The following is a 227,064-nucleotide window of genomic DNA, read 5'->3' as shown; positions in this document are numbered from 1 at the left end:
CGTCCAGCGAGCTGCACACCCCCGACGTCAGCGACATGGCACGGATGATGAGTAGGAAATTCTCCGGCAACTGAAACGGGAGGGATCTGATCACGTTGCCGAACTCGGCCCCAAAATCGAGGAACTCCCGCGGATCCACTTCCCGAAGTTCGGCGAAGCCCATGCCGCCAAAGCGCGCGAAGAGCTGCGTCATGGCCCGCTCCAACTCCGCGGTGTCAGCCGATGGCATCAGTACGCCGACATCGCTGATAGCGGCCACTAGGCCCTTCCCATCCCGCGAGGCAGCCGCGATCAGGAGTTTTCGCAATCCGCTTCTGGTCTTCGCAGGAACTTCACCCATCATCCCGAAATCGATGAACGTCAGTTTCCATGGATGTTCCGCCGAGCCGGCATAGGGTGTGACAAAGATATTGCCGGGGTGCGGATCGGCATGGAAGAAGCCGTTGGTGAACAACTGGTCAAACATCACGGACGCAAAAACAGGGGCAACCGCCGCAGGATCGATCCCCGCCATTCGAAGCGCCTCCGCATCCGTGATCTTGATGGCTGTGACGTCTTCCAGGGTGAGTACACGGCGTGTAGTCCGTTCCCAGACGACCCCCGGTACCGTCACGCGGTCGTCGTCGGCGAAGTCAGCAGCAAATCGCTCTGAATTTGCAGCCTCATTCAGGTAGTCGATTTCCTCAAGGCTGGTCTGGGCAAACTCTTTTATGAGTGCCGGTACATCGGCGCGGTTCGAGACGATGCGGATGCGGCTGAGCCAGCCGCCCACTTTCCGCAAGGCGGCCAGATCGACGTCCACGATTGTATCGATGCCCGGCCTCTGCACTTTGAAAACCACGCTGCTAAGGCCAGTGTCCTCCGCGTTGCCGGGGAGCAATTTCGCCCGGTGGGCCTGTCCGAGAGATGCCGCGGCGATCGGCGTCTCCTCGATCGAAGCGAACACGGCTTCCAGGGCCGCGCCTAGTTCGGTCTCAGCAAGAGCGCGGATGGCAGGGAATGGTACCGGTGGCACCTCGTCCTGGAGCCCTTCCAGTTCGGTGGTGATTTCCGGTGGCAGCACGTCAAGGCGGGACGACATGAACTGGCCCACCTTGATCATCAGGCCACCGAGCTCGACGGCGAGCCCATGGAAGCGCTGCGCGAAGCGCTTCATCCTTTGGGCGCGGTTGCGTTCAGTCAGTCTGCGCAGGCCCACGCGAGGCAGGAACAGCTCGAACCACCACGTCATTGCCAGGTGCCAAGCTGCAAATCGCAGGATTCTACGATAACGGGCACGGGCGTCCCCCGCGCCAGGCCTTGGAATTGCCCGGTCGCGCCGAACCGACGTCACCCGTTAGTCCTGGGCGAGGATCGAGTACAGCCGGCGACGAGCGTCTTCCAATACCGTCACAGCCTCCTGCACCTGCTTGGGTGTCCCGGTTCGCCCCACCTGGGCCGCTGCCTGGGCAAGCTCCATGCCTGCCTTGGGGAGTGCGGCGAAGCCCGGTGTGTTTCCCACGGACTCCCAGGGTGCTGCCGTTTCGGCGCTTGCAACATCCTCCCGGCCCGCTTCTGTGAGTGAATAGATTTTGCGTCCGTTGGATTCCTCAGCGCTGACAAAGCCTTCATCGGCCAGTAACTGCAGCGTGGGGTAGACGGAGCCCGCGCTGGGCTTCCAGCTTCCTCCGCTGCGCTCCTCAATTTCACGGATGATCTGATAACCATGCATGGGCCTCTCGGAGAGCAGAACCAGAATTGCCGTGCGTAACTCGCCTCTGCCCGCACGGGACCCAGCGCGCTTGTCGAACCGGGACCGGAACTCCTCAACGGCCTGCCACATGCTATCGAGGTTGTTTCCCATGAATCCGCCTGCGGGAAATGAATTGTGCATCAAGCTCACCTCAGTCGATCGCGAACGATACCTAACGATAGTTAACGATATAAGCGGGGGTGCGCTGAATCAATGGATTAGAGCCTAGCTGGCGGGATCGTAGTGAAAGCCCGCACCTTGCGCGCACCGGCAAGCGGTCGCGCCCTGCCCGGGCGTGGGGTTCCATTCCCTTCAAACACTGCGGGCTGCGTCTGTTCACGATCGCACCTCGGACTACCTAGCCCCGCTACGCTGGCCCTATGCCTCCGTGGACCTTCCTCATCGCCCTGCACGCCATCGCAGCGGGCTACGCCCTGATCTTCGGCGCCCTGAACCTGCTCCGCCGCAACAAAGGCAGCACAGCGCACAAGATCCTGGGCCGGATTTGGGCGGTGGCCATGTACGTCGTCATCCTCTCCTCGTTCGGGATCCGGACCATTGACGGAGGATTCAATTGGCTCCATGCGCTTTCTGTCCTGACGTTTTGCACGCTGACCATGGGCTTGTGGTCCATTCGGAGAGCCAACATTCGGGCGCATCAGCGGTTCATGACCGGCAGCTATTTCGGACTCGTCGGCGCGTTCATCGGCGTCATTGCCGTGCCGGATCGAAGGCTTCCCCAGATGGCCATCCACGACTTCGCAGGCCTCACTGTCTGGGTGGCGGCGCTTGCACTCACTGCTGGGCTGACCGTCGCCGGCCTGATGCAACTTCGTCCGAAGGCCGCGCCCGGGATCGGCAACCGAAGGTAGCGCAAGGTGCCACATGATGCACATGCCAGGTGTGGTTACCCCCGACAAAAAAGCGCCACAGCAACAGCCAAGAAGTAACCGTCGGTGGAGCGCAAATCCAGGAAGGACACCCTGCCCCGGCGCGCCCTATTCTGACTTCACCCAACGAATGTCTTGACTGAAAATTCAGTCAGGATCTATAGTGAAGGCCATGCATCAACGTGATGTAGTTCACGAAAGGCTTTTCATGTTCAGCACGCGCTTCCGCAAAGACGCGGATTCTGTAGGTGCCGCGTCCACGCACAAGGACCGCTTCGGCCGTATTGAGTCAGTCGGTATTGAGTTCATTCCCGACGAACAACGCACTTCCCGCCCCCGGAACCTGTTCACTGTCTTCTTCGGGGGAAACTTCGCCTTCTCGGTCATCGTTTTCGGCTGGCTTCCCATTACCTTCGGGCTGGACTTCGCCGGTGCGGCCTCGGCCAGCCTCACGGGTCTCATTGTGGGTACGGCCTTGATCGCCCCGATGGCCTTGCTTGGGCCCCGGACCGGGACGAATAACACCGTTTCGAGCGCGGCACACTTCGGCATCCGCGGACGGCTGATCGGCTCGGCCCTGACCCTGCTGTTCGCCCTTGCCTACGCAGCCATCGCCGTTTGGACCTCGGGCGACGCTCTGGTGGCCGCCGCTGAGCGGCTGCTGGGCGTGCCCGTTGACGGCACCACGCTGGCGATTGGCTACGCCGTCATATCCGTAGAAATCGTATTGGTTGCCCTCTTCGGACACGGCACGGTGGTCGCCATGCAAAAGTTTGTCGCCCCGGTGGTTGGCGTTCTGCTGATCCTCGGCGTCGTTGCTTTTGCTCCCACGTTCAGCCCCACCTCGCATGCCGACTACCTTCTGGGCGACTTCTGGCCTACCTGGATATTGTCCGCCGTCATTTCGGTCGGCGGCCCACTATCCTACGCACCCACGCTCGGTGACTACAGCCGGCGCATCTCCAGGAAGGCACACCCAGACCGGTCCGTGGTTAGCGCTACCTGCCTCGGCGTGTTCCTTGGCCTGTTTGTCACAGCCCTTTTTGGCGCGTTCACAGCCTCGGCCATTCCGGAACTCGGCGGCTCTTACGTCGCGGACCTGGTGCGCTCGGCACCCGCGTGGTACCTGCTGCCAATCCTCATCATCGCCTTGGCAGGCGGGCTCGGCCAGGGCGTCCTCAACCTCTACGCCAGTGGCCTGGACCTCGAAGCTCTCTTCCCGCGGCTGCGCCGCATTCACACCACACTCATAACCTCCGTCGCCGCCGTGGGACTGTTGTACCTTGGCGTCTTCGTGTTCAACGCGGTGGACTCCATCACCGCAATGACTCTTGTACTCAACGGCTTCGCCGGCCCCTGGGTGGCGATCAACGTCCTGGGCTTCCTGGTTGCCCGACGCGGCAACTACTACGCCCCGGACCTTCAACTCTTCCGCGCCGACGGACCGCGCGGCCGGTATTGGTTCAACAACGGTTGGAACCTCCGGGCCGTGATCCCTTGGGCCATCGGATCAGCTTTCGGCCTGCTGGCCACGGACACATCCCTTTACACTGGTCCGCTTTCGCACCTCGCTGGCGGCATCGATCTCAGCTTCCTTGGGTCCACAATCATCGGGGCCCTCGGCTACCTGGCAGCACTCCGGATCTGGCCTGAACCGCCCGCGGTCCGGACCGGGACGGCACAGGAGCGGGGTGAGCACGTATTACTGTCAAACCATGACTGACAAACTAGCCAAGATCCTCACGGCCGCCACCACCTGCATTGCCAGGAACGGTGTCCGGGGAATGAGGGTCAACGACGTTGCAAAGGAAGCCGGAGTCTCCCCCGGGCTTCTCTACTACCACTTCACCGACCGGGCCGGCCTCCTGGCTGCGACCCTTGACCACATCAACAAGCAAGTCGGCAAGGACGACGCCCCGACCTCACCTGACCCCCAAGACAGAGACCGGCGCATCAGGCACCTGCTCCTTGACGAAATCAAGGACGACGCAGATGTCCGCCGTAATTCGGTGGCGTGGAACGAACTCCGAGCCTGCTCCATCTTCGAACAGGAGCTGGCGGAACCCCTTTCCCGTACTACCGCGGATTGGAACAGCGAAATCGCCCACGCCCTCATGGGTGTAAGCGAAGGGATCAGCGAGGACGAAGCCTCAGACACTGCTGAAATCCTCACCAGCCTCGTGGAAGGACTCTCCGGCCGCTGGCTCAACGGGATCATCACCACCGACCACGCGCGGTCCTTGCTGACTAAGGCACTCGACTCCCTCACCGCAACACGCCCGACCACCTTGCAGGCACCTGTCGGACAACGCTCGGCCAAATGAACCACCCAGCTCACGTACAACCCCTCATCGACCGACGCGATTCCAAACGAATCCCACGATCATGTGAGGCCCCCTAGGTTCCAGACAGGAAACACCGCCATGGACGTCATTCACAACACAGCACCACCCGGCAACCCCTCCGCGTGGTCCTCATCCGGCACCGGGCACCACGTTCGACAGTTGACGTGACGAGGCGGAAGGGTTCCATGAAAGACATAGGTACGACCCTTGTCATTTCACTCATCGAAGCTAACCAATCGCTTACTCCGGGGATCGAGGATTTCGAGTAATGGACGCTGATGAAACTTGCCCCAGTGACGGCAGCCGCCAAATGTGGAGCTAAGGAGATTCGAACTCCTGACCTCTTCGATGCGAACGAAGCGCTCTACCAACTGAGCTATAGCCCCTAAACCGAGCCTCAATTGCCCGGCCAGTGTCCCTAGGCTACAAACTTTCCCTACGCTTTTCCAACCACGACACGAAAGTCTCCGTGCCGTACGGCTGCTCCGAACTCAGGTTGTGGCCGGCCCGAAGGAAGTCACCCATCGGCCCGGGCAAGGGCAGCTCAACAATCTTCCCCCGCGCGCCGGTTACCGACTTCCAGGTCTCTGCCATCTGCCGCATGGTCAGAGTTTCCGGACCAACTACCGTGACCACTTGATGCTGGTCATCGGGCGAATCACCCCGAGCCGCCTCAAGCAAGGCGGCTGCAACATCTGCAGGCGAGATCGACTGGAACCTGGCACCTTTGAAGCTTGGGACAAGCCGTACCTTGGCCCCGGCTGCGAAGATCGTTGCCACCAGTCCATGGAACTGCGTCGACCTGACCACCACGGTCTGTAGGGGCGACTCAGTGTACTTCCGTTCCTTGGCCGCCTTGGAGGCGTAATAGGAGTAGGAGCTCAGATCACAGTTGATGATGGACAACGCCACGGCCTTGCGAACACCGGCCAGGTGTGCAGCAGCGAGAAGCCTGGCGCCGCCGTCGGCGAATTCCTTTTGGGCCTTGCCGAACTGTCCCTCAAGGCAATCAATAACGACGTCGGCGCCCGTCACTGCGGCCGCCAAGCCTTCGCCGGTGGTGACGTCGCCCGCAAAGTAAGTGGCGCCGTCGTCATGCTTCGAGGAACCGAGAGGCGGCACATTGCGGCTAAGAACGGAAACTCTGTGCCCTGCCGCCAAGGCAATCCGGACAACCTCACGGCCTACCTGGCCGGTGCCGCCCGCAACGCACAGGCTTGTCATGGCAGGTTAGGCGCGGCGACGTTGGAGGACATCGTCCAAGTTGCTCAAGGCACTGTGGCCCTTGGCAACTACAGCGGCTGCAGCCTCGGCCTGTTCCACGCTTTGCTTCAGGACAGGCTTGCCCACGGGCTTTGGTGCTTCGGGGAGATCCAACGGCTCAGGAGCCGGACGCGACGCTTTTGCAGCAGCTACGTAGGTGGGCTTCGGGACCTCGACGGGCTGCCAGCTGGCACCCTTCGAATCCTTGGCGGCCTCAGCGGACTTGTCTCCTGCGGCAACAGCCACGGCAAGTGCTGCTTGCCGCAGTTCGACGGCGGACAAGCGAGCGGCCTCACGGCTGGTGGCTTCGGCGTCGAAAACCGTGGTTTCCTTCGAACCCGCAACCGGTTCCTTCGGCAAGTAGCGCGCTGGAGTCGGGATGGGCGAGGCCTGAGCAGCGCGGCGCGCCCTTCGTTCGCGAAGATCCCGCAGCGCGAGCTTCCGCAAAGTTACGACGGCGAGAACCGCACCTATGAGCGACACCAGCGGCAACCAGATTGTACCGATTCCAAGAATTCTCAGAACGCCGGAAACCGCTGCTGTCACCAGCAAGGCAAGGCCTGCCAATGCCAGCGTGAGCCGGGCATAACGGATGGTGAACGGAGTGGTGGGCGCCTTCCTAAGGGACGGCTCCGCCGCACTGGATTCCTCGGGCGACGCGGGTGCTTTGCTGTGCATGGTCTCCATCGGTTTCTCCTGCTGAGGTGCCAAAGTCATTACCACCCCTGCCTGCGTTTCGTCTGGTTCGTCATCAAAAGCCTCTACTGGAACAGCGGCCGTTTGGACTTGTTGCCGCCTGTTCCGCAAAACGTAGGGCGCCACCCAGACCATCCACAGCGCGACAGTGACCACGAGTATCACTGAGCTGCTGAGAGGGAAGTCCACATTCAAAACCGTAGAAGCAAATCGCCGGGGGCGGCGGCATTGCGGCCGGTGTGTCGTCGGCGAGTCCGCAAATGACTGGAGATAAGAGCAAAAAGCCCGATGACCTGCCCGTTTATCCTCTGAGCCACCGACGCAAAAGTCCTTCTGGAACTTCCTCGGACGTCAGTGCAAAAGAGCGGTGGTCAGCCCATTCGCCATTGATGTGCAAGTAGCGCTCCCGATAGCCTTCGTCGCGGAATCCAAGCTTTTCCACCACCCTCAAACTCGGTGAGTTCTCGGGCCTGATGTTGATCTCCATACGGTGCAATCCCAGCACCCTGAAGCAGTGGTCAGTTGCCATCGCAACCGCGGTTGGTGCGATGCCGTGCCCGGCACGGTCCTTATCGACCCAGTAGCCAAGAGTGGCCATCATCGCCGATCCCCACACGATGGATGAGACAGTCAGTTGCCCTACGATCTTTGGTTCGCTAAGGCCATCAATTCGCTCAACAATGAGGAACGGCAGGGCGCTTGATTGGCGGGCCTGTTCATTCAAGGAACCCACCATTTGGCGGTAGCTGGGCAGGCGCCCACCCGGAGCCGGGTTGGACGCCTCCCACGGTGCAAGCCACTCACTGTTCCGCGACCGGACTTCGGACCACTCCCGCTTGTCGCGGTAGCGGATAGGTCGAAGCAGCAGGTCTCCGCTTTCCAGCGTCACCGGCCAGATCGCAGAGCCGTACATTCCGGGTTATTTGGGGAGCGAGGCTGTAAAGTTGGGCAGCCACTCACGAAGCTCAGGACCGAGGTCATCGCGTTCGCAGGCAAGCTCGATGCACGCCTTGAGGTAGCTGAGCTTGTCACCGGTGTCGTAGCGGCGGCCTCGGAAGACGACGCCGTAGACGCCATAGCCTTCGCCCTCGCCGGCTGCGAGCACTTCAAGGGCGTCCGTCAGCTGGATCTCTCCTCCGCGTCCGGGGGCAGTCTTCTCCAGGACGTCGAACACGGCCGGGTGGAGCACATAGCGTCCGATCACGGCAAGGTTTGACGGTGCTTCTTCCGGAGACGGCTTCTCGACGAGCTGCTTGATGCGCACGTAGCCATCCTCGCCGTTGTCCTCCACGTCAGCACATCCGTAGGCGCTGATCTTGGAAGGCTCCACCTCAATGAGGGCAACCACGGAACCGCCGGTCTTCTGCTGAACAGCGATCATTTCGCTCAGCAGGTCCTCGCGGGCATCGATCAGGTCATCGCCAAGCAGGACGGCGAAGGGCTCGTAGCCAACGTGCTGCTTTGCACGAAGGACAGCGTGGCCCAAGCCGTTGGGGTCGCCCTGGCGGACGTAGTGGATGTCACCCAGGTTGGTTGCGGACTGAATGGCCTCAAGCTTGGCGGTGTCGCCCTTTTCAGCCAATGTGGCTTCCAGTGCCGGCACACGGTCAAAGTGGTCTTCCAGTGCCCGCTTGCTGCGTCCCGTGATCATCAGGACGTCATGCAGGCCCACCTTGACTGCTTCTTCGACGACATACTGGATGGCGGGCTTGTCCACCACGGGCAGCATTTCCTTCGGCATCGCCTTAGTGGCGGGAAGGAACCGGGTGCCGAGGCCCGCTGCGGGGATGACGGCCTTACGGACAGCGTTGTTTTCTAGAGTCACCGGACTAATGTAACGGAAGGAACACATCAACGGCTAAACCCCTCGCCGCGCCGGGACGCACATTTCGTTCCGGATGGACAGCCTCTGCTGCTCTCCAGGCAGGGCGAACCTCACGATCGGACACAGATGGCATCGAAGGAAGACATCCGCAGCAGCCGGCGATTGCACAGGCGGACCCTTACTCCGGAGTACATAGCGAATGCGGGCGAGTCGCTTGCGCGGCACGGGACTGGCTGGGCGGCGAACATCTCCCCCGGCACGACTGCCACCTTCGCCGTGTATGTAGGCGTAGCTTTCGAGCCGCCCACCCTCCCCCTCATCAATTCACTGCACGAAGCCGGGCACCGGGTACTGTTGCCCGTTTGCGAACCCGGCCGACAATTGAGTTGGGTGTATTGGACACCTTCCACGGCCTTTGTCAGGTCCTCCTATGCGCCTATAGACGAACCCGAGGGTGAACGTTTGGAAAGCTCGGTGATAGCCGGAGCCGCGGGGATCTTCATGCCCGCCACCGCAGTGGACCGGGACGGCAACAGGATCGGCCAAGGCGGCGGCTACTACGATCGGCTCCTCCAAGGCCTCGATGCTTCCGGCCAACGTCCGCCCACCATCGCAGTGGTGTACGACGACGATTTGTTGCCTTCATGCTCCATTCCCGCCGAGGCGTTTGATCGCCCAGTGCGTCAGGTGCTGACTCCGTCGGGCATCGTGCAGCTCCACGACGGTGTGGGACCCCACTGAACGCCCTTGGCCTGGCAGGTGAGGTCTGGCACATCCCCTGGTACATGCCACAGTGACCGATGATAGAATTGGCACTCAGGCCCTGCGACTGCTAAAAGCGGAAATTCTCCGCCGTTGCTGCACAGGACCTGAACTTTGTCCTAAAGGAGGAACTCAGTGCCAACATACGCATACGCCTGCAAAGACTGTGACCATGCCTTTGACATCGTCCAGTCCTTTTCTGACAGCTCCCTGACGGAGTGCCCCGAATGCAAGGGCTCGCTTCGGAAGAAGTTCAACAGCGTAGGCGTCGTCTTCAAGGGCTCCGGGTTCTACCGGACTGATTCCCGCGATGCCAAGGGCAGCACAGTTTCCGCTGCACCAGCCGCCCCGGCCGCTCCCTCGTCGGCACCTGCAGCCGCACCGGCAGCCGCAGCGGCAGCCAACTAACCGGGTTTTCCACATAGGGCACCGGGCCGCTGTTACGTCGCCCGGGCCGCTGGCTAACGTGGCGGCATGCCACTTACGTCACGCAGCGCCCTCCTCGCCCGCGCCGAGCGTTCAGCAGCAGCCTCCGGTAGTTGGCCACCGCTGAACCGTACGCCCGCCCGGGCACCCCATTCCCCTGTCGGACGCACTTCAAGCTCTGGCCGGTATCGTCCGGGAGACCGTGGGGGTCAACGGCGGCCGCGAGCCGGATTCCGCTCTTGGATTGCACGCAACCGCCGCTTGGCAGTAGCGCTCCTGCTGTGCGTGGCTGCTGGCATCGCAGTCCAGCAACTCACCCCTGCCGCGGAGCAGCGCGTGGGCATCGTAGTAGCAGCCCGCGACCTCCCAACGGGTACTAGCCTCACCGAAACTGATTTCACCAGTGTGGGGGTTCCCGCGGACCTCGCGATTACCGGGGCTGTGGAAAACGTCGGCACCCTTGTTGGCCGCCAACTCGCGTCGCCCCTTGGCAGAGGGCAGATCCCTACAGAGTCGAGTCTGCTGGGTCCTGGTCTCCTGACGGGGGCACCCATGGGCTCGGCAGCGGTTCCCCTCCGGATGGCGGACCCCGCGTCCATCCAGCTACTCTCTCCCGGCCAGCTGGTGACGGTAGTCCTCACAGCAGCGGGCTCCTATGACGAGGCCAGGCAAAGCCAGGTCCTGGCCGGCCCGGTGCCCGTCCTCTGGACGTCAGCCCAGGGCGGCAAGCCTGGCGAATGGCTAGGGACAGGCGACACCGACGGCCTGGTGGTGGTGGCAGCCGATCCCCAGCAAGCAGAAAAGCTTGCCGGCGCATCAACGCAAGGCAAGCTCTTCTTTGTTTTGGTCAGTCCTTGATGGGCGGCTCAGCTACCGCTGGCCATTCAGCCCCAGTGCGGAGGCTTCTGCTCCTTCAGCCACTGCTCATGGTCGTAACCGGAGTCGTCGCCCCATCGCCGGGGGTCGTCCTCAGCGGCTTTCGTAGGAAGAATGCCGTTGGAGCCTGTCGTGGCTGCTGTGGCCTTCCGGTCCGCAGCTTCTTCGGCGGCTCTGTTGCCCGGTTCGCCGGATTCCTGCGTGGCACGGTCTTCTGTGCCTGTTTCCTGATCCATCAGTGGCGCTTCTTTCCCATTCTCTGCGGAGCTATTTGTCTCGGCATCCCCATTTGCCGGGCGGACGGCGGCCTCAGGTTCGCCGTCTGCATGGTCTGCGGAAGCGGAGGTGAACGCGGGCTGTGCATTGCCCGGATTCAATTGTTCACCATCCACGTGCAGGAAACCATGCTGGGACGCCGACTGCGCGATGTGGTTCTCAAGCCCGAGATACGAACCGATCCGGTCCGCGCAGGACGAAGGGTCCGTGAAGACCTCGATGGTCCAGAGCGACATGTAGCGCCAGCCCATGCGCTCCAGCAATTGCGGCCGCAACCGGCTGCGTTCACGGACGCTCATCCGTCGGTATCGTTCAGTGCCATCGGATTCGATGGCAACCGGGGTGGGGATTTCGGCGCCTTCCCGGCCAATTGTGTGGACGGGGTCAGCCGCCGCTGCTATATCCAGGACGCCATCATAAAGATGCCAGACGCGTGCTCCCCGGGCACGCAGGCGCTCCCCAAGATCGGCCACCAACGGATCCTCACCCAGTGCCTGCTCGCTGGCGACAGCGCGGGAGGCAGGCGTTCCGAGGTTGCTGTTTCCGGAGAGTTCCCGGTCCAGCAGTTCGTAGAAGTCCACCGCACCGTGAGCCAGGCGATCGAGGTCGAGATCCTCTGGCCGGAAGCAACTCAGGACGTGCATGGAGCGCCGGGCCCGGGTCATCGCCAAGGCGAAGCGGTTCCGCCCGCCTTCGGTGGACAGCGGGCCGAAGGAATGGAGCGCACGGCCATGCGGAGTGCGTCCATAACCCAGCGAGAAGATCACGTGGTCCCGCACCAGGCCCTGGGCGCGCTCAAGGTCCACCACGCGGAAGGACTCGGGGCCCGCTCCGAAGAAGGTGGACAGCAAAGGGTGGTTGGGCAGTTGGAGCCTGATGGCCTCGCCAATCCTGGCAGCGTGGCGCAAGCTTGCCGTCACTACCGCCAAGGAAGTGCGGGGCCGGAGCCTGGCGTGTTCGAACACAAGGTCCACCACACGGTTGACCTCCGCGGTGACAGACTCAACGCCCTCGTGGTCGGCCCCGGGGAGCCCAGTGCCGTCCGGTATGTACTCCACGTGGATCGAACGGTCCAAGCCAGTGACCGAGTTGCCGTCGGGCAGGCGCCGCAGACCGCCGTCGTAGTAGTTCTTGCTCAACTGCAGGATCAAGTCCTCGTCCACCGCACGGTAGACCCAGTTCAACTGCCACGTGGGCAGCACCCTGGCCAGCGCCTTGAATGCGCTGTCTACATTCTCATGGCTGGCAACACCGGCAACCGGGGGTTCCACAGCCACACTGAAAGTGCGTGCATTGGCGATTTTCGCATCACCAAAAGCAACCACCTGCCGTGCTCGGGCGATGGCGGGGAGAACGGCTTGCAGAGAAGTGGATTCAGCGTCGATGATCACTGCAGCGTCGAACTTCTGCTCAGCCGGGAGCACACCGGTGAGCAAGTAAGGACTGACGGACCATACGGGGACCAGCAACGGCACGAGGTCCGGAGCTTGGGCGCTCAGGGCGGGCAAGGTCACCCGGCCGTCCTTCAGCAAGGCACGGAGCAACTCCGCCTGCCTTGGGTGCTCAAGAAGACCCTGACGCCATTTCTGGGCCAGCTGCCAACGGAGCCGGGCGGCGCCACTGGCAATGTGGGCTTGGTCGGCAAGGCGGTACTCCGCTTCGAGTCGGCGCAACGAATCACCGTCAGACATGGCGAGGTAGTCATCGCCACTGATCATGGCTTCCAAAGCGGACTGCCACCAGGCCAGGTCCAGTTCGGCGGCTACGGAAGACGCCGGGACTTCCCGGTGAGCAAGGTCCGCCAGCAGTTCACCGAGTCCATGCTCGCGCATTTCCTCGATGAGGAGCGTGCGCTCGGGAAGGGTTTCCAGCGTGGCCGTGTCTGCGACGAGCCGCTCCAGCCGTTCCATGAGCTGTAGATAAGGTGTCCCGTGCAACGAACCGCCATCGGACGTGTGCTTGAGGGCATCGCCGAGGCGACGCAGTTCGCCATCGAGTTCCCGGTAGAGGGCACCGAGGTCGGCAAGTCCGGAGGGTACCGCCGGGTGTCGCTGGGTTGTTGCGTAGCCTGCCCACAGTGCGCGCTGCTCCTGGACGAGGACCAACGAGCTGTGGAGGTCGGCGATGTGAACACCGGGCCGCACGTACTCCTTGGCCACTCGGCGCAAGCGGGAGCGCTGCATGGACGGCATCTCAAGGTTGCGTTCCCGGCGCCAGGCAGAGCTGGCCGTTGCGGAGATGAGATCGTGCACCGGCCGGTCGAAGATGTCCGGTGTGAACTTGTCCAGGCTCTCACGCACGGCGATCAGCAGTTCAAGCTGGGCACCCCACTCGGTGAATGTTTCGCCCAAGCGAATCTCGGCGTGGTCGGAAACCTGTTTCATGCGATCCCGCAGGACCGGGAGCCTCTCCTCGGCAAGGCGGGCAAGCTGCTGCGCTTCCTCGGTCTCCTTGCGGGTGACCAAACGTGCACCATACCAAGGGCTGGAGGTCGAAGCCCGGCTGAAGCTGCCAAGCTCTGCAGCCCGACGCAGGCGCCCTGCGAGCTCTTCACGGTCCTTGATGTTATCCAGGACGCTTCGTTTGAGGCGCACAGTAGTGGAGGGCGCCGGGTGGATGGATGTCAGCTCGGCGAGCGATTGCATCGCTTGATAGGGCGAGCAACCCCAACGCTCTCGGACGTTGTGAAGCGAGGCGACGTGGTCCATCAGTGCGTGACGGTGGCCGGTCAGCGTCTGGTGGAGGTTGCCGAGTTGTGGTTCAAGCGCTTTCTCGTTGCGCATGATGGCCCTGACCAGCTGACCCTTGAGCTGCTGCGGAGTGGTCCCGTTACCGGGCCGGAAGAGCATCGACTCGAGGCCCAGGGATTCAAGGTGAGCGGAGAGACCCCCAAGGCTGGATTGCCTGTCTCCCACCACCAGAACAGATTTGCCTTCGCTGACCAATGCGCCGATGGCGTTGATTGCGGTCTGGGTCTGTCCACTTCCCGGTGGAGTGCTGACAACGAGCGAATCCCCGGCGCGAACGGCGTCCACCACGTACTGCTGGTCCGTATCGGCATCGAGCAAGAGAAGTTCGTCGGCCGGATCCCGAAGGTCCAGGCTGGGGAACCTGCCCGCTTTGATGGGCTCCGGCTCAATGTCACCACCATTGGCTGCGGTGGAAAGGGCAGCGATCGTGGGGTTGTTTGTGTTGATCCAGGGATCATCCAGGTTGCCCGAAAGATCAGCCAGCGTAGTGACCAGCAGGTTGAACTCCACCTCTGCACCATGAATTGGCTGAATCAGCGTGGACAAACGGTCCAGAACCGGCTGGGGATCCAGTCGGGCAGTGTTATAGGCCATGCGCGCCACAGCGTTGACGTCGAAGACGATGCCGTGAACAGTTTTCAGATGGCGCACCAGAGCGGGGTTCATGCGCGCTTGCTCGGTCAACTGGAGTTCGAAGTCGTCTTCGCCCGGCCTGACCGTAAGGACGATGGACGTGAGCATCACTGGTGCTGAGACGCGCTGCGGCTTGCCACCGACGGCCGAAGTCCACACCACAGTTCCGGCGGATAAGTAGCCCGCCTCGATGCCGCGGTCGTTGCTGAGCTCGAAGATCTTGGACCGGATGTTGCGGGCCGCCCTGGCCGCCACCAAATACTGTTGGCGATCCCTGATAAGCGTCGACAACCGTGTTCTGCGCCCTGCGAGCAACTGCGCCAGCCCGGATGGGTGTGCGTTGCTGAGATCGATGGCGCCTTCAGGCGTCTTGACGAAGCGCAGCATCGTGTCTGCCCCGGTAACGGGTTTGAGACCAGACAGCCATTTGCGGAGCTCTTCGGAGCCCTCTTCCTGGCCTTGACCTACTGACACGACTTCTGCCTTCTTCTCTGTACTAGCTTTAGACGCCTTGGACCATACCGGCATACCTTCGAGGGTAGCGGGAATACCCTGCCAGCCTGCTCCGCAACGCTGTTCCGACGCGAAATTCGCCGTCATTTCAAAGGTGCCTGCCAATTTCGCAAGCCAAGTGCCTTGCGGGTTCAAGCACAGTGGCCGGCCTCCCAGAGGAAGCCGGCCACTCGGAATGCTATTCCCACTCGATGGTTCCCGGTGGTTTGCTGGTGACGTCCAGCACCACGCGGTTAACTCCGTCCACCTCGTTGGTGATCCTGTTGGAGATGCGGGCAAGCAGGTCATATGGCAACCGCGACCAGTCTGCCGTCATGGCGTCTTCGGAAGACACCGGACGCAGCACGATCGGGTGGCCATATGTACGGCCGTCGCCCTGGACACCAACGCTGCGGACATCGGCCAGAAGGACAACCGGCATCTGCCATACGTCGTTGTCCAAACCGGCGGCTGTCAGCTCGGCGCGTGCAATGGCATCAGCCTTGCGCAGCAGGTCCAGGCGCTCCTTGGTGACTTCACCGACAATACGGATACCCAAGCCGGGACCGGGGAACGGCTGGCGGCCGACGATTTCCTGCGGAAGGCCGAGCTGGGCGCCGACGGCGCGAACTTCGTCCTTGAACAGGGCCCGCAGAGGCTCAACGAGCTCAAACTGCAGGTCCTCGGGCAGTCCACCCACGTTGTGGTGGCTCTTGATGTTTGCAGCACCCTCGCCGCCGCCGGATTCCACGACGTCCGGGTACAGCGTGCCTTGGACCAGGAACTTGATCTTTTCACCCTCGGCAGCGGCCTGGGCGATGATGGCCCGCTCCGCTTCCTCGAAGGCGCGAATGAACTCGCGGCCAATGATCTTGCGCTTTGTCTCAGGATCGCTGACACCGGCCAATGCGGACTGGAAGCGTTCCTGCTCGTTGGCAACGTACAGGTTGACGCCCGTGGCTGCCACGAAGTCGCGTTCAACCTGCTCGGCTTCACCTTCACGCAGGAGGCCGTGGTCCACGAAGACACAGGTCAACTGGTCGCCGACGGCGCGCTGGACGAGAGCGGCAGCTACTGCGGAGTCGACGCCGCCGGAGAGACCACAAATGACCTTGGAGTCGCCGATCTGCTGGCGGATACGATCCACCTGCTCTTCGAGGATGTTGCCCGTGGTCCAGTTGGGGCTCAGGCCCGCACCCTTGAACAGGAAGTTCTCCAGGACGTGCTGACCGTGCACGGAGTGCTTGACCTCCGGGTGCCACTGCACACCGTAGAGCCGCTTCTCGTCATTGGCGAAAGCGGCGACCGGAGCACCGGCGGTGGAGGCGAGTACTTCGAAGCCTTCAGGGGCCTCGTGAACGGAATCACCGTGGCTCATCCAAGTGTTCTGGGAAGAGGGAACGCCGTCCAGGATGGAGCGGGCGTCGCCTACAACCAGTGCTTCGGTGGCGCCATACTCCCGGAGACCCGTCTGGGCCACCTTGCCGCCCAGTGCGTTGGCCATCGCCTGGAAGCCGTAGCAGATGCCGAAAACCGGCACCCCGGCTTCGAAGAGGTCAGCGCCAACGCTCGGGGCGCCCTCGGCGTAGACGCTGGAGGGCCCTCCGGAGAGAATGATGGCTGCCGGGTTCTTGGCCAGAAGCTGCTCGGTGGTGAAGGTATGCGGAACAATCTCCGAATACACATTCGCTTCGCGGACGCGGCGGGCAATCAGCTGCGCGTACTGGGCACCGTAGTCAACAACCAGCACCGGCTTCTGGGAAGTCTGGGGTGCGGTGGGAGTAGTCACCAGACAAGACTACTTTGCCGGGCCGCCCCGGTGCACGTTGACGAGGGCGGCCAAGGGCCAAAACAGGCCCTGCCGTTAGGCATCTCACACCGGGACCCCGTGAGGTCCTAGTAGCGCTTGGACGCTTGCGGGTTGGCTGCGAGTTCCGCTTCCACCTGGGCGTGGAATTTCTTCTCGACGATGAAGGACAGCAACGGGATAACGCCGCCCAGCGCCAAAAGGATCATTTTGGAGAACGGCCACCGCATGAGCGACCACAGTCGGAAGTTGGAAACCAGGTAGACCACGTACATCCAACCGTGAACGATCAGCACCGAGGTGGAGATGTTGAAGCCGCCAATGACGCCCTTGGGTTCGGACTGAGCAAAGCCGAAGCCAAACGGCTGGCCCGTCACCGCATTCGTGCCGCCTGCGAAGAGCGAGACACCAAAGCCGTAGCGGGCGATCAGTTCAGCGCACAGCAGGAGAAGCATGGCACCCGTGAGGTATGCCATAACTTTGTAGAACTTCAACGCCGAACGGATTTGTGCTTCCGTTCCGCCGAAACGCCGCTTCTTCGGCTTGGGTCCGGATTGTTCGGGTTGGATCGCCGGTTTTGGCTCAATCATTGCTGCACCTTTTGTTCTGGCTCTGGGCTTGTAGGTTCTGTGGTTACCTCGGGATTGTCCGCCTCGTCGAAGTCGTCATCTTCGTACTCGTCCTCTTCGAGGTCGCGCCGGTAGTCGTCCTTCACCAACCGCCACCAGATGAAGATCGAGAACCCTGCAAAGACAACCCATTCCACCGCATAGAAGAGGTTCAGCCAGTTGACCTGCTCTGCAGGGGGCTGCGGCGGGATATTGAGTGCCCTGACGGTATCGCCGAGGGGAATTGTCACGCCGCCTGAGACTTCCGATGTCGCGGCGATGAAGCCTTGGTAACTGGAGACTTCCCACTTGTTAATGAGCTCCGCCGTTGAGACCGCAGACGCACGGCCTGGACCGGCGTCGACGTTTGGAAGCGGCGCTTCAGACGGTATGAGGCGACCGGTCAGGGTGATGGTTCCCGACGGCGGCGGGCCGGCTTGGGCGGCATCAGCCACCCAACCGCGGGCCACCGGGATCCACGTCTGGGGCGAGGCACCAGCACCGGTAAGCGTGGGTGCGTTGTTGACCGCAAAGGCAGAGACGATCCAGAAACCCTTTTCGTTGTTGTACAGGCGGCCCTCAACGAGGACTTGCTTGCCGGGATCGTACGTTCCTGTGGCGGTGACCATCTGGTCCGAGACGGAACCGGGGAAGAACTGGCCCGGCTGGAGGACGTCTACCAGCGGTTTCACTTCTTCGATGCTGGACGGCGCAGGGGGCTCGTGCTGGGCAGACCGGCTCAGCTGCCATTGACTGAGCAGCACAAACACCCCGGACAGCAGAAGCGCAAAGACCAGTCCTGCGATCCAGCGGGGTTTCAACGCGGTTTTCAACACCCCTTAACCGTACTTCGTCCGGCTGTAGAACAACGAAACGACCTGTAAGGCCGGCCCTAGAGTGGGGCAGCAGGGTCCCTACGTGGCGACGGAGTCGACACGAAAGGGCCTGCCCCAATCTCAGTGGTCGAAGAACACCAGGCTGGAGTTAATGAGTTCGGAAATGACCTCGGGATCGTGTGCCCGGCGCAGGGATTCCCGGAACGACTCCTTCGAAAGGGAACGCGCCAACGTGGCAAGAACCTCGAGGTGGTCGGAGAAGGAACTGGCCGGCGTTGCGATTAGGAGGACCAGGGTCGCCGGACCGTCGGTGGCACCGAAATCCAAGGCGTGGCCAAACTTGGTCACGCCTACCGCAATGGAGATCCTGTCCACGAATTCGCTGCGTGCGTGAGGTAGTCCGATGCCGCCCGGAAGCCCGGTGGCAAGCTGGTGCTCCCGCGAATGCACTTGCTCCAAGAAGCCCTCAAGATTGGAAATCCTGCCTGCTGCGTAGAGCCTGTGAGCCAGCTGTGCCGCGGCATCGATCTTGTCCTGGGCAACAAGTTCAAGGATGACCGTATCCGGGGTGGTCAGTTCCGCGTCATACCGGTCAAGTGGTTCAGCCAAGTTGTGTTCCCTCCATGTGGCCTCCCGGCCTCAATTCCTTGAGCTGGCTAGCGAAGGGGAACGATGTCCTCCACTCCCATACGCGCGGCATCGGCCGACTCGTCATCGGGTTGCTGCTGACTGAGTCGCTCAGCTTCCACGCGCGCCAGGTAGTGCTTGATTTCGCTTTCGCGCTGAGTCTCGCTCCAGCCAAGGATTTCTCCCATCAGCTTAGCTACTACGGGCGCGGCAGACACACCGCGGTCCCATGCTTCGATGGAGATCCGGGTGCGTCGGGTCAAAACGTCGTCAACGTGACGCGCGCCCTCGTGGGTTGTTGCATAAACAACTTCTGCGGCCAAGTAGTCATCTGCCCCCGGGAGGGGCTCTCCCAGTTCCGGCCGGCCCGAGATGATATCCAGGACTTCAGGTGTCATGGATCCAAAACGGTTGAGCAGGTGCTCCACGCGTGCCACGTGAACGCCGGCCTGTTCGGCCGACCTTCCGCGCCGGTTCCAGGCCGCCTTGAATCCCTCAGCCCCCAGGAGCGGAATGGTGTCAGTGCAGCTGGACGGAACACGTTCGTCCATGGCCCTGGTTGCCTCGTCCACGGCGTCTTTGGCCATGACACGGTACGTTGTGTACTTACCACCGGCTACCACTACAAGTCCCGGCACAGGGTGCGCCACTACGTGCTCCCGGGACAACTTGGCAGTGGAGTCGTTGTCACCAGCCAACAGCGGACGGAGGCCTGCGTACACGCCTTCCACGTCCTCGCGGGTCAGCGGACGCTTGAGAACCTTGTTGACATGTTCAAGCACATAGTCGATGTCCTTGCTGGACGCTGCGGGGTGTGCCTTGTCCAGCGTCCAATCGGTATCTGTTGTGCCGATAATCCAGTGCCGACCCCATGGGATCACAAAGAGCACTGATTTTTCCGTGCGCAGGATTAGCCCAACCGTGGACTGGAAGCGGTCGCGCGGCACCACAAGGTGGATTCCCTTGGATGCACGGACTTTGAGTTGGCCACGGTCGGTCACCATTGCCTGCGTTTCGTCGGTCCATACGCCGGTAGCGTTGACCACCTGTTTTGCCCTGACTTCGAAGACGCTGCCGTCCTCTTGGTTTTCCACCTTGGCCCCGACTACGCGTTCCCCTTCGCGGAGGAAATCCACCACGCGGACACGGTTCGCTGCGTGCGCACCGTAGTGCGCCGCAGTCCTGACCAGGTTGACCACGAGACGGGCATCATCCACCTGGGCGTCGTAGTAACGGATGGATCCAACGAAAGCATCTTCCTTAAGGCTCGGAGCTGCGCGCAGGGTTCCACGCCGGAAGAGGTGCTTGTGCATGGGGACGCCCCGGCTGTGGCCGGACGTCAGACCCAAGGTGTCGTAGAGCATGATGCCCGCGCCCACGTACGGGCGCTCCCAGATACGGCGCGTCAGCGGGTACAGGAAGGGGACAGGACGTACCAGGTGTGGTGCGATCTGCTGGATGAGCAGCCCCCGTTCTTGAAGGGCTTCCTGGACGAGGCCGAAATCCAGCATCTCCAAGTACCGCAGTCCGCCGTGGATTAGCTTCGATGATCGGGACGAGGTACCGGACGCCCAGTCCCTGGCCTCGACGATGCCCACCGTGAGGCCACGTGTCACGGCATCCAGGGCTGCGCCGGCTCCTACTACGCCACCGCCAACGATCAGGATGTCGAGCTCTTTGCCCGCCTGGGCAGTGGCTTTCAGGACTTCGATCGATGCGGCTCGGGATTCCGGGCTCAGTGCTCCCGGGGAATTCACCTGCGGACCGCCTGCGACACTGCTCATCGGACCCCTCCTCAAACGCAACAGCTGGTAGTCCCCTACCCTACTTGTTGCTTGCCGCCTTGGGCAGGGAAACGGTCAGAAGCCGCGATGGAGAAACTCGCCCAAACGAAGAAAGCCCCTGTTGGCTCCGACAAGATCGGAACCAACAGGGGCTTTCAACCCATGGTTATCAGTTGCCCGCGTAGGGCGAGACGACGACGTCGACGCGCTGGAACTCTTTGAGGTCCGAGTAGCCGGTGGTCGCCATGGAACGGCGCAAGGCGCCAATAAGGTTGGACGTTCCGTTGGTGTGGTGGCCGGGTCCGAAGAGGACCTCTTCCAACGGACCAACCGTTCCGACGTTGACGCGATCGCCGCGGGGAGATTCGAGGTGGTGTGCTTCGGGACCCCAGTGCCAACCGCGGCCCGGTGCCTCTTCGGCACGTGCAAGTGCACTGCCAAGCATGACGGCGTCGGCACCCATCGCAATGGCCTTGACGATGTCGCCGGAGCTGCCCATGCCGCCGTCGGCAATGACGTGAACATAACGTCCACCGGACTCATCCATGTAATCGCGGCGGGCGGCAGCGACATCGGAGATGGCCGAAGCCATGGGCGAGTGGATACCGAGGGCACGACGCGTGGTGGTGGTGGCACCGCCGCCGAAACCAACCAAGACGCCGGCAGCGCCAGTGCGCATGAGGTGCAGGGCAGGTGTGTAGCCGGCTGCTCCGCCAACAATCACGGGAACGTCGAGTTCGTAGATGAATTGCTTGAGGTTCAGGGGCTCGTGGTTCTTGGAGACATGCTCAGCTGAAACCGTGGTTCCGCGGATGACAAAAATATCGACGCCGGCAGCCACCACGGTCTTGTAGTGCTCCTGGGTGCGCTGCGGGGTCAAGGACCCTGCTACGGTCACACCGGCGGCGCGGATCTCGGCCAGGCGGGAGCTGATGAGTTCAGGCTGGATAGGCGCTTGGTACAGATCCTGCATGCGCCGCGTGACGGCAGAGCTGCTGGGCTCGTCCGCCAGGCCTGCGATCTCGTCGAGCACCTTCTGGGGATCCTCATAGCGGGTCCAAAGACCCTCGAGGTCAAGGACGCCCAGGCCGCCAAGACGACCGAAGGCGATGGCAGTATCCGGGGACATCACGGAGTCCATGGGAGCAGCGATCACGGGGGTGTCGAACTTGTAGGCGTCGATCTGCCAGGAGACAGAGACGTCCTTCGGGTCACGCGTCCGGCGGTTCGGGACGATCGCGATGTCATCCAGGGAGTAGGCACGACGCCCACGCTTGCCACGGCCAATCTCAATCTCATAAGTCACTGCTCGAGTTTATCCCACCAAAACCAAGGCCCAGGTTTCTGCCCCGCCGTTTGCGCCCTCACAGCAAAGGGGTCAGCTAGGGGTGTTCCGGCTGGTCTCATCCACCGAGAGCTGGGATTCGAACATCCGGAAGTACCGGCCCCTCAGCGCCACAAGCTCCTTGTGTGTTCCTTGCTCCGCAATGCGGCCGTCCTCCAGCATGTACACGATGTCCGCCTTCTCGATGGTGGCCAAACGATGGCTGATGGCGATGATGGTGCTGCTCCGGTCTGCGAAGAGCCGGGTGAAGATGCGGTGCTCGGCCAAAGCGTCGATGGCTGACGTTGGCTCATCCATGACCATGAACGAGGCATCGCGGTAGAAGTTACGCGCCATGGCCAGTCGCTGCCATTGGCCACCTGATAGCCCGCTACCCTTGCGTCCGCGGGGGTCCTCCATCCAGTTGCTGACGTGGTTCTCCAGGCCGTTGGGCAACTTGTTGATGAACTCCATGGCTTCGGCGTCCGAGGCCGCCCGCCGAATGCGGTCATCGTCGCGGGGCTGGTCCACATCGCCGAGGTAGATGTTCTCCGCCGCGGTGGCGAACTCATATTTGAGGAACTCCTGGCTCAGTACCGCCAGGTGCCGGTGCCAGCTGGTGACGTCAATTCCGGCGAGGTCCACGCCGTCGAGCAGAACCTGGCCGGAATCGGGCCGGTACAGTCCTGCGAGGATACGGATCAGCGTGGATTTACCGGCGCCGTTCTCCCCCACAATCGCGATGTGCTGACCGGCCCTGATGGTCATGGAGATACCCTTGATAACCTCGATATCGCTCCCGGTGTAGCTGAACCTGATGTCCCGCAGCTCAACGGTGCCGGGCGACGTTGACAGCGGCTTTTCTTTCCCACTGGGAACAGGAAGGGCCATGAAAAGCTCGTAGTCCTTGAGGTTGGCGAGGTCCTCATCAATGGAACTCAGCGACGAGACAAGACTATTGGCAGTAGACAGTGCGCGGCTCACAATCTGCTGGACATACAGGAACTGTCCCACCGGTTGTGCCCTGGCGATGATCTGGCCAACCACCCAGATCAAGGACACAACCTCGGCCCCGTACTGCAGGGAATCGGCGGCCAGCTGCTTGGGGATGTACCGCTTTTGGAAGTCCAGGCGCCTGCGTTCGTCAGCATCGCGCAGCCTCGACCTCAGGTCCATGAGGTATCCAACGATCCCGTACAGCCGCATCTCGGCAATATGTTGCGGACGGAGCAGGTTTTGTTCGATCACCCGGCGTTGCCTCCGCGAATCCACCTGCGTATTCCAGTGTGCGATCTGTTCGCGGGACAGTTTGAACTGCAGGTAGACACTGGGCACGATAGCCACCAAAACAATGACTGCGATCCACCAGCTGACCAGCAGCAAAGCGCCGATGGCCAGGATCACCGAGACGAACTGCGTGAAGATGGCGGCTATCCGGTCCAGGACCCTGGCGTACGAATCGGAGAAACGCTTGGCGCGGTCGTAAAGATCCACCGTTTCCTTGTCGTCATAGCGCCAGAACTCCAGCGCCAGGAACCGCTCGTACATCATGTCGCCCACGATGGCGCCCACTTTGAAGCTCATCAGCTGCTGGATGTAGCGGTCAACACTGCTAAAGGCACCCCAGAACAACCCCAGCGCGGCGGTAATGATGACATACAGAATGGCCCGCGGACCAGCGTCGGGGTCTCCCGCGTAACCGGCCGCCAGCGCAGTGGTGGTCAGCGCAGCGAAGTAAGTGGTGACCAGCGGCAGGGTGGCCGAAATCAGGGACCCGGCTACCTTCATGATGACCGCACCGGGTGAGGCTTTGAAGCTCACCTTCAGGACCTGCCCGACGGCGCGGGCGTACGGCCGCAAGGCCAGCTTGCGGGCTGGCGCCTTGCCCGGTTGGACTGAGTTCAGCCGAACCGACTCCGGGTGCCGCGGTTGCGCGGGCTTTTCTGACATGTGCCCAGCCTATTCTTGGGGACCGACAATTCTGCCGTGTCCTGTTAAACAGCTGTTCCCCGTGGAAACTTCCACGGGGAACAGCTGTTTAACAGGTGGTCGATTAGCGGGAACCGTAGTTCGGGGCTTCGACGGTCATCTGGATATCGTGGGGGTGCGATTCCTTCAGGCCTGCGGGGGTGATGCGGACGAACTTGCCGCGTGCCTTCAGCTCCGCGATGGTTGGGGCACCTGTGTAGAACATGGTCTGGCGGAGGCCACCCACCAACTGGTAAGCCACGGAGGCCAGCGGGCCGCGGAAGGCAACGCGGCCTTCGATGCCTTCAGGGATGAGCTTGTCGTCGCCCGAGACGTCGGCCTGGAAGTAGCGGTCCTTGGAGTAGGACGTGTTCTTGCCGCGCGACTGCATCGCGCCAAGTGAGCCCATGCCGCGGTAGCTCTTGAACTGCTTGCCGTTGACGAAGATGAGCTCGCCCGGGGACTCCTCACAGCCGGCGAGGAGGGAGCCCAGCATCACGGTGTCGGCTCCGGCAACCAGTGCCTTGCCGATATCGCCCGAGTACTGGAGGCCGCCGTCGGCAATCAGCGGAACACCGGCGGGGATTGCCGCCTTGGCGGATTCGTAGATTGCGGTGATCTGCGGCACGCCCACGCCGGCGACGACGCGGGTGGTGCAGATGGATCCCGGACCCACGCCCACCTTGATGCCATCGGCGCCGGCGTCGATCAGTGCCTGCGCACCTTCGCGGGTGGCGGCCTGGCCGCCGATGATGTCCACGTGTGCCGCGATGGGATCTGACTTCAAGCGGCGGATCATGTCCAGCACGCCCTGGGAGTGGCCGTTGGCGGTATCGACGAACAGTGCGTCCACGCCGGCGTCGATGAGCTTCATGGCGCGTTCCCAGCCGTCACCGAAGAATCCGATGGCGGCACCTACGCGGAGGCGGCCTTCGTCGTCCTTGGTGGCCAACGGGTACTGCTCAGCCTTGGTGAAGTCCTTGGTGGTGATAAGCCCCATCAGGCGGCCTTGCTCATCAACGAGCGGGAGCTTCTCAATCTTGTTGGTGGCCAGCTTGTGCGAGGCTTCCTCACGGCTGATGCCCACATGGCCGGTGATGAGCGGCATCTTGGTCATGGCGTCGCTGACGCTGCGCAGCGGGAATTCCGATTCCGGAATGAAGCGGGTATCGCGGTTGGTGACGATACCAAGCAGGCGTCCGTCCGTGTCCACGACGGGAAGCCCGGAAACGCGGTAGCGTGAACACAGCTCGTCCAGCTCCTGCAGCGTGGCTTGCGGGCCGATGGTCAGCGGGTTGGTGATCATGCCGGATTCGCTGCGCTTGACGCGGTCTACGTGCTCGGCCTGGTCATCGATGGACAGGTTGCGGTGAACCACACCCAAACCACCCTGCCGGGCCATGGCGATGGCCATGCGGGACTCGGTCACGGTATCCATTGCTGCCGAAAGCAAAGGAGTCTGAACGGAGATGCGCTTGGAAATGCGGGAGGACGTGTCAGCGTCGGACGGGATGACGTCCGTGTGGCCGGGGAGCAACAGGACGTCGTCGTAGGTCAGGCCAACAAAGCCAAAGGGATCGTGTTCGGGCTGGGTCATGAGTGTGCGCCTCTTACCTGGGTTCCGGGGGCTTAACTGGTAGGGGTTGCAACTGATGACCAGCCCGTCATTACGGGACTGGCCTGTGCAGAGAGTACCTGTGCAAAAGTTACCTGTGCAGAAGGTATTGGATAAATACTAGAACCTCCGCGCCGATCGCCATATTCCGCGACGCCTGACTGTGAGCAACAGCACTGGCGGCAGGCCGGCGTCGTATGTTCCGAACCGCGGCTGGAGGCGAAAGCTAGCCGCCGGACCAACCAGTAGCGGCCAGCAGCCGCTCTTCGAACATAGGGATCATGGTCTGCACGTAGGTTTTGCTGAGGTGGTTGTCGTCCTTGTAGACGTAGACATTCCCCACCACAGCCGGACACCTCCCTTGCTCGCAGATGAAGTCGCTCATGTCCATGAGGTAGAGCCGCTCCACCTTGCCGACGTAATCGTCCAACGGTGACGACGCCGCCAAGGATTCTTCAAGCGGCACGTTGCAGTCGGGCGAATCCTTGCCCTTCTTCTGGACACACTCAGGCATGTTAAAGCTGAAACGCGGGTTGTCCCGGATACCCACGACGTCGATTCCGGCGTCCGTGAACGGCTTAATGCCTTCGAGGTAGCCCGGCACTTCTGTCTCGAACGGGGCATCGACGTGCGTCAGCGAAGCCACCGTGAACACGGCATCAGGCTTGTGCTCCATGACGTAGGCGGCACTTGCCTTGTTAAACTCATTGCAAAAATCGGCGCGCTCCAACGATTGCGCACCGAACCGGCAGCCACCCTTGAGCAACGTCACCACTTCCCAACCGTGTTCTTTGGCGATCGGACCAAGGGCAGCCGTGTACTGCTGGGAGTGCGAATCACCGAGCACGACAATCCTCTTGGTCACCACCTCGGGTTCCTCATTCTGCAGGCAGCCCTCCAGCAGAGGATCACTGGGCACGTTGTCTCCGGCGCATTGCCCGTCGACGTTGGCCCACTCGTCCTTCATGGCCGCCGGGGCCGGGATGATCAGGGCTTCTTCGCTCGGCTTGCCGACGTACTCCGGGGACAGCGCCGCAGCGCCCGGAGTCAGTTCGTGGGGCTGGTCCGCAATCGCTGCAGCTTCAGCGGTGATGGCACTTTGCCACGCGGTGACCGGTAACGCCAACAGCGCACCGCATGAGGCAATCACGACGGCGGCCCGCCAGGACCGCACGTCCGGCCACTTCCAGCGGCGCAGGGGCACTTCCACATACCTTGTGGTGGCTACCGCCAACAGCATGGAAACCGTCATGATTCCCAAGCCTTGGAGGAGGCTGGGTGTGGTGGTGCCGGAGGCCAGGAGGAAGAACACCAAAATCGGCCAGTGCCACAGGTACAGGGCGTACGAGTTATCTCCCACCACCACCAACGGCCGCGAGCTGAGGAAGCGGTCAACTCCCCAACGGCTCCCACTTTGCCCGGCGACGATGACTCCTGCGGCGGCAAGGGTGGGCCAGAGGGCTACGAAACCCGGGAAGGAGCGGTCCACAGTGAGCAACAGCCCGCAGGCGAGCATAGCTGCTATGCCGGCCCATCCGAGGAAAACGCGGAGCCGGCGTCCTGGTTTCAGATATGGAAGCGCCAAGGCAAGCAGGGAGCCAAGGGCGAACTCCCACAGGCGGGCACGGGTGTCAAAGTAGGCGTATGCCTGGTTGTTGGCGGTCTGCTCGATGGAGAACACGAGCGAAGCCAGGAAGACCGCACCGAATGCGATGAACAGCAGTTGCCTGTGGGTTACGGTTTTCCGCTGCGGAAACAGCCGGGCCAGCTGAGGCTGCAGAAGGGCGATTCCGGCGAAGATCAACGGCCACAGAATAAACACCTGTCCCTGCACGGACAGCGACCAAAAATGTTGCAGGGGGCTGGCGTGCACGTGCTGCTGGGCGTAGTAGTCCACCGCGAAAGCGGCAAGCTGCCAGTTTTGGCGGTACATAAGAGACGCCCAGGCCTCGGTGAGGATGTCAGGCCATCGGCTTTGCGGGATAAGCGCCCAGGTGCCCGCCAGGACCGCCAGCAGGACAACGACGACAGCGGGCAGCAGCCGCTTGAACACGTGGAGCCAATGCCGCAAAAGGCCCAAGGGCCTGCCGCTTTCCAGCTTCCGGGTGAAGGACAACGTCAGCAGGAAAGCCGAGATCAACAGGAAGACGTCTACGCCGCCCGAGACTTTGCCGAGCCAGATATGGTACGCCGCAACCATGAGCACTGCCAGAGCACGCAGGCCTTGGACTTCCGGGCGGAAGCCGGGTTTCGACGTCGTGGATTCCTTGACCGCCGGGGCAGCCGCTCTTGCGCGTGCGCCCATCATCGTTGCCACCCTGTCGCGGCAAACCACCTTTCATCGAGCATGCCCGACATGCTCTTGACGTACGTTTTGGTCAGGTGGTTGTCATCCAAGTAGACGAAGGTGTTACCGATGACGGGCGGGCAGTAGATCCCCAGGCACACAAGGTCGGTCATATCCAGCAGGATCAGGTCCTGGTATTTACCCGCCACGGCGTCAAAGGGGCTGGGCTCAGCCAGGACGTCTGACTTCAGCGGACGGCAATCAGGGTTGTCCACCCCTTTGGCGAGGGCGCAGTCCGTCAGGCTGTAAGTGAACCTTGGGTTGTCCCGTACTGCCACCATCTGGATGCCCAGTGCTGTGACCTCGGGAACGAGGCCCTCAAAGCCGTGGGTCAGTCTTTCGTCAGGCAACGACGACACAGCCGCTGTGCCCACCATGAAGATGGCATCCGGCGCATGGTCCCGGATGTGGCTGCGCACTTCACTGTTGAACTCGTTACAGCCAGGCTCCGACTCGGGATCTTCAGTCATGAAGGGGCACGCCCCGTACAACAGCGAGTAGAGACGCCAATGATGCTGCTCCGCGATCACTTCCAATGCGGCAAGCCACTGCTGGGAATGGGAGTTGCCCACTACCAGGACTGTCTTGGTGGCGTCGGAACCAACACCGTTTTGCCGGCAGTTGTCCTGCAGCAACTGCGATTCGGGTTTCGTGTCACCGGAGCACCCCTCGGGCAGTTTGGCCCAGTCACGCCCAATCCTTTCCGCGGTGGGCTGGGTGAGCGCATTTGGAGCCGCTTCATTCACATAAGTGGGCAGGAGTGCCTTTGCCCCGGGATTATCGAAGACCATTCGCGCCTCCGCAGCTTGCTGGTCCAGGTCCAACTTGTACTGGAAAGCCATGAGGGGCGCGGACACGACTGCCAGGCACGTCACGATCGCGATGACCGAGCGGCGGCGCTTCATCTCGGGCCATTTCCATTCCCGGAACGGCTTCTCCACGAACTTGGTGGTGAGGAAAGCCAAAACGAGTGACAGCGCGATGATGGCCGTTCCGGAAAGCCAGCCTGCATGATCCTTGCCGCTCCAAGCCAAGGCAATCACCAGAACGGGCCAGTGCCAGAGGTAGAGGGCGTAGGAATTGTCACCGAGCCGAACCAGGAATTTGGAACTCAGGATTCGGTCCACGCCGAAACGGCTCCCCGTCTGACCAGCTGCGATTACCGCAACTGCAGCCAGAGTAGGCCATAAGGCGACGAATCCAGGGAACGCGGTCTGTACCTGCAACAGCACCCCGCAGCTGAGCATGGCAGCCACCCCAACCCACCCCAACACAAAACGGACAGGTTTAGAGAAGTTCAGGGCCGGCAGGATCAAGGCCACCAACGTACCCAGGGCGAACTCCCACAAACGGGCAAAGGTATCGAAGTATGCAACCGCCTGGTTACTGGCAGTGAAGATGATGGAGTAAATGAACGAGACCAGGAAAATGATCGCGAAGACGTATACCAGCATCGCGCGGTAGCGGAGGTTAAAGCGACGGCACACCAGCGCGGCCGTCGCAAAGATGATGGGCCACAAAATGAACACCTGGCCCTGAATCGACAACGACCAGAAGTGTTGAACAGGGCTCGCCATGCTGTGGTCGGTGGCGTAGTAATCAACGGCCAGCTCCTGCAACAGCCGGTTCTCAAAATAAAACAGCGAAGCCCAGGTTTGCTGGACAATTTCAACCCAGCGCGTGGCCGGCAGGAAAACGAAAGTTGCTGCGAGAGTGCCCACGAGAACCACGACGACGGCGGGCAGCAGCCGCCTGAACAGGTGCAGCCAGTGCCGCAGGAGGTCCATGGGGCGGCCCTGTTTGTAACGTCCCGTGAACTGAAGGGTCATGAGGAAGGCTGAGATAAGGAGGAAAACATCAACCCCGCCGGAGACCCGGCCGATCCAGATGTGGTAGCTCACCACCATGAGGACGGCGAGGGACCGAAGGCCCTGGATTTCGGGGCGGAACTTAGACTTTGCAACAGGTCCGGCAGCCCGCTTACCGTGGTGGGCAGGGGCAGGAATCGTTGGCGTCGTCACGTTAGGCAGTTCCTCAAAGCGGTGGCACAAAGCATCAATATTACGCGGTTTCAGTCGCGTAACCCCTGTGGGAGGGTGTTCCTGGCCGCCATCCGAAGCCCCATCAGCACAGGTCCAGCCATACATTGTGCCACCCCAATCTGTGCGTGACCTGTGCAGATACTCCCTTCCCTGGTCAATGTCGCCGCTCTGCACGCCCCTCTCCGACGTGACCCATTACACGTTTACGAAGCCCGTGGAACGCGGTGCGGCGACCCGGCCGGCAAGGTAGCGGGCGTCGCGTCCGACACCCGGAAGGGTCGCCGAAGCCGCCGCGAACAGAAACTCCTGGCCGAGGAAGAATACTCCTGGAACGTCGGCCACCACTCCCCGCTTTTGCAGCAGCCCGCCTTCCCCGTCCACCGCGGGCACCCGGACCCACGAGTAGTCGTCCCGGTAACCCGTGCACCAGATAACGTTGGCCGGTTTGACGGTCTGAATATCTCCGCCCATTTCCGGATAGCCGTCCCGGACGCCGGTAACCCGGGGCAGCAATTCAACACCTGCGGCTTTCAGTTCCTTGCTCCTGGTCCGGATCAGCGGCGCAGCCTTCTGCATGAACTTTGGAGCAACCTTGCGGCCAACAGGTGTCTCGAGTGTGAGCACGTGCAAGCCCGCGAAACGAATGACCGGAAGCACGAAGCGCGCTGCTGCGCGTCCGTGGCGCACGGGGAGCTCGCCACCAGGGGTTCCCGCCACAGCGGTCTGATGGCTCCGGCTTACCTCCAGGGCAATCTCCGCCCCCGAGTTCCCCAGTCCCACCACCAGGACAGGGCCCGGCTGCAGCTGAGAAGGATTCTTGTAGTGCTCGGAATGGAGTTGGAGTATGTCCGCCGACAGTTCTGCGGCAAAGGCCGGGGTCTTGGGCGCACGGTATCCCCCCGTGGCAATCACCACGTTCCTGGCATGCCATGATCGCTGCCCTGCAGTGACCTGGAATCCGTCACCGTCAGCCTCAAGGCCGTCAACGCACACGTTGTGTACGATCGGCAGGTCAAAGCGCCGCCCATAGTCCTCAAGGTAGTCAGCCAGCTCATCCTTGGCGGGAAAATTCAGCCTGTCGCCGGGGAATGGCGCCCCGGGCAGTCCGTCGTACTTGGCGGGCGTGAACAGCCGCAGGGAATCCCACCGCCGCCGCCAGGAGTCCCCTGTCCTGGCATTTTCATCCACGATCAGGAAGTTGCGGCCGTCTTGAGCCAGCCAGTATCCAAGCGCCAACCCTGCCTGCCCTCCTCCCACAATGAGCGTGTCCACTGCTGATTCCTGGTTCCCGTTCATGGTTTCTTCCCTTTGATTATTGGTTCTGCGATTGGTTCTTTGAGGGCGTCTTCAGGGACCTTCCGATAGCGCAGGCACCACAAGAGCATCAGGGCAGACGCAACAATGTAAAAGGCATGCAGCAGCCAAACGGGGCCGGCAGGAAGATCGAAGACATAGAACGAGTGCACTGCGTTCGCCACATTGGTGGTGGCGATGTTGCCTACGCTGTAGGACTCAAGGTCCTTGGTACGTACGGCCTTCAGGAGCATGGGGAGCATGCTGGCGGCGAAGAGCACGGTGGATACGGTGCCGGCAAGCAGTGGAATGTTCATAAGGCCAAGCTATGAGTCCAGCCCCTTCCATCGCGTCGGCAGAACGACGCATTCCCGCTCAGGCGGCATGGGTATTTCTGCGCACAGGTGAGCGAGCGTTAGCTGAACAGACGGTGATCGAACGCATACCGCGTCGCAGCGACGCGCGATGGCACGGCGAGTTTGGTCAGGATATTGCTCACGTGCCGCGCCACTGTCTTTTCGCTGAGGTAGAGCGAACGGGCAATGGTTTTATTCGCGTTGCCCTCCGCCACCAGGCGCAGGACTTCCAGTTCACGGCCAGTAAGCGGCGACCCAGTGCCCGGATCGCGTTCTCCACTGATGCCCACCACTTCAGAGGCCGCAAGAGCGGCGCCGAGCTCCAGGAATTCCGCCCGGGCCGCTTCGAATTCCATCGTCGCCGAATCAGGATCACCCAGCGCCGTGCAGGCCCTGCCTGCCAGCACGCGGCAACGGGCAGCCTCATACGGTGCTTCAAGAGAGAACCACAGCCTCCATGCCGTCCGTGCCGCGATCAGGGCAGCTTCCGCTCTGCCCTCAGCGAAGAGCACGCTGGCCTCCGCGTGCGCCGCAAGGGCAGCTTCCAGAGGGCGCTTTGCAGGGTCAACACGGGACCCAAATTCGTCGGCAGCGGACCTTGCCGCGCCCACCTCACCGGCGGCGAGTTCCACTTCAACCAAAGCCGGTAGAAGCCTCCGCCGGTTGGCAGGATCCGACGCCGCCACTGCCCGACGCAATATGGACTGGGCCTGGGGGCAGTTCTGCTGGGCCAATCGCACCAATGCCAAACCGGGAAGAGGCTCGAACCCCGTCCCGCCTGCCCTTGCATAGGCAGCTTCGGCTTCGGCCAGGCTTCCCCTGAGACGGAAGACTTCCCCTTGCTGGTACCACGCGCCGTAGGTGGCTTCCGGATCGCCCCGTCGCGCGCGGTCCTGGGCAATGTGGGCTGCGGCAAGTGCGTCATCCCACGCGCCATGGAGGAGAAACAACTCCGCCCTGTGTGCTTGGCACTGCCCGCTGAACATGACCATGTCCGGCCTGTCTCCGCACCATTTCTCCAGCGCGGCCGTCCATTCCTGTGCCCGGCGGACATCCAACACCAAACGGCAGTTTCCAATCACGGCACAGTAGATGATGCCGGACGGGATGGGCGAAACTTCGCCGGCGGTGACCGAGACCATCACTTCATCAAGAAGTTGAAGGCCTTCATCGGGGAATCCCAGGGTGAGCCTGGCAGTACCCACGCCGAGCTGGCCCAACGCCATGAGGTCCTTGTCCTGGAACTGCCGGCCGATCTCCAACGCCCGGCTGAAAATCCCAAAGCTTGCCTCTGGAGCTCCTCCGTACAGGGCACCAAGTGCCTCCGGAACCATCAGGTAGCCCTCTGCCGCGGTAGGGCTATCCAGCCCTTCCACCAGATGCTTGGCCCGGGACATCCACCCGCTGCTGCGGGCGGGCTCACCGAGATCCATCAAGTACAGCACCAGCCACGCGGCGCAGCGGGCGGCGCTATCCGTATCGCCCAGTGTGATGAATTCGTCGTGCGCCCGGGTCAAGTAGGCCACGCCCTCGGGGTCTTTGCCCAACAGCATCGCCACGGAGGCCACTAACTCGATGTCCTGCGGAGGCAGTCCCCCTTCGGCGTCTGCGCGTGCGAGGCATTCGAAAGCATCGCTCCAGCGGTGCTCGGAGAACGCCGAGCGTCCCAGGTCCAAGGCTGTGGCAGGCATCGTCATGACTCACCTCGCGGCGTCGATGCGACCCGATGACGCACCCAAGCCGCCGTATTAGCGTCAGGTTACCGCCGCCGTCGTGCGCTCACAATAGCTCGCGGACACCACCCCGGGGACAACAAAAGCCCCGGTCAGCGTGACCGGGGCTTTCGTAAAACAGGCTGTTAGTGCTGGTGGCCTGCGTGTGCGTCTTCTTCCTCAGCCGGCTTCTCGGCAACCAGGGTCTCGGTGGTGAGAACCAGGGCAGCGATGGAAGCGGCGTTGCGGAGTGCGGAGCGGGTGACCTTGACGGGGTCGATCACGCCAGCGGCGATCAAGTCCTCGTACTCGCCGGACTTGGCGTTGAAGCCGTGGTTGGCTTCCAGCTCGGAAACCTTGGCAACAACCACGAAGCCGTCGAAGCCAGCGTTCTGGGCGATCCAACGCAGCGGCTGAACCAAGGCGCGGCGGACGATGCCCACAGCAGCTGCTGCGTCACCTTCCAGCGCCTTGACGGCAGGGGACTCGTCCAGTGCCTTGAGCGCGTGGATGAGAGCGGAACCGCCACCGGAAACGATGCCTTCTTCGAGGGCCGCACGCGTGGAGGAAACGGCGTCCTCGATGCGGTGCTTCTTTTCCTTCAGCTCAACCTCGGTGGCTGCGCCAACCTTGATCACGCCGATGCCGCCGGCCAGCTTGGCCAGGCGTTCCTGCAGCTTTTCCTTGTCCCAGTCGGAATCCGTCCGGGTGAGCTCGGCACGCAGCTGTGCAACGCGGTCGGCGACGTCCTGGGCCGTACCGGCGCCGTCAACGATGGTGGTGTTGTCCTTGGTGACCGTGATGCGGCGCGCGGTACCGAGTACCTCGAGGCCCACGCTGTCCAGAGTGAGGCCGAGGTCCGGGGAAACAACCTGGGCGCCCGTGAGCGTGGCGATGTCCTGGAGCATGGCCTTGCGGCGGTCGCCGAAGCCCGGAGCCTTGACGGCAACAACGTTGAGCGTGCCGCGGATACGGTTGACGATCAGCGTGGAAAGAGCTTCGCCTTCGATGTCTTCAGCAATGATGAAGAGCGGCTTGTTGGCCTGCAGGGCCTTTTCCAGCAGCGGCAGGAAGTCCTGCAGCGAGGAGATCTTGCCCTGGTTGATCAGGATGAGGGCGTCCTCAAGGACGGCTTCCTGTCGTTCTGCGTCGGTGACGAAGTACGGGGAAAGGTAGCCCTTGTCGAACTGCATGCCCTCCGTGAGGACCAGCTCGGTCTGCGTGGTGGAAGATTCTTCAATGGTGATGACACCATCCTTGCCAACCTTGCCGAACGCTTCAGCCAGCAGTTCGCCAACCTCGTCGCTCTGCGCGGAGATGGCTGCGACGCTGGCAACCTGGGTGCCTTCGACTTCGCGTGCATTCTCCAGGAGGCGGGCTGCGACGGCTTCGACGGAAACCTCGATGCCGCGCTTGATTTCGCCCGGAGCGGCGCCGGCAGCAACGTTGCGCAGGCCTTCCTTGACCAGGGCCTGTGCCAGCACGGTGGCCGTGGTGGTGCCGTCGCCGGCGACATCGTTGGTCTTGGTGGCTACTTCCTTGGCCAGCTGTGCGCCAAGGTTCTCGTAGGGGTCGTCAAGCTCAACTTCGCGGGCGATGGTCACGCCGTCGTTGGTGATCGTGGGAGCGCCCCACTTCTTGTCCAGCACGACGTTGCGGCCGCGCGGGCCAAGCGTCACCTTGACAGTGTTGGCGAGCTTGTCGATACCGGCCTCAAGAGACCGGCGGGCAGCATCGTTAAAAGCAAGCTGCTTTGCCATGGTTGTGTCCTTTCAAGACAGAAAACCCGCACCGCTGACGGATTGGAATGATTCCAACGCGGCGGCGGTGCGGGGCTCCAGGAAGTTACTTTACGACGATCGCAAGGACGTCGCGGGCGGACAGAACGAGGTACTCGTTGCCGCCGGTCTTGACTTCGGTTCCACCGTACTTGGAGTAGATGACGACGTCGCCAACGGCTACGTCAACCGGTACGCGGTTGCCGTTGTCATCGAAGCGGCCGGGGCCGATTGCAACAACTTCGCCTTCCTGCGGCTTCTCCTGTGCGGAGTCCGGAATTACCAGGCCGGAAGCCGTGGTCTGCTCTGCTTCGAGCGGGCGAACAACAATACGATCCTCAAGAGGCTTAATCGAGACCGACACTCGGACTCTCCTTTTCATGAGCTGATTCATGGACTAAGAACTAGGGTGCCGGAGCGTACAACCGTCGTCGCGGTGCCGGAAGACGCTTGGCGTGATTAGCACCCTCCGGGGGAGAGTGCTAACAAGACTCTATGTAAGCGTTAGCACTCGGTCAAGGTGAGTGCCAGCATTTCGTCATGGGTGAACGTCCGTCACCTGCCGGTGAGGTCGTCCAGATCGTAGTCTTCGCCGTCGTCGTCCTCGTCCAGCGGGGCGTTGCCGCGGTTCACGTACAGCACCACGGCGGCGGCAACAGCAACAACTCCGGAAATTACCAAGGTGATGATTCCACCGGTCCTGGCGCCGCTATAGAGTTCGCGGATTCCCCGCGCTTCATCGGTGGCGTCGTTGACGCTCTTGCCGGCAACTGAATAGGTGGCGGCGTTGAAGGAATCCAGCGCGAAGATGATGATCAGCAGGCCGATGCAGACCACCGCGATCACGGCCCCCGCTATCAGGGCGGGGCGCGCGAACTTTGTCATGGTGGAGGGATGCGGTGCTGCGTTGTCTTCCATGAAAACAACCCTATCCGGCTGGTTCGCCGGTCACGCTGTCAAGTGCCGCGCCGTTAGGCTTGATCCCATGCATCACGCACCGCAGGAACAGATCGCGCCCTTGCTGACTACTGAAGGATGGGAACTTCTTGCCTCCTTGGGGCCCTACCGGGAAGCCGACTCATTCAGCGTCAACGCCGACCTCCGGAAGGCGGGCCACTCCCCCGAACTCGTGGCCGCGGTCCTGACGCAATCCCGCCTGCGGACACGCGCCGAGGCCAAGTTTGGTGAGTTCGCCCGGCAGATGCTGTTTACCCAGGCCGGCCTGGAACAGGCCACGCGCTTGAACGTCGCCGCCCGGCACGCCGAGCGTTTCGCGAAGGCCGGCATCTCGCACGTTGCAGACCTCGGCTGCGGCCTTGGTGCCGATTCCATGGCCATGGCATCCATGGACATTTCGGTGACCGCAGTTGAAATGGATGAAACCACTGCCGCCTGCGCCACCATCAACCTCATGCCCTTCCCCCATGCCACCGTGGTGCACTCGGATGCAACCTCCGTGGAGCTGGACGGCATGGAAGGCATATGGCTGGATCCCGCCCGACGCACCACGTCAACGTCCGGAACCAAACGGATCTGGGACCCTGAAGCCTTCTCTCCCCCGTTGTCCTTCGTGGAACGCCTGGCGGCGACCGGCCGCGCTATCGGCGTCAAAATGGGTCCCGGCATTCCCCACGACTCCGTGCCCTCGGACTGCGAAGCCCAGTGGGTCTCGGTGGGCGGCGACGTTACGGAAGTGACCTTGTGGTTCAACGCAGTGGCCCGACCCGACGTGCGTCGCGCCGCGCTGGTCATCGGCAGCCAGGGCGCCGCTGAAATCACCAGCGACGCGGATTTCGACGGCGGCCCGGTAGCCGCCGTCGGGCCTGTTGAAGGCTTCCTCTACGAACCCGATGGTGCGGTGATCCGCGCCGGCTTGGTGGCCGACGTGGCTGAACGACTGGGCGGGCACTTGGTGGACGAGCACATCGCCTACATCTGCGCCCCCGAACTGCACGACACCCCGTTTGCCCGCGCCTACAAGGTGCTCGAGGTGATGCCGTACAACGTCAAGGCCCTCAAGGCCTGGGTGAAAACGAACGGCATCACGGTATTGGATATCAAGAAGCGCGGCACGGCCGTGACCCCGGAAGAGCTGCGGAAGCAACTGCTTCCCGGCAAACCCGGCAAAGGCAAGGACGCGAAAACAGCCACCCTGGTCCTCACCAGGATCGGCGAGGAAAGAGTGGCTGTTGCAGTGGAGCCTGTGACGGCCTAGCGCGTCAAAGGCGTTAGCGGCGCGAAAACTCCGAAGCTTCGCGGACCTGCTCGGCGCTCGGGCGCACGCCCGTGTAGAGGACGAACTGCTCCTCGGCCTGAATGGCGATGACCTCAGCTCCGGTAATGACAGGTTTGCCGGCAGCGCGTGCGGCCGAAATGAGGGGCGTCTCCGACGGCAGTGCCACGACGTCGAACACCACCTGCGCTGCGGCAATGGTGGCGTCGTCGAAGGACTGGGCGGTCTCATCCGCGCCTGCCATCCCCAGCGGTGTGACGTTGATGATGAGATCCGCCGTGGAGTCGTTGACGTCCTCCTGCCACCCGAAGCCGTACAGGTCCGCGAGCGCACGGCCGGTGGTCTCGTTGCGGGCCACGATGGTGACGGCGATGAACCCGGCGTCGCGGAGCGCTGCGGCAACGGCCTTGGCCATGCCGCCTGCCCCACGGAGCAGCACCGTGTGGCTGCTGGGGACCTGGTGGTCCTTCAAGAGCCGTGCAATTGCTATGTAATCCGTGTTGTAGGCAGTCAGGACGCCGTCGTTATTGACAATGGTGTTCACCGAATCAATGGCTTTGGCCGACGGGTCCATCACGTCGACCAGCGGGATGACGGCTTCCTTGTAAGGCATGGACACCGCGGCGCCCCGGATCGGGAGGCCGCGGATGCCAGCCACCGCAAGGGTGATGTCCGCGGGGGCGAATGCCTTGTAGACAAAGTTCAAGCCGAGCAGATCGTACAAATAATTGTGGAACCGGGTTCCGATGTTGCTGGGCCGGGCCGCAAGCGAAATGCACAGGGACATGTCTTTGTTCAGGATTGGCATTCCCCCATTAAACAACGCCCCTTCACGCTGCCGTGCGATTAGCCCTGGCGGGCTTTCATTCGCGGGTTGTTCTTGTTGATGACGAACGTGCGGCCACGCCGCCGGACGATCTGTGCACCCGGGATCTTCTTGAGGGCACGCAGCGAGTTCCTGACTTTCATGGGTTTTCTCCTCTTTATTGGTGGTTGGGCTTAGAGGGCGTCGCTGAGTTCCAGGGGGTCCTCCCAGATGCCGAAATCCAGTTCCATCTCGGCCTCCGTCAGTTGGCACCCCTCCAGCAAATTGCCAATTTCCTGCGGATCAATGTCCTCCGACCTTCCGGTGACGGCCAGTACCGTACCGCGGTCACCGTAGCTGGGATGCCAGTCGAGGAAGGCATCGACGTCGGCGCCCGCCTTTCCCGGGCGCGCCAGGCCGGGGGCTGATTCAACAGTGTCAGCCAGCCACTTTCCGGTGCTTTCGAGCCACACACGCGGCCCGATTCCCTGGACGGCGATCCGCGTTTTAGGCGCCGATGCGATCCAAAGGCGGCCACGCAGCCAGTGCGTTCCGGCCGCCAGATGTGGAAGCGCCTCGCGGAAGCGTCCAGGATGCAGCGGCCGACCCGCCTTATGCAGCACTGTCCGGAAGGCACCTTTCGCTTCGCTGACGGGCACACGCACGACGCCGGGCCGGTTCCGGGCCGCTGCTTCGGCGTCGTCGAAGCACCCCGGCCGGAAATCGTCGGCGGCGCCAATCACGCCGGCATGGGCCGCCAACTGGCCAAGCAATTCGACTCCCAGCATCCACTGCGCGGAGCCCTCGCGGGGGTCGCCGGTCAGTGCGGCGCCCATTCCGGGGTGCACCATCACGGTGTCCACCTGCCCGAACTCGCCGATGAGAAATTCTCCACTGGTGCGCTCATCAGTGGGCATGGACGTGAAACCGGATTCGAACAGGGTGTGTCGATCCCACACATGGTCGTCCAGGTCTACGGGGTCCAGTGCCAGCACAGCGTTGTCAATGAGCGCCGGGCGGCTCAAGCCACTCCGAAGCTCGGTGACGGCCATCCCTGCTGCAACGCCGGGTGGGAGGCCAAGGACAATGTGGTCGAAGCCGCACGCCGCGAGGCGTTCCGCCGTCGGGACTACGTCCAGTCTGACGGTGCAGCTGAGGCAACCATGCTCCAGGACTGTTGTTTCGCGTTCGAACAGCTTGCCGTCCCGGTAGACGCGCCGCAGGACCAAAGAGCCATTTAGGAGGTCGTGGAGGACCACCACGGAGTTGGCGTGGGACTGGCCAAGCCTTGCGGCGGCTGACTCACGGCAATGGCTATCGAGGGAACTGACGACGGTGAGATGCATGCATTGAGTCTATTGCGAAGTATTCTCATTAGCAAATGATGGAGCTTTTCACCCGGGCTCCGCAGCAGTCACCTGTGTTCCCGCTGCATTAGACTTGATCCGACCGCTGGCGGCCCCACAGCGGGGAACCGTGTCCGGCTGAGACAGACAATGAGGGGACTACGTGCAGATTGATTTTGCGCCATCCAGGCAATCGACACTGGGTGTGGAATGGGAGTTGGCGCTCGTCAATGCACGCACCGGGGAATTGGTATCCGTCGCGAACGACGTCCTGAAGGGCGTTGCCGCGAACCATCCCGACCTCAATGAGGACGACGAACACCCCCATATCAAGCGTGAACTGCTCCTCAACACCGTTGAGCTCGTCACCGGCATCTGCGAAACGGTCAAGGACGCCAAAGAGGATCTCAGCCGTTCCCTCGCCGCAGTCCGCGAGGTCACCGATTCCATGGGCGTGGAAGTGTTCTGCGCAGGCAGCCACCCGTTCAGCCCTCCCCTGCTCCAGCCCGTCACGGACAAAGAGCGCTACGCCAAGCTGATCGAGCGGACCCAATGGTGGGGACGCCAGATGGTGATCTACGGCGTTCACGTCCATGTGGGCATCGACAGCCGGGACAAGGTCCTTCCCATCCTGGATGGCCTGGTCAACTACTTCCCGCACTTCCAAGCGTTGTCCGCCTCCAGCCCGTACTGGGCCGGCGAAGAAACCGGCTACGCTTCCCAACGTGCGCTCATGTTCCAGCAGCTTCCCACCGCGGGACTTCCCTTCCAGTTCGAAACATGGGAGGCCTACGAGTCCTACGTCCAGGACATGTTCACCACCGGTGTCATTGATGCGACATCGGAAATCCGTTGGGACATCCGCCCCGTGTCGAACCTGGGCACCATCGAGATGCGCATCTGCGACGGCTTGGCCAGTCTCGAAGAAGTAGGCGCCATTGCTGCGCTGACCCAATGCCTGGTGGACGAGTTCTCCTCCATCCTCGATGCTGGCGGCAGCATCCCCACCATGCCGCCATGGCATGTGCAGGAGAACAAATGGCGTGCTGCACGCTACGGCATGGAAGCCATCATCATCCTCGATGCCGAGGGCAACGAGCAGCTGGTCACAGAACACCTCGCTGAAACCGTTGCCCGGCTGGAACCCGTGGCAGCCAAGCTCGGTTGCTCGGAAGAACTCGCCGATGTCTTGAAGATCATAGAGCGCGGCGCAAGCTACCAGCGTCAGCGCCGCGTTGCCGCCGAACACAACGGTGACCTGCAGGCAGTGGTCATGGACCTCGTGAAACAGATGCGCAAGGGTCCGGACGCGTAGTTGCCGGTGGTGTTTGCCTGCCCTTGGGTAAGCTCAGGCAGGCACTGACACCGTGGTCACCGGCATGGAGGAATCCGGCGCGAAGGAGACCCCGCTGGGGCCGATGCCGGCCATGATCAGCTGGGCTCCGAGCGCGGCAACCATGGCTCCGTTATCCGTGCACAGGTCAAGCGGTGGAACGTGAAGCCTGATTCCGGCGGAGATACAGCGCTGCCCGGTCAACTCCCGGAGCCGCGAGTTCGCTGCAACACCCCCGCCGAGCAGGACGTCCGTGATGCCGTGCTCTTTGCATGCCAGGACTGCCTTTGAACTGATGACGTCCACCACGGCTTCCTGGAACGCTGCGGCTATGTCTGCCACCGGGACTTCCTCGCCCCGGGCTTCGAACTGCTCAACGCACCGGGCCACGGCTGTTTTCAAGCCGCTGAAGGACCAGTCGTAGCGGTGCGGGCCCTTCTCCTCCGCAGTCCCCATGTATTTGGGCTGAGTGAGGCCACGTGGGAAGCGGATGGACTTGGGGTTGCCCTGGCGTGCCAGCTTGTCGATGGCAGGCCCACCCGGGTACCCGAGGCCGAGGATGCGGGCCACTTTGTCATAGGCTTCACCGGCGGCGTCGTCGATGGTTGAACCCAGTAGCTCCACGTCGTCAGTGATGCTGCGGATACGCAGGATTTCCGTATGCCCGCCCGATACCAGCAGCGCTCCGAGGTTCCCGGGCAGCTTGCCGGCACCCAAGCCGGCGACAGCAACGGCGTCGGGCTTTCCATCCGCCGTGTCCTTTCCGTCTGAAGTGCGCTTCGCATCCAAGAGCCCAACGCCAACATGCGCCACCAAGTGGTTGATGGCGTACAGCGGCTTGCCTGTTGCCACAGCCAACGCCTTCGCAGCACAAACGCCCACCATGAGCGCACCTGCGAGGCCCGGACCGGACGTGACGGCGATGGCGTCGATGTCGTCCAAGGCGACACCGGCCTCGTGCAGCGACTCCTGCAAGGTGGGCACAAATGCGTCCAGGTGCGCGCGCGATGCGATCTCCGGGATGACGCCGCCAAAGCGAACATGCTCATCCATGGAGGAGGACACGGTGTTGGTCAGCAGGGTGGTCCCCCGCACGATTCCCACACCGGTCTCGTCGCAGGATGACTCGATGCCAAGCACCAGCGGCTGCTTTTGCTGTTCCGGATATTGCCCGCTCACGCTGTGGCTCCTTCTTGGGACTGTGGCTTGTTCAGTTCAAGCCGCATGATCAGGGCGTCCGTACCGTCCCGGTAGTAGCGGGGACGAACGTGGATTTGCTCGAAGCCGAACCGCAAGTACAGTTGCTGGGCACGGGGATTGTCCGCCCGAACTTCCAGCAGGACGTCCGCCGCACGGCGGCGCCGCGCCTCGTCGATGAGTTCGGCCAGAACAGCAGAGCCGATGCCCTTGCCTTCGAATTCAGGCACGACGGCGATGGTCTGGACGTCCGCGATCGGCTCGATGCACATCAATCCGGCGTAAGCCACGATTTCCCCTTCAACCTCTGCCACCACGTAGCGTCGGGTCTCAGGCTGGGCCAACTCGTCGAAGAACATCTGCAACGGCCAGGCGTCCACAGGGAACAACCGCCGTTCCAGGGCCGCCACGGCCGGGATGTCCGCTTCCATCATGTCGCGCAGGGACACCCCGGCGAGCTCCAGCTTGGGTGACAATTTCACAGTGTCCCTCCCATCACAGTGCACGCTTCCTGGGCCCGGGCACCTGGGCATCCGATTCCCGCAAATACAACGGCGTAGAGTCCAGCAAAGCCTCCCCGGCAGTGAGCTTGGCCAAAGCGAACTGGCCCAGCGAGGCCGCATCCGGCTGGGTGGTGGCGAAATCTTCATCCGCCCTGACGACATCGGCGTACAAGCCTGCGCCCGCGCCGAACACCGGCAAGTCCGGAAGCTCGGACGCGAAACCCACATGGGGGCCGTCCACGAGTTCCGGAAGTTGGCCGTCGGCCAGCGTGTAGCGGGCCCAGTAGACCTCTTTGCGTCGGGCATCCGTAGCCACAAGGAATTCTGGGGCAGCGGCGGTAGACTCCGCCACTTCCAAGGCGATGGCATCCAGGCTCATGAGCCCGTACAACGGCTTGTCCCAGACGAAAGCGAGGGTGCGGGCGGTCGCGATGCCCGAGCGGAGTCCGGTGAAGGGGCCGGGTCCCACACCCGTGACGATCGCGTCGATGTCTGCGCCGGTGACGCCGGCCCCGGCCAAGAGCTTCTCGATCCCGGGAGCGAGGACCTCTGCGTGACTGCGGGTATCCTCCGTAGCGAAAGAATCCACCACGCTTTCCATGGCGTCGTCCGAGATCAGGGCGGCGCTGGCAACCGCTGATGTATCAATGGCAAGGATCAGCATCAATTGCCTCCGTTTTCGCTGGTCTCCAGGAGGTGCGGTGCCTCGGCCCAGCGGGGACCGAATCCACGGAAAACGATGGTGCGTGGTTCGTCGTCGTCTTCGGTATCGAAGTCCATAACGTCACTGTCCGTTGCGGTTGCCATGCCTTCCCCGCCAACAGACCTGAGAAGGTCAACCTCCAAGCGGCTGTCCGAGAGGTGCTCCACCCGGTCCCGGCCCCACTCCACCACCGTGACCGCTGTATCCATGGTGTTCTCAAGATCGATATCGTCGATCTCCGCTGCCGAGTCCAGTCGGTAGGCGTCAACATGGACGAGGTCCGGACCACCAGGCCGCGGACCATCGGCAAGATTGGGGTGGATCCGCACCAGGACAAACGTTGGCGAGATGATGCCTGCACGGACTCCCAATCCCTCGCCGAGTCCTTGGGTGAACGTTGTCTTGCCCGCACCCAGTTCTCCGGTCAGGACGAGGAGGTCCCCGGCCTCAAGCACCCCACCCAAAGCTGCCGCGAGCGCATGCGTCTGCTCCGCCGTCGTGACCTTCAGCGTGCGCTCCCACTGGGCTTCGCTCACAGCGCTGCCGTTTCGGCTTGGCCCGTGACGGCCGCTGGCGCCGCGGGGCGAGCCGGCATTTCGTTGACGTAGCTGCGCGGTACGCGGGGGCTGATGCGTGTCACGATCTCGTAGTTGTTGGTTCCTGCGGCGGCCGCCCAATCATCCGCAGTGGGGCCGCCGTCGGCACCGTTGCCGAACATAACGGCCTCGGCGCCCTTGAGGCTTGCGGCCGCTTCAGGGGACAGTGGTCCGAGATCAATGACCATCTGGTCCATCGCGATCCTGCCAACTACCGGGTAGTTGATGCCGTCCACCCGCACAGGACCCCCGGTGGCAATCCTGGGAACGCCGTCTGCATAACCCAGCGGCACCAGGCCCAGCGTGCTTTCCTCGCTGGTTCGGTAATTGAGTCCGTAGGAGACGCCCTGGCCTTCGGGCACCCTCTTGCAGTTGGACAGAAGGGTCCGGACGGTCATGGCTGGATGCAAGCCAAGTTCCTCAGACGTTGCGCCTTCGAAGGGCGACAATCCGTAGATACCGAGGCCTACGCGGACAAGGTCGAAGTGAGAGTCGGGGCGGGACAATGCCGCAGGCGTGTTGGCAATGTGCCGGACCTCGGTGTCCACACCGGCGTCCTCGGCCATGGCAATGGCTTCGCGGAAGACGGCGAGTTGATCATCGGTTTCCGGGCGTTGCGGCTCGTCCGCAACGGCGAGGTGCGAGAAGATACCCACCACCCTCAGGAGGCCTTGGTCCTGATATTCCATGGCCTGGCCCAACAGCTGGTCCCAGTCGGCAATGGTGCAGCCGTTTCGGCCCAGCCCTGTGTCCACTTTGAGGTGCACACGCGCCGGACGCTCCTGGTCCCGGGCTGCCGCGACTACGGCTTCCAGCTCCCAGCCGGAGATTCCGACGTCGATGCCGGCGGCAACTGCCGCTTGGAAGTTGCTTTCGCGGGTGTGCAGCCAGGCGAGCAGCGGGGCATTGACTCCGGCGGCACGCAAGGCGAGCGCTTCGGAAATGTGGGCGACACCCAGCCAGGCGGCTCCGGAGTCCAGGGCTGCCCTGGCAACCTGCACGGCACCGTGGCCATAAGCATCTGCCTTCACCACGGCCATGACAGCGGCCGGGGAGGCTATGCCGACAAACTGACGAACATTGTGCCGCACGGCGTCGAGGTCGATCACGGCGGAGCGCTCCAGCACCGCTGACTTTGCTATGGAGGCCTTCGACCCGATACCGATATCTGCAGCTGCTTCGTAAGTCACCCTTGAGATTCTAGTGCCGTCAGTGAACTCGGGTTAACTGCGGGGCTCTCCCGCCGCTACTGCGCGTCCGACAAATGCGCGATGGTTGCCCGGGCTCGTCGTTGGGCTTCCGCCGGGATATCCCTCACGATTGGTTCCAGGAAGGCGAAGCGCCGCAACCATTGACTCGACTGACGTTCCTTCCGCGCGTTGGCCCGCTGCCACCAGTCGGCAATGTCGCCCCAACCGGGAGCAGCCAGCGAGCCTCCCACCTCCTGGACTGCCAGCGAGGCACAAAGGTTCGCGAACCGCAGCCGGTCCCCCAACCTCCACCCCGCCAGGCATCCCACGATGAAAGCCGCCCCAAAACAGTCCCCGGCACCTGTGGGATCGGAGGCAGCCACCGGCAATGAGGGCACCCATTCCTCCTCACCTGTCTCGGAGTCCACCGCCACAGCGCCTTGGGGACCGAGAGTCACCACTGCCACAGGAACCCTGTCCGCCAAGGAGTACAGCGCCGCCCACGGGTCGGCTTTACCGGTGAAGGCCATGGCTTCGGGTGCATTGGGCAGGAAGGCGTAGAAATTCCCCAGTTGGTTCAGGCGACGCTCGGACCACTCCCCCGTGGGATCCCAGCCCACCACGCCAAAGAGCTTGGTACCTGCCTCCTTCGCTGCGAGCATCCACGGTTCCAGTTCCTCACCCAAATCGGCGACGGCGGCGAGCGCCTTGGGAGGCTGCCCAATCAGTTCTGAGGAACTGATGGGGGCCGGGTGACCGTGGGTGACCATGGAACGGTCCTGGTTCACGCACATGGATACCGTGACGGGTGAGTGCCAGCCCGGAACTCTCTGCGAGAGCGAGAGGTCAACGTGTTCCTGGCTTTCCAGGATCTGCCAGTTGTAATCGCCGTAGCCGTCGTCGCCGAAGGTTGCCGCCAGGTTGGTCCGCAAGCCGAGCCGTGCGGCAGCAATGGCCTGGTTGGCAACACCCCCGGGGCAGCTGCCCATGCCCTCGCTCCAAACCTCCGTGCCAGGTTCGGGTGCGTGCGGAAGTCCGGTAAAGATGATGTCCTGGAAAACCGTTCCGGTCAGGAGAAGGTCGCACTGGTGGTCCCCGTCCGACCGCACGGCAGCCAGGGGGTCGAATCGTCGCTGGGGCATAGCGTCCATGCACGGCAGACTACGCTGCACGTACTTGGCTGCATAGACTTGCGGGACGCATAGACTCGGACCATGCGGCTCATGATCGCCGGTGGCGGCGGATTCCGGGTTCCCCTTGTGTACCGTGCTTTGTGCGCGGGTCCCTTCGCCGGATTGGTGGATGAACTCGTCCTCTTTGACGTGGACGACTCACGCCTGGCGGCCATCGCGGCGGTGCTCCGCGACATGCCCGCCGACGAACGTTCCGCACCCGCCGTCGTGGTTTCCACAGACCTTGGGCAGGCACTCACGGGAACCGACATGGTGTTCGCTGCGATCCGTCCAGGTGGTACTGCCGGGCGAATTGCGGATGAACAGATTCCCTTGCGGCTGGGGTTACTGGGCCAGGAGACCACCGGCGCCGGCGGCATCTCGTATGCGCTCCGCTCAATTCCCCACATGTTGGAACTCGCTGAGGCCATGCTTCGACATTGTCCGGGCGCGTGGCTCATCAATTTCACGAACCCTGCCGGCATGGTCACCGAGGCGCTGGTACCTGTGTTGGGACGCAAGGTCATCGGAATCTGCGATTCTGCCGGTGGCTTGGTCCAGCGCGCCGCACGCGCGGCCGGTGCGCCCCTCATAGAAGGGTCGCTCGACGGCGTAGGCTACTACGGGCTGAACCACCTCGGCTGGCTTTACCGGCTGGCACCGGAAGGACGGGATCTGTTACCGGGCCTGCTGTCCGATCACGCCGCTCTTGAGACCATGGAGGAGGGGCGCCTGTTCGGGCAACATACCCTGGAAAAGCTCGGCTGCCTGCCCAATGAATACCTTTACTACTATTACCAAACCTCGCAGGCCACCAACGCCATCCGCGGGCAACGTGAAACGCGTGGAGCATCCATCCACGAACAGCAGACTTCGCTATACCCCGCCTTGGTTCGGTCCCCGCACCCCTTCGCGATGTGGGACGCGGCGCGGCGGTCACGCGAGGAAGGGTACCTGGCCGAGGCCCGGACGCATGGAGAGCAGCGCGACGAGTCCGATCTCGCGGGTGGCGGCTACGAACGCGTTGCCCTGTCCGTCATGCGTGCTCTGTCCGGCGGTGGGACCGCTCAATTGATCCTCAACGTGCCCAACTCGCCGGTGTCGCGTGCGGGGCCGGCCGCAGAGGTGGCCGTGCCCGGGCTGCCGGGGGACGCCGTCGTCGAGGTTCCTTGCGAGGTGACGCCCGACGGCGCGTTGCCGCTTGCGCAGGACCGGCCTGACGGGCAGTTCCTCACCCTGATGCAGCACGTCAAGGAGGTGGAGCGGCTGACGATCCGGGCTATTGTTGGCGGCGAGCGCGAGGCCGCCGTCCAGGCGTTTGCCGCGCACCCACTGGTGGGTTCCGTCCCTCTGGGCCGGCAACTGCTGGAGGGGTACGAGGCCGCTTTTCCTGAGCTAAGCCAGTTGTGGACCTAGAGCTTTCTGTACATGACGTGCAGGCCCACGTAGCCGATCTCCGGGTGGTTGAAGGCTTCCGGAACTGTGGCCAGAATCTTGAATCCCATGGATTGCCACAACCACACCGCGCGTACATTGCTCTCCACCACGGCGTTGTACTGCATGGAACGGAACCCTGCTGCCTTGGCTTCGCTTAGCGAGTACGCGCATAACGCCCGGGCGATGCCTTGGCCCGAGTTGTTGGCCCCCACCATATATCCCGCGTTTGCCACGTGGCTTCCACCACCTGCTTGGTTGGCGTGGAACTCGCCCGTTCCCAGGACCTCGCCAGTGTCCTGGCGCACCGCCACGAAGGTCTGGCCCGGAGCGTCCTTGATCCACTTGGTCCTGGCTGTTTCCTCGGTCGTGTCGCGGTCCCAGGTGAAAGTCTCGCCCTCACGGATCACGGGCTCCAGGATGGACCAGATGCCGGGCCAGTCCTCAGGCGTTGCTTTGCGGATGTCGAAGGTATGTTCTTGGCTCACAGCCGCCACGCTAGCAGCCTTGTCCACATAGCGGAGTTTGCCGGGCTGGGGACTCGAGGGCAGGAGTAGTGTTTTCTGCAGGGCAAAGCTGATATTTGCTGTGAATGTGAGGAGGACTGGTGCCGTTGATCCGTCGTGTGGCGTTCCTGTCGTTGCACACCTCCCCCATGGAGCAGCCCGGTGCGGGTGATGCCGGCGGCATGAACGTCTACGTACGCGCGCTGGCCATGGCGCTGGCCGAGTCCGGGGTGGAGGTTGAGATCTTCACCCGTTCCACAAAAGCCGGCCAGCCCGCCGTCGAGCATCCCGGGCCGGGCGTCTGCGTCCATAACGTCATGGCAGGTCCGCGCCGCAAACTGCCCAAGGAAGAGTTGCCGGAGCTCCTGCACCACATGGTGGAAGAAATCGACAGGATCCGCCACCAACAGCTCCACGGCCGTTATGACGCCATCCATTCCCATTACTGGGTTTCCGGCGTTGCGGGGCTCGAACTGTCAGAACTGTGGGGTGTTCCCCTTGTCCACACCATGCACACCATGGCAAAGGTCAAGAACCTCGTCCTGGAGTCCGGGGAACGGCCTGAACCGCGGCGCCGGGAAGAAGGCGAACAACGGATCGTGGATGGTGCCTCAAGGCTGGTTGCCAACACCCCCGCGGAGGCCGACGAACTGGTTTCCCACTACGGGGCCGACCTTGACCGGATCGACGTCGCGCCGCCCGGGGTGGACCTGAAAGTTTTCACGCCGTCCTTCCGGCGGAAGTCCCGTTCCTTGCGGGGTGTCCGGCCGGACAGTTTCCATATCCTCTTCGCCGGCAGGATCCAGCGGCTCAAAGGCCCGCAGGTTTTCGTCAAGGCAGCCGGCATCCTTCGTCAGCGGAGGCCTGACATCGACCTGGAAATGACTATTTTGGGTTCCCTCAGCGGAGCCAAGGACTTCAACCTCCAGCACTTTATTGAAGACGCCGGACTGGCCGACGTCGTCACTCACCGGCCGCCTGTAGTCGCGCCGGAGCTGGCCAGTTGGTTCCGGTCCGCAGACGTGGTGGTGATGCCCTCCTTTAGCGAATCCTTCGGTTTGGTGGCGTTGGAAGCACAGGCGTGCGGCACGCCCGTTGTGGCTACCAACGTCGGTGGCCTTTCCCGCGCCATCTCGGACGGACGAACGGGCATACTGGTGGACGGCCACCACCCCTCCGACTGGGCAGACGCCCTGGAAGATCTCTACGACGACGTCCAAACCCGGGAGGACATGGGTCGCCTCGCGGCCACCCACGCCGAGTCCTTTGGATGGCAGCGCACAGCCGCCATCACCCTGGAAAGCTACCGTGAGGCCGTCGGCGGACTGCTGGTTCCCCGGCGCTGAGTCTTCGCCCGGATCCGCTCCCGGGCTGATAGATTGTCGCGCACAGCGTAAGAACCCCAGCAGCAGCATCCCCGCTGCGGGCAGAGCCGAAGGACAACGATGTCTGAAAACAAGGTCATGAGTGATCTTGAAATTGCCCACCACGCCACCATGCTTCCCGTAGAAGCAATCGCCGAACGCGCGGGTATCAATGTGGACGCCCTCGAGCTCTATGGGCCCTACAAGGCCAAAATCAATACCGCCAAGCTGGTCCTTCCCCAAGGAAAGGCACCCGGCAAGGTTGTGCTGGTCTCTGCCATGTCCCCCACCCCGGCAGGCGAAGGCAAATCCACTACCACCGTGGGGCTCGCGGACTCCCTGGCCCGCGCCGGCCACAAAGTGATGATCGCCCTGCGCGAGCCCTCCCTGGGTCCGATCCTGGGTATGAAGGGTGGGGCTACGGGCGGCGGCTATTCCCAGGTGTTGCCCATGGACGACATCAACCTGCACTTCACCGGCGACTTCCACGCCATCACGTCCGCGAACAACGCCCTTATGGCGCTCGTGGACAACCACATTTTCCAGGGCAACCAACTCGGAATCGATCCACGCCGCATGACGTTCAAACGCGTTTTGGACATGAACGACCGCTCACTACGGGAAGTCATTATCGGGCTCGGGGGGCCCATGCAAGGGGTGCCCCGGCAGGATGGCTTCGACATCACGGTGGCTTCGGAAATCATGGCGGTCTTCTGCCTCGCCACAGACCTCGACGACCTCCGGGAACGGCTGGGGCGCATCACCTTCGGCTACACCTACGATCGCACGCCAGTCACCGTTTCGGACCTCGGCGTGGAGGGTGCGCTGACCATGCTCTTGAAGGATGCCATCAAGCCGAACCTCGTCCAGACCATCGCCGGGACCCCCGCGTTGGTCCATGGCGGACCCTTCGCGAACATTGCGCACGGCTGCAATTCGTTGATCGCCACCCGCACCGCCATGCAGCTTGCCGACATCGTGGTTACCGAAGCGGGTTTCGGCGCAGACCTCGGTGCCGAGAAGTACATGGACATCAAGGCACGCATCGCGGAAGTGGCGCCATCCGCCGTCGTGGTAGTTGCAACAATCCGTGCCCTCAAGATGCAGGGTGGGGTGCCCAAGGAGAAACTCAACGAGCCAAATGTCGAGGCTGTTGCAGCCGGAGTCGAGAACTTGAAGAGGCACGTGGGCAACGTCGCGAAGTTCGGTATCTCCCCCGTTGTCTCCATCAACAAGTTTGGCACCGACACCACCGAGGAACTTGAGTGGCTCCTGGCATGGTGTGCAGCAGAAGGTGTCCACGCCGCCGTCGCTGATGTTTGGGGCCGCGGGGGCGGAGGCGATGGCGGCGACGAGCTTGCCGCCAAGGTGGCAGCGGCTCTGGATGCGCCTTCCAACTTCCATCACCTGTACCCGCTGGAACTCAGTGTTGAGGACAAGATCCAGACGATTGTGCAGGAGATCTACGGCGCCGACGGAGTGGAGTTCTCAGTTCCGGCACTCAAGCGCCTGGCCGAGATCGAGAAAAACGGCTGGTCAGGCCTCCCTGTTTGCATGGCCAAAACACAGTATTCCTTCACTGACGATGCCTCCAGGCTTGGTGCGCCCAAGGGATTCCGGGTGCATGTCCGCGAACTGATTCCCAAGACCGGCGCTGGTTTCATTGTTGCGTTGACCGGAGCCGTTATGACCATGCCCGGCCTCCCCAAGGAGCCAGCGGCCATGCGAATGGATGTTGACCCCGACGGCAACCCCACGGGCCTTTTCTAACCCTCTCTCACATCCCAAGCCCTTCCACCCAAACCCGAGGGACCTGATAGAGCGTCCCACCCAAACCCGAGGGACCTGATAGAGCGACCGGGATACAACAAACGCCCTCCCACATCAGTGGAAGGGCGTTTGTTGTAACGGGACGTTTAGCGTTCGATGTCGCCGCGGATGAAGGCTTCAACCTTGTCGCGGGCGAGGTCATCGTTGAACTGCTCCGGCGGCGACTTCATGAAGTAACTGGAAGCGGAAAGCAGCGGGCCGCCGATGCCGCGGTCCAGGCCGATTTTCGCAGCACGGATGGCGTCAATGATCACGCCGGCAGAGTTCGGGGAGTCCCACACTTCCAGCTTGTATTCAAGGGAAACGGGAGCGTCACCGAAGTTGCGGCCCTCAAGCCGGACGAAGGCCCACTTGCGATCATCGAGCCAAGCAACGTAGTCGGACGGTCCGATGTGGACGTCGTCGGCGTGCAGCTCAGCCTCGACGTTGGAGGTGACAGCCTGGGTCTTGGAGATCTTCTTGGACTCGAGGCGATCGCGCTCCAGCATGTTCTTGAAGTCCATGTTGCCGCCGACGTTCAGCTGGTAAGTGCGGTCCAAGGTAACACCGCGGTCTTCGAACAGCTTGGCCATGACGCGGTGCGTGATGGTGGCACCGATCTGGCTCTTGATGTCGTCGCCAACGATGGGGACACCGGCTTCGGTGAACTTGTCGGCCCACTCCTTGGTGCCTGCGATGAAGACAGGCAGTGCGTTAACGAAGGCAACGCCTGCGTCGATGGCGCACTGGGCGTAGAACTTGGCGGCCTGGTCCGAACCGACGGGCAGGTAGCAGACCATGACGTCGGCCTTGGCTTCCCGGAGCGCGGCAACGATGTCAACGGCTTCTTCCGACGCCTCGACGATCGTTTCGCGGTAGTACTTGCCGAGACCGTCCAGGGTGTGGCCGCGCTGGACAGTCACACCGGTGGCGGGAACGTCGGCGATCTTGATGGTGTTGTTTTCGCTGGCACCGATGGCGTCTGCGAGGTCCAGTCCAACCTTTTTGCTATCGACGTCGAAAGCAGCAACGAAGTGGACATCGTTGACGTGGTACTGGCCGAACTCGACGTGCATCAGACCCGGGATCGTGGCCTTGGGGTCAGCGTCGCGATAGTACTGAACACCTTGGACCAGCGATGCGGCGCAGTTACCTACGCCGACAATGGCAACACGAATCGGATGTGAAGACACGGAACTCCTTTTGAGAAATAACCTCAGGTGCCAGGCGCATCCCTGACTGAGTCCAGGGCACGGCTGATTGGCACGGCGCCATTCGGCGCACACTTGCATTGTAACCAACACAACGGAAGCCGGTTTTGTTCCCTACCGGCCTCCGCAGTTTGTGTCAGTTCTTGAAGGCTACTTCTGTGCCCACAGATTGATGTCCGAGTCCACGGCAAATTCGTCAATCGCCGTCAGCTCATCGGTGGTGAACTTCAGATTGTTGATCGCGCTGAGAGTGTCCTCCAGCTGGGCCACGCTTGAGGCACCAACGAGTGCCGATGTCACCGGTGAGCCCTTCGGCTGATCGCGCAGGATCCAGGCAATGGCCATCTGGGCGAGGGTCTGTCCACGCCCCTCGGCAATGGCGTTCAGGCCACGTACGCGGGCCAGCTTGTCCTCGGTCAGTTGCGATTCGGACAGGAAGCGTTCCTTGGCGGCGCGGGAGTCCGCAGGCACACCGTTGAGGTAGCGGTTGGTCAGCATTCCCTGGGCTAGCGGCGAGAAGGCGATGGAGCCTGCACCCACCTGGTCCAGTGCCTCGTACAGGTTGGGCGAGCCATTCTCTGTCCACCGGTTGAGCATGGAGTAGCTGGGCTGGTGGATGAGCAACGGGGTTCCCAGCTCCTTCAGGATCCGTGCGGCTTCGAGCGTCTGCTCCGGGGTGTAGGAGGAGATGCCCGCGTAGAGTGCCTTGCCGGACCGGACTGCGTAGTCCAACGCGCCCATGGTCTCTTCCAGCGGCGTCTCGGGGTCGGGACGGTGGCTGTAAAAGATGTCCACATAGTCCAGGCCGATGCGCTCCAGCGACTGGTCGAGGCTGGAGATCAGGTACTTACGGGATCCCCATTCCCCGTACGGCCCGGGCCACATGTAGTAGCCGGCTTTGGTGGAGATGACCAGTTCGTCGCGGTACGGCTTGAAGTCGTCCTTCAAGTGACGCCCGAAGTTGGTCTCGGCCGATCCGTCCGGCGGTCCGTAGTTGTTGGCGAGGTCGAAATGGTTCACGCCGAGGTCGAATGCACGGCGCAAGATGGCGCGCTGTTCGTCGAATCGCTTGTCGTCGCCGAAGTTGTGCCAGAGGCCCAGCGAGATGGCGGGGAGCTTGAGTCCACTGCGTCCAACGCGGCGGTAGGGCATGGTTTCGTAGCGGGTTTCCGCAGCCGAATAAGTCATACGTACCATCCTGCCACTGCACAAACCGGGGTGACGGCGCTGTCCGCCATGTGGGCGCCGTCACCCCGGTTTGATGGCAGGTTTAGTTGACGCGCACGACGGCGGCGCTGCCGCCAGGAAGCGTCAGCGTCCCCTCTTCCAGGACTGCTTCGCCGTCAGTGGCCAGCAACACGGAGCCGCTCAGCGGCGTTCCGAGTGCTTCGTCGCCGAAGTTGCATACGACGCGCACGCTTCCGCGGGAGAACTGAAGCCAGTGTTCGTCGTCGTCGAACTCTACGGCCGTCTCGCCGAAGCCTCCCTCCACCAGCTCCGGAGTGTTCCGGCGCAGCTGCGCTAGATCCTTGTACAGCTGTAGCAGGCGAGCGTGGTCTCCTTCACCGACTTCGTCCCACTTGAGTTTGGAGCGCCGGAACGTTTCCGGATCCTGAGGATCGGGAACAACGGCCGGGTCCCATCCCATGCGCTCGAACTCCTTGATCCGCCCCTCGGCTGTTGCCTTGCCCAGCTCCGGCTCCGGGTGGGAGGTGAAGAACTGCCAAGGTGTGGAAGCGCCAAACTCCTCCCCCATGAAAAGCATGGGAGTGAAGGGTGAGGTCATGGTCAGCACGGCCCCGATGGCCAGCTTCCCGTAGGACAGCGAGGCCGTGAGCCTGTCACCGATGGCGCGGTTGCCGATTTGGTCGTGGTTCTGGAGGCATACCACCAGTGCTGATGGGTGCGCCAAGTCATGCCGGATGGGCCTGCCATGGTGCCGTCCCCGGAAACTGGAGTAGCTTCCGTCGTGGAGGAATCCGTGCTCAAGGACTTTCGCCAGCACGGCCAGAGAGTCGAAGTCCGAGTAGTAGCCCGTAGTCTCACCGCTGAGGTTGACGTGGACGGCGTGGTGGAAATCGTCGCTCCACTGGCCTTCCAGACCATAGCCGTTGTCCTTGCGGGGGTAGATGAGCCGCGGGTTATTCAGATCGGATTCTGCGATCAGGGTCTTGGGAATACCCATCGCGCCTTCGATCCGGTCAGCCAAGGCACCGAAGTCCTCAAGAATATGCACGGCCCGTTCATCACGCAGGGCATGAACGGCATCGAGGCGAAGTCCGTCCACGTGGTAGTCGCGGAGCCACATCTCAGCGTTTTCCAAGATAAAGCGGCGGACGTCGTCCGAGCCCGGGCCGTCAAGGTTGACGGAGTCGCCCCAGGTATTGCCCTCCCCCGACTTCAGGTAAGGGCCGAACTTGGGCAAGTAGTTGCCGCTTGGCCCGAGGTGGTTATAGACAACGTCCTGGATGACGCCCAGACCCGCCGCATGGGCCGCATCAACGAAGCGCTGATAGGCCGCTGGGCCACCATAGGGCTCATGGACGGCGTACCAGAGGACGCCGTCATAACCCCAGTTGTGAACCCCGTTGAACCCATTGACGGGCAACAGCTCAATGAAATCGACACCGAGGTCCACCAAATAGTCCAGCTTCCCAGCGGCGGCATCAAGCGTTCCCGCGGGAGTGAACGTGCCCAGATGCAGCTCATAGATGACCGAACCTTGGAGGCTGCGCCCTTTCCACCCGGCGTCCTTCCACTCATGGACAGAGGGATCAAAGGTCGCGGACAAGCCGTGGACCCCGTCCGGCTGCCTCCGCGAACGCGGATCCGGAAACGGCCCTTCTCCGTCCAAAATGTAGCCGTACTGGACTTCGTCGGCCTCCTGTGCCACGACGCCAGCCGGCGCGCGCCACCATCCTGCGGCGGCGCCGTCGTGATGGTGCTCCATGTCGTGCTCTCGCCCATCGATGAGCAGCCGAACCGATTCGGCGTTCGGCGCCCAGACGTCGTAACGGTTTTTTCCAGCAGCGTGCTCCAGCATCATGCTCCCCTGTACGTGTTTAAGCGTGCATTGCAGTGACGGTGTCGGCGGTTCAGGAATCAGTCGATTGGAACCAGCAGGGCCACCGGATAGTGCTCCAGCAAGGTGTCCACCAGGACAGAGCCGGCTTCAAAAGTGGTCCCGGTGAGTTCGTCCCGGCAGGCCACCGTCAATTCGATAGCAGTGTCCCGCCAGCCGCCTTCCCTCGCGAGGCGCTTGGGCAGGCGTGTGGCAATGGTCAGAGCTCCCCGACGGTCTGCTCCGCGATCGAAAGCCACCACGTGTGCCGCTGCAGCGCCTTGAGCCGCGACCGGAAGGTAACCGGCGAACAGTTCAGGCCTGTCACGGCGAAGCCTCAGTGCACGGGAAACCACCAGCAGTTTGGCCGATTCCTCCGTGAACTCCGGCTTGGCGCCGTCATCCAACGCTGCCAAAGCGGCGGTGCGCGCTTGGAAGTCCACTGGCCGCCGATTGTCGGGGTCGGTCAGCGACCCGTCCCTGAATTCCGTACCTTGGTAGACATCGGGGACGCCGGGCATGGTCAGCTGGATCAGCTTGGCGGACAGCGAGTTGGACGTTCCATAGGGTTCAAGTTCGTCCACGAAGTTCGTCAGGGCGGCTGCAACCTCCGGGACGTCAAAAACAGCGTCGACGGCGGCAGCCAACCGGCGCTCGAAGTCCTGGTTGGGGTCGGTCCAGTTGGTGGAATTCCCAGCTTCGCGGGCCGCTTTCAAGGCATAGGACTGCAACCGTTGGCGATCTGCAGGCCACGCGCCGACGATCGATTGCCACACCAATGCGGCGAGCGGACCATCGGGGATGGGTGCGAGTTCCTGGACGGTGCCAAGGAAAAGTTCCCATTCCGGTACTGCCTCGGAGATGACCGAGATCCTGGCCCGTGCGTCCTCGCTCCGCTTGGTGTCATGGGTACTCAGCGTTGTCATGGAGAGCTGCAAGAGCTGCTGCCTGCGGGCCATGCGCTCGTGGAAGACTCCGCTGGGGATCGAGAACTCCGTGGGATCTGCGCCCACTTCCGTTAGCGACCCCAGCCGTGTGTAGCGGAAAAAGGCGGTGTCTTCCACACCCTTCGCCATCACCATGCCGGACGTCTGCTGGAAACGCCGGGCGAGCAGACTGGACTCATCCAGCAAGAGCGGCTGAAGCCGGCTGAGGACGGTTGCCAGGTCAGGGCGCTGCCTGGCCGCGTTTTCCACGGACTCGATGAGCGTTTTCCCGCCATAGGGCAGATATGTCCTGTAGATCGGGAAGCAGCAAATGACTTCGGCCAGGGCGTCGGCAACCTTGGCGAACGGCATCTCCAACGATTCAGGCACGAGACGGGCAAGCCGCAGGATCTCCGAGCGCAAAATGCCATCGGCGATACGGCGCTTGGTCGCGTGAATCATGGCGTGATAATCCGCTGGAGCGTCCGCATTCCGAAGACGGGCATCGAGCGAGTTCAGGTACTCCTCCGCAGTGGGGTCAACGAAGAGTCTGTCAACGTCAGCCAGTGCGTCGTAGCCTGTGGTCCCTTCGCAGTCGAAGGTGTCCGGCAACTGCTCCCCAGGCTCCAGGATCTTCTCCACCAGAAGGTACGCGCCCCCCGTCGCCTCGCGCAGACTGGAGAGGTAGCCTTCGGGGTCCGCGAGCCCGTCCGGGTGGTCGATCCTCAGGCCGTCCACCAGTCCTTCACGGAACCAGCGAACGATTTCTTCATGGGACTCGTCAAAGACCCAGGGTATTTCGACGCGTACCCCGGCCAAGGTGTTCACTGCGAAGAACCGGCGGTAGTTCAGGTCGGCGTCGGCCCGGCGCCAGCCAACCAGCTCATAGTGCTGCCGTGCATGGACCTCGCGCGGGCTGTCCCCGGACGTGTACGTACCCTCGGCCAGGGGGAAACTGTGATCGTAGTAGCGCAGCTCGTCGTCCACGACCTTCAGCTCGTCAAGTTCGTCGTCGCTTCCCAAGACAGGGATGCGAATCTTCCCCCCGCCAAAATCCCAGTCGACGTCGAACGCCTCGGCATACTTTGAACCGCGGCCTTCCTTCAGCAGCTGCCACCACCATGCGTTCTGCTTCGGTGTTGCAACGCCCATATGGTTGGGCACTATGTCGGCCAGGATGCCGAGGCCCTTGTCCTTCGCTGCCTTGGACAGTGCGGAGAGCCCTTCCGGGCCTCCCCTGGAGGGATCCACAGTGGAGGGATCGGTCACGTCATAGCCGTGATCCGAGCCCTTTTCTGCAGTCAGGATCGGTGAGACGTAGACCCAGTCGACCCCAAGTGAGTGCAGATAGCCGGTCAGCTCCGCTGCATCCTGCAGTGTGAAGCTCGGGCGGATTTGTAGCCGGTACGTCGAAATGGGGGTTTTCACGAATCCGCCTTCTTCGGGACGCCGGCACCCTTATCGTCATCAGCCGGGGCGTCCGCCTTGTAGTCAAAGGGCAAAGAGGTCACCGCCGGGGCTGTGATGGATGCCGTCTCAGGAGTGCTTGCATGGGTCAACGCGGCAAGGGAAGCAGCAACAGAGTGATCCGGTTCTATCTCGGGAGTGCTGTGGGCGCGGAGTACCACCAGTGACTTGCCACCTACCATCAGGATCTGGTCCGGCTTGATCACACCCGCCTCAGCGCCCTCGCCCGCGGTATCGATCATGACATCCCATGCGGGCGCGTACTCGTCGGAGGGAATCCGGAAGCCTACCTCGTCCGAGTCAGCGTTGAAGTACAGCAGGAAGTTGACGTCGGTGATGCGTCGTCCTTGGTTGTCCCGGCCATGAATGCCGTCGCCGTTCAGGAACACACCTACTGAGCGGCCCAAAGCCTCGTCCCAATCCGAGGGGCTCATGGTGCTCGCGTCCGCATCCAGCCATACGATGTCCGGCAGGCGTTCACCTTCGCCACGCAGGACCGGGCGTCCGTCGAAGAACCGGCTGCGCCGCAGGCTGGGGTGCTTGGCCCTGAGGGCACTGACTGCTGCCGTGAATTCGATCAGAGGCTGGTCCACGTTGTCCCAGTTGATCCACGTCAGCTCTGAGTCCTGGCAATAACCGTTGTTGTTGCCGTTTTGCGTTCTTCCAAGCTCGTCACCATGAAGGAGCATGGGAACGCCCTGGGACAGGAACAAGGACGCAATGAAGTTGCGCTGTTGGCGCGCCCTCAGTCCAAGAACGGTGGGATCGTCCGTGGGCCCTTCGGCGCCGCAGTTCCACGATCGGTTGTGGGACTCCCCGTCGTTGTTGCCTTCACCGTTGGCCTCATTGTGTTTTTCGTTGTAAGACACAAGATCCGCCAGCGTGAAGCCATCGTGGGCGGTGACGAAGTTGATCGAAGCCACAGGGCGACGACCTGAGTGTTCATAGAGATCCGCCGAACCGGTCAGCCGGGAAGCGAATTCGCCCAAGGTGGACGGTTCGCCACGCCAGAAGTCGCGGACGGTATCGCGGTATTGCCCGTTCCATTCCGTCCACTGGGGAGGGAAATTACCAACCTGATAACCGCCGGGACCGACGTCCCAAGGCTCGGCAATGAGCTTCACTTGGGAAACCACCGGGTCCTGCTGGATGAGTTCGAAGAAGGTGGACAGTTTGTCGACGTCGTAGAACTCACGGGCAAGCGTGGAGGCCAGGTCAAAGCGGAATCCGTCAACGTGCATCTCGGTGACCCAGTAGCGCAGGGAGTCCATAAGCAGCTGGAGCGAGTGCGGACTACGGACATTCAGCGAGTTGCCGGTGCCGGTGTAGTCCATGTAGTACTTCTGGTCGTCTTCCACCAGCCGGTAGTAAGCGGAGTTGTCGATGCCCTTGAAAGAGAGGGTGGGTCCCAAATGATTGCCCTCGGCCGTGTGGTTGTACACGACGTCAAGAATGACTTCGATTCCCGCGGTGTGCAGCGAGCGCACCATGGCCTTGAAATCCTGGACCTGCTGGCCGGTATCGCCTTTTGAGCTGTAGCTGTTGTGGGGTGCGAAGAACCCAATGGTGTTGTAGCCCCAGTAGTTGTTCAGGCCCTTGTCTTGAAGGATGCCGTCGTTGACGAACTGGTGTACCGGCATGAGTTCAATGGCTGTGATGCCCAGCTTCTGCAGGTGGGAGATAACAGCGGGGTGCGCGACGCCGGCATAGGTGCCGCGCTGCTCGTCGGGCACCTCGGGGTGCATCTGGGTGAGGCCCTTGACGTGGGCCTCGTAGATGACTGACTTGTGGTACGGAATCCGCAGCAGCTTGTCGCCGTCCCAGTCGAAGAATGGATTGATGACGACGCCCAACATCATGTGGGGAGCTGAGTCTTCGTCATTGCGCGAATCCGGATCCCCCAGGTTGTACGAGAACAAGGACGGGTCCCAGTCGATTTGCCGGTGGATGGCCTTCGCGTAAGGATCCAGCAGCAGTTTGTTGGGGTTGAAACGTTGGCCGGCATCGGGGTCGTAGGGTCCGTGAACCCTGTAGCCGTACTTCTGTCCCGGTTGGACCTGCGGCAGGTAACAGTGCCATACGTAACCATCCACCTCGGTAACGTCTACGCGGACTTCGCCGCCGTCGTCGTCAAAGAGGCACAATTCCACTTTCTCGGCCTTCTCGCTAAACAGCGCGAAGTTGGTGCCGGTGCCGTCAAAAGTGGCACCCAGCGGATAAGCCGATCCAGGCCAGACTTCCATGCGTTCTCCTCTTGATGATGCGAACAACTGTTGCAAGCCTACTCATGAGCCCAGACACCGACAGCAACCTTACGGTCTTGTTCGGTCGTATTCCGCGTTGAGCGAACCAATGACGCGCGGTACTGCCGTCATGATCGCTGACGCGGTAAGGGGTCCATTGCCGAAATCTGCGGACGCCAGGGCTCCAGCCCGGCTGTGGACGCTCGCAGCAACCGCGGCCAAGGCAGCCCAGCGGTCGGCCGGGTCCAGGCCCAAGCCGGCATACGCGCCGTCGTCGTCCTTGATCGACTCGGCCGACTGCGCCAGCAAAGCCCCCAGAACACCGGCCAGGACATCGCCGCTGCCCGCTGTTGCCATCCATGGCGTGCCTTCGGATTGACTGAGAACCACCCCCGACGGCGAGGCCACCAGTGTGGTGGCACCCTTCAGGAGCACTGTGGCTCCGGTTTGTTCTGCGGCCTGCCGTACGAAGTGAAGGGGCCGGGACTCGACGTCGTCGCGGGTTACCTTCACTTCACCCGTGGAAGGAAGCGAACCCAGCAACGTTGCCAGTTCTCCGGCATGGGGCGTCAGTATCCAGTGTGGCGGGCAGCGTTCCGGCAAAAGGCTCAGGGCTCCGGCGTCGACGACGACAGGAAGGCCAGCGTCGCGGGCCGACGTAGCAGCCTCCCGGGCGCGGGTCAGTTGCTCCTCACCGTCAACCCCGGATCCCAACAACCACGCTTGGACGCGGCCGGGATCAGAGGACTCCCACAGTGCCTCCGGCGTTCGGGCGAGAACCAGTTGCGCCGCAGCCTGCGGCCCGAGGTACCGCACCATACCCACTCCGGCAAGGGCAGCCGCGTGAACGCTCAGAACAGCGGCTCCGGCAAAACGGGCCGAACCCGCCACTACTCCCAAGACGCCGCGGGAATATTTGTGGGCCCGCCGGCCGGGTTGGGGCAGCAAAGCGCCCAGGTCCGGGGCAGTGAGCCGGCGAAGCTCAGGGTTTTTCTTGTCCAAGAAATTCTCAAGGCCGATCGGCACTAGTTCCACGCGTCCGGCACAGCCTTCGCCCGGATCCGTCATGAGTCCGGCTTTGATGCCGCCAAACGTCACGGTGACATCAGCATCCAGCACCGGCCAATGCACTTCTCCGCTATTGGCGTCCAGTCCGCTGGGGAGGTCGCAGGCCACCACCAGGCGGGGTCGCAGCTCTTGAAGGGACGCCACCAATTCCGCAGAGGCATCACGGAGCCCCCCACGGGCGCCGGTCCCGAGCAGTGCATCAATAATGACGTCATCGCCCGCACAGAGGACTGCAAGCTCTTCCGCGTTACCTGCCTCCAGCCGAGGAACACGCCCTCCGGCCGCGACAAAAGCAGCCAGCGCCTCCGGATGCACTTCAGCAGCGGCGAGTACCGCCGTCGTGCGCATTCCGCGGCGGGCCAGCAATGCTGCAGCGAAGAGGCCATCACCACCGTTGTTGCCCTTGCCGGCCAGCACCGTGACGCTGGCACCCGCAAGCTTTCGCCTGTTTTTGACCTCGCGAGCCACAGCTTGGGCCAACCCGTAAGCTGCCCGTTGCATAAGAACAGCGCCCTCACCGGAGTCCAGGAGCGGCTGTTCCGCATCCCTGATCTGTTGTCCGGTGAAGGCGCTGATCATTGTTTATATGGTCCGTTTAGCCCTCGGCGAGGACAGTCGCCGTCGCGATGCCGCCGTCGTGGCTCATGGACAAGTGCCACCGCTTGACGCCCTTGGCCTCGGCCACGGCAAGCACCGTTCCCTTGACCTGGACGGTGGGGCCGTTCTCGTCGAGGCCGATCCAGCAATCCTGCCAGTTCATGCCTGCCGGAGCGCCCAGCACCTTGGCCACAGCTTCCTTGGCAGCAAAGCGTGCGGCCAGGGACCGGGTGTTGAGTTCCCGCTCGGCAGGAACAAACAGACGGTCCCGGAGTCCGGGTGTCCGTTCCAACTGCCGGCCAAACCGCTCGATGTCTACGACGTCTACGCCAATGCCAACAATCATGGCGTTATTCTACGGTCACGCTCTTGGCGAGGTTACGAGGCTGATCAACGTCGTAACCCTTGGCACCAGCCAATTCAGCAGCAAAGATCTGCAACGGAACGGTGGTGAGCAGCGGCATCAGCAGGGTGGGAGTCTCCGGTACGTAGAAGACGTGTTCTGCGTAATCCTTGACGGATTCGTCGCCCTCTTCAGCGATGACCAAGGTACGGGCACCACGTGCGCGCACTTCCTGGATGTTGCTGACCACCTTGGAGTGCAGGGAATCGCGACCACGCGGGGACGGCACCACAACGAAGACCGGCTGGCCGTCGTCGATCAGGGCAATCGGACCGTGCTTGAGCTCGCCGGCGGCGAAGCCTTCAGCATGGATGTAGGCGATTTCCTTAAGCTTCAAGGCACCTTCGAGGGCAACCGGGTAGCCGACGTGGCGGCCCAGGAACAGGACGGACTTCTCATCCTTCATGCTGCGGGCGAGCTCGCGCAGGGGCCCTGCGTTGTCCAGGATTTTCTGGATCTTGGCCGGGATCTTGTTGAGGTCCGCGAGGACGTCCTTGATCTGGCCGGAGAAGATGTTGCCCCGCAGCTGGGCCAAGTAGAGGCCGAGCAGGTAGGCAGCGGTGATCTGCGCCAGGAATGCCTTGGTGGATGCAACGGCGATTTCCGGGCCTGCGTGCGTGTAGAGCACGGCGTCGGATTCACGCGGGATGGTTGAACCGTTGGTGTTGCAGATGGAGATCGTCTTGGCGCCCTGCTCACGGGCGTAGCGGACGGCCATCAGCGTGTCCATGGTTTCGCCCGACTGGCTGATGGAAACCACCAGCGTGTTGGAGTCGACGATGGGGTCGCGGTAACGGAACTCGTGCGCGAGCTCCACCTCGGTGGGAATACGGCACCAGTTTTCGATCGCGTACTTGGCCACCAAGCCGGCGTAGGCTGCGGTACCGCAAGCCAGCACGATGATCTTGTCCACCTGCTTGAGGAGCTCGGGATCGATGCGGACTTCGTCAAGGGTGAGCTTGCCGTTGAGGTCGGAGCGGCCCAAGAGGGTCTGCGCCACGGCGTCCGGCTGGTCGTGGATTTCCTTCTCCATGAAGGAGTTGAAGCCGCCCTTTTCAGCGGAAGCCGGGTCCCAGTCGACGTGGTATTCCTTGCCTTCGGCGGGAGCGCCGAAGAAGTCGGTGATCTCCACGGAGTCGGCGGTGATGGTGACGATCTGGTCCTGGCCCAGTTCAACAGCACGGCGCGTGTAGTCGATGAAGCCGGAAACGTCAGAGCCGAGGAAGTTCTCGCCGTCGCCCAGGCCTACAACCAGCGGCGAGTTGCGGCGGGCTGCCACTACGACGTCCGGCTGGTCGGCGTGCACTGCGAGGAGCGTGAAAGCACCCTCGAGTCGCTGGCATGCCAGGCGCATCGCCTCGGTGAGGTTGCCGCCGTCGCCATTAAGCTCGGTGCGGAAGATGTCACCAACCAGGGCGGCTGCCACTTCGGTGTCGGTCTCCGACTCGAAGGTGACGCCCTTGGCCAGCAGTTCCTGCTTCAGCTCTGCGAAGTTCTCGATGATGCCGTTGTGAATAAGCGCCAGGCGCCCGCCATCAGAGAGGTGCGGGTGCGCGTTGCGGTCGGTGGGGCCACCGTGCGTGGCCCAACGGGTATGGCCGATGCCGGTCAGGGATTCAGGTACTGGATTTGCTTCCAGTTCGCTGATCAGGTTGCTCAGTTTGCCGGACTTTTTACGGGACGAGATTGTCCCGTCAGCCACCACTGCGACGCCTGCGGAGTCATAGCCGCGGTACTCAAGACGACGCAGCCCTTCCACGACGACGTCAAGGGCGCTGTGACCAGCTGCCTTGCGAGACGAATTGCCAACATAGCCTACGATTCCACACATGGGTACAAGCCTAACGGCTAGAGCAAACAACTGATGTGGGACATCCCCTCTCATGCGCCCTCCAGCGTGAGATCCGCCTCTCATAATTCACCTGCCCGTCGTCGTGCATTTCCTGATCCGCCCCGCGGAGGGCAGAATCATGAGCGTGACTTTGCAACGCACCGAAGCTAATGGCGACGGCGCTTCCCCGTTTGTAGAGCTGGACCGGCAAACGTGGTCCAGGCTTGCAGCGCAGATGGAGCAGCCCCTCAACGAAGAGGACATCTTCCGTCTCCGCGGCCTCGGCGACCCCCTCGACATGAAGGAAGTCAGGGAGGTTTACCTCCCGCTTTCACGCCTCCTGCACCTTTACGTCGAGGCGTCCCATCAGCTCCATGCAGCCACAACCACCTTCTTAGGCGAGCAGACCCAACGCACCCCGTTCGTGATCGGCGTGGCCGGTTCAGTTGCTGTTGGTAAGTCCACCATCGCCCGTGTGCTCCGGGAAATGCTCAGGCGCTGGCCCGGGACGCCCAATGTGGAGCTCATCACCACAGACGGCTTTCTCTACCCGCTGGCCGAATTGAAGCGCCGGCACTTGCTCGAACGGAAGGGTTTTCCGGAGTCCTACGATCGCCGTGCCCTGTTGCGTTTTGTGTCGGAAGTCAAAGGCGGCGCCGAGGAAGTGCGGGCGCCGTGGTACTCCCACGTCACGTACGACATCGTGCCGGGCAAGGAAGTCGTCGTCCGGCGTCCGGACGTCCTGATCGTCGAGGGCCTCAACGTCCTGGCCCCCGCCAGGCCCCGCATGGACGGCAAGCAAGGCTTAGCCGTCAGCGACTTCTTCGACTTCTCCATCTACGTGGATGCCAAAACGTCCTACATCGAGGAATGGTATGTGGACCGTTTCCGGAAGCTGCGAACCACGGCCTTTGCCCAGCCCGAGTCCTACTTCCACCGCTACGCCACCCTCTCCGACGACGATGCTGAGTCCACTGCACGCGGCATCTGGAAACGCATCAACGAGCCAAACCTTGAAGAGAACGTGCTGCCAACCCGCGGACGTGCGCAGTTGGTACTTACCAAGGACGCAGACCACTCCATCCGCCGCATGCTGCTGAGGAAGGTCTAGCGTGTCCAACAATCCTCTGCCCATGCCCAGCCGGCGGGCCTTCGCAAGCCTGCTGACCGCTGGTGCGGGAATGGCCGCCCTGGCCGCTTGCACACCGGAGAACGCCGTCCCCTCCCCTGTTGCCGCCAACGCCGCCAGCGACGTCCCCTCGGCTTCCGCGACACCCTCAGTTGCCACGCCCAGCGCCGCGACCACCGAGCCTGCAACTGTTGAACCTGCGGCCAGCGCGACGCCCTCCAGCGGCATACCCTCCAGTACTGCCCCCTCGCATTCCGTTGCTCCGCAGCACTCGCTGACGGATCCCGCCAGCCCCTGGGTTGTGGTCAACAAGCACCGGCCTTTGACTCCCCGGAACTTCGTTCCGGCAGATTTGGTTCAGCCGAGCGTACGGCTCGCCGTCAGCGGCGAAGCGGCTTTGCTCAACAGCACGACGGCGGCCTCCGCAGAAAAAATGTTCGGGGCCGCAGCCTCCGAGGGCGTCATCATGACGTTGGCCTCCGGCTACCGTTCTTATTCCACCCAGGTGGCTACGTATAACGGATACGTGGCGAGTACCGGTCAGGCGGCGGCAGACAGGGCTTCCGCCCGCCCAGGGCACTCCGAACATCAAACGGGTTGGTCCTTCGACATAGGCGACGGTGGAGGAGTCTGCAGCTTCCAACCGTGCTTCGCCGAACAACCCGCCGCCGTGTGGGCCAAAGCCAATGCGCATAAGTTCGGGTTCGTGGTCCGCTATCCGTGGATGTTCCACGACACCACCGGATACTTCTACGAGTCCTGGCACCTGCGCTACATCGGCGCGGAGGCAGCCACCGACATGGCCACTCGCGGCATCGCTACCCTGGAGGAGTATTTCGGGCTCGAAGCAGCGCCGGACTACGTCTAGAGCCTTAAACTCTGAGGCCCGCTCCCCTGCTTCTACTCAAGCAAGAGTGCGGGCCAAAAAGTGTGCTTTCCTAAACTGCCATTTCGCTGGGGGCGCCCAAACGCTCTTTGACCACAGCAGCAAGACTCTTGCAGATACGCTCGGCCGTTTCCATGTCAGCGGCTTCCACCATGACACGCACCAGCGCCTCGGTACCTGATGGGCGGAGCAGCACACGGCCGGTCTCGCCGAGTTCGAGCTCCGCTGCGGCAACCGCTTCGGCCACGCCCTCATCGGTGGCGGCCCGGGCCTTGTCAACGTCCTTGACGTTGATCATGAGCTGAGGAAGCTTGGTCATGGCACTGGAAAGGTCCTTGAGGCTGCGGCCTGTCAGGGCAACCTGGGCGGCAAGCTGAAGACCGGTCAAGACACCATCGCCGGTGGTAGCGAAGTCCGAGAAGATCACATGGCCGGACTGTTCGCCACCAAGGTTGTACCCGCCGTCGCGCATTTCCTCCAAGACGTAACGGTCACCAACACCGGTCTCGCGGATGGTGATTCCGGCATCGCGGAGGGCAATCTTCAGGCCAAGGTTGCTCATAACCGTGGCCACGAGGATGTTGTCCTTGAGCTTTCCGGCGTCCTTGAGTGCCAGCGCCAGGATCGCCATGATCTGGTCGCCGTCCACTTCGTTGCCTTCGTGGTCAACTGCCAGGCAGCGGTCGGCGTCGCCGTCGTGCGCTACGCCAAGGTCCGCGCCGTGCTTTACCACCGCTTCCTTCAGCGGGCCCAAGTGTGTGGAGCCCACGCCGTCGTTGATGTTCAGGCCGTCCGGCTCTGCTCCGATAACCACGACGTCGGCGCCGGCATCCTTGAACACCTGGGGCGAACAGCCGCTCGCTGCACCGTGGGCGCAGTCAAGGACCACCTTCAGGCCGTCCAAGCGCTTGGGAAGGGTCCCGAGCAGGTGAACGATGTACCTGTCCTCGGCGTCCGAGAACCGCTGGATGCGTCCGACGTCGGCTCCAACCGGGCGCTGCGGCTCCTTGCCGAGCTGTGCCTCGATGGCGTCTTCGACGTGGTCGGGGAGCTTCTGGCCGCCCCGAGCGAAGAACTTGATGCCGTTGTCCGGCGCCGGGTTGTGCGAGGCCGACAGCATGACGCCGAAGTCGGCGTCGAGGTCTGCCACCAGGTAGGCGGCCGCGGGGGTGGGAAGAACACCGGCGTCATAGACGTCGATGCCGGAGCTGGATAGCCCTGCTTCCACGGCGGCGGCAAGGAACTCGCCACTCGCTCTGGGGTCCCTGGCGACAACGGCGCGTGGCCGCTTGCCGTTGGTTGTACGGTCATGGCCGAGTACGACGGCGGCGGCCTGGGCGAGCTGCATAGCCAGCTCTGCTGTGAGCAATCCGTTCGCGAGACCGCGCACGCCATCTGTTCCAAATAATCTAGACATCGGCTCAAGTTTAGACGACGACTGGACACCATCAGTTCAGGCGGGCGTCGGAGCGTCACATGCGGGCCGTGCAACGCCCGTGTTAAACGGCGAAAGCCCGCCCCGCCGAAGTGGCGGAACGGGCTTTCGATGCCCCAAAGCAGGGGCGAAGCGAATTAACGCTTGGAGTACTGCTGAGCCTTACGTGCCTTCTTGAGACCGGCCTTCTTGCGCTCGATGACGCGGGCGTCACGGCTCAAGTAACCGGCCTTCTTGAGGGTGGCGCGGTTGTTGTCGATGTCGATCTCGTTCAACGAGCGAGCAACACCGAGGCGCAGTGCACCGGCCTGGCCGGAGATGCCACCGCCGTGGATACGGGCGATGACGTCGTACGCGCCTTCAAGATCAAGGATCTTGAAGGGCTCGTTGACGTCCTGCTGGTGCAGCTTGTTCGGGAAGTAGTTGTCCAGCGTGCGGCCGTTGATGGTCCACTTGCCGGAGCCCGGCACAACGCGAACGCGTGCAACGGCTTCCTTGCGGCGGCCAACAGCTGCACCGGCAACGGTAAGTGCCGGGCGCTCCTTCTTGGGCGCATCTTCAGCAGATGTGCTTTCAGAGGTGTAGCTGGTGAGGGTTTCCTCAGCCTCGACGGCTTCGGCGGTCAGTTCTTCGTTCTGAGCCACGGTTCTCCTTGTAATGAAAAGTTGGTTGGTGGCCAGGACTACTGGGCGACCTGGGTGATTTCGAAAGTCTTCGGCTGCTGTGCAGCGTGGGGGTGCTCCGGGCCTGCGTAGACCTTGAGCTTGCCCAGCTGCTGAGCGGCGAGGGAGTTCTTGGGGAGCATGCCCTTGATGGCCTTCTCAACAGCGCGAACCGGGTTGGATTCCAACAGCTCTGCGTAGTTGACGGAGGTCAGGCCGCCCGGGTAACCGGAGTGGCGGTATGCGCGCTTCTGCTCCAGCTTGGCGCCGGTGAGGGCAACCTTTTCAGCGTTGATGATGATGACGAAGTCGCCCATGTCCATGTGGGACGCAAAGGTCGGCTTGTGCTTTCCGCGCAGCAGTGTTGCGGTCTGGCTGGCAAGACGACCAAGGACAACGTCGGTGGCGTCAATGACGTGCCACTGGCGGTTGATATCGCCGGGCTTCGGGGTGTACGTACGCACGGTTTTGCCTCGTTCTTGTTCTGGCGTTCATGTTTTAGGCGGCACGCAATAAGGCGTGTACCTACTATGTATGCGCTACCGGAGCAGAGGTGAGGGCTCTATGTACCAGTCATCCCATGATCTCGAAATGCCTCAGGAGTTAGCGATCCTGCAACTGGATCCCCCGGAAGGCATGTGTCATCGAGATAGGACACGCACAACGACTCTAAACAATACCTTCACTTGGGTGTCCGGGTCAAAATGGGGTAATCGCCCCTCGGGGTCGCGCACCGCAGTGAGGACAACTGATGACCGAGACTCCCATCTTCCCACTCATCTTTGCCCTTGCTGGCCTGCTGCTGAGCCCGGCGGCGGAATGGATGATCGCCCGAACGCTTCCGCGTCTCGGTGGACTCCCTCTTCATAGGGTCCGGATTACGACGGCGGCCGTCACCGCGCTGCTGTTTGGCCTGCTCGCATGGCGCTTTGGCTTTTCTCCGGAGTTGCCGGCATTTCTTTTACTGGCGCTGTTGGGCGTGCAGCTTTCAAGGATTGATTTCACCCTCCACCTGTTGCCCAACGCACTGGTTTTGCTTCTATTTGGGGGCGGTTTACTGCTCCTGGCGACCTCCGCAGCTCTTGCCCCGGGGTGGCCCGAGCTCCTCCGGGCACTCGCCGGAGGGGCCATCCTGTTCGCCGGCTACTTAATTCTGGGACTTTTTTCGCCGGGAAGCATCGGAATGGGCGATGTGAAGCTCGCCGCACCCCTGGGGCTGTACTTGGGGTACTTGGGTTGGCAGCAAGTACTCTTCGGCGGACTACTGGGATTCGTGGTGGGCGGGATGCTCACGGTGCTGATGTTGGGCCTGAAACGCGCGGAAAAGCCAAGGGAAACGGCACACGGCCCAGCGATGATCATCGCCGCCCTGGGCGTTGCCTTGGTCGTGAACTGACCCGTCCTAGTACGCCCTTGCATGCAGCCCTACAGGTCTCGGGATTAATAAGGCAGCTGTTGAAACCAAGTAATTTCGCCCCCTTCTTCGTCGAAAACTGAGTACTTACCTTCCTTGCCGCACGCCGGCAAGTAGAGCTCATACCCGCAAGTCGAGTACGACTACGCATTGTCGCAGCTGCTTCCCAGGGTGAATTCTTATCTCATCGAATTCCGAACCGCTAAAAGCTACATGGGGGTAGTTCGGGAGTCGAAGCAAATTCCGATAATTTGCTGGACCTATAACCCAATTCGTAAATATTTTTCTGGGAAGGATTTTCCAATGTCTGCTTTCATGTTCACCGTCACCTCGTACATCGCCGGCGTCAAGGACCGCTTCAAGGAGGAGAAGGGCGCGACGATGGTTGAATACGGCATCATGGTCGCCGCTATTGCAGTCGTCGTGGGTGTTGCAGCCTTCGCACTTGGCGTCCGAGTCGATCTCCTCTTCGACGGCATCGTCTTCTAGGCTCTGGCCAGTGACGAGGTTGGTCGCGGCTGCCGCTTGGCAACCACGACCAACCCGTTGCTTTAAAGGCACGTTCTGTTGGGATCTGGGACCGGGAGACGGATGTGAAATCCAAAACGAATGAGCGTGGCGCTGCGGCCGTGGAAATGGCCATAATACTGCCACTTTTGCTGCTAATCCTGTTCGGAATCATGGAGTTTGGGCGGGCATACAATGTCCAGGTTTCCCTGACGCAAGCGGCTCGTGAAGGAGCCCGCCATGCGGCGGTGCACTACCAGGACGGCACTTTGGACGTCTCGGGCGCAGCGTTGGCCGCCGCGCCGGCACTGGACGGCCTGGGGGTCACAGTCTCGGACAATGCTTCGAGCTGTGCACCCGGATCCAACGTGGAAGTCACCACCAGCGTTTCCTTGCAGTCGTTGACGGGTTTTCTGGATGCCGGCTTTTTCGGTGGATCCGGAATCTTCCCCATCAACATGTCAGGAGTGGGGGTGATGAGATGCGGCGGCTAACGAAAATCCGGAAGCGTGCCCTCGTCGCTGATGCGCGTTCAAAGGACGAACGCGGCTCAACGACGGTCATCGTTGCCGGCCTCATGGTGGTCCTCCTAGGATTTGCCGCTTTGGCGGTGGATGTGGGGGCTATCTACGCAGAGAAGGCTCAATTGCAGAACGGCGCTGATGCTGCAGCCTTGGCGATCGCCACGGACTGTGCTGGCGGTAGCTGTGGAAACAGCACCTCTACTGGAAATCAGTTCGCCAACAACAACGCAAACGACAACACGAGCGGCGCTGCAGTGACGTTTCCGGCCGCCACCACCGTCCGAGTGGTGACCAATGCCAGGGACACCGCAGGGCAAAACAGCTTCTCATTGTTCTTTGCGCAGGCCATGGGCTTCGACACGGCCAACATCGACGCGTCAGCTGAAGCGTCGTGGGGAGCTCCTTCTTCTGCCACAACGTTGCCATGGACGGTAAGCGAGTGCGTTTTCAAGAAGTATCTTTCACCAGCCCAGCTCGCGTCCCTTAATTCCACAGGGAACTTCACAGGTGATCCCATCCCAACTCATATTCTTCTTCGCTACGACGAGAATGCGCCGACAGTCCCAGGGTGCGCCGCACAAAACGGCTATCAACCTGGTGGCTTTGGTTGGCTCGTCACCGATTCCGGTTGCTCCACCGATATCGATCTGGACGCGACTGTCAATGGACAAACCGGTAATCACTTCCCTAACGCAGCCGCTTGCGATGCCGCATTGGCCACCATCATGGACGAACCGGCCCTTATCCCACTCTTCAAGACGGCTACGGGAAATGGCAGCAATGCCAAATACACCCTGGTCGGTTTCGCAGCATTCCAGGTCACTGGATACAAGTTCAGCGGCTCTGGGGCCTCGCTGGACCCCTTGGCACCAAGCTGCACGGGAAATTGCCGTGGAATCCAAGGGTTTTTCTCACGCTTTGTGTCCCTCGAAGAGGGCATGCAAGTTACCGGAGGTATTCCCAATTATGGGGCTTCGGTGGTCTTGCTCACCGAGTAGTCACTCAAAGAGTGTCTGCTCTCGAACTCACGAAACTCAAAGGAGTAGAAAGTGAAAACACGCCTACTGGGAGGCATTGCAGCACTGCTTTTAGCAGTCATCGGCACCGTTTTGCTGGTTACCTATGTACAGGGAGCTGACAAGCGGGCGCAGCAAGGGCTTGATCCCGTAAACGTCCTTGTGGTCAAGGAACGCATTCCCGCCGGCTCCAAGGCTGAAGAAATTCAGTCGAAGCTCAAAGTCGAGACCCTGCCGCAGTCTGCAGTCGCGCCAGGCACCATCAACGCGCTGACTGACCAAAAGGGCAAAGTCACCTCTGCGGACCTCCAGCCTGGCGAACAGTTGCTGGGAGTTAAGCTGGTCAGTCCCAAGGAGCTGGCCTCAGGTACTGTTCCTGTTCCGGACGGCCTGCAAGAAGCAACGTTTGTTCTTGCCCCTGAGCGCATGCTGGGTGGCCGGATCGAGGCTGGAGACACCGTGACGGTCTTTGCCTCCTTCAAACTGGACGAGGCCGTACCGGCGGGAGCCAACCTGCCGGCCGCGTTGACCGGCTGGAAAGATTTCACAGATCTCCTGTATCACGACGTCCTGGTGACTGCTGTCCAGCAGGCTGCCCCAGACGCAGAGAAGTCTGCGGGAACTGAGAAGGGGGTGGCTCTCCCCAATGGATCAGCCTACGTCACGGTAGCCCTGAGCGACGCGAACACGGCCGAGATGGTTTTCGGCGCCGAGTTCGGCACGCTGTGGCTGTCAAAGCAGACCGATAAGACCGTCAAGAGCGATCCTCCAACAACTACTTTCGGAGGGCTGGTCCAATGAGCCGCTTTTTAGCCATCACCGCAGTTCGTGATTTTGAAGGCCGCGTACGCCAAGCCATCACGGGGGCCTTGCACGGCGACCTTCAAACACTGCCACCGACTGTGCTGCAAGCGGGCACAGACGAAATATTCAAGCAATTGACCGGAGCTCCACCCGAGGTCATGATCCTCGGCCCGGGCGTTCATCCTGACGATGCCTTCAAGTTGGCCACAGTCATTGATCTTCAATACCCGGAAATTAGCCTGCTGATGGTGGCGGAGCCCAGCACTGACATCGTCTTGAAAGCCATGCACGCAGGAGTCAGGGACGTGGTGGCTCCCGAGGCCGATGTCAACGAACTCCGTGTACTCCTCGAGCGTGCATGCTTGGCTGCCGCTAGCAGGCGGCGCGGAATGCAGGCCGCCGAGTCCGGCCAGGAGCGGGGGCGGGTCATTGCCGTCATGTCTCCCAAAGGGGGTGTCGGCAAGACAACCGTAGCTACCAACCTTGCTATCGGGCTGGCAACACTTGCACCCATGAGCGTGGTCATTGTCGACCTCGATCTGCAATTCGGGGATGTCGCTTCTGGCCTGATGCTTGAACCGGAACACTCCATCACGGAGGCGGTTCACGGATCAGCAGCCCAGGATTCAATGGTTCTTAAAGCGTTCCTCACGGTCCACCCGGCCGGCATCTACGCCCTCTGCGCGCCACAAAAGCCCTCCGACTCGGACTACATCACCGCCGACCACGTAACGCGGCTCCTTAACCAGTTGGCGACTGAGTTCAAGTACGTAGTCGTGGACACTGCACCGGGACTTGGCGAACACTGCCTGGCGACTTTGGAGTTGGCCACCGACGGTGTCTGGGTCTGCGGGATGGATGTGCCCAGCATCAGGGGACTTCGGAAGTGTTTCAGTGTGCTGAAGGAACTTCAGCTTTTGCCACAAGGCAGGCATACCGTCTTGAACTTCGCGGACAGGAAGAGCGGACTTTCTGTCCAAGACGTGGAGGCCACCATCGGGGTGCCAATTGACACGGTAATTCCTCGGTCACGAACACTCCCCTACTCAACTAATCGGGGGATTCCGGTCTTGCAAGGTACCGCCCGGGATTCAGCCATCAAAGGCCTTCGGAAGCTGGTTCAGCGTTTCGATCCACGGTTGGAATCAAATCCGCAGAACAAGCTGCACCGGAGGGTGGTGGTGTCATGAAACTGTCAGAGAGGCTCTCGAAGAACAACCCTCTGGCTGTTGCCGGTTCTTCGGATTCACACCCGGAGAATGCGGCGATCGACCCCGACTGGAATACCGCGCCTTCAAGTGCAGCTCCGCTTTTTGGCGGAGTGCCCGTCACTCCCTCTGTGGACGCACTGGCCGGCCTAAAACAACGTGCTGCTTCAGCCCTGTTTGAGCGCATCGGAAACCGCATAGGCGACCCGTCTTCATCTGAGGAGGACCTGCGGTCTTTTGCTGTCGATGAACTATCGGCCGTTATTGACGACGAGCAGGTTCCGCTGACCCCCGAGGAACGCCGACGGCTCATCCGGGAGATTGCGGATGAAGTCATGGGCTTCGGACCGCTGCAGCGTTTGCTGGAAGACCCATCGATCACCGAAGTGATGGTCAACCGATATGACCAGATCTACGTGGAGCGTCACGGACACTTGGCTTTGACCGAGCTGACATTCAGCTCTGACGGTCACTTGAGAAAGGTCATCGAACGGATCGTCTCAAAGGTCGGACGCCGCATTGACGAATCTTCGCCACTTGTTGACGCCCGTCTGGAAGACGGATCCCGCGTTAACGCAATCATCCCTCCACTGGCGGTGAACGGCCCTTCACTCACCATCAGGAAATTCAGCCACGTTCCCCTAACGGTCAAGAACCTCATTGAGTGGGGCTCCATGAGCCAAGAGATGGCTGAATTGTTGAGCGCGTGCGTCCGGGCACGGCTGAATGTGATCATCTCAGGCGGTACGGGCACAGGAAAGACGACTATGCTGAACGTTTTGTCTTCCTTCATCCCGGAGTCTGACCGAATCGTCACGATTGAAGACGCAGTAGAGCTACAACTCCAACAGCGCCACGTCGTCCGGCTGGAAAGCCGCCCACCCAATATTGAGGGAAGGGGTGCTATCACTATCCGCGACCTGGTGCGAAACTCGCTCCGGATGCGGCCGGATCGGATCATCGTAGGCGAGGTCCGCGGTGGTGAATCCTTGGACATGCTGCAGGCTATGAACACCGGTCACGATGGCTCCCTGTCTACGGTTCACGCCAACTCACCCAGGGACGCGATTGCCAGATTGGAAACGCTGGTATTGATGGCCGGAATGGATCTCCCGCTTCGCGCAATCCGGGAGCAGGTTTCGTCGGCTGTTGATCTCATCGTCCAAGTAACCCGCTTGCGCGACGGCAGCAGGCGTGTCACGCATGTGACGGAAGTGCAAGGCATGGAGGGCGATGTCGTGACATTGCAGGATGCCTTCCTCTTCGATTACTCCGCGGGCTTGGACGCTCAAGGTCGATTCCTGGGCAAGGCGGTTCCGACGGGGATCCGACCTCGCTTCCTCGACCGGTTTGCAGAGCTTGGCATCCAGGTATCGCCTGCGACCTTTGGCGTGGTTCCACAACAGGTCGGGAGGCGGTAGCAATGGACTCTCCTGCCCCCTTCGTCACTGCCATCGGTTTCTGCGTGGCGGCCATCATCATATTGTTTGCCGTTGTCCTGAAACCTCGAAACGGCAACATCCCCATCGAGCGTCGCCGGTTGGAAGCGTCACACGACAATTCAGCTGTGGGCCGGGTGTCCGGAACAGCTGTGCACTTCATGGATACCGCGCTCGGTCGCTCGGGAGGTCCCTTCAACCGGGAGGTCCTTTACCAAGCCGGAGTCAAACAGGCGCCCGCAGACTTCACAGTCATGGTCATCGCCGGCGCTATAGTCGTGGCGGTCGTCGGTACACTCCTCTTCAGCCTCTTCATTGGGATACTGTTGGCGCTCGCGGCGCCGTTCCTAGCGAAATTGGTGTTGGTCATAAGGACTCAGAAACGACGCGCCAAATTCGAGCTACAGCTCACGGACACCATCCAGATGTTGATAGGTGGGCTACGTGTTGGGCACAGCATCATGAGGTCACTGGAAGCGGCAGCCCAGGAGGCCCAAGCCCCGACATCGGAAGAGCTGAGCCGCATCGTTAATGAAGTAAGGATCGGCAAGGACGCACGGCAAGCCATCGAAGACTGCGCAATTCGCATGGACAGCGAAGACTTCCGTTGGATTGGCCAAGCCATCCAGATCAACCGGGAAGTGGGCGGAGACCTGGCCGAGGTCTTGGAGCAGGTTTCAGGGACCATCCGGGAGCGCAGCGAAATCAAAGGGCATGTGCGCGCCCTTAGCGCTGAAGGCAAGATGTCAGCCGTGGTCCTGATGATTCTTCCTGTGGCGGTCGGAATCTTCATGTCAGCGCTGAACCCCGGCTACATGAAACTCTTTGCCGAACACCCAGTAGGGATTGCCCTGGTAGTGATAAGCGCGCTCCTGTTCGTCGTCGGCGGTTTCTGGATGAGCCGCACAGTAAAGATCAAGTTCTAGGAGGACCGAAATGACTCCCATGGTGTGGCTCATCATCGCCCTCATCGTGCTGCCCCTCGCGTACTTCGCTTGGTCCTTACTCAGCATCGACCGGAAAGGCATCGTTGCCATCCAGACCAACCTCGGTTCAGGCTTTGCCCAAGGTACTGGCGTGAACATAAAACGCCTACCGCTCCTGTTGGGCGCTGCCCGAAAGTTAACCCCCGGCAGCTACGAAGCCAAAATGGATCACTGGCTCGCCCTCGCCGGTCGCCCGATCTCGATGCCATTGCCTAAGCTCATAGCCCTGAAACCCGCCCTTGCGCTGGCCGGTGCACTCGGCGGAGTGCTCCTGTTTCTTCTCAGCCCAGGGCCGGGAATGGTGGGGCTGGGGCTTTTCCTGGCGATATTCCTGTACTTCCTTCCCGACCTCTTGGTCTACAACACGGGGATCAAGCGACAGGAAGCCATCAAGCTGGAACTCCCGAACACTCTCGACCAGATGCTGATCTCAGTCGAGGCCGGCCTTGGATTCGAGTCGGCCATGGAACGGGCGGCGTTGCAAGGGTCAGGCCCGCTTCCCCAAGAACTGATGCGCACTCTTCAGGACATCCAGGTGGGTCGTCCCCGGCAGGAGTCCTACGAGGCCTTGGCCGAACGGTGCGCCGTCCCGGACGTTCGCAGTTTCGTACTCGCGGTCATTCAAGCCGACAAGTATGGCATCGGGATCGCCAACGTGCTTCGGGCTCAAGCCAAGCAAGCACGCGTCAAGCGTCGGCAGAACGCAGAAGAGAGGGCGATGAAGTTGCCCGTCAAGGTGCTCTTCCCCTTGCTGTTCTGCATCTTCCCGGTGCTGTTCATAGTCCTTCTGGGTCCGGCGGTCATCAAGATCATGCAGGCCTTCGGCTGATCTTGGCCCTCGGGAAATAGACCGGCACTTCGCGGATCCCAGACCACGGAGTGCCACAACGGCCCCCTTCCGGTACCCAGAGCCGGGAGGGGGTCCTCCAACGTCCGGGCGGGTCCCCCTCAATCACGAACAGAGAGAACTACTCCCGCCGCGCCCGCGTCAGTTCGGCACGGGCCAGCAACTCAGCATCCGACGGATAAGCAACTTCTTCCAGCACCAATGGGTGTGGCGCAGCGAGCACGGACTTGGCATCGCGCTTCCGTTCCAGGAGGCGCGAGTGCAGCCAGGCCGGAGATTCCAACTCCTCCCCCACCCGAAGCGCAGACCCCACCAAAGAGCGCACCATGTTGTGGCAGAAGGCATCAGCCTGAACGGTGGCAACAATGACGCCGTCGCTGCCACGCTCAAACGAGAACTTCTGCAGCTCACGTATGGTGGTGGCACCCTCCCGCGGCTTGCAGTACGAACGGAAATCCTGGAGTCCCAGCAGCGCCACGGCACCCTCGTTCATGAGGGAAACATCCAGCGTCGCCTTATGCCATAGCGTGATGCCCCGCAAAACGGGATCCCACCGTTCCGGACCGTCGGCAATCCGGTAACTGTATCTCCGCCACAAGGCTGAGAAGCGGGCGTCAAAACCTTCCGGCGCCAGACCGGCGTCGTGCACTTCAATGGCACCCGTCAGGTCACCGAGGATTCGACTCAAGGCTCCGCGAAGCCGCCGTAAAAGCGCGACGCCGGGATCGAGTTCGTGCCCGCGCGGCAGTGACAGCCACTCCGCATCCATGAGGTCCAGATGAACTACCTGCCCCCGGGCGTGTACTCCTGCGTCGGTCCGGCCGGCAACCGTCACGCGGACCGGTCGCTGCAGGAGGAGCGCCAAAGCCTCCTCAAGGGACCCTTGAACAGTCCGCAGCCCGGGCTGCAGGGCCCACCCGTTGAAAGGACCGCCGTCGTAGGAAAGATCCAGCCGGACACGCAAAAACCCGCCGCCCCACATAACGGGGGCAGCGGGTTTTCGTTCGTTCATAGACTTAAGTCTACTGTGAAGAATTCAGCGAATTACTTCTTGTCCTCAGCGGCCGGGGCCTCTTCGGTCTCAGCAGCTTCAGCTTCAGCAGCTTCTGCCTCAGCGGCCGGAGCCTCTTCGGTTTCAGCGGCTTCGGTCTCTGCAGCTTCGGTCTCAACGACCTCTTCCTCGGCAGCCGGAGCAGCCTTGGCTGCGGCAGCGGTTGCTTCAGCAACAACGGCCTGCTTCGGGGAAACCGGCTCGAGAACGAGCTCGATGACAGCCATGGGAGCGTTGTCGCCCTTGCGGTTGCCGATCTTGGTGATGCGGGTGTAGCCGCCATCGCGGTTAGCAACGGCGCCTGCGATGTCGGTGAACAGCTCGTGGACAACGCCCTTGTCGCTGATCAGGCCGAGAACGCGGCGGCGGGATGCGAGGTCGCCACGCTTGGCGAAAGTGACCAGGCGCTCTGCATACGGCTTGAGGCGCTTGGCCTTGGTGACCGTGGTGGTGATGCGCTTGTGCTCAAAAAGAGCAGCTGCCAGGTTCGCGAGCATCAGGCGCTCGTGAGCCGGGCCGCCTCCGAGGCGCGGACCCTTAGTGGGGGTAGGCATAGTTATTTCTCCTGTTATGTAAGCCGGGCAGGTCCATTGCTGGACCCGGCGGCCAAGATCTGCTGTTTAGAGCTCGTCGTCGCTGAACGCGGCGTCGTCCTCTTCGATGGCTGCGGCGCGGGCTGCGAGATCGAAACCGGGAGGGGAGTCCTTGAGGGACAGACCCAGTTCGACGAGCTTTGCCTTGACCTCGTCAATGGACTTCGCACCGAAGTTACGAATGTCCATCAGGTCAGCCTCGGAGCGGGCAACGAGTTCACCCACGGTGTGGATGCCCTCACGCTTGAGGCAGTTGTAGGAACGGACGGTGAGGTCCAGATCCTCGATCGGCAGAGCCATGTCCGCTGCCAAGGCAGCGTCCGTCGGCGACGGGCCAATCTCGATACCCTCAGCTGCGGTGTTCAGCTCACGAGCCAGACCGAACAGTTCCACCAAGGTGGTGCCTGCGGAAGCAACAGCATCGCGGGGGGCGATTGCCTGCTTGGTCTCGACGTCGACAATGAGCTTGTCGAAGTCGGTGCGCTGCTCAACACGGGTAGCTTCCACGCGGAAAGTTACCTTCATGACCGGCGAGTAGATCGAGTCGACCGGAATACGGCCGATCTCGGAGTCGCCGGACTTGTTCTGAGCTGCCGAAACGTAGCCACGGCCGCGCTCGATGGTCAGTTCGAGTTCGAACTTGCCCTTCGAGTTCAGTGTGGCAATGTGCAGATCCGGGTTGTGGAATTCGACGCCGGCCGGCGGAGCGATGTCCGCGGCGGTGACGACTCCGGGGCCCTGCTTGCGCAGGTAAGCAACAACCGGCTCATCGTGCTCGGAGGAAACCGAAAGGTTCTTGATGTTCAGGATGATCTCGGTGACATCTTCCTTGACACCCGGAACCGTGGTGAACTCGTGCAGCACGCCATCGATCCGGATGCTGGTTACAGCGGCACCGGGGATGGAGGAGAGCAGGGTACGGCGGAGGGAGTTTCCGAGGGTGTAGCCGAAGCCCGGCTCCAGCGGTTCAATGATGAAACGGGAGCGGTTCTCGGATACAACTTCTTCAGACAGGGTGGGGCGCTGTGCAATGAGCACTTAGGTTTCCTTTCGGCGAGCATCCGCTATATGACGCAACACAGGTGGTGGAAATCGGCTTCGGTTTCCAGCCTGACCAGCCGGGCCATGCCGATGGATGATCGAAACCATCCATAGCAGGCCCGGCCAGTCAGGCAGGGAAGACCTAATTAGACGCGGCGGCGCTTCGGCGGGCGGCAACCGTTGTGGGCGCTGGGGGTGACGTCCTGGATGGAGCCAACCTCGAGGCCAGCGGCCTGAAGCGAACGGATTGCGGTTTCGCGTCCGGATCCCGGGCCCTTGACGAATACGTCAACCTTGCGCAGACCGTGCTCCTGAGCGCGCTTTGCAGCAGCTTCGGCAGCCATCTGGGCAGCGAACGGGGTGGACTTACGGGAGCCCTTGAAGCCAACCTCACCGGCGGAAGCCCATGAGATTACAGCACCGTTCGGGTCCGTGATGGACACGATGGTGTTGTTAAAGGTGCTCTTGATGTGCGCCTGGCCAAGCGCAATATTCTTCTTATCCTTGCGACGCGGCTTACGAACCGCTCCACGAGTCTTCGGGGGCATTGTTTCTCCTACAGAAAGTTATCGGGGGAAAACCGGATCAATCCCGAGGGATTAACGTCCGGCCTTCTTCTTGCCGGCGACGGTGCGCTTCGGGCCCTTGCGGGTACGAGCGTTGGTCTTCGTACGCTGTCCGCGTACGGGCAGGCCCTTGCGGTGGCGCAGGCCTTCGTAGCTGCCGATCTCTACCTTGCGGCGGATGTCAGCGGCTACCTCGCGGCGAAGGTCACCCTCAACCTTGTAGTTGCCTTCAATGTAGTCACGCAGCTGGACCAGCTCGGCGTCAGTCAGGTCCTTGACGCGAACGTCAGCGCTGATGCCTGTGGCAGCCAGGGTTTCGTGTGCACGGGTCTTGCCCACGCCGTAGATGTAAGTAAGCGCAATTTCCAACCGCTTTTCGCGGGGAATGTCTACGCCAGCGAGACGAGCCATAGTGGCAGTACTCCTTGAATAAACCGGAGGTCGTAGGCAGTACACCCACACGTTCAGTGTGGCCCCAGCCTCCGACCGGGGGTTCGCTGACCAGGCTCTGTAATGCAGTCCTGGCACAGCTTGTGCTGCCTTTATTTACTTGCGTGGGCTAGCAGCCCAGGTTTGCCCTTGCGGACGCTGATTCCCGAAAGGGGAATTAGCCCTGGCGCTGCTTGTGGCGCGGGTTCTCGCAGATCACCATGACCCGGCCGTTACGGCGGATCACTTTGCACTTGTCGCAGATCTGCTTGACGCTCGGCTTGACCTTCATGGCGTTCCTTTGCGTGTTTTGCAGTTGATCTGCTGGAGCGGCTTAGGCACTATTGCCTTGCCGCCCAGCAATTTACTTGTAGCGGTAGACGATACGACCACGTGTGAGGTCGTATGGGCTGAGCTCCACCACTACCCGGTCCTCGGGGAGGATTCGAATGTAGTGCTGCCGCATCTTCCCAGAGATGTGTGCGAGAACGACGTGCTTATTGGTGAGCTCAACACGAAACATCGCATTGGGCAGCGCCTCAGTCACAACGCCCTCGATCTCAATGACCCCGTCCTTCTTGGCCATATCCTCCGCTAACTGTTGTTTGCCGCCGTCCTCCAGTTAGGCACCGAAGATCCAGCGGACGTTTTTTGTTTGCTTGGCTCTCTTGGAACCACGACACTAAAAAGGGCGTGGCTGCACAGACAACCAACAAATAACTCTACGCCAATGAAGCCGGAAAGTTAAATCCGTCTATGGTAGCGCACCTACCTCCAGCCGTCACTCCCCCGCTGGGCGGTACACCGGGAATTCACCGGCCGTTGTCGTGACACTTTCCGCCGACGACACGCCGTCGAGTATCGCCAGCCGTACGGCTTCCGCTGCGGCACTTTGGAGCGTTATCAGCGACACTTGCCGTGCTTGCTCACTACTGCGGTCAAGTCCGACGGCGCCGGTCGCCAAGGCGAACACGGTGTCACCGTCCGCCAGAGTATGGGACGGATCCAACGCCCGGGCCAGCCCCGCATGCCCGGCAGATGCAGTCCGCTTGCACTCGGCCACGTCCAAGACAGCATTGGTGGCGATCACCACGAGCGTCGTATTGAGCCCCTGCGGTGGTGCCGCGAACGGCGCATCCGGCTGGTCCTGAGGGCCTGGAGCCCGGCGGCGCGCGTCTAAGGGAGGCACGACCGGGCGCGCAGAGGGCTGCAGGTCCGCAGGGCCAAACACCGGCGTCCCGAGTGCGTTCACCACGGCAAGGGCCCCAACGATCACCCCGCCATCGAGAGTGATGGACGACGTGCCAATGCCGCCCTTGTACTGGCCGCGTGCAACAACGGCCCCAGTCCCGGCACCCACGTTTCCACGCTCGACGGCGGCATGGTCACCGGAGGCGAAAGCCGCGGCGGCCGCCTGGTAGCCCGTGTCCGCGCCGGGTCGCGCCTTCACGTCACCACCCCGCCCGAGGTCGAAGATGGCGGCCGCCGGCACAATCGGCACCACAGTCCCGGGAACAGCGAATCCCCTCTCCTGCTCCTCACACCACAACTGCGCCCCGGTAGCCGAGGCCAAGCCGAACGCGCTGCCACCTGTAAGCACCACGGCATCCACAGTGGAAACCAACGTGGTCGGATCCAGCGCATCGGTCTCATGCGTCCCGGGCCCGCCGCCGCGCACGTCGACAGACCCCACAGTCCCCAGGCGGAAGGACCACGGTCACGCCACTGAGCCACCCGTCGTCGTTCTTCTGCACATGCCCAACCCGTATGCCGGCAACATCGGTGATCGAATTCATGGCTCCATTCTCCACCGCTGGGAGCCAAACGAACTGCCGGTGCGCTGGGCCCCGGCAGCGCGCGTCTAAGGGAGGAACGACCGAGCGCGCAGAGGGGCGCAGCGCGCCGACAGGCGCAGGTGCCAACAAGTGGGAGCCGAGCCTCAAATACGAACAAGCGAGGAACGCGGAGTAAACGGGTTTGGAAGGGTTGAACAACTATCACCTGGGTGGGCCATTTTGGCGCGAACGGGCGGATTTCCTGTGGTGTGCTAGGCCTGTCTCCGCCGTCCCGGTCCGGGAGCTGGCGCCCCACATTGGCCCGAAACCGTTAGTGACCCATGACTACCCGACAGATTCACAGCAGCAGTGCTGCGCCTGCAGGCAGGCCGGATCCACAGCCGCCGGTTCCGGCCGTCGCGACAGGAAAGCCCCTCCAGGACAGGAAGCGCTGGTCCGCCCGAAGCCGCAAGGACTTCCTGGTGTTCCTTGCCATGGCCTTGCCGAACCTAGCCTTGATCGGCACGTTTACCTATTGGCCGTTGATCAACAACATCTACTACTCCACGTTGGATTGGACGCTGGGGTCGGCTTCGGCCACGGTGGTGGGGTTGCAGAACTACGTCACGTTCTTCACTAGCGAGGACGCGTCCAAGGTTCTGGGGACCACCGCGATCTTCACACTAGTGACCGTCGGGGGTTCGATGGTCCTCGGCCTGTTGGTTGCCCTTGCCTTGAACTCCAAAGTCCGCGGCACAACGTTTGCCCGGTCCGCGGTATTTGCGCCCTATGTGCTGTCCGGCGTGGGTGTCGGTCTGGTGTGGCTGTTCATTTTCGACCCTGGCTACGGAGTGCTCGCCTGGGTCCTGCGCGGGCTTGGCCAACAGAGCCCGCAGTGGATTAACGATCCCCAGTTGTCGTTGGTGATGGTCATCATCGTTTACATCTGGAAGAACCTGGGCTATTGCGCCGTGGTTTATCTCGCTGGCCTGCAGTCTTTGCCCCGCGACGTGATGGAAGCTGCGGCGTTGGATGGGGCCAACAGCGCGCGGAGGTTCTTCAACATCTCCATGCCGCTGCTCTCCCCCACCACGTTCTTCTTGCTGATTACCGCCATGCTCAGCTCGTTGCAGGCCTTTGACCTTATCCGGATCATGACTCCGCTCGGCAATGGCACCAGCACGTTGATCTATGAGGCGTACCTGCAGGCGTTCGGCGCTTATAACCGGGCAGGCTATTCTGCGGCGATTTCGGTGATCCTCTTCGCGATCCTGCTGATCATTACTGTTCTTCAACTGCGGTTCGTTGAGCGAAAGGTCCACTACTCATGAGCGCACCGTCACCCGCCGCCGTCGTTGTTTCCCCGCAGGAGACCGCACCGCCTGAGCTGCCCCGTCCGCTCTCGAGGACGAGCCTGCTCCAGACCGTGGCAACCGGCTACGTGCCTCTGATCATCGCTACGTTTGTGGTCTTCCTCCCATTGCTCTGGATGTTGTTGAGTTCGTTCAAGCAACCGGGCGAGATCGTCACCATGGATCTGAAGATCCTGCCGGAGTCACTGAATCTGGAGAACTACGCCACGGCAATGACCACGGTTCCGTTCGCGCAGTTCTTCGCCAACAGCCTGATCGTCACCGTGGTTGGTTCGTCCATCAAAGTAATCCTGGCCATTCTGACCGCCTATGCCTTGGTGTTTGTGCGCTTCCCGTTCAAGAACGTGATCTTCGTGCTGATTTTGGTTGCGCTCATGGTTCCTACCCAGGTGTCCATCCTGCCCAACTACATTCTCATCGCCGGCATGGGCGGCAAAAACACTCTGTGGGGCATCATCCTTCCAGGGCTCGGCACTGCCTTTGGCACTTTCCTATTGCGTCAGCACTTCCTGACCCTGCCGCCGTCGATTCTCGAAGCAGCCGAAATCGACGGCGCGGGCCACTGGCGCCGGCTGTGGCAGATCATCGTGCCGGTCTCCGTGCCATCGATCGCAACGGTGGCGCTGGTGACCGTGGTCAGCGAATGGAACGACTACATCTGGCCGCTCATCATTACTGACCGTCCTGAAACCATGACGCTGCCAGTAGGCCTGACCCTGCTGCAGAACTCCGAAGGAAACGGAGCCGGGTGGGGAGTCCTCATGGCCGGAGCGGTCTTGGTGATCGTCCCCATCCTGCTGGTGTTCGCTGCGCTCCAGCGCTACATCGTTGCCGGGCTGACCCAAGGCAGTGTCACCGGCTGATTTCTCCAACCGCACCATTCGCATCGAAGTAAGTAATTGAGAGGAAGCACCATGCGCACCAACCTTGACCGCCGAAATTTCCTGGGACTGGCAGGCCTCGGCGCCGGAGCCGCGGCCCTCGCCGCATGCGGCGGACCGTCGACGGCGGGTACGGCAGACGCCGTCGACTCCGCCACGATCGACTTCAGCGGAGTAAAGCCCGCAGCTTCCATCGACTTCTGGACCAACCACCCGGGTAAGTCACAGGACGTGGAGAAGTCGATCATCGGGAAGTTCCACGCCAAATTCCCGGACATCAAGGTCAACCTGGTGACGGCGGGCGCCAACTACGAAGAGATCGCCCAGAAGTTCCAGACATCCCAGGCGGCCAAGACGGGCTTGCCGGGATTGGTAGTCCTCTCAGACGTGTGGTGGTTCCGGTATTACTCGAACGGCAGCATCATCCCGATCGATGGCCTGGTGAAGCAGCTGGACATCAAGATTGACGACTTCCAGAAGTCGCTGGTGGATGACTACAAGTATGACGACAGGCAGTGGGCCCTCCCCTACGGCCGGTCCACGCCGTTGTTCTACTACAACAAGGACCATTTCAAGGCAGCAGGCCTCCCGGACCGGGCACCGGCCACTTGGCAGGAGTTTGCTGAGTGGGCCCCGAAACTCAAAGCGACCTCGGGCGCGCAGTACGCCTACATCTACCCTGCCCTGGCGGGCTACGCGGGCTGGACCCTGCAGAACAACCTGTGGGGCTGGGGCGGCAGCTGGTCCAAGGACTGGGACATCACCTGCGATTCTCCTCAGTCGGTGGCCGCGCTGCAGTGGGCCCAAGACTCCATCTACAAAGATGGCTGGGCTGGCGTCTCGTCCAAGGAAGCAGCTGACGACTTCGCCGCAGGCATCACCTCGTCCACTATTTCCTCCACAGGCTCATTGCTCGGCGTTCTGAAGGCGGCAAAGTTCAACGTGGGTGTCGGGTTCCTGCCGGGCGGCCCCGAGGCACCTAGCGGTGTTTGCCCCACAGGCGGTGCAGGCCTTGGCATCCCCAGCGGCATCAGCAAGGAGGAGCAGTTGGCTGCCGCGACGTTCCTCAAGTTCATGACCGAACCGGAGAATACTGCTGCCTTCTCGGCCGCTACCGGCTACATGCCCACTCGGCTCTCGGCTGACATGTCGTCCGTTCTTGCCGCGACTCCGCAAATCAAGACCGCCATGGACCAACTCGCCGTCACCAAGGTTCAAGACAACGCACGCGTATTCCTTCCCGGTGCTGACCAGGAGATGGCCAAGTCAGCGGCCAAGATCCTCACGCAGCAAGGTGACGTCCAGGCAACCATGACGGAGCTGAAGAAGACCCTCGAGGGCATCTACACCAAGGATGTAAAGCCCAAACTGAAGGCATAACTGCTTTCCTGGATGTGAGAAGAGCTGGGCTACTTTGGTAGCCCAGCTCTTCTTTTGCAGGCGTTACGGGATCGGGACAGGCACGACGCCGAGCGACGCCAACTGCTCGGCGCCTCCATCCGGGGCGGACAGGACCCAGATGCCCTTCTCGTGGACGGCCACTGAGTGCTCCCACTGGCAGGATCGCTTCCCGTCCGTGGTGACAACTGTCCAATCGTCGTCAAGGGTGGCCGTCTCGATGCCGCCACGAACCAGCATAGGTTCGATGGCAAGGCACAGGCCTGGCCGGATCTTGGGGCCGCGGTGGCTGGTCCGGTAGTTCAGGACGTCCGGGGCCATGTGCATCTCCGAACCGATGCCATGGCCCACGTAGTCCTCCAGGATGCCCAAAGGCTTTCCCGGCACGGACGACACGTAGTCATCGATCGCATTTCCGATGTCACCCACGAACTTGCCTTGGGCGAGGGCTGCGATCCCCCGCCACATGGCAGCCTCTGTGACGTCGGAGAGCCGCTGGTCTTCCGGATCAGCATTGCCGACGATCACGGTCCTGGCCGAGTCGGAATGCCAGCCGTCAACGATGCAGCCGCCGTCAATGGAGATGATGTCGCCGTCGTTGAGGACCCTGCCGCCGGGGATGCCGTGAACCACTTCCTCATTAACCGAGGTACAGATGGTTGCCGGGAAGCCGTGATAGCCCAGGAAGTTGGACTTCGCTCCGGCGTCGTTGAGGACTGCGGCGAAAACGTCGTCCAGGTCCTTTGTGGTGACGCCCGGCTTGGCCGCCGCAACGGCAGCGTCGAGTGCACGGCCCAGGACAAGGCCCGCCTGGTGCATGGTGCGCATCTGCTCGTTGGTTTTGTATTCAATGCGGGGCTGACCGAACGCCATGATCTCCTCTGGAAGGTTTGCTGTAGAGGCCGATCAGGCCCCATGCTTCAACCATTTTCCCGTACCCGGGGGCGTGGCCGAAATCGAAATGCACCGTGAAAACGAAGAAGGGTGTGTCCCGCACTCACGGTACGGGACACACCCCTCGCTCCAGCGCCGGTTTCCCGACTATGTGGAGAACAAACTAAACGGCCTTGGCCGACTCGATCGCCGTCAGCACACGGTCGGTAACTTCGTCGATACCGCCGATGCCATCAACCTGCGTGAGGATGCCACGCTCGGCGTACTTGGCCACAACTGCCTCGGTCTGCTCGTGGTAGAGATCCAACCGGTGACGGATGACGGCCTCGTTGTCATCCGAACGGCCCGTTTCCTTGGCGCGGCCAAGGAGACGGGTTACCAGCTCTTCGTCGTCGGCGGTCAACTGGAGCACGACGTCGAGCTCCTGCTCACCCTCAGCGAGGATCTGGTCGAGGTAGTCCACCTGCGCGGTGGTGCGCGGGTAACCATCGAGGAGGAAGCCGTTCTCGACATCGCTCTGGCTCAGGCGATCGCGAACCATGTCGTTCGTGACGCTGTCCGGAACGAAGTCCCCGGCGTCCATGTACTTCTTTGCTTCGATGCCCAAAGGGGTTTCGCCCTTCACGTTGGCACGGAAGATGTCGCCGGTGGAGATGGCGACTACGCCGAGGCGCTCGGAAATCCGCTCAGCCTGCGTACCCTTACCCGAACCGGGAGGTCCAATGATCAGCATTCTCGTCATCGCAAAAGCCCTTCGTAGTGACGTTGTTGTAGCTGCGCATCAATCTGCTTGACGGTCTCCAGGCCAACACCCACCATGATCAGGATTGACGTGCCACCAAACGGGAAGTTCTGGTTGGCGTTGATCAGGACGAGTGCAACCAAAGGAATCAACGCCACGAAGCCCAGGTAAAGGGCTCCAGGCAAGGTGATCCTGGAAAGCACGTACTGCAGGTAGTCCGCGGTCGGTTTACCCGCCCGGATGCCCGGAATAAACCCGCCGTACTTCTTCATGTTGTCCGACACTTCTTCAGGGTTGAAGGTGATGGCAACGTAGAAGTAGGTGAAGAACACAATCATGGCGAAATACAGCGCCATGTAGATGGGGTGGTCGCCGCGGGTGAGGTTGTTGTTGATCCACTCAACCCACGGGGCCATCTGCTCCCCTGGCGCAGGCTGGTTGAACTGTGAAATCAGCCCGGGCAGGTAGAGCATTGAGGAGGCGAAGATGACAGGCACGACGCCGGCCATGTTCACCTTGATTGGGATATAGGTGCTGGTGCCACCCACTGTGCGGCGTCCGATCATACGCTTGGCGTACTGAACGGGAACGCGGCGCTGGGACTGCTCCACGAAGACCACCAAGGCCACCGTCAGCAAGCCGACGGCCAGGACCATGAAGAAGGTGCCCGGCCCCTTCGACTCCCAGATGGAGCCCAGCGAGCCGGGGAAGCTTGCAGCGATGGAGGTGAAGATCAGCAGCGACATGCCATTGCCCACACCCTTTTCGGTCACCAGCTCGCCCATCCACATGATGAGGCCGGTTCCGGCCGTCAACGTGATGATGATGAGGATGGTGGTCATGATGCTCTCATCAGGAATGATGGGCAGGTTGCAGCCAGGCAGCAGTTGGCCGGATCGGGCCAGTGACACCAGCGTGGTGGCGTTCAGCAGACCCAAAGCGATGGTGAGGTACCGGGTGTACTGCGTCAACTTCGACTGACCGGAGGAACCCTCTTCGTAGAGCTGCTGGAACCGGGGAATGACCACCCGGAGCAGCTGCACGATGATGCTCGCCGTGATGTAGGGCATGATGCCCAGGGCAAACACTGAAACCTGCAGCAACGCGCCGCCGCTGAACAAGTTCACCAGCTGGTAGATGCCCTGCGAGGTGTCACCGGTGTTCAAGCATTGCTGGACATTCTGGTAGTTCACACCAGGCGAGGGGATGAAAGCTCCCAAGCGGAAGATTGTGATGATTCCCAGCGTGAACAACAACTTGCGTCGCAAATCAGGCGTCCGAAACGCCCGGCCGAATGCGCTTAGCAAGCGTCCTCCTGAGTAGAAAGTACAAGGATGTGATCGGGCTCAACGAAACCCAACAACCGAGTCTAACCGCTTGTGACGCCGTCGGAATAATCGAGAGTCCACAATCACGCAAAAAATCCCGGTATACAGGGCCGAAGCCCCGCATACCGGGATCCTTTTACAACGGGCACTTGCCCCACTGGCTCTTAGAGAGCAGTGGTGCTTCCGCCGGCTGCAGCAATCTTTTCCGAAGCGCTGGAAGAGAATGCGTGGGCGGTAACATCAACCTTGACGGTGATGTCACCGGTGCCCAGCACCTTGACGGGCTGGTTCTTGCGAACGGCACCCTTCTCAACCAAGGACTCGACGGTGACAACGCCACCTTCCGGGAACAGCTCGTTGAGCTTCTCCAGGTTAACAACCTGGAACTCAACCCGGAACGGGTTCTTGAAGCCGCGCAGCTTCGGCAGGCGCATGTGCAGCGGCAGCTGGCCGCCGGCAAAGCCAGCCTTTACCTGGTAGCGGGCCTTCGTACCCTTGGTACCGCGACCAGCGGTCTTACCCTTGGAGCCTTCACCACGACCAACACGGGTCTTGGCGGTTTTGGCACCCGGGGCGGGGCGCAGGTGGTGGACCTTCAGAGCGTGCTGCTTCTCAGCAGTCTCTTCGGCGGTCTTGTTCTCTGCCATTACTTCGCCTCCTCTACATTCACGAGGTGCGGAACCGTGTTGAGCATTCCAACGGTCACGGCATCAGCGTTGCGGACAACGGTGTGTCCGATGCGCTTGAGGCCGAGGGACCGAAGGGTGGCCTTCTGGTTCTGCTTGGCGCCAATGACGCCCTTGATCTGGGTGATCTCCAACTTGGCGTCGGAGGGAGTCAGGTTCTTAGCCATGACTAAACACCTGCCTTTTGGTTCTGGAGCGCGCGCACCAGAGCAGCAGGAGCAACCTCGTCCAGCGGCAGGCCACGGCGGGCAGCCACGGAAGCGGGCTCTTCGAGCTGCTTCAGAGCGGCAACAGTCGCGTGAACGATGTTGATCGCGTTTGAGGAACCGAGCGACTTGGAGAGGATGTCGTGGATACCCACGCACTCCAATACCGCGCGGACCGGACCACCGGCGATAACACCGGTACCGGCGGAAGCCGGACGCAGCAGGACTACACCTGCAGCGGCCTCACCCTGCACACGGTGCGGGATGGTGCTGCCAACGCGGGGAACGCGGAAGAAGGACTTCTTGGCCTCTTCAACGCCCTTTGCGATAGCCGCGGGAACTTCCTTGGCCTTGCCGTAGCCGACGCCGACCATACCGTTGCCGTCACCGACGACGACGAGAGCGGTGAAGCTGAAGCGACGACCACCCTTGACGACCTTGGCAACGCGGTTGATGGTGACAACGCGCTCTACGAACTGGCTCTTCTCAGCCTCACGACCGCCGTCGCGGCCACCACGGCCACCACGGTCGCCGCGGCCTTGGCCACGGTCGCCGCGCTCGCCACGACGTCCGCCGCGGCGGTCATCGGTAGCGGGTGCGGTCTCAGTTGCTTCAGCAGCTACAGCTTCAGTCACCTGAACGTCCTTTTCGTTATTTTCAACGGTCACAGTGCCAGCCCACCTTCGCGAGCACCGTCAGCGACGGCGGCGATACGGCCGTGGTACTTGTTACCGCCACGGTCGAAGACAACAGCTTCGACGCCTGCAGCCTTGGCACGCTCGGCAACGAGCTCGCCAACGCGCTTGGCCTTGGCAGTCTTGTCACCGTCGAATGCACGAAGGTCCGCTTCCAAAGTGGAAGCGAAAGCCACTGTTACACCCTTGCTGTCATCGACAACCTGGACGAACATGTGACGTGCAGAGCGGTTAACAACCATACGAGGACGTACAGCCGTACCAGTGATGCGCTTGCGGATACGAAGCTGGCGACGGCTGCGGGCAGCCGACTTGCTCTTGTTCGTACGCTTCTTGTTAATTGCGATGGCCATGGTTTACTTACCAGCCTTTCCGACCTTGCGGCGGATGACTTCGCCGGCGTAACGGACACCCTTGCCCTTGTAGGGGTCAGGCTTGCGCAGCTTGCGAATGTTGGCAGCAACCTCGCCGACCTGCTGCTTGTTGATACCCGCAACAGAGAGCTTGGTCGGACCCTCTACTACGAAGGTGATGCCTTCGGGTGCAGAGACGTTAACCGGGTGGCTGTAGCCCAGAGCGAACTCCAGGTCAGAACCCTTGGCCTGAACGCGGTAACCAGTACCAACGATTTCAAGCTTCTTCTCGTAGCCCTCGGTAACGCCCTGGATCATGTTGGCGATCAGGGTGCGGGTCAGGCCGTGCAGCGAACGCGAGTTGCGCTCATCGTTCGGGCGGGTGACCGTGAGAGTGTTTTCTTCCTGGGTAACCTCGATCGGGCTGGCCACAGTGTGGCTCAGCTCGCCTTTGGCACCTTTGACGCTGATGACGGAGCCATCGAGCTTGACCTCAACTCCGGCAGGAACGGTGATGGGGAGACGTCCAATACGTGACATTATTCTCTTCCTTTCCCGTTACCAGACGTACGCGAGGACTTCGCCGCCCACGCCCTTCTTGCCGGCCTGCTTGTCAGTCAGGAGGCCGGAAGAGGTGGACAGGATTGCGATACCCAGGCCACCCAGCACGTGCGGCAGGTTGGTGGACTTCGCGTAAACGCGGAGGCCCGGCTTGGAGATGCGGCGGACGCCAGCGATGGAACGCTCGCGGTTCGGACCGAACTTCAGGTCGAGGGTCAGCTTCTTGCCAACCTCGGCGTCTTCTTCCTTCCAGCCGGCAATGTAGCCTTCTGCCTTCAGGATGTCAGCAACGCGTGCCTTCAGTTTGCTGTACGGCATGGACACGGTGTCGTGGTATGCCGAGTTTGCATTGCGCAGACGCGTGAGCATGTCTGCGACAGGATCTGTCATAGTCATTTGGGCTATAGCCCTTCCTCGTACCGGTTTCCGCTGCGCCTGCTCCCAGGAGCCTGCGCGGACGGACCTGTCACGTAGTTAGTTTTCGGTCTTGAACGGGAAGCCAAGCGCCTTGAGCAGCGCGCGGCCTTCGTCATCGGTCTTGGCGGTGGTGACGACCGTGATGTCCATACCGCGAACGCGGTCGATGGAGTCCTGGTCGATTTCGTGGAACATAACCTGCTCGGTCAGACCGAAGGTGTAGTTGCCCTTGCCATCAAACTGCTTGCCGTTGAGGCCGCGGAAGTCGCGGATACGCGGCAGAGCCAGCGAAACCAGACGGTCCACGAATTCCCACATGCGGTCTCCACGCAGAGTTGCGTGTGCACCGATGGGCATGCCTTCGCGCAGCTTGAACTGTGCGATCGACTTGCGGGCCTTGGTTACCTGCGGCTTCTGGCCGGTGATCAGGGTGAGGTCGCGGACAGCGCCGTCGATCAGCTTGGAGTCCTTGGCGGCATCTCCAACACCCATGTTCACTACAACCTTCACCAGGCGGGGAACCTGGTTCACGTTCGCGTAGCTGAATTCGTCCTGCAGGGACTTCTTGATGGTCTCTGCGTACTTCGTCTTCAGACGCGGAACGATCTTTACTGGAGTCTCGAGAGTCTCAGTCATTAGATGTCCTTCCCGGTGGCCTTGGACACGCGGATACGGACGGTCTTGGTAGCGCCATCCTTCTCAACGGTGTCGAGACGGAAACCAACACGGGTCGGCTTCTTGGTGGACGGGTCAACCAAAGCAACGTTGGATACGTGGATCGGGGCTTCAACAACCTCGATGCCACCGGTCTTGGTGCCGCGCTGCGACTGACCGACCTTGCTGTGCTTGGTGACGCGGTTGATTCCCTCTACCAGCACGCGGTTGGTGTCGGTGAATACGCGCAGGACCTTGCCCTGCTTGCCGCGGTCGCCGCCACGTTCCTGCTTGGCGCCGGTGATGACCTGAACGAGGTCACCCTTCTTGATTTTTTTAGCCATGGACTAAAGCACCTCCGGGGCCAGCGAAACGATCTTCATGAACTTCTTGTCGCGAAGTTCACGACCAACCGGGCCGAAGATACGGGTACCGCGGGGGTCACCGTCATTCTTCAGGATCACAGCTGCGTTTTCGTCAAACTTGATATAGGAACCGTCCGCACGGCGGCGTTCCTTCTTGGTACGGACGATGACCGCCTTGACGACGTCGCCCTTCTTTACGTTTCCGCCGGGAATAGCGTCCTTGACGGTAGCGACGATGACGTCGCCAATGCCTGCGTAGCGACGACCAGATCCACCGAGAACGCGAATGGTAAGGATTTCCTTAGCACCCGTGTTGTCGGCGACCTTGAGTCGCGACTCCTGCTGAATCAATTTTTACTCCTTGCGTCGCGCCGGTTCTCAGACCGAAATCTTGCATACGGAATGAGCCTTGCGGAACGGTTGATCGGGGTGTCTCTTGACCTGCCTGGATTTTGCCAGTACAGGCCTAAACGCCCGTGCCACAAGCATCAGCTTCCCTTGCAGAAAACTCTGCGCGGGGCAGTATGCAGCGGCACGATTGTTTACGAGGTAGTGGACGACGCACAAGTGGCGCCATACAAACTCAATATCCTAGCATATTTACGGCCTGAAACCGAAACGGCTGGAGAAGCGGAAAGGCCCGCATTCCCAAGGGAATGCGGGCCTCTCCAGTGAATCACTGCCAGGCGTGCCCGGCGTTGGATTTACTTGGCCTTTTCGAGGATCTCCACCAGACGCCACCGCTTGGTAGCGGAAAGCGGGCGGGTCTCAGAGATGAGAACGAGGTCGCCGATGCCGGCGGTGTTCTCTTCGTCGTGAGCCTTGATCTTCGAGGTGCGGCGAATAACCTTGCCGTACAGAGCGTGCTTCACGCGGTCTTCAACCTGAACAACGATGGTCTTTTCCATCTTGTCAGAGACAACGTAGCCGCGACGCGTCTTACGGTAACCGCGCTGTTCAGCGCTGGCTGCTGCTTCCGTCACAGTTTCCTTCTCGCTCACTTGGCGTCCTCTCCAGCTTCAACCTCGGCCTTTTCAGCCTTGGCAGCCTTCTTGGACTTCTTTTCTTCCTTGGCTTCCACAACCGGTGCGGCAACCTCGGCACGAATGCCCAGCTCGCGCTCACGGAGAACGGTGTAGATGCGTGCGATGTCCTTCTTTACCGCACGCAGGCGACCGTGGTTCTCCAGCTGTCCGGTGGCGGACTGGAAACGCAGGTTGAACAGCTCTTCCTTGGACTTGCGGAGTTCTTCAACGAGACGCTCGTTGTCGAAACCGTCCAGCTGTGCGGGTGCGAGATCCTTCGACCCTACTGCCATTTCTATTCACCACCTTCGCGACGCACAATGCGTGCCTTCAACGGGAGCTTGTGGATTGCCAGGCGCAGGGCCTCGCGAGCTACCTCTTCATTGACACCGGAGAGTTCGAAGAGAACCCGGCCCGGCTTGACGTTTGCGACCCACCATTCCGGAGAACCCTTACCGGAACCCATGCGGGTTTCAGCAGGCTTCTTCGTCAGCGGACGGTCCGGGTAGATGTTGATCCAGACCTTACCGCCACGCTTGATGTGGCGGGTCATCGCGATACGAGCGGACTCGATCTGACGGTTGGTTACGTATGCCGGGCTGAGAGCCTGGATACCGTACTCACCGAAGCTGACCTTGGTGCCGCCCGTTGCAGCGCCGGAACGACCCGGGTGGTGCTGCTTACGGTGCTTGACTCGACGTGGGATAAGCATTTAAGCCTGTCCTCCTTCTGCTGCCGGAGCAGCAGCTTCAGCGGCCGGTGCTTCAACGGCAGCGGGTGCTGCCTCAGCTGCCGGACGGTCGTTACGACGACGGCGGTCGCCACCCGGGCGGCCCGGACGGTCTCCTGCACGGCCACGGGACGGAGCAGCAGCTGCCTGCTGAGCCAGTTCCTTGGCAGTTACGTCACCCTTGTAGATCCAAACCTTCACACCGATACGGCCGAAGGTGGTCTTGGCTTCGTAGAAGCCGTAGTCGATGTTCGCGCGGAGGGTGTGCAGGGGCACACGGCCTTCGCGGTAGAACTCCGAGCGGGACATTTCTGCGCCACCCAGACGACCCGAGCAAGCAACACGGATACCCTTGGCACCCGCACGCTGTGCGGACTGCATGGCCTTCTTCATCGCACGGCGGAAAGCCACGCGGGAAGTCAGCTGCTCAGCGATGCCCTGGGCAACAAGCTGTGCTTCCATCTCGGGGTTCTTGACCTCGAGGATGTTCAGCTGAACCTGCTTGCCGGTGAGCTTTTCGAGCTCGCCGCGGATGCGGTCTGCTTCAGCGCCGCGGCGGCCGATAACGATACCCGGGCGTGCCGTGTGGATATCCACGCGGACACGGTCACGGGTGCGCTCGATCTCGACCTTGGCGATGCCGGCGCGCTCCATGCCGGTGGACATGAGCTGACGGATCTTGATGTCCTCGCGGACGAAGTCCTTGTAGCGCTGTCCGGGCTTGGTGCTGTCAGCGAACCAGTGCGAAACGTGGTCGGTGGTGATGCCGAGTCGGAACCCGTGCGGGTTAACTTTCTGTCCCACTTAGCGAGCCTCCTCTTTCTCCGGGGTTGCGACAACCAGCGTGATGTGGCTGGTCCGCTTCCTAATGCGGTAGGCGCGGCCCTGGGCACGCGGCTGGAACCGCTTCATGGTCGGGCCTTCATCAACGAATGCTTCGGTGATGATGAGGTCGCTGTCGTCGAATGCAACGCCGTCACGGTCCGCGAGGACACGTGCGTTGGCCATTGCCGACTGAAGTACCTTGAATACCGGCTCCGAAGCTGCCTGGGGGGCAAACTTCAGAATTGCCAGAGCCTCATTCGCTTGCTTACCACGAACAAGGTTGACGACGCGCCGGGCCTTCATAGGCGTTACGCGGATGTGACGCGCAATAGCCTTGGCTTCCATTGCTTTCCTTCTCTCGTCTAAGACGTAAGGTCAGGCGCCTAGCGGCGCTTGCCCTTACGGTCGTCCTTAACATGGCCGCGGAATGTCCGCGTGGGAGCGAATTCGCCGAGCTTGTGCCCGACCATCGACTCTGTGACAAACACCGGAATGTGCTTGCGTCCGTCGTGTACGGCGATCGTGTGCCCGAGCATGTCGGGGATGATCATCGAACGGCGGGACCAGGTCTTAATGACGTTCTTGGTGCCCTTATCGTTTTCCCGTGCGACCTTCACAAAGAGGTGCTGGTCAACGAAAGGACCTTTTTTCAGGCTGCGTGGCATGTGTCCAGGCTCCTATCGCTTGTTCTTGCCAGTACGGCGGCGACGAACAATAAGCTTGTCGCTCTCTTTGTTCGGACGGCGGGTGCGGCCTTCGGGCTTGCCGTTCGGGTTAACCGGGTGACGTCCACCGGAAGTCTTACCTTCACCACCACCGTGCGGGTGGTCAACCGGGTTCATGGCTACACCACGGACGGTCGGGCGAACGCCCTTCCAGCGCATACGGCCGGCCTTGCCCCAGTTGATGTTCGACTGCTCGGCGTTGCCGACCTCGCCGACGGTTGCGCGGCAGCGCACGTCAACGTTGCGGATTTCGCCGGAGGGCAGACGCAACTGTGCGAAGCGGCCTTCCTTGGCAACGAGCTGTACCGACGCACCTGCGGAACGTGCCATCTTGGCGCCGCCACCCGGACGCAGTTCAACTGCGTGGATTACGGTACCAACCGGGATGTTGCGCAGCGGCAGGTTGTTGCCCGGCTTGATGTCAGCGTCAGGACCAGCCTCGACGAAGTCACCCTGGGACAGCTTGTTAGGAGCGATGATGTAACGCTTGGTGCCATCAACGTAGTGCAGGAGTGCGATGCGAGCCGTACGGTTCGGGTCGTACTCGATTTCGGCAACGCGGGCGTTGATGCCGTCCTTGTCGTGACGACGGAAGTCGATCAGACGGTACTGGCGCTTGTGCCCACCACCCTTGTGACGGGTGGTGATCTTACCGGAGTTGTTACGGCCGCCTGTTTTGTGCAGCGGACGCAGCAACGACTTTTCCGGAGTCGATCGCGTGATTTCAGCGAAGTCGGCTACGCTCGAGCCACGACGGCCCGGGGTAGTCGGCTTGTATTTACGGATTCCCATAATTTATTTCCTCGTTAAAGTGGTCTCCGCTACGCGAGCGGACCGCCGAAGATGTCGATTGTGCCTTCTTTGAGGGTGACAATTGCACGCTTGGTGCTCTTGCGCTGTCCCCAGCCGAATTTGGTGCGCTTGCGCTTACCGGCACGGTTGATGGTGTTGATCGAGTCAACCTTGACCGAGAAGATCTTCTCAACGGCCAATTTGATCTCGGTCTTGTTCGAGCGAGGGTCCACCAGGAAGGTGTACTTGCCTTCGTCGATCAGACCGTAGCTCTTTTCCGAAACGACGGGTGCAAGCACGACGTCGCGCGGGTCCTTGATGGTGGTTACGCTCACTTGGAGGCCTCCTCGTTCTTGGCCTTGTCAGCGACGAACGCCTCGAAAGCAGCCTTGGTGAAGACCACGTCGTCGGAGATGAGTACGTCGTAGGTGTTCAACTGGTCTGCGTACAGAACGTGAATACCTTCGAGGTTGCGCACGGAGAGTGCAGCAACATCGTTGGCGCGCTCGATTACGACGAGCAGGTTCTTGCGCTCGGAGACTGCACGCAGCGAAGCCAGTGCTTCCTTGGCGGACGGCTTGGTGCCGGCTACCAGTTCAGCGATGACGTGGATGCGGCCGTTGCGGGCGCGGTCAGACAGGGCGCCGCGGAGTGCAGCAGCCTTCATCTTCTTGGGGGTGCGCTGGCTGTAGTCACGAGGGGTCGGACCGTGGACAACGCCACCGCCGGTCATGTGAGGAGCACGGATGGAACCCTGACGGGCGCGGCCGGTACCCTTCTGCTTGAACGGCTTGCGACCTGCACCGGAAACCTCGGCGCGGGTCTTCGTCTTGTGGGTACCCTGGCGTGCAGCAGCGAGCTGTGCGACGACGACCTGGTGCAACAACGGCACGTTGGTCTGGACGTCGAAGATCTCTGCAGGCAGGTCTACCTTGACAGTGCTAGTCATTTAACTAGGCTCCCTTCACGGCGGTGCGTACGAGTACGACCTGGCCGCGGGCACCGGGAACGGCACCCTTGATAAGGAGCAGCGACTTCTCAGCGTCAATGGCGTGAACCGTGAGGTTCAGCGTGGTGTGACGCTCGGCGCCCATGCGGCCGGCCATTTTCAGGCCCTTGAAGACGCGGCTCGGGGTGGATGCGCCACCGATGGAGCCAGGCTTACGGTGGTTCTTGTGGGCACCGTGGGAAGCGCCAACGCCGTGGAAGCCGTGACGCTTCATAACACCGGCAAAGCCCTTACCCTTGGAGGTGCCGACGACGTCGATCTTCTGGCCGGCTTCGAAGATCTCAACAGAGAGCTCCTGGCCCAGCTCGTAGGATGCGGCGTCTGCGGTACGCAGTTCGACGACGTGGCGGCGAGGAGTTACGCCAGCCTTTTCAAAGTGACCAGCCAGCGGCTTGGTGACCTTGCGGGGGTCGATCTGGCCGTAGCCGATCTGTACGGCGACGTAGCCATCTACCTCTGCGTTGCGCAGCTGGGTGATGACGTTCGAGTCAGCCTGGACAACAGTTACCGGGATGAGCTTGTTGTTCTCGTCCCAGACCTGGGTCATGCCGAGCTTCGTGCCCAGCAGGCCCTTTACGTTACGGGTTGCGGTCATAGTCTCTCAGCACCTCCCTAGAGCTTGATTTCGATGTTCACGTCGGCGGGCAGGTCGAGACGCATAAGCGAGTCAACAGCCTTCGGCGTGGGGTCGATGATGTCGATCAGACGCTTGTGAGTACGCATTTCGAAGTGCTCACGGCTGTCCTTGTACTTGTGAGGAGAGCGAATAACGCAGTAAACGTTCTTCTCCGTCGGCAGCGGCACCGGGCCGACTACCGTTGCGCCTGCGCGCGTGACCGTCTCAACGATCTTCCGCGCTGAAACATCAATGACCTCGTGGTCATATGACTTCAGCCGGATGCGGATTTTTTGTCCCGCCATGTCGCCTGACTCTCTTTCAGCTAGTGCTGCTCTAGTTAGGGCTGCTCTGTTTACTTACCTGTTGATGTGGCCGCCGAAGCGTTTGAGGATTTACCACCACACGCCGCACAAGCTGAATCCGGAGCAATCCGGGTTCCTCACCTTGTCGGCGCACCGACCCCCGCGGTCGGGCGTGTCGCGATTTCCACGCAAACTCGACCGCAATCATGGGGTTCAGGGTTATGTTTGGGCTTCAGCCTGGACCCTGACACCCGGCATTATCCGGATCGGGACACGAAGAAGCGCTTGAACAACTCAACCAGTATGGCGGAAATATGGTGTAAAGGCCAATCGACCCTGAGGAGCCATTGCCCGGCCCCCATCCAGTGAGGATGATTGGGTCATGACCGCCCAGGATTCAGGCTCCGTGGAAGATCTCGCCGCCCGCCTCCGCCCGGGATTCACGCTGGGTGTGGCGGCTGCCGCCTTCCAGATTGAGGGTTCGCTGACCGCTGACGGACGCGGGCCGTCGGGCTGGGATGCGTTCTCCGAAAAGCCTGGAGCAATAGTCGACGGCGGCTCCCCCACTGTGGCGTGCGACCACTATAACCGCTCGGATGAAGACATCGCCCTGATGCAGGAGCTCGGAGTAGATTCGTACCGCTTCTCGCTCTCGTGGCCGCGCATCCAACCTGGAGGCAAAGGCGCAGTCAACCAGCGGGGGCTGGACTTCTATGATCGCCTGATCGACAAACTCCTGGCGGCAGAAATTTCCCCCATGGCCACGTTGTACCACTGGGATACCCCGTTGGAGTTGGAGCATGCCGGGGGGTGGATGAACAGGGACACTGCCGAACGTTTCGCAGTCTATTGCCAAGCCGCTGCCGAGCGCTTTGGTGACCGTGTTGGGCACTGGGTCACCATGAACGAACCTGTGTCAGTCACCGTGCAGGGGTACTCCCTGGGAGTACACGCCCCAGGCCGGCAACTGCTGTTCGACTCACTGCCTGCGGCGCATCATCAATTGCTGGGACATGGGCTCGCAGTCCAGGCTCTCCGAAGCGCCGGCGTCAAGGGACAGATCGGCGTGTCCAACATGCACTGCCCCGTCGAACCCGCCAGCAACGGTCTTGGCGACCGACTGATGGCGCAGGCGCTGGACCTAATCCTCAACCGTATCTATGCCGACGCGATACTGCTTGGCCAATACCCCAAGCCACCCTTGCCTATGAAACCGTGGTTCCGATCCTTGGGCACGATTCACGACGGTGACCTTGAACTGATCAGCCAACCGCTGGACTTCTATGGGCTCAACTACTACTACCCGGTGAAGGTGGCGGCGGGCCCCGGGCCGGCGGAGATCCCCACTGGAAGGTCGCCGGAGATGACCAAGGTTCCTTTCCACTTGGCCGCCTACCAGGAGTACGAGACCACTGGGTTCGGCTGGCCGGTTGCACCGGAGTACCTGGCGTTGATGCTACGCGAAATGAAGGACCGGTACGGGGAGGCGCTTCCCCCCATTTACATCACGGAAGGGGGAGCCAGTTTTCCTGAACCTGCCCACGTTGAAGGACCTGTCCAGGACACCAACCGCATCACCTACCTGGCTGAACATTTGGGCCATGCACTGACAGCAACGGGCCCTGGCGGCATCGCTGAGGATGTGGATCTTCGCGGGTACTACGTGTGGACCTTGCTGGACAATTTTGAGTGGGCGGCGGGCTACTCGCAGCGATTCGGCCTGATCCATGTGGACTTCGAGACCCTGGAAAGGACGCCCAAGGATTCGTTCTACTGGTACCGGTCGCTGGGCCGCGCACGCCACCGGCACTTGTAGCCCGCATGGGTTAAGTCAGGCCGATTGGAACGGCGCCTTACTTGTTCTTGTTGGCGCGTCGAATCCTCTTGGCGCGCTCGATCTCGCTCTTAAAGTTCTTTCGGCCCCACAACACGCCGCCGCCAATAGCTGCAATGACTGCCAGGAAGATCAGGAATTCCATGGTGCGCTCCTCTCCGTAGACTGCAACATTATCGGATTCCGTCATGGGTCCGCGCAGGAGGGGCATCGCTCGGTTCTCCGGCCTGGCCCGGCCCGCCGGTATTACTTGGCGGCTTCCGGTTCAATCGCCACACAGCCAGCACGATCAACGCCAGGGCAACAAGGGCAAGCATGGCAAAGGCATAGGACCGCAGCGCCCACATGACGCTAAGCGCTACGGCAATGGCACCCCACCACACCAGCACTCGTTCAGCCAGGAGCAAGCCGGCGGCCAGCAGCAGGACATGTGCCACAAGGACGTACAGTTGCTGCGACGACGTACCGCCGAAGATGGTCCCCAGGGACGTAAGAGACAGCGCGCCGGCTGCAAGGCAAAGTCGAAGCAGGACATCCGTCCGCTGCCCCTTGACCGTCCCCTGCCCCTCTAAATAGCGCAGCCCTGCTATTACGGCTCCCGCTGCAACATACCACTGTGCGGCCCAGAACCAATCAGGCCTGGACCCGTCCACAAAAAGCACCGCCCGTTGGAGGGCTGCAACAGAGACCAGCCCCGCAATCTCCGCTGCCACCCATTTGCCGTGCGGCACCTCAAGCACCACCAGCACCCCGGATGCGACCACCAGGATGAAGCCCAGCATGGATGTTTCGTCATGCCCCAGCCCCACCGCTGCGGATGAAGCAACCGCCAAGGCGGCTGCGGCAGCCAGCGAGTTCCGCCTCCAGTCTTCCCCGCTGATAACGGGTCCGCCGAACATCTTCAGTGCATAAAGGAGCACGGCGGTCCCGACTCCGCCAATGAGCCAAGCAGCGTAGTCGCTCCAGACGCCCGCAGGCATACCTTGCAGCAAACCGTCGACGGCGGGAATCGCCCCTACCAGCACTGCCGGAGCAGCTGCCGCGTACAGAGACGGCATTCGTTCAAAGTGCGAGGCCGCGAACAGAACACAAGCCAGCACCACCACAGACAGCCCGGTCAGGGAGAAGGAAACGCCCAACGTCAATATGCCGCCAGCAACTGTGAACGTCATGGCTGAGATGAACCAGAACCACCGCTCTGTAACACCCCTGACTGCACCGGCAGGCATCTTTTCCGGCCGGAACACGGCCCGAGCAGCAACCATGCCGACAGCCAGCGCGAGCAGGACAACGGGTACTTGGGACTTGTCCAGCAGTGGTTGGTGCAGCCACGTGGATATAGGGAACATGAGCGCGGGCCCGGCGGCGATGACAGCCGCCCCTATGGCGGCGACACCGAAGTATTGGGATCCGAGTGCACCGAGTACGCGCCAGGCGACCGCAGCGGAAGCCGGGACCAAGGCCAACTGAAGCAGCAACACCCAGCGGCCTCCGCCGTCGTAATCTCCTGCGAGCAAGTAGGCGAACGGCAGCAAGAGTTGGGCACTCAAGGTGAGCTGAACGGTTGCCTGTTGGAAGGCGACATCCACGCCACGCCTGCGCAGGACCAAGGTGAACACATGCTGCAACGCAAGCACCAGTGCCAGGCTGATGTGAACCGCTGCGGGCGAATCCGTGACATCACCGACCGTTACAGCGATGAAGGCGCCCGCAAGCACCCGGACGCCAAGCAGGTAAGCACCCCGGGTCAAACGGTCGCGTACCACGCCCATCATGAAACCGCTGTAGGCCGCAAAGATGCCAAGCATAATTTCGACGTCCCGGATATTCCCCAGCCGAGGAGCCAGGAGGAGCACAAATGCAACGGGGGCGAAGATCCACGCTGTGGAGTGACTTCGGAGAACCGCACTGACCAGGACGGCAGCAACGGCAGTTGCTACCGTGGCAAAACCCGGCTGCCAGCTGTCCCGGACGCTCCACGCTCCCCACGCGGTGGTGACAGTAAGGAAGGTGGTAGCCGCGGCCATGACGGCAACCACGGCACCGGCATCGACCACGGAAGCACGAGGGTAGCTGCGTCGGTTGCCCGCATGCAGGGGAAGAACCAACTGGAGCGCAGCAGCCATCACGACCACAAGTCCAATAGCGGGAATTTCACCTGCGAGGCGAATGCTCCAGCCGTCGCGCATTGCGTCTCCGTAGGCTGATGCTGCCAACACTGTGCCAGCTGCACGGGCCAGCCACCAATAGCACTGCCTGTGGAAGGACGGGGAAACCCGGAGGGCCGTGACCACAAGGTAGGCAAGCAACGCCAGCAGGACAGCATCTCCCAGCGTCCAGGACACGAATGCTGCTGCCATGCCGCCAGAAAGAACCGCAGTTGCCGGGGCGATTACCTCAGCCACCGTTGGGCGCCACGCAACCACGCCACCTGGCACCCGATGAGTTCCCGGAAACATCAGGAGGCCCGAGACCAAGCCCGCCGACAAGACGAGCAGAACAGCTGCAGCCACTACCGGGCGTCCGGCGCCGTCATCGAACACCGGGAGGACAAGAAGCCCTGCCGCGGCGGCACCGCCGAAGCCGGCCACAGAAGCTTGCGGGGCCACCAGACGGACTCCCCCACGTTCAAGCCCGGCGCTCACAAATTGCTGCACAGCGGCCACGGCCACTAGCGCTATCAGGGAGTAAGCAGTCCTGTCCGGGTTTCCGGTCATCATGCCTGCCACACCGGCGGGCACTGCCAGGGTGAGTGCGATCCGTCCCGCAAGAATCAAGTACTGGCGGGAAGCAACCGGTCCAACCGTTGCCCGCACGAACCAGTAAAGCGCGGCTGAAGCCAAGAGTGCCGCGACGGTCCATGCACCCAGCAGGCCTCCGAGCGCACCGCCCACCCCGAGCACCACGGCCGGGGCGAACTCAATGCCTTGGCCCAGTTTCCAACCAACCACCATGGCAGTCAGCATTGTTAGGGACAGCGGAACAAAGTTGGGAAGGTCGAATGCCCCGAACTGCAGCACAACAGTGAGTATGGCCGCGGTGATCAGTTGCAGGGCCAAACAGGAGATGGCGTCGTTCCACCAGAAGCGCGGCAACAAGTTCCTGCCGCCGAAGGCAACGGCCAGGGATTGAACACTGAGGCAGACTATCGCTGCCAACATCACGGAGCTCACGTCAGCGGTGATATCCCACACCACCCCGAGGACAGCCAGTGTCAGCGCAGCCCTGGCAGCATAAAGATGCTGCATCCTGTACCGGACCCGCGGCACGAAGAACATAACAGCGAAGTAGATGCCGCACATCAACATCACCCGGGCGTACTCCCCCTTCGACAAGAGCTGCGGAGTGAAGGTCACAGCAACGGCCACGAGGGGAACCAAGGAGGGATGCAGCACCATCAGCGGACGGACATACAACGGAGGAAGCCACTTGGGACGCAGCAAGGAAACAACAGTAAGGAGAATGGCCACGCCGATGAGTGCCGTGAAGTACCAGACCAAGGCGCCCCCAAGAACGGAGACACCGGACCACGCCGTTGAAACGACGAAACTAAGGGAAAGGAAGGCCAGGACTTTGTTGTCCAGCTTCACTGCTGTGTAGGCATAAACGGCCGTGCCCAACAACGATGTGACCAGCCAGGCAGCAGGACCGTTGTGGAGAACGAAGTTGTACATGGCCAAGCCGGTGACGGGGATGAGTGCCAGGCCGGTTCCGACGAAGGCAACCGCGGCTGGTCGCAGGCGGGGAACCCGGGAATGGATCACCATGCCAGAGACGTAGAACAAAGCAGTGATGAACCAAATACCCACGAAGCGGAAAAGTGCAGGAAGGCTCGTGCCCACGAACAAGGCCCCTGCAGCTACCAACAGGAGGCTGGCCACGTAGAGGGTGACGTTGATGTTTTGCTGGTCACGCTTCGCCTTGCGGGCAGCGGCGGCTTCGGGAGTTTCCCGCACGACCGGCGGCTGCTGAGCAAGGAAAGCCGCCTGCGATTGAGGGACAGGTTGCCGTGGTACGGCCTGCTGCGGAACGGTCTGCCGCGGTGAATACGGGACTGCCGGGCTGACGGGCTGCGGAGTAGGCGGCTGGAAATGCTGCGCTTGGTTCGGCAAGGGGTTCTGGACAGGTGGTGCTGGCATGGAGGGCTGGGCCGGCAAGCCGGTGGCCGACTGCCTGTACGGCGGAGCCACTGGCGGGCTCACAGGGGAAGCAACGACTGTCATGGTCGAAGGTCTGTCCGCACCCTCCCCCTTGGCCTCCGCGTCCCGCCAACCAGCCAGGTGGCCGGCGAGGTAGCCCGCTTGATAGGCGGCTTGGTCCGGGGCGGAATCGGACGAAGTCCCTCGGCGCCCCTTAGCCAAACCGACCGCAAAGCCAACCCCGCCAACGATGACAATGAGCAGCAGTATGAGGAATGCAGTCATGGAAGCTCCTAGGTTGCGCCGGACGCAGCAGCTGCACTGCCTTCATCCATTCGATAGAGTAACTATAGCAAAAAGAACCCCACCGCCGTAGCGGTGGGGTTCTCTTAGCTAACTACCGGCTGGGCCGGAGCGTCACCGATCTACAAGTAGAGACTACTTGATGATGCTGGTGACACGTCCCGAACCAACGGTGCGGCCGCCTTCGCGGATAGCGAAGCCGAGGCCCTCTTCCATAGCGATCGGCTGGATGAGCGCAACGGTCATCTCAGTGTTGTCGCCAGGCATAACCATTTCCGTGCCTTCCGGCAGGGTGATAACGCCGGTTACGTCCGTGGTACGGAAGTAGAACTGCGGGCGGTAGTTGGAGTAGAACGGGTTGTGACGTCCGCCTTCGTCCTTGGAAAGGATGTAGACGTTAGCCTCGAAGTCGGTGTGCGGGGTGATGGAACCCGGCTTGACGACAACCTGGCCACGCTCGACATCGTCGCGCTTCAGACCGCGGAGCAGGAGGCCACAGTTCTCGCCGGCCCATGCTTCGTCGAGCTGCTTGTGGAACATCTCGATACCGGTAACCGTGGTCTTCTGGATCGGGCGGATGCCGACGATCTCAACCTCGGAGTTGATGGCGAGGGTTCCACGCTCGGCGCGGCCCGTAACAACGGTGCCACGACCGGTGATCGTGAAGACGTCTTCGATCGGCATCAGGAACGGCTTGTCGCGGTCACGTACGGGGTCCGGAACGGACTCGTCGACAGCTGCCATCAGGTCCTGGACGGACTTGACCCAAACCGGGTCGCCTTCCAGGGCCTTGAGACCGGAAACGCGAACAACCGGAGCCTCATCGCCATCGAAGCCCTGCGAGCTCAGGAGCTCACGAACTTCCATTTCGACGAGGTCGAGGAGTTCTTCGTCATCAACCATGTCGGACTTGTTCAGTGCGACCAGCAGGTAGGGAACACCAACCTGGCGGGCGAGCAGAACGTGCTCACGGGTCTGAGCCATCGGACCATCGGTTGCAGCAACCACGAGGATTGCGCCGTCCATCTGGGCAGCACCGGTGATCATGTTCTTGATGTAGTCAGCGTGACCCGGGGCGTCTACGTGTGCGTAGTGGCGCTTCTCGGTCTGGTACTCCACGTGGGAGATGTTGATGGTAATACCACGCTGGCGCTCTTCCGGAGCAGAGTCGATCGACGCGAAGTCGCGCTGCTCGTTGAGATCCGGGTACTGGTCGTACAGCACCTTGGAAATGGCGGCAGTCAGCGTCGTCTTACCGTGGTCAACGTGACCAATGGTGCCGATGTTGACGTGCGGCTTAGTCCGCTCGAACTTTGCCTTTGCCACAGGTTCCTCCTAGAACGATTTCAAGTGAAGTGCTCCTCGGCCGCGCTTTTCGCGGCAGAAACTTTAGCAAGTCTACTTGGGGGCTTGGTTTTGGTGAAATTGCAGATTCAGGAACCAATGGTAGTTCCTCGAGCCTGTTTGCGCAGGGGCCGGGCCGCGGCTGTCGCCGCAGCCCCGCCTCAAGCGCTCAGATGCCTTCCCGATACCGGAATTGCATCCGTTACCGGGAGATTACTCGCCGCGGGTTTTCTGGATGATCTCGTCGGCTACTGCCTTGGGGACCTCCGCGTAGCTGTTGAACGTCATGGAGTACACAGCGCGACCCTGGGTCTTGGACCGCAGGTCACCGATGTAGCCGAACATGCCGGACAGCGGAACGTGTGCACGGATAACCTTCACACCTGCTGCGTCTTCCATGGACTGCATCTGGCCACGACGGGCGTTCAGGTCACCAATAACATCACCCATGTATTCCTCAGGTGTGCGGACCTCAACATCCATCAGCGGTTCAAGCAGAACAGGGTTCGCCTTGCGTGCAGCTTCCTTGAAAGCCATACGCCCGGCGATCTTGAACGCCATTTCCGAGGAGTCAACATCGTGGGACGCGCCATCAATCAGCGTGGCCTTGATGCCGACAACCGGGTAACCGGCCAGGACCCCGTCGTTCAGTGCATCCTGGATACCAGCGTCAACGGACGGGATGTATTCGCGCGGAACGCGGCCACCAGTGACCTTGTTTTCGAACGAGTACAGCTCGCCGGAAGCTGTGTCCATGGGCTCGATCGCAATCTGGATCTTTGCGAACTGACCCGAACCACCGGTCTGCTTCTTGTGCGTGTAGTCAAGGCGCTCAACGGCGCGCTTGATGGTTTCGCGGTAAGCAACCTGCGGCTTGCCAACGTTTGCCTCGACCTTGAATTCGCGGCGCATGCGGTCCACCAGGATGTCCAGGTGAAGCTCGCCCATGCCGGCGATGATGGTCTGGCCCGTGTCTTCGTTGAGGGAGACCTGGAAGGTCGGGTCCTCAGCGGAGAGCTTCTGGATGGCCGTGGAGAGCTTCTCCTGGTCACCCTTGGTGTTGGGCTCGATGGCAACCGAGATCACGGGCTCCGGGAAGCTCATGGACTCGAGGACGATCTGGTTGTTGGCATCGCACAGGGTGTCGCCCGTGGTGGTGTCCTTCAGACCGATAGCTGCGTAGATGTGGCCGGCGGTAGCGCCTTCGACGGGCATTTCCTTGTTGGCGTGCATCTGGAACAGCTTGCCGATGCGTTCCTTCTTGCCCTTGGTGGAGTTAACCACCTGGGCGCCTGCCTCGACGTGACCGGAGTACACGCGGACGAAGGTCAGCTGACCGAAGAACGGGTGCGCGGCAATCTTGAAGGCGAGGGCCGAGAACGGCTCGTCTGCAGACGGCTTGCGGGTGAGTTCCTTCTCTTCGTCGCGGGGATCGTGACCGATCATCGGCGGGACGTCGAGCGGGTTCGGCAGGAAGTCAACAACAGCGTCAAGCATCGGCTGGACACCGCGGTTCTTGAAGGCAGAACCACAGAAGACCGGGTAGAGCTCAGAGTTGATGGTCATCTTGCGGATGCCGGCTTTGATCTCTTCGAGGGTGAGTTCTTCACCTTCGAGGTACTTCTCCATGAGCTCTTCGGAAGCCTCGGCCACAGTCTCAACGAGCTGTGCACGGTACTCTTCGGCCTTGGCCTGGAGATCCGCCGGGATTTCCTGCACTTCGTAGGAAGCCCCCATGGTGACGTCACCCTTTGCGTCGCCAGGCCAAACCAGGGCGCGCATTTCGAGGAGGTCAACAACACCGATGAAGTCGTTCTCAGCACCGATAGGCAGCTGCATAACCAGCGGCTTGGCACCAAGGCGGGAGATGATGGTGTCTACGGTGAAGTAGAAGTCAGCACCCAGCTTGTCCATCTTGTTGACGAAGCAGATACGCGGAACGTTGTACTTGTCAGCCTGGCGCCAAACAGTCTCGGACTGCGGCTCCACGCCTTCCTTGCCGTCGAACACTGCGACTGCACCGTCGAGGACGCGCAAGGAGCGCTCAACCTCAACGGTGAAGTCAACGTGGCCGGGGGTGTCAATGATGTTGATCTGGTTCTTGTCCCAGAAGCAAGTCACGGCGGCAGACGTGATGGTGATGCCGCGTTCCTTTTCCTGTTCCATCCAGTCAGTCGTCGAAGCACCGTCGTGCGTCTCGCCGATCTTGTGGTTCACACCCGTGTAGAACAGGATGCGCTCGGTAGTGGTGGTCTTGCCGGCATCAATGTGGGCCATGATGCCGATGTTGCGGACCTTATTAAGGTCGGTAAGCACGTCCTGTGCCACGGGGTCTCCCTTTCGGATGGACTACACGTTCGCCGCCGGCTCAGTGAGCCGGCGGCGTCCGGAAAGTTTTTACCAGCGGTAGTGTGCGAAGGCCTTGTTGGACTCGGCCATCTTGTGGGTGTCTTCGCGACGCTTCACAGCGGCACCAAGACCATTGGAGGCATCCAGGATTTCGTTCTGGAGGCGCTCGGTCATGGTCTTCTCGCGGCGGGCCTTGGAGTAGCCCACGAGCCAACGCAGAGCGAGGGCGGTAGAGCGACCCGGCTTGACCTCAACCGGAACCTGGTAGGTAGCGCCACCAACACGGCGTGAACGCACCTCGAGGGAAGGCTTGACGTTGTCCATGGCCTTCTTGAGAGCGGCAACGGGGTCGCCGCCGGACTTGGCACGTGCACCTTCGAGTGCGCCGTAAACGATGCGCTCTGCGGTGGACTTCTTGCCGTCGACAAGAACCTTGTTGATCAGCTGCGTGACCAACGGGGACCCGTAAACGGGATCGGAAACTAGCGGCCGCTTCGGGGCCGGACCCTTGCGAGGCATATTACTTCTTCTCCATCTTTGCGCCGTAACGGCTGCGAGCCTGCTTGCGGTTCTTGACACCCTGGGTGTCGAGTGCGCCGCGGACGATCTTGTAGCGGACACCCGGAAGGTCCTTAACACGACCACCACGGACGAGCACGATGGAGTGCTCCTGGAGGTTGTGGCCAACACCGGGGATGTAGGCGGTAACTTCTACGCCACCGTTGAGGCGCACACGTGCCACCTTACGGAGAGCCGAGTTCGGCTTCTTGGGGGTGGTGGTGTAAACGCGGGTGCAAACACCGCGGCGCATCGGGCTGCCCTTCAGCGCGGGAGCCTTGGTCTTGGAGACCTTCGGCGTGCGGCCCTTGCGGACCAGCTGGTTAATCGTAGGCACTTTCGTGTTCTCCGTTGTTTGATCTCTGCCCCCACACACAGGCGCCAGCCGGTGTAAACGTGGGAACTTTGGCGTTGCTCGTGCAGCCGGCCGAAACTCCGGTAGGCGTGCAAAAGTGCGGCATTCGTTGCGCATGTTGCCCGCAACCCGGAAACAGGCTCCACCCAGCACCATGAGAACAAAACCAAAATGATGCTGCGGCGGCCTTCATCCACTGCCACACAGAACAATTACCAAAATTCTAGCACGGCTTGATCTGGCACCTTAATCGGGTGTATGGAGGACGACGACGGAGGCCGACTGCCGCCGTCGTCCTCCACTCCCCCGCCTTGCCGCGCGAACGGCCGCCATTAACGGGTCCGGCCCCGCACTCATTGAGTACGGGGCCGGACCTTACAGCGTCAACTTTGCGATGACGGCGTGAGCCGGTTAGCGGAAGTCGTTGCCGAGGTCGTAGTCATCCAGCGGGATGGCGTGGAACTCGGGAGCGCCGTCGCCACCCAGGGCGTCATAGGAGAAGTCGGTGAAAGCGCTGGGGCCCGTGAACAGGCTTGCCTTCGCTTCTTCCGTCGGCTCCACAGTGACCTCTGTGTAGCGGGGCAGACCCGTACCAGCGGGGATGAGCTTACCGATGATGACGTTTTCCTTGAGGCCGAGCAGGGGATCGCTCTTGCCTTCCATGGCCGCCTGCGTCAGGACGCGGGTGGTTTCCTGGAAGGAAGCTGCCGACAGCCAGGACTCGGTAGCCAAGGAAGCCTTGGTGATACCCATGAGTTCCGGACGGCCCGAAGCCGGGGCCTTGCCCTCGGACACGACGCGGCGGTTCTCGTCCTCGAAGCGGGCGCGCTCTGCAAGCTCACCGGGGAGCAGGTCGGAGTCGCCGGATTCGATGACAGTCACGCGGCGCAGCATCTGGCGGACGATAACCTCGACGTGCTTGTCGTGGATACCAATACCCTGGCTGCGGTAAACGCCTTGAACCTCGTCCACAAGGAACTTCTGTGCGGCACGGGGGCCCATGATGCGCAGAACCTGCTTCGGGTCCACCGGACCGTTGATCAGCTTCTGGCCGACGCTGACGTGCTCGCCATCCTCGATGAGGAGACGGGAACGGCGCAGCACCGGGTAGGCAATCTCTTCGGAACCATCGTCCGGAGTGATGACCAGGCGCATCTGGCGCTCGGACTCTTCGATGGTGATGCGGCCGGCTGCTTCAGCAATCGGTGCGACACCCTTAGGAGTACGGGCTTCGAAGAGCTCCTGGATACGGGGCAGACCCTGGGTGATGTCGTCGCCGCCGCCGGCGGAAACAGCACCACCGGTGTGGAACGTACGCATCGTCAGCTGGGTACCCGGCTCACCGATGGACTGTGCGGCGATGATGCCCACGGCCTCGCCGATGTCCACTGTCTTGCCGGTGGCCAGCGAACGGCCGTAGCAAAGTGCACAGGTGCCGACCTTGGACTCACAAGTGAGCACGGAGCGGACCTTGACCTCGGTGATGCCTGCAGCCAGCAGCTGGTCGATGACGACGTCGCCGCAGTCGGTGCCGCCGGCAGCCAGGACGTTGCCCTGGGCATCGACGACGTCGACAGCCAACGTACGTGCGTAGGCGCTGTTCTCGACGTTCTCGTCCAGGACGAGCTCACCGTTGGAATCCGGCACGGCGATCGGGGTGACCAGACCGCGTTCGGTACCACAGTCCTCTTCGCGGACGATGACGTCCTGCGAAACGTCCACCAGACGACGGGTCAGGTAACCCGAGTTGGCGGTACGGAGAGCGGTATCAGCCAGACCCTTACGGGCACCGTGCGTGGCGATGAAGTATTCCAGAACCGACAGGCCCTCGCGGTAGGAGGACTTGATCGGGCGAGGAATAATCTCACCCTTCGGGTTGGCCACAAGACCACGGATACCCGCGATCTGGCGGACCTGCATCCAGTTACCACGTGCACCGGAGGACACCATGCGGTTGATGGTGTTCATCGGGGACAAGCTGTCGCGCATCGCCTGGGCGATTTCGTTGGTTGCCTTGTTCCAGATTTCGATCAGTTCCTGGCGACGCTCGTCGTCGTCGATCAGGCCCTTGTCGTATTGGCCCTGGATCTTGGCAGCCATGTTCTCGTAACCAGCCAGGATGGCAGGCTTGGAAGTAGGCACCTCGATGTCAGAGATGGCAACCGTGACACCCGAACGGGTGGCCCAGTAGAAACCGGCGTCCTTCAGGTTATCCAGCGTTGCCGCGGTAACAACCTTCGGGTAACGCTCGGCGAGGTCGTTGACGATCCGGGACAGTTCGCCCTTGTCCGCAACAGCCTCAACCCATGGGTAATCCTCGGGCAGCGTCTGGTTGAAGATGACCTGTCCCAGGGAGGTTTCAACGAGAGCCGGCTGACCGGGCTCCCAACCTTCCGGAGCTTCCCACCCTGCGTAAGGCACGAAGTCGTCCAGACGGATCTTGACCTGGGAGTTCAGGTGCAGATCACGGGCGTCGTACGCCATGATGGCTTCCGAAACCGAGGAGAAGATGCGGCCTTCGCCAGCGGAGCCGACGCGCTTGGTGGTCAAGTGGTACAGGCCGATGATCATATCCTGCGAAGGAAGGGTCACCGGACGGCCATCGGACGGCTTCAGGATGTTGTTCGAGGACAGCATCAGGATGCGGGCTTCGGCTTGGGCTTCCGGGCTCAGCGGCAGGTGGACTGCCATCTGGTCGCCGTCGAAGTCAGCGTTGAAGGCGCCACAAACCAGCGGGTGAAGCTGGATTGCCTTGCCTTCCACAAGCTGCGGTTCGAAGGCCTGGATGCCGAGGCGGTGCAGGGTAGGTGCACGGTTGAGCAGCACCGGGTGTTCGGTGATGATCTCTTCCAGCACGTCCCAAACCTGCGGACGGTAACGCTCGACCATACGCTTTGCCGACTTGATGTTCTGGGCGTGGTTGAGGTCAACCAGGCGCTTCATCACGAACGGCTTGAAGAGCTCCAAGGCCATCTGCTTGGGCAGACCACACTGGTGCAGCTTCAGCTGCGGGCCGACAACGATGACCGAACGGCCGGAGTAGTCGACGCGCTTGCCGAGCAGGTTCTGGCGGAAACGACCCTGCTTGCCCTTGAGCATGTCGCTCAGGGACTTCAGCGGACGGTTGCCCGGACCCGTGACCGGACGGCCGCGACGGCCGTTGTCGAAGAGGCTGTCAACAGCTTCCTGAAGCATGCGCTTCTCGTTGTTGACGATGATCTCCGGCGCACCGAGGTCAAGCAGGCGCTTGAGTCGGTTGTTGCGGTTGATCACACGGCGGTAGAGGTCGTTGAGGTCGGAGGTCGCGAAGCGGCCACCGTCCAGCTGGACCATCGGGCGCAGTTCCGGCGGGATCACCGGGACGGCGTCGAGAACCATGCCGAGCGGGCTGTTGTTGGTGGTCAGGAACGCGTTGACAACCTTCAGGCGCTTCAGGGCACGCGTCTTGCGCTGGCCCTTGCCGTTCTGGATGGTGTCGCGCAGTGACTCAGCTTCAGCCTGCATGTCAAAGGTCTCGAGGCGCTTCTTGATGGCCTCGGCACCCATGGAGCCTTCGAAGTACAGTCCATAACGGTCGCGAAGTTCGCGGTAAAGGCCTTCGTCGCCTTCAAGGTCAGCGACCTTAAGGTTCTTGAAGCGGTCCCAAACCTGCTCAAGGCGCTCGATGTCGGCGTCGGCACGCTTGCGGACGTTCGCCATCTGGCGGTCAGCAGAGTCGCGGGCCTTCTTCTTGTCGGCAGCCTTGGCGCCTTCACCTTCAAGACGGGCAAGCTCGTCTTCAAGGTCGCGGGCGATCGTGGCGATGTCGCTGTCGCGGTTATCCACCATCTGCTTCTTCTCGAGGTCGTGCTCGACCTGGAGGTTCGGCAGTTCGGCGTGACGGCTTTCGGTGTCAACGCTGGTGATCATGTAGGCAGCGAAGTAGATGACCTTCTCAAGGTCCTTCGGTGCCAGGTCCAGAAGGTAGCCCAAGCGCGAGGGAACGCCCTTGAAGTACCAGATGTGGGTTACAGGCGCGGCCAGTTCGATGTGGCCCATGCGCTCACGACGCACTTTGGCACGGGTGACTTCGACGCCACAACGCTCGCAAATGATGCCCTTGAAGCGGACGCGCTTGTACTTACCGCAGTAGCATTCCCAGTCGCGGGACGGGCCGAAGATCTTCTCGCAGAAGAGGCCGTCCTTCTCGGGCTTGAGCGTGCGGTAGTTGATGGTTTCCGGCTTCTTGACCTCACCGTAAGACCATCCGCGGATGTCTTCCGCGGTGGCGAGGCCGATCTGCATGAGGCCGAAGGAGGATTCGCTGGACATATGGTCCCTGTTCTCTCTTGTTCTCTAAATTCTGAAGTCTTGGTTACGGGAAGAGGGAGTTGTTCCGACGGACAGTTGTTGAGACTGTCCGCCGGAACAGCTGCTAGACCTCTTCTACGGAACTGGGCTCTGCACGAGACAGATCGATGCCCAGTTCTTCCGCAGCCGTGAAGACTGCGTCATCAGAGTCACGCATTTCGATCGTGGTTCCGTCGGTGGAAAGAACTTCCACGTTCAGGCACAACGACTGCATTTCCTTGATCAAGACCTTGAAGGACTCGGGAACGCCAGGCTCAGGGATGTTCTCGCCCTTGACGATGGCTTCGTAGACCTTCACACGACCATGGATGTCATCCGACTTGATCGTGAGGAGTTCCTGAAGGGTGTAAGCGGCACCGTAAGCTTCGAGCGCCCACACTTCCATTTCACCGAAGCGCTGGCCACCGAACTGAGCCTTACCACCCAGCGGCTGCTGCGTGATCATGGAGTACGGGCCGGTGGAGCGCGCGTGGATCTTGTCGTCCACCAGGTGGTGGAGCTTCAGGATGTACATGTAACCGACGGAGATCGGGTCCGGGAACGGCTCGCCGGAGCGGCCGTCGAACAGACGGGTCTTGCCGGACGAGTCGATCAGGCGGTCGCCGTCGCGGGTCACGTTGGTGGAGTCAAGCAGGCCCGTGATTTCTTCTTCACGGGCGCCATCGAACACCGGTGTGGCAACGGTGGTCTGGCCGGTTTCACGAGGCAGGTTCGGGAGGTTCTTGACCCACTCCGGCTCGCCTTCGATCTTCCAACCGGTCTTGGCGACCCAACCGAGGTGGGTTTCCAGGACCTGGCCAACGTTCATTCGACCCGGAACACCAAGCGGGTTCAGGACGATGTCCACCGGGGTACCGTCTGCAAGGAAGGGCATGTCCTCGATCGGAAGGATCTTGGAGATAACACCCTTGTTGCCGTGACGGCCGGCCAGCTTGTCGCCGTCGGTGATCTTGCGCTTGGCTGCAACGTAGACGCGGACCAGCTGGTTCACGCCCGGGGGCAGTTCGTCGTCGTTGTCGCGGTCGAAGACGCGAACGCCGATGACTGTACCGGACTCGCCGTGGGGCACCTTGAGGGAGGTGTCGCGGACTTCGCGGGACTTCTCACCGAAGATCGCGCGGAGAAGGCGCTCTTCCGGGGTCAGTTCGGTTTCACCCTTAGGGGTGACCTTTCCGACCAGGATGTCGCCGGCTTCAACCTCGGCACCAATGTGGATGATGCCGCGCTCGTCCAAGCCTGCAAGGACTTCCTCGGACACGTTGGGGATATCACGAGTGATTTCCTCGGCACCAAGCTTGGTGTCGCGGGCATCAATTTCGTGCTCCTCGATGTGGATGGAGGAAAGTACATCCTCAGCAACAATGCGCTGGGAGAGGATGATGGCGTCCTCGAAGTTGTGGCCTTCCCATGACATGAATGCCACGAGCAGGTTCTTACCGAGGGCGAGCTCACCCTGATCCGTTGCGGGACCGTCAGCGATGATGCCGCCAACTTCCAGGCGCTGGCCTTCGCTGACCAGGACACGGTGGTTGTAGCAGTTGCCCTGGTTGGAACGGGCGAACTTGTTGATGCGGTAGTTCGTCTCGGTACCGTCGTCGTTGATCATGACAACGAGCTCGGCGGAAACCTCGGTGACCACGCCGGCCTTCTTCGCAATGACAACGTCACCGGCGTCGACGGCTGCTGCGCGCTCCATGCCGGTGCCCACGAAAGGAGCCTCGGAACGGACCAGCGGCACGGCCTGGCGCTGCATGTTGGCACCCATGAGTGCACGGTTGGCATCGTCATGCTCGAGGAACGGGATCAGGGCGGTTGCCACGGACACCATCTGGCGCGGGGAAACGTCCATGAACTGAACGTCTGCAGCGGGAACCAGGACAGGCTCGCCTCCACCACCACGGGCACGGACGAGGACGGTCTCTTCCGAGAACTTCTTGTCAGCATCCAGCGGAGCGTTGGCCTGTGCGATCAGGACCTCTGCTTCGTCGTCAGCCGTGAGGTACTGGACTTCATCGGAAACGACGCCCTCGGAAACCAGGCGGTACGGAGTCTCGATGAAGCCGAACGGGTTGATGCGGCCGTAGGACGCCAGCGAACCAATCAGACCAATGTTCGGGCCTTCAGGGGTTTCGATGGGGCACATACGTCCGTAGTGGGACGGGTGAACGTCTCGAACTTCCATGCCTGCACGGTCACGGGACAGACCACCCGGGCCAAGTGCCGACAGGCGGCGCTTGTGGGTCAGACCCGAGAGCGGGTTGTTCTGGTCCATGAACTGCGACAGCTGGGACGTTCCGAAGAACTCCTTGATGGCTGCAACAACGGGACGGATGTTGATCAGTGTCTGCGGCGTGATGGCCTCGACGTCCTGCGTGGTCATGCGTTCGCGGACGACGCGTTCCATGCGGGAAAGACCGGTGCGGACCTGGTTCTCGATCAGCTCGCCCACGGCGCGGATGCGACGGTTGCCGAAGTGGTCGATGTCATCGACGTCGACGCGGAGCTCGTGGTCTTCGCCGTCGCGCTTGCCCATGAGGGTCTTCTCGCCGGCGTGAAGAGCAACGAGGAACTTGATCATGGCAACGATGTCTTCAACGTGCAGGACCGACGCTTCCTTGTCACCAAGGGAGCGGTCGATGCCGAGCTTACGGTTGATCTTGTAACGGCCAACCTTGGCAAGATCGTAGCGCTTGGCGTTGAAGTACAGGTTGTCCAGCAGGGACTGGGCAGCCTCAACTGTGGGCGGCTCGCCCGGACGCAGCTTGCGGTAGATGTCCAGAAGCGCGTCTTCGCGGGTCTCGGTGGCGTCCTTCTCCAGCGTTGCGCGCATGGAGTCGTACTGGCCGAACTCTTCCAGGATCTGGCCTTCGGTCCAACCGAGGGCCTTCAGGAGAACCGTGACCGACTGCTTGCGCTTGCGGTCGAGGCGAACGCCGACCTGGTCGCGCTTGTCGATTTCGAGTTCGAACCATGCACCACGCGACGGGATGATCTTCGCAGTGAAGATGTCCTTGTCACTGGTCTTGTCAGCGGTGCGCTCAAAGTAGGCGCCCGGCGAACGGACCAACTGGGAGACAACGACACGCTCGGTGCCGTTGACGACGAACGTTCCCTTTTCGGTCATGAGGGGGAAGTCGCCCATGAACACGGTTTGCTGCTTGATTTCGCCCGTGTTGTTGTTCATGAACTCGGCCTTGACATACAGCGGTGCCGAGTAAGTGGCGTCACGGTCTTTGCATTCGGCCATGGTGTACTTCGGGTCAGCGAACTCCGGCTCGGAGAAGCTCAGGGACATGGTGCCCTGGAAGTCCTCGATTGGGGAGATCTCTTCGAAGATGTCGGCAAGTCCGGAGGTGGTGGCGACGCTGAGGTCGCCCTCCTCGACAGCCTTCGCTACCCGCGCCTGCCAGCGTTCGTTTCCGACCAGCCAGTCAAAGCTGTCTGTCTGCAGGGCGAGAAGATTCGGAACATCAAGTGGTTCGTGAATCTTTGCGAATGAGAGGCGGCGGGTGGCACCATCGGTGCTTGCCGTGTTAGCGGTTTCGTTATTAGAGGTGCTCGAGGCGACCAAGAGGGATCCTTCCACAGACCTTCAGGCGTTTTCAGATCTCCCCCGTTTGCATCCTGCAGAGTGCTCCGCAGAATACTTGTTCCGGTTCCGCTATATGACCCGGACCCAGACCGCTTATGACAGTGCACGTTTCGGAACGGCACGTCAATAACGCAGCTGAGAGGTAAAGCCCACCGCTATATGAAGGCTGAAGGTTAACAGGGAAGACGCAAATATCTACGATACGGCAAAGCAGCCTTTCTGTCTACCCCAGATCGTCCGTGATTGCAAGCACGGTTGCTGCAGGCACCAATGCCGGGCAGATCCCTTAAGAACCCGGGAAACTCCGCCAAGGAATGGGGGGAACGGCACAATTGTTGAAGAGGTAGGCTGGCGCGCGCCGCGATAGCCTTGCTACACCACTCCCGGATCGGAAGAGAGACCATGACCAACTCCGCTGACGACAATGACGTTGTCATCCTTGCTGCTTCCCGTACCCCACAGGGTCGGCTCAACGGGCAATTGGCCGGCTTCACCGCCGTCGACCTTGGCGCTCATGCCATAAGCGCAGCCTTGACGGCCAGCGGTGTCAAAGCCGAACAGGTGGACGCTGTCATCATGGGCCAGGTCCTTCAGGCAGGTGCAGGCCAAAACCCGGCCCGCCAGAGCGCCATCGCCGCGGGCGTTGGCTGGAACATTCCTGCCGTCACCATCAACAAGGTGTGCCTATCCGGCCTCACAGCCGTCATTGATGCCGCACGCATGATCCGCAGCGGCGACGCCACGGTGGTTGTTGCCGGAGGCCAGGAATCCATGACCCGGGCGCCGCACCTCCTTCCAGGATCCCGGCAGGGGTGGACGTACGGAGCCATCCAGGCGCTGGACGTCGCCGCCCATGACGGCCTCACCGATGCTTTCGACGGACAGTCCATGGGCTTGTCCACGGAAACGAAGAACGTCACGCTCGGCATCGACCGCAAGGCACAGGACGAAGTTGCCGCAGCCTCCCACCAGCGTGCCGCTGCCGCCATCGCAGACGGAACCTTCGACGTCGAGATCGCTCCGGTAAGTGTCAAGCAGCGCAAGGGCGATCCCCTGGTGCTCACGACGGATGAGGGCATCAGGCCCAACACCTCAGTGGAGACATTGGCGCCACTCAAGGCGGCTTTCGCCACCGACGGCACCATCACGGCCGGCAATTCCTCTCCCCTGTCCGACGGCGCCTCCGCGCTGGTGCTGACCAGTCGCCGCTTCGCCACGGACAACGGGCTGGACTACCTGGCTGTTGTTGGCAAGCCCGGCCAGGTAGCAGGGCCCGACAACTCGCTGCACTCCCAGCCGTCCAACGCCATCTCGCAGGCCTTGAAGCGCGCCGGCTGGACGGCAGAAGACCTGGACTTCATCGAAATCAATGAGGCCTTCGGTTCTGTGGCCGTCCAGTCCCTCAAGGACCTCCGCTACCCGCTGGAGAAGTGCAACATCCATGGCGGCGCCATTGCCTTGGGCCACCCCATCGGGGCGTCGGGAGCACGGCTCGCGCTGCATGCTGCACATGAGCTCAAGCGCAGGGGAACCGGAAAAGCAGCTGTCTCCTTGTGCGGAGGCGGAGGCCAGGGTGAAGCCCTCCTCCTTTACCGCGACTGATGACTAGCGCATCTGGGCCCGGGGACGGTGCCGAACGGTTTTTGGCAGACGCCGCCGCGCGCGGCCTGGACGTTGACGTCGTCGAGCGTCCGGCTGCCCGCAGCCTGGAAGAGGCTGCCGGCATCCTGGGCATCAGCCCCGGGGACATCGTGAAGTCGTTGGTGGTCAAGCATCGCGATGGCACGTTCCTGTTCGCGCTCATTCCGGGGGACCGTCAAATCTCCTGGCCGAAGCTGCGTGCTTTGGTAGGCATCAACAAGCTCTCGCTCCCCCATGCCGACGTCGCCCTTGCCGCAACCGGCTATGAGCGCGGAACCATCACTCCGTTGGGCAGCACCACCGCTTGGCCCGTGTACGCCGACGCCAGCATCACCGGGCGCCGCATCTCGATGGGTGCCGGGGCGCATGGCCGCAGCGCCTTCGTGGACGCGGACGCACTCACCGCAGCCTTGGGCGCAGTAGTAGCGGACATCAGCGAACCCAACTAAGTAGCAGCTGAGCGCGTTTTGAGCCTTCAAAACGCGCTTAACTGCGACCTACTTGGGTGCACGAAACCTTGGGTGCGTTAAACGCAGGAAGCCCCGCCCGGCGAACCGGACGGGGCTTCCACAAGCAAGACGAGTTACTTGAGGGTAACCGTTGCGCCAGCTTCTTCGAGCTGAGCCTTTGCCTTCTCGGCAGCTTCCTTGGTGGCGCCTTCGAGAACAGCCTTCGGTGCGCTGTCAACCAGGTCCTTGGCTTCCTTGAGGCCGAGGGAGGTGATGGCGCGAACTTCCTTGATCACTGCGATCTTCTTGTCGCCAGCAGCTTCGAGAACGACGTCGAATTCGGTCTTCTCTTCAGCAGCTTCAGCAGCACCGCCGGCAGCGGGGCCAGCAACTGCAACAGCAGCAGCCGTAACTTCGAAGGTCTCTTCGAAGAGCTTGACGAACTCGGAGAGCTCGATGATGGTCAGTTCCTTGAAAGCTTCAATGAGCTCTTCGTTGCTGAGCTTCGCCATGGTGGCGTCCTTCCATTAGTTGGCGCAGATCCGGGCTAAGCCAGTCCTTGCACCAGAGTTTGATTGAGGGGAGAACTTAGTTCTCTTCGGTTGCGGCTTCAGCGGCTTCGGCCGGAGCCGCAACCTCTTCAGCGGCCGGGGCTTCTTCAGCGGCCGGTGCAGATGCGCCGCCCTCTTCTTCAAGCTTGAGGCGCAGGGCGTCGATGATGCGTGCAGCAGCGGATGCGGGAGCCTTGAGGACACCAGCAACACTTGCAAGCTGCAGCTCGCGGGACTCGAGGGCTGCCAGTGCGGCAACTCCTGCTGCGTCCAATGCCTTGCCTTCGAAGACGCCGGTCTTGATAACCAGCTGCTTGTTGGCCTTGGCAAAGTCCGTCAGGCTCTTGGCAGCAGCAACAGCGTCACCCTTGATGAAGGCGATTGCAGTAGGGCCGGCGAGCTGATCGTTGAATGCTTCAACTCCAGCTTCCTTGGCTGCAATGGCACTCAGGGTGTTCTTGACGACCGAGAACTTGGTGTCCTGGCCGAGCGCAACACGCAGTTCCTTGAGCTGTGCAACAGTGAGCCCGCGGTATTCGGTCAGGACAGCCGCGTTCGATTCCTTGAAATCGTTGGTGATCTCTGCAACTGCTGAGATCTTGCTAGGCGTTGTCATAACCCTCCTTCCGGGGAATAAAGCCGGTCTTCCGGGTCCCCGCTCACGAGAGCTAAAACTAAAAACGCCCCGCGCAGATGCACGGGGCTTGGCTCAACACAGTTTGATCCGTGGAGACTTGCTTCGTTCACCTGCGCCGGCCGCCCTATGTTCAGGGTCCTTCGTCAAGGAATTCACTTTTACCTCAAGGGCACGGCTACAGAATTGAGCTGTGCTCGAAAGAGTGGATTCCCATCAACCGACGGTCTTTGGTACTTCAAGGTTACGGGAGAGTGTTCGGCAAACCAAATCGGCCTGCCTAGTCTGACGATGTAGCCCCTGTGAGCCTGCCCGGAAGTTCCTTTTGCCACAGTCCGGTGACGCCCGCCGTGGTGAATCCCAGCTGTTTGTTGACGGTCAAGAGGTACCTGTTCTCAGGGGCGTTCCAGGTATAGATAACCCGGGCGTCCGGGAACTGCTCACTCAGCCGTTCCATGTTGGCGACCTTGATCAACAAGCCGAGTTTGTTGCCCCGGTGCTCCTGCAGGACCAAGGTATCGTCCTGGAACACCACATCCTGGCGGTGCGCGAGGACGCTGATGGTTGTCAGGCCCACCAGCCGCCCGCTCTCAACATGCTCGACGGCGGTCACCACCGTGCGCCGCCCCTGCGCCAAGGCGGCGTCCTCGGTTTCGCGCAGTACCGTTGCGTCGAAAACCATGCCGCTCGCTTCAACTTCAGGCGCGTCTTCGTCGCCAGCGTCACGGACTACCTCGCCAGCGGCGTTCTCCAGTGCGGCCACGGCTTCCAGCCAGGGCTCGGGGCAACGGTCGGTCCAGTGGTGCAGGGTGTACCGGCCGCCGTTGGCTTCTTCGGCTTCAAGCTGCAGGTCCCCCGCAAGCTTGGAATCCAGGGGAAGCACACAGGAGCTGAACTGTTCGATGTGTTGAAGGGTGTACCCGGCCCGCTTGGCGAAGTCCACCTCCCTGCTGCTCTCAGGAACAAACCCAGCCCCGCTGCCCGGGATCAACTGGTCCTCGGGTATCTCAGTGAGCGACGTTGCCGGGTGGTTGGTATCCACCAACGCCATGGTGCGTCCCTCCGCCCGGGCGAGCTGCTCCGCTGCCTCCAGCAACTGACGGCCAACACCTTGGCCCTGGAACTCGGGAAGGATGTCCAGGGTGAACTCGGCCAGGTCCAGGTTGTCCGCCAACGGCAAGGCGATATCTACGGTGCCCACAATGACGCCCTCTACTTTTGCCACCAGAATGATCTGGCGCTCATAGGGATCGGAAAATTCCAGCAGCTTTTCCAAGGGCGTGTAGGCGAGGTCGTCACTCCCCCATGTCTCCATGCGTACCCGGCGCCCAACTTCAACGGCGTCCAGGAAATCAGCGGCGTCGGGGCTGTCCAGGGTGTCAGGCACCCACAGCTGCTCGACTTGCACGGTCTTCGCCTCGTCTACAGTCATTCCAGCCGTTTCTGCCATTCGCCGTCAAAGCCGGAGGGCTTGAATCCTAGGGCGATATTTATGGTCAGCATATGCCGGTTTTCATTGGCGTTCCATGTCATCACGGACGTGGCGGCGGGCCATAGCTGTTCGCTGCGGCGAAGATTGGCAATCTTGACCAGCAAGCCAAGGCGGTGTCCGCGGTGCCCTGGAGCCACCAAGGTGTCCTCCTGGTAGACCATTCCCGGCGTGGCCTCGCGGTGGGTGAGGGTGGTGTAAGCCGCCAACTCTCCCGTGGCGTCGTGGCGGGCAACAGCCACAGTGGAAGCGATGCCACCTGCCAGCCACGTGGATTCCTCGACTCGGACGCGGTTGGCGTCCCATTCCTCGCCCTCCCAGCCAAGGCCTGCGATGGGCACCTCGGTGCTCATGAGGCTTTTGAGCTTCGCGAACACATCCACAAGCTCATCAGGGCAGCGGTCCTGCCACCCGATGAGGCTGTAGCCGGCTGCCCGCTTTGTTGCCTGCCCTTCAAGGTCCTGCAGGAGCGCTTCTTCGACCGGGAGGGATAGCGTGCTGTTGGTTTCGACCTGCTCCAGGGAATACCCGTGGTGGAGGGCGAAGCAGGTGGAGGCGGAATCCATTGGGACGCCACCCGTGCCGGACTTTGCCTCCAGTAATTCAACGCCCGGGATGAGGAGCCGGATTGGCTCCGCGCAAAACGCGTCAAAGGACACGCGGTCCCGCTCACGGGCAAGTTGCTCCAGCACCCCGAGGACCCTCGTCCCAATGCCGCGCCGACGATAGGCAGCGTCCACCAGGACGTCCACGCCCGCCGTCGTCGTGTTTTCACTTAGTGGCAAGGTCAGCGTGCCGCTACCCACCACGGTTCCATCAAGTCGCGCCAGGAAGACATGTCGTTCTTCGTATTCATTGCCCTGCCAGAAGAGGACAGCCTCAGCCAGAGTGGAGCAACGGTCCAGGTTCCCCCAGAGATCCATGTGGTGGGCGACGTCCAGCTCATGGAAGGCGCGAAAATCGGGCGACCCGCCTGCGTCAGGGCTTTTCGGGACCGGGATCCGCTGCACGGACAACCCGGCGATGGCGGAAGAGTTCGACGACGACACGCACCACAGCCTACGGCCCTCCTCTGGCGGTGAACAGGGAAGAGGCAAAGAAAAAGGACCGCCCGGCAAAGCCGGACGGTCCTTTATCAGAGCAAGTGCTCGTGAAGCTTACGCGTCGACGAGGACCTTGGTGACGTTCGGGTCAACGGTGATGCCCGGACCGAACGTGGTGGCAACGGTAGCCTTCTGGATGTAACGGCCCTTGGAAGCGGACGGCTTCAAGCGAAGCACCTCTTCCAGAGCAGCTGCGTAGTTCTCAGCCAGCTTGTTGATGTCGAAGGACACCTTGCCGATGATGAAGTGCAGGTTGGAGTGCTTGTCGACGCGGAAGTCGATCTTGCCACCCTTGATGTCGTTGACAGCCTTGGTGACGTCCGGGGTAACCGTACCGGTCTTCGGGTTCGGCATCAGGTTACGCGGGCCGAGGACCTTACCGAGGCGGCCAACCTTGCCCATGAGGTCAGGGGTTGCCACTGCGGCGTCGAAGTCGGTCCAGCCGGCTGCGATCTTTTCGATCAGGTCATCGGAACCAACGAAGTCAGCGCCTGCAGCGATAGCTGCTTCAGCCTTGTCGCCGGTTGCGAAAACGAGGACGCGGGCGGTCTTACCGGTGCCGTGGGGCAGGTTGACGGTGCCACGAACCATCTGGTCAGCCTTACGCGGGTCAACGCCCAGACGGAAAGCTACCTCAACGGTTGCGTCGAACTTGGAAGGATTGGTGTCCTTCGCGAGGGTGATGGCCTCGATCGGGGCGTAGACCTTGTCTGCCTCGATCTTGGCTACGGCTGCCTCATATGCTTTGCTGCGCTTTGCCATGCTGCTATTTCTCCTTGTGCAGTTGTGGTCTGCGGACCGCGCTGGGCCCTGCCACAAGTCGCGGATCCGGCAAGGACCCTGCGACATTTCAATGTTTCAGATGCCGGTTACCCGGCGGGTGAAGGCCACCAGGGCCTTCGAAGGTTACTAGCCTTCTACGGTGATGCCCATGGAGCGGGCGGTGCCTGCGATGATCAGGGCAGCTGCCTTGATGTCGTTGGCGTTGAGGTCTTCCATCTTGGTGGAAGCAATTTCCTCAACCTGTGCCTGGGTCAGCTTGGCAACCTTGACGGTGTGCGGGGTAGCCGAACCCTTGGCGACGCCTGCAGCCTTCTTAATGAGCTCTGCAGCCGGCGGGGTCTTGGTGATGAAGGTGAAGGAACGGTCTTCGTAAACCGTGATTTCAACCGGGATAACGTTTCCGCGCTGGGATTCCGTTGCAGCGTTGTACGCCTTGCAGAATTCCATGATGTTGACACCGTGCTGGCCAAGCGCAGGACCGATCGGCGGAGCCGGGTTAGCGGCACCTGCCTGGATCTGCAGCTTGATGAGGCCGGTGACCTTCTTCTTGGGAGCCAATGTAGGGTCCTTCTCTCAATAGCTTCCTGGGGCGCAGGAGCGCGTCCCAGGTTGGTGGCCGCCATGGCGAGGCGACCGGCCGCTCCCGAACTGCTAAGCAGGCAGGACTGGAGCGAAATTTTGGAATCAGCTAGATCTTGGTGACCTGGTTGAATGCGAGCGTCACCGGGGTTTCGCGCTCGAAGATCGAGACCAGAACCACCAGGGTCTGGGACTCGGGCTTGATCTCGGAGATCGTAGCCGGGAGGGTCTCGAACGGACCTTCCTTGACGATGACCGACTCGCCGACCTCGAAGTCGACGGCCACGGGAGCCTGGTTCTGCTTGTTGACGGGCTTGCCCTGCTCTGCCTGCTCTTCTTCGAAGACCGGGGCAAGCATGGAGAAGACCTCATCGAGCCGCAGCGGGACGGGGTTGTGGGCGTTGCCCACAAAGCCGGTGACACCCGGAGTGTGGCGAACGGCGCCCCAGGAAGCGTCGGTCAGGTCCATGCGGACCAGGACGTAGCCGGGGATGCGCACGCGGTTGATGACCTTGCGCTGCGCGTTCTTGATCTCGACGACCTCTTCCATGGGCACCTGGATCTCGAAGATGTAATCTTCCATGTCCAGGGTCTGGATGCGGGTCTCAAGGTTGGCCTTCACGCGGTTCTCGTAACCGGCGTAGGAGTGGATGACGTACCAGTCACCTTCCTGGCGGCGCAGCTTGGCCTTGAACTCTTCAGCCGGATCGGCCGGCGCTGCAGCAGCAGCGGCTGCCAGGTCGTCGCCGTCGGACTCTTCTGAAGCGTCTGCTTCGTCGGATGCGTCGTCATCATCGGACGCCTCATCAGACTCGGCGTCTACGTCAGCTTCGAAATCCTCTTCGGAATCGTCGACGTCGGCAGATTCGGGCGCAGCAGAATCAACCTCGGACTCTTCCGCAGCCTCAGCTGCGGCGCCCTCAGTTTCTTCCAGCTCAGTCTCGTTTACCTCGAGCTCCTGCTCAGACACTTGGTCTCCTGCTTCCTCATTGCCTAACATGCCTATTTAAATGGCTCAATTCCGCAAACCCTGCAAAATCCCTGAGCAAACAAGGAATCTCACACAGTTTGCGGACAGATCCGCTTAGCGGTCCGTAGCGCCTGTCCCACCGAAGACCCAGCTGGCTCCCGTCCCGAAGGCGATGTCCAGCAGGCTGACGATAAGCATCATGATGGCTACGAACACCAGCACCACGAGCGTGTAATTGATCAGTTCCTTGCGGGTGGGCGCAACGACCTTCTTCAGTTCACCAATGACCTGGCGGACGAAGAGTGCAATACGGGCGAAGAAGCCGCGATCGGCTTTCTTGGCGGGACGGCCCTTCGAGCTGCTGGCAGCTGTTTCGGTCACCTGGTCCTCACTCACCTTGCAAAGTCGTTGACCCGACTCTGATCAGAGCCATGGTTGCTGCGCGTGCCCCGGCGTTTCCGCCGGAACAGCTTGCGCAGGGCAGACAGGACTCGAACCTGCAACCTGCGGTTTTGGAGACCGCTGCGCTACCAATTGCGCCACTACCCTATGGATCGAATCCATGTTTCAGGCCGCACTTCAGCCTGTGGTGCTTTTCAACACCGGTGAACCAGTCTACGCAAGAATTTCGCGATAGTCGAACCGACCCGATTCCGGACCACCCAGCCCCAAAAGCCTGTGACCATCATTATCAGTCACAAATTTCTGCAGGCACCCGGGAGCTCCGCAGAACAGCATAAGGTAGTTTACGTCGAATCCCATCATCCAGCCCACGAGCTGCCTGCGAAGAACGGTACATAGATGTCTGCCGGAACAACTACCGCCCGCATTTCACAGCGAATCTCCGCCATTGCTGAGTCCGCCACCCTTGCCGTTGACGCCAAGGCCAAGGCACTGAAGGCCGCGGGACGTCCCGTGATCGGTTTCGGTGCCGGCGAACCTGATTTCCCCACCCCGGACTACATCGTCCAGGCCGCCATTGAGGCAGCCGGTCAGCCGAAGTATCACCGCTACTCCCCCGCAGGTGGCCTCCCCGAGCTGAAGAAAGCCATTGCGGAGAAGACCCTGCGCGACTCCGGCTACCAGGTTGACCCTTCCCAGGTCCTGGTGACCAACGGGGGTAAGCAGGCCGTCTACAACACGTTCGCAACTCTGGTGGATCCGGGCGACGAAGTCATCATCCCCACCCCCTTCTGGACCACGTACCCGGAAGCCATCCGGCTCGCCGGTGGCGTGCCCGTTGAGGTCTTCGCCGGCCCGGAACAGGGCTACCTGGTAACTGTCGAGCAGCTCGAGGCCGCTGTAACGGACAGGACCAAGATCCTGTTGTTCGTTTCCCCGTCCAACCCCACCGGCGCTGTTTACAGTCCGGAGCAGGTTGGGGAGATCGGCAAATGGGCCGCGTCCAAGGGCCTCTGGGTTGTCACTGACGAGATTTACGAGCACCTGACCTACGACGGCGTCGAGTTCACGTCCATCGCCACTGCTGCACCGGAACTGGGCGACAAGGTTGTCATCCTCAACGGTGTTGCCAAGACCTACGCGATGACCGGTTGGCGCGTGGGTTGGATGATCGGCCCTGCCGACGTCATCAAGGCCGCCACCAACCTGCAGTCTCACGCAACGTCCAACGTTTCCAACATCATGCAGGTCGCAGCCGCCGCTGCCCTCACAGGTCCGCTGACCGCCGTCGACGAAATGAAGGTTGCCTTCGACCGACGCCGCAAGGCGATTGTCGCCGGCCTGAACGCGATCGAAGGTGTTGAATGCCCGACGCCGACGGGTGCGTTTTACGTTTATGCGGACGTCCGCGGCCTGTTGGGTAAGGAATTTGAGACCTCCAATGGTCCCGTCCGCCCGTCCACCTCTGCCGAACTCGCCACCCTCATCCTCGACGAGGTTGAGGTTGCCGTCGTTCCGGGCGAAGCCTTCGGTCCTTCCGGCTACGTGCGCTTGTCCTACGCACTCGGCGATGACGACCTCGCAGAGGGTGTCCGCCGCATCCAGGAGTTCCTGGGCAAGGCCAAGTAGCACTCAGTCAACGCAAGCGCTCTTCCACCCTTGCCAGGTGGAAGAGCGTTTCCGTTTAAGGCGCGGGAAGTGAGGGAGCGATCGGGAAAATCCAGCGGGAGGTGGGAGTGCGTTCAGAGGAGGCGACGCTCGGCTGCCCACTTGGTGAGTTCGTGGCGGCTGGACAGCTGGAGTTTCCTCAGGACTGCCGACACGTGCGTTTCCACCGTCTTGATGGAGATGAACAGTTCCTTGGCCACCTCTTTGTAGCTGTATCCCCGGGCAATGAGCCGCATGACTTCGAGTTCCCGGGCAGAGAGCTTGTCCAGTTCGTCGTCGGCGATGTCAGCCGGAGCGGTACCGAAAGCGTCCAGCACAAAGCCTGCCAAACGGGGAGAGAAGACGGCGTCGCCATCGGCCACGCGGATGACGGCGTCGGAAATCTCCCTGCCGGAGATGGTTTTGGTGACGTATCCACGTGCTCCGGCCCGGATGACCGACACCACGTCCTCGGCGGCGTCGGACACGCTCAGGGCCAGGAAGCTGGTGGTGCCGAGCAAAGCGCCAGAGCCGGCAATGACTTCACGTCCGCCACCGCCCAGTCCGCCTGGGAGGTGCACGTCCAAGAGCACGACTTCAGGGCGGGTCCCGGCTATGACGGCAATGGCCTGTTCCACGGTGCCGGCCTCGCCCACCACATCCATGCGTTCGTCGAGGTCCGCCTTCAAACCGGAACGGAAGATGGTGTGGTCGTCCACGATGACCACGCGCACCCTGCGTCCGGCACCACTTTCAGGGCTGTTGTTCATTGCTTTGCTTCTCCATTCCGATGTTCGCCATTCCGCTGCTCGCTGGCGTCCGGACTTATTGATGGAAGGGCCAATCGGACTTCCGTGCCATCGCTGCTGCTGTTGATGACCGCCGTGCCGCCGTGCCGCTTCATCCGGCCGATGATCGACTCCTTAACGCCCAGCCTGTCATCCGGGACAGCATCAGGGTCGAAGCCCGGGCCGCGGTCCTTGATGAAGATCTCCGTACTACCGGCAGTGCTCTCCAAGTACACGGACACTGTTCCGCCACCATGGCGGGCCGCGTTGAGCATGGCTTCCCTGGCTGCCTGAACCAAGGCCTCGTGCCGGTCCGTCATGTCGGTGTCTCCTACAGTGACTACCTCCACGGCATGCCCATGGGAGTCCTCCACTTCTGCGGCCACGGCCTTGATCCTGTCTGCCAGAAGACCCGATTCCTTGGCGGGATCACTGAACAGCCAGGAGCGGAGTTCGCGTTCCTGGGCCCTTGCAAGCCGGATGACGTCCGGCTCGGAGCCCGCCCTGCGTTGGATGAGTGCCAGGGTCTGAAGCACGGAGTCGTGCAAGTGGGCAGCGATCTCTGCGCGTTCAGTTTCACGGACCCTGCCGGCGCGTTCCGCTTCGAGGTCCTTCCAGAACTTCAGCCCCCACGGCAGCAATACCAAGGCGACACCGCCCAGGACAGCGACAGAGGCAAGGAGCGCCAGCCACGTCTGCTCCCACGACCCCGAACCGGACACCATCACCAGGACGCCGGCCACCACCAGCGCCAAACCCGCTGTCAAGCGCGTCCATCCACCTGCCTGGTCGGCCTTCGTCTTGTCCACCAGGCCGGCCCTGCGGGTCTCATCGAGCTGCATCCAGGCAATCGCTGCGCCACCGAGGATGGCGGCGGCCGGAATGAGTGTACCCAAAGGGACGTCGACGCCGAACTGGCGGGCGATCAGGATCGCAGCAACCAACAGCAGGGCTGCGCCAAGCAGGATTTCCTTGCCGTACTGGATCTTGCGGAACGAGAACCATGACGCCAAAGTACTTCCACTGCCGTTGGCTGCTTCGCCCCTGGATCCTGCCCAGTCCCAGGATGACGTGGCGCTGCCAAAGGCGGCAGGTTCGGCGGCGGGCGCGGCGCCTGTGTTGCCCAGGATAGAACCGTTGCCCGGGATAGAACCGTTGCCAGGAACAGCACCGCTGCCCGGGGCTGAAGCAAAAGCCGGTGGTCCTCCGGCGACCGCGGGCGAGGGCCCGGCGTCGTACGCTTTTGGCGCCGCGGAAGGCCCGGGGGGCACGGAGATGGGCGGGAGGCTCACCGCAGGAGCAATGGGCGACGCCGGGCGGCGGGCGTTGCGCTTGGCGTTCTCGTCCGCGGTGGGAACCATGGTCCACAGCCATGCGTAGAAGGCCACGCCTGCTCCACCGGCGAAGCAGGCCAGAATCATGCCCAGCCGGACGAACTTGACCGGCCAGCCCAAATGGTCGGCCAAACCGCTGCAAACGCCCGCGATCATGCGGTCGCTGCTGCGGACCAGCGTGGGGCGTTGCACAACGGTTGTCATGTACCAATCCAAACACGGATCAGGGTGCCCCGGACCGGAAACCGGCGTTGTTCGGGGGTCCCTCAGGGATCAATCAGGGTATCCCCCAGTAGAGGGCAGGGTGGCCCGGACGGCAGGATCGAAGTATGAACGCGAACAGCATGAACCCAGAGGAACCCGGAACGCCAGGCACCGCCGGCGAATCCGGCTCCAGCGCCAACACTGGCGCTTCCACCGGCGCCCCTGGTGCCACGTCCGGGGCACCTTCCGCGGCGCCTGGTGAAACCGGCGTGCCCCCGGCAACCGGTGCCGCCAGCGGCGGTTATCCGCAAGCCGGCAGCGCTCCTGCAACCTCCCAGCAGAACTTCTTCGACTGGATCCGTGACCAAGGCATCCGCCGGGGACCGGACCGTTGGATCGGCGGCGTCTCAAGCGGAGTGGCCCACCGGTTCGGCATCGACCCCCTGATTGTGAGGGGCATCTTCATTGTCCTGGCACTCTTCGCGGGCGTCGGCGTCCTGCTGTACGGCGTAGCCTGGGCGCTCCTCCCGGAGCCTGACGGCCGCATCCACGTGCAGGAAGCAGCCGCGGGCCGATGGTCAGGTGGCATGACCGGTGCGTTGATCACCACCATTATCGGCCTGCCCAGCCTGGGCCGCGGCTTCTGGGGCTGGGGCTGGGATGGACTGCCCGGACTGTTCTGGACGCTCTTCTGGATGGGCGGCGTCTTCTACCTCATCTACTTCCTGGTTCAACGCAACAAAGCTTCGAAGGGAACTCCACCTGTGGGCCATCAGAACTACTCCACGACGCCCTATTCTGCAGCATCCGGCACCACAGCTGCCTACGGTACGCCCACGTCATTCGCGTCCACCACGACCACCGGCACCAACACGGGTGTGCCTGTCTACGGCAGTGGCCAGCCCGGCAGCAAAACCTACGGCCCTCCTTCTACAGGCGGTGCCTACGGCCCGGCAGGTGGCTACGGTGCCGCCGGTAGCTACGGTTCCGGACATGGCCACGGCTCCGGGCCGGTTCCTCCGTCAGGGCCGTTCGGCCCCTCGGGACCGTCCATGCCTTCGGGCCCGCGCCCTCCTTACGGTTCCCCTCCCCCGCAAGGCTGGCAGCCCAAGCCCGACGCCCCGAAGCGCAGGGGCCCGGGCGCTGCGATCGTGTCAGTCTCGGCCGGTGCGGCACTTCTTGCCGGCGGCACGTTGAAAGCGCTCGACGCCGGAAACGTCATTGAGCTGGGCAACTCGGGCAACGCCGTGGTGTGGGCTACAGGTGCCGCCGTACTCGGCTTGGGCATCCTCATCGCGGGACTTCGTGGGCGGACGTCAGGCTTCCTTGGCTTCCTCGCCGTGGCCGCCCTCATCATTGGTGGAATCTTCAATGTGGTCCCCAGGGACGGCGACCGCTTCACCTTCCATGACGTGAACTGGGCGCCCACCAGCCTGGAGCAGGCACGGCAAGGCATCGATGTAACCGGGGCACAAGGTGTGGTGGACCTGAGCGAAATCACCATGACACCCCCGCTGGTTTCCGAGGTCCTGATTCCGGTTGATGCCACAGCCAGCAACGTCACCGTGGTCATTCCCGATGACGTCCCCGTGGAAGTCAGGGCGGATATGACGTTCGGCAACCTCAACGAGCGTGGCACGGATCGCGGCGGCCGGCTGCAGGACGAGAGGACGCTCTACAACACCGAAAAGCCCGGAGCTAACCTCGTGGTGGAAATTGACGGCACGTTCAGCAACGTGACCATCCAGGAAGGAAACTGATATGAGCACCAACGAGCCAGGCAAGGCACGCGAAGCCCGGGCAACCGAGCCACTGCCCGAGGAACCACGTAATGCCGAGACCCGCCCGACGGAGGCCTTGCCCAGGGAAACCCGCCCCACTGAGGCTCTTCCGAAGCCAAGCCTCCAGCAGATCCCGCTCACGCCACCGCTGGAACCCAGCTTCAAGGCGGAGCACACGGACGACGACCCTCACCAGGCACGGATAGGCACGGTGGTGTGGGGATTGATCGTGATAGCCCTCGCGGCCCTCATCGTCATCTCCACACTCGGCTGGGTCTCGCTGAACGGTACGTATGTGCTGATCGGCCTGATGATCGGTGCGGGCGCAGCGCTGGTGGTCGGTGGACTCCTGTCGGCCCGTAAGGGTTCCGGTACACCAAAGAGCCCGGCCAAGTAACTGGAAGCAGAAACGTGACAAAGCAACCGCAACAGGGAAGGGTGTAGCCATGGACAAGTTCTTCAGCATCGTCAGGGGCTTCGGCCTGAAGCGTGGTCCGCAACGCTGGCTCGGTGGAGTCTGCGGAGGAATCGCAGCAAAGCTCAAGGTAGACGTAGCGTACGTCCGGGTCGCTTTCCTCCTCTTCTGCCTGCTGCCTGGCCCCGCATTCGTGGTCTACATCCTCGGTTGGCTCATCCTGCCGGACCAGAACAACAAGATCGCACTCGAATCCTTCATCAGCCAACGTTCCCGGTAGCTGCCGGCCAGGCTGAAAACAACGAAGCGCCCCGCCAACCGGCGGGGCGCTTCGTTGTTTTCAGCCAGGTTTCCAATACCGCACGGCCAGGTTCGAAAGTAACCATTTGTGTCCCACCCCACATGCGCGTCTACAATCATTGGGAGCTCAGCGTGGCGCTCTGCACGTATTCCTCCAAGCCATGAGTGAGCAAACATGAAAATTGGCATTCTTACCAGCGGTGGCGACTGCCCCGGCCTCAACGCAGTGATCCGGGGATCAGTCCTCAAGGGTATTGCCATCCACGGCCAGGAGTTTGTGGGCTTCCGCGACGGCTGGCGCGGTGTAGTTGAAGGTGATGTCATCGACATCCCCCGCACCATGGTCCGCGGTATCGCCAAGCAGGGTGGCACCATTCTGGGCACCTCACGCACCAACCCGTTTGAAAACGGGGGTGGCCCGGACGTCATCAAGGCACACATGGAACGCCTTGGTATTGACGCCATCATCGCAATCGGGGGCGAGGGAACTCTGGCAGCTGCCAAGCGCCTGACCGACGCGGGCCTGAAGATTGTTGGCGTCCCCAAGACCGTGGACAACGACCTTGATGCCACTGATTACACCTTCGGTTTCGATACCGCTGTCCAGATCGCCACTGAGGCCATCGACCGGCTGCGTACCACCGGCGAATCCCATCACCGCTGCATGATCGCCGAAGTCATGGGCCGCCACGTCGGTTGGATCGCCTTGCACGCCGGCATGGCAGCCGGGGCCCACGCCATCCTGATTCCGGAGCAGAAGGCAAGCATCGAACAGATCACTGAATGGGTCCAGGAAGCCCACGACCGTGGCCGTGCGCCGCTGGTAGTGGTTGCCGAGGGCTTCGTCCCGGACCACATGGAGTCCCCGCACTCCGAGCGCGGCCTGGATACGTTCGGCCGACCCCGCCTTGGCGGCATCGCTGATCAGCTCGCCCCCGAAATCGAAGCGCGAACGGGCATAGAAACCCGGGCCACCATCCTCGGCCACATCCAGCGTGGTGGTGTCCCCACCGCCTACGACCGCGTCCTGGCCACCCGCCTGGGCATGGCAGCCATCGACTCCGTGGTGGAAGGTCGCTGGGGCACCATGGTGGCCCTTAAGGGGACGGACATCTCCCACGTGGGCTTCGCGGAAGCACTCGGCAAGCTCAAGACCGTGCCGCAACACCGCTACGATGAAGCGTCTGTGCTGTTCGGCTAGTCGGCTAGGCTGAATCCATGACTCTAGAGCCCACGTCTGCTGCCATCATCCAGCTGGCGTGGGCTCGCCGTTTGGGGCTCGACGACGACGCCTTCGCCAGCACGGCTGCCCGGCTCACCGCTTCTTCGGTAGACCCAGGCGAGCTCGGCAACCGCATTACCCTTGTGGATGAATCTGCGCGGGCTTTGGTATTCCTGCGCCTCTTTGGCGTCTCGGCGCTTGTGGGGCCGCAGTGGGCACTTGATACGGCGGCATCCATCCCCGATACTGAGCTCGCCCAGCACGTGACGCTGCTGACCATCACCCGATCACACGGCGGGCACGGGCTTGGATCCTCCGCCTTGTTCTTTGCGGACGACCTACCGCTCAAGCAGCCGTCCGACGACCTCACGGTTTCGCAGGGCAACCCCGAAGCAATCAGCCTGGAGGGCTTGTGCCCGCCGGATGACGTCAATGAGGTTGGCCTGCAAGGGCTCGAGCATCGCTTCACGATCATGCACCCCGAGGAGGACCAGCCGACGCCTGTGGCCTGCGGGGCCTATTCCGAGTGGGAAGGCATCCTGGCCAACATGGGCGTCCTGGTTGCTCCTCCCTGGCGACGGCGCGGCGTGGGCACCCTGGCCGCATCCATCGCTGCGCACGAGGCCCTGGCATCCGGGCTGACCCTTCAATGGAAGGCCGATGTCAGCAACACCGGAGCGCTCGGGATGGCCCGCAGCCTTGGCTTTGCCACGGGCGGGCTCCACGCCAGCGTACTCCTCGGCTAACAAAGCGCCGAACCGGCCCTGCTTTGGGCAAGTAGGGGGCGGGAACATTCATTAAACGGGCAGGACCAGCCCAAAAGTGGGCTGGTCCCGACACCGAACAAATGCTACTTCCGGACAGTTTCCGGCACGGCCGGCTCTCCAGCGGCTGTCCCACCCCAACCGCTGACCGACTTCGGCTTGCCAAAGAACAACGCCACCACGGCACCCAGCAGAATCGCGCAGGCAGGCAACAAGATGGACTGGCTCATCGCCGTCGAGAATCCCGCGTGGAGGGCTTCCGGCAACACTCCGCCCATGGAGGCTTCGCCCACAGGAGCCCCGGCGGGAGCTGCGGGCAACTCCGCTGCGAGCCGCGACTGGATGAGGGCGGCGATGGCCGCCGAACCGAGGACAGCACCGATTTGGCGCGTGGTGTTGAAGACGCCGGAACCGGCCCCTGCCTGGCGTGGTTCCAGGTTGCGGGTGGTCGCGTTGGACACCGGCCCCCAGATGAAGGCGTTGGCAACACCTTGCAATGCGCTGGGCAGCAGGAACATCCAGATGGGCGTCTCCGGCCCCAGCAGGGATGCCGTCCAGAACAATGCACCGGCAAGGCAGACCAGGCCGAAGGACGCGAACCATCGCGGGTTTGCCCGGTCTAGTAGCTTGCCCACGAACGGGGCCAGCGCACCTGAAATAACGGCCATGGGAATCATCAGCAGCGCAGACTGCGTCGGCGTCAGGCCTCGCACGGTCTGGTAGTAGAAGATGGTGGGCAGCGGGAATGCGGTCACAGTGAAGCCAACGGCCATGATGGTGGTGTTGCCCAGGGAGAAATTACGGTCCTTGAACAGGCCAAGCGGCAGCAGCGGTTCCCCGCCGCGGCGTTCAAGGAGCCACTGCCAGGCGACGAACAGCACCAGGACAACAAGTCCCGTGATGATCAATCCCCAGACGGAAACGAAGCCAGAGACCGTTCCCCACTTGTACGTCTGGCCCTCCTGGATGCCGAAGACCAGCAGGAACATGCCGACGGCGGAAAGCACCACGCCCACGACGTCGAACGTATGGCTGTGCGTGGTCAGTTTCGGCACGAAACGCATCACCAGGATGAAGGCCACGATCCCGATAGGGACATTGACGAAGAAGATCCACTCCCAGCCGAGGCTGTCCACCAGCAAGCCGCCGAGGATCGGGCCGATCAACACGGCCATCCCTGCTGTGGCTCCCCACAGCCCCATGGCGGCGCCGCGGCGATCCGGCGGGAAGATGCGCGTGATCACGGCCATGGTCTGCGGAGTCATCATGGCCGCACCAAAGCCTTGGACTGCCCGGGCCGCGATCAACATGGTGACGTCGCCGGAGAGTCCGCACCACAGCGAAGCGAGCGTAAAGACGACTAAGCCGATCAAGTACAGGTTCTTGGGCCCGAAGCGGTCACCCAGCCTGCCAGTGATCAGCAAGGGCACGGCATAGGCCAGCAAGTAGGCGCTGGTAACCCAGATGACGGCATTGATATCCGTGTTCAGGCCCTCCATGATCCGAGGGTTGGCTACCGACACGATAGTGGTGTCGATGAGGATCATGAAGAAGCCCACCACCAGTGACCACAGGGCGGGCCACGGCTTAGCTACGTTTTCCAAGGGATTCCTTTGGCTTGTATGAAAGTTCGGTTGGAGTTGGCCGGGGTTCATCCCAGGGCAGGCGCCCACTGCGCAACTCCTCGAGGAGTTCGCGGATCCACGCGATCTCCGTTCGGCGCATTGCTTGTTGATACGTGATGTCGATCCAGTACTTGCGATCCAGCCCCTTGGCCGTCACGGTTGCCTCGGCATGAACGAGGAAGTCGAGATCGGCGCTGAGGGCTACCAGCCGCTCCGCCAGCAGTTCCATCACCACAGACGCGGGTAGGTTATGGGCTTCGGCGATTGCGTGGGGAAACACGGGGTATTCGTTGACGGGCGTAGAGAGCATGTCTTGGATCCGCGCATCGAGGGCCTCATGTCCGGCGACGGTAATCCTGTACGTGGTCCGTTCGGGACGGTTGCCTTCGCGTTCCGTTCCTGCGGCCTCCACAAGCCCGCTTTCCGCCAGCCGGCCCACTGCGTGATAAAGCGTGCCGGGGCGGACTTTGACGAGGCGGTCCTCATGGCGTGCCGTCAACAATTGGTACATCTCGTACGGATGCATGGGCTGCTCTGCCAGGAGCGCCAGTGAAGCGACACCGAGTGGCGTCAGTTCCGCGATTTTCGGCACGATAACCCTCTTCCCCTTCAGATATTCCACAACAACTATTCCACGTGGAGTATCCGGCACGCAAGATAGCCCGGACGCAGGAAAGCCCGGACGCAAAGCGACCGGGCTCCCCTCGTGATACCTGCTTTAGCCCAGGAGGGCTTGAATCTCCGATCGGGCGAACATCGAGGCGGCCTCGCGCGCGGTGGGAGTTCCGGCGTCGGGATCTGCTCCCGCATCCAGCAGGACCCGCGCCACATCTGTGTATCCCTTGAAGACAGCTCCGGCGAGTGGCGTCTGTCCGCGATCATTCGCGGCGTTGACGTCAGCACCGTGATGGAGGATGAGCTGCACGGCTTCCGCATGCCCGTGGTAGGCCGCCAGCATCAGCAGGGAGTCACCAGCGGCATTCGTCAACGTGGCAGGAGCGCCGGCGTTCAAGTAGCCACGCAGCAGTTCTGTGTCACCTTCGCGGGCAGCATCGAACAAGGCATGGGCCAAGGCCAACGTTTCGTCGTCGGGGCCTGTAGCTTCGCTCATCGGTGGGGTCCCTTCAAGAATCCGGTCTGGCGCCCGACAACCTGGCCGGCGTCGGGGGCGACGATCACTTCCTGGGCTGCGATGTAAGGCTCCTCACCGTCCATCACCGTGAGGGTTTCCTCCGCTGAAACGGACCGCTTGATCACGGCCAAAGCAACGGGTCCCATTTCAAAGTGCTGCGCCACCGATGTCAGAGTACCCACCTTGCGCTCCCCGGCAAATACGACACTGCCGGCTGCCGGCAGGGTGTGCTGCGATCCATCAAGCTGGAGGAACACGAGGCGCCGCGGCGGGTGGCCGAGGTTGTGGACACGCGCTATGGTCTCCTGGCCCTTGTAACAGCCCTTGTTCAGGTGCACCGAGGTCCTCAGGAGATCCAGCTCGTGGGGAATCGTCTTTTCATCAGTCTCAGCGCCAAGGCGGGGCCGCCATGCTGCAATCCTCAAGGCATCCGCCGCCATGGCACCTGCCAGGGGAAGGCCTTCCACGACTTCATCCAACTCGCTGGCCGGTACAAGGTACTCGAACCAAGGACGTTCAAGCCCGGGATGCGATTCTTCCGGGACGATGCTGTACGCGTAGCCCCCAGGGCTAACGTGCGGCCATGGATCCTCCCACACCAAGCGGCCGGACAGTTGCTCCACCGGCTTGGTGGCGCCCAACACGGCCCACTGCTCCGAGACGTCCTCGATCTCGACACGGAGCATGAACTTCATCCTGTTCAGCCACTCAGCAAGCGGCGCGGCCTCGGCGGTCTCAACGATGAGCCACGTGGTGCCGCCGTCGTCAATAACGCGGGCATCGAACTCGATGCGGCCTTGGACGCTGAGCAGCAGCAGTTCGCTGGCGACGCCGGGCTGGAGATTGGTGAGCTGCTGGGAGGAGAGTGTGTTCAGCCAGCTGAGCCGGTCCGGGCCGCTCACGGTCACCACGCCACGGTGCGAAAGATCGACGACGGCGGTACCGGTTGCCAGGGCGCGCTGCTCACGCAGTGGTTCACCGTAGTGGGCCGCGACGCCGGCATCGAGGCCGGTATCTTCGACGGCGCCAGGGCGCGACAACAGGGGGCTCTTGTAAGTCATATGTAGTAGAAGTCCTTGCGGGTCAGCGGTATTCCGGGTTTTCGAAATCGAATCGGGTGCCCGCTTTCCATTCCTCCGGCAAGTTGCCGTAGGCGGGGATTCCCCCGGCGTCCCGCAGGAGCTTGGCCATGTGGAGCAGGTTCCACGTCATGAAGGTGGCATTCCTGTTAGTAAAATCACTCTCCGGACCACCCGATCCTTCGTCCAGGTAGCTGGGTCCGGGGCCGACTGGGCCGATCCACCCGGCGTCGGCCTGGGGCGGAATGGTGAAGCCGATGTGCTGGAGGCTGTACAGCACATTCATGGAACAGTGCTTGATGCCGTCTTCATTGCCGGTAATGAGGCAGCCACCCACCTTGGGATAGAACGCCCATTGGCCCTTGCTGGTCAGTTCGCCCGAATGGGCGTACAGCCGCTCAATGAGTTTCTTGGTTTGGGACGAGTTGTCGCCCAACCAGATGGGACCGGCAACCACCACGATGTCAGCGTCGCGGACATCAGGGTAGATCTCCGGCCATTCATCGGTCTTCCAGCCATGCTCGCGCATGTCCGGATACACACCACTGGCAATATCATGGTCCACGGTCCGGATGAGCCGCGTAGTGACGCCCTGCTTTTCCATGATGTCCCGGCTGATGTTGATCAGGCCGTCGGTGTTGCTTACCTGAGGAGACGGTTTCAGCGTGCCATTGAAAAAGACAGCTTTGAGCCCGCTGTAGCCCGCCGGTTTGAGGTTGTTCACTATCTGCTCCTTCTGCTGGTTGCTGTGGAACGTACAGTGAGACCTCGGGTCAGGACACCTTGTGGAGGAATGCCGAGGCGTGCGCTTCGAGGGCCTTGCCGCTGGCAGCGACGTCCCAGCGCCACAGGAGGTTGCCATCCACCAGGCCGAAGATGCGCGTGGCCGCGGTGTACTCCTTGGAGTGGCTCCCACGCATCACCATGTCGGTGCTCAGCTGGATCTGGGGTCCTTTGATCTGGCCGTAGTAGAGCTCGGTGATGCCGCCGGGGTGGGCGATCGACACTGAGATGTCGAAGCCGCCCTCCTTGTTGCGACGTTCCTCGACTTCGTCAGCTGTTTTGAGGACGGGGACGATGTCGGCCGGGATCAGGCCGGGGCCGCCGTCGCCCTCTTCAAGCTTGCGCTCCAAGGCCCAGAACCCCGTCTCAACGGTCAACGGGCGCAACTTCTCGCCGGCGTCGTCACTGAGCCAGGTCTCGGCCCGGTACTGCAAGTACGGGAGCCCGTTGTGGGTGAAGGAAACGTGCTGGACGAAATGCTCGGAATCCTCGTCTCCGCTGCCGAGCCGGCCGCGGCCTTCCCACTCACCAATGAGCCAGGAAAGGGGGACGAGTTCGGGCGTCAGATCTGTTGGGATCTCAATAGGCACAACGATTACCTCTGTTGGGCTGCAGGATCAGAAGGTCTACTTCTGGCCCTTGAAAAGGCGGTATACGACAAAACCCGCAAACCATGCCATGGCGACGCTGGCCAAGCCAAGGAGAACGAGGAAGAAGATTTCAAATGCGAGTACAGACATGATGCAATCCTAACCGTTAGTAGATGAGTAGTTTGTCTATGAAGTAAGCCATGGCCCCCACAGCCCAAACGGGAGCTACGCCCATTCCTACCGCCGCCGGGATGTTGAGGCGTCCCCGCCGGAGGGTGGTCATCCGCCGGAAGCACACTAGGACGGATCCCACCACAACGCCCACCAAAGCGGCGGGAAGCACGGCGATATCCGAGAAAACAAGACCAGCCAGCGGTCCCATCAGTCCAGCCATCACCACACCTAGCGGAGCCACGATGCGGTCCGGCCAGCGAATAATTCCCACCATTAGGGCCGCCGCGGCACTGAGGCCGGCCACGAGCACCATCTCCTTGACGCCGTTGAAGCGCGCACTGGCGATCCACCCCGCGCCCAGGCAGTTCAGCAGCACACCAGCAGAGCAGCCGAGGGTGGATTCCAGGCGTTGGGCCTGCCCCGTACCCCTGATCAGTTGGACGACGAACACCGCCATCACGCCCAGGGCCACGAATGCCGGTGTGCCGTCCAGGAAACCCGGTGCCGGCATGAAGGCGGCAGTGACGGCCGCGCCCGCGCCAGCAAGACCTATAACGGCGGCCAGCGTTTTCTTGGCCGGGACTGCCAGGAAATGCGGCCAGCCGATCCCGACAGCCGCGGACGCCGCGATGCCTGCGCCCACCATGGCTTCCCGGGAAACGAAGGTGCTGGCCACGATGGCTGCGAGCGCCACGAGTCCGAATACCCCGATGCTCCAAGACTTCACTGTGTGCCGACCTCAATCCGATGCGCCTTACGACCTCTCGACAATCCTGCCTTAAGCTGACCCAATATGTCGTAATTCCAGCGCTTGCCCGTCACGAATCCATGTGTCGCAGGGCACTGATGGGTATACTCAGACTTCAACAGCGCACTGTGTTGGCCGCGATCCCGTTACAACGGGAGAGGCTGCCAATGCGTTGTGACCGACCGGTGAGACTCCGGTTTCGACGCCCGATGATGCGCGTACAGCCCATTGGAGGAACTATGTCGCACATCCTGCTCCTAACGAACAGCACCGGCTCTTCGGTGGACATCTTGCCTGCCTTGGAGTTGCTGAACCACCGCGTGCACATCCTCCCGGCAGAACCCACAGCACTACTGGAAACCGACCCCACCGATATCGTCTTCCTGGATGCCCGGAAGGATCTGGTGGGTGCCCGCTCACTGACGCAGTTGCTGAAGGCGACCGGCCTCAGCGCACCCCTCATGCTGATCCTCACGGAAGGCGGCATGGCTGCTGTCTCGTCCGCGTGGGCAGTCGATGACATCGTGCTGGACTCCGCTGGCCCTGCAGAAGTCGAGGCCCGCATCAGGCTGGCCATGGCGCGTGCCGTGCCGGGCGAAGAGGAGACCCAGACCGAAATCCGGGCAGCCGGCGTCGTGATTGACGAAGCGAGTTATACCGCGCGCGTCAGTGGCCAGCCACTGAACCTGACGTTCAAAGAGTTCGAACTCCTGAAGTATCTCGCCCAGCACCCGGGCAGGGTGTTCACCCGCCAGCAACTGCTGACGGAAGTCTGGGGCTATGACTACTACGGAGGCACCCGGACGGTGGACGTTCACATCAGGAGGCTTCGGGCCAAGCTTGGCGTGGACCACGAGAACCTGATCAGCACCGTCCGCAACGTTGGCTACCGGCTCACCCTTGTACGTCTCCCGGACGATGAGCTGTCCGAGGCCTGAGCGGCAACTGGAGCAAACAAAGAAAGAGGCCAGGATCCACACGGATCCTGGCCTCTTGCATTTGTTTCTTGGTGGAGGACATACGGGTCGAACGTATCGAGGCCACCCCACTGGTGGATCCCCCCTGTGTTGACTTACGGAAACCGCAAAGCCGAACGAGATAACGACAGTACCTCGCATTTCCACGGACATCAAATTACGGAGCTTGCACCGGACGTATAGCCTTGCATCATGAGTCACGCGCACCCGGAAAACTGGCCCGTACTGATCATTGCCGGCGCCTTGGACACCGAACTCCTCAGGGACGTCAAAACCCTCGCCGCAGCCGCTGGGGAGTCCGACGGGAATCCGCCCTTCTCCGAACAGACGTTGGTCATCCTGCGCGGTGCGGACTCGGGCGAGCATTCAGTCTTGTCCTTCGTCCTGTATGCACCGGACGAAGATTCTGATCCGGCCACCGGTGAGGATCTGGCGGGTGTCGCCGTCGTCGTTGAAAGTGAGGACGGAAGCGGTGTCCTGGAACTGGCTGTCCACCCCAGCTACCGCAACCAGGGCGTTGCTGGAAGGCTGCTGGGCGCCCTGCAGGGCAAACGGGGCCTCGACGGATTAAGCGCATGGTCCCACGGCAACCACGAGGCAGCCGCCGACCTTGCCACGCGCTTCGGCTACGGTCCGGTGCGTGAACTGTGGAAGATGCGGCTGATGTCTTCAACCTCTGCACTGCCCGACGCCGGACTCCCGGACGATGTTTCGATCCGCGCCTTCGTGCCTGGCAGGGATGAGCAGGCGTGGCTGGCAGCCAACAGGGCTGCGTTCTCCCACCACCCGGAACAGGGTTCCATGACACTGGCTGACCTCGAGGCGCGCAAGGCTGAAGATTGGTTTGATCCCGAAGGTTTCCTGTTGGCTGTGAATGCTGAAGGTGAGCTGTTGGGATACCACTGGACCAAGGTCCACCCCCGGCAAGGTCCGCACCCTGCCATCGGTGAGGTCTACGTGGTGGGTGTGACTCCGGCAGCGCAGGGCTTGGGGCTTGGCAAGGCCCTGACGGTTGCGGGCATCAAGCACCTCCAGGAGCAAGGGCTGCATGCCGTGATGCTCTACGTGGACGCAGACAACGAGCCTGCGGTAGCTCTATATCAGAAGCTTGGCTTCGTTCGCTGGGATACCGATGTGATGTATGGCCCGTTAACCAAAAATTAACCTGACGGGATCACTGGGCGGAAAGCCGGTGACATCTTGGATTCGAGCACCGAAATTGCTTGTAATGTGGGAGGAAACCCCCGTCCTGAGCTTAGGAGAACCCCATGCAGCCGGACCCCGTCGGCACCGCCGGATCCACCTCGAAGGGTGCGACATTGCCCCCACGCTTCGGATCATCGGAAGTGCCGGCCTCGCGAGCCACCCAGGACCGCATCGATATTCCGGAATTCGCCCCGAGCCTGGAGCCTGAAGGCGACATCTCCCCGGACCGCTTCCTGGACCGCGAGTTGAGCTGGCTGGCCTTCAACTCCCGTGTGCTGGAGCTCGCTGAAGATCCTGACCTTTTCCTGCTGGAACGTGTCGGCTTCCTGTCCATCTTCGCCTCCAACCTGGACGAGTTCTTCATGGTTCGAGTGGCTGGCCTCAAGCGGCGCATCGCCACGGGTTTGGCCGTGCCCTCCCCCGCAGGCCTGAGTCCCATCGAGGTACTGGAGCAGATCAGCGAAGAGGCCCACAGGCTTCAGGAACGCCACGCCCGGGTCTTCGCTGAGCAAATTCGGCCGGCACTGGCCTATGAGCACATCCACATCATGCACTGGCAAGAACTGGATGAGGATGCACGCCACCGGATCAGCATCATGTTCCAGGAGAAGGTCTTCCCCATCCTGACGCCGCTGGCGGTGGACCCGGCGCACCCGTTCCCCTACATCTCGGGGCTCTCGCTCAACCTTGCCGTGATCGTCAGCAACCCGATCAGCGACAAGGAGCTCTTCGCCCGAGTTAAGGTTCCGGATCAGCTGCCCCGCCTCATTTCCGTGGACGGACCGCGCGCAGGCGCCATCCCGGGCCGCGTTGCCCGGTTCATCGCCTTGGAAGAAGTCATCGCTGTCCACTTGGACAAGCTCTTCCCAGGTATGGAAGTCCTGGAGCACCACACCTTCCGCGTCACCCGCAATGAGGACTTGGAAGTAGAAGAGGACGACGCCGAGAACCTCCTGCAGGCCCTGGAGAAGGAACTCCTGCGCCGACGCTTTGGCCCGCCGGTGCGCCTTGAAGTCACCACGGACATCAACCCGAACATCAAGGCACTGCTGATCCGGGAACTTGGGGTGGAAGAGTCCGAGGTCTACTCCGTACCAGCACCGCTGGATCTCCGTGGATTGTCAGCGATCAGCGCCATAGACCGCGCCGATCTGCACTACCCAAAGCATGTACCTCACACTTCGCGGTACCTCAACGAGTCCGAGACTTCGAAGGCCGCCAACGTCTTTGCCGCGATGCGCCGCAGGGACATCCTGCTGCACCACCCGTATGACTCGTTCTCCACCTCGGTCCAGGCTTTCCTGGAGCAAGCGGCCGCGGATCCCAAGGTGCAGGCCATCAAGCAGACCCTCTACCGGACGTCAGGTGACTCCCCCATCGTTGATGCCCTCATCGATGCCGCCGAGGCGGGCAAGCAGGTCCTGGCCCTCGTTGAAATCAAAGCCCGCTTTGATGAGCAGGCCAACATTTCCTGGGCGCGCAAGCTGGAACAGGCGGGCGTCCACGTGGTGTATGGCATCGTGGGCCTGAAAACTCACTGCAAGTTGTCCCTCGTGGTTCGACAGGAAGTGGACGGCCTCCGCCGCTACTGCCACATCGGCACCGGCAACTACCACCCGCGCACGGCGCGCTACTACGAAGACCTTGGCCTTCTAACAGCCAACGAGCAAGTGGGCGAGGACCTGTCCAAACTCTTCAACCAGCTGTCCGGCTACGCCCCGAAGTCCACTTTCAAGAGGTTGCTCGTTGCGCCGCGATCGGTGCGGGCCGGCTTGATGGACAGGATTGAAGCCGAAATCCGCAACGCCCAGGCCGGCGCTCCCGGATTGGTGCAGATCAAGGTCAACTCCATGGTGGACGAAGCCATCATCGATGCCCTCTACCGGGCGTCGCAGGCCGGTGTGAAGGTTGACGTCGTGGTGCGCGGCATCTGCTCCCTGCGCCCCGGCGTCCCGGGACTCAGCGAAAACATCAGGGTCCGTTCCGTCCTGGGCCGCTTCCTTGAACACTCACGCGTCTTTGCCTTTGGCAACGGTGGCGAGCCCGTGGTGTACATCGGCTCCGCCGACATGATGCACCGCAACCTGGACCGCCGCGTGGAGGCACTGGTGCAGCTGGCCAGCAAGGAAGACACAGCAACTGTCATGGACCTGATGCGTCGCTATGTTGACGACGGGACGGCCAGCTGGCACTTGGACGATCACGGACACTGGGCCAGGCACCACTTGGACGAGGACGGCAAGCCCTTGTTGGACATGCAGTCCTGGCTCCTGGCTTCCCGCTCACGCCAGCGCGCTGCGGCCCGGCGGTAAGGGCCCAGTTGAACAGCGATACCCCCGTGGCGGATCAAACTGACCACCCCGGCGAGCCAGTGGCCGTTGTAGCCGCCGGCGCCATTCCTTGGCGCGTCACCAAAGGTGCCCTTGAGGTTCTCCTGATCCATCGTCCCCGTTATGACGATTGGTCATGGCCCAAAGGAAAGCTCGACGCCGGCGAAACAGTTCCCGAGTGCGCTGCCCGTGAAGTGCGGGAAGAGATTGGACTTCAGGCTCCGCTGGGCATACCTCTTCCGGCTATTCACTACCACGTAGCTGCCGGTTTGAAAGTGGTCCGGTACTGGGCCGTCAAGGTCAATGGAGCGCAGCTCCGGCCCGATGGCAAGGAAGTGGACAGCGTCATGTGGTGCAGCCCGGACCGGGCAGCCAGCTTCCTGAGCAACCCTACGGATGTGGAGCCGCTCGAATACCTCGAGAAGGCCCACGTCCGAGGGGAATTGGACACATGGCCGTTGGTATTGATCCGCCATGCCAAAGCGAAGCCGCGGTCCTCATGGACAAAGGCCGAGGGCGACCGCCCCTTGGCAGCCACTGGCCAGCGGCAGGCAGTTGCTGTCCAGCGTCTTCTGGCGGTGTGGAAACCACAACGGGTGGTGACTAGTCCGTGGGCGCGTTGTGTTGCCACTATCGCCCCCTATGCCAAGGCCAGCGGCGCCAAGGTGAAACTGGTGGAGGCACTCACCGAGCACACCCACCGTCGCTCCCCCAAGAAGACGGCTGCCGCTGTTGAGGGCTTGTTCGACAAGCAGCAGCCGATCGCAGTGTGTACGCACCGCCCGGCCCTGCCCACGGCGTTGAAGCAACTGGGCCAGCACATGTCACAAGCCCTGCGCGCCCTGCTTCCCTCCGCAGACCCCTACTTGTCTCCAGGTGAGGTCATCGTGTGTCAGGTTGCTCGAGGGTCTGAACGGAAAATTGTCTCCGTGGAGCAGGTCAAACCCTTCGACGACTAGGGCACTACCCGGTTGACCCCCACCTCTTTGTGTCAAATACTTAGTACATTGATACAAAGATTTGGGGGTCTTCGTCGTGATAGCCAACTTGCCGCCACTGTTGTTCCTGGGACCCGTGGTCGGCGCCATCATCGTGTACTTGCTACTTCGACTACAGGTCTGGTCCAAACCTGGGGCCGAATCCGTTGCCTCGCACGGACTATGGGTGGGCATCATCGGCTGGATGGCAAGTTCCCTCCAGGGTGCGATGAACGCGGGGATCATTCGAGCGAACCCCACGGCATTCAACGCACCTGTCGCTCCGGACCAGATCGCCGCAGCACTTGGGTGGCCCGTCCTTGCCGCACTGACCGTCCATGCACTTGGCCAGCTGAGCTACCCCGCGCCCAAGGCCCCACGCAGGTACGCCGAACTGACTGTTCGCAGAATCCGGGACTTCCTCCCCCTCAAGCTCGCTTGGACCACCGCGGGAATTTTCGTCTTTTCAAGCCTGGTCATCGCGTGGATCGCTTCGCTCCCCGGGCACACACCGGTCCTGCCCTCGCCCAAACCGGCTACTTCCGCGGACTTCACCGGGTACATGGGACAAGGGCAGGATGGCAGGATCCCTGGACCGGAGTTGGCGTCATGGCTGGGGGGCGCCCTGCTGGTCCTCGCCGTGGGAACGTGGTTGATCCTCCTGCTGATTGCTCGCCGGCGCCGGTTGGAAACGCTGGACGTCGACGATAATCGCGTACTGCGCTCCATCGCCGCCAATCGATTGCTGCGGACAGTTGCAACCATTGCGGCCGGCCTTGCTGCGATCGCCGGCAACTTCGCGGCACAGCCGGCGCCGGGAGCGATGTGGCAGTCCTCCTGGACCAATTACGTCGGCATCGTCAACATGGCAGTGCTGCTGGCCATGTGGTGGTGGCGGGTTCCTCAGCTCCCGTCACTCCTCAAGGCACAAAAGGTCACCACCGCCGGCGCACTCCGCGCAGACCCCCGGACCCACGGTGCCGCACGGCTCACGATTTCACTTGGTGCCGCATTGGGTGCCATCGGAGGACTGGCACTGGTGGTGGGGCTGGTCTTCATCTTCGTCCCCGCCCGTCCCGTTGACCCCCTCGCCTTTCCGGGGCTCATTGCCATAGTGGCTGCCGTGGTGCTCCTCGCAGTAGCCGGCGGAGAGCTGTTGATTGGCCGCAACTACGGATCCGCCGACGCTGCCGTGCAGTGGCCACGCCAGCCGGTCTCCCGGGGTTTACTGTCCTTTGCAATAGGCAGCGGACTGGTGTTTGCTGTGTCGCTGGCGTTCTCCATTGCCGCTCAAGTCCAGCCCTTTGGGCCAAATTTGTGGCTGGCGCCGCTGTTGGCGACTGCTGCAGTGTTGGTGGTTGCGGCTGCTGCCACCATGGCTGTTCGATTGCGTCCCGGCATCGCCGGGAACGAGGGCAACAGCGGCCTGGACGCGGCCCTCCGTGCCATCAGCATGTACAGGATCGCGAGGATGCTGGCGGCCTGCCTCCTCGCCCAGGGGGCTGCCTTGCTCATAGCCTCCGGTGATGCCTGGTATGAGCTGTTTCCTGCCCCGAGCGACGCCTACCCCCTTGGCCCCAGCCCGGCCATCATGGTGGGCATGGTCCTTGCGGTCATCGCCGGCATCGTCGTCATCACACCGGTTCGGAGCCTGTTCCGCTCCATCCCCCGCGGAAGCGCCGCCAGGCAAGAGGAACGCGCAGGATGACGGCCGGAATCACCCTGGACCTTTCCGATCCGGTTCCACCCTACGAGCAGATCCGCAGACAGCTCAGCTCGCTGATCGCCGTCGGGGTCCTGGAACCCGGAAGCCGCCTGCCCACGGTCCGCAGCTTGGCAGCGGACCTCGGTATCGCGGCCGGCACCGTCGCACGCGCCTATAAAGAACTCGAGCAATCGGGATTGATTGAATCCCGACGGCGGAACGGGACTATCGTCGTCGGGCCGCCTCGGGCGCCGCGTGGCTTGGCTGGTGGGGACTCGGCGGTGATTGCCGCCGTCGACAGCTTGATAGGGGCGGCTCGTGACGCGGGGGTCAGTGACGAAACGCTCATTGATCTGCTTCGCGGGCGGCTCGCGGGTAAGGCGGGCAAGACCAGTAAGCTGGACTCGTGAGCATTCCCACCCCTTATGAAGACCTTCTGCGCGACGTCATGGCCAACGGCACACACAAGTCGGACCGCACCGGAACCGGAACGCGCAGCGTTTTTGGCCGGCAACTGAGGTTCGATCTTGCCAAGAGCTTCCCGCTCATCACCACCAAGCGGGTCCACTTCAAGTCCGTGGCAGTGGAACTCCTGTGGTTCCTTCGCGGTGACTCGAACGTGAAGTGGATGCAGGATCAGGGCGTCTCCATCTGGGACGAATGGGCGGATGCCGACGGCGAATTGGGCCCTGTGTACGGTGTGCAGTGGCGCAGTTGGCCAACTCCCGACGGCGGGCACATCGACCAGGTCTCCGAGCTGATGACCAATCTGGCGGCCAACCCCGATTCCCGGCGCCACATTGTGTCGGCTTGGAACGTGTCCGAACTCAAGGACATGGCGTTGCCGCCGTGCCATGCGTTCTTCCAGTTCTATGTGGCGGACGGCAAGTTGTCCTGCCAGCTGTACCAGCGCTCCGCGGACACGTTCCTGGGCGTCCCCTTCAACATCGCCTCCTACGCCCTGCTGACGCGCATGGTGGCGCAGCAGCTTGGACTCGAGCCCGGCGAATTCGTCTGGACCGGCGGCGATGTCCACGTCTACGACAACCACGTTGACCAGGTTGCCGAGCAGCTCAGCCGGGAGCCGTACGAGTACCCGCAGTTGAAGATCCTCCGCAAGCCGGACTCCATCTTCGATTACACGCTGGATGACTTCGAGGTTGTGGATTACCGCCACCACCCCACCATCAAGGCGCCGATCGCGGTATGAGCATGCCTTCCTCCGAGACTCCGTCCCAGCTTCCCGGCGTCATCTTCACCCAGGAAACCGCGGCCCGCATGACCGGCATTGGACTGGTCTGGGCCCAGACCAAGTCCGGCGTGATTGGCAAAGACGGCGCCATGCCGTGGCACCTGCCCGAAGACATGAAGCACTTCAGTCAGCTCACCACCGGGCACCCCGTCATCATGGGCCGCAAGACGTGGGAGTCATTCCCCGAAAAGTACCGCCCGCTCCCGGGCCGCACCAACATTGTGGTGACCCGCAACGCAGAGTGGGCGTCCACGCCCGAGGCCAAGGGCGCCGTCGTGGTGTCATCGCTGGACGAGGCTCTGCTGGAGTCGCAGTACGCGACAGGCGGCCAGAAGGTGTGGATCGTAGGCGGCGGCGAGATCTACCGCCAGTCCATGGGCATCGCCAACCTTGCAGTGATCACCATCATCGATACCGATGCGGAGGGTGACACGTATGCTCCCGAGCTCGGTGATGATTGGACCTTCGACGCCGTAGCCCCTCCCGAGGGCTGGCTCACCGCCAAGAACGGCACCAACTACCGGTTCACCACGTGGCGCCGGAACGAAAGCTAGGAAAGCCTGCATGCTGAAGAAACCTGAAACCCTGTTCGTGCTGGGCTATATGCTGCTGCCGCTCTTCGCCCTGATCTCTGCCATTGTGGGGCTCACCATGATCCTTGGCGGCAACCGGATCGCCGGGATCATCGTGCTGATCGTTGTCACGCAGGTGTTTACGTTTGGTGCCTTCTTCGCCTTGCGGAAGCGCAAAGCCGTCCTGCTGCAAGAACACGACGCCGGCAGCCTCTAGCCAGCAGCTGCGGCCGCCCGGTGCGGCCACCGGCGAGTGCCGTCGTCGTGCATTGCGTGCGTGACGTAACCAACAGCGGCACTGTGCTCCGAAAGTTTAGACTGGGTGAATGACTACAGCAGCTAATCCGTCCGTTGGACTGGTCGGTTGGCGTGGCATGGTCGGCTCCGTCCTGATGCAGCGCATGCAGGACGAGAACGACTTCGCCAACATCAACCCGGTATTTTTCTCCACCTCGAACGCAGGAGGTGCCGCCCCTTCCTTTGCTGAGGGGGCCGGCAAGCTCGAGGATGCGTTCGATATTGAGACGCTGGCCAAGCTGCCGATTATTGTCACCGCCCAGGGCGGCGACTACACCAAGCAGGTTCACGGCGAACTCCGCAGCCGCGGCTGGGATGGTCTCTGGATCGATGCTGCTTCCACCCTGCGCATGAACGACGACTCGATCATCGTGCTGGACCCCATCAACCGCGATGTCATCGATGCCGGACTGTCCGGTGGCGTGAAGGACTTCATCGGTGGCAACTGTACGGTTTCCTGCATGCTGATGGGCCTTGGCGGCCTGTTCAAGAACAACCTGGTCGAGTGGGGCACGTCCATGACCTACCAGGCAGCTTCGGGTGGCGGCGCCCGTCACATGCGTGAGCTCCTGAACCAGTTCGGCACCCTCAACAACGAGGTCAGCAGCGAACTGGACGATCCTGCCTCGGCCATTCTCGAAATCGACCACAAGGTCCTCGCTGCCCAGCGCACCGGCGTCGACGCCACCCAGTTCGGCGTACCGCTGGCCGGCTCCCTCATTCCGTGGATCGATGCCGACCTCGGCAACGGCCAGTCCAAGGAAGAGTGGAAGGCCGGAGTCGAAACCAACAAGATCCTCGGCACCGGCAACGGCACCGCAGGCAAGGACCACATCGCCATGGACGGCCTATGCATCCGCATCGGCGCCATGCGTTCACACTCCCAGGCCCTCACGCTCAAGCTGCGCGAAGACCTGTCCGTGACGGAGATCGAGAACCTCCTGGCCAAGGACAACGAATGGGCCAAGGTTGTTCCCAACACCAAGGAAGCTTCCATGGCGGACCTGACCCCTGTGGCAGCGTCCGGCACGCTGGACATCCCCGTGGGCCGTATCCGCAAGCTCGAAATGGGCCCGGAATACATCAGCGCCTTCACCGTGGGCGACCAGCTCCTGTGGGGTGCAGCTGAGCCCCTCCGTCGCATGCTCAACATCGTTACGGGCAAGCTCTAGGCCCCGTCCGCGCTGTTTCGTCGTCAACCCGCTGTTCTGTTGCTGCCCAGCAGCGGAACAGCGGGTTTTCCACGTTTTAGGGATTTTGCCGGCGGGCTCAGCCGGCCATGAACTCCAAGTACGCGCGTCCCTGGGCTTGGAACGAGCGCTCAGCGGCTGGGCCCAACTGCCGCGCGAACGGCTCCGGCGCGACACCTATGGTCTTGCCGCTCACGGTCCTCGCCCACGTTCCCACCACTTCTCCGCCGGACACCATGATTCGTTTGAACACTCCGTTCTTGCCCGGTACCACCAACTCTGCATACTCGGGAGCCAGCACGAGGCTCCGATCCTGGTACCCGAGCAGGAATTCGTCGAACCCCGGGAGCGCCAGCAACGAGCGTGAGCCGGGGACGCCGTCGTCGAGCATTGCCGCGGTCTCCGGCGAGAGCCAATAACTGGTGCCGCCGAACTGCAGCTCAACCAGGCGGTCCTGCACGTCCTTGAGGGCTTTGCGTGCTTCCGTGACGGGGACTTGGCTCCACCAGGAAAAGTCCTTGATGGTGGCAGGTCCGTGGCTCCGGACGTAGCGGAAGAGCAACTCGGCGATTCCCTCCTCGCGTCCCAGTTCCCTCGAGTCCGGAATCCAGCCGTCAAACGGCACGAACAGTTGCTGCACACCCACTTTGCCGTTGGTCCCAGCCATGGGTCCTTGGACCAGCCACGCGCGCTGGCAAAGGCTCCCCAGCAAGTGAATGCCCCGCTGGGCCTTGGTAGTCTGGCCGGCTTCCTCAAACGCTTGGAACAGCTGCTCCCGGGTTGCCCCTGGCCTTCCCTCTCCCTTGAGGATCCCGGCGGTTTTGAAGGCGATGTCCCGGCAATGGCTGATGTCGTCGGGCGTGATGCCGAGTTCCCGGTGACGAGCCCCCAACGACTTCATGAGCCGCTCGCTGGTGATGCCCAGGATCCAGCGGAGATCTTCGGGGGCGAGCAAGTGCAGCGTCCCTCGCATGGGCCACGAGCGGACCACTGTGCCGGCGTCGAGGGCCGCCCGGACGTCCGAGGCTGCTGTGCCGGGAACGCGCTGGCCCACCGCCCACAACGCTGAGCCGAGGTCCTGCGCCTGCATGGCTGTCATCCACCGGACCGCGTCCGGAACGGTAGGACAGCCGCCGCCTAACAGGCCTTGGCTGGCGAGCCGCAACCGGCCCATGACGCGCGGAGTGGGACTGGTTCTCTCGGCAGGCATGCTTCATCCTAAGAGGACCGTTGAGTACAGGGAACCTTGCCGTGCCTCCCAGCCCTCACCCAGCAGCAGATTCTAGGATGGGTTCATGCTTTTTGGTGATCTCGCTCAGTTTGTGCGGCCGATGAGCCGCTGGTTGGCTACCGCCGGCTGGTTCTGCACGCTCGTCGGGCTTGGCGCCGGGCTGATAGTGGCGGTCGGGACAGGCGTGAGCCTCTCCCCTTCAATGCAGGCCATCCAGACAGTCAGCCTGGTGGCAACTGCCGCGGCCGCTCTTCTCATCGGAACCGCTGCCGCGACCCAGCCCGTAGCCGATCGCGACGACGACGCTCCCGAACCATGGTTTTACCCTGCCGCAGCAGCTCAGGTCCGCAGCTTCCTGCTGGGGGCGATCGTCCTGCTCCTGGGCTTGGTCGGTTTCGCCACTGCCGGGCTGTTCATGCCCAGCGGACCGTCGCCACAGAGTATCGCCTTCAGCCAGATCTTCCTGCTCGGAGCGGTCAGCTGCGGCCTCACGTTCCTGCTGCTGAACAAGGTCCTGCCGATCGCCGAACGGCGCACACGCTAAGTCCGGCCTCCACCACGCTCGCCGACGGGCCGTCGAGGGGCGACATCTCGGCCGAAAGACCACCTCTTACTCCCGGGAGCTAACCCCTCGCGAGCCTGTGAGGGCACGGAGGAACGCCCAACCTAGAGGCTAACGCCGATCAACAGTGGTTCCGGGTGCAGTTCAATACCAAAACGCTCGACGACGCCGGTCCGCACCTCACGCGCGATGGCCACCATGTCCGTAGCCGTTGCTGAACCCCTGTTGGTGATGGCAAGCGTGTGCTTGGTGGACAGGGAAGCCCGTCCGCCGGAGACACTGGATTCCTCAAGTCCGAAGCCTTTAGCGAATCCGGCCTGATCGATCAACCAGGCAGCGGAAAGTTTCACGAGTCCGTCGCCGCCCGCAGGATATTTAGGCGCGTTCTCCGGCAACCCTGAGGCCCGCTGCGCAGACACGATCGGGTTGGTGAAGAATGAGCCCGTGGAATACGTGTCGCGGTCTGCTGCGTCCAGGACCATGCCCTTGGACGCGCGGAGCCGGAGGACTTCCCTCCGCACATCGTTGGAGTAGGCGCGCTTACCGGCCTCGACGCCGAGCACACGGGCCAACTCGGCGTACCGGATGGGGGCACTCATCCGTCCCAGCGGCAACTGGAACTCGACGGTCAGCACAACATAGCGGGGTGAACCCTCAACGGTGGTCTGCTTCAGGATGGAGTCGCGGTAGCCAAACTTGAGCTCAGAGTTGGTGAACGTCTGCACTGCATGGCGTTCGCGGTCCCATGTGCGGACAGCTGCAATGGTTTGGGAAACGTCCGTGCCGTAGGCTCCCACATTCTGCACGGGGGTGGCTCCGGTGGCACCGGGTATTCCGGATAATGCCTCCAGGCCGGACCAAGCGTGCAGCACCGAGTGTTCCACCAGCGCATCCCAGTTGTGGCCTGCCTGCACTACGACGGACACGCCTCCGCAGCTGTCTTCGGAGTTCACGGCGAATCCCTCGGAGGCGATCTTCAGGACTGTGCCGGGGTATCCCTCGTCCGAGATCAGGAGGTTCGAGCCACCGCCAATGATCAGGAGTTTTTCACCTGCAGCGTCGGCCGACCGGACGGCGTCGATAATTTCTGCCTCGGTGCGGGCCTCCACATAGTTACCCGCGGGGCCGCCAACAGCAGCAGTGGTCAGTTCGGAAAGCAGCGTTTGGGTCACCAATCAAGCCTAACGGGCTTCGTTGGGCTGCGCGGACTTCGCCGCCTGTTGGCCAGCCAAGGGTGCCAGGAAGAAGCTAACCACCAGCAGTACCAAGGGTGCCAGCAGCGAATGCAGGATGCCAAAATGTTCGGCCAGCAGCCCCAGGAGCGGAGGACCACACAAGAAAGCGCCGTAACCAATCGTGGATACCACGGAGACACGGGCTGCCGCGTGAACAGGATCATCGGCAGCGGCGGACATCCCCACGGGGAACCCGAGTGAGGCACCCAGGCCCCACACTGCCAACGCGACAAACGCTAGCCACGGAACCGGAGAGAACACGAAAAGCGAAAGACCCACGACGGCGGTGGCCGAGCACCAGCGCATCACAACTACGCGGCCAAACCGGTCCAGGATGACCGTTCCGGTGAAACGCCCAATGGTCATGAACGTGACGAAGAGCCCATAACCGACAGCGCCTGCCGCGTCGGACTGCCCGTAGCCGTCGGCGAGTGCCAAGGCCACCCAGTCTCCGGCGGCTCCTTCGGCCAATGCCAAGCCGAGGACAAGGACGCCGATCAGCAAAGTCCGGCGGTCACGCCAGGCAAGAGCCACGAGCCGCTTGTTGTCGAGCGGAGCGGGCTCTTTGCCTGGGTTCTGCTGAGGGCCGGCCGGTTCGGAAGTGATAATGGGCACTGGACCAGTGGAGGGATCCTGGAAGGTATCCGTTTCCTTCAAGCGGTAAGTCTGTGTAGCTGCAGCGGTCTTTTCCGCGCGGAACCAGAATCCAGCGGTGACAACGGACGCCGTCACCACAACGCCCGAAATCAGGAAATGCCAGAACACTGGCATGTGGATGGCAGCTGCCCAGGCACCGAACCCGGCAGCGGCCACGGTTCCGAGGCTGAAAGCGCCGTGCAGGTGCGGCATGATGTGCCGCTCCAGTTCACGTTCGAGCGACGCTCCTTCCACGTTGGAGGCGGTGTTCCAGCTGGCCGTGCCCAGGCCAAGAACCGCCAATCCTGCGGCAACCACCAGTGGATTGGCTGCAATAGAGGTGCCCACACCCACGGTGACAAGGCCAGCACCCACCATGCAGCTGCCGATCCTTGTAGTCAGCTTGGGGCCGAGCCGCAGCACAATGAGGCCCGAGGCTGAGATCGAGATGAACGAAGCCACCGTCATGCACATGAGCAAGAGGCCGATGCCCCCCGGCGTGAGATTCAGTCCGTCGCGGATGGCGGGCAGGCGGGAAACCCACGTGGCGAATGCGATACCGCTGGCCGCGTAAGAGACAAGAACAGCGGCGCGCCACCGCGACATTTCAGTCGGTGTGGCGCGCCGTGGGGAGGTGTTCTGTTGGTTCAAGAGACCTTCACAACTGCCTGCGACTTCATGAGGACCTTCTGTCCGGCCGCCACGACGGTGAGGTCGACGCGCGCGGTGCGGGCATCGGCGTCGAGCGCTCCCACCACGCCGCTGACGTCGATGACAGCACCGGCCTCATCGGTCCCGGTGGTGTCGGTGACGAGGACGGGCTTGGTGAAGCGCGTCTGGTAATCAACGACGGCGGCGGGGTCGCCTGCCCAGTCGCTCACCAACTGCACCGCGGCACCCATGGTGAACATGCCGTGGGCGATGACGCCCGGAAGCTCCACGGAGGTTGCGAACGATTCGTTCCAGTGGATCGGGTTGAAGTCGCCCGATGCTCCAGCGTACTTGACCAGGTCCTGACGGGTGACGTCAATGCTGCGGGTGCCGATTTCCTGGCCGACCGTCAGTTCTTCGAATGTTGGGCTCATGGTTACTGTCCCTCTCCGCGGACCAGGATGGACGAGGTTGTGGTGGCGACCTTTTCGCCGGCTTCGGTGGAAATCTCGGAGCGGGTGGTGATCATCGCTCCCCCGCCCATGGCCCGGACGCCGTCAACATGCAATTCGGCAACAAGGCGGTCACCGGCGACGATGGCGCGGTGGTGCGTGAACCGCTGGTCGGCATGGACAACGCGGGAGAAGTCGATGCCCGACTCCGGGTCCTGGACCAACTGGGCGTCAGCACGCTGGGCGACGATGATGGCGAAAGTCGGCGGGGCTACGAGGTCGCTGTGGCCCAGGGCCTTGGCTGCCTCAACATTAAAATGCGCAGGGTTGCTGGCTTTTACAGCCTTTGCGAACTCGCGGATCTTTTCACGGCCGACGTCGTATACCTCTGCGGCAGGGTAGCTTCGGCCCTGCAAGTCCGGATTGATACTCATGCTCCAACCCTATCGGCCCCGGGAGCCCGGACGCAGCGCGTTGCTTGGGTGAAGAGGCTACTTCTTGTAGCTCTTGCGGATCTTCTGGCCCCGAACCACCAGTCCGGCGACGTGGAGCACCAGGCCAACGCCAATGACGGGCAACGAAGCAATGGCCAGACCTTGGTTGCCGGAGGTATTCCCCACGATGGACAGGATGAGCCCGACGGCGATCAGCCCCATGGCGCTGAAAACCAGCACTTTGTAAGACGTAGAGGCCGTAGCCCAAAATTGTTCCAGCACCGTCCAAGTCTACGGGGTGCGTTGCGAGGCCTACTCTGCATCCTAAAACCCCGAAATACCCTGCATAGCGGGCCTCACAACGAAAAGGGGGCGTTGCGAGGCCTACTCTGCACCCCAAAACCCCGAAATACCCCGCAAAGCGGGCCTCACAACGAAAAAGGGGGAGCGTTGCGAGGCCTACTCTGCACCCCAAAACCCCGAAATACCCCGCAAAGCGGGCCTCACAACGAAAAGGGGGGGCGTTGCGAGGCCTACTCTGCACCCCAAAACCCCGAAATACCCCGCAAAGCGGGCCTCACAACGAAAAAAGGGGGCGTTGCGAGGCCTACTCTGCACCCCAAAACCCCGAAATACCCCGCAAAGCGGGCCTCACAACGAAAAGGGGGGGCGTTGCGAGGCCTACTCTGCACCCCAAAACCCCGAAATACCCCGCAAAGCGGGCCTCACAACGAAAAGGGGGGGGCGTTGCGAGGCCTACTCTGCACCCCAAAACCCCGAAATACCCCGCAAAGCGGGCCTCACAACGAAAAAAGGGGGCGTTGCGAGGCCTACTCTGCACCCCAAAACCCCGAAATACCCCGCAAAGCGGGCCTCACAACGAAAACGGGGGGCGTTGCGAGGCCTCAAAACGCATTAGAACAAGGCGTCCTGCAGGGCCGGGATCTCCGTGGTGTGGGGGCCAAACTCGATCTTTCGACCCTTCAAAGCACCCAGGTCTGCCACGAAGCTGCCCTCGACCTCGTTACCCGAAGCGTCCGGTAGGCCCGCCAAGGCGATCGCCCCGGACAGTGAGTGGATCCGCAAACCGTGCCCGCCGCCGTCGAACGTTGCCGGGTACGTATGGCGACGGCCACCCTCAGCACCAGCAACACAGAGCCGCTCGGCCAAGGCGGGCCGTTCCCACTCTTCCTCCACAACGGCGAAACCCGTCATCGCCAGTCCGCCCAGCAACTCGCGCACCCGGCCGGCGTGCAGACGATTCAACACCAAAAGCTCGACGCCGGCACGCGGCTCCACGAGTCCTGCGGCCTTGGCTGCGGAACGGACCTGTTGGACGAGACCGAGCTCGCGGGTCACCAAGTCCTCGAGAACACGAACAACGCGGCCGTCCTCGGCGTGCGCCACATAGGAGGCGTGCACAGCACCCTGTTCGGCAAGCCTGTTCCATTTCCGCGGCGCGGAGGCCGTCCCCACTTTTGTGGCACCGTTCGCAAACGTGGCTACATAGAGCCAGTGCGGCTGCATGAGGTAGGCGCGAAGTCCGGTGGGAACGGAAGTGCCGCGGTGAAAGTCATGCATCAGCCGTGAGTCGTCCCGCGCAAAGCAGGCTCCGCATTGTTTCCCACGCTCGGCTGGAGAACCGCTGCGGCACGGAACATGCGTCCTCTCCCCGGGGCCGTGGACTTTGGTGTGGCCGAGGCACCACAAGCCGGGGATAACACGCAGGCCCAGGGCTGAACCCTGGGCCAACGCAATATCAGTGAACTCTGCGTCCGGGGTGAACATTCGCAGCGAAGGGGACGAAGAATCCCATGCGACTCCGTGGACAAGCATGGCTACAGGGAAGGCTGGACTCCGAAGGCCACTGCGAGCTTCATGATCTTCTCGGCGCGGCCCAGGCGCGGGAGGTCGGAACCATCGCGGATGACACGGCCGTTGGCCTCGAAGTCGTTCATGAAGTCCGTAGCCCAGGCAACATCCGAAGGCGTGGGGCTGATGACCTCATTGATCACGGTGGTCTGGTCGATGGCCAGGCAGAGCTTGCCGGTCATACCCATGGTCACGGTGATGCCCGTCTGCTCACGCAGGATGGGGTGGTTGGTGCCGACGGTGGGACCATCGATGGGGCCCGGCAGGTTACCTACGCGGCTGGCCACAACGAGCTTTGCACGCGGGTACGCCATTGCTTCAGGGGTGGCCGCCATGCCGGTGTCGCGGCGGAAGTCGCCGGACCCGAAAGCAAGCCGGAAAGCACCCTGTGCACGGGCGATGTGGTTGGCTTCCTCGATGCCAAGGGCGGACTCAACCAGTGCGACTACCGGAGTCTTGCCGTCCATGCGGTGGTAGGACTCGGTAACCTGGTCAGCAGACTCGGTCTTGGCGAGCATGACACCGAGCAGGCCCGGGGTGCCGCGCAATCCGGCGAGGTCGTCGGCCCAGAACGGGCTGGTGGCGTCATTGATGCGGACCCACGCCTTGCCACCGGCGGTCAACCAGTTGACCACGTTCTCGCGGGCAATGTCCTTCTGGGAAGGGTCAACGGCGTCTTCGATGTCAAGAATGATGGCGTCTGCCCGTGAACTCGCAGATTCGTCAAAAAGCTCCGTCTTCATGGCGTTCACAAGGAGCCAGGAACGAGCGATATCGGCGGGAATATTGCGGGTAGGCCGAACTGATTCGGCGGCGATGCTAGACGTCATGTATCTACCGTATCCGGCCAGCGCCCCGCACAGCGAAGAATTCCGCCCGGTTGTGAGGATCAATACGAACTAAACCCCATATGACTGTGGGGTCCCGCAGTATGAACGCCCGACGACGGTACGCGCCAGTCATATCAGGCCCACCCGTCGCTGTGGTTCACAGGGCTCAACACTGCGTCTTTGTGTCCCACAGTTGCCGGGAATGGCTCCGGATTTCGTTCCGTTTCGGGCTGTTTCGCAGCGTTTCCGGGCGTTACCGCGGCGCTTCCCACCCGCCGTCGCGATGGGTTTACATCGTTCCCAAGCCGTTGCACAGGTTCCCAAGCCCTTGCGTAAGCCGGTCACCCAACACATCGCAACCCATCGAAAGTAGCTCCCATGAAACTGCACCTGCCCCTGCTGAGCGTCGCGGCCGCCGTCGTACTAGCGCTGACGGTGTCCGGCTGCGGCGGTGCAGCCGAAGCCGGACAGGGCGGCCACGCCGGCAACGAAGTCAAGGAACTCCGCTATCAAGGCTCCGCCAACAACGTCACCTTCCCTGAACTTGCTGCGGACCTCGGATACCTGGGCGACCTGAAGTTGAACTGGGTGGGCAACACCACCAGTGGCCCGCAGGACATCCAGTCAGCGGCCACCAACCAGACGGACGTCGGCGGAGCCTTCTCCGGCGCCGTAGTCAAACTCATCGAGGCCGGGGCTCCCGTCAAGGCCGTCACCAACTACTACGGCTCGGACGAAAAGACCTTCAGCGGCTACTACGTCAAGGCGGACAGCACCATCAAGGAACCTCGTGACCTGATCGGCAAGAAGATCGCCGTCAACACGCTGGGCGCACACCATGAAGCCGTTATCAACACCTGGCTGACCAAGAACGGGCTCAGCCAGGACGAGATCAAGCAAGTGCAGTTGGTCCCGCTGGCACCGAACGACACGGAGGAAGCTATACGTCGTGGTCAAGTGGACGCCGGAACGCTTGGCGGCGTGCTTCAGGACAGGGCCATCGAGGCCGGCGGGTTACGGTCCCTGTTCAGCGATGTAGAGCTGTTCGGTACCTTCGCAGGCGGCCAGATCGTGCTCCGGAAGGACTTCATCGAAAAGAATCCGAACACCACGCGCATCTTTACCACCGGCGTTGCCAAAGCCATTAAATGGGCAGCCGAATCTCCCCGTGAGGAAGTGATTGCCCGCTTCACCAAGATCATCGAGAGCCGAGGGCGCAATGAGAGTACGGCCAACCTGAAGTTCTGGAAGAGCCCCGGCGTCCCGGACAGCGGCGTGATCAAGGACGAGGACTTCACCCGGTGGGATGCCTGGCTGAACTCCTCGGGGATCGTCAAGGACAAGCTCACGCCTTCCAAGTACTACACGAATGAGTTCAACGAGCTCGCCGGCGACACAGCAGCCACGAAGGGATAGCCATGACCGCGAAAATCAGTCTCCGGAACGTCACCAAAGAGTTCACGGTCCGGGCCACTAAAACCACCACCGCCACCCGTCTCACCGCCATCGATTCCCTGAGCCTGGACGTCCACGACGGCGAATTCCTCACCTTGGTGGGGCCGAGCGGCTCGGGCAAGACCACGCTCCTGGACCTGCTGGCCGGGCTCTCCACCCCGACTTCCGGTGAAGTCCTGGTGGATGGCAAAGCGGTCACAGGGCCGGGCAAGGACCGCGCCGTGGTGTTCCAGCAGTATGCACTGTTCCCGTGGCGGACGGCCTCCGCCAACGTTTCGATCGGGCTCGAAGGCGTAGGCCCGGATGGCAAGAAGCTGAACCGCCGGGAACGGGCAGCGAAAGCCAGTGAATACCTGGCCCTGGTGGGGCTCGCTGGCTTCGAGGACCGCTACCCGCACGAGCTTTCCGGCGGCATGAAGCAGCGTGTTGCCATCGCCCGCAGCCTGGCCTATGAGCCGGATGTGTTGCTGATGGATGAACCGTTCGCGGCCCTGGACGCCCAGACCCGCGAGCAGCTTCAGGATGAGCTCCTCAGGATCTGGAAGGCCACCGGCAAGACCATCGTCTTCATCACGCACGGCATCGATGAGGCGGTGTACCTCGGCGAGCGCGTCGCTGTGCTGAGCGCCCGCCCCGGCCGGCTCAAGGAAATCGTGGACATCGACATCCCGGACCGCGACGGCGACGAGGACATCCGATCCAATCCGGCCTTCGTGGAGCACCGCCACCAGGTGTGGACTCTTCTGCACGATGAAGTCCGCCGGGCTCAGGTAGCCGGTCACCGCAAGATCCTGCCGGACGGTAGCGCACCGGACGAACCGGCAACCACCACCGAAAGGAGCGCCGCCTGATGACCACCACACTTACGCAAGCCGAAACTGCCGCTGCAGCGTCCGAGGCCGGCACAGCGACTGGCCCACGTGCCGCCGTCGAACCTTCCGTTACCCGGGCGGCAACTGCAGAACCTACGACGCCGGCACCCGGCACAGCGCGACGCGTCGCCGGGGCCGTGGGGTCGGGTCTGTGGAAGTCCGCAGCGGTCCTGGCTTTCCTGGCACTGTGGGAGCTCGGACCGACGTACTTGGCGAGCCCGTCCACCCGCGTGTTCCTGCCACCGCTGCACGAAGTGCTGTTGGCCTGGGGCAAGCTCTTCGAAGCCGGCACCATCCAAGGCCATATCGCGGCCAGCCTCACGCGGTCAGTTGCCGGTTTCGGCGCGGCACTGGTGGCAGGTGTCTCGCTGGGCTTGCTTATCGCCTGGTACGGACGCCTGAATTCGGTGCTGAACCCGCTGCTGGAGCTTTTCCGCAACACGGCGGCGCTGGCCCTTCTTCCCGTGTTCACCCTGCTTCTCGGCATCGGCGAGGAATCCAAGATCAGCATCGTTGCCTATGCAGCGTTCTTCCCGGTACTCCTCAACACCATTGCCGGTGTGAAGACCGTGGACCCGCTCCTGATCAGGGCCGCCCGCTCCCTGGGGCTCAACAGCTTCAGGCTCTTCCAGAAGGTCATTCTTCCCTCCGCCGTTCCCACCATCTTCACGGGCATCCGCATGGCCGGCACCGCATCCATCCTGGTGTTGATCGCCGCCGAAATGGTGGGAGCCAAGGCTGGCCTGGGTTACCTGATCGTGAATGCGCAGAGCAGTTTCCTCATCCCGGATATGTACGCGGGCATCCTCACGGTGTCCTTGCTAGGGCTCGGCGTGAATTTCCTCCTGGTAGCCCTTGAGCGGCACTTCTCCCGCTGGCGCACCGCCGTGGGTGCTGCCGCTTCCTGACCCACCCCGCGGCACCTGCCGCAACCATCACAACAAACTAAGGAAAGAGAATCATGACAGTCATTACCGAAACCAAACTCGAATTCGCCAAGCTCGGCTCCCGCATCGGCGCCGAAATCCGTGGCTTGGACATCAGTGGAGACCTCAGCGAGGACACCGTAGCCCAGATCCGGGCAGCGCTGAACGAGCACAAGGCGCTGGTGTTCCGCGAGGCCAACATTCTGACCGATGAGGCCCAGGTGAAGTTCGCCAGCCACTTCGGTCCGCTCACCAAGGCCCACCCGACGGTCGCTTCCGTGGACGGCGAAGAGAATGTCCTGCCCGTGGACAGCGAGAACGGCTCGGCCAACAACTGGCACACCGATGTCACTTTCGTGGTCAACCCACCGCAGGCGTCCACGCTGCGGAGCATCGACCTCCCGGCGTATGGTGGCGAGACCCTGATCGCGTCCTCGGCCGGTGCGTATCAGGACCTCCCGGAGGAACTGCGGAACTTCGCGGACACCCTATGGGCCATCCATACCAATGACTACGACTATTCGGTGCCCAAGAACCTTGAGCACTCCAACGCGGAAGAGCGACGCAAGGAGTTCACCCGACTGAAGTTCGAAACCGCCCACCCCGTGGTGCGGGTCCACCCTTTGACCGGCGAGCGCGGATTGTTCATTGGGGGCTTCGCGCAGCGGCTGAGGATCGTGGGCCTGTCCAACACCGAATCGAAGGACATCATCCGCCTGCTGCAGGCGTACGTGACGCGTCCGGAAAACGTGGTGCGTGTGAACTGGGAGCCCAACCAGGTGGTCCTTTTCGACAACCGCATCACCCAGCATTACGCCCCGGACAACTACGACGGCCAGCCGCGCAAGCTCAACCGCGTCACCATCGCGGGCGACATTCCGGTGAGCATCGACGGCAAGCCCAGCCAGGCAATCCAAGGTGACTCAAGCACGTACTCCGTTGTGGCTCCGATCAGCAGCGCCTCGTAGTATGTGTTGCTGTTGTGACCCAACTGAGTCGCAGTTAAGCGCGTTTTGAGTCGTCAAAACGCGCACAGCTGCGACTCAGTTGGGTTAATACGGCGTTAGGGGATGTTGTTCCCCCGGGCCGTCACCCACAATCCGTACCACTCGGCACGGGTCATGGTGCCAGCTACGGAAGTGGCATCGGCGCATGCTCCGATCCGGGCAGGGTTAGTGGTTCCCACTACCGGCGAGATCCTGGCCGGGTGCTTCATCAGCCAACCCAGCAGTACTGATTCCGGCGTGGTGTTCTGCTCCTCCGCCAATTTTTCAAGCATGTCCGCGGTGGCCGACTCAGCCGGCGAAAACTCCGCAGACGGCGCACCCGTATAGCGCCCTTGGGCCAGGGAACCGTACGCCTGCAGTTCAATTCCCTTGGCCATGCAATGCTCAAGAGTCCCGTGCGGGAAGCTGTAGTCCAGCCCCTCCGCATGGTTCACCAGCACAGTGCTCTCCAGCCAGTCCCGGCGAAGCAGGCTCATTTCCAGCTGGTTCGCGACGATCGGTGTCTCCAGACGGTCCTGAAGGTACGCGATCTGCGCGCCGGACATGTTGGACACACCCAACTGCCGCACCTTGCCTTCCGCCATCAACTGCCCGACGGCGTCCGCAACCTCGCGCGGGTCCATCAAAGGATCGGGGCGGTGGAGAAGCAGTAAGTCCACGTAGTCCGTTTGGAGCCGTTTCAGGCTCTCGTTGACCCGTTCAAGGATGGCTACGCGGCTGAGGTCGTAGTGCGTATCCAGCCCGCGCTCCCCCAACCTGATCCCGCATTTGGTTTGCAGCTGGATTTTGTCCCGCAGACCCTGCGAACGGGCGAGGACTTCACCAAAGACGGCCTCGGACTTTCCGCTGCGGTAGATATCCGCATGGTCGAAAAGCTCAATGCCAATCCCTTGCGCAGCTTCAATCACCGCGGCTGCCTGATCGATCTCCGAAGCTCCGTAGGACGTACCGTCCCAAGGGCCGCCGAGTCCCATGCAGCCGTAAATGAGGCGTCCCCGCCCGTTCACATTCTTCATAACTTCAGTATTCTGCCGCAACGCCTAAGCGTTGCCGACAACCCACGCAGTGGTGTCGGAAGGCAGCTTGCCATCCTCCAGCGGGCCGCTGGCCACCACAACGTTTCCTTCCGGAAGTTCCACGGGCTTGCTGCCAAAGTTGGTCACCGTGTGCCAGCCACCTGGACGGCTGAAATGAAGCACGTCCTTGTTGCCGGTCTCCACCCACTCGAGTTCCTCGTCAGTCTGGAGTTCGCTGCGCAGGCTCAGGGCCTTGCGGTAGAGCTCCAGAGTGGAGCCTTCCACGCCCTCCTGCCTGGAGACTGCGTAGTCCATGAACCACTCCGGCTGCGGCAGGTGTGCTTTGCCCGCACCGAAACCGAAGGACGGACCTTCTGCAGTCCACGGCAGCGGCACACGGCAACCGTCACGGCCGATCTCGACGCCGGGGTTCCGGAAGAAGGACGGGTCCTGGCGTTCCGAATCAGGAATCTCCGAGACTTCACGCAGGCCGAGCTCTTCACCTTGGTAGAGGTAGGCAGAACCGGGAAGCGCAAGCAGCAAGAGCGTCGCGGCGCGCGCACGACGCAAGCCGAGTTCGACGTCGAGCTCGTCCGCCGGAGCACCGGCCAACAGCCACCCCTTGCCATCCTGGCCCTTGGGCTTGCCGCCAGTGATGTCCTGCGCTGCGTTGGTTCCCTGGGCTACCGAGCCGCCCTTGGGCAGGCCGTAACGGGTGGCGTGGCGGACGACGTCGTGGTTGGAGAAGACCCACGTGGAGGAGGCTCCCGATTCCTTGGCGGCCACGAGGTTGTCCGTGATGATCTTCTTGAACGACGCAGCGTCGTAGTCGGACTGCAACAGGTCGAAGTTGAACGCCTGGCCGAGTCCTTCGGGGCTGGCGTAGCGGGCACGGCGGGACTCGTGGACCCAGGCCTCGGCAACTGCGGTGCGGGGCGGGTTGTACTCGTTGAAGAGCTGGCGCCACTCGGCGTAGACCTCGTGAACTTCATCGCGATCCCAGAACGGGTGGGAACCGTCGGTGAAACCATCGGTGCCATGGGCCTTGGCTTCCAGGTCAGCCTTCATGGGCAGCGGCTCGGAAAGGTCCTTGGCCATGCCGTGGGCCACGTCTATGCGGAAACCGTCCACGCCGCGATCCGACCAGAAGCGAAGGGTCTTCAGGAAGTCCTCGCGGATCTCCGGGTTCTCCCAGTTGAAGTCCGGCTGCTCCTTGGCGAAGATGTGCAGGTACCACTGTCCCGGCGTGCCGTCGGGTTCAGTAATGCGGTCCCAGATAGGTCCGCCGAAGACAGAGTCCCAATCCGACGGCGGCAGCTCGCCATTGTCTCCACGGCCGTCGCGGAAGATGTAGCGCTCGCGTGCCGCGGAGCCCTTGGGTGACGCCAGCGCTTCCTTGAACCACTCGTGGCGATCAGAGGAGTGGTTGGGAACGATGTCCACCACGATCTTGATGCCTGCGGCGTGCAGGGCTGCGGCCATCTCATCGAAGTCCTCAAGGGTGCCCAACTTCGGGTCCACATTGCGGTAGTCGTCCACGTCGTAGCCGCCGTCAGCGAGCGCGGACGGGTAGAAGGGGCTCAGCCAGACGGCGTCGATCCCTAGTTCCTTCAGGTACGGGACTTTGGCCGTGATGCCCTTGATGTCCCCGAGTCCGTCACCGTTCGCATCGTAGAAGCTGCGCGGGTAGATCTGGTAGACGGCCGCTTGGCGCCACCAGTTGGGATCGGACATGCGGTGGACGTCGGTACGGTGTGCCTGAGTGGCGGAAGTGCTCACGAAACTCCTTTGATTTAGAATCTAAATTTATCTTCCGGACCAGTATGAAACGCCGGTCCCGGAAGGTCAACAACGGCTAGCCCTTGACGGCCCCCTGTGTCACACCGGCCATGACCCAGCGCTGCGTAAACAGGTAAGCGACGATCGCCGGCGCCATCGCCATCAGGTAAGAGGCGAAGGACACGTGATAGTTGTTGCTGAACTGCGTTTGGAAAAGGTTCTGCCGCACGGGAAGCGTCTGCATTGCCGGATCGGAAATAATCAGCGACGGCATCATGAAGTCGTTCCATGCATAGAGGAACGCGAAGATCCCCACGGTTGCACTCATCGGCGCCAGCAGCGGGAAAATCAGTTTCCAGAAGGTCTGCCACGTGGTTGCGCCGTCTATTCTGGCGCTCTCTTCAAGTTCCATCGGGATCGAACGGAGGAAAGCGGTGAAAAGCAGGACGCTGAAGCTCAGTTGGAACATGGTGGCCAGCAGGATGACGCCGAACGGATTATCCAGGCCGAAGCGGCCTGTGAGTTGAATCTGGGGCAGCGCAACCACGGGGAAGGGGATGAACATTGCCCCCAGAAGGTAGAAGAACGAGTACCTGAACAGCCGGCGCTCCCAGTTGCGCACAATTGCGTAGGACGCGAAGGCAGCCAGGATGATCGTGGCAAGAACGGTTCCAGCTGTCACCAACAAAGACATCGCGGCACCCACCGGGAAGTTTGTCAGGGTCCAGGCTTGGACGAAGCCGTCGAGGCTGAAGGGGGCGGGGAAGGAGAAGGCATTGCCATCCACGGCCTGCCCCTGGGTCTTGAATGCCATGGAGACCGTGACATAAAGGGGAAGGAGCACAGTCACCGCGCACAAGACGAGGATGGTGGTTGCGGACCAATTCACTCGTTCGATCTTCGATGCGGACCGTTGTCGACTGGTTCCGGCGGCGGTGGTTTCTACGTGGGAGTTCTCAATGGCGAGGGTGGATTGGTTGGTCATCAGAGTGCGTTCCGTCCGCGAGTCAGCGAGAGCTGTACGAGAGAGATCAGGATGGCGACCACGAAGAAGATCGTCGCGTTGGCCATTTGGTATGCATAGTCGCCGCCGTTGAAGCCGGAAATGACAGTCATCGCGATGCTTCTGGTAGAGGTCCCTGGACCTCCGTTCGTCAGCCCGACGATGATGTCGTAAGCGTTGAGGAAGCCCTTGAACCCAAGAATGATGTTGATCACCACGTAACCGGCCACCAGCGGAAGCGTGATCTTCAGCAGTTGCTGAAATTTGCTCGCGCCGTCGATTTCCGCGGCCTCATAAACATCTCCGGGCACAGCCACAAGGCCGGCAATGTAGATGAGGAGAGCCCCGGGTACCGCCTGCCAGGCCGTGACAAGCACGATCGCAATCCACGCGAGGTCGGGGTTGGCCAGCAGGCTGCTTTCCAGCCATGGAATTCCTGCCGCAGCGCCAAGGGACGGCAGGGAGTTCGAAAACAGGAAGTTGAAGACGTAGGCGATGATGATGCCGGAAACCACCATGGGGATGACAAAGATGGTCCGCAGTGCCGACTTCATACGGATACGCGAGGTGAGCCCGACGGCAAGGAGGAAGGCGATCACGTTAACCGCGATCACCGTGACGATGGAGAATCCGAACGTGAAGAGGTAACTCTGCAGGATCGCCGGATCACTGAAGATCGCAATGTAGTTGGTTAGGCCGATGAACTCCCAGTCACCGATTCCGATGGAGTTGGTGAAACTGAAGAAGATGCCCATGATGCCCGGAATCGTGATGGCCAGCGTGAAGAGAATGAGGCTGGGCACCAGGAAAAGGTAGAAGATCGGTTCAACGCGCCGCCTGCTGCGCTGCCTTGGACCGCCCTGCTCGGACGTGGTGGGGGTGGTGATGGTGGACATGTATCTGACTCCCTATGGTCTGCACTACTGGCGGAACGCCAGGCGCGCCCAATCTGCGTCGAGGGTGCGGAGGGTGGATGCAGGGGGTGCGCCGAACACGATTGCCTGCGTGTAGTTCATGATCGGGATAGTGCGCGGAACGAGCACCGAGGGGCCCTGGTAGACCTGGGCATCGTCGTAGTACTCCACCATCCCTTCAATGCGAGGATCAGGGACGTTGGCGGTCTCCTTGGTGGGTGTGAAGCCCAGCTGCGATTTGTTGTAGGCATCGATCACCTCGGGCCGGTACAAGTACTCGAGGAAGTCATGGGCTGCGTCCTTGTGCTTGGACGCCTCCGGAATCCAGGCCGCGAGGTCCACGTTGACGCGGACGCGCAGGTCCTTGGGGTCCTCGGTCATCGGTAGCGGAAAGGTTCCGAGCTTCAGATCGGGAGCGGTCTTGGCGATCTCGCTGAATGCCCATGGGCCCTGCAGGTACATCGCAGCCTTGCCCTGCGAAAACGCCAGGTTGCCGTCACCGTACGCCCGGCTTGCAGCATCCTTGTTCACGTAGCTCTTTGCGAGCGTCAGCATCTTCTGGACGGGCTGGTCAAAGTCCTTCTGGAATGACACCGAAGACCCCGGGCCAACGTTCACGCCTTCAGCATCAAGCTTCTTGAAGAAGTCGATAGTGTCCACCTGGCCGCCTACCGAGTAATCAAACCACCCCTGCGCGATAGTCCAGTCATCCTTCCAGGTGGCATAGAACGGCGTCACTCCAGCGGCTATCAGTGCTTCGCACGCTGCGATCAACTCGCTCCAAGTCTTCGGCACGGCGATGTTGTTCGCAGCGAAGATTTCCTTGTTGTAGATCACCGAGGACGCCATGACCGAGTACGGCAAGGCGCTGGTCCGGCCCGGGTACGAACCGTACTGGTCCATCAGAGGTTTGAGGTCTTCGCGGATAGTGGCTGCGGCCTCAGTGCCGGACAGGTCGCTCAGAGCACCGCGCTGGACGAAACGGGAAGTTTCCATGTTGTAGTTTGCGAGCGCGATGTCCGGTGGATTGCCGCGAACGAAACTCGCGGACACGACGTCGACGCCGGATGTATCCAGTACCACTTCGGTTTCATCCTGTGAAGCGTTGTAGTCGGCAACCAGCTTGGTCATGAAACCAATGGCTTCCCGTTTGCTGAACGTGAAGCGGATGGTCTCCTTGCCCGATTCTCCGCTTTCACCCGAACCCTCAACGCAGCCGGAGAGTAGGCCGGCCAGCAGCGCCAAGCCCAACCCCATTGCCGCAAAGCGTTTCCTGCGTGTCATTTTCACAGAAACGTAGCCCTTTCGTCTTGCGGACCTCAGTGGCCGCATTTCCGTCGTGCGGCGGACCATGCGCATCGCCACCCGAGATTTAGATAGGAGTTAAATTTATGTCCTATCGCTAACCATGGTGAGTGATGCTCGCCACAGGGTCAAGAGTTTGGCGAAATGCGTCGTCATCTAAATTTATGTACTAAATTTAGAGAGACCGCTCTATCACTCCGATAGGGCGGCTGAAAAGTGGGAGCTCCGAATGCAGACCGGGACCGCACCGTCAACACAACTGGTACGCAGGGTCAACGCCAGCGCCATGCTCAAAGCCATGCGCGGCGCCGGCATCGTCACCGGCACCGAGCTGATGGCCGCCACCGGGCTCTCACGAGCCACCGTCATTTCGATCTGCGACGAACTGGTCCGGCTCGGCTGGCTTCACGAATTGGAGAACCAGCGAGGAGCCGGTGACTACGTCAAGGGCAGGCCTGCGCGGCGCTTCGCTTTTGACGACAGGGCGGCCAGCGTGATCGGCATCGACATCGGCGCCAACAAGATCACCGCGATTGTGGCTGACATGGCCGGAACGTCTTTGTCCCAGGTCACGATGCCTTTCCGGGCCTACAACGTCCCTGCCGATGAGCGGGCAGATGTGCTGGACCGAATCGCGGCCGAGGCCCTGAAGAAAGCCGGCGTAGCTGCAGACTCCGTTCTTGCCGTGTCCGTTGGAGTGGCTGCCCCCGTCAGCCGCGACGGCGAGGTCCTCACGGCCCAGGAATTCTGGAAATCCTTTGATGTCCGCCGAATCGTGTCCGAGCGCCATGGTTGGCACGTGCTCCTGGAAAACGATGCCAACCTCGCAGCCCTCGCAGAACGGTGGCAGGGCAGTGCGCAGGGAGTCGACAACCTCGTGGTCATGCTCGCCGGCGACCGTTTGGGGTCCGGCATTCTCGAATCCGGTCGTTTGCTCCACGGGCAGCTTGGCGGTTTTGGCGAGCTGGGATACCTGGACAACGTGGACGGCGTGGGCGACACCTACGGCATCGCCCACTATGCAACGCTGTGGGGCCGGGAAGCCCTCGATGCCGGCGCGGAGACGAATCTGCGGGCACTGTGCGGCGGTGATCCTGAAGACCTGACCGCAGAGATGGTTTTCAGGGCAGCAGCGGAAGGTGACCACGCAGCCCGTAACGTCCTCGACCGCATGGCACACCGCATGGCCCGGGTTATCGGTTCCATCAGTACTTTGGTCAACCCCGAGCTGGTGGTTATTGCAGGAGCCGTCGCAGCGTCTGCCCATGCACTGATCCCGACTATGGAAAAGCAACTGCCGGACTTCACCTTCACTCCCCCACGCCTGGCAACCTCCGCCTTGGGAGACGGCATTGTGTCCCTCGGCGCGATCCGCCACGCGCTGGACTACGTGGAAGAGCACGCACTGGATCTCTACCCGGCTTCCTTGCCAAAACAAGTGGCCGGGTAGCTAATCCGGAGCGTTGACCTAGTCCGGCATGGACATCGTCCGCAGGTCCAATTGTCGGAGGACCCTGTCAGCCACTTCCGGATCCGTCCCTGGCTCGTTACGGGCTGCCACCACTTCCTGGCGGGCGGCATCGAGGGCTATGGTCTGCACGGCAATGGACAGTTCCCGTCCGCGCTTGCGCTTCTCAGCAACGGATTCGTTCTGCAGGGTGCCGTCCAGCAGCTCAGCATGAAGGCGGCGCATCTTGTCCTTGACCAGGTTCACCTTCTCGGCAGGGAGTTCCTTCATGAGGTCGTGGTCCTTCAGCGCGGCCACGGCTGCGGATTGGGCCCGCTTGGCCAGGACCTTGGCGGCATCCTGTTCATGCGATCCGTCCTCCGTCGCGTCCAGGACGCGCATGAGCCACGGCAGCGTGAGCCCGGGGAGGACCAAGGTGGCCAGGAGCACCGCGCAGGCAATCACGAGAATCTCGTGCCGTGCCGGGAAGTCGCTGCCATCCGGGAGGGTCATGGGGAGGGCCAGGGCGAGCGCCAAGGTGGCAAGGCCGCGCATGCCGCACCATGTCAGGATCAGCACTTCCTTGGGCGAGGTCGGTTGCAACAGGTTTCTGCGCTTACGCGCGGTCAGGGCGAGGAGGCCCAGCCACAGGAAGCGCACCACGAACACCAGGACGCAGATCACCACGGCCATGCCGATCATCCCGAAAATGGCAGTGCCTTCGTCCCGGATGACGTGACGGATCTCCAGCCCCACCAACCCAAAGGCCAGTCCGGTGGCCAGCAACTCCACCACGTCCCAAAAGGCGGTGCGCGTAATGCGCTCAGCAGCGTCCTGCGGCCGCGTATGGCGCTGCAGTTCCAGGGCGGTGACGACGACGGCCACCACACCTGAGGCGTGCAGCTCTTCCGCGAGGATGTACGCGGCGAAAGGAACCACCAGGGTCACGGCGCTGCGGGCGACCATGGAGGCCACCAGCTTGGTGATGAACTTGGTCAGCCAGCCCATCGCGATGCCAATCACAACAGCCAGCGCCGCACCGATGACAAACTGCGGAATGACTTCCGGGCCCACGTCCTTGCCGGACATCGTTGCGGCCACCGCGGCCTGGAAGATCACGATTGCCGCGGCGTCGTTGAACAGTCCCTCGCTCTGGAGAACCGTGATGAGCCGGCGAGGCATGTGCACGCGGCCAGCTACGGACTCCACGGCAACGGGGTCCGGCGGCGCCACCATGGCACCCAGGGCAATGGCAGCCGGGATACCGATGCCCGGAATCATGAGCCAGGCAGCGCCAGCCACGACTGCCGTGGACACCACCACCAGAGCCACAGCCATCAGCAGCAGTGTCCGCCAGCGGACACGGAAAACAGCCCAGGAACTCTTTTGAGCTGTGGCGAACAGCAAGGGCGGAAGGAAGATCGGCAGGATCAGTTCGGGCGAGATCTCAAACTCGGGGAAACCCGGAATGAAGGTGAGCGCAACAGCCAGGAGCAGCATCAGGACCGGGTAGGGAAGCCGGAGCCTGTCCCCCAAGCCCACTGCCACCACCGTTGCAAGCAACAACCCGACAATGAGCGCCAACTGATCCATTTTCCTGCTTCCCCAGATGTTGTACGGCACTTCCCCAGGCCAAGCCGAAAAAGTTCCCTACCAACATATCCCGGTGCACAGCAGGGGCAGCGTCAGTCCTCCGTGAGGGCGTCTACAACATCGTCGGTTCCATCTTTGAAGGTGATGGTCCGGTGGATGGTCCCCGGTAGCTCCAGGACGGCCGCTGTCACCAAGGCCACGTTAGCCCTGGACGTCTCCGTGCCGTTGCCGGGGTTGGCTGGATCCGTTTCGATCAGACCGGTGGCAGGTTCCTCGGTCAAAGTTCCCGGGCCCAGGACTGTCCAGTCGAGGTCTGTGCTGCGCAGGTAGTCGTCTGCCGCCGCTTTGGCCTCCGCATAGGCGAAGAACGGGTGGTCGTCGGGAACGCCGTGATCCTTGGCGGCGCCGATGTAGGAAACCATCACATAGCGCTTGACGCCGGCTTCGGCCGCCGCGTCCATTGAACGGATGGCCGCGTCACGATCAACGGCGTAGGTCCTGGCAGGATTTCCTCCCCCGGCCCCAGCCGACCAGACCAGGGCGTCGCGGCCCTTGAACGCCTTGGCGAGTTCCGCCGTCGTCGAATTTTCCACGTCCAGCACTTCAGCAGTTGCGCCGGTCTCCGTGACATCTGCCACATGATCGGGATTTCGGATGAAAGACGTGACGTCGTGACCTTCGCCACTAAGAATGCGGGACAGATGCAGGGCCACTTTCCCGTGGCCGCCAATGATTGCGATTCGGCTCATGGACCCATTCTGTCCCACCGAACGAAAAAAGACCCCGCAGGCGAAAGCTGCGGGGTCTTGCTCTGTAGCGGTGGGGAGGCTCGATCTCCCGACCTCACGATTATGAGTCGTGCGCTCTAACCAACTGAGCTACACCGCCACGAATGAGAAAAACCTGTGTCAAGCCGGTCAAAACCGCCTTGACACAGGCCCTCATCCAGAGCCCCCCACCGGAATCGATCCGGTGACCTCGTTCTTACCAAGAACGCGCTCTACCACTGAGCTAGGGGGGCAACGAGTAAATACTCTACCGGACGTTTTCAGAAGCTACAAATCGGCGAAAAAACGCGGAAAAACGGCCCCGACACAATTTGCGAAGACGCAGATTTCCTGATCCATTTTTCGCTCCGGAGGCGATCGCTGTCCGCTCCGGTAGCGGCGGAAATCAGGGCAGGCGAAGTACCTGCCCGGGGTAGATCTGGTCCGGATTGGGCACGGTGTCTGCGTTGGTGGCGATGAGGGCTCCAAGGTCCACACCGTACTGAGCAGCGATCCCGTTCATGGTGTCTCCCTGCTCGACCACAACCTCAGTGACCCGCGGTGCCACTGGACTCGGCTGACCGGTCCCTGCGGCGGCCTCTGAGGCGGCCTCCTGCGCCTGCAGCTGGACTTCCGGGGCCTCGGGCTCCAAGCCCTCCTGCTCGGCCTCCTGCACTGCTGCGGCGTCCGCAGCCGCCTGCTGCCGGGCTGCCTGCGCGGCGGCAGCCTCCGCAGCGGCCTTGTCCGCAGCGGAAACCTCGACGGCGGCAGCATCCTCTGCTGCCTGGCTCGCCGCACTCTGGTCTATCGGAGCTGTCTCGCTCTTTTCGCCGGCGTCCTTGGCGCCGAAGCCCAGGTTCTTCTTCACGTTGTCCAGCAATCCCATGAGGTGATAGTACGGCGGTGCAGTGGCCGACGTCACCCCGGTTCTGCTCGAAATGCCCGGGTGGGTTCCACAACGTCGCAAGGGGTCGTTCGTGAACCCCACTAAAGTGGTCTCTGGGAGGACCCATCTCGCGGAGGGTTGTGTAGCGTTTGGCGCACCTTCAGCGGGCAGTTTCGGAGCGGGGCATATGGGAATCCAGGACTGCCCGAGCGGTGGAGATTCCGATAAACGCGGCTTAGGGTGGTGCGCTGACCGGAGGTGTAACCAAGGAAACTCGGTCCGCCAGATTGCCGAACACTTGTGTTCTGCGTCACGATTCAACTGTGGCCGCCACTACATGGTATGAAAAACATTCGGAAGACACTTCTGCTTGCCTTCGCTACTTTTACGATAGTTTCCGCAACAGTCTCTGCGCCCGCCCAAGCGGCGCCACCGCCGCCAGGCTACCCATCCAACGAAGTTATGGGCTATGGCCAGGGAAGCGCCGCAAATTACCCAATCCGACGAGGCTTCTACGATTCCGATGCCAACCAAGGTTTCGGCTTTGACAAAGCATGGTGGAAGCACGGCATCTATAGCGTCGGCGCGATCTCATGGGCCATGGGTGGAACAGAACGCTGGTGGGAAGGAACTGACTTCCTCACGCGCGTTTACGCCAACAAGATCACATGCGATTCGTTTGGTTGCCAAGTTGACGCCTCGCAACCTGTCAAGACGGTGACCGGAACGCAGTCCGTCACTACCTACTATGGTCAACCCGTATATGGACAGCTCGGCCTTAAGACCATTTACTGCGAGGGATACATCGTCTGTCCCTGGTGGGTCACTGGAGCCATGGACGGAACTCTTAGTCGCAGCACAGCGGGTACCGAGTCTGCTGATAAGAAGGTCCAGCCAACAAGCCCCGGCTCCCTTTACATCAGCTATGAGCCGCTTGCAGTAGGTTCAACGGTCGACCGGTCCGATCTCGATAAGCAGCAGAAGAAGATCAAGCAAGCCGACTTGTCGGCTACCAAATAGACCCGATCAACCCGGAGGAGGAACCAGTGGACGACGGGATGAAACTCGACGTGTGGATGAAAGCATTTGCAGACGGGTTCTCCGATACTTCTTCTCGGTCCCTCGGTACCATACGCTACCGGGCTGTAAGACCACTTGCCCCCGATGTGCTTGTTCTAGTTTACGAAGACTGGGAGAAGCACCTCAGCGCGAGAGCTTACCGCGTGGCCGACCTCAACGAGTTCCATGGGCTTCCTCGCGAAGTAGTCCGAAGCATTGTAGTTAGTGAGCTCATCGAACCAACGGCCCACGGAAGGACAGTGGATACGGAACGGTTAAAGGGCCTTAATGCCGAGTTTCCTGGCTTGGAATGGATCGGTGAAATACCAACCTAGAATCTGACGGCTCTGCCGGATTCACAAGGCAAGAGGGGGTGGGCGGCGAAACTCTGGCCGCCCGCCCTTTCCGATTCTGGGATATGTCTCTTCAAAGGTTCTAAGGGGTCAAAGGATGCGGTGACTAAGCTCCGGGTACTCCTTTGGTCCCGGAGGATTAAGTGTAGTGCCTGGCCGATCGGCTGAAACTGCGCCGCTAGCGGATCCCCTACGGGACAGCCTCCGTCCCGGAAGTAGCCCCGGAGCAAGGGGTTAAACGCGTGAGGGGGCCGGCTCGAAAGCCGACCCCCTCACGGGAACTACTTAGTGATGATCACCAAGAGAGTGTTTACCACTTGCCCTTGCGGTTGAAGTCGCGGTTTGCGCCTTCGCCACCGGTGCGGGGCTTGCGGGCGCCGTCACCATGACCGCCGAAGCGTGAACCGCTGGCCTGACCGCGATCGCGGTCGCCGTAGCTGCCTGCAGTGCGCTCGGAACGGTCGCTGTAGGAGCGGCCGCCACGGTCAGCGGAGGTACGCTCGCCGTCGGACTTGCGGAAGTCCTTCTTGAAGCCACCGGCGCCCTTGAAGTTTCCGCCGCCACGGTTTTCGCGATCGCCATAGCCGCCACGTCCACCACCCTGGTAGCTGCCACGGTCGCCGCTGGGCTTGCGGCCGTTGTCCAGTTCGAGGTTGATCAGCTCGCCGCCGATACGGGTGCGGGACAGTGAGCGCAACTGCTCGGGGCTCAGGTCTGCCGGGAGCTCCACCAAGGAGTGGTCCGAGCGGATATCGATGCCGCCGATCTGTGCGGAGGAGATGCCGCCTTCGTTGGCAATGGCGCCAACGATGGAGCCCGGCATGACGCGCTGGCGGCGTCCCACGGAGATCCGGTAGGTGGCGTTGCCCTCGGTGAGTGCACGGGTCGGGCCACGGGAACCGAAGCCGTCCTTGGAGCGCTCACGCTTCTGGTACTCAGGAGCTGCAGGCAGTTCCTTGACCAGCAGCGGCTGTCCACCCTGGGCCATGACAGCCAAGGCTGCAGCGATTTCCGACGCCGGAACGTTGTGCTCTTCCTCGTAGGAGGAGATGAGATCGCGGAATGCTGCAACGTCCTCGGACTCGAGGGTCTCTGTGATGCGCTCGGCGAACTTGCCCAGGCGCAGCGTGTTGACGGTCTCCGCAGTCGGGAGGTGCATCTGCTCTACCGGCTGGCGCGTGGCCTTTTCGATGGAACGCAGCAAGTATTTCTCACGCGGCGTCATGAAGAGGATGGCGTCACCGGAACGGCCTGCACGGCCCGTGCGGCCAATGCGGTGCACGTAGGACTCGGTGTCGTGGGGGATGTCGTAGTTGATCACGTGGCTGATGCGCTCAACGTCAAGGCCACGGGCCGCGACGTCGGTAGCAACCAGGATGTCGATGCGGCCTTCCTTCAGCGCGTCCACAGTGCGTTCGCGCTGCTGCTGCGGGATGTCGCCGTTGATGGCGGCAGCCTGGAAACCGCGGGCCTTGAGCTTGTCGGCCAGGTCCTCGGTAGCCATCTTGGTGCGCACGAAGGCGATAACGCCGTCGAATTCTTCAACCTCGAGGATGCGGGTGAGGGCGTCCAGCTTGTGCGGGCCCATGACCTGAAGGTAGCGCTGCTTGGTGTTGGCGCCGGTGGTGGTCTTGGACTTCACCGAGATCTCGGCCGGGTTGTTCAGGTACTGCTTGGACATGCGGCGGATCTGGCCCGGCATGGTGGCAGAGAACAGCGCAACCTGGCGGGTTTCCGGAGTCTGCTGGAAGATCTGCTCTACGTCATCGGCAAAGCCCATGCGCAGCATCTCGTCAGCTTCATCCAGTACCAGGTACTGAAGTTCGGACAGGTCCAGGGAACCCTTGGCGATGTGGTCGATCACGCGGCCGGGGGTACCGACAACAACCTGCGCACCGCGGCGCAGGCCTGCGAGCTGGGGACCGTAAGCCGAGCCACCGTAAACCGGGAGCACGGTGAAATCATCAATGTGCTTGGCGTAGGAGGTGAAAGCTTCCGCAACCTGGAGAGCCAGTTCACGCGTCGGAGCCAGGACCAGGGCCTGGGTCTTGCGGGACGGGCCGTTGAGGTCATGAAGTTCGGCCAGGCGGGACAGCGCAGGAACAGCGAAAGCTGCGGTCTTGCCGGTACCTGTCTGGGCAAGGCCAACTACATCGCGGCCTTCGAGGAGCAGCGGGATGGTGGCTGCCTGGATGGGGGACGGCTTCTCGTAGCCGACGTCCTGCAGGGCGGCCAGAACGCGTCCGTCGATGCCAAGATCGACGAAGCGGACGCCTTCTTCTTCCTCTTCTTCTGCCTTCGGGGCAGGAGCTTCGGTGAAGGCGGGGGCTGCAGTCTGCGCTGCAGCGGTCTCGACGGGGGCAGCGGCGGCAGCCGGTGCTTCAGCTTCGGCGGGTGCGGAGGTCTCTGCTACATCAGCGGACTCAGCGGTCGCTACATCAGCGGCCTGGGCGTCGAAGTTTTCGTTGAGATTTTCGGTCATAGGGGGAAATTCCTCATCCATAGGGCAGTCGGCGCGGCCCGGTTGGGCTTGGCCGCATTACTCGTCGCGAGAAACAGGAAAAGGTGCCCTGCTTTCGCAAGAAGTCCGGCGCTATCGCAATCCCATGGCAGGACTTCCCGCTGCATCTCTTGGCTGCTATCCCAGCAGTCTGTACAGCGTTTTCTTTAGCCGGCTCTCCCTATGAAAATGCCCGCACACATTTGCGGGCCCCAACACTTACCAGTCCTGCCTCAAGAATTGGGCAGGATAAAGGGATTTCCGGAGTGGGGGATATTTCAAGTGTAGGGCACAAAGTGCCATCACCGCGAGTTGAGAGTCCTCGAAGACCGGGTGAGCTTGTTCACACCGCCCTGGAAGGCTCCCCAGCCAAGGTTCTAGAGACCGTTTCTCCGAAGCACCTTTTCGAAGACCGGGTGGTAGTCCTCCTGCAAACGGATCTCCCCATCGGCGTCCGCATCCAGCAGGATCTGTACCAGTTCAGGGGTGGGCTCGCTGAACCACTGGCCCACCGTGATGCCGTGTTTGGGGATGAAGGTGCGGTGAATGTGGTCACCCGCGGAGATGGTGCCTGTCTTGATCACCCGGAGGTAAGTGCCAACCCGACCGGCCTGAGTGAATCGCTTCACCCACTGCGGCTCACCGATCACCCTTTGGAACGTTGCGCACGGGACGCGCGGGGAAGTAACTTCCACTTCCACGTCCAAGCCAATCTTCCAGCGTTCCCCGATGACCGCGCCGGTGGTTTCGATTCCGGCTACGCGCAGGTTCTCTCCGAAGAGGCCTGCGGGCAGCTCCTTCTGCAACTCACCTGACCAGTAGTCCGCATCCGCCTGCGAATAGGCGTACAGGGCTTGGTCCTCCCCGCCGTGATCCACCCGGCTTGCCTGCACATCCCCGTGAAGCCCAAGTTTGTGCACCTTGACAGGCCCCACAACGGGACGCTTGTCAATGGCAGTGACTCCCACGCTGCCCGGATCGGGCAGCAACTGGTGGACACGGCAGACGGCCAGGAGGGATGCGGTGTTCATGAACACCAGTGTACGGATCAGCGCAGCCCGCGCTAAGGGTCGAACCTGTAGCCCATGCCCGCTTCCGTGTGAAGATGGCGAGGTTCGGCAGGATCGCGCTCCAACTTGCGCCGCAGCTGGGCTATGTACACCCTCAGGTACTGCGTTTCCTTTGCGTAGGCCTGCCCCCAGACCTGGGTGAGGATCTGCTGCTGGCTCACCAGCTTCCCCTTATTGCGGACCAGCAGTTCCAGGATGTTCCATTCCGTCGGCGTCAGGCGAACTTCCGAGCCATCCTTGACAATCTTCTTGCCCGCCAGGTCCACCATGAAGTCGGTTGTGGCCAACGTGGGTTCCTCATGTTCCGTAACTACACGGCGTGAGGCGACCCGAAGCCGCGCAAGAAGTTCATCCAAGCCGAAAGGCTTGGTCACATAGTCGTCCGCACCGGCGTCGAGCGCTTCAACCTTGTCCTCCGAGGCGTGCCGGGCGGACAGCACAATGATCGGCATACTGCTCCAGCCGCGGATGCGGCGGATGATCTCCACGCCATCCATGTCCGGCAGGCCGAGGTCCAGCACCACGATCTCCACCGGCTGCTTGGCAGCGGCATGCAGGGCGTCTGCGCCGTTTCCCACAGTGAGTGCCTGGTAGCCGTGGGCCTGGAGGGTGACCTGCATTGCCCTGGCGATACGGGCTTCATCCTCAACGATCAGCACCAGCGTCACTGCGGGCCCCCGGTCCACAGCGGCAAGGTGACCACCATGGTCAGGCCGCCGCCCGGCGTCGGCTCCGCAGCGAGCCTGCCGCCCATGGCCTCGCTGAACCCCTTGGCGACCGCTAGTCCCAAGCCGATCCCGCCACCAGCGCTGATTCCGCCCCCGGGTGCGGGCGACGATGAATCACCAAAGCGCTGGAACGGCTGGAAAATATCCACCACTTCCTTGTGCCCTACTCCCCTGCCGTGATCAACGATCCTCAGTTCGCTGGCGGGCCTGTCGCCCAGGGTGATGCCGGCACCCGCCCGGGCTGTCAGGACCACGTCGGAGTCCGGCGCGTACTTCACGGCGTTCTCCACGATGTTCGCGACAACGCGTTCGAGCATTCCGACATCGGCCTGCACCGGGGGAAGGTTTGGTGGCAGTTCGTTGCGCAAGCGATCCCGTGAGATTCCCCGCAGGGCGTCGGGCAGCACCTCAGCCCACACAATGCCGGTCAACAAGGGATTGACCGCGTCCGCCGTGATGCGTGACATGTCCAGGAGGTTGTCCACCAAGTGGTCCAGGCGGTCCGCATAATCCTCGATGGTCTCCAGCAATTCCCGCTCGACGTCCGGCGGAAACTTCACGTCCTCCTGGCGCAGGCTGCTCACAGCGAGTTTGATCCCGGCCAACGGCGTCCGAAGGTCATGCGATACAGCGCGCAGGATGGACGTCCGCATCTTGTTACCCTCGGCCAACCGCACGTTGTCCCGCCGGCTCTTCACCAGCTGCTGCCTATCCCGGACGGCCACCACGAAAGCACCGAACGCGGCCAGCATCCGTTGATGTTGGGACGACAAAGGACCGCCGCGCAGCAACAGTGTGTAGTGGGGATCGACGACGGCGGAGTGATCGGCGGCGGCATGGGTCACCGGCGGATTGGGGCCGGCACTCGCCAGGACACGCCACTCGGGCTGCCCGCCCGGCGATGGCGGCGACACGTGCGACCGGGAACCGAGCAGCGTCACCGCTTCCATGCCCAGATTGCTTCGGACTTTTTCGAGGAACGATTCCAGGCTTCCATCCGAGCTAAGGATGCGCAGGGCCAGCTCACTGAGTGCCGTCGCCTCAGCCCCGGAGCGCGCGGCTTCCTGCGCCCGGCGGCTGGCAAGGCCCACTGCGAGCGCCACGCCACAAGCCACCGCAAGGAAAACCACCAAGGTGAACAAGGTGGTGGGGTCGGCAATGGATAGCGAACCCACAGGGTCCGCGGAGAAGTAGTTCAGGAGGACGCTGCCCAGCACGGCGGCAACCACTGCCGGCCACAAACCGCCGATCGCGGCGATTGCCACCGCAACGGCAAGCTGCAGCAGCATGATCATGGCGAAGTTGCGGAAGTTGAGGACAGTGACCAGAAGTTCGACGGCGGGAGGCAGCAACACTGCCAGGACCATGCCGGTGTTCACACGGCCCTGGCCGATGCCCCGAATCGGCGGAAGCCGCAGCAGCATGCCGTCGTCGCCGTTGTTGTGTGTCTCAGGTGCCGCCATGGCTACATCCTTACATGTTCCCACGTGGGCAGTTCTCCCCATTTGGGTCCGCTACCCGTGCCTGTACCGCGCACAGGGACTAGGCTTGCTCTGAGCATTCTGGTCCGGCGTGGCGCCGGACACTTCTACGGTCTATCCAGGGGGATACACATGGGCCCGAAAGACAGCCCTGACGCAGCCGGCAACAATGGCAGCGGCAGGGACAACAATGGCGAATTCGGAGCGGGCAATCAGCCCAAGCCTCCTCCCTGGCAGGTGCCCAAGCCTGAGCTCCACCCTGAGCTGTTCACGCCCGTGGAAAGCAACCCCGAGCAGGGCAGCGCGGGGAAGAGCAACAAAGGACGCGCCGGGGCATCCCAAGCCGGGTCCGGAGCACCCCAGCCCGGCCAACCCCTCCCCGTCGTTGACCCCTTCGCCAAGGAACGCGAACGCGGCGAGGCCGAGGCAGCAAAGAAGAAGAAACGTTCGCAGCGCCGCACCGTCGTCGTGGGTTTGGGCGTGACTGCCCTGCTGGCTGGAACCATTACCGCCATCGTGGCCAGCAACGAGCAGGAGGCTGACTACGCACAAGTCTGTTTCAACGAGGAAACCGGCGAGCGCGTAGACGACAACCAGTGCGATAACAGCAGCTCGGCCGGCCGCAGTTCAGCAATATATGCCTGGTACTTCTACTCCCGTGGATCCAGTGTGCCCGCCGTGGGGCAGAACCGCAGCGCCTACCCGAGCTACACCAAGACAGTACCTGCGGGGGCCAAGTCCTCCACGGGCTACAGCACCAAGGGCGGCACGGTCAGCCGCGGCGGCTTCGGGAGCAGCTCCAAAAGCGGCGGAAGCTCGGGAGGCTAAACGTGCGTCGACTGCCCTCCGAGCCCAGACCGGACTGGAAGCAAAAGATCGAAGAACAGGGCTTGGTATTCTCCACCACCACCATGCCCGATGGCCGCAAAATCGAATACTGGAACGAATCGGCATACTACGAATTCACCATGGACGAGGTGGAAACCCTCGAGAAGACCGCCGAGGACATGCACATCATGTGCTTGGAGGCAGCGAAGTACTTGGCCACCGGAGCCATGGGAGATATCGGCATCGGGCAGCAGGCTTTGGAACTCGCCGGCGAGTCACTGCTGGCCGCGGACATGGATATCTACGGTCGCTTCGACTTCATCTATGACGGCAAGGGCGGCCCGGCCAAGATGCTGGAGTACAACGCCGATACCCCCACGGGTCTGATCGAAGCATCGGTGGCCCAGTGGTTCTGGCTGCAGGACGTCTTTCCGGAAAAGGACCAATGGAACGGAATTCATGAGGCCCTGATCCGGCAATGGAAGAAGCTGCAGTTCCGGACCGGCATGAGCACCCTGCACGTTGCCCACTCGGAGGCGGAGGAATCCGGCGAGGACTGGATGACTGCGGCCTACATGCGGGATGTAGCGAGCCAAGGCGGATGGACCACCATCGGCATCAACATGTCCGATATTGGCTGGGACCCCAACCTGAACCGGTTCGTGGACCTGGACAACTTCATGATCAGCACCATGTTCAAGCTGTACCCGTGGGAGCTCATGATGAAGGAACCGTTCGGTCAACGGCTTCTGCAACGTGCCCACAACCCCCGTTGGGTTGAGCCGGCGTGGAAGATGCTGCTGTCCAACAAAGCCCTCCTGGCTGCGCTGTGGCATCTCTATCCCAACCACCAGAACCTGCTGCCTGCCTACCTCGGCGATCCGGGTCCGCTCAAAGAATGGGTGGCCAAGCCACTGCACGGACGCGAAGGCGACAACATCCGGATCCACGCCCCGGGCATCGAAATCCAGCAACCCGGTGGCTACGGTCGTGAAGGCTGGTGCTTCCAGCAGTACCACTCCCTCCCCGACTTCGACGGAAACCACCCTGTCCTGGGTCTCTGGGTTGTGGACGGCGAATCCGTCGGCTGCGGCATCCGGGAATCCGACGGGCCCATCACGGACTACTTCTGCCGCTTTGTTCCCAATACCATCGACGCCCCGGCGCCTGTCGCGCCCCCTGCTACTTCCTACGGAGCTGCACTATGAGCACTGAAACCTCGACGCCGGGTGGCGGCTCAGCGGGCGGCGACCGTACCGCCGTCGTACCTCCCAAAGGCCTTCACGCCGGGATCCTGGACCTCGGCGACTCCGTCATGCTGGGCCTGGCATCCACCGCGCCCGTCTATTCGTTGGCCGCCACGTTGGGGCTCATTGTTGCCGTCAATGGAAACTACACTCCCCTGATCCTGATCCTCGGTTTCATCCCGGTGCTGTTCATCGCCTACGCGTTCCGTGAGCTCAACAGCGCCATGCCGGACTGCGGGACTACGTTCTTCTGGGCGCGCAAAGCCTTCGGTCCCTGGGCCGGTTGGCTGGGTGGCTGGGGCGTGGCACTCGCGGGGATCGTGGTGTTGGCCAACCTCGCTCAAATTGCGGGCAAGTATCTGTGGCTGCTGATCGGCGACGGTTCCCTGGCCGATAACAAGTGGTTGGTGACGGCTACAGGCGTGCTGTTCATCGCGTTCATGACGTATGTGAACAATCGCGGCATCCGGCTGGGCGAACACGTCCAGCGCACCCTGACCTACATCCAGTACATTTCGCTGGGCATTTTCGCAGTGGCCATCATCTTCCGGATCGCCGGTGGAGCGCCTGAAGGCCAAGCCTTCGACTTCGAATGGTTCAACCCCGCCGGCGCCTTTGCCGACCCCGGCGCAGTGGTTCACGGGGTGCTGCTGGCACTGTTCATCTATTGGGGCTGGGACACGTGCCTGGCACTCAACGAAGAGACCGAGAACCCTGCCAAGACCCCCGGCCGTGGCGCTGTCATCTCGGCCTCTGTCCTGGTGGCGATCTACGTTTCCGTGGCGCTCCTGGTAATGATGTACGCCACGATCGGTACCGACGGTATTGGTCTGGGCAACGAAGCCAACCAGGACGATGTCTTCCTGGCCATGAAGGACGTTGTGTTGGGTCCTTGGGGCTGGTTGATCATCGTGGCCGTGCTGGCGTCCGTCCTGTCCTCTACCCAGACCACCATCCTCCCGACCGCCCGCGGAACCCTGTCCATGGGTGTCAACGGTGCGCTGCCGCCACGATTCGGGAAGGTCCACGAACGCTTCATGACGCCGGGCTTCTCCACGCAGGTGATGGGTGCCGTGGCCGTGGTGTACTACGTGGCCATGAGCTTCCTGAGCGAGAACCTCCTCTCGGACTCCATCAGCGCCATCAGCCTGTTCATCGCGTTCTACTACGCGCTGACCGGCTTCAGCTGTGTATGGTTCTTCCGGTCTACGCTCCGGGAATCCGCCAGGAACCTGTGGTTCCGGGGCATCCTTCCGTTCCTCGGTGCGCTGTCCCTCACCGCCGCGTTCTTCATCTCAGCCGTCCAGATGTGGGACCCGGCGTACGGGGACACTCAGATCTTCGGCATAGGCGGGGCGTTCGTCAGCGGAGTGCTGCTCCTGGCCCTGGGCGTCGTGCTGGCCATCGTATGCCGCTTCGCCCCCTCCACCCGGGGCTACTTCACGGGTGAACGGGCCGACGTTGGAGTGGTCCGCGGCGAGTAACCTGTGCTGCCGGCCGGCGGGTTAGCCACCTAGGATGCTGGAATGAGCGATTCAACGACGAACACCTCCGACGTCCTTGCCCTCGATTCCCTGCTGACTGCGGACGAGCTGACCCTCCGCGACCGGGTCCGCGACTACACCGCACAACGGATCCGTCCGAACATCGCCCGCTGGTACGAGGACGCCGTCTTTCCCCTGGAAATCGCGCCGGAATTGGGCGAGCTCGGCGTCTTGGGCATGCACCTGGAGGGTTACGGCTGCCCCGGCCGGACCGCCGTCGAATACGGCCTGGCAGCTATGGAACTTGAGGCCGGCGATTCTGGGATTCGCACGTTCGTCTCGGTCCAGGGTTCCCTTGCCATGACGGCCATTTACAAGTGGGGCTCGGAGGCGCAGAAAGAGCAGTGGCTGCCGAGGATGGCCGCCGGCGAGCTGATCGGCTGCTTCGCCCTGACGGAGCCGACGGCGGGGTCGGACCCGTCATCCATGACCACCTTCGCACGCGAAACGGCCGACGGTTGGGTCCTGGACGGTGCCAAGCGCTGGATTGGCCTCGCCTCCATCGCGGACGTCATGGTGGTGTGGGCCAACACTGAGGATGGAATCCGCGGGTTCCTTGTTCCCGCCGGGACGGCCGGTGTGACCTCAACGCCGATTGAGCCGAAGCTCTCCATGCGCGCGTCCATTCAATGCGATGTGAAGTTCGACGGCGTGAGGCTGGGTCCTGACGCTATGCTCCCGGGTGCCATGGGGCTTCGAGGACCCTTCTCCTGCCTGAACGAGGCGCGCTACGGCATCGCGTGGGGTGCCATGGGAGCGGCGCGCGACTCCTATGAAGCTGCACTGGAGTACGCCGGAAACAGACTCCAGTTCGGCCGTCCGTTGGCCGGCTACCAGTTGACCCAGGAGAAACTCGTGAACATGCTGGTGGAGATCCAGAAGGGCACCATGCTGGCCCTTCACCTGGGCCGGTTGAAGGACGCCGGCCACCTACAGCCCCAGCAGATTTCCTTGGGCAAGCTGAACAACGTCCGCGAAGCCATCAAGATCGCCCGGGAGGCCCGCACCATCCTGGGCGGTAACGGCGTCACACTGGATCACTCACCGCTGCGGCACGCCAACAACCTTGAGTCGGTGCGGACTTACGAGGGCACGGATGAGGTCCACACCTTGATTCTGGGTCAGCACATCACGGGCATCGGGGCTTTCCGCGGCTAGCCCCCCAACTACGTCGCATTAAAGCGCGTTTTGGGCGCTCAAAACGCGCTCAGCTGCGACTCAGTTGGGTGAGGGGGGTCGGGGAGGACCACCAGCTTGAAGTAGCCGCGCAGGCCCTTCACCACGTCCACTTGGTCGGGGGCCAGCAGCCATTGCGTTTGAAGCCCGTCCCACAGTGCAACCAAGGACATGGCGGCTTCATCAGGATCAATGCCGGGCCGCAGCCTGCCCTCGGCGGCCAGCTCAGCAAAGCGCCGCGCGTAGCTCTTGCGCAGACGTTTGAAGCGCTCGGTGAAGTAAGACCGCCCGGGATGCGAATCAGTGACGGACTCCGCGCACAGAACGGTGTACAGCTCAATCACCCCTGGAATGTCCTCGTTGTAGACCGCCGTCCGGATCACCGAGTCCACCAGGCCTTCCTCCATGTCATCAGGGAAAGCATCGCCGGTGATTTCGTCGCGGCGTTCCAAGACTGCCATTAGGAGATCGCGCTTGGACGGGAAATAGTGCAGCAGGCTGGTTTGGCTCAGTCCTGCCCGGTCGGCGACGTCCTGCAGCGATCCACCACGGTAGCCGTGGGCAGCAAACACCTCATGGGCGGCGTCCAAGATGGTCCGGCGCCGTTCTTCGGATTTCGCGTAGGGGCCACGCCGCGCTGCGCGACCCACGTCCTTTGTGGTCATGGCTAGCCAGTGTACATGCGTGTTACGGCTCAAATATGAAATTCGAGTGACTACTCGAATTTTCTGTTAGCGTGGTCACACTTGCCGCGGCGGGACCCACGAACCCAAGCCCGCGTCATCGTCAACCTGACACGAAGAGGTGAAGGCTCATGACCCGATTCACGCGAAGACAACTTTTGGGCGCAGGCCTGGGAACAGCAGCCATGGGCCTGCTGACCGGGTGCGCTACTCCAGGAACACAGTCCGTCAACGCTGCACCCACGATTCCCGCCGCCGGCGAGCCCGTGAGGCTCACCTATTGGGCGTGGCTCAAGGACTTCCAGAACGTTGCCGACGTCTGGAACGCGGCGAACCCCGGTATCCAGGTGGACGTGGTGTGGATCCCGGGAGGCAACGCCGGCGGCTACCAGAAGCTCTACTCGGCCCTGGCCGCGGGAGGCGGACCGGACCTGGCCCAAGTTGAGCTGCGGTCCATCCCCGAGTTCATGCTCGTCAACGGCCTGGTGGATGTGTCCCGCTACGGCGCCAATGACCACGCCCACTTGTACCACCCCACTCTGTGGAAGCAAGTCAGCTACACGGGTGGCGTCTACGGCATCCCCCAGGATTCCGGCCCAATGGGCATGTTCTACCAGCCGGCCATCCTGGACAAGGTAGGCGCAACCACTCCGAGAACGTGGGACGAATGGGCTGCCTTGGCCGCCGAACTGCGGGCAGTGGACAGCTACCTGGACTGCTTCCCCATCAACGACGCCTCTCCCTTCGCCTCTTTCGCAGGGCAAGCCGGAGCACAGTGGTTGCGCCCCGAGGAGGACGGCTGGGTCATCAACATGACCGACGACGCCACGCTCAACACCGCGCGCTTCTTCGACAAAGCGATCGACGACGACCTCGTCACCACCGCGTACGGTGCCTTCTCGCCGGGCTGGTTCGCAGCAGCCGGCAAGGGCGGCATTGCCTCGACCATTACCGGCAGCTGGGGCGATGCCCTGATCCAGGGTGTCAGCGGCTCCGAAGGAAAATGGCGAGTCGCCCCGATGCCCATTTGGGGCGATAAAGGCTTCGGTTCCAGCTACCTCGGTGGTTCTACAGCGGCAGTCCTTGCCAACAGTAAGCACCCTAAAGAAGCACTGGACTTCGCCGTCTGGCTGACTACGTCCAAAGAAGGAATTGACGCCGAGATCAAGAACAGCGGCATCGGCTGGTCACCCAACCCCGACTTCATCGGCACCGATCGACAGCAACCGTCGGCGTTCTTCGGCGGCCAGCGCTACAACGAGGAAGTCTTCGTCCCCGCCACCCAACAGCAGAACCCTGACTGGTCATGGTGGCCGGTAACCCAGCAGTCCTTCAACATCCTCAGCGACGGTTTCCGCAAGAAGGCCTTCGGCACCTCATTGGTGGATTCCGTTGCTGCTTCCGAGCAACAGATCATCACCGTTTTCAAGAACAAGGGCCTCACCATCCGGAAGGAAACGGCATGACGACCACCCGCACCGCGCCCACCGTGCAGAGTCCCGCCGCACCAAGCCGTCCCGGCAAGCGGACCGGTGCTGCCGCACGCGCGCCCTGGCTCCTGCTGGCACCGTTCCTGGGACTCTTTGTCCTCACCTTCCTGCTGCCCATTGTTGTGGCCATCATGTCCAGCTTCACCAAGGTGACCCGCAGCGGACTCTTCGGCGAGGCAGGCGTGACCAGCGAGTTCGCCGGTTTCGCCAACTACGCCCAGGCCCTGGCAGACGGCAGCTTCGTCGCATCCATCGGCCGAATGCTGCTGTTCGGGGTAGTCCAAGTGCCCGTCATGATCGTCCTCTGCACGGCACTTGCCCTCATGTTGGAATCGGCCTCGGCAAAGTGGCCGGGCTTCTTCCGTGCCGCATACTTCCTCCCTTACGGCGTGCCGGGGGTCATCGCCACCATCCTGTGGTCCTTCCTGTACGTGCCCGGCCTCAGCCCATTGTTTGACGCGGCCAAGATTGTTGGCCTGACCCCGGATTTCCTCGGCGCGAACAGCGTGCTCTGGTCCATCGCGAACATCGTCACGTGGAGCTACACGGGCTACAACATGCTGATCATTGTGGCGCAGCTGAAAGCCATCCCGGTGGAACTCTACGAGGCCGCAAAGGTGGATGGTGCCTCCACGTGGCGCGTTGCCCGGAGCATCCAGCTCCCCCTGATTCGTCCGGCCCTCATGCTCACCACCGTGTTTTCCATCATCGGCACCTTGCAGCTCTTCGCTGAGGCGCAAGTCCTCAAGACGGTGGCTCCGGCAATCGACAGCCAATACACGCCGAACCTCAGCGCCTACACAACGGCCTTTGCCTACAACGACTACAACGTCGCAGCAGCCCAGTCGGTCATCATCGCCGTGGCCGCTTTTGCCCTTTCCTTCGCCTTCCTCGCACTGACGAACAGGAAGTCCTCATGACCGCCACCGCCACGAAGCCGACCACCACCGCCGTCCGCAGCAAACCATCGGCAGGCCCGGACCGTTCAGCCGGACGACGGCGGTCATCCACTATCATCGTCACCGCACTTTTGGTGGTGGTTGCCTTGTACTTCCTGATTCCCGTGTACTGGGTGTTCGTCGCCTCCACCAAGTCCACAGAGGACCTCTTCTCCACGAATGGCTTTTGGTTCGCTCCCACGTTCTCTTTGTGGGAAAACATCGGCCGTGTTGTCAGCTACGACAATGGCATTTTTGGGCATTGGTTCTTGAACTCGGCGATCTATGCAGGCATCGGCGCGCTCCTGGCCACGTACTTTGCGGCAGCCGGTGGCTATGCCCTGGCCAAGTACGAGTTCCGGGGCCGGAACCTGGTGTTCGGCACCATCCTGGGCGGCGTGCTGGTTCCCGGCACGGCCACTGCCCTGCCGCTCTTCCTGCTGTTCAGCCAGATGGGCCTGGCGAACACCTACTGGAGTGTCCTGCTGCCATCGTTGGTCTCCCCTTTCGGGCTGTTCCTTTGCCGCATCTATGCCCAAGCCACTGTTGATACCTCGCTGATCGAGGCCGCCAGGATCGACGGTGCCGGAGAGCTCCGCATCTTCCACACCATTGGGCTCAAGGTACTGACGCCGGCTCTGGTCACCGTGTTCCTGTTCCAGCTGGTGGGCATCTGGAACAACTACTTCCTGCCGCTGGTCATGCTGTCCGACTCTGAGCTCTACCCCATCACCCTCGGCCTGAACAACTGGCTCAGCCAGGTTGACCGTTTGCCCGAATTCTATGAATTGACCACCGGCGGGGTGCTGCTTTCCATCATTCCGCTCAGCATCGCCATGGTTGTCCTGCAGCGCTTCTGGCGCGGCGGGCTGACAGAAGGAGCCGTTAAGTAATGACCACGACCGCCAACTACATCACTGATACCGGTCCCGGCACCGGCAAGAGACTCCCCGCCCGCTCCTGGCTACACACAAACGCGCCTACCGTGTCCCTGAATGGCCACTGGCGCTTCCGGCTTCTTCCGGGTGCACCTGGAACCCCGGGCGGACGGGGCGTCCTTCCCGCAGGCGAGGGCATCGAAGGCGTCGCCGAAGAAGCTTTGGATGATTCCAGCTGGGACCAGATCCCGGTTCCCGCGCACTGGGTCCTGGAGGGCGATGGCCGCTACGGGCGTCCGATGTACACCAACGTACAGTTCCCCTTCCCCATGGACGCACCCCACGTCCCGGACGAGAACCCCACTGGCGACTACCGCCGCACGTTCGATGTACCGGAAACTTGGAGCGACGCCCAGAGGATCGTGCTGAGGTTCGACGGCGTCGAATCCCGGTACAAAGTGTGGCTCAACGGCCTCGAAATCGGCGTTGGCACGGGCAGCCGGCTGGCCCAGGAATTCGATGTCACGGATGCAGTGCGTCCAGGACACAATGTGCTGGCCGTTCGTGTCCATCAATGGTCCGCATCAAGCTACATCGAGGACCAGGACCAGTGGTGGATGCCGGGTATCTTCCGCGACGTAACGCTCCAGGCCCGCCCGAAGAAGGGTATCGACGACGTCTGGCTGCGTACGTCCTACACCTCCGGCTCCGGCGTCATTGACCCCGAGATCACAGCGGGTGAGGCCGCCTATCCGTTGCGGTTGTCCGTCCCGGAACTGAACGTCGACGTCGTCTGGACCTCCCCGGCCGACGTCGCCCCGGTGGCGATCACCGCCGTCGAACCTTGGTCCGCGGAGATCCCGCGCCTCTACAACGCAACGGTGGCCAGCGAAGGCGAGACCGTTTCGCTGCGCCTGGGCTTCCGTACGGTGGAGATCAAGGGTGACCAGTTCCTGGTAAATGGCCGACGCGTGGTGTTCCATGGCGTGAACAGGCATGAGACGCATCCGGACCGGGGCCGCGTGTTCGACGAAGATTTTGCCCGCGCCGACCTTGCCTTGATGAAGCAGTTCAACGTCAACGCGATCCGCACCAGCCATTACCCGCCGCATCCTCGTTTGCTGGACATCGCCGACGAGATGGGCTTCTGGGTGATCCTGGAATGCGACCTCGAGACCCACGGCTTTGAACGGCACGGCTGGGTGGGCAACCCCAGCGACGATCCCGCGTGGCGTGAAGCCTATGTGGACCGTATTGAACGCACGGTGGAACGGGACAAGAACCACCCTTCAATCGTCATGTGGTCCCTCGGCAACGAGTCCGGGACAGGAGCCAACCTCGCGGCGATGTCCGCTTGGACGCATGCCCGCGATGCCAGCCGGCCCGTGCACTACGAAGGCGACTACACGGGGGCCTACACCGATGTCTACTCGCGGATGTATTCCTCCGTGCCGGAAACCGAAGCGATCGGCCGCGACGATTCCGGCTCGCTCCTGCTCGGCTGCTCCGCGGCGGAATCGGCTCGGCAGCGCACCAAACCCTTCATCCTGTGCGAGTACGTCCACGCCATGGGCAACGGCCCCGGCGCAATCGACCAGTACGAGGACCTGGTGGACCGCTACGCGCGGCTCCATGGCGGATTCGTCTGGGAGTGGCGGGATCACGGAATCCGCACCACAACGAACGATGGTACGGAGTTTTTCGCCTACGGCGGCGACTTTGGCGAGGTAGTCCACGACGGCAACTTCGTCATGGACGGCATGGTCCTCTCCGACTCCACGCCGAGCCCGGGGCTTTTCGAGTACAAGCAGATCGTCGCTCCCCTGCGCTTGGGCTTCAGCACGGAAAACCACGACGGCGGCACTCGCCGCCTCGTCTCCGTCGCGAACCTGCGGCACACGGCGGACGCATCCGACGTCGTGCTGCGCTGGCGCACCGAAGTGGATGGCATCCTGGGTGCCTCCGGAGAGCTCGACATTGTCACTGCAGCGGGCGCCTCGCTCGCCGCTGGGGAGTCGGCGCTGATCGAGTTGCCTGAGTTCGACGTTGTGGAGGCCGGTGTAGTGAAGTCCGGCTCCGGAATTTGCGAGCAGTGGCTGACCGTGGAGGTGGCGCTCCGCAAGGACACCGTATGGGCGGAGGCCGGGCATGTCATCTCTGCCGCGCAACTGGAACTGACCGAAGCACGTCCCCGGCTCACGGCGCCCCGGCCTTTGACGTCGGTGGACCGTGCCGCTGAAGTGGTTGAAGGTACCGTGACGCTGGGCCCTGCCCGCTTCGAGGACGGTCGGCTGGTCTCGCTGGCCGGGCTGTCGGTGTCCGGGCCGCGGCTGGAGTTGTGGCGCGCCCCCACGGACAACGATGCCGGTGCCGGCCGAGGCAGCTACGACCTCGCCGACCCGTGGCTCAACAACGGCAACGGCATTCCGGCTCCGTCCATGGAAACCGTCTGGCGGGCTGCTGGTTTGGACCGGCTCACGGCACGGGTGGAGAAGCTCTCTGCAAGCGAAAGCAACGTAGTGGCCCTCACCCGATACGCCGCGGCCGACGCCGCACATTGGGTCTCTATGGAGGAGAACTGGCAACTGTCCGACGGGGAGCTGTGGCTCCGCCTGGACATCGTTCCGAGCGCGGGGTGGGACATCATCTGGCCGCGGGTGGGCGTCCGGTTCGACCTGCCCGGAGCTGTGGACGGTGCCTCGTGGTTCGGCGCCGGTCCCCGTGAGTCGTACCCGGACAGCATGCATGCCACGCTTGTAGGCCGCTACTCGGCGGGCATCGATGAGCTGGTGGTGAACTACGCCAAGCCGCAGGAATCGGGACACCGGAGCGCTGTCCGGACGCTGGAGCTGCAAAAGGGCGGCAACCCGTGGCTGCAGCTCGACGCAGTAGCAGACTCCCGTGGCCGCCTGCCCGGTTTCACACTCTCCCGTCACACAGCCCACGAGGTCTCCGAGGCCGGGCATCCGCACGAGTTGCCGCCCAGCCAAGGCAGCTACCTGTACCTCGACGCCGCCCAGCACGGGCTGGGGTCCAGGGCGTGCGGACCTGACGTCTGGCCGGACTACGCCCTGCGCCCGGAGGCCCGGACGCTGGCATTCCGGATCACCGAAGCAGGCTAGAACCCTCGTTGTGGGGCCCGCTCTGCGTGCTTTCGGGCACAAATAGCGCGCAGAGCGGGCCCCACAACCGCCATTAGGCAACCGCCACGGGTTCCTTCTTCGTGGCATCCTTGCGGATGGTGGCACTGATCACCGCGGCCACCGTGCACATGGCAGCTGCGCCGAGCCAGGCGTAGTTGTAGTGCCCGGTTGCATCGCGGATGAACCCGGCCAAGAGCGCGGCTACGGCAGCTCCGAGCTGGTGGGCTGCGAACACCCAGCCGAAGACAACGGAACCGTCGGCGCCGAACACAGAGCGGCAGATCGCGGCGGTGGGAGGCACGGTGGCAACCCAGTCGAGCCCGTAGACCACCACGAAGATGATCATGCTCGGCTCCACGGATGAGCCCAGCAGCAGCGGCAGCACCAGCAGGCCGATCCCCCTGAACTGGTAGTACACGGCCAGCAGGACCTTGGGGTTGAAGCGGTCAGTCAGCCAACCGGAGGCAATGGTCCCCACGATGTCGAAAATCCCGACGACGGCCAGCAAACCTGCCGCCGTGGTTTCGGGCATGCCGTGATCGTGTGCCGACGGAATGAAGTGCGTGCCTATAAGACCGTTGGTGGTGGCACCGCAGATCGCGAACCCCGCAGCCAAGGCCCAGAACGTACGGACTTTGCTGGCCCGTTTCAGGACCTGCAGGGCACGGATCGCGGCGTTGGGTGAATCGCCTGAGCCGGGCGACGGGACCACTGCGGCGGGCTTGACTGGCGTCGTCGCATTTGTTCCGGCGTCGGCGGTTTTAGCGTCAGGTTCCTCGGCACCGTACGGCAACACCCCGACGTCGGCGGGTGAGTTCCGCAGCCAACGCAGCACCAGCGGGACCACGGCGAGCGCACCCGCCGCGATGAGCAAGGATGCACCGCGCCAGCCCGGGTTCTGGGCAAGCGCCGCAATGAAGGGCAGGAACACCAACTGTCCGGCGGCACTGCCTGCGGTCAGGATGCCAATGACCAGGCCACGGCTCTTGGCGAACCAGGTGTTGGCGATGGTGGCGGCGAAAACCAGGGCCATGGAGCCGGTGCCCAGGCCAATCAGCAGCCCCCAGGTGAGCAGGATCTGCCAGGACTGGTTCACGAAGACCGTCAGTGCTGAGCCGAGCCCGATGAGGCAGAGAGCCAGCGAGGTGACCTTGCGGATGCCGAAGCGTTCCATCAGGGCCGCTGCGAACGGGGCCGTTAGGCCGAACAAGACCAGGTTGATGCTCACGGCCAGGGACAGCACCGTGGTGGACCAGCCGAATTCCTCCTGCAGCGGGACCATGAGCACGCCGGGCGCCGCACGGAAGCCTGCTGCTCCCACCAGTGCCAGGAAGGCAACTGCAGCCACGATCCAGGCGGGGTGGAGACGGCGGTTTTTGCCGGCGGGAGTTTTGCCGTTGCTTGTTTTGCCAGCAGGTGTCCCGGGGTTTTCGGGGGGTGCCCCGGTGACGTCGGGAGCGGTCATGCGGGGATCTCCGTTTCAGGGGAAGCTGTGGTGCGGGTTTCAGCTGTGGTTCGGGTTTCAAGGGGTGCAACGGCGAGCGGGAGTGGATGCTCGCTGCGTTTGAAGCTGTGCCAGCTTGTGTTGGCGGCGGTCAGCCGCGCGCCGCAGTTGGTGCATGTATCCGCCGACAACGTGGCTTGCCCGCAGTCAGTGTGGATGACCTTCATGTGGGACACCTCGTTGGGAGCGTCCAGGTGTTTCTCGGCCCAGATGATGATGGCGTTAAGCACCGGAAGCGCATCTTCGCCTTTGGGTGTGAGGATGTATTCCTGCCGCGTGCGGGCGCCGTCGTGATACGGGCGCTGGGCGAGCAGTCCGGCGTCGAGGAGCCATCCCAAGCGTTTACTGAGGACATTGTCGGCCACCTCGAGGCGCTGCTTAATGGCATCGAATCGGCCGTTGCCGAAGAAGATCTCCCGCAGGACCAGGCTCCCCCACGGGTCGCCAAGGACATCCAGGCCACGGGCAAGGCTGCACGTGCGCGCAGACCAGTCGGAACGAAGAGGCATGCGCTCAAACTAGCTGACTTCTCTAAAGAAAGCTCGATCCGAGACGGTGCAGCAAGACACGCCCCGTCGGTTTGCCGGAGTTTCATGAGCGGTTCACCCTCTATGCGTACGCTTGCCGAGTCGAATCCGACCACGAAAGGCACCCCCTCATGTCCTCGAAAACCCCTGATATGGTGAATCGTTCAACCGAAGGAACCGGCGGTCTTTCCCGTCGTGGCTTCCTCGGCACGGCGGCTGCGGCGACGGCGCTTGCGGCCGCAGGCTCCCTGCTGCCTCCGTCAGTGCAGGCTGCGATGGCCAGGCCGGTCCCGCCGGGAAGCCTGCAGTCCATCAAGCACGTGATTGTCCTGATGCAGGAGAACCGATCTTTCGATCACTACTTCGGCTCGCTACGTGGCGTCCGGGGATACAGCGACAAGTCCGTGACCCGCTTGCCCAATGGCAAGTCAATGTTCGAGCAGCCCCGCGCCACCGGGGAGACAGTCCTGCCGTTCTCACTTCGCAAGGCAGCTGAACTCGCTGGCAGGCCCGGCACCGACATCCAGTACTTGGGCGACCTGGACCATTCCTTCAACGGCACCACGACCGCGTGGAACAACGGCTGGTGTGACAAATGGATTCCCGCGAAGAGCGCCTCCACCATGACGTTCTACGAGCGCCAGGACATCCCGCTGCAGTACGAGCTCGCGGACACCTTCACCATCTGCGATGCCTACCACTGCTCCGTCAACGGCTCCACCAACCCCAACCGCAACTACCTTTGGAGCGGCACCACGGGCAACGAGCCCGGCAGCACCAAGCGCGCCGTGACCAACGCGGCCTACGGTTACGATCACGGCGGATACGACTGGACCACCTATCCGGAGCGCCTGGAGAACTCCGGGGTGTCATGGAAGATCTACCAGGACTGGGACAACTTCACCGACAACGCCGTGGAGTACTTCCAAACGTTCAAGGCGATCGGCCGCAAAATGCTGGCATCCGTGGAGGGAAACCTCCGCACCACCGAAGAGTTCTACGACCACCTCGCCGGGAAGTCCGCAGCCGAGCAGGACCGCCTCCTCGCCCAACTCGAGCAGGGCCGCGCCACCCTCACTGGTGCCGAGAGGTCCCTGTTCGACAAAGCCATGTGGCGCGGGCGCCCCGACACCCTCCTGGAACGCCTCGGCACAGACATCACCGGCGGCACCCTCCCGAAGGTCAGCTGGCTGGTGCCGTCCGCTGCCGACTCCGAACACCCTGGCGCTTCCACGCCGGTAGGCAGTGCGAATTTCGTCTACCGCCTCCTGGACACTGTGGCCAGCAACCCAGACACCTGGGACAGCACCGCCATCTTCCTGAACTTCGACGAGAACGATGGCTACTTCGACCATGTACCGCCGCCCGTCCAGCCGCGACCAGCCGGAGGCGAGTCCACCGACTGGACCACGGCACGACCCATCGGCCTGGGACCTCGAGTGCCCATGACCGTTGTTTCACCGTGGACCGTGGGCGGTTACGTCAGCTCCGAAGTCTTCGACCACACATCGGTGCTCCGCTTCCTGGAGCGCTGGACCGGCGTAGAGGAGCCGAACATCTCCCCTTGGCGCCGCGAAGTCTGCGGTGACCTGACGGGCGTCTTCAATTTCGCTTCGCCCGGCACGCCTCCAAGTCTTGAGCACCCCGACGCTGTTCCCGCCAAGATCAGCCGCTGGCGCCCGAATCCCCCGGCCGTCCAGGTAGCTCCCATCCAGGAAGCCGGAACCCGCCCGGCCCGCCCGCTCCCCTACCGGCCGCAGGTTTCGGCCACGGTACAACCCGGCAAGATCGCCCTGACATTAGCGAACAGTGGCACCAGCTCCACCCACTTCACCGTGTACGGCTATGCGGGCGAAGTCACCGAACCCCGGCACGTCGACGTGCTCGGCAAGCAGAACGTGGACCTCCCAGTCGCGTCCGGCACCTTCGACGTCGTCGTCACCGGACCCAACCGGTACCAGTACGAACTGGTAGGCACGACGGCGGGCGCGGCGTCCGGCGTCGACGTCACTGTCAACGGTCGCCGTGGCAAGCGCGACGTTGAATTGGAGCTGCGCAACAACGGCACCGCCACGGTGAACCTGGCGGTGAAGTCCCTGCAGTACGCCGACGGGTCCGAAACCGTGAAACTCAAGCCTGGCCACACGAAGAAAATCGGCTGGGAAACCCTCAAGGGCTGGTACGACCTGGAAATCACCTCTGCCGAAGACACCACCTTCCGCCGACGCCTGACAGGCCGTGAAGAAGACGGCCGCGAGGGAATCTCCGGCTAGCTGGACCAACAAGAAATCCGGCTCTTGTTCGTCACACCTGCCGTAAAGGTGAGGAGTGCGAACAAGAGCCGGATTGGTGGGCCTAGCTGATCTTGGCGAAGGCCTGCTCAAGGTCTGCGATCAGGTCCTCAGCTTCTTCGATGCCGCAGGAGAGACGCAGGAGGTTGACCGGGACAGCCAGCTCGGTTCCCTTCACGGAAGCGTGGGTCATCTCCGAGGGGTAGTTCATGAGTGACTCGATGCCGCCCAGGGATTCCGCGAGCGTGAATACCGAAGTGGATTCGGCAACCGTGCGGGCAGCCGCTTCGCCACCCTTGAACTGCACGGACACCATGCCGCCGAACTTCTTCATCTGCTTGGCAGCGAGATCGTGTCCGGGGTGGTCCGGGAGGCCCGGGTAGAGCACGGCTTCAACCTCCGGACGCTGCAGCAGCCATTCGGCCACAGCCTGGCCGTTCTCGCTGTGGCGGTCCATGCGAACGCCCAGGGTCTTCAAGCCCCGGGTGGTCAGGAAGGCATCCATCGGGCCGGAAACAGCACCCACGGCGAACTGGATGAATCCGATCTTCTCGGCAAGCTCAGAGTCCTTGACCACAATGGCACCGCCCACAACGTCGGAGTGTCCGCCGATGTACTTGGTGGTGGAGTGGACCACTACATCGGCGCCCAGGGCGAGGGGGGTCTGCAAGTAGGGAGACGCGAAAGTGTTGTCCACCACCAGGAGGGCCCCGGCGTCGTGCGCTACAGCGGCGAGTGCTTCGATGTCGGTGATCTTCATCATCGGGTTGGACGGCGTCTCCACCCACACGATGCGTGTCTTGTTGGCCGCAACAGCCGCGGCAACGGCGTCGAGGTCGGACATGTCCACAGGTGTGTTGCCGATGCCCCAGTCACCCAGGACGCGGTTGATCAGGCGGTAGGTGCCACCGTAGGCGTCGTTGCCCAGCACGATGTGGTCTCCCGGCCGGGCGATCGCGCGAATCAGGGAGTCCTCGGCTGCGAGGCCGGAACCGAAGGAGAACGCAGCGGTGCCACCTTCAAGCGCCGCAAGCTGCTCCTGCAGCGCGTCACGCGTCGGGTTGCCGCCTCGGCCGTATTCGTATCCTGAGCGCAGGTTTCCGATGCCATCCTGGGCGTATGTGGAGCTGAAGTGCAACGGGGGCACCACAGCACCGGTCACCGGCTCGAAGGCCTGTCCGGCATGGACGGCGCGCGTGTTGAACCCGGCATTGTTGGTGGCAGACATGGAAGCTCCTCTGGGTTTGAAGGGTTGGATCAGGGTGGCGCCTAGTTGCTCAGGTACGCCAGAAGGTCGTGGCGCGTCAGGATACCTACCGGGGCGCCGACGAAAGTCACCATCACGGTATCGACGTCGGACAGCAGCTCACGCGCGGCGGAAATGGTTTCCAGCGAGCCAATCACGGGGAGCCGTTCCCCCATGTGTTCGGAGATCTTGTCCGTCAGCTTCGCTTCCCCACGGAACAGCTTGCTGGTGAGGCTGCGCTCGTCCACGGCTCCCATGACCTCGCCCATGACCACCGGTGGCTCCTGTGAGAGCACCGGGATGTGGGAGACGCCGAACTCGTTCATGATATTGATGACATCGCGAACGGTCTCGTTCGGGTGGATGTGGACCAAGTCCGGCATCTCGCCGGTCTTGGACTTCAGCACCTCGCCCACGGAAGCTTCTTCGCCGCCGGACAAGAAGCCGTAGGAACGCATCCACTGGTCGTTGAAGATCTTGGCCAGGTATCCGCGACCGGAGTCCGGAAGGATCACCACCACCACGGCGGACTCGTCCAGGTCCTTGGCTGCCTGAAGTGCCGCGACCACGGCCATGCCGGAGGATCCGCCCACCAGGAGGCCCTCCTCGCGGGCAAGGCGGCGGGTCATGGAGAAGGAGTCGGCATCTGAAACGGCAATGACATCGTCGGGCACGGCAGGATCGTAGTTGCCTGGCCACATGTCCTCGCCGACGCCCTCGACGAAATAGGGCCGGCCGGTTCCGCCCGAGTAGACCGAACCTTCCGGGTCGGCGCCGATGACCTTGACCGGGCCGCCGTCGGACTCTGCCCGGTCAGCAGAGACCTGCTTGAGGAAACGACCCGTGCCGGTGATGGTTCCGCCGGTTCCGGCTCCGATAACCACGTGCGTGACCCGGCCGTCCGTGTCCTCCCAGATTTCCGGGCCCGTGGACTCGAAGTGACTGCCTGGGGCGGCGGGGTTGGAGAACTGGTCCGGCTTGAAGGCGCCCGGGATCTCCTTGACCAGGCGGTCGGAGACGCCGTAGTAGCTCTGCGGGCTGTCAGGCGCGACGGCGGTGGGCGTCACCACAACCTCGGCGCCATACGCCTGAAGCACGGCGCGCTTGTCCTCGCCCACCTTGTCCGGCACCACGAAAACGCACTTGTAGCCCTTTTGCTGGGCAACGAGCGCCAGTCCTACTCCGGTGTTGCCCGACGTCGGCTCAACGATGGTTCCGCCCGGCTTGAGGCGGCCGTCCTTTTCCGCATCTTCGATCATCTTCACGGCGATCCGGTCCTTGATGGATCCGCCGGGATTGATGTATTCGAGCTTCACGAGGACGGTGGCTTTGATCCCCTCCGTGACGTGATTGAGCTTGATGAGCGGCGTATTGCCGATGAGGTCCAACACGGACTGGGCGTACTTCATAGGTACAAAGTTACCGCTTGGTCGCTATGGGGATTGACCTGGCCCCTTCGTTAGGTCCCTGCGGAGGTGTCGTTCTGCCAAACGCCCAAAACGTTGCCCTCGGTGTCCTTGAAGTAGGCGTACCAGCCCATGGTGGGTACGGCATCCTTGGCCTGGATCACGCTGCCGCCTGCAGACTCGATCTGTCCCAGCGCGGCGTCAATATCCTCCACATCGATGGTGAGGACAGGGGTCTTCAGTGCGTCCGTCCGTGGAAACAGGGCACCGTTGATGGCTCCAGGTTCCTTGGGCGTGCCGGTTTGCTCGTCGGAAGGTGCGGTAAGGGCGATGGTGTAATCCATCCCCTGCATGGGGCTCAGGTTCCAGCCAAACGCCCTCTCGTAGAAAGTGTTGGCTCTGTCTGTGTTGTCCGTCGGAATCTCGAAATGCACTATGGCGGCCATGATTCGTGCTCCTTGTTCCTGGGAATGTTTCTGGGATATGGCGCGGCCCACCCACGCCACATCACGGAGTCTAGCCCCGGGAGGCTCCTGCCGTAAGGGATTCCGTCAGCAGATTGTCAGCCCGGCGTGGGACCATAAAAACATGACCATCGCAGACGCCCCGCCCGTTGTTGCGGCCGCGGCAGATGCGGCCGTCCGGTGGCGTCCGGGCGGTTCCTTCCGCCTGGACCAGACCATGTTTCCGCTCATGCGCGGCAACGCTGATCCGTCCTTCGCAGCGCATTCCAACGGATTGTGGATGGCGTTCACTGCTCCCTCCGGTCCAGCCACTCTGCGCCTTTCGGGAGGAGGACTGGGGGTCGAATCCTTCGTGGACGCCCAAGCATGGGGACCCGGAGCGGAGGACGCCGTGGCCGGCGTGCCCAGGCTGTTGGGCGCCGAGGACAATTGGTCGGCTTTTGACGAGCCCGCTTTCCACGCAACGCTGCCGCGGCTCGTCACAGAATCACGACGCCGGAACCTGGCTCTGCGGCTGCCCTCCACGGGGCGGGTGGTTGATTCCCTGGTGCCCACTATTTTGGAGCAAAAAGTCACCACCCTGGAGGCCAGGCGCGGCTACCGGTATCTGATGTACCGCTACGGAACGCCCGCACCTGGCAAGGCTCCTGCTGGCCTCCTCGTCCCTCCCACTGCCCGGCAGTGGCTGGCCATCCCTTCTTGGGAGTGGCACAAGGCCGGGGTTGGACCACAGCGATCGGCCACTGTCATGCGTGCGCTGCAATCCGCCGTCGCGCTTGAAAGGCTGGCGGAGCTGAACTCAACGCAGGCCGGTGCCAAGCTGCAGACCATTCCGGGCATCGGCATCTGGACGGCAGCCGAAGTGGTCCAACGCACCCACGGCTGCCCGGATTCGATTTCCGTGGGCGACTACCATCTGGCGGCCTACGTGGGCTACGCCCTGAAAGGTGAAAAGACCGATGACGCCGGCATGATCGAACTGCTCGAACCGTGGCGCGGACAAAGGCAGCGACTGGTGCGGATGCTGTACTTGAGCGGTTTCCGCAAACCCACTTTCGGGCCGCGGATGACGGTCCAGGACCACCGCGGCCACTAAGTTTTGATTGCGGACGGGAGCTGTCCGCAGGAGCGTGGACGGCCTTCATCCACAGGTATAGCGTGGCGCCTAGGAGCCATCACCTGCCATCCCTGGAGTGACCGTGATCCACACCAACAAGCTCACCAAGACCTTCACCGTGAAGAAGGAAACCGTCGAGGCCGTGAAGGGCGTAGACATCGACGTCGCCTCCGGCGAACTTGTCGCCTTCCTTGGCCCGAACGGCGCCGGCAAGTCCACAACCCTGCGGATGCTCACCACCCTGTTGAAACCCACATCCGGGTCGGCCACGGTGGCGGGCGTTGATGTGGCCAAGGACCCGGCGGGGGTGCGCGCCCGGATCGGCTACATAGGCCAAGGCAATGGCGGCGGGCATAGCTACCGCGTGATCGACGAACTGATCATGCAGGGCCGTTTCTACGGAATGAACACCACAGATGCGAAAGCCCGCGCCGAGACACTAATGGCCTCTTTGGACCTCAGCGACCTCGCCAAGCGCACAGTCATCAAGCTCTCCGGCGGGCAACGCCGGCGCATGGACGTGGCACTAGGGTTGATGCACTCCCCTGGCTTGCTGTTCCTCGATGAGCCCTCCACCGGCATGGATCCCCAGAACCGCGCCAACCTCTGGGAGCACATCATGAGGATGCGCGAGGAGCACGGGACCACCATCGTGCTGACCACGCATTACATGGATGAGGCTGATTCCATGTCCGAGCGCGTGATCGTCATTGACCACGGAACCATCATTGCCGACGACACCGCCTCGCGGCTGAAGGCCAACCTCGCCGGCGATCTGTTGGCCGTGGAGGTTGCCGCCAGTTCGGCGTCCGAGGTGCGTGGCCTGCTCGGCCGGGCAGCCGCGGAGGGCGACCTGGAGGAAAACGCTTACGACGGCGTGGTCCGCTTCCGGCTTCGGCTGGCACAGGGTGCCCAATTGGCGCCGGGACTGCTGAAGGAAATGCACGACGCCGGCGCTCCCGCCCAGTCGCTCGAACTGAAACCGCCAACACTGGACGATGTTTTCCTGGAATTGACTGGCCGCAGCCTGCGGGAAGGAGCTGAAGTCTGATGATTGAACAAGCCGTTGCCCCTGGTCTGTCTCTGCAAAAGCGCGGATCGCGGAGCGTCGTAACTGACACCTGGTTCGTGTTCTGGCGCGAGATGCTGCTGCCATTGCGGGATCCGTTCTCGCTGATCTTCTCCCTCATCCAACCGCTGGTGTTCCTGGGCCTGTTCGGGCCCCTGCTGGGATCGGCCGTGGGTGCTCCGGCCTTCGGTGGACAGTCCACGCTGCAATGGTTCCTTCCCGGAGTGGTGGTGATGATCGCGCTGTTCGGCACCTCCATGACCGGCTCAAATCTGCAGTACGAGCTCATGACCGGTTCCTATGAACGTATTTTGGCCACGCCGCTCTCGCGGTCCTCGCTCATGATTGGCCGGGCGTTGAAGGAGTGGGCGCCCCTGGTGTTGCAAGGCTTGCTGATCTCCGTGGTCTGCATACCTTTCGGTTTCGCCTTCTATCCTCTGCACGTGGTGTTGGGGTTGGTTATTCTGGGCATCTTCGGCATCGGGCTGGGCGCATTGTCCTATGCACTCGCCCTGGTCTCGCAGAACAAGGAATGGATCTTCTGGGGCGTGCAGCAAACCCTGCTGTTCCCGCTGATGATCCTGTCCGGCATCATGTTGCCCATCGAGGCCGGACCGGGGTGGATGAAGGTGGCGAGCCTGTTCAATCCCCTGACCTACCTGGTCAACGCCGAACGCGAGTTGTTTGCCGGACGCATTGGCATGGACACGATGTGGGGTCTCGTGGCCGCCGTGGTGACGGCCGCCGTCGGGCTTGTAGTGGGAATCCGGACGATCAGCCGGAATACCAACTGACTACCTACAGGTGCAGCCGGGACACCGCCTCCTGGCGCATGTCCACCTTCCGAACCTTGCCCGAGACCGTCATGGGGAAGCTCTCCCGAACGTCTACATAACGGGGAATCTTGTAATGGGCCAGTTTCCCGCGGCAGTATTCGGCCAGACCTTCGGCCGTCAGCGCCGCCGCCCCGGGTTTGAGGATGATGCAGGCCATGAGCTCTTCTCCGTACTTCTCGTCGGGAACCCCAATGACCTGCACATCCTGGATGGACGGGTGGAGATACAGGAATTCCTCGATCTCGCGCGGGTAGATATTCTCCCCGCCGCGGATCACCATGTCCTTGATCCGGCCCTCTATCACCAGGTACCCGTCCTGGTCCATGCGGGCGAGGTCGCCGGTGTGCATCCAGCCCTCAGAGTCGATTGACTCCGCGGTTTTGTCCGGCTGGCCCCAGTAGCCCTGCATCACCGAGTAACCTCGTGTGCAGAGCTCACCGATGACGCCGCGCTCCACCACTTCACCCGATCCCGGATCGACAATGCGGCTCTCAAGGTGCGGCATGGTCCTGCCCACGGTGCTGGTGCGCTGCTCCAAGGTGTCCCCCGCGCGGGTCATGGTGGACACGGGCGAGGTCTCGGTCATGCCGTAGCAAATCGCCACATCCACCATGTGCATCTCATCGATGACACGTCGCATGACCTCGATGGGACACAAGGAGCCGGCCATGACTCCGGTTCGCAGCGTGGAGAGATCGTAGGACTTGAAATCCTCCAGCGCGAGCTCGGCAATGAACATGGTGGGCACGCCGTATAGGGACGTCCCGCCGAAGTCCTGCACGGCCTCCAACGCCGCCGAGGGATTGAAACCGCGGCCCGGAATGATGGTTGCCGCCCCAAAGCTCAGCGCATTCAAATTCCCGATCACCATGCCGAAGCAGTGGTAGAACGGCACGGGGATCACCACACGATCGTGCTCGGTGTAGTTCAGGAGCCGACCGATCGAGTGCCCGTTGTTGAGGATGTTGTGGTGCGTCAAGGTAGCGCCCTTGGGGAACCCCGTGGTGCCGGAGGTGTATTGCAAGTTGATGGGGTCGTGTGGGTCAAGGTCGGCCATGCGATCCCGAAGTGCTGAAAGCCCGACGCCGTCTGCCCGGGTCAGGAGTTCACCGTAGGTGAGTTCGTGGTTGGTTTCCGGGACGCCCACAGTGAGTCCCAGTTCCGGCTCTCCCGGGAGGAAGACGATCTCCCGGAGGTCGGGACAGTTGCGGGCCGCATCCCTGGCCATGCCCACGTAGTCACTGTGCTTGTCCGACGGCGCTGCCACCAGCATTCGCATGCCATTCTGCTTCACTACGAACTCCAGCTCATGGCTCCGGTAGGCCGGGTTCACGTTGACCAGCACCGCACCGATCTTGGCTGTGGCGTACTGAAGAATGGTCCACTCCGCGCAGTTGGGACTCCAGATGCCGATCCGCTCGCCCTTCACCACGCCTATGGCGAGCAGGGCGCGGGCGAGGCGATCGACGTCGTCGTTCAGCTTTTGGTAGCTCCAGCGGCGGGCGTCACCGCCCGGCACCACAGCCGCTTCGATAAGCGCGTCCCGCAGGGGAAACTGGGCCGCGATGCGCTCAAAATTTGCGCCAATGGTCTCTTCGAGCAGCGGGACGTCAGTGTCTCCGGAAGTGTCGGACAACATGACGGAACGCTACCAAGGGACTGCGCGCAACAGAACCGTAACCGCCTCCAGCGGCGCCGTGTCCTGCCGGTAGGGTTGGAGCCATGAGTGAACCAATTGACCTGCAGGCCACGTTCATCCCCAACGAAGGCGAGTTCTTCCGCGTGAAGCTCGCTCTGGAAATCGCAATCGACGAGGTCGTCAACGAACCCGGCTGCATCCGCTACGAACTGACCGAAGCCACCGAGGAAAAGCTCGTCCTCACTGAGCGCTGGGAATCCGAGGAACTCCTCGAGAAGCACTCAAAAGGCATCGCCGTCCAGGACCTGAACGAGTCCCTCAGCGCACTGCTCGCCGAACCGGCCAAGCTCGAACGACTCTAGGCTCTCCCCGCTTCAGTCCGGCGAAATCGCTGCAAGACCGCCAGAACACCTTAAACGCATTGAGATCGCCGGAATTTTCCGGCGATCTCAATGCGTTCCGGCGCCCTCGATGCTTCGAGCCGCCGCTTAGTCTTAGTTTTCCTGAGCCTCGGCACGCGCCTTGGCAACGTGGGCGTGAACCTCTTCCATGTCCAGGCCCTTCACGGCTTCGATGACCTGCTCAAGCTGCGGGCCGTTGAGGGCTCCCGGCTGCGAGAAGACGAGGACCTTTTCGCGGAAGGCCATAAGCGTGGGGATGGACGTGATCCCGGCTTCTGCGGCAAGTTGCTGCTCGGCTTCGGTGTCCACCTTCGCGAATACGACGTCGGCGTGCTTCTCCGAAGCTGCACCGTACGTGGGCGCGAACTGGCGGCAAGGGCCGCACCAGGCAGCCCAGAAATCCACCAGGACAATGTCGTTATCCTCGATGGTCGATGCGAACTGTTCTCCAGTGATGTCAACTGTAGCCATGCTTCCACGGTACGCGACCCCGCTCCCTAAGTCCCGTGGAGGGGCTGTCTGTTCGCTTCCCGCGTCACCGGGAATAAACGCGGACCCTTGATGCAGCCCAAGAGGGTATCTAGCCTTTGTTCCATGCCGTCCAAGGAGCATGCCCTATGACCCAGGCAATCGTCGTCGAGGGGTTGCGCAAGAAGTTCGGACATCGGGAAGTCCTGCACGGACTCGATTTCGCGGTGGAACCCGGAACAGTGTTCGGCGTCATTGGACCGAACGGGGCGGGCAAGACCACCACCATGCGGTGCCTGCTGGACATCATCCGGCCCAGCGCCGGTTCCATCTCCGTGCTGGGACAGGATCCGCGGCAGGCGGGCACGGCCCTTCGCCGAAGGATCGGCTACCTTCCCGGTGAGCTGCATCTGGAGAACCGCACCACGGGCCGCCGCATGCTGGAACACTTCGCGACCATCAGTGGCCCGGTGAATCCCCAGTACGTCAAGGAGCTCGCGCAGCGTCTGGATCTTGATCTGGACCGCCAGACCCGGAAGCTCTCCAAGGGAAACAAACAGAAGGTTGGACTGCTTCAGGCCTTCATGCACAAGCCCGAGCTCCTGGTTCTGGACGAACCTACCAGCGGCTTGGATCCCCTGGTGCAGCAGGTTTTCCATGCGATGGTTCGCGAGGCCGTGGATGATGGCGTCACGGTGTTTCTCAGCTCGCACGTCCTCAGCGAAGTTCAGCAAGCCGCCGACGCCGTCGCTATCCTCCGGGACGGCGAAATTGCCACCGTTTCAACCGTTGAGGCGCTCAGGACTGCAGCGGTCCGGCAGCTTCGATTCAACTGTACCGGGACGGAACCGCACGACGTCGGGGCGCTGCTGGGCAGGGTGCCCGGCGTCGCCAACGTGGCGATGAGGGAGCTCGCGGCCGACGGCCATGCTGCCGGAACAATTGAGGCCACAGCGACGCTCTCCGGCCACGTTCAGCCCTTGGTCCAGGCGCTGGCCAGGTTGAACCTGACGGATCTGGTCATCGAAGAACCAGACCTCGAGGAAGCCGTATTGACGCTCTACACAGGGCAGACGCCCGAGAATGACCAGTCCGCCGGGAATGGCAGCACAACCGGCCGCCACGCGGAAGGAGCGCACCGTGCCTAGGGTTCTTCCCTTATTCACCAAGGCCCTGACGGATTCGTGGCGTTCAACGCTGGCGTGGGCACTCGGGCTGACGGCGGCGTGCATGCTTTACCTGCCGCTCTATCCCTCGATCGGAGGCAGCGCGCAAATGCAGGACCTGATCAATGCGCTTCCCCCTGAAATGACCAAAGCCCTGAACTACGATCAAATCGCTTCCGGACCTGGCTACACCCAAGCCACCATGTTCGGGCTGATCGGATTCCTGCTGATGTCCATGGCCTCCATCGGCTGGGGCGCCGCGGCTGTGGGTGGCGACGAGGAATCCGGCCTGCTTGAACTGACGCTCGCGCACAGTGTGACCCGTGTGCAGGTAGTCCTTGAGCGAGCCCTGGCAATCCTGGTTCGTATCGCGTTGCTTTCCGTCCTCGTGTTCCTGCTGGTGCTGGGACTGAACCGGCCCGCACAACTAAGCATCGACGTCGGGCATCTCGCCGGGGCAGTATTGCTGTTTGCAGCGTTGGCGCTGCTCAGCGGGACAGCTGCGCTCTGCGCCGGAGCGCTGAGCGGCCGGAAGGTATACGGGATCGCGGCGGGCGCCGCCGTGGCTGTTCTCGGGTATGTGTTTAACGCAGTGGGACGGCAAAGTCCCGACGTCGGGTGGCTGCTGAACCTCTCGCCCTACCACTGGGCGTACGGCAACTCCCCGGTGGCCAACGGTGCTGACTGGGGAGCTGCCGCGGGACTGTACGGTATCTCGGCAGTCCTGATCGTGCTCGGGGCAGTGGCGCTGCAGCGACGCGACGTAGGGGTTTAGCTCCAGACGTGCGGTGCGGGGCGACGGGCGCCGGGTAGAGCATTGTTTTCTCGCCACTCGTGGATCCACTCCGGCAGCTCAAGGTCAGCGGGAGGCGCTCCGAACTCCGCAATGATTTCTTCCTGCGTCACTGGCTGGCCCTTATTTACCAAGCGGGTGGCGATGTGTGCCCGTGCATAGATTTCATCGTCCACCACCATGCGCTGCTCAAAGTAGATGGCCTTGGTGTCCAGCCCGATGATGCGGGTTTCGATGGTGTATTGCTGCCAGAGTTGCAGCGACTTGCGGAAGGCGATGGTCTCGCCGGCTGCCACCGGACTCCACCCCCGTTTCCGCATCCGGCTCCAGATGCCGCTGCGAACCATAAGGTCGAACCGGCCAAGATCCATGAGTGAGAAATACATGCCGTTGTTGACGTGCATGGCGATGTCTATGTCTGTGGGCAGAACCCGCAAGGGCAGCGATGACTCTTCCCAGACGCCCAACTTTGAGCGCTTGGATGAGGTGAACAGCAGCATGAGGGTGCGAAGAAGCAGATGCATGGCTCAATGTTACCCGCCGGTAACTTTGAGGGGAATATGCGGCCCGCATCGTGGACCTGGCTCTTAGTGCAAAGCCCGTTTATGTCCAACGATTGCACTAACGTTTACCGCCGGTTCATGAAAGACGTGCACAATATCTGAAACTCATATTGATCGAATACATAAGGGGGACCCCTTTTGAGCACGCTGCAAACCGCCAGGCCGCAAGGCGACGTTTGGCCGGAACTCTCCCGCCACCAAGACGTGGTCCTCCAAGATGCCCGCGGCAACCGCATCGAGGGAACCATCGATGGCATGACCAATGATCGCAGCACGCTATGGATCCAGCTCAAGGGTGGCTTGGGCCGCCAGCTGATTCACCACCTGGATGGCTATTGGCTGGAGACGCCGGCCGCCTGATCCTGTTGAGTACTTCCGCGGTGGCTAGTATTCCCGTATGACTCAAGCGCGATACAGGGACCTCGTTGAATGGCCCCTCATGGCCACGGCACTGATTTTCCTCACGGCTTACGCGTGGCAGGTCATAGGTCGCATCAGCGGCGCCGAGGCAATACCTTTCGAGGTTGTTCTCTGGATCACGTGGGGAATCTTCGCTTTGGATTACTTCGTCAACCTCTGGCTTGCCGAAGACCGGATGCGGTGGTTCCTGTGGAACCTGCACGAACTCCTCATCGTTGTACTCCCGTTCTTCCGGCCACTCCGGTTGCTGCGGCTGGTCACGTTGCTCTCCGTCCTGCAACGCACCGTCGGTGAAACCCTGCGCGGACGCGTCGCCACGTACGTTGCAGGCGCGGCTGCGATGCTGATCCTCATCGGAGCACTGGCGGTGCTGGATGTCGAACAGAACGCCCCGGACGCCAAGATCCTCACCTTCGGGGATGCCGCGTGGTGGGCCATTACCACCATCACCACCGTGGGCTACGGCGACCTCTACCCCGTAACCCCCATCGGCAGGATCGTCGCTGCAGCCCTCATGATGAGCGGCATCGCGGTCCTGGGTATTGTCACAGCCTCCATCGCTTCCTGGCTGCTCCAACGAATCGAGGAGAACGCCGAGGGTGTAGCGGCGGCAGCGGAAGCCAAGGCCACCGCGGCCGAGGAACCCGTCCGCGCCGAGATGGCCGATCTGGTGACGGAGATCGCGGCCCTGCGGCTGGAGATCGCGGAACTCCGGCAAGCCACCGAGCGCCGCTGACATATGCCGGAACTTTGGTGGCCCGCCCCGCAACGGCCTGTCAGGCGACCCCCGGTCTGGATGGCCGTACGCTCACCACTGACTTTGAAGACTCACTGGACGTGACACGCCGTGGCTTGCGGCGTGCCTCCCGGCTTCCCGGTTCAAAGTGGGTGATAGCCGCACACCCCTGGATTCGTCCTGACCCGCTGGCGACACCCACATTCGCCAGGGACCCGGATCCCTGCTGGCGACACGCGGAATCTAGTGTCGCCGCCGCATTTGCGCGGCACGAACGGATATGAGTGTCCTCAGGCGGCGCGCGGGCACACAAAAAATCCCCGGAACCAGTGGTTCCGGGGATTTTCCTTGGGTGGCAGATGAGGGATTCGAACCCCCGTAGGCGTTGCCAGCTGATTTACAGTCAGCCCCCTTTGGCCGCTCGGGTAATCTGCCGAACTTCAAAAGAAGATCACTTCCGGAGACCGTTTCTTTCGATCCGGTAACCGAAGGCAGAGATAACCTTACAGAAGTTTCTGCGAAGAATCTAATCGGGGCCGGACGCCCGGGATTTCGCGGTATTTCAGGCTTCCCCGAGGATCCTGCCGGCCAGTTTCGCTTCGAACTTTTCGGCCTGCTCGGGAGTGATCTGGTTGAGCTGTACGGCACGAAGCAAATCGGCGTGCACGCCGTCCATCCGGGAAGCGGCGTCGGGAACAGGGCTGAGGACGATCGACGCTGCCACCGCCGCGGCCGCCACGGCACTCGCTGCGGCAACTGCAGCAGTGCCAATAGAGCCGGCTGCTGCAGAGGCGGATTTGCTGATGGACTGGGCGGCCTTGCTGCTCATACTGATCCTCCGTGGATGCGTTCTTCCAACTGGTACAACTCTCAACCAGCAGCCTCTGTTCCAACCCTGCGTGTGCTGTGAGCGAACTGTGAAAGTCGTCCACCGTCCCAAGTGGCGCCTTCCGTACTAGGCTGGATGCCAGACCAACCCGCCCTCACAGGGCCCCCAACCTAAGGAGAGTCATGGCAGGCGAATCCACATTCGACGTCGTTAGCAAGGTAGACAAGCAAGAGGTCGCCAACGCGCTGAACCAGTCCCAGAAGGAAATCGCGCAGCGATACGACTTCAAAGGTGTCGGCGCTGAGATTGACTTCAGTGGCGAGAAGATCCTCATGAAGGCCAACTCCGAGGACCGTGTCCTGGCTGTCCTGGATGTCTTCCAGTCCAAGCTCATCAAGCGCGGCATCTCGCTGAAGTCCTTGGACCAGGGCGAGCCTTTCCCCTCGGGCAAGGAGTTCCGCCTTGAGTGCACCATCAAGGAGGGCATCGCCCAGGATATCGCCAAGAAGATCAACAAGATCATCCGCGACGAAGCCCCGAAGTCCGTGAAGTCCCAGATCCAGGGCGACGAACTCCGCGTGACCTCCAAGTCCCGTGATGACCTGCAGGAGACGATGAACATCCTCAAGAAGTTCGAAGAGGCCGATCTCCAGTTCGTGAACTTCCGCAGCTAGTCCGCATCTGACCGCGTGATTACTGGGCGCTTGCTCCGGTAGTCCGCACAGAGTCCGCAGAATCTCCGAGGACCGCAGCGATCAGCCTTGATCCTGCGGTCCTCGTTTTGTCTTCAGCAGTCGGCCACAAGTGGGAATAGGTATTCAGCGTGATCGACGGCGCCGCGTGCCCGAGAGCCCGCTGCACGGTCACAACGTCACAGCCGTCAGCAATAAGCCCTGACGCGTAGAAGTGCCGCAAGTCGTGAAGTGTGAACGCGCCTATGCCGGATGCCTCTCGAACTTGCTTCCAGCGGTCGGCGGCGGAGTTGCGATTGAAGTACGCCCCTCCGTACCCGAATAGCCACTGCTCCTTGCCGATGACGCCGACTTTCTGAACATGCTGCGCAAGGTCCTGGATCAGCTCTTCCGCCACGTAAACGACCCGCTCTGAGCCGTGCTTCGGCGGGACAACTTCGGCTTCCGCTTTAGTGCTCCCCTGGATCTGTCGGGAGACGCTTATCGTCCGGCGCAGGAAGTCCACATCCCCTAGCTGCAAGCCGGCTGCCTCGCCCAGGCGCAGACCCGCGAAAGCACACACAGAAATGAACGGGGCAAACCAATCCGGAGCGACCTTCAACGCACTCCCGAGCTGCTCAGGCGTCGGAATGGTCATCGCCGCTTCCCGACGACGCTCACGGGGCAGCTTCGCCCCCACACAAGGATTCTCTGCGATCACCTTGTCCGTAACCGCGGCACGGAAAGCAGAGCTCACGATGTTGTAGTAAACCTTCACGGTGGCCGGCGCCAGCCTGGCAGACAAGCCCTTGACCCAAGCCTGGACCTGCGACGGAAGAATTGACCGGATCGGGGAATCTCGGAACGTCGCCGCAGCCAACGCTTGCTCAGCCTTCGACTTTGTACCAGTGGCCCAAACCTGCGCGGCCGCCCACTGCTCAAACCACTGAGCAAAGGTGATCTTCCCGGCCTTCGGATCCACATATCGTCCAGTGACAACCGAGGCTGTCACCTCATCGAGCCAACGCTGAGCCTCTATCTTTCGTTGGAAGTGCCGAGCGTGCTCTCTTCCAGCGCCATCCCTGTATCGGGCTCGCCCGGAGCCATTGTCACGCTTCTTAATGCTCGCCATTGCGACTCCGGTCCAAAATATTCATGAACTTCATGTGAGAGATAAGGGAGCGTTGGTAAGCGGCGTGAGAATCGAATCCCGCAGCGACCGCCTCGTCCAAGTGGTGCTTATCCAACTGACTCATGGAGTCGAATCCGAGGTCATGCATCTCCTGCCAGCTACTCTCACGGGCATTCTCATCAGCTTTGAATTTTGCATCCTCAATGACTGACTCGGGTAGTTGCTGCAACCAATCCTCTATGAGCTCAACGTCTAAGTCTTCGCCCAAAAGTGCAGCAGAATCAGCCTTGAGAGCGAGACCATTTTGAGCCTTAAGGAAAGCGAGTGTTGCATCCCCGAGTGCCTGGTAGGTTCCACCTACCTTGTCCAGGGCGATTGAGACATTCAGGCGCACATCTGAATACGTCATTCGCTCGACTCTGACGGCGAGAATCTCTGCCAAGTCCTCGGCCTCCGCTAGGCGCAAAGGACGTTCTCCCTTTTCAACGTTCCATACAGTTGCCTGCGCCCACTTCCAACCCTTTTCGCGCATGCGATCTGCTACCCACTGCTGTGACCGATCACCTCGCAATCGCACGATGTTTTGACCGATCTGCTCATCTCTTGTCGCCATGATTCACACCCTACAAGAATCCATAGTTGACGACAACAAGGAACAATGATCATAATGGAATCAGATGAGGAGTCACAAGGGTTCCTTATAAAGGGAGGTTCAACATGACATTTGCTATCGCCACCCTGCTCACGCTGGGAGAGACCGCGGCCCGCCTGCGGAAGACGGAGTCTCAATTGCGGTGGATGATTCACAACGGCACTGCGCCCCCTTCCGCCAAAATTGGTGGCCGGCGATTATTTCGCGAGGCAGATATCAACAGCTACATCAACCAAGCATTCGAGCAAAGCGCCGCTTAGCGTCGGCTAACCCTAGGGAGTTAGCTAGCTTTCACAGTTGTCAGCCCACCAAGCTGACAGAGATCCCCCGCGCTGTTCTCTGGGGAGGGAACACAACGGGACGCACCACCAAACCACCACCACACCACATGAACTAAACAAAGGCCTCTAATGAACAGCACCGTAGACACCGCACCAACCGTCCGCCGCATGACGCAGGAGCAAGCCACCAAGCTTGCCGCTTTCATAGTGACCATTCGCTCCGAATGGTCAGCGGCACCAATCCGCGGACTCCTACAGGCCCACACCTACGGGTACGGCGGCGTGAAGGAAATCAGCATCGAGGAACTAACGCGCCGCACCGTCGCCGCAGCGTTCAACTCGACACAGGAACAACTCACCGAACTGCCGGGAGAACCGCCAAAGTCAACGGCCTAGCGCGTGAGGATCTGGCCCCCGGCATAAGCCGGGGGCCAGATCCTCACACTCAGCGCACCGCTCACTAGCTGCCCAGTCCCCACGTTCCGAAAGAAGAGCGATTCAAGATGCGGAAACCCCCGTCGCAGCCCTCTACACTCCAGCTCATTGCCATGGACCTACTGATTGCGGCCCGGAAGGATCCCCAAACCCGCCCGCACACCTTCCAGCACCACATCAGTAACGCCCGTCGAGCGGGACTCACCACGCCTGAAATCGCGGCCGGATTGGGGCGCCCTGTCAGTTTCGTGGAGCGCATCCTCGCGGACGGCGGCGCGTAGTGGCACGAGATAGGGCGAACATCAACACTTCGATCCACACAGATCAGGACTGGCGGGATCTTTCGATCGCGGAGCAGCACCTGTACTGGCTCCTCTCTACGCATCCAGATCTGAACTACGTCGGGGTCGTGGACTGGCGAACGGCGCGCCTTTCAGCGATGGCATCCGACGCAACCCGTGAAGGCATCCAAGCGACTGCCGAAGCTCTTCAGGCGAAGCGATTCGTCTTCATTGACGAAGGCACAGAGGAAATCCTTATCCGCTCCTTCATGCGTCACGACGGGCTTCTCAAGCAGCCGAAGCTATCTATCTCGATGGTCAACGCCTACGGCTCCGTTGCCTCTAAGAGGATCCGCGAAATCGTGACCTATGAGCTGCAGAGGCTCCGCTCTGAGTTCCCCGAATGGGCAGCGTTTAGGCAAGAGAAAGTCATGGCCCTGGTCAAGGGCAAGGGTACGGATATGGCCGACTTTAGCCAAGCAGTTACCCCCACCCTTAGCCCTGCGTTTACCCTAAACGCCGGTCAGGCCGACCCCCTGCCTACTACTACAGCTACTACTACAGCTACATCTTCTTACGAAGATAAAAAGATAGACCCGCCAAAAAGGAAAACATCCTGCCCAGAAAACTTCCCCGTCACAGAAGCCATGGCAGCCTGGGCCAAAGACAACGCTGATTGAGGTAGTCAGCAGCCCGTCAGTTTCGGCGTTCACGGCCGAGTTCGATTGGGCAAGCAGCACTACTCCGCCTAGTTCAGCCGGAGGAAGTGTCGAGATCCCACATGAGGCTACGGAAGTCCTGGAGGAAACCTCCAAGCTATTGAAGGCGCCCAGCCCTCGCGTGCAGCAGTCGATCACGGGCCCGATCGTTGAGGTGCGCCATGTTCCTGATAGCAGATTTGGAGAAGTTGCTATCCAGACCATTAGGAACGGGCGCCCGGCCGAAATCCGTGTTCGTATTCGGGAGCGCGAAGTGTCCGACTGCTTAGATTGGATGCGATCAGCACGAACGGTTCTAGCGGAGGGCAAGATCCACCGGCTTCCAGGGAGGCCGCTCCTAATCGAGGAACCGCTTCGTCTTATTCCAGTGGATCAAACCTACTTGCACCCCTAGCATCCCCACTTGAAAGCCTGCAGTCCAGCGTCACGGACACCGCCGCTTGTCGTGACGACGCCGGCCGGAGTAGGCGCTCAATTGGGAGCGGCAACACGAAGGCGCATTAGTGGCGGCAAAGCAGCGCTTCGAATCCGCACTACTCCACTGATCGAAACGCATGCCGACCAACCATCGAGGACCGCGGCCTAGCAAAGTAGATCACCACACCAAGCAGGAGGTCAGTATTCATGAGCTCCCCACGAGATGGACGCGGACACCGCGCATACCGACGCAAACAAGCAGCACTCAAACGCCGCGGCGAAGACTGCACATGGTGCGGCAAACCCATCGACTACACACTGCCCAAGACAGACGCCATGTCCTTCACAGCAGACCACCCCGAAGCAGTGAACAACGGCGGACACCTGTACAAACAGGACCTCAAAGCAATGCACCGTAGCTGCAACTCAAAGAAGAGCGACAGTGCCCTTCCCGTCATCAGACCAGCAGGCTAGACCCGGGGGTAGGCCCCTAGGTCCCCTCTCCCTGCCCACCCTCCGGGCTCATACCCCACTCGATGGCGTCATGCACCTGAGTTTGGAGTCGGGCTTCGTGGTGTTCATCGGTGGTGTCGATGATTTCCGAATCCCCAGGTTCTACAGGTACGACCTCCGTCGTTGATTCAATCCCTAGACTGTCTCCCTTCTCCTTCAAAAGAGAATCGAGATGGTCCTTCGAGTCCTTCTCAGCAGCGAACAGGCGATCATGCACGGGGTCACTAGTCATTCCACGATGCTAGCCCAGTTGGTCTAGGTGTTCGCGTGGCTGCGGCTAGCTAATTAGGTGGCCAGTGGCGCATCTTCCGTCATCAATGTTGAGCACTGGCCTGCCGGTCTTAGACCTCGTCTTCAACCCTGGTTGTTGGATCGTCGCCGGTTACGGGGTCCTTCAGCACCCAGCCTCTCGCCGTAGGGTTTGGAGTAGTCAGATGCAGCCACTGAATGACATCGGACAACATCAGAGCGACGCCGTAGGCGAGAACGCGTCTGGACTCCTGCCTGTATCTCGTGCCATCGCTCAAGACGTCGTCGATTGAGTCAGTTATGGCATATGTCTCAGCATTCGCCGTCACGAGTCCCGTAATCATTGGCTGAGCCCCCGGTCTAAAGATTGGCCCCCCGCTCAGGCCTCCCGGGGCGGGTATGCTCAGTTCCCCTGCAAAGTACTTGAATCCGTCATGACTTTCGTATGGGAAAAATCGCTGATAGTGACCGGCAAAAAACCGGGGCGTAGGTACCGCCGCTGCGTTGAACGCTGGCCCCTCTGATGGGTAACCAAAAGCATGAAACTCTTCGCCCAGCGAATAGTTTGCGACTCCATCCCAAAAGGCCGTCTCCGGATATCCGCTCGTGGTCCTGAAAGCATATTGCTCCCCGCAAATTAGGAGCGCCACGTCCGCGCTGGGGTGGCGGTGGATTTCTTGCACCAGCATCTCCCGCTGTCCATATGGAAAATGCACGATGACTGTAGACACTGACTCCGGTACGCAATGCGCGGCAGTGAGTACAACGTTGTCCTCACGAAAAAGGAAACAGGACCCGGAAAAGGAGAACTCACCTTTGTCATCCTTGAGGAAAACCAGGCCCGTGGCATGTAGCGGATTGAAGGTCATGCCTGCGACTCTAGCTGACCAATGAACGACATCCCCCACGTTTCGACTGTGCCTGATGTCATGCTAGCGAATCAACTTCGGAGCAAAGCACGGGCACTCCATCTGCGAAAGTCGTTTCGGCATCAATACGCACCGCCATCCGCTCAAGCCATGAGCCTGATTCGGTGGGGAACACTTGTCCTTGGAAATTGCATTCATAGAATGACAGACTCCTGGGCGCCGTTTTCTCATCGAAGAACGTTCCACCTTTGAAGGTGCAGTTATAGAAGGTTATGGAGAACTCTCGGCTGCGAACATATGGCACTCTGAAGTCGGCGCCCTCGAAATCACATTCGCGGAACTCAATCGAGCCTACTGCAGGGTGCTCGTCCCTCAGCCCCACCGACACCTGGCCACCGCTAAAACGGCTCTTGTAGAAGTAGAGCTGCGCACGGTCTAGGTCCATCGATCCAAGGTCGAGCGTGCCTCGTACGATCTCTAGGTGCTTAAAGTAGCCATGCTCTTCGCCGGGGGTCAGGTCTCGAAAATCGACATAGGCTCCATCGATATACAGGTCTGACAAAACGTCCATGAAACCAGGGTTCTTCATGTCAATCTTGACGGCCCAGTAATCCCGCGGCTGGAGGTTCCGAGCCAAGTGGGCGAATACCCTAGTGGCAACCGCTGACCTCACAGGGGCTATCTGGAATCCCTTCTGCTCTGTATGCTGCGCTGCGATCATCGGGTAAGCGCATAGTAGATCAATGCAATTCTGACGTTCCCTGAAGTTGCCCGCGTCATGCCATTCGGCCGCGAGTGCCTCCAGAGCATGCGCACCAGCGATTGCCAGAGAAGCATTCGCGCTGCCCAGGTGTTCCGCCGCTTTGCTGAACCGTTCGCGCATCCCTTTGGTCAGGTCATTACCATGATGTTTCGCGGTGAGATGCAAAGCCTGTGCAGCTGTCCTTTGAGCCTCGGCGGATATGCGGTGGGTCAACTCAGCCGTTCGTTGCTTCCTGTAGGAGAAGAAGAGGGTAATTCCGACACCTAGCGCTGCTGCTACAGTCACGGCATTCCGTATGACTCCAAACAAGGCGTCGGAATTCAGCGGCGGGCCCGCTTCCCAAAAGAACCAATTGCCTGTTTGGTAAGCAGTGAATGCCCACATGAGACCGCCCACCACGAGAACCGAGAACATGAATCCAAGAGCGAACACGGCCCATAGCCACATCGTCTTCTTCTCTTTGGGCTCTTGGGCGGAATCAGATGGAAGAGCCGTTTGGGTGTGTGCCACCGTGCTCATGCGCTTTCCCCCGTCGCTTCGTTCTCATTGAGTTTCCCCGCAGCGATTCGTTCGTTGACTTGTCGGTAGGCGTCCTGGATGAAGTCTTCAAGGTCTTGCCGGCCGATACGCCAGACGTTGCGCCACCGATTTGGATTCCCTTCAGTTGTCCCGTCTTGAGCATGGCGCGGATCTGCACCTCACTGGTTGCGAGTTCCTCCGCGACCTGCTCAATCGTCAGGAATCGGCGCTTATTGATTTCGTCGGGCATTTATCCATCCTAAAGTCCTGTAGCTGTGGAGTCCGTTGGTGCGCTTCCATGGGTTATGCTAATCGTTGGATTTATTGTTCGCTTTATGGGGGACGGGCATGAGTTTTACCTTTGATGACAGCGCTGCCGTCGGGATCGTCTTTGATGATGGCGCTGCCGACGCTGTGATCAGTGCTGCTGATTCAGCGGATCAGGTTCTGCGTGGCGAGGGTGGGTTCCTGGACGGGACCATGGATCATGCCGTGGAGGACTTCAAAGGCGGATACGCGCAGCTATTCACCCAGGCTTGTGCCATCAGGGCTGATGACCGCGCCAGGCTTGCCGGGGTTCTCGCAGCGTTGGCTGAGGACGTCCGGCAAGCAAAGCTCAAAGCGCAGGAGGAGAAGTCCCGGCTAAAGAAACTCACCGCCTGGCGGCAACGCGCCGATGCCCGTGAACAACACTTTCAGACTTTCCAGAGCGTGGCGAGCGATCCGATGCCCATGGAATGGCCGGTCGCGCCACCAACGATTTCAGCGGTGTTTTCCGCACGCGACCGGGCCCGGTTCGCCGGTGATCGGGAGGCGGAACTAGCTCGGCGGACCCTGGAAAGCTGCGCGGGTTCGTGTCCCAGTCCCGCGCCTCCGCGAACACCCTGGACGCGGAGCTGGGGAGAATCCGGAACGCGTGGAGCGGATTCACAGCAGCGTGTTCATGGGTGAACAGCGGCAGTGTCACGTTCGTGTCCGGCTTCGAGCAACTGCTGACTGAGAACGCCGCTGACGCGACTTGGCTTGAGCAGATCGCCGCGGCATTCGAAACAGCCGGCAGCGGTTCCATGGCCGACACTATGCTCAACAGCGCCCTCATACAGCACGCATCACCCGGGCAAGTGAGTTTGAACGACATCGGGGCCCTGAACGCCGATCAACTAAAAGCCTGGCTCGCCGCCCCTGCGAACAAAGACCGACTTCAGGGGCTCCTCAGCCAACCAGGGCTGGACTCCGTCGTGACAGCCAAGTGGTGGGCCGGGCTCGGCCACACAATCGTCAACGGGGCAATTGAACCCGGCATCAGTCAGTTGCTCCTGATCGAAGCCCTCCCCGGGGTCATCGGGAACCTGAACGGCGTCACCGCGACCGCCCGGAACCTCGCCAACCGCAAACGCCTCATCACCGAGCAGGACCGCATCAACGCCGAACTCGCCAAAACGCCTCAACTCCTGCCCGCCAGCCAAGGCATGTCCATTACCAACCCGGCTTGGACACTGCTGCAAACCCAACAAAAAGCACTGGACGGCATCACCGACGCACTGAGGAACGCGGGCGGAACCAAAGCTGTCCTGCTGGGTTTCGATCTGACCCACGGCTCACCGAAGGCGCAGGTCTCTGCGGGTAACCCCGACACAGCTGACAACGTTACCTACGCTGTGTCCGGCATGCTCATCACCCCTCAAAGCGGCTTCAATGACTGGGCGAAAAACGCCGCGAACCTCCAGCGGCACCAGCAGCTGCTTTCCGAGAACGAGACCTTCGCGGTGGTGGCGTGGATCAACTATGAACCGCCCACTGTTCCGACCGTGAACAGCGGCGATGCCGCCCGGGCCGGCGCCGACCGGTTCGTCGCAGACCTTCAGGGGTTCAACGCCGTCAGAGAGGGTTTGGGTAACAGGACCCCGGAGACCCTGCACGTACTGGCCCATTCATACGGCACCACCGTGACGTCCAACGCCCTTGCCGCCGCGAAATTGAACGTCGCTTCCTTCACGATGCTCGGCTCCGCCGGAATAGAAAAAGAGATCCAGAACACCGGAGAACTTCACGTGCCCGCCGGGCAGGTCTACACCACCGAAGCCGCAGGCGACGGACTAGCTGATCTGGGTCGTTTCCACCGCCAGGACCCGCGCATGGAATCCTTCGACGCGAAAGTGTTCTCTTCAGAAGAGGTCACGATCGACGGGACCCAGTATCAAGGCACCACAGAACACAACACGCTGGTACACAAAGATGCCCGCGATGGCTACGGATACCTCGATCAGGACACCATGGCCCTGCATGAAGCTGCCCTAACAACAACCGGCAACGGAGACCAGATCCTGCCAGGCGCACGACCCCTATCGCCGCCGGCGGGATTTGCTGGCCGTTGAACAACTCAGGAAGAGTGAGCCATATGCCCCATGAACCCAAAGCCCGTCTAAAGACCAGCCGCATACTCGCCGCGTTAGTCTGCGCGGCCGTTGCACTTAGCGCCTGCACACCCACCATGGAGAACCCTATGACCGGCTCAGCCAATCCCAGCGACCCTGCAACCGTCAAAGCCCAGGTCGAAGAACTCAAACAAGCCCTCGCGGACCTCCACGCCTTCAAAACCGAAACCCAAAAAGCTATCGGACCCCAGAAATGGGTCGATAAGGGCACTCGAAACATGGATTGCAGAACATCCGACGGGCAAGACGGCGTGAACTACAGCATCCTGACCCAAACGCCTGACCCCGTGGATCTGGAAGCATCAGTAAACGTGGTCAAAACGTTCTGGGAATCCAAGGGCTTCACCACCCGTACCGAAACCAACCCCCGGGACCCGGGCCTCATCCGCCTCTACGCCAACGAGAACGGCGGACACCTTCTGTCCTACTACGCAAACATCAAAGGCTCCAGCCTGGAGATGAACAGCGCCTGCGTCGCTGGGGATCAGCACGAAATCTACAAGGAATTGGACAGGCAGGAAGCAAGCACCAGTACGGGTCCCACCACCAAGTAAGATCGTCACGGCATGATTTCTTCCGAGGGGTGAAGGCCGTATCGGCGGCATCGGGGCGCTGGCCGTTGAACAACTCCCGGCCAGGTGGGGTCTCGGGGGGTGTAATACGGTAGGGCCGGGCCGTCGCCTCGGGCCGATATGCGTTCATCGCGTGTAGGGCTTCCACGCGTCAAGAACGGTGATCAACGGTCTTATTTCCCCATTAGCCTGAGTTATTGCAGCGTCGCACGCTTCGCTCTGTTTGTCCTCACACGCTGTCGGCGCCGGGTTCTTCGCCAGAACATCCAAGTTGGTAAGCGTACGTGCGACAAGGCTCTGCAATTCGGCAGGTGGAGCAGGTAGCTTTCGGATTTGCACAGCGGCTTGTTTCGCTGTCAAGGCAACCGTGCTCACCGTGTACCCGCAGGTGGTCCGCTTGGCGAAATCAATCGCAGTGTCCCCTATCGACGCCAAGGCGCAGGCCACAATGTTTTCTTCGTACTCCCTCCAGGCTTCTTCACGTTCTGTGATGATGCTCGCAAACTGGGCGACTGTGGCAGTCGGAGTGGGCGTTGGTGTGGCTGTGACAGCCGTAGACACGACCGGCGCGGACTCACTGCCTGTGGATGAACATCCCGTCAGACCGATAGATGCAAGCAGGATAAGCCCCCAAATTTTCCTCATGGTCCGAATATTAACCGGAGCAGCCACCGATTAAAACCCTTTGATCGTGATGGGTTGCAGAAGATGATGGCCGAACTGAACGCGGAGGACCGTGCCGGCGTATTGCGCGCTCCCCGTTTGAAGACTTGGAGCCCGGCCCGGATTATCGAGGCGATGCACATTTTTGCAGATAGAACAGCAGTGGACTTGCGCTAGTCTGCATTTCTGTTAATCTAATAGCAGTTCAAACGTGGTGGTTTGAAGAAATGCTTTGAGGGGTCCGTGATGTGGTGTCACGGGCCCCTTCCCCATTAACGGCTACCTCGCGCTACGGCTTTGCCTAGACAGGTCACCGACCTTTTGCCGCGGTTCATTCGTCACGGGCACTGGAGCCTTGAGCAGCTCACCAATTTCCTTCAACTGGGATGCAGTGAAGCGCAGTCGGTTACCGACTTTCATGTGCGGCCAGCCATCACGCTTAGCTAGGGAGGTCACCTGGTTGTTGCTGATCTGGAGCCATTCCGCCACCTGCGTGACCGTAAAGACCTGTTCGGGCTGAAATACGTCCTCTGTCGTCATGGCAGCATCCTATGGCCCAGTCCGCAACGAGTCCGCAAGAGGTCCGCAAAAACCCAACTTCGGCCCAACGCGGCCAACCGCCTGAACCCCGGAATCTCGCGTCTAACAACGTCAGGCAACAATGCGCAATCAGCATTCGGCAGTTCGTGAACTTCCGCAGCTAGTTCCCGCGTATCCGTCGCTGGCCCGCTTTTCCGTTGTTGGCCAACGGAAAAGCGGGCCACCGACGTTAAAGCCAGTTACAGCAGCGGGTGGCCTGCCATCCGTTCCAGCCGGCCGATCCGTTCCTTCATGGGCGGGTGCGTGGAGAACATGCGTCGCATGCCGCCGCCACGGAACGGGTTGGCAATCATGAGATGCGAGGCGTTGACGAGCTTCTGGTCCTGAGGGAGCGGCAATTGGCTCACGCCGGACTCGATCTTGCGCAGGGCTGAGGCGAGTGCCAGCGGATCGCCCGTCAGCTCGGCACCGTCCTCATCGGCGTCGAACTCACGGGTCCGGGAGATGGCCATCTGAATCAGTGATGCTGCGAAGGGCGCCAGCAGGGCCATTGCGATGGTGGCCAGCGGGTTGGCATTGCGCCGGTCGCCGCTGCCAAAGATCAGCAGCATCTGCCCAACGGACGTAATGACACCGGCCACGGCAGCAGCGACCGACGAGGTCAGGATGTCGCGGCTATACACGTGCATCAGCTCATGCCCCAGGACCCCCCGGAGCTCACGGGCATCCAGAAGGTGCAGGATCCCCTCGGTGCAGCACACGGCGGCATTCTTGGGATTGCGGCCCGTAGCGAAGGCGTTGGGCGTCATGGTGGGCGAGAGATAGATCCTCGGCATGGGCTTGTTGGCGCGTGCGGACAGCTCCCGGACGATCTGGTACAGCTGCGGTGCCTGTGCCTCGGTAACCGGGTAAGCGGCCATGGAACGGATGGCGATCTTGTCGCTGTTCCAGTAGCCATACGCCGTAGTGGCCACACCAATCAGAGCCATAATCCAGATGGGCGTGGTGCTGCGCGTCCCGGCCGCGATAATGGCGCCCAAACCCAACAACACCGCCCACAGCACACCGAAGAGCGCCGCGGTCTTGAGTCCATTGTTGTGTTTATGCACGGTTGTTCTTGTCGCTTTCGTCGGCTCTTGCAGGGGTTCTGTACGGATTAACGCCGACGCCGCTCGTCGTGTTCCGCTGTCAGCCTACGATGGCGGGTGGCCGAAGAGTCAGGGCACCGGGTGTTTGGCGTCGTACGCGACGAATCCGGGCTGCATTCGCGAGGCAAACCATGCAACAAGGATGCAGAGAAGGCCCCCAAGGAGCAGCACTCCGCCTTCACTCAGGAATTGGCTGACACCACCGGCCAGCATGTCCCCTACCCGGGGCCCTCCGGCCACCACCACGATAAACACACCCTGGAGTCGCCCCCTCATATGGTCCGGCGTAGCTGACTGGAGGATGGTAGTGCGGAAGACTGCACTGACGGAGTCAGAGATACCAGCAAGGGCACAACACAGCGCAGCAGGTATCAACCAGGGCGTGACACCATCGCGGCCGGCATCCCCGGCCAGCAGCACCACCAGGCCGAAGCCGGCAATGGACGCACCCCAGCCAATCACCGACCACACCACGGCACTGCCCTGCTTGCGAACCCGCCCCAAGGGCCCGGAAAAGAGGCCGGCGAGGAAGGCTCCTACAGCCGTTGAGGCGAGCAGCACACCCACTGTGGTTTCGCCTCCGCCGATCATCACCGCCCCGATGGCGGGCATCAAAGCCCGGGGCTGGGCACAGATCATGGCGATGAGGTCGATGATGAAGGTCATACGGACGTTGGGCCGGGTACCGAGGAATCGGAAGCCCTCCACCACGGAGCGCAGCCCTGGCCGAACAGCATCCTTGGACGGCGGGAGAGGTGGGAGTTTGAAGAGCCCCCACAGTGCGAACGTGAAGCTGATGACGTCAATGGTGTATGTCCAACCGAAGCCGATGGTGGCCACGAGCACGCCTGCCAGGAGCGGCCCGGCGGTCATGGACAGACCGAACGTCAGCATGCTCAGGGCGTTGGCAGCGGGAAGCAGATCCTTGCGGACCAGGAGAGGGATGATGGCACTGCGGGCGGGGCCATTGATGCCCTGGGCTCCGCTTTGGATGGCCACGAGTGCGTAAAGGAGCCAGATGTTGCCAATCTGCAGCCATGCCTGCAAAGCCAGTCCGGCCGTGGTTGCCCAAAGGACCAGTGAGGCAATGAGGGCAACCTTGCGGCGATCGTAGGCGTCCGAAATGGAGCCCCCATAGAGTCCGGCGATGACCAAGGGAATCAGCGCAAAGATTCCCAGAAGGCCCACATGGAAACTCTCCTGAGTGAGCCGATAAACCTCCAGGCTGACAGCCACCAAGGTCAACTGGGTGCCGATGGCAGCTACTGATGCCCCCATCCAGAGTCGCCGAAAAGCGGGGCTCTCCTTCAAGGGGGTGATGTCAGCCAGTAATTTCGCCACCGTCCCACCTTACGAGCCTTGCAGCGACCTCCCGCCGCGACGCTCCAGCTTGGTAGGCTCACCCCGGAGAAGGAGTTGGCATGGGCTTGGAGCGACGATTGCTGTACCGTTCGGGGTTCTGGGAAATCGCCCGGCCACGCCATCCCCTCACGGCTGGGCACCTACTGATCCGGCTGTCCGACCCGTCCACCGAATTCGTGCAGGCTTCAGCGTCCGACTGGCTTTTCTGCCACAACCTTTTACGCGCCGCCCTCCATGACGTACTGGGTGCAACCCGCTGCGCGGTGATGTTCGCCCACCGCTGGCACCCACTTGGCTCCGCCATAGGTGAGCCCGTGGCTGAGTCCTCAACGCCGACGTTCCACCTCTTCGGGCGCTGGGTCGGAGAAACCACGACGCCGGGACGCCAGTTATCGCTGCCGGCGCACCGTCGCATCGGGGAATCGGACCACGATCTGGAAGCAACCGATGCGGCGGTCCGCGAGGCGCTGCGGCGAAGCCGGCGCGGGTCCTCGGTTGGTTCCGGACGCGAGGCGGGTGTCGCCGTCGAGCCCGTTCTCGACTCTGGTCCGCTGGTGCGGGCCGTGGACGCAGGACCCCGCCATACGGTGATTGAACCTGTCCGGGCTGTGGCGTCCGTTCGTGACATCCAGCCGGCGGAATTGCTGGCGATGGGGTCGGCACTGGCAGCGCTCCCCCTGGCTGGCGGTCTCAGCGGATTCAGTTGCGTGGCCGTCGAATCCGAGACAGCAGGTACCCCGCTGCGGGTCCATGCGCTGGCCCGATCGGCCGGTGAGGACGTGAATCCACTGGAAGGATTGCTTCGTTCACCAGAAGTTAGCCTTGCCTTATTGTGAACTCCTCAAAATAAGTGCTTCAATGAATGCATGACAGATCACACCGCCGAACAAGCAGAATGGGCCGCCGCCCTGCATGCCCACGGCCGTCGTGTGACCAAACAGCGGTTGGCAGTGCTCGCCGCGGTCCAGCACCATCCGCACTCTCCGGCAGAAGGCATTCTTGCCGCTGCCCGCAAAGAGCTGCCTGAACTGACGGCGCAGTCCGTTTACGTAGTGCTCAGCGACCTCACGGACCTGCAGATGCTGCGACGCTTCGAACCCCCGCATTCGCCCGCACTTTACGAAACCCGGGTGGGTGACAACCACCATCACGCCGTCTGCATCAGCTGCGGCAAGGTGGAGGATGTGGATTGCGCCGTGGGCCACGCTCCGTGCCTCACCCCGCATTGGGATGAGAATTCCAAGCCCATGACCATCCAGATCGCAGATGTCCTGTACCAAGGCATCTGCCAGGACTGCCAGTCCAAACAACAGCTTCCCGTAACTTCCGTAACTCAGAAATAAGAAAAAGGAGAACAATGACTGCCATTTCAACAACTCAGTCAGGTGCCCCCGTTACCTCCGACGCGCACTCGAAGTCCGTCGGCGCTGACGGTGCCATCATCCTGACCGACCACTACCTGGTGGAAAAGCTCGCACAGTTCAACCGCGAGCGGGTTCCGGAGCGTGTAGTGCACGCCAAGGGTGGCGGCGCATTCGGTACGTTCAAGACCACCTCGGACGTTTCGGCTTACACCAAGGCGGCCTTCCTGCAGCCGGGCGTCGAGACGGACATGCTGATCCGTTTCTCCTCCGTCGCAGGCGAGAACGGTTCTCCCGACACCTGGCGTGACCCCCGCGGTTTCGCCGTGAAGTTCTACACCTCCGAGGGCAACTACGACCTCGTTGGTAACAACACCCCCGTCTTCTTCATCCGCGACGGCATCAAGTTCCCGGACTTCATCCACTCCCAGAAGCGCCTCCCGGGCAGCCACCTGCGTGACGCTGACATGCAGTGGGACTTCTGGACCCTCTCCCCCGAATCCGCTCACCAGGTCACCTGGCTCATGGGCGACCGCGGCCTCCCGG

The 227,064-nt window shown here is 61.9% G+C and carries 219 protein-coding genes, 5 tRNA genes and 1 pseudogene (2 of these 225 cut by a window edge); 81 read left to right on the top strand and 144 right to left on the bottom strand.

Annotated elements, in window-relative coordinates:
* Together AC0J5Z_RS09325 and AC0J5Z_RS09320 are read right to left on the bottom strand one after the other, a co-directional pair.
* On the bottom strand, positions 1-1,333 hold the 5' portion of the coding sequence (locus tag AC0J5Z_RS09325; RefSeq protein ID WP_475038803.1) for an ABC1 kinase family protein. 377 nt of this gene lie to the left of the window's left edge; only the first 1,333 of its 1,710 coding nucleotides appear in the window; it begins with the start codon at positions 1,331-1,333; its stop codon lies beyond the left edge, outside the window.
* Positions 1,334-1,336: 3 nt separating this feature from the next.
* On the bottom strand, positions 1,337-1,873 hold the full coding sequence (locus tag AC0J5Z_RS09320) for a PadR family transcriptional regulator (protein ID WP_475038802.1): 537 nt from the start codon (positions 1,871-1,873) through the stop codon (positions 1,337-1,339).
* Positions 1,874-2,112: 239 nt separating this feature from the next.
* Between AC0J5Z_RS09320 and AC0J5Z_RS09315 the strand changes: the two genes are divergently transcribed.
* The 3 genes from AC0J5Z_RS09315 (at position 2,113) to AC0J5Z_RS09305 (ending at position 4,946) form a co-directional block, all read left to right on the top strand.
* Positions 2,113-2,604, top strand: a complete 492-nt coding sequence (locus tag AC0J5Z_RS09315) for a DUF2306 domain-containing protein (protein WP_475038801.1) — start codon at positions 2,113-2,115, stop codon at positions 2,602-2,604.
* A 190-nt stretch (positions 2,605-2,794) separates the two neighbouring features.
* Positions 2,795-4,345 carry a purine-cytosine permease family protein gene (locus tag AC0J5Z_RS09310; RefSeq protein ID WP_475038800.1) on the top strand — a complete coding sequence of 517 codons (1,551 nt, stop codon included), beginning with the start codon at positions 2,795-2,797 and terminating at the stop codon, positions 4,343-4,345.
* Positions 4,338-4,946, top strand: coding sequence for a TetR/AcrR family transcriptional regulator (locus tag AC0J5Z_RS09305; protein WP_475038799.1), 609 nt, complete (start codon positions 4,338-4,340; stop codon positions 4,944-4,946). Before AC0J5Z_RS09310 ends, AC0J5Z_RS09305 begins: the two co-directional genes overlap by 8 nt.
* 334 nt (positions 4,947-5,280) lie before the next feature.
* On the opposite strand, the gene AC0J5Z_RS09300 is transcribed toward AC0J5Z_RS09305, so the two are convergent.
* From AC0J5Z_RS09300 to galU, 5 genes are all read right to left on the bottom strand, one after another.
* Positions 5,281-5,353, bottom strand: a tRNA-Ala gene (locus AC0J5Z_RS09300).
* 37 nt (positions 5,354-5,390) lie between these two features.
* Positions 5,391-6,191, bottom strand: coding sequence for an SDR family oxidoreductase (locus tag AC0J5Z_RS09295; RefSeq protein WP_475038798.1), 801 nt, complete (start codon positions 6,189-6,191; stop codon positions 5,391-5,393).
* 6 nt (positions 6,192-6,197) lie between these two features.
* A complete protein-coding gene (locus AC0J5Z_RS09290; RefSeq protein ID WP_475039641.1) occupies positions 6,198-7,082 on the bottom strand; it encodes a hypothetical protein in 885 nt (294 codons plus the stop codon).
* A gap of 145 nt (positions 7,083-7,227) precedes the next feature.
* Positions 7,228-7,839 carry a GNAT family N-acetyltransferase gene (locus AC0J5Z_RS09285; RefSeq protein WP_475038797.1) on the bottom strand — a complete coding sequence of 204 codons (612 nt, stop codon included), beginning with the start codon at positions 7,837-7,839 and terminating at the stop codon, positions 7,228-7,230.
* Positions 7,840-7,845: 6 nt separating this feature from the next.
* Positions 7,846-8,778: a UTP--glucose-1-phosphate uridylyltransferase GalU gene (galU, locus tag AC0J5Z_RS09280; RefSeq protein WP_475038796.1), complete on the bottom strand. Its 933-nt coding sequence runs from the start codon at positions 8,776-8,778 to the stop codon at positions 7,846-7,848.
* A 60-nt stretch (positions 8,779-8,838) separates the two neighbouring features.
* Between galU and AC0J5Z_RS09275 the strand changes: the two genes are divergently transcribed.
* From AC0J5Z_RS09275 to cpaB (AC0J5Z_RS09265), 3 genes are all read left to right on the top strand, one after another.
* On the top strand, positions 8,839-9,492 hold the full coding sequence (locus tag AC0J5Z_RS09275; RefSeq protein ID WP_475039639.1) for a 5-formyltetrahydrofolate cyclo-ligase: 654 nt from the start codon (positions 8,839-8,841) through the stop codon (positions 9,490-9,492).
* 156 nt (positions 9,493-9,648) lie between these two features.
* Positions 9,649-9,921: an FmdB family zinc ribbon protein gene (locus tag AC0J5Z_RS09270; protein WP_475038795.1), complete on the top strand. Its 273-nt coding sequence runs from the start codon at positions 9,649-9,651 to the stop codon at positions 9,919-9,921.
* A gap of 66 nt (positions 9,922-9,987) precedes the next feature.
* Complete coding sequence (cpaB, locus tag AC0J5Z_RS09265) at positions 9,988-10,797, top strand: Flp pilus assembly protein CpaB (RefSeq protein ID WP_475038794.1); 810 nt, start codon at positions 9,988-9,990, stop codon at positions 10,795-10,797.
* A 26-nt stretch (positions 10,798-10,823) separates the two neighbouring features.
* Here the strand turns inward: cpaB (AC0J5Z_RS09265) and AC0J5Z_RS09260 are convergent, their stop codons facing one another.
* The 17 genes from AC0J5Z_RS09260 to AC0J5Z_RS09180 all read right to left on the bottom strand — a co-directional run bounded on the left by AC0J5Z_RS09260 (position 10,824) and on the right by AC0J5Z_RS09180 (position 35,981).
* Positions 10,824-15,002: an AAA family ATPase gene (locus AC0J5Z_RS09260; protein WP_475039637.1), complete on the bottom strand. Its 4,179-nt coding sequence runs from the start codon at positions 15,000-15,002 to the stop codon at positions 10,824-10,826.
* Positions 15,003-15,165: 163 nt separating this feature from the next.
* The gene (guaA, locus tag AC0J5Z_RS09255) at positions 15,166-16,755 is read right to left on the bottom strand and encodes a glutamine-hydrolyzing GMP synthase (RefSeq protein ID WP_011775506.1); all 1,590 of its coding nucleotides are present in this window, start codon (positions 16,753-16,755) and stop codon (positions 15,166-15,168) included.
* A gap of 107 nt (positions 16,756-16,862) precedes the next feature.
* A complete protein-coding gene (locus tag AC0J5Z_RS09250; protein WP_475038793.1) occupies positions 16,863-17,363 on the bottom strand; it encodes a DUF3817 domain-containing protein in 501 nt (166 codons plus the stop codon).
* Complete coding sequence (locus AC0J5Z_RS09245) at positions 17,360-18,217, bottom strand: SURF1 family protein (RefSeq protein WP_475038792.1); 858 nt, start codon at positions 18,215-18,217, stop codon at positions 17,360-17,362. The genes AC0J5Z_RS09250 and AC0J5Z_RS09245 overlap by 4 nt, the downstream gene beginning before the upstream one ends.
* A gap of 120 nt (positions 18,218-18,337) precedes the next feature.
* Positions 18,338-18,826 carry a PTS sugar transporter subunit IIA gene (locus AC0J5Z_RS09240; RefSeq protein ID WP_475038791.1) on the bottom strand — a complete coding sequence of 163 codons (489 nt, stop codon included), beginning with the start codon at positions 18,824-18,826 and terminating at the stop codon, positions 18,338-18,340.
* Positions 18,827-18,873: 47 nt separating this feature from the next.
* Positions 18,874-20,628, bottom strand: coding sequence for a glycerol-3-phosphate dehydrogenase/oxidase (locus AC0J5Z_RS09235; protein ID WP_475038790.1), 1,755 nt, complete (start codon positions 20,626-20,628; stop codon positions 18,874-18,876).
* A gap of 169 nt (positions 20,629-20,797) precedes the next feature.
* Entirely contained in the window at positions 20,798-21,934 is a 1,137-nt protein-coding gene (locus tag AC0J5Z_RS09230; RefSeq protein ID WP_475038789.1) for a GuaB3 family IMP dehydrogenase-related protein, read from the bottom strand.
* Between the two features lie 72 nt (positions 21,935-22,006).
* A complete protein-coding gene (locus AC0J5Z_RS09225; protein WP_475038788.1) occupies positions 22,007-23,902 on the bottom strand; it encodes an ABC transporter ATP-binding protein in 1,896 nt (631 codons plus the stop codon).
* Between the two features lie 103 nt (positions 23,903-24,005).
* A complete protein-coding gene (gene guaB / locus AC0J5Z_RS09220; RefSeq protein ID WP_475038787.1) occupies positions 24,006-25,517 on the bottom strand; it encodes an IMP dehydrogenase in 1,512 nt (503 codons plus the stop codon).
* Positions 25,518-25,761: 244 nt separating this feature from the next.
* Positions 25,762-27,843: an acyltransferase family protein gene (locus AC0J5Z_RS09215; RefSeq protein ID WP_475038786.1), complete on the bottom strand. Its 2,082-nt coding sequence runs from the start codon at positions 27,841-27,843 to the stop codon at positions 25,762-25,764.
* Complete coding sequence (locus tag AC0J5Z_RS09210) at positions 27,840-29,903, bottom strand: acyltransferase family protein (RefSeq protein ID WP_475038785.1); 2,064 nt, start codon at positions 29,901-29,903, stop codon at positions 27,840-27,842. The genes AC0J5Z_RS09215 and AC0J5Z_RS09210 overlap by 4 nt, the downstream gene beginning before the upstream one ends.
* 216 nt (positions 29,904-30,119) lie before the next feature.
* Positions 30,120-31,220 (bottom strand): flavin-containing monooxygenase, encoded by a 1,101-nt coding sequence (locus AC0J5Z_RS09205; protein ID WP_475038784.1) that lies wholly within the window; start codon positions 31,218-31,220, stop codon positions 30,120-30,122.
* Complete coding sequence (locus AC0J5Z_RS09200; RefSeq protein ID WP_475038783.1) at positions 31,217-31,534, bottom strand: hypothetical protein; 318 nt, start codon at positions 31,532-31,534, stop codon at positions 31,217-31,219. Before AC0J5Z_RS09200 ends, AC0J5Z_RS09205 begins: the two co-directional genes overlap by 4 nt.
* 98 nt (positions 31,535-31,632) lie before the next feature.
* A complete protein-coding gene (locus AC0J5Z_RS09195) occupies positions 31,633-33,270 on the bottom strand; it encodes a LuxR C-terminal-related transcriptional regulator (RefSeq protein ID WP_475038782.1) in 1,638 nt (545 codons plus the stop codon).
* A gap of 161 nt (positions 33,271-33,431) precedes the next feature.
* The gene (gene groL / locus AC0J5Z_RS09190) at positions 33,432-35,045 is read right to left on the bottom strand and encodes a chaperonin GroEL (RefSeq protein ID WP_144648556.1); all 1,614 of its coding nucleotides are present in this window, start codon (positions 35,043-35,045) and stop codon (positions 33,432-33,434) included.
* Positions 35,046-35,130: 85 nt separating this feature from the next.
* Positions 35,131-35,427: a co-chaperone GroES gene (groES, locus tag AC0J5Z_RS09185; RefSeq protein ID WP_011775524.1), complete on the bottom strand. Its 297-nt coding sequence runs from the start codon at positions 35,425-35,427 to the stop codon at positions 35,131-35,133.
* 191 nt (positions 35,428-35,618) lie between these two features.
* Entirely contained in the window at positions 35,619-35,981 is a 363-nt protein-coding gene (locus tag AC0J5Z_RS09180; RefSeq protein ID WP_475038781.1) for a hypothetical protein, read from the bottom strand.
* A gap of 67 nt (positions 35,982-36,048) precedes the next feature.
* Between AC0J5Z_RS09180 and AC0J5Z_RS09175 the strand changes: the two genes are divergently transcribed.
* Positions 36,049-37,278 carry a THUMP-like domain-containing protein gene (locus AC0J5Z_RS09175; RefSeq protein ID WP_475038780.1) on the top strand — a complete coding sequence of 410 codons (1,230 nt, stop codon included), beginning with the start codon at positions 36,049-36,051 and terminating at the stop codon, positions 37,276-37,278.
* Positions 37,279-37,291: 13 nt separating this feature from the next.
* Here the strand turns inward: AC0J5Z_RS09175 and AC0J5Z_RS09170 are convergent, their stop codons facing one another.
* Genes AC0J5Z_RS09170 through AC0J5Z_RS09160 form a run of 3 tightly spaced genes read right to left on the bottom strand, consistent with a single transcriptional unit; the run spans position 37,292 to position 39,447 of the window.
* Positions 37,292-38,104: a shikimate 5-dehydrogenase gene (locus AC0J5Z_RS09170; RefSeq protein ID WP_475038779.1), complete on the bottom strand. Its 813-nt coding sequence runs from the start codon at positions 38,102-38,104 to the stop codon at positions 37,292-37,294.
* A gap of 38 nt (positions 38,105-38,142) precedes the next feature.
* Positions 38,143-38,265, bottom strand: coding sequence for a type B 50S ribosomal protein L36 (gene ykgO / locus AC0J5Z_RS09165; RefSeq protein WP_011775528.1), 123 nt, complete (start codon positions 38,263-38,265; stop codon positions 38,143-38,145).
* Positions 38,266-38,295: 30 nt separating this feature from the next.
* Positions 38,296-39,447, bottom strand: a complete 1,152-nt coding sequence (locus tag AC0J5Z_RS09160; RefSeq protein ID WP_475038778.1) for a GTP-binding protein — start codon at positions 39,445-39,447, stop codon at positions 38,296-38,298.
* A gap of 163 nt (positions 39,448-39,610) precedes the next feature.
* On the opposite strand from AC0J5Z_RS09160, the gene AC0J5Z_RS09155 reads away from it, so the two are divergent.
* A complete protein-coding gene (locus AC0J5Z_RS09155) occupies positions 39,611-40,762 on the top strand; it encodes a glutamate--cysteine ligase (RefSeq protein ID WP_475038777.1) in 1,152 nt (383 codons plus the stop codon).
* A 33-nt stretch (positions 40,763-40,795) separates the two neighbouring features.
* Here the strand turns inward: AC0J5Z_RS09155 and tsaD are convergent, their stop codons facing one another.
* From tsaD to AC0J5Z_RS09125, 6 genes are read right to left on the bottom strand one after another with little or no spacing between them, the layout of a single operon-like run.
* Positions 40,796-41,959, bottom strand: a complete 1,164-nt coding sequence (tsaD, locus tag AC0J5Z_RS09150; protein ID WP_475038776.1) for a tRNA (adenosine(37)-N6)-threonylcarbamoyltransferase complex transferase subunit TsaD — start codon at positions 41,957-41,959, stop codon at positions 40,796-40,798.
* Positions 41,956-42,459, bottom strand: coding sequence for a ribosomal protein S18-alanine N-acetyltransferase (rimI, locus tag AC0J5Z_RS09145; RefSeq protein WP_475038775.1), 504 nt, complete (start codon positions 42,457-42,459; stop codon positions 41,956-41,958). The genes tsaD and rimI overlap by 4 nt, the downstream gene beginning before the upstream one ends.
* Before the next feature lie 13 nt (positions 42,460-42,472).
* Positions 42,473-43,144 (bottom strand): tRNA (adenosine(37)-N6)-threonylcarbamoyltransferase complex dimerization subunit type 1 TsaB, encoded by a 672-nt coding sequence (gene tsaB, locus AC0J5Z_RS09140; protein ID WP_475038774.1) that lies wholly within the window; start codon positions 43,142-43,144, stop codon positions 42,473-42,475.
* On the bottom strand, positions 43,144-43,719 hold the full coding sequence (tsaE, locus tag AC0J5Z_RS09135) for a tRNA (adenosine(37)-N6)-threonylcarbamoyltransferase complex ATPase subunit type 1 TsaE (RefSeq protein ID WP_475038773.1): 576 nt from the start codon (positions 43,717-43,719) through the stop codon (positions 43,144-43,146). The genes tsaB and tsaE overlap by 1 nt, the downstream gene beginning before the upstream one ends.
* Positions 43,716-44,969 carry an alanine racemase gene (alr, locus tag AC0J5Z_RS09130; protein ID WP_475038772.1) on the bottom strand — a complete coding sequence of 418 codons (1,254 nt, stop codon included), beginning with the start codon at positions 44,967-44,969 and terminating at the stop codon, positions 43,716-43,718. The genes tsaE and alr overlap by 4 nt, the downstream gene beginning before the upstream one ends.
* A gap of 56 nt (positions 44,970-45,025) precedes the next feature.
* Positions 45,026-46,120 carry a carbohydrate kinase family protein gene (locus tag AC0J5Z_RS09125; RefSeq protein WP_475038771.1) on the bottom strand — a complete coding sequence of 365 codons (1,095 nt, stop codon included), beginning with the start codon at positions 46,118-46,120 and terminating at the stop codon, positions 45,026-45,028.
* 63 nt (positions 46,121-46,183) lie between these two features.
* On the opposite strand from AC0J5Z_RS09125, the gene AC0J5Z_RS09120 reads away from it, so the two are divergent.
* Entirely contained in the window at positions 46,184-47,557 is a 1,374-nt protein-coding gene (locus AC0J5Z_RS09120) for a 6-phospho-beta-glucosidase (protein WP_475038770.1), read from the top strand.
* Here AC0J5Z_RS09120 and AC0J5Z_RS09115 read toward each other — a convergent pair.
* Positions 47,554-48,072, bottom strand: coding sequence for an N-acetyltransferase family protein (locus AC0J5Z_RS09115; protein ID WP_475038769.1), 519 nt, complete (start codon positions 48,070-48,072; stop codon positions 47,554-47,556). The two genes, AC0J5Z_RS09120 and AC0J5Z_RS09115, sit on opposite strands and share 4 nt — an antisense overlap.
* A gap of 110 nt (positions 48,073-48,182) precedes the next feature.
* On the opposite strand from AC0J5Z_RS09115, the gene mshA reads away from it, so the two are divergent.
* Both mshA and AC0J5Z_RS09105 read left to right on the top strand, forming a co-directional pair.
* A complete protein-coding gene (gene mshA, locus AC0J5Z_RS09110) occupies positions 48,183-49,427 on the top strand; it encodes a D-inositol-3-phosphate glycosyltransferase (RefSeq protein WP_475038768.1) in 1,245 nt (414 codons plus the stop codon).
* Positions 49,428-49,526: 99 nt separating this feature from the next.
* Positions 49,527-51,215, top strand: a complete 1,689-nt coding sequence (locus AC0J5Z_RS09105; RefSeq protein WP_475038767.1) for a formate--tetrahydrofolate ligase — start codon at positions 49,527-49,529, stop codon at positions 51,213-51,215.
* A gap of 146 nt (positions 51,216-51,361) precedes the next feature.
* Here the strand turns inward: AC0J5Z_RS09105 and AC0J5Z_RS09100 are convergent, their stop codons facing one another.
* The 8 genes from AC0J5Z_RS09100 to glmS all read right to left on the bottom strand — a co-directional run bounded on the left by AC0J5Z_RS09100 (position 51,362) and on the right by glmS (position 64,061).
* The gene (locus AC0J5Z_RS09100; protein WP_475038766.1) at positions 51,362-52,447 is read right to left on the bottom strand and encodes an inositol-3-phosphate synthase; all 1,086 of its coding nucleotides are present in this window, start codon (positions 52,445-52,447) and stop codon (positions 51,362-51,364) included.
* A gap of 168 nt (positions 52,448-52,615) precedes the next feature.
* Complete coding sequence (gene mgrA, locus AC0J5Z_RS09095) at positions 52,616-53,653, bottom strand: L-glyceraldehyde 3-phosphate reductase (RefSeq protein ID WP_475038765.1); 1,038 nt, start codon at positions 53,651-53,653, stop codon at positions 52,616-52,618.
* Between the two features lie 82 nt (positions 53,654-53,735).
* Positions 53,736-55,508, bottom strand: coding sequence for a malto-oligosyltrehalose trehalohydrolase (gene treZ / locus AC0J5Z_RS09090; RefSeq protein ID WP_475039634.1), 1,773 nt, complete (start codon positions 55,506-55,508; stop codon positions 53,736-53,738).
* 59 nt (positions 55,509-55,567) lie between these two features.
* Complete coding sequence (gene treY / locus AC0J5Z_RS09085; RefSeq protein WP_475038764.1) at positions 55,568-57,880, bottom strand: malto-oligosyltrehalose synthase; 2,313 nt, start codon at positions 57,878-57,880, stop codon at positions 55,568-55,570.
* Positions 57,877-60,162, bottom strand: a complete 2,286-nt coding sequence (gene glgX, locus AC0J5Z_RS09080; protein ID WP_475038763.1) for a glycogen debranching protein GlgX — start codon at positions 60,160-60,162, stop codon at positions 57,877-57,879. Before glgX ends, treY begins: the two co-directional genes overlap by 4 nt.
* Before the next feature lie 69 nt (positions 60,163-60,231).
* Positions 60,232-61,809 carry an NAD(P)H-hydrate dehydratase gene (locus tag AC0J5Z_RS09075; protein WP_475038762.1) on the bottom strand — a complete coding sequence of 526 codons (1,578 nt, stop codon included), beginning with the start codon at positions 61,807-61,809 and terminating at the stop codon, positions 60,232-60,234.
* Positions 61,810-61,825: 16 nt separating this feature from the next.
* Complete coding sequence (locus AC0J5Z_RS09070; protein ID WP_011775548.1) at positions 61,826-62,173, bottom strand: holo-ACP synthase; 348 nt, start codon at positions 62,171-62,173, stop codon at positions 61,826-61,828.
* A gap of 4 nt (positions 62,174-62,177) precedes the next feature.
* A complete protein-coding gene (gene glmS, locus AC0J5Z_RS09065; protein WP_475038761.1) occupies positions 62,178-64,061 on the bottom strand; it encodes a glutamine--fructose-6-phosphate transaminase (isomerizing) in 1,884 nt (627 codons plus the stop codon).
* 139 nt (positions 64,062-64,200) lie between these two features.
* Between glmS and coaA the strand changes: the two genes are divergently transcribed.
* Positions 64,201-65,172 carry a type I pantothenate kinase gene (gene coaA / locus AC0J5Z_RS09060; RefSeq protein WP_402934245.1) on the top strand — a complete coding sequence of 324 codons (972 nt, stop codon included), beginning with the start codon at positions 64,201-64,203 and terminating at the stop codon, positions 65,170-65,172.
* 1 nt (position 65,173) lies between these two features.
* Positions 65,174-66,058, top strand: a complete 885-nt coding sequence (locus tag AC0J5Z_RS09055; RefSeq protein ID WP_475038760.1) for a M15 family metallopeptidase — start codon at positions 65,174-65,176, stop codon at positions 66,056-66,058.
* Positions 66,059-66,128: 70 nt separating this feature from the next.
* Here AC0J5Z_RS09055 and glmM read toward each other — a convergent pair whose 3' ends face one another.
* From glmM to rplM, 3 genes are all read right to left on the bottom strand, one after another.
* Positions 66,129-67,493, bottom strand: a complete 1,365-nt coding sequence (glmM, locus tag AC0J5Z_RS09050; protein WP_475038759.1) for a phosphoglucosamine mutase — start codon at positions 67,491-67,493, stop codon at positions 66,129-66,131.
* A 155-nt stretch (positions 67,494-67,648) separates the two neighbouring features.
* Positions 67,649-68,155, bottom strand: coding sequence for a 30S ribosomal protein S9 (gene rpsI, locus AC0J5Z_RS09045; protein WP_475038758.1), 507 nt, complete (start codon positions 68,153-68,155; stop codon positions 67,649-67,651).
* A gap of 38 nt (positions 68,156-68,193) precedes the next feature.
* Positions 68,194-68,637 carry a 50S ribosomal protein L13 gene (gene rplM, locus AC0J5Z_RS09040; RefSeq protein WP_011775554.1) on the bottom strand — a complete coding sequence of 148 codons (444 nt, stop codon included), beginning with the start codon at positions 68,635-68,637 and terminating at the stop codon, positions 68,194-68,196.
* Between the two features lie 287 nt (positions 68,638-68,924).
* Between rplM and AC0J5Z_RS09035 the strand changes: the two genes are divergently transcribed.
* The 9 genes from AC0J5Z_RS09035 (at position 68,925) to AC0J5Z_RS08995 (ending at position 76,900) form a co-directional block, all read left to right on the top strand.
* On the top strand, positions 68,925-69,569 hold the full coding sequence (locus tag AC0J5Z_RS09035; protein ID WP_475038757.1) for a prepilin peptidase: 645 nt from the start codon (positions 68,925-68,927) through the stop codon (positions 69,567-69,569).
* 321 nt (positions 69,570-69,890) lie between these two features.
* Positions 69,891-70,076 carry a Flp family type IVb pilin gene (locus AC0J5Z_RS09030; RefSeq protein ID WP_475038756.1) on the top strand — a complete coding sequence of 62 codons (186 nt, stop codon included), beginning with the start codon at positions 69,891-69,893 and terminating at the stop codon, positions 70,074-70,076.
* Between the two features lie 104 nt (positions 70,077-70,180).
* The gene (locus tag AC0J5Z_RS09025; protein WP_475038755.1) at positions 70,181-70,588 is read left to right on the top strand and encodes a TadE/TadG family type IV pilus assembly protein; all 408 of its coding nucleotides are present in this window, start codon (positions 70,181-70,183) and stop codon (positions 70,586-70,588) included.
* Positions 70,576-71,616, top strand: a complete 1,041-nt coding sequence (locus AC0J5Z_RS09020; RefSeq protein ID WP_475038754.1) for a pilus assembly protein TadG-related protein — start codon at positions 70,576-70,578, stop codon at positions 71,614-71,616. The genes AC0J5Z_RS09025 and AC0J5Z_RS09020 overlap by 13 nt, the downstream gene beginning before the upstream one ends.
* 51 nt (positions 71,617-71,667) lie before the next feature.
* Complete coding sequence (gene cpaB, locus AC0J5Z_RS09015) at positions 71,668-72,435, top strand: Flp pilus assembly protein CpaB (protein WP_475038753.1); 768 nt, start codon at positions 71,668-71,670, stop codon at positions 72,433-72,435.
* The gene (locus tag AC0J5Z_RS09010; RefSeq protein WP_475038752.1) at positions 72,432-73,628 is read left to right on the top strand and encodes a CpaE/TadZ family protein; all 1,197 of its coding nucleotides are present in this window, start codon (positions 72,432-72,434) and stop codon (positions 73,626-73,628) included. The genes cpaB (AC0J5Z_RS09015) and AC0J5Z_RS09010 overlap by 4 nt, the downstream gene beginning before the upstream one ends.
* Positions 73,625-75,067, top strand: coding sequence for a CpaF family protein (locus AC0J5Z_RS09005; RefSeq protein ID WP_475038751.1), 1,443 nt, complete (start codon positions 73,625-73,627; stop codon positions 75,065-75,067). The genes AC0J5Z_RS09010 and AC0J5Z_RS09005 overlap by 4 nt, the downstream gene beginning before the upstream one ends.
* Before the next feature lie 2 nt (positions 75,068-75,069).
* Positions 75,070-76,011: a type II secretion system F family protein gene (locus AC0J5Z_RS09000; protein ID WP_475038750.1), complete on the top strand. Its 942-nt coding sequence runs from the start codon at positions 75,070-75,072 to the stop codon at positions 76,009-76,011.
* A gap of 10 nt (positions 76,012-76,021) precedes the next feature.
* On the top strand, positions 76,022-76,900 hold the full coding sequence (locus AC0J5Z_RS08995; RefSeq protein ID WP_475038749.1) for a type II secretion system F family protein: 879 nt from the start codon (positions 76,022-76,024) through the stop codon (positions 76,898-76,900).
* Positions 76,901-77,039: 139 nt separating this feature from the next.
* Here the strand turns inward: AC0J5Z_RS08995 and AC0J5Z_RS08990 are convergent, their stop codons facing one another.
* The 8 genes and pseudogenes from AC0J5Z_RS08990 to AC0J5Z_RS08955 all read right to left on the bottom strand — a co-directional run bounded on the left by AC0J5Z_RS08990 (position 77,040) and on the right by AC0J5Z_RS08955 (position 82,394).
* Entirely contained in the window at positions 77,040-77,930 is an 891-nt protein-coding gene (locus tag AC0J5Z_RS08990) for a tRNA pseudouridine synthase A (protein WP_475038748.1), read from the bottom strand.
* A 32-nt stretch (positions 77,931-77,962) separates the two neighbouring features.
* Positions 77,963-78,523 (bottom strand): 50S ribosomal protein L17, encoded by a 561-nt coding sequence (rplQ, locus tag AC0J5Z_RS08985; RefSeq protein WP_017200279.1) that lies wholly within the window; start codon positions 78,521-78,523, stop codon positions 77,963-77,965.
* A 66-nt stretch (positions 78,524-78,589) separates the two neighbouring features.
* Entirely contained in the window at positions 78,590-79,600 is a 1,011-nt protein-coding gene (locus AC0J5Z_RS08980) for a DNA-directed RNA polymerase subunit alpha (RefSeq protein ID WP_011775567.1), read from the bottom strand.
* A gap of 149 nt (positions 79,601-79,749) precedes the next feature.
* Positions 79,750-80,151, bottom strand: a complete 402-nt coding sequence (rpsK, locus tag AC0J5Z_RS08975) for a 30S ribosomal protein S11 (RefSeq protein WP_014922380.1) — start codon at positions 80,149-80,151, stop codon at positions 79,750-79,752.
* Positions 80,152-80,202: 51 nt separating this feature from the next.
* Positions 80,203-80,580, bottom strand: a complete 378-nt coding sequence (gene rpsM / locus AC0J5Z_RS08970) for a 30S ribosomal protein S13 (protein WP_011775569.1) — start codon at positions 80,578-80,580, stop codon at positions 80,203-80,205.
* 196 nt (positions 80,581-80,776) lie between these two features.
* On the bottom strand, positions 80,777-80,890 hold the full coding sequence (gene rpmJ, locus AC0J5Z_RS08965; protein WP_011775570.1) for a 50S ribosomal protein L36: 114 nt from the start codon (positions 80,888-80,890) through the stop codon (positions 80,777-80,779).
* A gap of 72 nt (positions 80,891-80,962) precedes the next feature.
* Complete coding sequence (infA, locus tag AC0J5Z_RS08960) at positions 80,963-81,184, bottom strand: translation initiation factor IF-1 (RefSeq protein WP_011775571.1); 222 nt, start codon at positions 81,182-81,184, stop codon at positions 80,963-80,965.
* Between the two features lie 195 nt (positions 81,185-81,379).
* A pseudogene (locus AC0J5Z_RS08955) lies at positions 81,380-82,394 on the bottom strand (P1 family peptidase).
* 320 nt (positions 82,395-82,714) lie between these two features.
* Between AC0J5Z_RS08955 and AC0J5Z_RS08950 the strand changes: the two are divergent.
* Genes AC0J5Z_RS08950 through AC0J5Z_RS08940 form a run of 3 tightly spaced genes read left to right on the top strand, consistent with a single transcriptional unit; the run spans position 82,715 to position 86,007 of the window.
* The gene (locus AC0J5Z_RS08950) at positions 82,715-83,704 is read left to right on the top strand and encodes a carbohydrate ABC transporter permease (protein WP_475038747.1); all 990 of its coding nucleotides are present in this window, start codon (positions 82,715-82,717) and stop codon (positions 83,702-83,704) included.
* Entirely contained in the window at positions 83,701-84,609 is a 909-nt protein-coding gene (locus AC0J5Z_RS08945) for a carbohydrate ABC transporter permease (protein ID WP_475038746.1), read from the top strand. Before AC0J5Z_RS08950 ends, AC0J5Z_RS08945 begins: the two co-directional genes overlap by 4 nt.
* A 51-nt stretch (positions 84,610-84,660) precedes the next feature.
* Entirely contained in the window at positions 84,661-86,007 is a 1,347-nt protein-coding gene (locus AC0J5Z_RS08940; protein ID WP_475038745.1) for an ABC transporter substrate-binding protein, read from the top strand.
* A 63-nt stretch (positions 86,008-86,070) separates the two neighbouring features.
* Here AC0J5Z_RS08940 and map read toward each other — a convergent pair whose 3' ends face one another.
* The 23 genes from map to rpsJ all read right to left on the bottom strand — a co-directional run bounded on the left by map (position 86,071) and on the right by rpsJ (position 98,953).
* Positions 86,071-86,898 (bottom strand): type I methionyl aminopeptidase, encoded by an 828-nt coding sequence (gene map / locus AC0J5Z_RS08935; protein WP_475038744.1) that lies wholly within the window; start codon positions 86,896-86,898, stop codon positions 86,071-86,073.
* A 184-nt stretch (positions 86,899-87,082) separates the two neighbouring features.
* Entirely contained in the window at positions 87,083-87,652 is a 570-nt protein-coding gene (locus AC0J5Z_RS08930) for an adenylate kinase (protein WP_475039632.1), read from the bottom strand.
* Positions 87,653-87,657: 5 nt separating this feature from the next.
* Entirely contained in the window at positions 87,658-88,968 is a 1,311-nt protein-coding gene (secY, locus tag AC0J5Z_RS08925) for a preprotein translocase subunit SecY (protein ID WP_017200273.1), read from the bottom strand.
* Between the two features lie 185 nt (positions 88,969-89,153).
* Positions 89,154-89,636: a 50S ribosomal protein L15 gene (gene rplO / locus AC0J5Z_RS08920; RefSeq protein ID WP_209758660.1), complete on the bottom strand. Its 483-nt coding sequence runs from the start codon at positions 89,634-89,636 to the stop codon at positions 89,154-89,156.
* Complete coding sequence (gene rpmD / locus AC0J5Z_RS08915; RefSeq protein WP_011775580.1) at positions 89,636-89,842, bottom strand: 50S ribosomal protein L30; 207 nt, start codon at positions 89,840-89,842, stop codon at positions 89,636-89,638. Before rpmD ends, rplO begins: the two co-directional genes overlap by 1 nt.
* 2 nt (positions 89,843-89,844) lie before the next feature.
* Positions 89,845-90,516, bottom strand: a complete 672-nt coding sequence (gene rpsE / locus AC0J5Z_RS08910; RefSeq protein WP_011775581.1) for a 30S ribosomal protein S5 — start codon at positions 90,514-90,516, stop codon at positions 89,845-89,847.
* A gap of 29 nt (positions 90,517-90,545) precedes the next feature.
* Positions 90,546-90,929 carry a 50S ribosomal protein L18 gene (rplR, locus tag AC0J5Z_RS08905; protein WP_024817584.1) on the bottom strand — a complete coding sequence of 128 codons (384 nt, stop codon included), beginning with the start codon at positions 90,927-90,929 and terminating at the stop codon, positions 90,546-90,548.
* Between the two features lie 3 nt (positions 90,930-90,932).
* Complete coding sequence (rplF, locus tag AC0J5Z_RS08900; protein WP_011775583.1) at positions 90,933-91,469, bottom strand: 50S ribosomal protein L6; 537 nt, start codon at positions 91,467-91,469, stop codon at positions 90,933-90,935.
* An 18-nt stretch (positions 91,470-91,487) separates the two neighbouring features.
* Positions 91,488-91,886 (bottom strand): 30S ribosomal protein S8, encoded by a 399-nt coding sequence (gene rpsH, locus AC0J5Z_RS08895; RefSeq protein ID WP_024817585.1) that lies wholly within the window; start codon positions 91,884-91,886, stop codon positions 91,488-91,490.
* Between the two features lie 78 nt (positions 91,887-91,964).
* Positions 91,965-92,543 (bottom strand): 50S ribosomal protein L5, encoded by a 579-nt coding sequence (gene rplE, locus AC0J5Z_RS08890; RefSeq protein ID WP_475038743.1) that lies wholly within the window; start codon positions 92,541-92,543, stop codon positions 91,965-91,967.
* On the bottom strand, positions 92,543-92,905 hold the full coding sequence (gene rplX / locus AC0J5Z_RS08885; RefSeq protein WP_024817586.1) for a 50S ribosomal protein L24: 363 nt from the start codon (positions 92,903-92,905) through the stop codon (positions 92,543-92,545). The genes rplE and rplX overlap by 1 nt, the downstream gene beginning before the upstream one ends.
* Positions 92,906-92,908: 3 nt before the next feature.
* Positions 92,909-93,277, bottom strand: coding sequence for a 50S ribosomal protein L14 (rplN, locus tag AC0J5Z_RS08880; protein ID WP_003803789.1), 369 nt, complete (start codon positions 93,275-93,277; stop codon positions 92,909-92,911).
* Positions 93,278-93,630: 353 nt separating this feature from the next.
* Positions 93,631-93,927, bottom strand: coding sequence for a 30S ribosomal protein S17 (rpsQ, locus tag AC0J5Z_RS08875; protein ID WP_011775587.1), 297 nt, complete (start codon positions 93,925-93,927; stop codon positions 93,631-93,633).
* Positions 93,924-94,244 (bottom strand): 50S ribosomal protein L29, encoded by a 321-nt coding sequence (gene rpmC / locus AC0J5Z_RS08870; RefSeq protein ID WP_014922387.1) that lies wholly within the window; start codon positions 94,242-94,244, stop codon positions 93,924-93,926. Before rpmC ends, rpsQ begins: the two co-directional genes overlap by 4 nt.
* Positions 94,245-94,246: 2 nt before the next feature.
* Positions 94,247-94,663, bottom strand: a complete 417-nt coding sequence (rplP, locus tag AC0J5Z_RS08865; RefSeq protein ID WP_003803795.1) for a 50S ribosomal protein L16 — start codon at positions 94,661-94,663, stop codon at positions 94,247-94,249.
* The gene (gene rpsC / locus AC0J5Z_RS08860; protein WP_011775589.1) at positions 94,664-95,485 is read right to left on the bottom strand and encodes a 30S ribosomal protein S3; all 822 of its coding nucleotides are present in this window, start codon (positions 95,483-95,485) and stop codon (positions 94,664-94,666) included. It lies immediately after the preceding gene.
* Positions 95,486-95,851: a 50S ribosomal protein L22 gene (gene rplV / locus AC0J5Z_RS08855; RefSeq protein WP_475038742.1), complete on the bottom strand. Its 366-nt coding sequence runs from the start codon at positions 95,849-95,851 to the stop codon at positions 95,486-95,488.
* 38 nt (positions 95,852-95,889) lie between these two features.
* Complete coding sequence (gene rpsS / locus AC0J5Z_RS08850) at positions 95,890-96,171, bottom strand: 30S ribosomal protein S19 (protein ID WP_011775591.1); 282 nt, start codon at positions 96,169-96,171, stop codon at positions 95,890-95,892.
* Positions 96,172-96,183: 12 nt separating this feature from the next.
* Positions 96,184-97,023, bottom strand: a complete 840-nt coding sequence (rplB, locus tag AC0J5Z_RS08845; protein WP_011775592.1) for a 50S ribosomal protein L2 — start codon at positions 97,021-97,023, stop codon at positions 96,184-96,186.
* Positions 97,024-97,052: 29 nt separating this feature from the next.
* Complete coding sequence (gene rplW / locus AC0J5Z_RS08840; protein ID WP_011775593.1) at positions 97,053-97,358, bottom strand: 50S ribosomal protein L23; 306 nt, start codon at positions 97,356-97,358, stop codon at positions 97,053-97,055.
* Positions 97,355-97,972, bottom strand: a complete 618-nt coding sequence (gene rplD / locus AC0J5Z_RS08835) for a 50S ribosomal protein L4 (RefSeq protein WP_142938370.1) — start codon at positions 97,970-97,972, stop codon at positions 97,355-97,357. Before rplD ends, rplW begins: the two co-directional genes overlap by 4 nt.
* A 4-nt stretch (positions 97,973-97,976) precedes the next feature.
* Positions 97,977-98,627, bottom strand: a complete 651-nt coding sequence (gene rplC, locus AC0J5Z_RS08830; protein WP_011775595.1) for a 50S ribosomal protein L3 — start codon at positions 98,625-98,627, stop codon at positions 97,977-97,979.
* 17 nt (positions 98,628-98,644) lie between these two features.
* On the bottom strand, positions 98,645-98,953 hold the full coding sequence (gene rpsJ, locus AC0J5Z_RS08825) for a 30S ribosomal protein S10 (protein WP_003803825.1): 309 nt from the start codon (positions 98,951-98,953) through the stop codon (positions 98,645-98,647).
* 382 nt (positions 98,954-99,335) lie between these two features.
* Between rpsJ and AC0J5Z_RS08820 the strand changes: the two genes are divergently transcribed.
* A complete protein-coding gene (locus AC0J5Z_RS08820; protein WP_475038741.1) occupies positions 99,336-100,769 on the top strand; it encodes a GH1 family beta-glucosidase in 1,434 nt (477 codons plus the stop codon).
* Positions 100,770-100,806: 37 nt separating this feature from the next.
* Here AC0J5Z_RS08820 and AC0J5Z_RS08815 read toward each other — a convergent pair whose 3' ends face one another.
* The 8 genes from AC0J5Z_RS08815 to rpoB all read right to left on the bottom strand — a co-directional run bounded on the left by AC0J5Z_RS08815 (position 100,807) and on the right by rpoB (position 117,756).
* A complete protein-coding gene (locus tag AC0J5Z_RS08815; RefSeq protein WP_272941655.1) occupies positions 100,807-100,932 on the bottom strand; it encodes a hypothetical protein in 126 nt (41 codons plus the stop codon).
* Between the two features lie 28 nt (positions 100,933-100,960).
* The gene (locus AC0J5Z_RS08810) at positions 100,961-105,211 is read right to left on the bottom strand and encodes a hypothetical protein (protein WP_475038740.1); all 4,251 of its coding nucleotides are present in this window, start codon (positions 105,209-105,211) and stop codon (positions 100,961-100,963) included.
* 153 nt (positions 105,212-105,364) lie between these two features.
* Complete coding sequence (gene tuf / locus AC0J5Z_RS08805; RefSeq protein WP_011775598.1) at positions 105,365-106,555, bottom strand: elongation factor Tu; 1,191 nt, start codon at positions 106,553-106,555, stop codon at positions 105,365-105,367.
* 231 nt (positions 106,556-106,786) lie between these two features.
* Positions 106,787-108,901: an elongation factor G gene (gene fusA, locus AC0J5Z_RS08800; RefSeq protein ID WP_091469000.1), complete on the bottom strand. Its 2,115-nt coding sequence runs from the start codon at positions 108,899-108,901 to the stop codon at positions 106,787-106,789.
* 69 nt (positions 108,902-108,970) lie between these two features.
* Complete coding sequence (gene rpsG / locus AC0J5Z_RS08795; protein WP_003803829.1) at positions 108,971-109,441, bottom strand: 30S ribosomal protein S7; 471 nt, start codon at positions 109,439-109,441, stop codon at positions 108,971-108,973.
* 1 nt (position 109,442) lies between these two features.
* Positions 109,443-109,817 carry a 30S ribosomal protein S12 gene (gene rpsL, locus AC0J5Z_RS08790; RefSeq protein ID WP_009358312.1) on the bottom strand — a complete coding sequence of 125 codons (375 nt, stop codon included), beginning with the start codon at positions 109,815-109,817 and terminating at the stop codon, positions 109,443-109,445.
* A 429-nt stretch (positions 109,818-110,246) separates the two neighbouring features.
* On the bottom strand, positions 110,247-114,146 hold the full coding sequence (locus tag AC0J5Z_RS08785) for a DNA-directed RNA polymerase subunit beta' (RefSeq protein WP_011775600.1): 3,900 nt from the start codon (positions 114,144-114,146) through the stop codon (positions 110,247-110,249).
* Positions 114,147-114,249: 103 nt separating this feature from the next.
* Positions 114,250-117,756, bottom strand: coding sequence for a DNA-directed RNA polymerase subunit beta (gene rpoB, locus AC0J5Z_RS08780; RefSeq protein WP_091469639.1), 3,507 nt, complete (start codon positions 117,754-117,756; stop codon positions 114,250-114,252).
* Between the two features lie 423 nt (positions 117,757-118,179).
* Between rpoB and AC0J5Z_RS08775 the strand changes: the two genes are divergently transcribed.
* The gene (locus AC0J5Z_RS08775) at positions 118,180-119,379 is read left to right on the top strand and encodes an acetyl-CoA C-acetyltransferase (RefSeq protein ID WP_475038739.1); all 1,200 of its coding nucleotides are present in this window, start codon (positions 118,180-118,182) and stop codon (positions 119,377-119,379) included.
* On the top strand, positions 119,379-119,867 hold the full coding sequence (locus tag AC0J5Z_RS08770; protein WP_475038738.1) for an aminoacyl-tRNA deacylase: 489 nt from the start codon (positions 119,379-119,381) through the stop codon (positions 119,865-119,867). Before AC0J5Z_RS08775 ends, AC0J5Z_RS08770 begins: the two co-directional genes overlap by 1 nt.
* Before the next feature lie 134 nt (positions 119,868-120,001).
* Here the strand turns inward: AC0J5Z_RS08770 and rplL are convergent, their stop codons facing one another.
* The 9 genes from rplL to AC0J5Z_RS08725 all read right to left on the bottom strand — a co-directional run bounded on the left by rplL (position 120,002) and on the right by AC0J5Z_RS08725 (position 126,525).
* Positions 120,002-120,379 (bottom strand): 50S ribosomal protein L7/L12, encoded by a 378-nt coding sequence (rplL, locus tag AC0J5Z_RS08765; protein ID WP_011775604.1) that lies wholly within the window; start codon positions 120,377-120,379, stop codon positions 120,002-120,004.
* 76 nt (positions 120,380-120,455) lie between these two features.
* Positions 120,456-121,034, bottom strand: a complete 579-nt coding sequence (rplJ, locus tag AC0J5Z_RS08760) for a 50S ribosomal protein L10 (RefSeq protein WP_475038737.1) — start codon at positions 121,032-121,034, stop codon at positions 120,456-120,458.
* 298 nt (positions 121,035-121,332) lie between these two features.
* A complete protein-coding gene (locus AC0J5Z_RS08755; protein WP_475038736.1) occupies positions 121,333-122,502 on the bottom strand; it encodes a GNAT family N-acetyltransferase in 1,170 nt (389 codons plus the stop codon).
* Entirely contained in the window at positions 122,481-123,590 is a 1,110-nt protein-coding gene (locus AC0J5Z_RS08750; RefSeq protein WP_475038735.1) for a GNAT family N-acetyltransferase, read from the bottom strand. The genes AC0J5Z_RS08755 and AC0J5Z_RS08750 overlap by 22 nt, the downstream gene beginning before the upstream one ends.
* Positions 123,591-123,698: 108 nt before the next feature.
* Complete coding sequence (gene rplA / locus AC0J5Z_RS08745; protein WP_024817602.1) at positions 123,699-124,406, bottom strand: 50S ribosomal protein L1; 708 nt, start codon at positions 124,404-124,406, stop codon at positions 123,699-123,701.
* 147 nt (positions 124,407-124,553) lie between these two features.
* Positions 124,554-124,985: a 50S ribosomal protein L11 gene (rplK, locus tag AC0J5Z_RS08740; RefSeq protein WP_011775609.1), complete on the bottom strand. Its 432-nt coding sequence runs from the start codon at positions 124,983-124,985 to the stop codon at positions 124,554-124,556.
* A 130-nt stretch (positions 124,986-125,115) separates the two neighbouring features.
* A complete protein-coding gene (gene nusG / locus AC0J5Z_RS08735) occupies positions 125,116-125,976 on the bottom strand; it encodes a transcription termination/antitermination protein NusG (protein ID WP_475038734.1) in 861 nt (286 codons plus the stop codon).
* 114 nt (positions 125,977-126,090) lie between these two features.
* Positions 126,091-126,372 (bottom strand): preprotein translocase subunit SecE, encoded by a 282-nt coding sequence (gene secE, locus AC0J5Z_RS08730; RefSeq protein WP_475038733.1) that lies wholly within the window; start codon positions 126,370-126,372, stop codon positions 126,091-126,093.
* A gap of 80 nt (positions 126,373-126,452) precedes the next feature.
* Positions 126,453-126,525 (bottom strand) — tRNA-Trp (locus tag AC0J5Z_RS08725).
* Between the two features lie 252 nt (positions 126,526-126,777).
* Here AC0J5Z_RS08725 and AC0J5Z_RS08720 point away from each other — a divergent pair.
* Positions 126,778-128,007 (top strand): pyridoxal phosphate-dependent aminotransferase, encoded by a 1,230-nt coding sequence (locus tag AC0J5Z_RS08720; protein WP_475038732.1) that lies wholly within the window; start codon positions 126,778-126,780, stop codon positions 128,005-128,007.
* 113 nt (positions 128,008-128,120) lie between these two features.
* On the opposite strand, the gene AC0J5Z_RS08715 is transcribed toward AC0J5Z_RS08720, so the two are convergent.
* Positions 128,121-128,795, bottom strand: a complete 675-nt coding sequence (locus AC0J5Z_RS08715) for a LuxR C-terminal-related transcriptional regulator (RefSeq protein ID WP_475038731.1) — start codon at positions 128,793-128,795, stop codon at positions 128,121-128,123.
* The gene (locus tag AC0J5Z_RS08710; protein WP_475038730.1) at positions 128,792-130,351 is read right to left on the bottom strand and encodes an ATP-binding protein; all 1,560 of its coding nucleotides are present in this window, start codon (positions 130,349-130,351) and stop codon (positions 128,792-128,794) included. The genes AC0J5Z_RS08715 and AC0J5Z_RS08710 overlap by 4 nt, the downstream gene beginning before the upstream one ends.
* A gap of 125 nt (positions 130,352-130,476) precedes the next feature.
* On the opposite strand from AC0J5Z_RS08710, the gene AC0J5Z_RS08705 reads away from it, so the two are divergent.
* From AC0J5Z_RS08705 to AC0J5Z_RS08685, 5 genes are all read left to right on the top strand, one after another.
* Positions 130,477-132,111, top strand: coding sequence for a PspC domain-containing protein (locus tag AC0J5Z_RS08705; RefSeq protein ID WP_475038729.1), 1,635 nt, complete (start codon positions 130,477-130,479; stop codon positions 132,109-132,111).
* Positions 132,112-132,280: 169 nt separating this feature from the next.
* A complete protein-coding gene (locus AC0J5Z_RS08700) occupies positions 132,281-132,529 on the top strand; it encodes a hypothetical protein (RefSeq protein ID WP_475039630.1) in 249 nt (82 codons plus the stop codon).
* 49 nt (positions 132,530-132,578) lie between these two features.
* The gene (locus AC0J5Z_RS08695; RefSeq protein WP_475038728.1) at positions 132,579-132,827 is read left to right on the top strand and encodes a PspC domain-containing protein; all 249 of its coding nucleotides are present in this window, start codon (positions 132,579-132,581) and stop codon (positions 132,825-132,827) included.
* Between the two features lie 195 nt (positions 132,828-133,022).
* Complete coding sequence (locus AC0J5Z_RS08690; RefSeq protein ID WP_475038727.1) at positions 133,023-134,048, top strand: ATP-dependent 6-phosphofructokinase; 1,026 nt, start codon at positions 133,023-133,025, stop codon at positions 134,046-134,048.
* A gap of 17 nt (positions 134,049-134,065) precedes the next feature.
* A complete protein-coding gene (locus tag AC0J5Z_RS08685) occupies positions 134,066-134,815 on the top strand; it encodes a GNAT family N-acetyltransferase (RefSeq protein WP_475038726.1) in 750 nt (249 codons plus the stop codon).
* A gap of 104 nt (positions 134,816-134,919) precedes the next feature.
* Here the strand turns inward: AC0J5Z_RS08685 and AC0J5Z_RS08680 are convergent, their stop codons facing one another.
* The 7 genes from AC0J5Z_RS08680 to AC0J5Z_RS08650 all read right to left on the bottom strand — a co-directional run bounded on the left by AC0J5Z_RS08680 (position 134,920) and on the right by AC0J5Z_RS08650 (position 140,943).
* Positions 134,920-136,437: a DHA2 family efflux MFS transporter permease subunit gene (locus tag AC0J5Z_RS08680; RefSeq protein WP_475038725.1), complete on the bottom strand. Its 1,518-nt coding sequence runs from the start codon at positions 136,435-136,437 to the stop codon at positions 134,920-134,922.
* Positions 136,421-137,050, bottom strand: coding sequence for a PadR family transcriptional regulator (locus AC0J5Z_RS08675; protein ID WP_475038724.1), 630 nt, complete (start codon positions 137,048-137,050; stop codon positions 136,421-136,423). The genes AC0J5Z_RS08680 and AC0J5Z_RS08675 overlap by 17 nt, the downstream gene beginning before the upstream one ends.
* 126 nt (positions 137,051-137,176) lie before the next feature.
* The gene (locus AC0J5Z_RS08670) at positions 137,177-137,569 is read right to left on the bottom strand and encodes an ankyrin repeat domain-containing protein (protein ID WP_475038723.1); all 393 of its coding nucleotides are present in this window, start codon (positions 137,567-137,569) and stop codon (positions 137,177-137,179) included.
* Positions 137,566-138,651: a CAF17-like 4Fe-4S cluster assembly/insertion protein YgfZ gene (gene ygfZ / locus AC0J5Z_RS08665; protein ID WP_475038722.1), complete on the bottom strand. Its 1,086-nt coding sequence runs from the start codon at positions 138,649-138,651 to the stop codon at positions 137,566-137,568. The genes AC0J5Z_RS08670 and ygfZ overlap by 4 nt, the downstream gene beginning before the upstream one ends.
* A 22-nt stretch (positions 138,652-138,673) precedes the next feature.
* Complete coding sequence (locus AC0J5Z_RS08660) at positions 138,674-139,393, bottom strand: flavodoxin family protein (protein WP_475038721.1); 720 nt, start codon at positions 139,391-139,393, stop codon at positions 138,674-138,676.
* 49 nt (positions 139,394-139,442) lie between these two features.
* On the bottom strand, positions 139,443-140,042 hold the full coding sequence (locus AC0J5Z_RS08655) for a nitrobindin family protein (protein WP_017200247.1): 600 nt from the start codon (positions 140,040-140,042) through the stop codon (positions 139,443-139,445).
* 166 nt (positions 140,043-140,208) lie between these two features.
* A complete protein-coding gene (locus AC0J5Z_RS08650; RefSeq protein WP_475038720.1) occupies positions 140,209-140,943 on the bottom strand; it encodes a permease in 735 nt (244 codons plus the stop codon).
* Between the two features lie 260 nt (positions 140,944-141,203).
* Between AC0J5Z_RS08650 and AC0J5Z_RS08645 the strand changes: the two genes are divergently transcribed.
* The 10 genes from AC0J5Z_RS08645 to asd all read left to right on the top strand — a co-directional run bounded on the left by AC0J5Z_RS08645 (position 141,204) and on the right by asd (position 151,452).
* Positions 141,204-141,902: a winged helix-turn-helix transcriptional regulator gene (locus tag AC0J5Z_RS08645; protein WP_018776718.1), complete on the top strand. Its 699-nt coding sequence runs from the start codon at positions 141,204-141,206 to the stop codon at positions 141,900-141,902.
* A gap of 231 nt (positions 141,903-142,133) precedes the next feature.
* A complete protein-coding gene (mshD, locus tag AC0J5Z_RS08640; protein WP_475038719.1) occupies positions 142,134-143,105 on the top strand; it encodes a mycothiol synthase in 972 nt (323 codons plus the stop codon).
* Between the two features lie 104 nt (positions 143,106-143,209).
* Positions 143,210-145,459, top strand: a complete 2,250-nt coding sequence (locus tag AC0J5Z_RS08635; protein ID WP_475038718.1) for an RNA degradosome polyphosphate kinase — start codon at positions 143,210-143,212, stop codon at positions 145,457-145,459.
* Positions 145,460-145,467: 8 nt separating this feature from the next.
* Positions 145,468-146,436, top strand: a complete 969-nt coding sequence (locus tag AC0J5Z_RS08630; RefSeq protein WP_475038717.1) for an NUDIX hydrolase — start codon at positions 145,468-145,470, stop codon at positions 146,434-146,436.
* A 76-nt stretch (positions 146,437-146,512) separates the two neighbouring features.
* A complete protein-coding gene (locus AC0J5Z_RS08625) occupies positions 146,513-148,162 on the top strand; it encodes a hypothetical protein (protein WP_475038716.1) in 1,650 nt (549 codons plus the stop codon).
* Entirely contained in the window at positions 148,159-148,569 is a 411-nt protein-coding gene (locus AC0J5Z_RS08620; RefSeq protein ID WP_475038715.1) for a GntR family transcriptional regulator, read from the top strand. The genes AC0J5Z_RS08625 and AC0J5Z_RS08620 overlap by 4 nt, the downstream gene beginning before the upstream one ends.
* Positions 148,566-149,369 carry a thymidylate synthase gene (locus AC0J5Z_RS08615; RefSeq protein ID WP_475038714.1) on the top strand — a complete coding sequence of 268 codons (804 nt, stop codon included), beginning with the start codon at positions 148,566-148,568 and terminating at the stop codon, positions 149,367-149,369. The genes AC0J5Z_RS08620 and AC0J5Z_RS08615 overlap by 4 nt, the downstream gene beginning before the upstream one ends.
* Positions 149,366-149,965, top strand: coding sequence for a dihydrofolate reductase (locus tag AC0J5Z_RS08610; protein ID WP_475038713.1), 600 nt, complete (start codon positions 149,366-149,368; stop codon positions 149,963-149,965). The genes AC0J5Z_RS08615 and AC0J5Z_RS08610 overlap by 4 nt, the downstream gene beginning before the upstream one ends.
* 10 nt (positions 149,966-149,975) lie before the next feature.
* Positions 149,976-150,200: an NF038396 family protein gene (locus tag AC0J5Z_RS08605; protein WP_475038712.1), complete on the top strand. Its 225-nt coding sequence runs from the start codon at positions 149,976-149,978 to the stop codon at positions 150,198-150,200.
* Positions 150,201-150,309: 109 nt separating this feature from the next.
* Positions 150,310-151,452, top strand: coding sequence for an aspartate-semialdehyde dehydrogenase (gene asd, locus AC0J5Z_RS08600; RefSeq protein ID WP_475038711.1), 1,143 nt, complete (start codon positions 150,310-150,312; stop codon positions 151,450-151,452).
* Between the two features lie 97 nt (positions 151,453-151,549).
* Here asd and AC0J5Z_RS08595 read toward each other — a convergent pair whose 3' ends face one another.
* A complete protein-coding gene (locus AC0J5Z_RS08595) occupies positions 151,550-152,680 on the bottom strand; it encodes a winged helix DNA-binding domain-containing protein (RefSeq protein WP_475038709.1) in 1,131 nt (376 codons plus the stop codon).
* Between the two features lie 85 nt (positions 152,681-152,765).
* On the opposite strand from AC0J5Z_RS08595, the gene AC0J5Z_RS08590 reads away from it, so the two are divergent.
* Positions 152,766-153,245 carry a hypothetical protein gene (locus tag AC0J5Z_RS08590; RefSeq protein WP_475038708.1) on the top strand — a complete coding sequence of 160 codons (480 nt, stop codon included), beginning with the start codon at positions 152,766-152,768 and terminating at the stop codon, positions 153,243-153,245.
* Between the two features lie 122 nt (positions 153,246-153,367).
* On the opposite strand, the gene AC0J5Z_RS08585 is transcribed toward AC0J5Z_RS08590, so the two are convergent.
* From AC0J5Z_RS08585 to AC0J5Z_RS08555, 7 genes are all read right to left on the bottom strand, one after another.
* On the bottom strand, positions 153,368-154,435 hold the full coding sequence (locus AC0J5Z_RS08585; protein ID WP_475038707.1) for a UDP-N-acetylmuramate dehydrogenase: 1,068 nt from the start codon (positions 154,433-154,435) through the stop codon (positions 153,368-153,370).
* A 9-nt stretch (positions 154,436-154,444) separates the two neighbouring features.
* On the bottom strand, positions 154,445-155,740 hold the full coding sequence (locus AC0J5Z_RS08580; protein WP_475039628.1) for an MFS transporter: 1,296 nt from the start codon (positions 155,738-155,740) through the stop codon (positions 154,445-154,447).
* A 41-nt stretch (positions 155,741-155,781) separates the two neighbouring features.
* Positions 155,782-156,219, bottom strand: coding sequence for a MaoC family dehydratase (locus AC0J5Z_RS08575; protein ID WP_475038706.1), 438 nt, complete (start codon positions 156,217-156,219; stop codon positions 155,782-155,784).
* 2 nt (positions 156,220-156,221) lie between these two features.
* A complete protein-coding gene (locus AC0J5Z_RS08570; RefSeq protein ID WP_475038704.1) occupies positions 156,222-156,671 on the bottom strand; it encodes an FAS1-like dehydratase domain-containing protein in 450 nt (149 codons plus the stop codon).
* Positions 156,672-156,728: 57 nt separating this feature from the next.
* Positions 156,729-156,953: a DUF3188 domain-containing protein gene (locus AC0J5Z_RS08565; RefSeq protein WP_054809088.1), complete on the bottom strand. Its 225-nt coding sequence runs from the start codon at positions 156,951-156,953 to the stop codon at positions 156,729-156,731.
* A gap of 633 nt (positions 156,954-157,586) precedes the next feature.
* A complete protein-coding gene (locus tag AC0J5Z_RS08560) occupies positions 157,587-158,507 on the bottom strand; it encodes a DUF2797 domain-containing protein (protein WP_475038703.1) in 921 nt (306 codons plus the stop codon).
* A 2-nt stretch (positions 158,508-158,509) separates the two neighbouring features.
* The gene (locus AC0J5Z_RS08555) at positions 158,510-159,373 is read right to left on the bottom strand and encodes an HpcH/HpaI aldolase/citrate lyase family protein (protein ID WP_475038702.1); all 864 of its coding nucleotides are present in this window, start codon (positions 159,371-159,373) and stop codon (positions 158,510-158,512) included.
* A gap of 378 nt (positions 159,374-159,751) precedes the next feature.
* On the opposite strand from AC0J5Z_RS08555, the gene AC0J5Z_RS08550 reads away from it, so the two are divergent.
* From AC0J5Z_RS08550 to AC0J5Z_RS08535, 4 genes are read left to right on the top strand one after another with little or no spacing between them, the layout of a single operon-like run.
* Positions 159,752-160,789, top strand: coding sequence for an ABC transporter substrate-binding protein (locus AC0J5Z_RS08550; RefSeq protein ID WP_475038701.1), 1,038 nt, complete (start codon positions 159,752-159,754; stop codon positions 160,787-160,789).
* Between the two features lie 2 nt (positions 160,790-160,791).
* On the top strand, positions 160,792-161,679 hold the full coding sequence (locus tag AC0J5Z_RS08545; RefSeq protein WP_475038700.1) for an ABC transporter ATP-binding protein: 888 nt from the start codon (positions 160,792-160,794) through the stop codon (positions 161,677-161,679).
* Positions 161,679-162,608, top strand: a complete 930-nt coding sequence (locus AC0J5Z_RS08540; RefSeq protein WP_475038698.1) for an ABC transporter permease — start codon at positions 161,679-161,681, stop codon at positions 162,606-162,608. Before AC0J5Z_RS08545 ends, AC0J5Z_RS08540 begins: the two co-directional genes overlap by 1 nt.
* 53 nt (positions 162,609-162,661) lie before the next feature.
* Positions 162,662-163,594, top strand: coding sequence for a TauD/TfdA dioxygenase family protein (locus AC0J5Z_RS08535; protein ID WP_475038697.1), 933 nt, complete (start codon positions 162,662-162,664; stop codon positions 163,592-163,594).
* A gap of 95 nt (positions 163,595-163,689) precedes the next feature.
* Here AC0J5Z_RS08535 and AC0J5Z_RS08530 read toward each other — a convergent pair whose 3' ends face one another.
* The 5 genes from AC0J5Z_RS08530 to AC0J5Z_RS08510 form a co-directional block, all read right to left on the bottom strand.
* Entirely contained in the window at positions 163,690-164,649 is a 960-nt protein-coding gene (locus tag AC0J5Z_RS08530) for an aldo/keto reductase (protein WP_475038696.1), read from the bottom strand.
* Positions 164,650-164,673: 24 nt separating this feature from the next.
* The gene (locus AC0J5Z_RS08525; RefSeq protein WP_475038695.1) at positions 164,674-166,428 is read right to left on the bottom strand and encodes a glycoside hydrolase family 13 protein; all 1,755 of its coding nucleotides are present in this window, start codon (positions 166,426-166,428) and stop codon (positions 164,674-164,676) included.
* A gap of 76 nt (positions 166,429-166,504) precedes the next feature.
* Complete coding sequence (locus AC0J5Z_RS08520) at positions 166,505-167,413, bottom strand: carbohydrate ABC transporter permease (protein ID WP_475038694.1); 909 nt, start codon at positions 167,411-167,413, stop codon at positions 166,505-166,507.
* Complete coding sequence (locus AC0J5Z_RS08515) at positions 167,413-168,327, bottom strand: carbohydrate ABC transporter permease (RefSeq protein WP_475038693.1); 915 nt, start codon at positions 168,325-168,327, stop codon at positions 167,413-167,415. The genes AC0J5Z_RS08520 and AC0J5Z_RS08515 overlap by 1 nt, the downstream gene beginning before the upstream one ends.
* Before the next feature lie 24 nt (positions 168,328-168,351).
* On the bottom strand, positions 168,352-169,629 hold the full coding sequence (locus AC0J5Z_RS08510; RefSeq protein WP_475038692.1) for an ABC transporter substrate-binding protein: 1,278 nt from the start codon (positions 169,627-169,629) through the stop codon (positions 168,352-168,354).
* Between the two features lie 250 nt (positions 169,630-169,879).
* On the opposite strand from AC0J5Z_RS08510, the gene AC0J5Z_RS08505 reads away from it, so the two are divergent.
* A complete protein-coding gene (locus AC0J5Z_RS08505; RefSeq protein WP_475038691.1) occupies positions 169,880-171,100 on the top strand; it encodes an ROK family protein in 1,221 nt (406 codons plus the stop codon).
* Between the two features lie 18 nt (positions 171,101-171,118).
* On the opposite strand, the gene AC0J5Z_RS08500 is transcribed toward AC0J5Z_RS08505, so the two are convergent.
* The 5 genes from AC0J5Z_RS08500 to AC0J5Z_RS08480 all read right to left on the bottom strand — a co-directional run bounded on the left by AC0J5Z_RS08500 (position 171,119) and on the right by AC0J5Z_RS08480 (position 174,343).
* Positions 171,119-172,690 carry a Na+/H+ antiporter gene (locus AC0J5Z_RS08500; protein WP_475038690.1) on the bottom strand — a complete coding sequence of 524 codons (1,572 nt, stop codon included), beginning with the start codon at positions 172,688-172,690 and terminating at the stop codon, positions 171,119-171,121.
* A gap of 92 nt (positions 172,691-172,782) precedes the next feature.
* Complete coding sequence (locus AC0J5Z_RS08495; RefSeq protein ID WP_475038689.1) at positions 172,783-173,439, bottom strand: NAD(P)-binding oxidoreductase; 657 nt, start codon at positions 173,437-173,439, stop codon at positions 172,783-172,785.
* A gap of 65 nt (positions 173,440-173,504) precedes the next feature.
* Positions 173,505-173,578: transfer RNA gene (locus AC0J5Z_RS08490), tRNA-Met, on the bottom strand.
* 61 nt (positions 173,579-173,639) lie between these two features.
* Positions 173,640-173,711, bottom strand: a tRNA-Thr gene (locus tag AC0J5Z_RS08485).
* 152 nt (positions 173,712-173,863) lie between these two features.
* On the bottom strand, positions 173,864-174,343 hold the full coding sequence (locus AC0J5Z_RS08480; RefSeq protein ID WP_475038688.1) for a LysM peptidoglycan-binding domain-containing protein: 480 nt from the start codon (positions 174,341-174,343) through the stop codon (positions 173,864-173,866).
* A 342-nt stretch (positions 174,344-174,685) separates the two neighbouring features.
* On the opposite strand from AC0J5Z_RS08480, the gene AC0J5Z_RS08475 reads away from it, so the two are divergent.
* A complete protein-coding gene (locus AC0J5Z_RS08475; protein ID WP_475038687.1) occupies positions 174,686-175,363 on the top strand; it encodes a hypothetical protein in 678 nt (225 codons plus the stop codon).
* A 26-nt stretch (positions 175,364-175,389) separates the two neighbouring features.
* A complete protein-coding gene (locus tag AC0J5Z_RS08470; protein ID WP_475038686.1) occupies positions 175,390-175,737 on the top strand; it encodes a hypothetical protein in 348 nt (115 codons plus the stop codon).
* A 328-nt stretch (positions 175,738-176,065) separates the two neighbouring features.
* Here the strand turns inward: AC0J5Z_RS08470 and AC0J5Z_RS08465 are convergent, their stop codons facing one another.
* The 4 genes from AC0J5Z_RS08465 to AC0J5Z_RS08450 all read right to left on the bottom strand — a co-directional run bounded on the left by AC0J5Z_RS08465 (position 176,066) and on the right by AC0J5Z_RS08450 (position 181,516).
* Positions 176,066-178,237, bottom strand: a complete 2,172-nt coding sequence (locus AC0J5Z_RS08465; protein WP_475038685.1) for a DEAD/DEAH box helicase — start codon at positions 178,235-178,237, stop codon at positions 176,066-176,068.
* 395 nt (positions 178,238-178,632) lie between these two features.
* The gene (locus AC0J5Z_RS08460; RefSeq protein ID WP_475038684.1) at positions 178,633-179,286 is read right to left on the bottom strand and encodes an MOSC domain-containing protein; all 654 of its coding nucleotides are present in this window, start codon (positions 179,284-179,286) and stop codon (positions 178,633-178,635) included.
* Positions 179,287-179,318: 32 nt separating this feature from the next.
* Entirely contained in the window at positions 179,319-179,993 is a 675-nt protein-coding gene (locus tag AC0J5Z_RS08455; protein WP_475039626.1) for a response regulator, read from the bottom strand.
* The gene (locus tag AC0J5Z_RS08450) at positions 179,990-181,516 is read right to left on the bottom strand and encodes a sensor histidine kinase (protein ID WP_475038683.1); all 1,527 of its coding nucleotides are present in this window, start codon (positions 181,514-181,516) and stop codon (positions 179,990-179,992) included. The genes AC0J5Z_RS08455 and AC0J5Z_RS08450 overlap by 4 nt, the downstream gene beginning before the upstream one ends.
* Positions 181,517-181,666: 150 nt before the next feature.
* Between AC0J5Z_RS08450 and AC0J5Z_RS08445 the strand changes: the two genes are divergently transcribed.
* Genes AC0J5Z_RS08445 through AC0J5Z_RS08430 form a run of 4 tightly spaced genes read left to right on the top strand, consistent with a single transcriptional unit; the run spans position 181,667 to position 186,311 of the window.
* Entirely contained in the window at positions 181,667-182,362 is a 696-nt protein-coding gene (locus AC0J5Z_RS08445) for a Tat pathway signal protein (protein WP_475038682.1), read from the top strand.
* A gap of 2 nt (positions 182,363-182,364) precedes the next feature.
* The gene (locus AC0J5Z_RS08440) at positions 182,365-183,570 is read left to right on the top strand and encodes a glutathionylspermidine synthase family protein (protein ID WP_475038681.1); all 1,206 of its coding nucleotides are present in this window, start codon (positions 182,365-182,367) and stop codon (positions 183,568-183,570) included.
* Positions 183,567-185,093 (top strand): APC family permease, encoded by a 1,527-nt coding sequence (locus AC0J5Z_RS08435; RefSeq protein ID WP_475038680.1) that lies wholly within the window; start codon positions 183,567-183,569, stop codon positions 185,091-185,093. Before AC0J5Z_RS08440 ends, AC0J5Z_RS08435 begins: the two co-directional genes overlap by 4 nt.
* 42 nt (positions 185,094-185,135) lie before the next feature.
* A complete protein-coding gene (locus AC0J5Z_RS08430; protein WP_475038679.1) occupies positions 185,136-186,311 on the top strand; it encodes an acyl-CoA dehydrogenase family protein in 1,176 nt (391 codons plus the stop codon).
* 38 nt (positions 186,312-186,349) lie between these two features.
* On the opposite strand, the gene AC0J5Z_RS08425 is transcribed toward AC0J5Z_RS08430, so the two are convergent.
* Positions 186,350-186,994: a TetR/AcrR family transcriptional regulator gene (locus AC0J5Z_RS08425; RefSeq protein ID WP_475038678.1), complete on the bottom strand. Its 645-nt coding sequence runs from the start codon at positions 186,992-186,994 to the stop codon at positions 186,350-186,352.
* A 149-nt stretch (positions 186,995-187,143) separates the two neighbouring features.
* On the opposite strand from AC0J5Z_RS08425, the gene AC0J5Z_RS08420 reads away from it, so the two are divergent.
* From AC0J5Z_RS08420 to AC0J5Z_RS08405, 4 genes are read left to right on the top strand one after another with little or no spacing between them, the layout of a single operon-like run.
* The gene (locus AC0J5Z_RS08420; RefSeq protein ID WP_475038677.1) at positions 187,144-188,478 is read left to right on the top strand and encodes an ABC transporter substrate-binding protein; all 1,335 of its coding nucleotides are present in this window, start codon (positions 187,144-187,146) and stop codon (positions 188,476-188,478) included.
* On the top strand, positions 188,475-189,422 hold the full coding sequence (locus tag AC0J5Z_RS08415; protein ID WP_475038676.1) for a carbohydrate ABC transporter permease: 948 nt from the start codon (positions 188,475-188,477) through the stop codon (positions 189,420-189,422). Before AC0J5Z_RS08420 ends, AC0J5Z_RS08415 begins: the two co-directional genes overlap by 4 nt.
* A complete protein-coding gene (locus tag AC0J5Z_RS08410; protein WP_475038675.1) occupies positions 189,419-190,333 on the top strand; it encodes a carbohydrate ABC transporter permease in 915 nt (304 codons plus the stop codon). Before AC0J5Z_RS08415 ends, AC0J5Z_RS08410 begins: the two co-directional genes overlap by 4 nt.
* Positions 190,333-193,440: a glycoside hydrolase family 2 TIM barrel-domain containing protein gene (locus AC0J5Z_RS08405; protein WP_475038674.1), complete on the top strand. Its 3,108-nt coding sequence runs from the start codon at positions 190,333-190,335 to the stop codon at positions 193,438-193,440. Before AC0J5Z_RS08410 ends, AC0J5Z_RS08405 begins: the two co-directional genes overlap by 1 nt.
* A gap of 73 nt (positions 193,441-193,513) precedes the next feature.
* On the opposite strand, the gene AC0J5Z_RS08400 is transcribed toward AC0J5Z_RS08405, so the two are convergent.
* Together AC0J5Z_RS08400 and AC0J5Z_RS08395 are read right to left on the bottom strand one after the other, a co-directional pair.
* Positions 193,514-194,926 (bottom strand): MFS transporter, encoded by a 1,413-nt coding sequence (locus AC0J5Z_RS08400; protein ID WP_475038673.1) that lies wholly within the window; start codon positions 194,924-194,926, stop codon positions 193,514-193,516.
* Positions 194,923-195,474 (bottom strand): winged helix-turn-helix transcriptional regulator, encoded by a 552-nt coding sequence (locus AC0J5Z_RS08395; protein WP_475038672.1) that lies wholly within the window; start codon positions 195,472-195,474, stop codon positions 194,923-194,925. The genes AC0J5Z_RS08400 and AC0J5Z_RS08395 overlap by 4 nt, the downstream gene beginning before the upstream one ends.
* 149 nt (positions 195,475-195,623) lie before the next feature.
* Here AC0J5Z_RS08395 and AC0J5Z_RS08390 point away from each other — a divergent pair, with 149 nt between their 5' ends.
* Positions 195,624-197,765: a phosphocholine-specific phospholipase C gene (locus AC0J5Z_RS08390; protein WP_475038671.1), complete on the top strand. Its 2,142-nt coding sequence runs from the start codon at positions 195,624-195,626 to the stop codon at positions 197,763-197,765.
* 82 nt (positions 197,766-197,847) lie between these two features.
* Here the strand turns inward: AC0J5Z_RS08390 and AC0J5Z_RS08385 are convergent, their stop codons facing one another.
* Genes AC0J5Z_RS08385 through AC0J5Z_RS08375 form a run of 3 tightly spaced genes read right to left on the bottom strand, consistent with a single transcriptional unit; the run spans position 197,848 to position 200,881 of the window.
* Positions 197,848-199,011, bottom strand: a complete 1,164-nt coding sequence (locus AC0J5Z_RS08385) for a cystathionine gamma-synthase (RefSeq protein ID WP_475038670.1) — start codon at positions 199,009-199,011, stop codon at positions 197,848-197,850.
* Positions 199,012-199,052: 41 nt separating this feature from the next.
* Positions 199,053-200,438, bottom strand: coding sequence for a cystathionine beta-synthase (locus tag AC0J5Z_RS08380; RefSeq protein ID WP_475038669.1), 1,386 nt, complete (start codon positions 200,436-200,438; stop codon positions 199,053-199,055).
* Positions 200,439-200,488: 50 nt separating this feature from the next.
* Positions 200,489-200,881 (bottom strand): VOC family protein, encoded by a 393-nt coding sequence (locus AC0J5Z_RS08375; RefSeq protein WP_475038668.1) that lies wholly within the window; start codon positions 200,879-200,881, stop codon positions 200,489-200,491.
* Between the two features lie 142 nt (positions 200,882-201,023).
* Between AC0J5Z_RS08375 and AC0J5Z_RS08370 the strand changes: the two genes are divergently transcribed.
* The 3 genes from AC0J5Z_RS08370 (at position 201,024) to AC0J5Z_RS08360 (ending at position 203,879) form a co-directional block, all read left to right on the top strand.
* Positions 201,024-201,995, top strand: coding sequence for a DNA-3-methyladenine glycosylase family protein (locus AC0J5Z_RS08370; RefSeq protein WP_475038667.1), 972 nt, complete (start codon positions 201,024-201,026; stop codon positions 201,993-201,995).
* A 103-nt stretch (positions 201,996-202,098) separates the two neighbouring features.
* Positions 202,099-203,067, top strand: coding sequence for an ATP-binding cassette domain-containing protein (locus AC0J5Z_RS08365; RefSeq protein ID WP_475038666.1), 969 nt, complete (start codon positions 202,099-202,101; stop codon positions 203,065-203,067).
* Positions 203,067-203,879 carry an ABC transporter permease gene (locus AC0J5Z_RS08360; protein ID WP_475038665.1) on the top strand — a complete coding sequence of 271 codons (813 nt, stop codon included), beginning with the start codon at positions 203,067-203,069 and terminating at the stop codon, positions 203,877-203,879. Before AC0J5Z_RS08365 ends, AC0J5Z_RS08360 begins: the two co-directional genes overlap by 1 nt.
* A 4-nt stretch (positions 203,880-203,883) precedes the next feature.
* On the opposite strand, the gene AC0J5Z_RS08355 is transcribed toward AC0J5Z_RS08360, so the two are convergent.
* Positions 203,884-205,560 carry an AMP-binding protein gene (locus AC0J5Z_RS08355; protein WP_475038664.1) on the bottom strand — a complete coding sequence of 559 codons (1,677 nt, stop codon included), beginning with the start codon at positions 205,558-205,560 and terminating at the stop codon, positions 203,884-203,886.
* Between the two features lie 83 nt (positions 205,561-205,643).
* On the opposite strand from AC0J5Z_RS08355, the gene AC0J5Z_RS08350 reads away from it, so the two are divergent.
* Positions 205,644-205,922 (top strand): putative quinol monooxygenase, encoded by a 279-nt coding sequence (locus tag AC0J5Z_RS08350; RefSeq protein ID WP_214818818.1) that lies wholly within the window; start codon positions 205,644-205,646, stop codon positions 205,920-205,922.
* Between the two features lie 132 nt (positions 205,923-206,054).
* Here AC0J5Z_RS08350 and AC0J5Z_RS08345 read toward each other — a convergent pair whose 3' ends face one another.
* On the bottom strand, positions 206,055-206,432 hold the full coding sequence (locus AC0J5Z_RS08345) for a thioredoxin family protein (protein ID WP_475038663.1): 378 nt from the start codon (positions 206,430-206,432) through the stop codon (positions 206,055-206,057).
* A 146-nt stretch (positions 206,433-206,578) separates the two neighbouring features.
* Here AC0J5Z_RS08345 and AC0J5Z_RS08340 point away from each other — a divergent pair, with 146 nt between their 5' ends.
* Together AC0J5Z_RS08340 and AC0J5Z_RS08335 are read left to right on the top strand one after the other, a co-directional pair.
* Positions 206,579-207,577 carry an ABC transporter ATP-binding protein gene (locus tag AC0J5Z_RS08340; protein WP_475038662.1) on the top strand — a complete coding sequence of 333 codons (999 nt, stop codon included), beginning with the start codon at positions 206,579-206,581 and terminating at the stop codon, positions 207,575-207,577.
* Positions 207,570-208,370, top strand: coding sequence for an ABC transporter permease subunit (locus tag AC0J5Z_RS08335; protein WP_475038661.1), 801 nt, complete (start codon positions 207,570-207,572; stop codon positions 208,368-208,370). Before AC0J5Z_RS08340 ends, AC0J5Z_RS08335 begins: the two co-directional genes overlap by 8 nt.
* Here AC0J5Z_RS08335 and AC0J5Z_RS08330 read toward each other — a convergent pair.
* On the bottom strand, positions 208,367-208,912 hold the full coding sequence (locus AC0J5Z_RS08330) for an acyl-CoA thioesterase (RefSeq protein WP_475038660.1): 546 nt from the start codon (positions 208,910-208,912) through the stop codon (positions 208,367-208,369). The two genes, AC0J5Z_RS08335 and AC0J5Z_RS08330, sit on opposite strands and share 4 nt — an antisense overlap.
* Positions 208,913-209,089: 177 nt before the next feature.
* Here AC0J5Z_RS08330 and AC0J5Z_RS08325 point away from each other — a divergent pair, with 177 nt between their 5' ends.
* Positions 209,090-209,311 (top strand): hypothetical protein, encoded by a 222-nt coding sequence (locus tag AC0J5Z_RS08325; protein WP_017200188.1) that lies wholly within the window; start codon positions 209,090-209,092, stop codon positions 209,309-209,311.
* Between the two features lie 37 nt (positions 209,312-209,348).
* The gene (locus AC0J5Z_RS08320; RefSeq protein ID WP_475038659.1) at positions 209,349-210,107 is read left to right on the top strand and encodes a potassium channel family protein; all 759 of its coding nucleotides are present in this window, start codon (positions 209,349-209,351) and stop codon (positions 210,105-210,107) included.
* Between the two features lie 353 nt (positions 210,108-210,460).
* Here the strand turns inward: AC0J5Z_RS08320 and AC0J5Z_RS08315 are convergent.
* Both AC0J5Z_RS08315 and AC0J5Z_RS08310 read right to left on the bottom strand, forming a co-directional pair.
* A tRNA-Tyr gene (locus AC0J5Z_RS08315) sits at positions 210,461-210,542 on the bottom strand.
* A gap of 127 nt (positions 210,543-210,669) precedes the next feature.
* Entirely contained in the window at positions 210,670-210,936 is a 267-nt protein-coding gene (locus AC0J5Z_RS08310; RefSeq protein ID WP_475038658.1) for a hypothetical protein, read from the bottom strand.
* 182 nt (positions 210,937-211,118) lie between these two features.
* On the opposite strand from AC0J5Z_RS08310, the gene AC0J5Z_RS08305 reads away from it, so the two are divergent.
* On the top strand, positions 211,119-211,610 hold the full coding sequence (locus AC0J5Z_RS08305) for a YajQ family cyclic di-GMP-binding protein (protein ID WP_017200185.1): 492 nt from the start codon (positions 211,119-211,121) through the stop codon (positions 211,608-211,610).
* A 19-nt stretch (positions 211,611-211,629) separates the two neighbouring features.
* Here the strand turns inward: AC0J5Z_RS08305 and AC0J5Z_RS08300 are convergent, their stop codons facing one another.
* Both AC0J5Z_RS08300 and AC0J5Z_RS08295 read right to left on the bottom strand, forming a co-directional pair.
* On the bottom strand, positions 211,630-212,619 hold the full coding sequence (locus AC0J5Z_RS08300; RefSeq protein ID WP_475038657.1) for a tyrosine-type recombinase/integrase: 990 nt from the start codon (positions 212,617-212,619) through the stop codon (positions 211,630-211,632).
* Between the two features lie 106 nt (positions 212,620-212,725).
* Entirely contained in the window at positions 212,726-213,352 is a 627-nt protein-coding gene (locus AC0J5Z_RS08295) for a helix-turn-helix domain-containing protein (protein ID WP_475038656.1), read from the bottom strand.
* Between the two features lie 104 nt (positions 213,353-213,456).
* On the opposite strand from AC0J5Z_RS08295, the gene AC0J5Z_RS08290 reads away from it, so the two are divergent.
* From AC0J5Z_RS08290 to AC0J5Z_RS08270, 5 genes are all read left to right on the top strand, one after another.
* Positions 213,457-213,651 (top strand): helix-turn-helix transcriptional regulator, encoded by a 195-nt coding sequence (locus AC0J5Z_RS08290; protein ID WP_475038655.1) that lies wholly within the window; start codon positions 213,457-213,459, stop codon positions 213,649-213,651.
* Between the two features lie 150 nt (positions 213,652-213,801).
* On the top strand, positions 213,802-214,068 hold the full coding sequence (locus AC0J5Z_RS08285; RefSeq protein WP_475038654.1) for a hypothetical protein: 267 nt from the start codon (positions 213,802-213,804) through the stop codon (positions 214,066-214,068).
* 107 nt (positions 214,069-214,175) lie between these two features.
* Positions 214,176-214,388, top strand: a complete 213-nt coding sequence (locus AC0J5Z_RS08280; protein ID WP_475038653.1) for a hypothetical protein — start codon at positions 214,176-214,178, stop codon at positions 214,386-214,388.
* A 158-nt stretch (positions 214,389-214,546) separates the two neighbouring features.
* Positions 214,547-215,068: a hypothetical protein gene (locus tag AC0J5Z_RS08275; protein ID WP_475038652.1), complete on the top strand. Its 522-nt coding sequence runs from the start codon at positions 214,547-214,549 to the stop codon at positions 215,066-215,068.
* A 663-nt stretch (positions 215,069-215,731) separates the two neighbouring features.
* Positions 215,732-215,998, top strand: a complete 267-nt coding sequence (locus AC0J5Z_RS08270) for an HNH endonuclease (RefSeq protein WP_475038651.1) — start codon at positions 215,732-215,734, stop codon at positions 215,996-215,998.
* 16 nt (positions 215,999-216,014) lie between these two features.
* Here the strand turns inward: AC0J5Z_RS08270 and AC0J5Z_RS08265 are convergent, their stop codons facing one another.
* The 4 genes from AC0J5Z_RS08265 to AC0J5Z_RS08250 all read right to left on the bottom strand — a co-directional run bounded on the left by AC0J5Z_RS08265 (position 216,015) and on the right by AC0J5Z_RS08250 (position 218,687).
* Positions 216,015-216,269, bottom strand: a complete 255-nt coding sequence (locus AC0J5Z_RS08265; RefSeq protein WP_475038650.1) for a hypothetical protein — start codon at positions 216,267-216,269, stop codon at positions 216,015-216,017.
* Between the two features lie 109 nt (positions 216,270-216,378).
* Positions 216,379-217,155, bottom strand: a complete 777-nt coding sequence (locus tag AC0J5Z_RS08260; RefSeq protein ID WP_475038649.1) for a S1 family peptidase — start codon at positions 217,153-217,155, stop codon at positions 216,379-216,381.
* A 58-nt stretch (positions 217,156-217,213) separates the two neighbouring features.
* Positions 217,214-218,437, bottom strand: coding sequence for a hypothetical protein (locus AC0J5Z_RS08255; protein WP_475038648.1), 1,224 nt, complete (start codon positions 218,435-218,437; stop codon positions 217,214-217,216).
* Entirely contained in the window at positions 218,397-218,687 is a 291-nt protein-coding gene (locus AC0J5Z_RS08250; protein WP_475038647.1) for a hypothetical protein, read from the bottom strand. Before AC0J5Z_RS08250 ends, AC0J5Z_RS08255 begins: the two co-directional genes overlap by 41 nt.
* 98 nt (positions 218,688-218,785) lie before the next feature.
* On the opposite strand from AC0J5Z_RS08250, the gene AC0J5Z_RS08245 reads away from it, so the two are divergent.
* The 3 genes from AC0J5Z_RS08245 to AC0J5Z_RS08235 all read left to right on the top strand — a co-directional run bounded on the left by AC0J5Z_RS08245 (position 218,786) and on the right by AC0J5Z_RS08235 (position 221,426).
* On the top strand, positions 218,786-219,388 hold the full coding sequence (locus AC0J5Z_RS08245; protein WP_475038646.1) for a hypothetical protein: 603 nt from the start codon (positions 218,786-218,788) through the stop codon (positions 219,386-219,388).
* Positions 219,385-220,812, top strand: a complete 1,428-nt coding sequence (locus AC0J5Z_RS08240; protein WP_475038645.1) for an alpha/beta hydrolase — start codon at positions 219,385-219,387, stop codon at positions 220,810-220,812. Before AC0J5Z_RS08245 ends, AC0J5Z_RS08240 begins: the two co-directional genes overlap by 4 nt.
* 128 nt (positions 220,813-220,940) lie before the next feature.
* Complete coding sequence (locus AC0J5Z_RS08235; protein ID WP_475038644.1) at positions 220,941-221,426, top strand: hypothetical protein; 486 nt, start codon at positions 220,941-220,943, stop codon at positions 221,424-221,426.
* A 960-nt stretch (positions 221,427-222,386) separates the two neighbouring features.
* Here the strand turns inward: AC0J5Z_RS08235 and AC0J5Z_RS08230 are convergent.
* From AC0J5Z_RS08230 to AC0J5Z_RS08220, 3 genes are all read right to left on the bottom strand, one after another.
* Positions 222,387-222,647 carry a helix-turn-helix domain-containing protein gene (locus AC0J5Z_RS08230; protein ID WP_475038643.1) on the bottom strand — a complete coding sequence of 87 codons (261 nt, stop codon included), beginning with the start codon at positions 222,645-222,647 and terminating at the stop codon, positions 222,387-222,389.
* A gap of 239 nt (positions 222,648-222,886) precedes the next feature.
* Entirely contained in the window at positions 222,887-223,756 is an 870-nt protein-coding gene (gene htpX / locus AC0J5Z_RS08225; RefSeq protein WP_475038642.1) for a zinc metalloprotease HtpX, read from the bottom strand.
* 108 nt (positions 223,757-223,864) lie between these two features.
* Positions 223,865-225,136, bottom strand: coding sequence for an MFS transporter (locus AC0J5Z_RS08220; RefSeq protein ID WP_475038641.1), 1,272 nt, complete (start codon positions 225,134-225,136; stop codon positions 223,865-223,867).
* Between the two features lie 80 nt (positions 225,137-225,216).
* Between AC0J5Z_RS08220 and AC0J5Z_RS08215 the strand changes: the two genes are divergently transcribed.
* The 3 genes in view from AC0J5Z_RS08215 to AC0J5Z_RS08205 are tightly spaced (at most 30 nt apart) and all read left to right on the top strand, a layout consistent with a single transcriptional unit that may run on beyond the window.
* Positions 225,217-225,993 (top strand): hypothetical protein, encoded by a 777-nt coding sequence (locus tag AC0J5Z_RS08215; protein WP_475038640.1) that lies wholly within the window; start codon positions 225,217-225,219, stop codon positions 225,991-225,993.
* A 30-nt stretch (positions 225,994-226,023) separates the two neighbouring features.
* The gene (locus tag AC0J5Z_RS08210) at positions 226,024-226,500 is read left to right on the top strand and encodes a Fur family transcriptional regulator (RefSeq protein WP_017199873.1); all 477 of its coding nucleotides are present in this window, start codon (positions 226,024-226,026) and stop codon (positions 226,498-226,500) included.
* A gap of 14 nt (positions 226,501-226,514) precedes the next feature.
* A protein-coding gene (locus AC0J5Z_RS08205) for a catalase (RefSeq protein ID WP_475038639.1) crosses the window boundary here: on the top strand, positions 226,515-227,064 show its beginning. It continues 932 nt past the right edge of the window; only the first 550 of its 1,482 coding nucleotides appear in the window; the start codon lies at positions 226,515-226,517; the stop codon falls past the right edge of the window.

It is taken from the genome of Paenarthrobacter sp. TRD_SC_7, from assembly GCF_056156245.1.
The sequence above is the reverse complement of the archived record's forward strand: the minus strand, read 5'-3'. Positions and strand labels throughout refer to the sequence as shown.

Coding starts and splice junctions, on each gene's coding strand:
- rplB (WP_011775592.1), bottom strand. CDS start 97,023: ATGGGAATCCGTAAATACAAGCCGACTACCCCGGGCCGTCGTGGCTCG.
- rplE (WP_475038743.1), bottom strand. CDS start 92,543: ATGACTGAGACTCTCGAGACTCCAGTAAAGATCGTTCCGCGTCTGAAG.
- AC0J5Z_RS09195 (WP_475038782.1), bottom strand. CDS start 33,270: ATGACGATGCCTGCCACAGCCTTGGACCTGGGACGCTCGGCGTTCTCC.
- AC0J5Z_RS08425 (WP_475038678.1), bottom strand. CDS start 186,994: ATGACCACAAAGGACGTGGGTCGCGCAGCGCGGCGTGGCCCCTACGCG.
- AC0J5Z_RS08255 (WP_475038648.1), bottom strand. CDS start 218,437: ATGAGCACGGTGGCACACACCCAAACGGCTCTTCCATCTGATTCCGCC.
- AC0J5Z_RS08785 (WP_011775600.1), bottom strand. CDS start 114,146: ATGTCCAGCGAATCCTCCTTCGGCCTCATGCAGATCGGCCTCGCCACC.
- rpsH (WP_024817585.1), bottom strand. CDS start 91,886: ATGACTATGACAGATCCTGTCGCAGACATGCTCACGCGTCTGCGCAAT.
- AC0J5Z_RS08320 (WP_475038659.1), top strand. CDS start 209,349: ATGACTCAAGCGCGATACAGGGACCTCGTTGAATGGCCCCTCATGGCC.
- AC0J5Z_RS08755 (WP_475038736.1), bottom strand. CDS start 122,502: ATGGCAGAAACGGCTGGAATGACTGTAGACGAGGCGAAGACCGTGCAA.
- AC0J5Z_RS08575 (WP_475038706.1), bottom strand. CDS start 156,219: ATGAGCCCAACATTCGAAGAACTGACGGTCGGCCAGGAAATCGGCACC.
- AC0J5Z_RS08420 (WP_475038677.1), top strand. CDS start 187,144: ATGACCCGATTCACGCGAAGACAACTTTTGGGCGCAGGCCTGGGAACA.
- AC0J5Z_RS09035 (WP_475038757.1), top strand. CDS start 68,925: ATGACCGAGACTCCCATCTTCCCACTCATCTTTGCCCTTGCTGGCCTG.
- AC0J5Z_RS08375 (WP_475038668.1), bottom strand. CDS start 200,881: ATGGCCGCCATAGTGCATTTCGAGATTCCGACGGACAACACAGACAGA.
- AC0J5Z_RS08645 (WP_018776718.1), top strand. CDS start 141,204: ATGTCGCACATCCTGCTCCTAACGAACAGCACCGGCTCTTCGGTGGAC.
- AC0J5Z_RS08720 (WP_475038732.1), top strand. CDS start 126,778: ATGTCTGCCGGAACAACTACCGCCCGCATTTCACAGCGAATCTCCGCC.
- rplO (WP_209758660.1), bottom strand. CDS start 89,636: ATGGCAGAGAACAAGACCGCCGAAGAGACTGCTGAGAAGCAGCACGCT.
- rplX (WP_024817586.1), bottom strand. CDS start 92,905: ATGGCTAAAAAAATCAAGAAGGGTGACCTCGTTCAGGTCATCACCGGC.
- AC0J5Z_RS08500 (WP_475038690.1), bottom strand. CDS start 172,690: ATGGATCAGTTGGCGCTCATTGTCGGGTTGTTGCTTGCAACGGTGGTG.
- AC0J5Z_RS09310 (WP_475038800.1), top strand. CDS start 2,795: ATGCATCAACGTGATGTAGTTCACGAAAGGCTTTTCATGTTCAGCACG.
- coaA (WP_402934245.1), top strand. CDS start 64,201: ATGAGCGTGACTTTGCAACGCACCGAAGCTAATGGCGACGGCGCTTCC.
- AC0J5Z_RS08465 (WP_475038685.1), bottom strand. CDS start 178,237: ATGACCGAAAATCTCAACGAAAACTTCGACGCCCAGGCCGCTGATGTA.
- AC0J5Z_RS08595 (WP_475038709.1), bottom strand. CDS start 152,680: ATGCCTGCCGAGAGAACCAGTCCCACTCCGCGCGTCATGGGCCGGTTG.
- AC0J5Z_RS08495 (WP_475038689.1), bottom strand. CDS start 173,439: ATGAGCCGAATCGCAATCATTGGCGGCCACGGGAAAGTGGCCCTGCAT.
- AC0J5Z_RS08235 (WP_475038644.1), top strand. CDS start 220,941: ATGACCGGCTCAGCCAATCCCAGCGACCCTGCAACCGTCAAAGCCCAG.
- AC0J5Z_RS08305 (WP_017200185.1), top strand. CDS start 211,119: ATGGCAGGCGAATCCACATTCGACGTCGTTAGCAAGGTAGACAAGCAA.
- AC0J5Z_RS08695 (WP_475038728.1), top strand. CDS start 132,579: ATGGACAAGTTCTTCAGCATCGTCAGGGGCTTCGGCCTGAAGCGTGGT.
- AC0J5Z_RS08355 (WP_475038664.1), bottom strand. CDS start 205,560: ATGTTGTCCGACACTTCCGGAGACACTGACGTCCCGCTGCTCGAAGAG.
- treZ (WP_475039634.1), bottom strand. CDS start 55,508: ATGCTGGAGCACGCTGCTGGAAAAAACCGTTACGACGTCTGGGCGCCG.
- AC0J5Z_RS09320 (WP_475038802.1), bottom strand. CDS start 1,873: ATGCACAATTCATTTCCCGCAGGCGGATTCATGGGAAACAACCTCGAT.
- AC0J5Z_RS08445 (WP_475038682.1), top strand. CDS start 181,667: ATGGGCCCGAAAGACAGCCCTGACGCAGCCGGCAACAATGGCAGCGGC.
- AC0J5Z_RS08430 (WP_475038679.1), top strand. CDS start 185,136: ATGAGCGATTCAACGACGAACACCTCCGACGTCCTTGCCCTCGATTCC.
- AC0J5Z_RS08290 (WP_475038655.1), top strand. CDS start 213,457: ATGACATTTGCTATCGCCACCCTGCTCACGCTGGGAGAGACCGCGGCC.
- AC0J5Z_RS08410 (WP_475038675.1), top strand. CDS start 189,419: ATGACCGCCACCGCCACGAAGCCGACCACCACCGCCGTCCGCAGCAAA.
- AC0J5Z_RS09010 (WP_475038752.1), top strand. CDS start 72,432: ATGAGCCGCTTTTTAGCCATCACCGCAGTTCGTGATTTTGAAGGCCGC.
- AC0J5Z_RS09120 (WP_475038770.1), top strand. CDS start 46,184: ATGCGGCTCATGATCGCCGGTGGCGGCGGATTCCGGGTTCCCCTTGTG.
- rplL (WP_011775604.1), bottom strand. CDS start 120,379: ATGGCGAAGCTCAGCAACGAAGAGCTCATTGAAGCTTTCAAGGAACTG.
- AC0J5Z_RS09285 (WP_475038797.1), bottom strand. CDS start 7,839: ATGTACGGCTCTGCGATCTGGCCGGTGACGCTGGAAAGCGGAGACCTG.
- rplQ (WP_017200279.1), bottom strand. CDS start 78,523: ATGCCTACCCCCACTAAGGGTCCGCGCCTCGGAGGCGGCCCGGCTCAC.
- AC0J5Z_RS08605 (WP_475038712.1), top strand. CDS start 149,976: ATGCTGAAGAAACCTGAAACCCTGTTCGTGCTGGGCTATATGCTGCTG.
- AC0J5Z_RS09005 (WP_475038751.1), top strand. CDS start 73,625: ATGAAACTGTCAGAGAGGCTCTCGAAGAACAACCCTCTGGCTGTTGCC.
- AC0J5Z_RS08945 (WP_475038746.1), top strand. CDS start 83,701: ATGAGCGCACCGTCACCCGCCGCCGTCGTTGTTTCCCCGCAGGAGACC.
- AC0J5Z_RS08950 (WP_475038747.1), top strand. CDS start 82,715: ATGACTACCCGACAGATTCACAGCAGCAGTGCTGCGCCTGCAGGCAGG.
- rpmD (WP_011775580.1), bottom strand. CDS start 89,842: ATGGCTAAGAACCTGACTCCCTCCGACGCCAAGTTGGAGATCACCCAG.
- AC0J5Z_RS08545 (WP_475038700.1), top strand. CDS start 160,792: ATGACCGCGAAAATCAGTCTCCGGAACGTCACCAAAGAGTTCACGGTC.
- AC0J5Z_RS09305 (WP_475038799.1), top strand. CDS start 4,338: ATGACTGACAAACTAGCCAAGATCCTCACGGCCGCCACCACCTGCATT.
- AC0J5Z_RS09020 (WP_475038754.1), top strand. CDS start 70,576: ATGCGGCGGCTAACGAAAATCCGGAAGCGTGCCCTCGTCGCTGATGCG.
- map (WP_475038744.1), bottom strand. CDS start 86,898: ATGGCGTTCGGTCAGCCCCGCATTGAATACAAAACCAACGAGCAGATG.
- infA (WP_011775571.1), bottom strand. CDS start 81,184: ATGGCCAAGAAGGACGGGGTCATTGAGATCGAGGGCGTTGTGACTGAG.
- AC0J5Z_RS09030 (WP_475038756.1), top strand. CDS start 69,891: ATGTCTGCTTTCATGTTCACCGTCACCTCGTACATCGCCGGCGTCAAG.
- groL (WP_144648556.1), bottom strand. CDS start 35,045: ATGGCAAAGCAGCTTGCTTTTAACGATGCTGCCCGCCGGTCTCTTGAG.
- AC0J5Z_RS08815 (WP_272941655.1), bottom strand. CDS start 100,932: ATGGAATTCCTGATCTTCCTGGCAGTCATTGCAGCTATTGGCGGCGGC.
- ygfZ (WP_475038722.1), bottom strand. CDS start 138,651: ATGACTTACAAGAGCCCCCTGTTGTCGCGCCCTGGCGCCGTCGAAGAT.
- rplJ (WP_475038737.1), bottom strand. CDS start 121,034: ATGACAACGCCTAGCAAGATCTCAGCAGTTGCAGAGATCACCAACGAT.
- rplC (WP_011775595.1), bottom strand. CDS start 98,627: ATGACCGCAACCCGTAACGTAAAGGGCCTGCTGGGCACGAAGCTCGGC.
- AC0J5Z_RS08380 (WP_475038669.1), bottom strand. CDS start 200,438: ATGAAGTACGCCCAGTCCGTGTTGGACCTCATCGGCAATACGCCGCTC.
- rpsJ (WP_003803825.1), bottom strand. CDS start 98,953: ATGGCGGGACAAAAAATCCGCATCCGGCTGAAGTCATATGACCACGAG.
- rplP (WP_003803795.1), bottom strand. CDS start 94,663: ATGCTTATCCCACGTCGAGTCAAGCACCGTAAGCAGCACCACCCGGGT.
- AC0J5Z_RS08710 (WP_475038730.1), bottom strand. CDS start 130,351: ATGACAACCGTTGTGCAACGCCCCACGCTGGTCCGCAGCAGCGACCGC.
- rplF (WP_011775583.1), bottom strand. CDS start 91,469: ATGTCACGTATTGGACGTCTCCCCATCACCGTTCCTGCCGGAGTTGAG.
- tsaB (WP_475038774.1), bottom strand. CDS start 43,144: ATGCTGATCCTTGCCATTGATACATCAGCGGTTGCCAGCGCCGCCCTG.
- mgrA (WP_475038765.1), bottom strand. CDS start 53,653: ATGACTTATTCGGCTGCGGAAACCCGCTACGAAACCATGCCCTACCGC.
- rplA (WP_024817602.1), bottom strand. CDS start 124,406: ATGGCAAAGCGCAGCAAAGCATATGAGGCAGCCGTAGCCAAGATCGAG.
- AC0J5Z_RS08670 (WP_475038723.1), bottom strand. CDS start 137,569: ATGAGCGAAGCTACAGGCCCCGACGACGAAACGTTGGCCTTGGCCCAT.
- AC0J5Z_RS08400 (WP_475038673.1), bottom strand. CDS start 194,926: ATGACCGCTCCCGACGTCACCGGGGCACCCCCCGAAAACCCCGGGACA.
- AC0J5Z_RS09075 (WP_475038762.1), bottom strand. CDS start 61,809: ATGATCAGCGCCTTCACCGGACAACAGATCAGGGATGCGGAACAGCCG.
- asd (WP_475038711.1), top strand. CDS start 150,310: ATGACTACAGCAGCTAATCCGTCCGTTGGACTGGTCGGTTGGCGTGGC.
- AC0J5Z_RS09125 (WP_475038771.1), bottom strand. CDS start 46,120: ATGGACGCTATGCCCCAGCGACGATTCGACCCCCTGGCTGCCGTGCGG.
- AC0J5Z_RS08245 (WP_475038646.1), top strand. CDS start 218,786: ATGAGTTTTACCTTTGATGACAGCGCTGCCGTCGGGATCGTCTTTGAT.
- AC0J5Z_RS09160 (WP_475038778.1), bottom strand. CDS start 39,447: ATGCATCTCACCGTCGTCAGTTCCCTCGATAGCCATTGCCGTGAGTCA.
- rpsM (WP_011775569.1), bottom strand. CDS start 80,580: ATGGCTCGTCTCGCTGGCGTAGACATTCCCCGCGAAAAGCGGTTGGAA.
- AC0J5Z_RS08280 (WP_475038653.1), top strand. CDS start 214,176: ATGCGGAAACCCCCGTCGCAGCCCTCTACACTCCAGCTCATTGCCATG.
- AC0J5Z_RS08990 (WP_475038748.1), bottom strand. CDS start 77,930: ATGAACGAACGAAAACCCGCTGCCCCCGTTATGTGGGGCGGCGGGTTT.
- galU (WP_475038796.1), bottom strand. CDS start 8,778: ATGTGTTCCTTCCGTTACATTAGTCCGGTGACTCTAGAAAACAACGCT.
- AC0J5Z_RS08560 (WP_475038703.1), bottom strand. CDS start 158,507: ATGCTTGTCCACGGAGTCGCATGGGATTCTTCGTCCCCTTCGCTGCGA.
- AC0J5Z_RS08330 (WP_475038660.1), bottom strand. CDS start 208,912: ATGCATCTGCTTCTTCGCACCCTCATGCTGCTGTTCACCTCATCCAAG.
- AC0J5Z_RS08535 (WP_475038697.1), top strand. CDS start 162,662: ATGACAGTCATTACCGAAACCAAACTCGAATTCGCCAAGCTCGGCTCC.
- rpmC (WP_014922387.1), bottom strand. CDS start 94,244: ATGGCAGTAGGGTCGAAGGATCTCGCACCCGCACAGCTGGACGGTTTC.
- AC0J5Z_RS08435 (WP_475038680.1), top strand. CDS start 183,567: ATGAGCACTGAAACCTCGACGCCGGGTGGCGGCTCAGCGGGCGGCGAC.
- AC0J5Z_RS09260 (WP_475039637.1), bottom strand. CDS start 15,002: ATGCCGGTATGGTCCAAGGCGTCTAAAGCTAGTACAGAGAAGAAGGCA.
- AC0J5Z_RS08275 (WP_475038652.1), top strand. CDS start 214,547: ATGGCATCCGACGCAACCCGTGAAGGCATCCAAGCGACTGCCGAAGCT.
- AC0J5Z_RS08260 (WP_475038649.1), bottom strand. CDS start 217,155: ATGACCTTCAATCCGCTACATGCCACGGGCCTGGTTTTCCTCAAGGAT.
- cpaB (WP_475038794.1), top strand. CDS start 9,988: ATGCCACTTACGTCACGCAGCGCCCTCCTCGCCCGCGCCGAGCGTTCA.
- AC0J5Z_RS09225 (WP_475038788.1), bottom strand. CDS start 23,902: ATGTCAGAAAAGCCCGCGCAACCGCGGCACCCGGAGTCGGTTCGGCTG.
- AC0J5Z_RS09170 (WP_475038779.1), bottom strand. CDS start 38,104: ATGCCAATCCTGAACAAAGACATGTCCCTGTGCATTTCGCTTGCGGCC.
- AC0J5Z_RS09200 (WP_475038783.1), bottom strand. CDS start 31,534: ATGAACATTCCACTGCTTGCCGGCACCGTATCCACCGTGCTCTTCGCC.
- AC0J5Z_RS08690 (WP_475038727.1), top strand. CDS start 133,023: ATGAAAATTGGCATTCTTACCAGCGGTGGCGACTGCCCCGGCCTCAAC.
- rplR (WP_024817584.1), bottom strand. CDS start 90,929: ATGGCCATCGCAATTAACAAGAAGCGTACGAACAAGAGCAAGTCGGCT.
- AC0J5Z_RS08770 (WP_475038738.1), top strand. CDS start 119,379: ATGACTAGCGCATCTGGGCCCGGGGACGGTGCCGAACGGTTTTTGGCA.
- mshD (WP_475038719.1), top strand. CDS start 142,134: ATGAGTCACGCGCACCCGGAAAACTGGCCCGTACTGATCATTGCCGGC.
- AC0J5Z_RS08930 (WP_475039632.1), bottom strand. CDS start 87,652: ATGCTGATCATTGGACCTCCCGGTTCGGGTAAGGGTACGCAGGCTGAG.
- AC0J5Z_RS08340 (WP_475038662.1), top strand. CDS start 206,579: ATGACCCAGGCAATCGTCGTCGAGGGGTTGCGCAAGAAGTTCGGACAT.
- AC0J5Z_RS08310 (WP_475038658.1), bottom strand. CDS start 210,936: ATGAGCAGCAAGGCCGCCCAGTCCATCAGCAAATCCGCCTCTGCAGCA.
- AC0J5Z_RS08515 (WP_475038693.1), bottom strand. CDS start 168,327: ATGTCCACCATCACCACCCCCACCACGTCCGAGCAGGGCGGTCCAAGG.
- AC0J5Z_RS08995 (WP_475038749.1), top strand. CDS start 76,022: ATGACTCCCATGGTGTGGCTCATCATCGCCCTCATCGTGCTGCCCCTC.
- AC0J5Z_RS08285 (WP_475038654.1), top strand. CDS start 213,802: ATGAACAGCACCGTAGACACCGCACCAACCGTCCGCCGCATGACGCAG.
- rpsS (WP_011775591.1), bottom strand. CDS start 96,171: ATGCCACGCAGCCTGAAAAAAGGTCCTTTCGTTGACCAGCACCTCTTT.
- AC0J5Z_RS08480 (WP_475038688.1), bottom strand. CDS start 174,343: ATGGGATTGCTGGACAACGTGAAGAAGAACCTGGGCTTCGGCGCCAAG.
- AC0J5Z_RS08580 (WP_475039628.1), bottom strand. CDS start 155,740: ATGTCGCGGTGGCGCGCCGCTGTTCTTGTCTCTTACGCGGCCAGCGGT.
- glmS (WP_475038761.1), bottom strand. CDS start 64,061: ATGTGTGGAATCGTAGGCTATGTTGGCAATTCGTCTCGCAAGGCAGCT.
- AC0J5Z_RS08820 (WP_475038741.1), top strand. CDS start 99,336: ATGACCGCCCAGGATTCAGGCTCCGTGGAAGATCTCGCCGCCCGCCTC.
- AC0J5Z_RS09180 (WP_475038781.1), bottom strand. CDS start 35,981: ATGGAAGACAACGCAGCACCGCATCCCTCCACCATGACAAAGTTCGCG.
- AC0J5Z_RS08610 (WP_475038713.1), top strand. CDS start 149,366: ATGAGCATGCCTTCCTCCGAGACTCCGTCCCAGCTTCCCGGCGTCATC.
- AC0J5Z_RS08590 (WP_475038708.1), top strand. CDS start 152,766: ATGCTTTTTGGTGATCTCGCTCAGTTTGTGCGGCCGATGAGCCGCTGG.
- rplD (WP_142938370.1), bottom strand. CDS start 97,972: ATGACTAGCACTGTCAAGGTAGACCTGCCTGCAGAGATCTTCGACGTC.
- AC0J5Z_RS08450 (WP_475038683.1), bottom strand. CDS start 181,516: ATGGCGGCACCTGAGACACACAACAACGGCGACGACGGCATGCTGCTG.
- AC0J5Z_RS08210 (WP_017199873.1), top strand. CDS start 226,024: ATGACAGATCACACCGCCGAACAAGCAGAATGGGCCGCCGCCCTGCAT.
- AC0J5Z_RS08520 (WP_475038694.1), bottom strand. CDS start 167,413: ATGACCAACCAATCCACCCTCGCCATTGAGAACTCCCACGTAGAAACC.
- AC0J5Z_RS09315 (WP_475038801.1), top strand. CDS start 2,113: ATGCCTCCGTGGACCTTCCTCATCGCCCTGCACGCCATCGCAGCGGGC.
- AC0J5Z_RS08460 (WP_475038684.1), bottom strand. CDS start 179,286: ATGAACACCGCATCCCTCCTGGCCGTCTGCCGTGTCCACCAGTTGCTG.
- AC0J5Z_RS08405 (WP_475038674.1), top strand. CDS start 190,333: ATGACCACGACCGCCAACTACATCACTGATACCGGTCCCGGCACCGGC.
- AC0J5Z_RS08415 (WP_475038676.1), top strand. CDS start 188,475: ATGACGACCACCCGCACCGCGCCCACCGTGCAGAGTCCCGCCGCACCA.
- AC0J5Z_RS08385 (WP_475038670.1), bottom strand. CDS start 199,011: ATGTCTGCCACCAACAATGCCGGGTTCAACACGCGCGCCGTCCATGCC.
- AC0J5Z_RS08810 (WP_475038740.1), bottom strand. CDS start 105,211: ATGACTGCATTCCTCATACTGCTGCTCATTGTCATCGTTGGCGGGGTT.
- AC0J5Z_RS08620 (WP_475038715.1), top strand. CDS start 148,159: ATGACGGCCGGAATCACCCTGGACCTTTCCGATCCGGTTCCACCCTAC.
- AC0J5Z_RS09175 (WP_475038780.1), top strand. CDS start 36,049: ATGCATCACGCACCGCAGGAACAGATCGCGCCCTTGCTGACTACTGAA.
- AC0J5Z_RS08215 (WP_475038640.1), top strand. CDS start 225,217: ATGGGCTTGGAGCGACGATTGCTGTACCGTTCGGGGTTCTGGGAAATC.
- rplV (WP_475038742.1), bottom strand. CDS start 95,851: ATGGAAGCCAAGGCTATTGCGCGTCACATCCGCGTAACGCCTATGAAG.
- glmM (WP_475038759.1), bottom strand. CDS start 67,493: ATGTCTAGATTATTTGGAACAGATGGCGTGCGCGGTCTCGCGAACGGA.
- AC0J5Z_RS08555 (WP_475038702.1), bottom strand. CDS start 159,373: ATGACGTCTAGCATCGCCGCCGAATCAGTTCGGCCTACCCGCAATATT.
- AC0J5Z_RS08635 (WP_475038718.1), top strand. CDS start 143,210: ATGCAGCCGGACCCCGTCGGCACCGCCGGATCCACCTCGAAGGGTGCG.
- AC0J5Z_RS08345 (WP_475038663.1), bottom strand. CDS start 206,432: ATGGCTACAGTTGACATCACTGGAGAACAGTTCGCATCGACCATCGAG.
- AC0J5Z_RS08270 (WP_475038651.1), top strand. CDS start 215,732: ATGAGCTCCCCACGAGATGGACGCGGACACCGCGCATACCGACGCAAA.
- AC0J5Z_RS08530 (WP_475038696.1), bottom strand. CDS start 164,649: ATGAAGAATGTGAACGGGCGGGGACGCCTCATTTACGGCTGCATGGGA.
- AC0J5Z_RS08775 (WP_475038739.1), top strand. CDS start 118,180: ATGACCAACTCCGCTGACGACAATGACGTTGTCATCCTTGCTGCTTCC.
- AC0J5Z_RS08475 (WP_475038687.1), top strand. CDS start 174,686: ATGAAAAACATTCGGAAGACACTTCTGCTTGCCTTCGCTACTTTTACG.
- AC0J5Z_RS08715 (WP_475038731.1), bottom strand. CDS start 128,795: ATGAACAACAGCCCTGAAAGTGGTGCCGGACGCAGGGTGCGCGTGGTC.
- AC0J5Z_RS08505 (WP_475038691.1), top strand. CDS start 169,880: ATGCAGACCGGGACCGCACCGTCAACACAACTGGTACGCAGGGTCAAC.
- AC0J5Z_RS08350 (WP_214818818.1), top strand. CDS start 205,644: ATGAGTGAACCAATTGACCTGCAGGCCACGTTCATCCCCAACGAAGGC.
- AC0J5Z_RS08570 (WP_475038704.1), bottom strand. CDS start 156,671: ATGAGTATCAATCCGGACTTGCAGGGCCGAAGCTACCCTGCCGCAGAG.
- rpsG (WP_003803829.1), bottom strand. CDS start 109,441: ATGCCTCGCAAGGGTCCGGCCCCGAAGCGGCCGCTAGTTTCCGATCCC.
- rpmJ (WP_011775570.1), bottom strand. CDS start 80,890: ATGAAGGTCAAGCCGAGCGTCAAGCAGATCTGCGACAAGTGCAAAGTG.
- AC0J5Z_RS09215 (WP_475038786.1), bottom strand. CDS start 27,843: ATGATGGGCGCACGCGCAAGAGCGGCTGCCCCGGCGGTCAAGGAATCC.
- AC0J5Z_RS08395 (WP_475038672.1), bottom strand. CDS start 195,474: ATGCCTCTTCGTTCCGACTGGTCTGCGCGCACGTGCAGCCTTGCCCGT.
- AC0J5Z_RS09250 (WP_475038793.1), bottom strand. CDS start 17,363: ATGATTGAGCCAAAACCGGCGATCCAACCCGAACAATCCGGACCCAAG.
- AC0J5Z_RS08550 (WP_475038701.1), top strand. CDS start 159,752: ATGAAACTGCACCTGCCCCTGCTGAGCGTCGCGGCCGCCGTCGTACTA.
- AC0J5Z_RS09000 (WP_475038750.1), top strand. CDS start 75,070: ATGGACTCTCCTGCCCCCTTCGTCACTGCCATCGGTTTCTGCGTGGCG.
- AC0J5Z_RS09205 (WP_475038784.1), bottom strand. CDS start 31,220: ATGAACGGGAACCAGGAATCAGCAGTGGACACGCTCATTGTGGGAGGA.
- AC0J5Z_RS08295 (WP_475038656.1), bottom strand. CDS start 213,352: ATGGCGACAAGAGATGAGCAGATCGGTCAAAACATCGTGCGATTGCGA.
- AC0J5Z_RS08370 (WP_475038667.1), top strand. CDS start 201,024: ATGACCATCGCAGACGCCCCGCCCGTTGTTGCGGCCGCGGCAGATGCG.
- glgX (WP_475038763.1), bottom strand. CDS start 60,162: ATGGAAGTCTGGCCTGGATCGGCTTATCCGCTGGGTGCCACTTTTGAC.
- AC0J5Z_RS08250 (WP_475038647.1), bottom strand. CDS start 218,687: ATGCCCGACGAAATCAATAAGCGCCGATTCCTGACGATTGAGCAGGTC.
- AC0J5Z_RS08265 (WP_475038650.1), bottom strand. CDS start 216,269: ATGACTAGTGACCCCGTGCATGATCGCCTGTTCGCTGCTGAGAAGGAC.
- AC0J5Z_RS09295 (WP_475038798.1), bottom strand. CDS start 6,191: ATGACAAGCCTGTGCGTTGCGGGCGGCACCGGCCAGGTAGGCCGTGAG.
- ykgO (WP_011775528.1), bottom strand. CDS start 38,265: ATGAAAGTCAGGAACTCGCTGCGTGCCCTCAAGAAGATCCCGGGTGCA.
- guaB (WP_475038787.1), bottom strand. CDS start 25,517: ATGACCCAGCCCGAACACGATCCCTTTGGCTTTGTTGGCCTGACCTAC.
- AC0J5Z_RS09070 (WP_011775548.1), bottom strand. CDS start 62,173: ATGATTGTTGGCATTGGCGTAGACGTCGTAGACATCGAGCGGTTTGGC.
- AC0J5Z_RS08390 (WP_475038671.1), top strand. CDS start 195,624: ATGTCCTCGAAAACCCCTGATATGGTGAATCGTTCAACCGAAGGAACC.
- AC0J5Z_RS08360 (WP_475038665.1), top strand. CDS start 203,067: ATGATTGAACAAGCCGTTGCCCCTGGTCTGTCTCTGCAAAAGCGCGGA.
- AC0J5Z_RS08540 (WP_475038698.1), top strand. CDS start 161,679: ATGACCACCACACTTACGCAAGCCGAAACTGCCGCTGCAGCGTCCGAG.
- AC0J5Z_RS08705 (WP_475038729.1), top strand. CDS start 130,477: ATGAACGCGAACAGCATGAACCCAGAGGAACCCGGAACGCCAGGCACC.
- AC0J5Z_RS08230 (WP_475038643.1), bottom strand. CDS start 222,647: ATGACGACAGAGGACGTATTTCAGCCCGAACAGGTCTTTACGGTCACG.
- AC0J5Z_RS08940 (WP_475038745.1), top strand. CDS start 84,661: ATGCGCACCAACCTTGACCGCCGAAATTTCCTGGGACTGGCAGGCCTC.
- AC0J5Z_RS09235 (WP_475038790.1), bottom strand. CDS start 20,628: ATGAGCAGTGTCGCAGGCGGTCCGCAGGTGAATTCCCCGGGAGCACTG.
- AC0J5Z_RS09105 (WP_475038767.1), top strand. CDS start 49,527: ATGTCTGAAAACAAGGTCATGAGTGATCTTGAAATTGCCCACCACGCC.
- rpsK (WP_014922380.1), bottom strand. CDS start 80,151: ATGCCCCCGAAGACTCGTGGAGCGGTTCGTAAGCCGCGTCGCAAGGAT.
- AC0J5Z_RS08685 (WP_475038726.1), top strand. CDS start 134,066: ATGACTCTAGAGCCCACGTCTGCTGCCATCATCCAGCTGGCGTGGGCT.
- AC0J5Z_RS08510 (WP_475038692.1), bottom strand. CDS start 169,629: ATGACACGCAGGAAACGCTTTGCGGCAATGGGGTTGGGCTTGGCGCTG.